This window comes from Mesorhizobium sp. B1-1-1 (assembly GCF_006442955.1).
Lineage (GTDB): Bacteria > Pseudomonadota > Alphaproteobacteria > Rhizobiales > Rhizobiaceae > Mesorhizobium.
In genome coordinates this window covers 55,682-280,053 of the sequence record NZ_VFWW01000003.1, presented here as the reverse complement: position 1 = coordinate 280,053, position 224,372 = coordinate 55,682, and the positions used below count along the sequence as shown (strand labels likewise).

The window sequence follows — 224,372 nt, the reverse complement described above, 5'->3', positions numbered from 1 at the left end:
CTGCCGCGCTTCCATCCAGCGCAGGCAATCGTAGAGCGCCACCCAGCCGCCGGTGATGGAGGCGGTGCGGGTGCCGCCATCGGCCTGGATGACGTCGCAGTCGACGGTGATCTGCTGCTCGCCCAGCGCCTGCAGGTCGACCACGGCGCGCAGCGAGCGGCCGATCAGCCGCTGGATCTCCAGCGTGCGCCCGCCCTGCTTGCCGGCGGAGGCCTCGCGGCGCATGCGCTCGCCGGTCGAGCGCGGCAGCATGCCGTATTCGGCCGTAACCCAGCCTTTTCCGGAATTGCGCATCCAGCCCGGCACCTTTTCTTCCAGGCTTGCCGTGCACAAGACATGCGTGTCGCCGAACTTCACCAGGCACGAGCCTTCGGCATGTTTGGAGACGCCGCGCTCGAAGGAGATGGCGCGCATTTCGTCGAACTGGCGTTTGGAGGGGCGCATTCGGCCTGCTTTCTTGTCAGCTTTTTTGAATCTTGGCCGGCTTTTAGACGCATGCGGGGCACGGCGTAAAGGAAAATGGACCGGCGGCCGCAAACGCGGCGACACCGGGGTGATCGCGCAACACGACACCGGGGTGATCGCAAGTGCGACACCGGCTGATCGCGCAACGCGACACCGGGTTGCGCGCAGCGCCGCGAAGTCTATATCCTTGAACCGGAGGTTATGGCCGAAATGACCAAGGCAGTCGATCCCGCTTCGCAGTCGCTCGCTCTTCACGCGCCGGCACTTCAGGCGCTCGACATGCGTTCGCGCGACATCTTCCGGCGTATCGTCGATTCCTATCTGAGGGACGGCGAGCCCGTGGGATCGCGCAGCCTGTCGCGCATCCTGCCGTCCTCGCTGTCGCCCGCCACCATCCGCAACGTGATGAGCGATCTCGAACATCTCGGCCTGATCTACGCGCCGCACATCTCGGCCGGTCGCCTGCCGACGCAGGCCGGCCTGCGCTTCTTCGTCGACGCCTTCATGGAACTGGGCGACCTCTCCGACGAGGAGCGGCGCAGCATCGAGGCGCAGGTGCGAGCCTCCGGCTCGGGCGCCACGCTGGAACACATGCTGACCGAGGCCAGCCAGATGCTGTCGGGCATGTCGCGCGGCGCCGGCCTGGTGCTGGCCGCCAAGAACGAGGTGGCGCTCAAGCACATCGAGTTCATCCAGCTCGAGCCCACCAAGGCGCTGACCGTGATGGTGTCGCAGAACGGCGACGTCGAGAACCGGGTCATCGATCTGCCGGCCGGCATCACCGTCTCGCAATTGCACGAGGCCTCGAATTTCCTCAACGCCCATATTCGCGGCCGTACGCTGGCCGAGGCGCGGGCGGAGGTCGAGCGTATCAAGGAAGAGACAAGGGCAGCGCTCGACACGCTGTCGCAGGACCTGGTGGAGAAAGGGCTGGCGGTGTGGGCCGGCGCGGAAAGCGGCCTGCCGGCGCGCCTGATCGTGCGCGGCCGGGCCAATCTGCTCGAAAACGTCACCGCCCAGGCCGACATCGAACTCCTGCGCCACCTGTTCGAGGACATGGAGACGCAGGACGGGCTGATCCAGCTGCTCGACCTCGCCGAGGCGGGACCGGGCGTGCGCATCTTCATCGGCTCGGAAAACAAGCTTTTCTCGCTCTCCGGCTCGTCGCTGGTCGTGGCGCCTTACCGCGACAAGGACGCCCGCGTCGTCGGCGCGCTCGGAGTCATCGGCCCGACCCGGCTCAACTATGCCCGCATTGTCCCGATGGTCGACTATACGGCGCAGCTGATATCGCGCATGCTGCGCTGAGAGCTGGGATCGATCCAGACGGCCGAGGAGAGAAAAGATGGCGCTGGAATCGTTCAAGGCCCAGATCAGCCTGCTGCTGGAGGAGATGGTCAACCAGCCTGAGGATGTGCGCGAAGTGCAGGAGCAATTGCGCGAGAAGCTGCGCGAAATCCGCGCCATGGGCATGCCGCTGCCGGCCGATCTCGTCGAACTGGAAAAGAACCTCGACGCCGATCTCGACGCGGATACCTGACCCGAATTCCTTCAACTCCCCGTGTCGTCCGGAACGACTGCCGAGCCCGCCCGTTCCCTTGGTGCATGTGACCTCGGTCTTGGGACAACGACATGCATAGCGAAGCGAGAAGCTGGAGACTGGGATGATCAGACTTGCCGGCGCCGTGGCGATCCCCGCAGCCTTGCTTTTCGCCGCGACGGCATTGGCCCAGCAGGCAGAGCCGGTTCTGAAGGGCGCGGCCGCATTCGGTGACTGGCGGGCCGACGAGCCGGGCGTGCGCCGGCTGATCAGCCCGCAGGACCAGCCCAGGCCCTATGTCACCAGATCCGCCTCGAACAGCGCCGGTCCGGTGCAAAGGCCGCAAGGCGCCGAGCCGCGGCTGCCGGCGGGCTTTTCGGCGGAACTGATCGCTTCGGGCATCGACAATCCGCGCGTCGTGCGCGTCGCGCCCAACGGCGACCTGTTCGTCGCCGACAGCGAGGCCAACCAGATCCGCGTCTACCGTCTCGGCGAGGGCAGCGCGAAACCTGTCAGGGACGGCATCTTCGCCCGCAATCTCAACCGGCCCTACGGCATCGCCTTCTATCCGCCAGGGGACAGCCCGCAATGGATCTATGTCGCAAACAGCGACAGCATCGTGCGCTTTCCCTACCGCGATGGCGACCTGGAGGCCTCCGGCGAGCCGAAAACCATCGTCCGCGATATTCCGGCCACTCATCATTGGACCCGCGACATCGCCTTCTCGCCGGACGGCAAGACGCTGTATCTCTCGGTCGGCTCCGGCTCGAACGCCGCCCAGGACATGGCAAGGAAACCGCGGGGCGGGCTCGACGCCTGGGCCAGGTCGAAGCCGCTCGGCGCCACCTGGGGCGCGGAGGAAGGCCGCGCCGACGTCAGGGCTTTCGACCCGGACGGTAGGAATGGCCGCATCGTCGCCACCGGCCTGCGCAATTGTTCGGGCATGGCCATGCAGCCGGCGGCGGGCGCGCTGTGGTGCGTGGTCAACGAGCGCGACGCGCTCGGCGACAACGTGCCGTTCGAATATGCGACCGAAGTGAAGGAAGGCGCCTTCTACGGCTGGCCCTGGTACTATATCGGCGACAATGAGGATCCGCGCCACAAGGGCGCGCGTCCCGACCTTGCCGGCAAGGTCACCGTCCCCGACATTCTGATGCAGGCGCATTCGGCGCCGCTCAACATCGCCTTCTACGACGGCAGGAATGTCCGCGCAGGATCCGGTTTTCCGGCCGAATACAGGGGCGACGCCTTCGTCGCCCTGCACGGTTCGTGGAATCGCGGCAACAGGACCGGCTACAAGGTGGTGCGGCTCAAGTTCAAGGACGGCAAGCCGACCGGCGAATATGAGGATTTCATGACCGGCTTCGTCACCTCCGGCGGCGAGGTCTGGGGCCGGCCGGTCGGCGTGGCGGTGGCGAGCGACGGCGCGCTGATCGTCACTGAGGACGGCAACGGCACCATCTGGCGCGTGACCTACGGCGACGGCCGGTCCTGATCCGCTGGGAGGCCTCGAGCACGGGGCATGCCTGGTGCAACCAAATCCGGCTCCAGGCAATTCCCGCCCGCGAAACTCTGTGCGACAAGGCGCCGTCCCAGCAGTTTCGCGGACGCAAGGCTCAATCCATGACCCTCACCGGCTTCCTCGCCTACAGCGCCGCCCTCGGCTTGGCCGCGGCCATTCCCGGCCCCGGCGTCACCGCGCTTGTGGCGCGCGCGCTCGGTTCCGGCTTCCGCTCGTCGCTGGCCATGTCCTTCGGCCTGATGCTCGGCGACCTCCTTTATCTCACCGCCGTGGTGCTTGGGCTTGCCTTTGTCGCGCAGACCTTCGGCCTGGTGTTCCTCGCCGTCAAATGGGCCGGCGTCGCCTATCTCGCCTTCCTCGGCTGGCGCTTCTGGACCGCCGGCATCACGCCCGAGACGGTCGAGGCCAGGAAAGGCAAGGGCGGGCTGGCGTCGAGCTTCCTCGCCGGCCTGACGGTGACGCTCGGCAATCCGAAGACGATGATCTTCTATCTCGCCATCACGCCGACCATCGTCGACCTCAAGACCATCACGCTGGCCGACTACGGCATCCTCGCCGCACTCACCGTCCTCGTCCTGTTCGTGGTGCTGGTGCCTTATCTGGCGCTGGCGGCCAAGGCGCGCTGGTTCCTGCGCTCGCCGCGCGCCCTGAAGGCGCTGAACCGCACCGCGGCCGGTTTCATGGTCGGCGCGGCGGCGGCGATCGCCGCCCGCCAATAGGGCCATTTTTGCCAAGGCATTCCGCCGGACTAGCTTTTGCGGGAACGCTTTTCCGAGGCCGAGGCGTTTTAGACACGGGCCCCACTCGGATATTTTCGGGCGACGGTCTATCTTGCGTCCGTGGAAGGCCTATCTTGGCGGCCATCCGTCTGAGATCAGTTCCATCCGCCTGACATTCTGGGAGCCAAACCAATGAACAAGTTCGCCGCCTCCGCTCGTGTTCCCGGCCGTGGCCGCATCTACAATTCCATCACCGATACGATCGGCGACACGCCACTGGTGCGGCTCGACAAATTCGCCAAGGAGAAGGGCATCGTTGCCCATCTCCTTGCCAAGCTCGAATTCTTCAACCCGATCGCCTCGGTCAAGGACCGTATCGGCGTGGCGATGATCGAGGCGCTCGAGGCATCGGGCAAGATCGCTCCCGGCAAGACGACGCTGATCGAGCCGACTTCGGGCAATACCGGCATAGCGCTTGCCTTCGCTGCCGCCGCCAAGGGCTACAAGCTGATCCTCACCATGCCCGAGACCATGTCGGTCGAGCGCCGCAAGATGCTGGCGCTGCTCGGCGCCGAACTGGTGCTGACCGAAGGGCCAAAAGGCATGAAGGGCGCCATCGCCAAGGCCGACGAACTGGCGGCCACCATCCCCAACGCCATCATCCCGCAGCAGTTCGAGAACCCGGCCAATCCCGAGATCCATCGCACGACGACTGCCGAGGAGATCTGGAACGACACCCATGGCGAGGTCGACATCATCGTCTCCGGCATCGGCACCGGCGGCACCATCACCGGCGTCGGCCAGGTGCTGAAGAAGCGCAAGCCTTCGCTGCATGTCGTCGCGGTCGAACCGGAAACCTCGCCGGTGCTGTCGGGCGGCCAGCCTGGCCCGCACAAGATCCAGGGCATCGGCGCCGGCTTCGCGCCAAAAATCCTCGACACCACCATCTATGACGAAATCGTCACGGTCTCGAACGAGGATTCGGTCGCCAATGCCCGCCTCGTCGCCCGGCTGGAAGGCGTGCCGGTCGGCATCTCCTCGGGCGCCGCTTTGCAGGCGGCGATCGTCGTCGGCTCGCGGCCGGAGAACAAGGGCAAGAACCTGGTGGTGATCATCCCGTCCTTCGCCGAACGCTACTTGTCGACCATCCTGTTCGAGGGCTTGGGGGCGTAGGGTCTTCGTTGGGCGAAGCGATACGGCGCGTCGCCTGTCGAGTTCCGACACGCTCTCTTCTGCCCTGCCGGGCGCTTAACACAAAAGGCGCTTAGCCTGGCCCGCTGAAAAAACCCGCGGTGGCGGCTGCCACGGGCTTGAGCAGCGCCCTGCTTCCGGTTCATATCGCCCCCGGCCCCCGCAGGGCCGGCGGAGGACCTCATGTACAAGCTCTACACCCGTCCCGGCAGCGGCGGCTTCGTTGTCGAGGCGGCCCTGGCGCTGGCCAAGGCGCCGTTCGAGCAGATCGACGTACCGAAATCCGACCGGCCCGATCCCGCTTTCCTCCACATTAGCCCGCTGAACCAGGTGCCGGTGCTGACCTTGCCGGACGGCCGCTCGCTGACCGAATCGGCGGCCATCTGCATCCTGCTCGCCGAACGCCATCCGCGGGCCGGACTGGCGCCGGCGGCCGATGAACCGGCCCGCGCCGACTTCCTGCGCTGGATGGCGTTCATGTCGTCCGCCCTCTATCCGGCGGTGCTGCGTTTCTACTACGCGCCGCGCTACACGGCCGACGCCGACGGCGCCAAGGCCGTCAAGCAGGCGGCCGTGGCCGAGATGGACCGCGGCTTTGCCGTCATCGACGCCGCCTTGCGCGGCCGCGACTGGCTGGCAGGCGAGGCGATGTCGGTGGCCGATATCTATCTGGCCATGCTGGTGGCCTGGCATCCCGACAGCGGCAAGGCACGCACCGCCTGGCCCGACATCGAACGCCTGTGGGCCAGGCTTCGCGAGCACCCGCTGATGAAGACGCTCAACGCATCGCACGAAATGTGGCCGGGCTGAACAATTCATCGGCAAAGCACCGCGCTCAGGCATTTCAATGCCTGAGCGTCGCGCGTTTTCCCTGCAGGAAGCGGCGTACCGCCGGATCGCTTTCGAGGCCGATCGCACGGTCATAGGCTTCGACCGCCTGCGGCACCTGGCCGAGCCTGGCCAGAAGGCCGGCGCGCGCGGCCCAATAGGGCTGGTAATCATTGAGCCGCTTGTCGTCGCCAAGCACGTACAGCGCCGCCAGCCCCGCCACGGCGCCCTCGGCTTCGGCGATCGCCACCGCGCGGTTGATCGCCACCACGGGCGATCGTGCGATCGAAAGCAACGCGTCGTAGAATTCGCGGATCGCCACCCAGTCGGTCTCGCCGCTCAGCCGCCGCGCCGCGTGAACGGACTGCACGGCCGCTTCGAGCTGGTAGCGGCCGATGGCGCCCATGGAGGCGGCGCGGCCGAGCAGGGTTTCCGCCTCGTCGATCAAGGCATGATCCCAAAGCGCATGATCCTGCTCGGCGAGCGGCACATAATCTCCGGACCCATCGCGGCGCGCGGTACGGCGCGCCTCGGCGAACAGCATCAGCGCAAGCAGGCCCAGCGCCTCCGGTTCGTCCGGCAGCAGCGAGGCCACCAGCCTCCCGAGCCAGATCCCTTCGGTGGCCAGGTTCCGGCGCCGCGTCTCTGTGCCCGCCGGGTCGGACCAGCCCTCGGCGAAGGTCGCGTATATGGCCTCCAGCACGGTATCCAGGCGCTCGCCGAGTTCGGCTCGCTCCGGTACGCGGAACGGAATGCCGGCTTCACGGATGCGGGCCTTGGCCCGCACCAGGCGCTGGCCCATTGTCGCCGGCGGGACCAGGAAGGCGGAGGCGATCGTCGCGGCGTCGAAACCAAGCACGGCCTGCAGGATCAGCGGCGCGCGGACGCCAGGTTCGATCGCCGGATGCGCGCAGGCGAACATCAGCCGCAGCCGTTCGTCGGGCAGGTCCTGGTCGGTCATGCACGCCTCCGCCTCCTCGGCAATCAGCTTGAGATGGTCGCGGCCGGCTTCGCTGGTGAGCCGCCGCCGCACCGCGTCGACACGCCGCCGCCTTGCCACGGCAAGCAGCCAGGCCTCCGGCTTTTCGGGCACGCCGGTTCGCGGCCAGCGTTCGAGCGCCGCGGCAAAGGCGTCGGCCAGCGCGTCCTCGGCGGCGGCCACGTCGCGCGTGGGCGCCGCGAGCCAGGCGACCAGCTTGCCGTAGCTTTGCCGGGCGGCGGCCTCGGCGGCTGCCCGGGCAATCTGCGAGCTGCTGTCCATCACATCGTCATTTCTTGGGCATGTATTCGGCCATTTCCCAAATCGGCCGCAACTCGACCGTGCCTGTGCTGGCCGCCGGGCAGCGCGCCGCCCATTCGATGGCGGTATCGATGTCGGCCGCTTCGATCATGTAGAAGCCGGCAAGCTGCTCCTTGGTGTCGGCATAGGGGCCGTCGATCACGTTGGTCTTGCCGTCGGTGATCCGCACCGAGGTGGTTGCCTGAGTCGGGCGCAGCCTTTCTCCGGCCAGCCACGCGCCGGATTTCTTCAACGCTTCGGTATAGGCGCCATAGGCCGCGCTCATCTGTTGAGCCTTCTCGATCGGCGTGTTCGCCAGTGCGGCTTCGTCGTTGTTGATCAAAAGCATGTATCGCATGGGTCTTCTCCCGTGGTTTCGTAGGCCGCGTCCTTGCGAGCCGGACATATGTCGCGCGGCAAGGGCCGATTTCGACAGGTGCCGGAAAAAATCTTTCGGCCACGGTCGCGTCCCGCGCAAGCCGGAGCTGTTTCCGCATCCATTCAACCGTTCGTCTAATGAATGCAATTGCGGGTTGGCATTTGCGGCCCGCCGTCTAAACTCGGCCGGTTCGCATCGAGGAGGTGGTGCGGCAGCCAATATTTTCAGGGAGGAAACCGGATGTTCCATTTCAGAACGAAGTTCGTTGCAGCCGGCGCAATGGCGCTTTCGCTTGGGCTCGGCATTGCCTCGGCCAGGGCACAGGAATTCATCAACGTGCTGACCGGCGGCACGTCGGGCGTCTACTACCCGCTCGGCGTGGCGCTGTCGGAAATCTACAGCAAGGGCATCACAGGCGCCCGCACCCAGGTGCAGGCCACCAAGGCTTCGGTCGAGAACCTCAACCTGCTGCAGCAGGGCAAGGGCGAGATCGCCTTCGCGCTCGGCGATTCCGTCAAGATGGCCGCCGAAGGCAATGCCGAAGCCGGCTTCCCCGGCAAGCTCGACAAATTGCGCGGCATCGCCGCCATCTACCCCAACTACATCCAGATCGTCGCCAGCCAGGAATCCGGCATCAAGACCCTGGCCGACCTCAAGGGCAAGAGCCTGTCGGTCGGCGCGCCGGCCTCCGGCACCGAGCTCAACGCGCGTGCCATCTTTGCCGCCGCCGGGCTGAAATACGAGGATCTCGGCCGGGTCGAATACCTGCCCTTCGCCGAATCGGTCGAGCTGATCAAGAACCGCCAGCTCGATGCCACGCTGCAGTCGGCCGGGCTTGGGGTCGCCTCGATCCGCGACCTCGCCACCTCGGTGCCGATCAATGTCGTCGCGGTACCGGCCGAGGATGTCGCCAAGATCGGCGCCCCCTATCTGTCGGTGGTTATCCCCAAGGGCACCTATGAGGGCCAGGCCGAGGACGTCGCGACCGCGGCCGTCGGCAATTTCCTCGTCACCCGCGCCGATGTCTCCGACGAGACGGCCTACCAGATGACCAAGCTGCTGTTCGAGCATCTCGACCAGCTCGCCGCCGCCCACGCCGCCGCCAAGGCGATCGACCCTGCCAAGGCGCTCGACGGCATGCCGGTGCCGCTGCATCCGGGCGCGGAACGCTATTACAAGGAGAAGGGGCTGCTGAAGTAGGCGAGGACTATCTGAGATGTCTTCGCACTGTCATTCGCTCATTTTGGAGTGCGTCGGATGAGCGAAGCAGCCGACGGCAAATCCTCCACCTTCCATCTCCCCGTCGCCGAAGAGCAGGTCGAAGGCTTGCCGCCGGGCTTTGGCGACGGCATCGCCGGCAAGGCTGCCTTCCTCATCGCCGTCGCCTTTTCCGTGTTCCAGATCTACGTCGCCGCCTATGGCAGCATCCCGAGCCAGGTGGTGCGGGCCATGCATGTCGGTTTCCTGCTGCTGCTCGGCTTTGGCCTGATCGCCAACCTGCGCGCCCGAAGCCTGCCGGCCAAGGCCGTGTTCTGGGCGTTCGGCGTGCTCGGCTTCGGCACCGGTCTCTACAATTGGGTGTTCTACACCGACCTCATCCGCCGCTCCGGTTTCCTCACCACGCCGGATCTTGTCGTCGGCGCGGTGCTGGTGGTGCTGGTCTTCGAGGCGGCCCGGCGGTTGATGGGACTGCCGCTGGCGATCATCGCTTTCATCTTTCTCGCCTATTGTTTCGTCGGCAACCATCTGCCGCCGCCCTTCATCCATCGCGGTTACGATTTCGCCCAGCTCGTCGACACTTTCGCCTATGGCACCGAAGGCATATACGGCACGCCGGTCTATGTCTCGGCCGCCTATATTTTCATCTTCGTGGTCTTCGCCGCCTTCCTCGAACGCGCCGGCATGATCGCGCTGTTCAACGATTTCGCGCTCGGCCTGGTCGGCTCGTGGCGCGGCGGCCCGGCGCAGGTCTGCGTTTTGTCCTCGGCGCTGATGGGCACCATCTCCGGCTCCGGCGTTGCCAATGTCGTGGCCAGCGGCCAGTTCACCATCCCGTTGATGAAGCGCTTCGGCTTCCGCTCGGCTTTCGCCGGTGCCGTCGAGGCGACCTCCTCGATGGGCGGCCAGATCATGCCGCCGGTGATGGGCGCGGTCGCCTTCATCATGGCCGAGACGCTGAACATCCCCTATGCTGAAGTGGTCAAGGCGGCGATCATCCCGGCGCTGCTCTATTTCGGCGCCTGTTTCTGGCAGGTGCATCTGGAAGCCGGCAAGGCCGGCCTGCACGGCATGGCCAAGGCCGAACTGCCCAATCCCTGGGACGCCGTGCGCCAGCACTGGCCGCTGGTGCTGCCGCTGGCGGCCCTCATCTATCTCCTGTTTGCCGGCTACACACCGATCTTCGCCGGCACGATGGGCCTGGCGCTGACCATCGTGCTCATCCTCGGCACGCCGCTGGCGGCTCTGATCGGACCGCTCGCCTTCCGCGTCGTCTTCTGGCTGGCGCTCGGGCTTGCTGCCGCCTCGTTCATGCGCTTCGGCGTCAACATACTCGGCCTCGTCATCGCCGCTCTCGTCGTCGCCTGCTTCGCCTTCAAGGGCGGGCGCGAAACGCTGCGGATCTGCGTGGATTCACTCGCCGAAGGGGCCAAGAACGCGCTGCCGGTCGGCATCGCCTGCGCCATCGTCGGCATCGTCATCGGCACGCTGACGCTCACCGGCATCGCCTCCACCTTCATCGGCTGGATCATCTCCATCGGCCAGGACAATCTGTTCCTGTCGCTGGTGCTGACCATGCTCACCTGCCTGGTGCTTGGCATGGGCATCCCGACCATTCCCAACTACATCATCACCTCCTCGCTGGCCGGCCCCGCGCTGCTGTCGCTCGGCGTGCCGCTGGTGGTCAGCCACATGTTCGTCTTCTACTTCGGCATCATGGCCGATCTCACGCCGCCGGTGGCGCTGGCCGCCTTCGCGGCCGCCCCGATGGCCAGGGAAAGCGGCCTCAAGATCGGCATCCAGGCGACCAAGCTTGCCATTGCCGGTTTCGTCGTGCCGTTCATGGCCGTCTACACGCCGGCGCTCATGCTGCAGGATCCAGGCCCGGTCGCCGCCCAGTTCGGCTACCCCGTCGAGGTCGCCTACATCGTCGTCAAGGCGTGCATGGGCATCGTGCTGTGGGGCGCCGCCGCCGTCGGCTTCCTTGCCAGGCGCATGGCGTGGTGGGAACGGCTCATCGCCTTCTGTGCCGGCGTGCTGCTGGTCGCGGCGATCCCGCTCACCGACGAGACAGGCTGGGCATTGTCGTTTGCCTGGATCGGCTGGCATTTCTGGCGCGCGCGGCGGGCGACGGCCCAAGCATGAGCCTGTGTATCCTTGCCGCCGGCAAGACGGTGACGCTGGCGGCCGCCGCCTTCACCCTCTCCTGGACGCACTCGGTGGAGCGCACGCGCTGGGAGGAACACTGGAAGGTGATGCCTTCCGGCCTGCAAGTCACCGAGGCGCGCATAAAGGGCTCGGGCGCCGGCATGGAACCACCGGAGGGCGCGGTGCTGCGAGACGGCTGGTGGGCCTATGCTCCGAAGGTCGGGCCGCAGCGAAGCCTTATGCTCGCCGCCTCCGGCGCGACCGGTGATGGTTGGACACTGTGCACAGATCAGGGTTGCCGAGAACTCGGCAAGGTGGCCGGCGGCACGATCGTGCTGGAGCCGTGTGCTCCGGACGGCACGAGCCTGCCGCGGTAGCGCACGATCATCCCGGCTGGAGCCAGCGCCGTCGAAGACGGTCAGCGGATGGCTTGCATCGAAGGGTATTCAGAAGGACGGCTTGGACTGGGCCCGACTGGACTGGGCCCGACTGGACTGGGGCCGACTGGGCTGGAGAAGGTCGCTTACGCGGGCCTCGGCGGCTCGTGTCCTGAGACATTAAGCCGGCGAAGGCGGTCTCAAAGCCGCGGCGATGTCGCACGCCGCCGATCGGCGAAGGTCGGGCGCTCGGCGCGATAGGTGGTGGCGCGCGACTCGGCGTCAGGCCTGCAGATGCGGCTGTTGTGTCGGCTCTCGAAAGTCATGGTCAGTGCGCGCCCAGCGAGGTGCCGCGACGAGCGCAGGCCGGGCCCGGCCCGCGCATGTAGTAGCGCTCGGGCCGATAGGTCGGCGCGACGAATTCGCGGATGGCTGCGGCATAGCCGATGAGGTGCGTGAGGAAGTTCATTTTACCTGTCCCTGTCCCGACTTTCGGGTGTCCCTTCCGAATTGCGGAAATCATAGCGTCGAGGCGTGAATAGTCGGTGAACGCGATGTTAATTTCTGGTCGAAAACCCGTCGCTTCATGGCCGGAATGCGGCTGATTCGGGGTCTTTCCACGCCTTTTGTCGCCATTTCGGCGTGTGTGACTTTTGCATCACATATGTTTCGTTTGGATGTCGCCTGGGTGCGGTTGCGTTTCAGCTTTCGCCCTGGCGGGAGAATTTTCCTTGCTCGCCGCCGCAAGTCCGGAACCCGGCTTGGGACGAGACGTTGATTCCTCGAGCCGGCATGGCCGGCCCATGGGGCCGCCGACCTGCGGCCCCACGCTAACCCGCAACCGCAAGAGCAAAGGAAGGGCCGCAATCATGGGCTTCTTTTCGAAGGACATCAAAACCCTGGACGACCTCTTCGTGCACACGCTGCGCGACATCTATTATGCCGAAAAGCAGATCGAGAAGGCATTGCCGAAGATGATCGACAAGGCGACGGATCCGCAGCTGAAGGCCGGCTTCGAGAAACATCTCGAGCAGACCAGGGGCCATGTCGAGCGCGTCGAGCAGGTGTTCGAACTGCACGGCGTCAAGGCCAAGGAGGTCAACTGCCCGGCCATAGACGGCATCCTCGAGGAAGCCGACGACGTCAGCGGCGACGTCGACGACAAGGAGGTGCTGGACGCGGCGCTGATCGCCTCGGCGCAAGCGGTCGAGCACTATGAGATGACCCGCTATGGCACCTTGATCGCCTGGGCCAAGCAGCTTGGCCGCAGCGACTGCGCCAACGTGCTGGCCAAGAACCTCAAGGAAGAGCAGGCGGCGGATCGCAAGCTGACCGAAATAGCGGAAAGCAAGATCAACCTGCAGGCCGCCGAATAGGGGCTGAAAGAGCCGGGGCCGGTGGCAATCGCGCCGGCCTTGGCTCGACCGGATTGGAACCGTTGGGGTCGTCGTCCGTTCCAGCCAGGTCCTTCTCTACAGGAAATCATCATGGCGCCGCGTCCCGCCTGGAGAGGCTATCTGAAGCTTTCGCTGGTCACCTGCGCCATCGAACTGACCAATGTCGTCACCCATGCCGAGAAGGTCTCTTTTCGCATCCTCAACCGCGAGACCGGCAACACGGTGAAGCGGATCTATGTCGACGCCGAAACCGGCAAGCCGCTTGAGGATGGCGACGAGATAAAGGGCTACGAGGACGACGATGGCAAGTTCATCCACATCGAAGAGGACGAGATCGAGGCCATCCAGATCGAGTCCTCGCACACGATGAGCCTCGACGGCTTTGTCGACAAATCCTCCATCGAGCAGATCTATCTCGATACGCCCTATTACGTCGCGCCGGCCGACAAGGTCTCGCAGGACGCTTTCGCCGTCATCCGGGACGCGATGGCCGGCAAGAAGATGGCGGGTCTGGCGCGCATCGTGCTCTATCGGCGCGAACGTCCCGTGGTCATCGAACCGCTCGGCAAGGGCATGGTGCTGACGACGTTGCGATACGACAACACGGTGCGCCAGCCGGACACCGTCTTCGGCGACATCGAATCGGTAAAGACGGATCAGGAGATGACCGATCTGGCCGAGCTCATCATCGACAAGAAGAAGGCGAAGTTCGATCCCTCGAAATTCGAGGACAAGTATGAGGATGCGCTGCTCGAACTGATCCGCGCCAAGAAGGCGGGCCGCAAGGCGCCGAAGGCCAAAGCGGCGCCCAAGCCGTCCAACGTCGTCAATCTTTTCGACGCTCTGAAGAAGAGCCTTTCGTCGGACGGCGGATCGGGCGAACGCCGCGGCAAGGCCTCCGCGAAAGCCAAACCGGCGGTCAAACGCGGCAAGCCGAAAGAAGCCGCGCCCAAGCGCAAATCGGCGTGAGGACATCAAGGGATGGCTAGCCTCGAACAATATCACGCCAAGCGCGATTTCAGGAAAACCGCCGAACCCCCCGGCAAGGTCGCCCGCGGCAAGAAGAGCGAGGCAGGCGGCATCTTCGTCATCCACAAGCACGCCGCGACCAGGCTGCATTACGACCTGCGCCTCGAACATGCCGGTGTGCTGTGGAGCTGGGCGGTGACGCGCGGGCCCAGCCTCGATCCGCACGAGAAACGGCTCGCCGTGCATGTCGAGGACCATCCGATCGACTATGCGCCGTTCGAGGGCACCATTCCCAAGGGCGAATATGGCGCCGGCTCGGTCATCGTCTGGGACGAGGGCACATGGGTGCCCGAGGGCGATCCGGCCAAGGCGATGAAGAAGGGCCATATCAACTTCGAGCTCAACGGCCACAAGCTGCACGGCCGCTGGCACCTGGTGCGGCTGAGACCGCGCCCCGGAGAGAAGCGTGACAACTGGCTGCTGATCAAGTCCGACGATGGCGCGGCCCGGCCAGGCGAGGATATTCTGGAGGAAGCGCCGAAATCGGTGAAGTCGGGCCTGACGATCGAGGAGGTCGGGGCGGGCAAGGCCGCGAAAGGGGAGAAGGCGAAGGTCTGGCACTCCAACAAACCGGCCGCCGCCCAAGCCAAGGCCGGACACGCAAAGCGCCTCGACTTCATCGAGCCGCAACTGGCCACGCTCGAGCGGGAAGCGCCGCCGGGCGAGGACTGGCTGCATGAGGTGAAGTTCGACGGCTATCGCATGCAGACGCAGATCGCCGGCACGGACGTGCGGCTGCTCACCCGCACCGGCCTCGACTGGACGAAGAAATTCGGCGACGCGATCGTCGCCGAGCTCGCCGGATTGAAATGCAGCGACGCCATCATCGACGGCGAGATCGTCGTGCTGGCCGACAGCGGCGTCTCTTCCTTCGCGCTTTTGCAGGCCGACCTGTCGGCGAAGCGCACGGATCGCTTCATCTACTACGTCTTCGACCTGATGCGGCTGAATGGGCGGGACCTGCGCCGCGAGCCGCTGGTCGAGCGCAAGCAGGCCTTGCAGGAATTGCTGGCCAGCCAGCCGGAGGATTCGGCGGTCCGCTTCAGCGACCATTTCGCCGAGCCCGGCAAGGTGATGCTCGAGCATGCCTGTCGCATGGGACTGGAAGGCGTCGTCTCCAAGCGCGCCGACGCGGTCTACCGCAGCGGGCGCGGGCCGTCCTGGGTGAAGTCGAAATGCACGCTGCGACAGGAGTTCGTCATCGCCGGCTACCTGCCGTCCGACAAGACCGGGCGCGGGCTGCGTTCGCTGCTGCTTGGCTATTTCGAGGCCGGCAAGCTGCACTATGCCGGCCGCGTCGGCACCGGCTTCTCGACCGGCGGCGCCAATGCCCTGAAGAAGAAGCTCGATGCGCTGCAAACGAAGTCGTCGCCCTTCGACAAGGCCGTGCCGAGGGGCAAGGGCCTGGTCTGGGTGAAGCCGGAGCTTGTCGGCGAAGTGGAGTTCCGCAGTTGGACCTCCGACCGTATAGTACGCCACGCCTCGTTCCAGGGGCTGCGCGAAGACAAGCCGGCGGAGGAAGTCGTGCAGGAAAAGCCGAAGGCACCGACAGGCAAAAGCACGGCCCGGGCCAAGCCGGCGTCAGGCGGCGCAACGCCGGCAAGGGCGGCAACCACCACGGTGAAGCTGTCCCACCCAGAAAAGCTGCTGTGGCCCGACGAAAAAATATCCAAGCAGGGGCTGCTCGATCATTACGCGCTGGTGTGGCCGCGCATGAAACAATTCGTGGTCAACCGCCCGCTCAGCCTGGTCAGGGCCCCTGATGGTGTCGGCGGCCAGCGCTTCTTCCAGAAGCATGCCTCGCCCGGCATGCATGACAAGATCGAGAAGACGAGGGATCCCACGGATGGCGAGGAAATCCTGTTCATCCGTGACTTCGACGGCATCGCGGCACTTGTCCAGCTCGGCGTGGTCGAGATCCACATCTGGGGTTGCACCATCGACGAGCTCGAACGTCCCGACCAGATCGTCTTCGATCTCGACCCCGATGAAGGCGTCGACGTGAAGGCGGTGCGGGCGGCGGCACTCGACATAAGAGGCAAGCTTGACGAGCTGTCGCTGCCCAATTTCGTCAAGACGTCGGGTGGCAAGGGCTTTCATGTCGTCGTGCCGCTGAAGCCGTCGGCCAACTGGGAGGAGGTGAAAGGCTTCGCCCATGATTTCGCGCGCGCGCTGGAACAGGGCGCGCCCGACCGCTACACCGCGACGCTGTCCAAGAAGGCGCGCACCGGCAAGATATTCGTCGACTATCTGCGCAATGGCAGCGGCGCGACCACGGTGGCGCCCTACTCGTCGCGGGCCAAGAAGGGTGCCACGGTGTCGATGCCGGTGACCTGGGCCGAGATCGAAGCCGGCCTGCCGCCGAACGCATTCCCCATCGGCGACAAGACGACGCTGAAGCAACTCGCGGAAGCCGATCCGTGGAAGGATTTCTTCAAGAAGGGGAAGGTGTTGAAGCGGGGGTAATCCTGCCCGCATTTGCAGCGCGGCGATCCTTCGCGCCTGTCCCGCCGGCGAATCGATGCTGGCAACAGCGCCGATAGCTCAAGCCAAAAACACCTTCTCGAACGCCTGTTTGCCGGGCGGCGAAAAAATCACGGCGCGGCTGTCCTTCTCCCGGCGCGCCCATTTCTCGGTGAGGATCTTGTCGAGGATGGCGGCGCCCAGCGTGCCGGCGAGATGCGAGCGCCGTACGCTCCAGTCGAGGCAGGCGCGGCACACCGGCCGCCGGGCCTTTGCCTCCACATCGATGCCCATCGCCGCGAAATGCGAGGCGGCCGAAGGCGCCAAGCGGATTTCGCCGCGGTCTCGCAGCAGCAGCCTCCGGTCGATGAGGCGGTCGAGCATCGCCACCGCCTGCTCGCCGGCAAGATGATCGTAGCAGACGCGCGCCACGCGCATCGCCCCGTCGCGCGGGCCCGGCCGCACGCGCCTGGGACCGATGGTTTCGGCGACGCCGGCGATGGCTTCGATCATTTCAGCCACCTGCGGCCCGGCGAGCCCGTAATAGCGATGCCGGCCCTGGCTTGCCACGGTCAGCAGCCCGCCTTCCATCAGTTTCGACAGATGCGAGGAGGCGGTCGGCATCGATACGCCGGCCTCGAGCGCCAGTTCGCTTGCCGTCAGCGCCGTGCCGCCCATCAGTGCGTTGAGCATGTTGGCGCGGGCCGGGTCGCCGATCAGGCTGGCGATGCGGGCAATGTCGGGTCCTTCGCGCATAGTTTCATCCCTATCGAAGCATTCTCGCCAGATAATCACTATCCTTCGCTGAGCTCAAGGAGCGCTGACGATGCTCCTGACAGGAAACTGCTTAGCACACCGGCGTGGGCGACGTTTCGACAGAGATCGAATTATCTGTGCGTCAACTCAGGGAGACCGAAATGACCATCACCTGCTTCATCCGCTACGAGATCGATCCGTTCGGCAAGGCCGCGTTCGAGGAATATGCCCGCAACTGGGGCCAGGCCATTCCGCGCTGCGGCGCCGACCTGATCGGCTACTACGCGCCGCATGAAGGCTCGGCCACGACCGCCTATGCGGCCTACAACATAGAAAGCCTGGCTGCCTATGAAGCCTATAGGGCCCGGCTTGCCGCCGACCCGGCCGGCAAGGCAAACTACGAATTCGCCCGCCGTGAAAAATTCATCCTCAAGGAGGACCGCATGTTCCTGAAACTGGCGTCCGGCCCGCACGCGAAGCTGGTGCTGCCGTGATCGCCGTCATCTTCGAGGTCGAGCCGGCCGCGGGCAGGCGCGACGCCTATCTGGGCATCGCCGCCCAGTTGCGGCCGCTGCTTGAAGGCATCGATGGCTTCATCTCGGTCGAGCGCTTCCAGAGCCTCGCCAATCCGGACCGCATCCTGTCACTATCGTTCTGGCGCGACGAGGATGCGGTGAAGGCCTGGCGCAACACGCAAGAACACCGGCAGGCGCAGCAGGCCGGGCGCGGCGGCATCTTTGCCGACTACCGCCTGCGCATCGCGCACGTCGTGCGCGATTATGGCTTGAGTGAAAGGCAACAGGCGCCGGTGGATAGCCGGGCCGTGAACGGCTAATCGGCAGGTTCATCCTTCTCCACAAGGGGAGAAGGATGAACCCTATGCGTTCCCGATCAGCACGCCCGCCGCGAACACCAGCGCGCCGCCGAGCACCACCTGGAAGGCGGCGCGCAGGAAGGGTGTCTGCATGTAGCGGTTCTGGACGAAGGCGATGGCCCAGAGTTCGAAGAACACCACCACGGCGGCAACCGCTGTCGCCGTCCAGAAATGCGGGATCAGGTAGGGCAGCGCATGGCCGAGGCCGCCGAGCGTCGTCATGATGCCCACGGTCAGGCCGCGCTTGACCGGCGAACCCCGACCCGACAGCTTGCCGTCGTCGGAGGCGACCTCGGTGAAGCCCATCGAGATGCCGGCGCCGATCGAGGCGGCGAGGCCGACGAGAAGCGTCTGCCACGTGTCATGCGTGGCAAAGGCGGCGGCGAAGATCGGCGCCAGCGTCGATACCGAGCCGTCCATCAGTCCGGCCAGTCCCGGCTGCACATAGGTGAGGATGAACTGGCGCTGCTCGGCCGTCGCCTCCTCGACCTTCACGGTGCCCGGCACGTGCTGCTGCTCCAGCCGCTGCGCCATGCTCTCATGGCTCTGTTCCGCCGCCGCCAGTTCGTCGAGCAGCTTTCTGGTCGAGGCATCGGTGGTGCGCCTGGCCGCCTCGACATAGAACAGATAGGCCTGCCGCTCCATCGCCTCGGCCTGGCGGCGTACCTGCTCGATGCCGAGCGGCTTGACCAGCCAGTCGGGCTTGCGCTCGTAATAGCCCTTCACATGCTCGCGCCGGATCAGCGGAATGCGCTCCCCGAAACGCCTGCGGAAAAGCTCGATCAGCGCGTCGCGATGACCGTCCTCCTCCTCGGCCATGTCCTCGAACATCTTGGCCGATTGCGGAAAATCCTCCGCCAGCCCATCCGCATAGGCGCGATAGATGCGACCGTCGTCTTCTTCCGACGAGATGGCAAGCGCCAGGATCTCCTGTTCGGAGAGCGAATCGAAGGAGCGGCGGCCGAAGCCGAAAACACGGGAAAGCATGAGGAAATCACCCTAGTTTAGAATTGTTCTAAACTAAAGTTTGCTGCCGCATCGGTCAATCGTGCGTCTGGGCGGCAGTCAAGATTTGTTGAAGCAGCCATTCGGCGCCGGCCCTTCATTATCGGCAAATGTTCACTTATATGACGGAACTCAAGCCAACAACCGAGGAAGCCGCCGATGACTGCAAAGCCGCACGCCCATCACTTCGACCCGAAACCCGTCCTCGACCTCATAGCCAGCATCGAGGCCGATCTGCAGCGCCTGAAAGGTCTGGTCGAGCAGCAGATCGAGAAGTTCGATCCCGCCAACCCACACAACAAGACCCTCGACGGCAAGCTGACCGAGGAAGGCGTTGAGTGCTGCTACCGCATGTTCGACGAAGGCAAGTCGCGCTATTCGGTCTCCCAGCAGATGAAGATTTCCTTTGCCGCCGCCACCCATCGCTTCAATGCCTGGCGCAAGGCCGGCGGCAACAAGCGGCAGCGGACGTTGTTGGGGTGAGGGTTGAACTGGACGGACCGGCAGGCAGGTGACTGCCAGCACTGCCGGCCGTCGTGATCTCAAACCTTGTGACGGTTACATTTTTTTGTTGGCCTCGCGCGGCCCTTTGCGTGCACCATGGCCGGACCACATCTTACAGGACCCGCCATGACCACGCCTCCCGGCATCGCCGATATCCACGCCGCCGCCGCCCGGCTCTCCGGCCTTATCGTCGAGACGCCGCTGATCGAATCGCCCGAGCTCAACAGCCGCTTCGGCGGCCGCATCCTGTTCAAGCCGGAAACGCTGCAGCGTACCGGCTCGTTCAAGTTCCGCGGCGCCTACAACAAGCTGTCCTCGCTATCGGCCGAGGAGCGCGGCCGCGGCGTGGTCGCCTTTTCCTCGGGCAATCATGCGCAAGGCGTTGCCGCTTCCGCCGCCATGTTCGGCGTCAGGGCGGTCATCGCCATGCCGTCGGACGCACCGGCCATGAAGATCGGCAATGTCCGCAAGATGGGCGCCGAAGTGGTCGCCTTCGATCGCGTCCGCGAAGACCGCGTGGCCGTGGTGCGGCCTTACGTGGAGAAGGGCATGGTCCTGGTGCCGCCCTATGACGATCCCGCCATCATCGCCGGCCAGGGCACGATCGGCCTCGAACTGCTGCGTCAGGCCAAGGCGCTTGGCGTGAGCCTCGACGCCGTCATCGTTCCCTGTGGCGGCGGCGGGCTGAGCAGCGGGATTTCGATCGCGGTCAAGGACGGTTCGCCCGCCACCGCCGTCTGGGCGGCAGAGCCGGAATTTTTCGACGACACCAGCCGGTCGCTGGCCAAGGGCACCAGGGTAGCGAATGAGCCCGGCCACACCTCGATCTGCGATTCACTTCTCGTCGCCGAGCCGGGCGCGCTCACTTTCGAGATCAATCGCAAGACGCTGGCCGGCGGGATTGCCGTCTCGGAGGAGGCGACGAAGCAGGCCATGCGCGACGCCATGGCCCATCTCAAGCTCGTCGTGGAGCCCGGCGGCTGCGTCGGGCTCGCCGCGCTCTCGTCGGGCAGGATCGACTTGGCCGGCAAATGCGTGGCCGTGGTGCTGTCTGGCGGCAATGTCGATTTCGACGCCTATGCCAAGATCATGGCTGCTGCCGCTTGACGCCCGCCCTGCATGGCAGGGCGGGCAGCCTTGTTTCGCAATTCCGGATGGAAACCGCTGCGCACTTTTCCTGGAATTGCCCAGTGCCCGTCAGCTGATGACGGTGCCGTCAGTCGATGACTTTCACGATGCGACGGGTTCCGGGATCGACGAGGACGGTCTGACCGTTGACGACGACATAGCGGTACTGCACATCAGGAACATCGATCGCATGCAGCTCAACAGTGTCCGGCAAGGTCGAGCCGATGGCCAGCTGGACGCCCAGCAGGTCGACCGAGGCGATCGGCTTCTTGTGCACATATTCGCGGATAACGGTCTCCTGCTGCGGCTCGATGATCACGTCCTGAGCAGCGGCGGCACCGATGCCGGCGGCTAGCAGAAGCCCGGCCGCGGTGGCGGAAAGATACAGTCTCATCATTGCCTCCATTGCTGGTCGATAGAGCGCAATACACTTGCAAGTCTGCGCTCTATCCCGTTGTTTTGATGGCATTCCGCATCCCGCCAGATGATCCGGCCGGACTCGAGATGCCAAGGGCTTCGCTTGCACTGAGGGGGCCGTCTTGGCCCGCAAGTGGCAGCGGCGAGGCTGATCGACAACGCCGGGGCAGAAGCATGGTTCCAACGGGAGGGTCCAGGGCTCGATGGAACCCTGGACCCTCTCAGGGGCTGTTTTTCAGTCCAGCGTGCGGCGGAAGCGGACCAGGGCGACGCCGGCAAACAGCGCCACGAACACCACCAGCCAGCCGATCTCCACGGCCACCGCCGGCAGCTGCGCGCCCTTCAGCATGACGGCACGGGTGATGCGCAGGAAATGCGTCAGGGGAAAGATCTCGCCGAAGATCTGCGCCCAGCCCGGCATGCCGCGATAGGGAAACATGAAGCCTGAAAGCATGATCGACGGCAGGAAGAAGAAGAAGGTGAGCTGCAAGGCCTGCATCTGCGTGCGCGCGACGGTCGAAATCGTGTAGCCGAGCAGCACCAGGGACAGCACGAACACCAGCACCGCCGACAAGAGCAGCGTCATCGATCCGGTGAAGGGAATGGCGAACAGAAGCTTCGACGCCGCCAGCACCACCACGACCTGCACCGCGCCGACCGCCAGATAGGGCAGCACCTTGCCCAGCATGATCTCGAGCGGGCTCGACGGCATGGCGAGCAGGTTCTCCATCGTGCCGCGCTCTGTCTCGCGTGTCAGCGCGATCGAGGTCATCATCACCATCGTCATCTGCAGGATGACGCCGAGCAGGCCGGGGACGATGTTGTATTGCGAGATGCCCTCCGGATTGTATCGCCGGTGCACGACCACATCGAGCTGGCCCCGGGCGGCCTCGGCGGCGGCCTCCTGCATGCCTTGCGCTCTGAGCAGCGCCTGGCCGGCGACGGTGCTGAGCGTCGAGATGGCGCCGCTGGCAACCGCCGGGTCGGTGGCGTCGGCCTCGATCAGGATCTGCGGATTGTCGCCGCGCTCCACCCGCCGCGCGAAATCGGCCGGAATGGTGACGACGAAGGCGACGTCGCCGCGCGCCATCAGGAATTCGGCCTCCTCGGCACTTTGCGCCACATGGTCGAAACGGTAGTAGCCGGTGGTCTGCAGCGCCGAGACCATGGCGCGCGTATAGGGATCGCTGCTCGTCGCCACGAGTGCCGCCGGCAGGCTCTTCGGGTCGTTGTTGATGGCGTAGCCGAACAGCACCAGCTGGATCAGCGGCACGCCCAGCATCATGGCGAAGGTGATGCGGTCGCGGCGCATCTGGATGAACTCCTTGATCAGCAGCGCGCCGAGCCGGGCGAAGGAGAAGACCGCGTTCATGCCATGTTGTCCTTCGAGCCGGACATGAACTGGATGAAGACGTCCTCGAGGCTGGTTTCGCCCGGCGCCACCGTCACGCCCTTGTGCTCCTTCTCGACATCGGCCAGCGCCGCCTCCAGCTTCTTCCTGTCGGCTCCCACGACATGCAGCGTCGCGCCGAACGGCGCCACCTGGTCGACGCCCGGCCGGCCTTCGAGCGCTTGCGCCACCTGGTCGAGGCGCGGGCCCTGCAGGACGAAAGTGGTCAGGCCGGCATTCCTGACCACCTCGGCGACGGTGCCCGTCGCCAGCATCTTGCCGTAGGAGATATAGCTGATGCGATGGCACCGCTCGGCCTCGTCCATGTAGTGGGTGGAGACCAGCACGGTCAGCCCGCCGCTCGCCAGCCGGTGGATCTCGTCCCAGAACTCGCGCCGCGCCTTGGGGTCGACGCCGGCCGTCGGCTCGTCGAGCAGAAGCAGCTTGGGCTTGTGCATGATGCAAGCGGCCAGCGCCAGCCGCTGCTTCCAGCCGCCCGACAGCGTCCCGGCGAGCTGGTTGCGGCGTGTCGTCAGGCCGAGTTCCTCCAGGGTCCTGGCGACATGCTCCTCGACCGGCTTCAGCCGGTAGAGCCGCGCCACGAATTCGAGGTTCTCGCCGATCGTCAGATCCTCGTAGAACGAGAATTTCTGCGTCATGTAGCCGACCTCGCGCTTGATGCGCAGGCTGTCGGTGAGGATGTCGAAACCCAGCACCGTGCCTTCGCCCTCGTCCGGGGTCAGCAGGCCGCACATGATGCGGATGGTGGTGGTCTTGCCCGAGCCGTTGGGGCCGAGGAAGCCGACGATCTCGCCTTCCGCCACCGTCATCGTGACATGGTCGACGACGGTTTTGTCGCCGAAGCGCTTGACCAGGCCGTGCACGTCGATGACGTTCATTTCCCTGAAACCGCCAGCTCGACGTCGACGATCTGGCCCGGCTGCAAGGCGCCGGCGCCGCCCTCCGGCCGCGCCTCGACGAGGTAGACCAGCTTCTGCCGGTTCTCCAGCGAATAGATCACCGGCGGAGTGAATTCCGGATCGGGCGAGACATAGCTGACGCGCGCCTTCACATCCGGGCCGCAACCGTCGCAATGGACGCGGAGCAAAGTGCCGACCTTGACCGAGGAGAAGGCGGCTTCGGGTATATAGACGCTGAGCTTCACCGCGCCGTCGGGCAGCACGGAGATGACGGGCGCGGTCGGCCCTGCCGTGTCGCCCGGATTGCGAATGACGTCGCTGACGCGGCCCGGAGAAGGGGCCGCCAGGGTGCGCTTGGATAGCCGCCACGCCGCTTGGTCGAGCGCGGCCTGTGCCTGGTTGACCTGACTTTCGGCGGCCTTGATCGTCTCGGGACGCGCCGGCAGGCCGCCCGCGGCGAGATTGGCCTGCGCCTGTCCGACCTGCGCGTTGGCCGTCTCCAGCGTGGCCGAGGCGGTATCGTAGTCGGCCTGCGTGCCGGTGCCGCGCTTGAAGAGGTCGGCAGCGCGGTCGTATTTGCGTCTGGCATCGTCAGCCTGCGCCTTGGCCATGTCGACCTGGGCCTTGAGGGCGGCGATTTCTTCCGGCCGCTTGCCCACCTGCAGATCGGCAAGCTGCGCCCGCGCCTGGGCGAGACTTGCCGTGGCCTGTGCGACCGCGATTTTCGCGTCGGTGTTTTCCAGCGTCACGATCGTGGTGCCCGATGTGACGCGATCGCCGCGCTTGACCGCGACGGTCTCGACCTGCGCCACCTCGATCGGCGCCAGCAGCACATAGTCGCCTTCGACATAGCCGACGGCCAGCGGAGAAGCCGGTGCGCAGGCGCCGAAGAGTTGAGCGGCAAGCGGCAGCGAACAAAGAAAGCTCATCGTCTCGATCCCTTCCGGGCGGCCAGTATGGCGCTGAGGTTGTCCGATGTGACGGCCGCCACCTTGGCGGCCTCGGCGGCGCCGATCTCGCGCCAGCCCATGCGGCGCATGACCGCCTCGCGGCCGATGCGGAAATAGATGACCTGTCCGATCAGCGTGAACACGGTGAGCCGGGTCGCCTCGCTCTCGGCCGCCTCGCCGGTCGCCTGTTCCCAAAGCAGGCACAGGCGCCGATGCGTCGGCTCGAACACGCCGTCATAGATGCGGTCGAGCGCCGCGGTCGGGTGCGAGAGCTCGCGCAGCACGAACTGCACGATCTCACCGGCCTGCGGCTGCGCCACGACGAATGCCACCATCCGCTCCAGCGCCGCGAACAGCTGCGCGCGCGCCGTCTCGGGGTTCGCGATTGCCGACGCCCGCGCCTCGCCGAGTGCCTGGCCGGCGACCGACTGTATAGTCTCCACGATATGGTCGGCGGCGGCGAGGCGCAGCCCCTCCTTGCTGCCGAAGTGATAGGCGATGGAACCGATATTGGCCTTGGCTTCCGCCGCGATCTCGCGCGTGGAGGTGCCGTCGAAGCCTTGTCGTCCGAACAGCTTGAGCGCCGCGCGGACCAGGGCTTCACGTGTCATCTCCGCGGCGGGCGGCTCGCGGCGAGGAGTTCGGGCTTCGGGCGGCTTGATCATGCGGCATACTTTAATCAATCGATTGATTAAAGTCAAATCCGATCCCGGACATGGCTTGCCATGCCGGCCCGCGCGGGCTTTAGTGCGCGGCCATGGGCAAGGAAGTCGAGCGCAAGTTCCTGGTCTCCGGCACGGCATGGCGGGATCTGGTCGAGGCGGACATCCGCATCCTCCAGTTCTATCTCGCCGCCGCGCCAGGACGCACGGTGCGCGTGCGCATCAGCAACGGCGCCTCGGCCAGGTTGACGCTCAAATTCGGCAGCACGGCGCGGGAGCGCGACGAATTCGAATATCCCATTCCGCTGGCCGACGCCGTGGAGATGCTCGGCTTCGCCATCGGGCGTGTCATCGAGAAGACACGTCATCATGTTAGGCATGGCGGCTATCTCTACGAAGTCGATGTCTTCGGCGGCGCGCTGGCGGGGCTTGTGATGGCCGAACTCGAAACGCCGGACGATGTTCCGGATGAAATGCTGCCAGACTGGCTCGGCCGCGAAGTGACTGGCGAACAGAAATTCTACAACGCGTCGCTCGCCCTCGGGGGGATTCCGGAGATCGCCGCATGAGCTTTCGCATCGATCCGCGCCTGCCGCTGACCGGCGAGGTCAGGCGTATCCTGGCCGAGGAAATCGGCAAGGCGCTTGCTCATCTCGACATGGCGCGTGACAGGCCGGAACAGGGACTGCACAAATCCCGCAAACGACTGAAGAGCGTGCGTGCCTTGTTGCGTCTGGTTCGTTCCGGTGACGAAACATTCTGCCGCACGGAGAATGAATGTTACAGGCAGGTCTCGGCATTGCTCGCCGGACCGCGCGAGGCGACCGCCTTGATCGAGACGATCGACCGCCTGGCCGACACCTTTCCGGGGCAAAGCGCCGGTCACGGCCTCGGCCCCGCCCGCGATCGCCTGGTGATGCGCCAGCACGCGCTTCATGCCGGCGCCGGTCTCGACGCGGCCATAAAAGCTGCCATCGCCGCCTGCCAGGAGGGCCTCGAACGCGTCGACAGGCTGTCCTTGCCGGACCAGCCGGAGCAGGCCGCCGACATTCTGGCGGAGGGCGCCCGCGCCACATTGCGGCGCGCGCGCAAAGCGCTGGACAAGGCGGCCTCGAGCGGCGGGGCCGAGGATTTCCACGACCTGCGCAAGGCGGCCAAGACCCACAGCATGCATCTGTCGCTGCTCGGCCGCCTGTGGCCGACGCCAATCAAGGCTCGTCGCAAGGCGGTCGACAAGCTCGCAGAGCAACTCGGCGAACTGCACGACGTCTTCGTCATGCGGGCGATGCTGGAGGCCGGCGGCGAGCCGCTTGGACCGCCCGGGGATACGAAACTCCTTGGCAAACTCCTGAAGCATTCCGAAAAGAGCCTGAGGAAATCCTGCCTTGCCGAGGCGGCCGAACTGTTCGGCGACAGTCCCAGGCGCTCGACGAAGAAGCTGGCCCGCAAGGCGCGCGACGATCTTGCCGGCGCTCCGCCCGCGGAGGAATTGGCGGCGAGGTGACGCGAGGGCATTAATCGCCGGTCATGCGGTCATTCGCCTTGGATGGCTCGCGGGCAGGGGCTGGCCCTCCATTCGCGCACCGGCATCCGCACCGACGGCAAGTCGATCCTCTATGCCCCCCTGATGAACGAGGGCGAAGTCGCGGCGCTGAAGCTCGATTGAGAAGCCAGATATCCCGAGCGGACTCATGAGAGTCTTTGCCACATGGGCCGGGCGGATCTAAAACCAGCCGCCATGAGGATGGTCGTCCGCCGCCCGCTCGCCCGCTCGGAACTGCCGCACGATACGGCCGCTCTCGCGCGCTATCTCATCGGCAAGATCGTGGTCCGGGAATTGCCCGAAGGCATTGCCAGCGGCCGCATCGTCGAGACCGAGGCGTATGTCGCCGGCGATGCTGCCGGGCACGGCTTCAGGGGAATGACCCCGCGCAATCGCTCGCTGTTCCTCGAGTGCGGGCATGCCTATGTCTATCTCGCCTACGGCATCTCATACATGCTGAATGTCTCGAGCGAGATGCCCGGCATCGGAACCGGCGTCCTGATCAGGGCACTCGAGCCGCTCGACGGCATTTCGATCATGCGGCTCAATCGCGGCATCGAGCGCCTGCGTGACCTGGCGCGAGGACCGGGAAGGCTCGCCATGGCGTTGCGGATCGACCGTTCGCTCGACGGGCTCGATCTTTGCCGGGAAGGCCCTCTATGGCTTGCAAGCGATGGCCGCGACCCCGGCGAAATCGGGCAGAGCGTTCGGATCGGCATTTCGAAGGATGCCGACCGCCTGCTGCGATTTTACGTCCGGGGAAGTCCGTTTGTCAGCGGTTCACGATCGCTCAATCCATGAGAGGTGCTTCCCGGCGCGTTGGAAGAAAGCAGAATGCAAGCTACTGCGCTGCCCTCTTCCCCTCCAACTGCGCCTGCGCTGCCCGGATCGAGGCGGCGTAGGTCACCAGCGGGCGCTTGAGGCCGTGGTTGATCAGCGTGCGTCTTGTCTGCGGCGAAGCGCCAGATATGACAAAGCGCACGCCGGCGCGCCTGGCCTTGTGCGCCGCACCCTCAATGACATTGGCCGCGGTCGAATCGAAGAACGGCACCGCCGAGCAGTCGAGGATGAAGTTCTTGCGCTGGTCGGCGATGCGGTCGAGCACCGCGCCGACGGTCGAAGCGGCGCCGAAGAAGAATGCGCCGGAGATGCGGTAGACGACGGTGTCGGCGTCGGTCGCGTCCCTGGAATCATAGACGCTCTCGCGGTCGGCGACGTCCTCAGGCACCAGCGTCTGGTCGGCCTCGACGGCGATGGATTTCGCCATGCGGTCGATGAACAGGATCGAGCCCAGCGCGAAGCCGACAACGATGCCTTCGGTCAAGTCGCGGAAGACCACGATCAGGAAGGTGGCCATCAGCACCAGCGCATCGCCGCGCGAGGCGCGCAGCAGCGTGGCGAAAGCCTGCTTCTCGAACATGTTCCAGCACACCACCGCCAGCACGCCGGCGAGGGCGGAGAGCGGGATGTAGCTGGCGAGCGGCGCTGCCGCCAGCATCAGGACGAGCAGGATCATGGAGTGGATCATGCCCGAAACCGGCCCGTGCGCGCCGGCCCGCACATTGGTGGCGGTACGGGCAATGGTGCCGGTGGTGCAGATGCCGCCGAACAGGGCCGAGGCGATGTTGGCGAAGCCTTGCGCCACCAGTTCGCAGTTGGAACGGTGCCGGCGGCCGGTCATGCCGTCGGCGACGACGGCCGACAGCAAGGATTCGATGGCGCCTAGCAACGCGAAGGCGATGGCGTCCGGCAGCACGTCGATCATCCTGTCGAGGCTGACGGGGGGAAGCGCCGGCCATTGCAGGCTGCGCGGGATCCCGCCAAAGCGCGTGCCGATCGTCTCGGCCGGCAGCGCAAACAGCGCCACCGCGAGCGACGCCAGACCGATGGCGATCAACATCGCCGGCCATTTCGGCCGCCAGCGCTTCAGGAAAGCGATGGTTGCGATTGTCAGCACCGCCACGAAGGTCGCCGCGAGATTGATCGTGCCGGCCGCCTCGCCGATCGCCGTCAGCTTCGGCACCAGCGGGCCTGGCTCCTTGCCGGCGAGCTTCAGCCCGAACAATTCGACGATCTGGCCCGAGAAGATGATGACGGCGATACCGGCGGTAAAGCCGACCGTCACCGGATAGGGAATGAACTTTATGTAGGTGCCGAGCCGCAGGTACCCGATGGCGATGAGGAAGATGCCGGCCATCATCGTCGCCAGCAACAGCCCGTCCACGCCGACCCGCGCGACCGTCGCCGCCACCAGCACGATGAAGGCGCCCGCGGGGCCGCCGATCTGGAAACGGCTGCCGCCGAACGCCGAGATGATGAAGCCGCCGATGATCGATGTGTAGAGCCCGCGCTCCGGCGTCACCCCGGATGCGATGGCGATTGCCATCGACAGCGGCAAGGCGACGATGGCGACGGTCAGCCCGGCGATGGCATCGGCCCTGAGATGTTCGAGCCTGTAGCCTTCGCGCCAGACCGTTACCAGTTTCGGTGTGAACAGTTCGGAAAAAGTCGGCTTTGCCGGCCCATGGGTCGGTTTGCGCGCGCTTTCGTTGAGTGTCTGCCCGATCTCGTCCATGGACTGCCTTCCGCACCTGAAAGGCGGCGGGATCGTCGGCAGGACTGTCGGCGGTCGCCGTCGCGACTTATGCCGGCTCAGCTTTCGGATTGGGCGGCACGGCAGGCTTGAGGCGCACGCCCCGGCCGCCGCGCTCACTGGGTTGATTCTCGCCGATCAGCTCCACCCCGGCCTCGTCGAGGGCCTGGATGACCTTCATCAGCGTATCGACCACACCCCTGACCACGCCGTCGCTCGCTTCCATGCGCTGGATGGTGGGAAGCGAAACGCCGGCGCGCTCGGCGAGCGTCTTCTGATCGATGCCGGCCAGCGCCCTCGCGGCGCGCATCTGCGCGGCAGTGATCATCGGCCGGGATCCCCGTCTGAGTCTGCGGATATGATGTATAATACGATCATTATGATGTTTCAAGCATCAGCATGCACGCTTGAGCCTTGATCATCATCGCTGTCGAGCGTTTTTCGGATACATCCCGAACATTGAGAGCTATGGTGTTCCATCTGGGGCAGGGGATAACGTGGTTGACCATTTTCAAGACATTGACGACATCGGCATGCCTGGTATCGGTGGTCCTTCTGCTAACGGGCTGCGGACACTTGATCAACCGGCTGATCTGACCGCTTCCCGGTCGAGCGTCGTCAGACGTCGTCACGCACCACCCTGCGCCGTTGCAGGACCCTTGCCGCCAACCAGCACAGCATGGCCCAGGCAAAGCCCGCGCACCAGCCGGCCAGCACGTCCGACGGCCAGTGGACGCCGAGATAGATGCGGCTGATGCCGACCAGCACCGTCGTCAGCACGGCGAGCGCCAGAACATAGATCTTCGTCGTCCGGCCATGCAGGAAGCGCGCCGCAAGCGAGCCCAATGTGAGATAGGTCACCGCCGAAAGCATCGCGTGGCCGCTCGGGAAGGAAAGCGAGGTCTCGTTGACCAGATGCGAGACGAGTTCGGGCCGCGGCCGGTCGACGCCGAGCTTCAGGAGGCTCGACAGCATCTGGCCGCCCGCCACGGCGACGAAGATGAGAAGCGCGGTCCCGGGCCTGCGGATCAACAGCAGATAGATGATCGTCGCCGCCGTGATCAGCACCAGCACGCTGGTGCTGCCGAGGCTCGTGATGTCGCGCATCGCCCCTTCCATCCATGGCGGGCCGATCGGGATACCGGGTTGGCCGGCCTGGCGGAAGGCAAGCATGATTTCAGCGTCGAAGGCGTGCGGCGTGGTGGCCCGTGCCACCTCCATCAACTCCACGAAGCCCCACAGGCCGGCGGCGACGACAAGGCCGGCCAGCAGCACCGGGAATTCGACCCGGCTCAGCAGAGCCTTTGCCGCAGTCTTCATCGAACCTCGTTTCGCAACCATGGTTTGCCGGTCATCGGCCTTGCACATAGGGCCCGAGCGTGATCAGCGCCACGGCGGCAATCGCCAGCACGATGCCGGCCGCTTGCAGCGTATTGATGCGCTCGCCGAAGAATATCAGCGCCACCAGATTGACCGATACCAGCTGGATGACGGCCGACAGGCTGAACGACACCGACATGCCGAACTCGCGAATCAGCCGCAGCATGATCAGGTTGCCCAGCGAATAGAGCGCAAGCGTCAGCACGATCTTGCCCAGGCTGGGCGCCATCCCCCATTGCTTGGCGGCCGCCGCCGCCAGCAGAAAGATCACGGTCGAAAGACCGAGCTGAAGTAACCCCGAAAAACTCACCCTGCCCTCGATATTGATGCCGGTCGTCCGTGCCTTGTTTCGCAAGCGCGTCGGGACGTCAAGCAGCTGCCGTGGGACCAGGCTCTTGTGTCGGCAGGACCGAAGCGCCAAAGTCGCGGCCACTACCCTGCCCCTGCGGGTGGGGGCGAGGAGCGTGGCGTGCGATTTCTCGAAACCTTGTCGCGGCGCTGGAACGGGCTTACGCTGGCGCTGCAGTTCATCATTGCCGGCGGCTTCGGGCTGCTTGCGGTGATGCTGGTGGTCGGCTTCTGGGTCACCGCGCAAATCCGCGAAAGCGTGCTCCACAATTCAGCGGCCACGACTGCCCTTTATGTCGACAGCGTGATCGCTCCGCTGCTCCCCGATCTGCGCACGAACCATCAGCTCGATGACGCCGTCAAACGGGCGCTTGACGAGACCCTCGGCCAAGGCGCGCTCGGCAAACGGCTGTTTTCCTTCAAGCTGTGGCGTCGGGACGGCACGGTGCTGTATTCGAAGGACACGGCCTTGATCGGCCGGCAGTTCGGCCCGAGCGCCAACCTGCGTGCCGCCTTCGCCGGGAATGTCGTCGCCGAGTTCAACGAGCTAGGCGACGAGGACGACAAGGAGGAGAGGGCCGCGGGCGTGCCGCTGCTGGAAATCTACAATCCAGTCCGCGAACCCTGGTCGGGCGAGGTGGTCGCCGTCACCGAATTCTACGAGATCGCCGACGATTTCCAGGCGGCTCTGGCTTCCGCCTTGCTGTCGAGCTGGCTGATCGTGGCCGGCGCCACGCTGACGGCGCTGCTGCTGTTGTCGGGGATCGTCATACGTGGCAGCCGCACCATCGACAAGCAGCGCGGCGTTCTGCAGGGCCAGGTCTCCGAGCTGCAGGCGCTGGTTTCGCAAAACCGGGCGCTGCGCCTGCGCGTCCAGCAGGCGTCGCGCCGTGCCACGGCGCTCAATGAACGATACCTGCGTCGCATCGGTGCCGACCTTCATGACGGGCCGGCCCAGCTCGTCGCGCTGGCGGCGCTGCGTGTGGATAGCCCCGCCATTTCCGGCGAGGGTGCCTCCAGCGACAGCCGCAACGCCGAGATCGCCATGATCCGCATGGCGCTGGACGACGCGATGCGTGAAATCCGCGGCATCTGCAACGGCCTTGTCCTGCCGCAGATAGAAACGGCCGCGACCGGCGACATTCTGCGTCTTGCCGTCGACGAGCATCAACGCAGGACCCGCAGTTCCGTGGCGCTGACCCTATCCAGGCAGTTGCCCGAACTGGGCGCTTCGGAGAAGATCAGCATCTATCGCTTCGTCCAGGAGGGGCTGAACAACGCCTACCGTCATGGGCAGGGCAAGGATCAGGAGGTGAAGGCCGGGATGACAGGCGGCAAGTTCTTCGTTGAAGTGTCGGATGGCGGGCCCGGATTCGACCCGAGGCGGGCCGAAGGCCTGGGGCTCGCCGGCATCAGGGAGCGTATCGAAAGCATTGGTGGCCAGTTCGAGACCACGACCGGGCCGCAGGGAACACGATTGATGATTACGCTAGCCGTCGAGGATCAACCATGATCGGTACCATCCGTGTCGCCATTGTCGACGACCACCCTCTGTTTCGCGAAGGCGTTACCCGCAGCCTGTCGGAGATCGGCGGCTTCGAAATGGTGGCCCAGGGCGCCACGGCGCAGGATGCCGAACGCATCGCCTCGACTTTGCAGCCCGACATACTGCTGCTCGACATCAGCATGCCGGGTGACGGCCTTGCGTCGGTGGCCGGCATACTGGGTGCCAATCCCGGACAGAAGATCGTCATGCTGACGGTCTCGGAGGCCAATGCCGACGTGGCGCGGGCGCTGAATGCCGGTGTGCGCGGCTATGTGCTGAAGGGGGTCGGCTCGCGCATGCTGGCCGAAATCCTGCATGGTGTCGCGGCCGGCGAGACCTATGTGTCGCCGACCCTGTCGGCTCGCCTGCTTTCGGACCTGCAATCGCTGCAGCCGGCCAACGGCAGGACGGATCGCCTGCGTCAGCTCACCGGACGCGAGGCCGAGATCCTGCAGCTGGTGGCGGAAGGGCTGAGCAACAAGGAAGTGGCGCTGCGGCTGGCACTGCAGGAAAAAACGGTCAAGCATCACATGACCGGTGTGCTGTCCAAGCTCAACGTCCGCAATCGCACCGAGGCGGCGCTGCTGATGCGCGAAGCGCGGGATCGGGCCGGCAGCTAATCCTGGTCGGCCGCAAGGGATCCCCGGTTTGGGATAACGACACGCATAAATGAAAACCTGAAGCGCGGTGCAGCAGCGGAACGCTCCAGGGCAAAAAAGACGGCCCCTATACGGGGCCGGAGCGACAAGGTCACCTCCGCCGGGGGGCGGCGGAGGTGACACGTAAAGCGGGCGATGCCTATTGCCCGCTCTACAACCCCTTGAGGCGGCTTATATCCGCCGCCGTCGCAGGGCGCTCGACGATCGTGCGGCCCAGAGCGTCGGTCATTTTGAAGCGACCCTTCTCGATCTCTTCCCCGAAGCCGTTAGGGTGCTGCACCACGATCTTGTTGTCGTCTATTTCGACACGATCGCCGGTTGTTGCGTTCACATGCTTGCCGGAGCTGTTGGCACCCTTCCCCTTGCCGTTGTTGCCGGCGCCATTGTTCCCGTTGCCGCCAGCGTTGCCATTGTTGCCTCCGGCGTTGCCATTGTTGCCGCCGCCGTTATTTCCATTGCCGCCATTGCCGTTACCGCCACCACCGCCATTGCCGCTGTTCCCGCCAGGCTTGGCTTGGGCGCTGGACGCGACAATGCCTGCGGCGGAACCGTGAAAATCGAGGTGATAGGGGGCTATGGTCAGCGCCAGTGCCGGCACTGCTCTCAGGGCCAGCCAGCAACAATGAGCCATGATCGAGCTGCGCATCAGTCCCTCACTTGATCGGACCGGCAAAATTCAGAGGCCATCTCGTGCAGGTACGCGACCATCGGCGACATGGCGTGTTCGTGTAAGTGGCCCACGACCGATGCCGCGGCAATCCGGACCTTCGCCCCGATCGGTTTAGGACCTTGGTCCGAGTTTCAAACCGGATGTGGCGCGAGGTTCGCGGTCAAGCTGGCGGGTGCACGAATGTCACGAAAGTGTGACCGATCGTCTATAAGGGGTCGAAACGCGTGACACGCTCCAGCCATCCAGCCAGAGGCAGACCATGACCGACCATCGCTCGCCCGACGCCCGATTCCGCACCAGCCTGCTTGAGGAAAGCAACGGTCCGGCGACCAACCCCACCGAAAACCGCACCATGGGCGAAATCATTGCCGAGCGGTTCTCCCGCCGCGCCTTCCTCAAGGGCTCGCTGGCCGTCTCGGCCATTGCCGCCACCGTCAGCCCGCTGGCGCTCGTGGCCGCCGACGATGCGCGTGCCGCCGAGGGCTCCGCCTTCTCGTTCGAGGAACTCGAAGCCGGTATCGACGACAAGCACCATGTCGCGCCGGGCTACGATGCCGACGTGCTGTTGCGCTGGGGCGATCCGCTGTTTGCCGATTCGCCGGAGTTCGACCCGGCCAGGCAGTCGGCTGAGGCCCAGGCAAGACAATTCGGCTACAACAATGACTATGTCGGCTATATCGGGATCGGTGGCTCCGCCGAGCATGGCCTGCTGGTCGTCAACCACGAATACACCAATCCGCATCTGATGTTCCCGGGCATCGTCAAGATCGTCGAGAAGGACGGCAAGAAGGCGGCCGAACTCGCGCCGCTCTCGAAGGAGCAGGTCGATGTCGAGATGGCGGCACATGGCGGCACCATCGTCGAGATCCGCAAGGAAGGCGGCAAGTGGCAGGTGGTGCGCGACGGCAAGTTGAACCGCCGCATCACCTCCAACACCGAAATGGCGCTGTCGGGCCCGGTCGCCGGTCATGACCGCGTCAAGACCAATGCCGACCCATCCGGCACCAAGGTCATCGGCACATTCAACAACTGCGCCGGCGGCGTCACGCCTTGGGGCACCTATGTCATGGCCGAGGAGAACATCCACGGCTATTTCTCCGGTGAACTGCCGGAAGGCCATAAGGAAGCCGCCAACTACAAGCGCCTCGGCATTCCGGAAGGCGCCTATGAATGGGGCGCGCATTACGATCGTTTCGACCTCGCCAAGGAGCCGAACGAGCCCAACCGTTTCGGCTGGATCGTCGAGGTCGACGTCAACGATCCGACATCCACGCCCAGGAAGCGCACCGCAATGGGCCGCTTCAAGCATGAAGGCGCCGAATCGATCGTCGCCAAGGATGGCCGCGTCGTCTTCTATCTCGGCGACGACGAGCGCTTCGAGTACGTCTACAAATTCGTCACCGCGGGCCGTTTCGATCCGGACGACCGCGCCGCCAACATGAACCTGCTCGATGACGGCACGCTGCATGTCGCCAAATTCGCCGCGGACGGTACGGTGGAATGGCTGCCGATCGTCTTCGGCCAGGGCCCGCTGACGGCCGAGAACGGCTTTGCCGGCCAGGCCGACGTGTTGATCGAGACGCGGCGTGCCGCCGACCTGCTCGGCGCCACCAAGATGGACCGCCCCGAGGACATCCAGCCCAATCGTGTCAACGGCAAGGTCTATGTCATGCTGACCAACAATTCCAAGCGCAAGGCCGACCAGGTCGACGCCGCCAACCCGCGCGCCGACAACGCCTTCGGCCATATCATCGAGATATCGGAGGACGGCGGCGATTTCGCCGGCACCAGGGGCAGATGGGAGGTGCTCCTGAAATGCGGCGATCCGGCGGTTGCCGATGTCGGCGCCACCTTCTCCACCGCCACCACGGCCAATGGCTGGTTCGGCATGCCCGACAATTGCGCGGTCGATTCAGCCGGGCGCCTGTGGGTCGCCACCGACGGCCAAGGGCCGAAGGCTACCGGCCGCACCGACGGCCTGTGGGCGGTCGACACCGAAGGGCCGGCGCGCGCGACGTCAAAACTGTTTTTCCGCGTGCCGATCGGCGCTGAAATGTGCGGGCCGCTGTTTGCGCCCGACGATCAGACCGCCTTCGTCGCCGTCCAGCATCCAGGCGACGGCGGCGAGGATTGGGAGGCGTTCGGCCGCCCGTCCTATTATGAGGATCCGTCGACGCGCTGGCCCGATTTCAAGGCGGACATGCCGGTGCGGCCGGCGGTCGTCGCCATTACCAGGCAAGGCGGCGGCAAGATCGCGATTTAGAGGGCAATTCCAGGAAAGTGGGGTTCCGTCCGACGCGTAAAACGAACCTCCAGCCCGGTTCAGGGGCCGGAATTGGCGATCCGCCGGGCAATCCGCTCGGCGATCGCCTTGGCCTGGATGGCGGCATTGGCGAAGCAGCCGCGGATGCTCGGCCGCATGCCGGTGAACCAGAGGCCAGGCAGTTTCGGATCCGCATCGCCGCCGTTGAAGACCGGAACGCCCTTGCCGTCGAGCACGCCGAGATTGCCGACCATCTGCTCAAGCCCGGTGCGGTAGCCCGTCGCGGCAATGACGATGTCGGGATCGATCAGGCTGCCATTGGCCAGGATGACGCCGTCGCGGGTGAATTCTCGCACCCCCGGCACGACGGTGATCCTGCCCGAGCGGATGGCGTCGATCGCGCCCTCGTCGGCGGCGATCGCTGTGTAGTCGGTGGTCAGGCGGCTGGCGCCGCCCACCGGTGCCGGCGGCACGCCGAATTTCGTCAGGTCGCCGAAAACCAGGCGCTGCGTCAAGGCGATCACCGCATCGGCGACCCGCAAAGGCAACCGCGCCATCAGCGGCGACAGCCGGTGCACGGCAATCTTGCCGATGCGCTTGGGCAGGACCGACGGACCGTTGCGGGCCGACAGCCACAGCGAGGCGGTGCTTGCCTGCGCCAGGTGGTTGAGCGCGTCTATACCCGAATTGCCGGCGCCGACGACCAGCACCTTCTTGCCGGCATAGTCCTTCGCGTCGCCGAAATCCGCCGAATGGATGATGCGGCCGGCGAAATCCCGCATTCCTTTCCAGTCGGGGATGAACGGCTGTCTGTCGCGGCCGGTGGCGATCACGACGTGGCGCGCCAGGCGCATCCCGGCGCTGGTCTCTATCGCCCAGTGGTCGCCCCTGAACAGGACCGCCTCGACGGCGACGCCGAGCTCCACCGGCAGCCGGTTCGCCTCGCTGAAATCGTTCAGATAGCGGATGACGGCGGTTCTGTGGGGGAAGGCGAGCGTGCCCTTCGGATAGGCAAGGCCGGGAAGTGCCGAAAGGTCGCGGTGAGTATTGAGGCGCAGCTGCTGGTGACGCCGATGCCATGGCTCGGCCAACCGGCTCTCCTTTTCCAGGATCGCCGTCGCCACGCCGGCCTTGACCAGCGCCTGCGCTGCCGCGAGACCGGCGGCGCCGGCGCCGATGACGATCGCCGGTTCGATAGTTACCGTCTGGTGCGCTGCCGGTCTGATTGTCGTATCTGCCATTCGCTCACGAACCCCATTCCACCCTTGTGGCGCTTCCGCCGACACCGGCAGAACGCCCTCCCGCGCATGATCCATACAGCAGATCGGCCCCGGATTTCGAGGCCATGCGCCGCACCGCGGTTGCGTCCTATATGGCATATACGCGAGATCGGCGATAATCAGGTCGCGGCAATGTGATTGATTCGAGATCCGGGGGCTGGCGGATCTCTGTTACCGGTACAGGAATCCGAAGTCCTCGAAACGCTTTTTTCGGCTTCCTGTGCAAAATCAAGGCGCCACGGCGTATAGCGTACCCGGGTGCGCGCCGCAGATGCACGCGGAATCTCGACCCATGCCCTCCTTGCGGATCTATCTCGACAAAATCCTCGAGCGTGCCTCGCCAAAGGTCGAGCGCCAGGCGTTCACCCATGCCGAACGGCTGGCGCTGGTGCGCCGCCACGGCGACTTCTCACTCGCCTACTCCTCCGCCGTGCAAGGCAGGCTCTCCTATTTCGGCGACGCCGACGGTTACATCGCCTTCGGCACCAAGATGAAGCATCATTTCGCGCTCGGCGACCCGGTCGCCGATCCGGCCCATCGGGCCGACTATATCAGGCGCTTCGTCGAGACCGCCGGCAGCCCCTGGTTCGTGCAGATCGGCGAACAGTCGGCGCGGGTGCTGGCCGGGCTCGGCTACAAGGTCAACCGGCTGGGCATCGACACCCGTCTGCCGCTGCCCGAACACGATTTTTCCGGCAAGCGCAACGAAACCGTGCGCTACTCCGAGCGCTGGCTGTTGAAGAAGGGCTTTTCGTTCGCCGAGGACAAGCGGACGATCTTTCTCGACGAGATCTCTCGGCTTTCGGCGAACTGGCGCGGCGACCGCATCGTCAAGCGTTGGGAAATGGGCTTCCTCAACCGGCACTTCGCCGATCATGTGGGCGTCGACATGCGCCGCTTCGTGCTGCACGGCCCCGATGGCGAACTGGTCGCCCTGCTCGACTTCGATCCGCTGTTTCGCGGCGGCAAGGTCATCGGCTACACCACAGCCTTCAAGCGCAAGCACATCGACGCCTCGCCGCATGCGGAGGTCGGCCTGACCAAATTCGCCGTCGACCGCTTTCGCGAGGAAGGCATTTCGGTCGTCACGCTCGGGCTGTCGCCGCTGGTCGACGTCGGCCCCAGCGGATTCGCCGAAAGCGATTTCTGGCGCAACGCCTTCCAGCGCGCCTATGATTCGCCCTGGGTCAACCGCCGCCGCTTCAACCTGCAGGGGCAGGCGGCGTTCAAGCGTCGTTTCCACGGCATCGAGGAGCCGGTCTACGTCGCCTTCCGTGAGGGAACCTATGTCGAGATGCTGGGCCTGCTGCGGCTGGTGAAGGCGATCTAGCTCTGACCGCGGTTCAGCGTGGCTTCGCCCCTCAATTCCTCAGCCGGTAGCCGGTCTTGAATATCCAGGCGACGGTCGCCACGCAGATCAGCAGAAACACCACGGTCATGCCGAGGCTGATGCCGACCGAAACGTCCGATTTTCCGAAAAAGCTCCAGCGGAAGCCGCTGATCAGATAGACGACCGGATTGAACAGCGTCACCGTGCGCCAGGCGCCCGGCAGCATGTTGATGGAATAGAAGCTGCCACCGAGGAAGGTCAGCGGCGTGATGATCAGCAGCGGCACCAGTTGCAACTGCTCGAAGCTCCTGGCCCAGATTCCGATGATGAAGCCGAACAGGCTGAAGGTCACCGCCGTCAGCACCAGGAAGGCCAGCATCCAGAACGGATGCTGGATCGAGAGCGGCACGAACAGCGAGGCCGTCGCCAGGATGATCAGGCCGAGGATGATCGACTTTGTGGCGGCGCCCCCGACATAGGCGAGGACGATCTCGAGATAGGAGACCGGAGCCGACAACAGCTCGTAGATCGAGCCGACGAATTTCGGGAAGTAGATGGCGAAGGAGGCGTTGGAGATCGACTGCGTCAAAAGCGACAGCATGATCAGCCCGGGCACGATGAAGGCGCCGTAGCTGATGCCGTCGATCTCGGTGATGCGCGAACCGATGGCCGAGCCGAAGACGACGAAATACAGCGACGTCGACAGCACGGGCGAGACGATGCTCTGCAAAACGGTGCGCAGCGCGCGCGCCATCTCCACCCGGTAGATCGCCCATACCGCGCGCAGGTTCATGGCTCTTGCCTCAGAAGATTGACGAAGATCTCCTCCAGCGAACTGTTCTGCGTGTCCAGGTCGCGGAACTGGATGTCGGCGGCCTCGAGATCGCGGATCAGCGACGCCACGCCCGGCCGGTCGCTCTGGTTGTCATAGGTGTAGGTGATCTGCCCGCCATCCGGCGACAATTCCAGGGCGTAGTGCGAGAAGGCGTCCGGAATGGCGCCGAGCGGGCTGCGCAGTTCCATCACCAGGCGCTTGCGGCCGAGCTTGCGCATCAGTTCGGCCTTGCCCTCGACCAGGATGATCTCGCCGCGGTTGATGACGCCGACGCGGTCGGCCATCGCCTCGGCCTCCTCGATATAGTGGGTGGTGAGGATGATGGTGACGCCGTCCTCGCGCAGCCGCCGCACCATCGCCCACATGTCCTGGCGCAGTTCGACGTCGACGCCGGCCGTCGGCTCGTCGAGGAACAGCACGCGCGGTTCGTGCGACAGCGCCTTGGCGATCATCAGCCGCCGCTTCATGCCGCCCGAAAGCGTGATCGCCTTGGCGTCCTTCTTGTCCCACAGCGACAGGTCGCGCAGCACCTTCTCGACAAAGGCATGGTTTGCCGGCTTGCCGAACAGGCCGCGGCTGTAGTTGACCGTCGCCCAGACGCTCTCGAAGGCATCGATGGTCAGTTCCTGCGGCACCAGCCCGATCAGGCCGCGCGCGGCGCGATAGTCTCTGGTGATGTCGTGGCCATCCACCGTGACGCTGCCAGACGAACGGTTGACGATGCCGCAGACGATGGAGATCAGCGTCGTCTTGCCGGCGCCGTTGGGGCCAAGCAGCGCGAAAATCTCGCCGCGCTCGATGTCGAGATTGATTTCCTTCAGCGCCTTGAAGCCGGTGGCGTAGGTCTTGGTGACCCCGGAAATGGAGATGACAGGCTGCATGGCTGAAAACGGCTGCTTGAAAGAGGACCCCAGATATAGGACGAATGTCGCCGCATGCAACCGCAAGTCAATGCCGTTGCTGACAGTTCTCGACATTGCCGCCGCATGGCGCTGCGGCGTTCCGCCTCGCGGCGGGACGCCGCTTTGACCGGCCGGCCCTACAAGCCTATTCTCCGCTTATTAGAAGCAGCCGGAGCCCGCCATGGACCCGCTCATCCTTTCGCGCATTCAGTTCGGTGCGAATATTTCGTTTCATATTCTGTTTCCAGCCATCACCATCGCACTCGGCTGGGTGCTGCTTTTCTTCAAGCTCCGCTACAACGCGACCAATGATTCGGCCTGGATGCGCGCCTATTTCACCTGGGTGAAGGTGTTCGCATTGTCTTTCGCCATGGGCGTGGTTTCCGGCGTCACCATGAGCTTTCAGTTCGGCACCAACTGGCCGGGCTACATGGAAACGGTCGGCAACATCGCCGGGCCGCTGCTGGCCTACGAAATCCTCACCGCCTTTTTCCTCGAGGCAGCCTTCCTCGGCATCATGCTGTTCGGCTTCCGCCGCGTTTCCAACCGCATCCACACGCTGGCGACCGTGCTGGTGGCCGGCGGCACCACCGTGTCGGCCTTCTGGATCATCGCGCTGAACTCGTGGATGCAGACGCCGGTCGGCTTCGAGATGCGCGACGGCGTCGCCCACGCCGTCGACTGGTGGGCGATCCTCTTCAATCCCTCCATGCCCTACCGTCTCGTCCATATGCTGCTCGCCTCCGGGCTTACGGTATCGTTTCTCATCGCCGGCCTGTCGGCGCTGCGCTACCTCAAGGGCGACCGCTCGGAATCGATGTGGAAGGCGCTGCGCACCGGCGTCTTCACCGCCGCCATCCTCATTCCCATCCAGATCCTTGCCGGCGACCAGCACGGCCTGAACACGCTCGAGCACCAGCCGCAGAAGATCGCCGCCATGGAAGCCAACTGGAACACCGGCCCCAATGTGCCGCTGGTGCTGTTTGCCATTCCGGATGAAGCGGCCAGGGAAAACAGGTTCGAGGTGACCATTCCCAACGGGGCGAGCTGGATCCTGCGGCACAGTGCCAGGGGCGTGGTACCGGGACTCAACGACTATCCCGGCAACCATCCGCCCGTCTTCCCGGTGTTCTGGGGTTTTCGCGTCATGGTCGGCACCGGCCTGTTGATGCTCGCCGTCTCCTGGTCGGCCGCCTTCTTCCTCAAGCGCCGTCATGGCTTGCCGAGGCCGCTGGCGCTGCTCATGGTGCCGATGACCATCTCCGGTTGGGTGGCGACGCTCGCCGGCTGGTATACGACGGAGATCGGCCGCCAGCCCTGGCTGGTGACGGGCGTGCTGAGGACCGCCGACGCCGTCGGCCCGGTGGCCGGCAGCCATGTGGCGCTGACGCTGGCCGTCTATCTCGCTCTCTACGTGCTGTTGCTGATCGCCTATCTCGGCGTTCTGGTCCACCTGGCGCTGAAGGCGGCCAAGGACGGCGACACCTCGCCGCTGCCGGGCGTGCTCAACAAGCCGATGTCGCAGCCCGCGGCTGGCGAGTAGGAGAGAGAGAGAAATGACCTATGACTGGCCGACCCTGCTCCCCCTCATCTTCGCCGGCCTGATGGGCCTCGCCATCCTGATCTATGTCATTCTCGACGGCTTCGATCTCGGCATCGGCATCCTGTTCGCGGCGGCCGAGGACGCCGAGCAGGACACCATGATCGCCGCCATCGGCCCGTTCTGGGATGCCAACGAGACCTGGCTGGTGCTGGCCGTCGGCCTTCTGCTGGTCGCCTTTCCGATGGCGCATGGCGTCATCCTCAGCGCGCTCTATATCCCGGTGTTCGTGCTTCTGGTCGGCCTCATCCTGCGCGGCGTGGCCTTCGACTTCCGCGCCAAGGTGGCGACGGAGCGCAAGCATCGCTGGAACCGCATCTTCTTCCTCGGCTCGCTCATTGCCTCGCTGGCGCAAGGCTATATGCTGGGCGTCTATGTGCTTGGCCTCGACTTCGGCCTGGGCGGCATGGCGTTCGGCGTGCTGGTGGCGTTCTGCCTGGCGGCGGCCTACGCCGCGATGGGGGCGGCCTGGGTCATCTACAAGGCCGAAGGCGACTTGCAGAAGAAGGCGGTGCGCTGGCTGCGCACTACATTGGTGCTGACCGCGCTCGGCATGGCTGCCGTGTCGCTGGCCACGCCCTTCGCCAGCCCGCGCATCTTCGCCAAATGGTTCGTCCTGCCCGAAATGCTCTATCTGTCGCCGCTGCCGATCGTGTCGGCGCTGCTGTTCCTGGGGCTGTGGCGGCAGACCTCTCATCTGCCCAGGCCCGACGACCGCCATTCGCTGACGCCGTTCCTGACCCTGGCCGCCATCTTCGCGCTGGGCTTTGCCGGGCTCGCCTGGTCGTTCTATCCGTTCGTGGTGCCCGACAGGCTGACCATCTGGCAGGCGGCTTCCGCACCCGAAAGCCTGGCCATCATCCTGGCCGGCACCGTGGTCGTGCTGCCGATCATCATCTTCTATTCCTTCTATGCCTACCGCGTGTTCGGCGGCAAGGCGAGGGACCTGACCTACGATTGAAGGGCCAGGCGACGGCGCGAAATCATCGCCTCCGCCTGCCGCCTGTCGCCTGCCGGAAAGACAATATTCATCTTCACGCGGAATAACCTTCCGCGACATGCTGCGGCCTGATGGCAGCGGTCCGAGAAGAAGGGCAATGCAATGCGCGGTGTCCCGGTTGCCTCGATAGAACACGATCCGCAGGCGCGGCAGCGCTACGCAGTTTTCCCGGGAAAATCGCTACGCCGCTTTCCTGGAATTGCTCTGGTCCTGATCCGCCTGGTCACGCTGATCGCCGCGCTTGCGCTGGCCGGCCTGCTGCCTGTCATTCAGCCCGCTTATGCCCAGCAGACGGCCAACTGGGCCGGTGTTTGGGACACCAAATGGCGCGGCGGCGGCGCCCAGATCACCTTCGAGCAGGACGGCGCCGAGGTGAAGGGCGTCTATCCCCTGTATGGCGGCCGCATCGAAGCCAAGGCCGAAGGCGAAAAGCTGTTCGGCCGCTGGTTCGAGGGCAGTCGCCAGGGCGAGTTCAGCTTCGTCATGGCGCCGGACAGCGCCAGCTTCATGGGCCGTTTCGAATCCGCCACCGCCGAATGGTGGACGGGCGTGCGCGTCGACGCCGCCGAGACCCTCAAGGTCGACCAGACCAGCCCCATGACGACGATGCGCTCGTTCCTGCAGACCATGAACGAGAGCGGCGCCGACAATGTGCCGCGCGCCACCGGCGGCGGCATGGGCCTTGCCGCGCTGGCGGCCGGCCTCGTCGACGTCACGGAGGCCGATCGCGGCGGCCTCAACATGCCCGATTACACCAAGCTCCTGTTTTCGGTGATCGACAACGCCACCTTGCGCCTGTGGAACCTGCCGCATGATGCGATCCCCGGCGACGAGGTGACAGCCAGGCTGCAGCAATATGGCAGCAAGGTTTTCTTCGACGTCACCTTCCGCCGCAAGGCCGGCGAATGGTTCATCGTCGGGCCGCAGCTCGCCGTGCTGCAGGCCAAGCTCGCCGAGTTCCAGGCGGCGCGTGGCGAAGCCCCCGACATGGTCGACGATCCGGCCAAGCTCGCCTCGCCGCGCGACACGTTCAAGATGCTGCTCGGCGGCATCGCCGACCAGAATGGCGGTTCGACGCAAACGGCGCTCGACATGCGCGGTTACAATCCGGCGGTGCGGTCCGACGAGGCGGTTCTGCTCGAGAGCTATCTCAAGAAAGTCATCGACCGCATCGGCTACGTCTACTGGCAGGAAATTCCCGACGATCCCCAAAGCAACACGCCCTATGTGTATTTCGAGCATCCGGCCGGCAACATCGTCGTCGCTCCGGTGGGGACGGAGAAAGGCGGCAAGCTGTGGAAATTCACGCCGGAAACGCTGGCCAACATCCGCACGCTCTATGCCGATATCGAGGATGCGCCGGTGGCGCCGGAATTCACCGCCTTCGCCAGCAACGATCCCTTCTTCGCCACCAGGGGCCTTGCCCGTGAGATCAGCCCTGCCCTTTTGACCCGCGCCGGGCCGATCGAACGCTGGCAATGGCTGGGGCTCGGCATTGCCGGGCTTGCCGGCATCGCCTTCGGCTTCCTTGCCAACGCGGTGATCGTGTTCTTCGCCGGCCGCGGCAGGAGTTCCGGGCGGGCCGGCTTCTTCCGCGTCGTCGAATGGGCGGTGCGCTCGATCTTCCTCGGCCTGTTCCTGCTGTTTGCGCTGCGGCCGCTCGGCTTGCCGCAGGTGATCGCGGCATCCGCCAAGGCGGCGGCCTGGAGCCTGATCCTGATCGGCGCGGTTCCCGTCGTCTGGCACCTGATCGGCAAGATCGCCGAGCGCTACCGCGCCACCTTCAACGTGCCCGGCTACCACGAGACGCTGATCTCGCTGCTGACCGGCGTGGCGCGCATCGCCGCCCTGGTGGTCGCCTTCCTGCTCCTGGCCGAGGTGCTGGCGATCCCCTATCAGGGCGTGCTGGCCGGCCTCGGCATTGGCGGCCTGGCGGTGGCGCTGGCGGCGCAGCCGACGCTGCAGAATTTTCTTTCCGGCCTGACGCTCTATGCCGACCGGCCGGTCAGCGTCGGTGACTTCTGCAAGTTCGGCAACCAGTCCGGCACCATCGAGCATATCGGCATGCGCTCGACCCGCATCCGCTCGGTCGACCGCACGGTGATCTCGGTGCCCAATTCCGACTTCGCCGGCATGCAGATCGAGAACTACGCCCATCGCGACCGCACCCGCTTCGCCACCACGCTGCAATTGCGCTACGAGACGACGCCCGACCAGCTGCGCTACACGCTGGCGGCGCTGCGCAAGCTCCTGATCGCTCATCCGCGCGTCATCGACGACCCGTGCCGCGTGCGCTTCGTCGGCTTCGGCCCCTATTCGCTCGACATCGAGGTCTTCACCTACATCACGACCGCGGATGGCTCGGAGTTTCTCGCCATCCGCGAGGACATATTGCTGTCGATGATCGCGGTGATGGACGAGGCCGGCGCCCAGTTCGCATTCCCGGCGCAGCTGGAATACAGCGCCGCCGACCTGCCGCTCGACCAGGAAAAGCGCATCGCCGCGGAAAAGCGGGTCAGCGCCTGGCGCGAGGAGGAAAAACTGCCTTTCCCCGATTTCAGCCAGCTCGACAGGCTGGAGCTCAACGACAGCCTGCCCTATCCGCCGCAGGGCTCGGTGCAATACCGCGAAGCCCAGGCCGCCCCGGCCACGGTCGAAGCCAAGGCCTCGCTGGAGAAGGCGCGCTGGAGCCTGCCGTGGCGGAAGAGGGTGTAGCCTTCTTCGCAGGAGAGGCCGCGATCCCTCGCGCCCCCTCTGGCCGGCAGGGCAGCAGGAGGCGCTTCCCGCCAGCGCCTCCGCTTCTGAACCTCAATTGCTGGCCGACAGCACCAGCACCGGCTTGTCGCTGTAAAGCTTCGGGAACAGCGTCTTCAAATTCGCCACCTTTGGCAGGTCGTTGTAGACGATGTAGGGATAGGTCGGATTGAGCGTCAGGAAATCCTGGTGGTACTCCTCGGCCGGATAGAAGGTCTTGCCGGTTTCGATCGTGGTGACGATGGGTTTGCCGAACAGCTTGGCCTGGTCGAGCTGGGCGATGTAGTTCTGCGCGATCTTCTTCTGCGTGTCGTTTTCGGCGAAGATCGTCGAGCGGTACTGCGTGCCGGAGTCGGGACCCTGATAATTGAGCTGGGTCGGATTGTGGGCGACCGAGAAATACACCTGCAGCAGCTGGCCATAGGTGACTTTGGAGGGATCGTAGGTGATCTCGACGGATTCGGCATGGCCGGTGCGGCCGGTGCCGACCGTCTCGTAGACGGCGTCGTCCTTGGCGCCGCCGGTATAGCCCGAGACCGCCTTGGTGACGCCCTTGACGTGCTGGAACACGCCCTGCACGCCCCAGAAGCAGCCGCCGGCGAAGACTGCCGTCTCGCTGCCGCCCGCGGCCTTTTCATCCAGCGCCGGCGGCGGGATCGCCACGGCGTCTTCCGCCGAAACCGCTGGGGTGAGCCAGAAGGCGGCGCCCGCGACGGCGAGCGCGAGGGCCGCGAGCGCGCCGCGGACGAAGCCGCTCGAACGGTTCTTGATGTCGGTCATGGTTGCACTCCTCATGGCTTGCATAGGGTCCAGTCTATTGAATTGGCGGAGCCGGCGCGATGCGCGAGTTGCGGCGGAGGCTCACATTCTCGTGCGGCCCCAGCGGGTGCGTAACTCTCCGCCGCGGCTTGACCTAGTTGGCAGGCTTCATCGCATCCGTCGCCGGCTTCATCGCGTCGACCGCCGGCTTCATGGCGTCCGCCGGTTTCATAGCATCGGCGGCGGGCTTCATGGCATTGGTGGCCATCGGGTCGGCCGGCTTCATCGCATCGGTTGCCGGTTTCATCGCGTCGGCGGCGGGTTTCATGGCGTTGGTGGCCTCGTCGGCACGGGCGATGCCGCCTGCCAGCAATGCCGTCGAGCACAAAGCGAGCGCAAGCGCCGGCAGCGTCAGGCGGGAAAGAACGGTCATGATGGTCTCCTTGGTTGGGTGGCGCGCCCTCGCGGCGGCCGGCTGTTGCGGCGCCGCAGGCGCGGCGTTGCGCAATTTCTGATCGGGCATGGTCTCTCCCCGCAACCGGGAAGTTCCCGGAGGCAAGCTAATCGGCGGCCGCGGCCAGGATCGGCCCGCCGCCGGGCGACTGCACCAGCACGGCGGTGCTGAGGCCGTCGGCGGCCGCCGGCACGTCGAGCGTCGTGGCCTCTCCGGTCCAGCTGCCGAGCTTTTTCAGCGCATGCACGACATTGCCGTGCGGCAAGGTGCGGCCGGTGTTCTCGCCGCGCGCCACGGGCACCTCGACGACGCCCCTGGCATAGCGCACCAGCCAGATGTCGGCCTTGCCGCCCGGCACGCTCCCCGCGCCGATGCTGGCCTTGCCGCCATCGAGCGACAGCGACGGTCCCTTGATGCGGCCGCTCGCTGCAATCAGCCGCTCGATCTCGCCGGGCGCGGCGCCGACCGCGTCGGCATGGCCGTTGACCACCACCTGCGGCGTGAACGGCCCGTCACGGCCGAGCGGCGGCTCGTAGCTCACCTGGCGCTGCGTGAACTCCTGCCGGCCGAAAATGTCCTTCCAGCCGAGATAGTCCCAGTAGGTGACATTGAAGGACAGCGCCAGCACGCCAGGCTGGTCCTTGACCTTGATCAGATTGGCATTGGCCGGCGGGCAGGACGAGCAGCCCTGGCTGGTGAACAGCTCGACAACGGTAAGCGGCTGCGCCGCGGCCGCGCCGAGCGACGCCGCGAGCGCAAGCGCGCCCAGGCTGGACACTGCGAGGAACCTGCTGCGTTTGGCTTGCGACATGGAATTGCTCCGTGGGCGACGGCGCCGAGATGCGCCGCTCATGTCCCCACTTCGCCGCCAATTATCGCTTCGTTACAGCGCTCACCGGTTTGTGATGAAGGTTGGTCGGACTCCAAGAGGCCGGAGATTGGCAAAGGCCGTCGCGACAGCCGATCTCCCCCCTCGTGGGGGAGATGTCCGGCAGGACAGAGGGGGGCGTCGTAGAGCACCTACCTGGACGCGGTTCGACAGCCGTTGTCGCGACGGCAGAGAGTAGGCGGCAGATCGGGAAAGTGGAGGACGAGTTCCGTGGACCCAGGCAAGGCCGGCGGGGCAGCGCCCCCCTCTGGCCTGCCGGCCATCTCCCCCACGAGGGGGGAGATCGGCAGCTTCGCCTCTACTGCGTCAGCACGGTTTGCGAGGGGCGCTGGTTGAAGTCGCATTTGCCCATCACGGTGTAGAAGAAGTCGGCGTTGACGACGGGCGCCGGCACGGCGGAGCCGCCGTCTTCCCAGGCCTGGTAGCCTGTCTGGCCGCACGGCACGGCGGTGAAGATGTCGACGGTCTGGCCCGTGGCGATTTCAGGCATGTCGGTCGGGCTGGTGCCGATATAGAGCCGGTTCGAGGTGTTCGGATCGTTCGACCTCAGCGTGGTCGGCTGGGCTGGTTTGGCCGTCGCGGCGGAAGGCACGTTCATCTCCAGATAGAGCTGGTCCATCTGGCTGACGTCGATGACCGCGCCGGTGCTGTTGGCCGGCGTGGTGGTGCAGACGGTCTGCCGCATGACGCCGTTGCCGTCGGTGCTGGTGATGGCGCCAGAGGGCGTGTTGTCGAAATTGGCGACCGTCGTGGTGTTGCACACCTGCTGCTGCACCTGGGTAAGCGTGGTGCCGCTGACGGTTGAGACGGTGGTGGTGCCATAGCCCTTGGGATCGCCGCCCTTGTTGTAGACATAGCTGATCTGCATCAGCTTCTGCTTCGTGGTCGAGCCAAATCGCGTGCCGTAGAGATACATCGTCTTGTCCCACCAGCCCGACGCCTTCTCGATCTTGAAGGTGGTCTGCACCAGGGCCGCCGCCTTGTTGACCGCCGAGGTGACGCCGACCGGCACGGTGTCGATCCTGGCGATCTGCATGAAGTCGGTCGGCATGGCGAAGCTCGCGGAAGCCTGCGCCGTGGCGGTGCCGTTGGCCGCGATGGTGAAGCTCACCAGCGTGGCGGTGCCTTGCCCGCCATTGGCGGCAAAGGTGTCCCGGAGCATCTGCTGGCGGGCCGCCAGCGCCGTCGTCTTCGGCAGCGTGGTGATGGCCAGCGTCGCCGCGTCGAGCGCCTGCTGCATGTTGGAGCGGGTCTGGACCGCCGATGTATAGTCGACCGAGAAGCCGACCACGGTGACCAGCGGCACCAGGCTGATGAAGAACAGCGGCATCATCGAGCCGCCGCGAGAGCGGGCGAACCTTCCTGCAAGCCCCGGCATTTTTTCTTACCCCAAAAAACGGTTACCTGCGGGGGAACTAACATGCGCCGGCAAACCGGGGTCTAAGAGGATCGTTCAAAGTTTAAGCATCCGGCCGCCCCCGCCCGCTGTTTCGGGCTTTCGCACCCGGTTCACCGCTTTGTGATCGCCAAGGGGGCCCTTGCGCCGCAAGCCTTGCCGCCGCTTGCCGCCCCTGCTAAAGCGCGCGGCATGAGCACGCCCCTCGACCATATCAGGAATTTCTCCATCGTCGCCCATATCGACCATGGCAAATCCACCCTTGCCGACCGCCTGATCCAGCTCACCGGCGGGCTGGAGCTGCGCGACATGAAGGAGCAGGTGCTGGACTCGATGGACATCGAGCGCGAGCGCGGCATCACCATCAAGGCGCAGACGGTGCGGCTGAAATACCGCGCCAACAATGGCGAGGACTATATCCTCAACCTCATCGACACGCCCGGCCATGTCGACTTCGCCTATGAAGTGTCGCGCTCGCTGGCCGCCTGCGAAGGCTCGCTGCTGGTGGTCGACGCCTCTCAGGGCGTCGAGGCGCAGACGCTCGCCAATGTCTACCAGGCCATCGACAACAATCACGAGATCGTCGTGGTGCTGAACAAGGTCGACCTGCCGGCCGCCGAGCCCGAGCGCATCCGCGAGCAGGTCGAGGAGGTGATCGGCATCGACGCTTCCAACGCCGTGCTGATCTCGGCCAAGACCGGCCTTGGCATTCCCGATGTGCTCGAAGCCATCGTCCACCAATTGCCGCCGCCGCGCGAGGGCGACGCGACCGCGCCCTTGAAGGCGATGCTGGTCGACAGCTGGTACGACGCCTATCTCGGCGTCATCGTTTTGGTGCGCATCATCGACGGTGTGCTGAAGAAGGGCCAGACCATCCGCATGATGGGCACCGGCGCCAAATACCAGGTCGAGCGCACCGGCGTGTTCACGCCCGCCCGCATCAATGTCGACGAGCTCGGCCCCGGCGAGTTCGGCTTCTTCACCGGCTCGATCAAGGAAGTGGCCGACACCCGCGTCGGCGACACCATCACCGAGGACAAGCGCCAGACCGCGCACGCCCTGCCCGGCTTCAAGCCGGCGCAGCCGGTGGTGTTCTGCGGCCTGTTCCCGGTCGATGCCGCCGATTTCGAGGACCTGCGCGCCGCGGTCGGCAAGCTGCGCCTCAACGACGCCTCCTTCTCCTATGAAATGGAAACCAGCGCCGCGCTCGGCTTCGGCTATCGCTGCGGCTTCCTTGGCTTGCTGCATCTGGAAATCATCCAGGAGCGGCTGGAGCGCGAGTTCAACCTCGACCTGATCGCCACCGCGCCATCGGTCGTCTACCGGCTGCTGCTCAATGACGGCTCGGTGAAGGAGCTGCACAACCCGGCCGACATGCCCGACGTGGTGAAGATCTCGGCCATCGAGGAGCCGTGGATCCGCGCCACCATCCTCACCCCCGACGACTATCTCGGCGGCATATTGAAACTCTGCCAGGACCGGCGCGGCATCCAGGCCGACCTCTCCTATGTCGGCAAGCGCGCCATGCTGACCTACGACCTGCCGCTCAACGAAGTCGTCTTCGATTTCTACGACCGCCTGAAGTCGATCTCCAAGGGCTATGCCTCGTTCGACTATCACCTCACCGACTATCGCGAGGGCGATCTGGTGAAGATGTCGATCCTGGTCAACGAGGAGCCGGTCGACGCGCTCTCCATGCTGGTCCACCGCACCGCGGCGGAAAAGCGCGGCCGCCAGATGTGCGAGAAGCTGAAGGAACTGATCCCGCACCATCTGTTCAAGATCCCTATCCAGGCTGCCATCGGCGGCAAGGTCATCGCCCGCGAAACCATCTCCGCCCTGCGCAAGGACGTCACCGCGAAGTGCTACGGCGGCGACGTGAGCCGCAAGCGCAAGCTGCTCGACAAGCAGAAAGAGGGCAAGAAGCGGATGCGCCAGTTCGGCAAGGTGGATATCCCGCAGGAGGCGTTTATCCAGGCCTTGAAGATGGGGGATTGAGATAGGTTGCGCCTGCTTAGTCGCCAAGGGGTGGGGTGTATGGCTGCAGGCCAATAGACAACGACCTCTTGCCGCAGGCAGCGGGTTCGACTCCTCGGAGGTCAGGGTTGCGGGACTGCGCACGTATCCCCGTTTCTAATATTGCGCTCAGCAAAGTTTCGTTGTCAGTAACATGCTGTCAACATTGGTGGAGTTTTGCGTTCTCGACTCATTTCCCATATCGATTTGATACTGCATCCGGCTACATTGAACCTAATGTCGGGCTCGGTGTCGAATTAGGACTAGCCCATGCAACACCGTTGGGTGAGGTTTTTGTACGTTTAACGTGTTTGGGAGGGCACAATGGAAATTGACGAGTTTGTTAAGGCGCTTGGGAAGCGGTCGCTATTCCACTTCACAGACACCCGAAATATTCCCTCTATTAAGGAGCATGGGCTGCTTTCGCTCAGAGAACTCCGTAGGCAGGAAGTGGTAGTGAACGCCGCAGGCGGAAATGGCTGGAGCCAGGACTCTGCAACGCGCATTGGACTCGACAACTATGTCAACCTCTGTATGCGTGACAGACATCCGATGGAATGGCTTGCCAAGAAGGACGGTCGGATCCTCGAAACTAAATTTTTGAACATCAAACCGGAAGTGCTAGAAATTGAAGGGGTCCGCTTCACGGCGGGCGTATCAAACAAAGCAGGCATGAAAATCCTGACATGGCAGGAAGCCAGCGATCAACTTGACTGGGAGGTTCTATATGAGTGGACCGACTGGAAAGACCTTGAAGTCAGGGCAAGGCTGAACCAAGCGTCAAAGTACGAAGTGCTAATCCCCGGCCAAGTTCCCATCTCCATGATGAAGAACCTGTAATGGCCACCAGACCTATATTCCTCCCGACCAACTCAGGTGATCAGCTATTTGATACCCAAACTTTCAGTTTTTCGTGGAATCCCGGATTCGCGGAAAGCCAGAAACGGAAAAACATTCATGAACTACACCGGGCAGCCGGAAATGCCGGATTAGGTAAAGTGCTTGAAATTTCTACCAAGTCGGAGGACGAAATTGGACGCCGTCTAAGCGCATTTAATCTCAAGTATAGGCTCGAAGAAAAAACGATACCATTGGAGTGCATATACCAAGGTAGCAAGGTTTTTGCCGATGCCGGACCGTTTGATGACTTATTTAATTTAACTGCTCGGGAGTGTAAGGCTGATCCAAGGCTAAGGTCATCGGGGGAGATCGTTTATTTTCTGCTAGAGGGCGATAGATACGACAGTAAGCCTGCCAACGCCTTTTATGACTGGATATACATCAGATGTCTAAATCAACACGAAGACTTTCTTCGCAGAAGGTTGTCCGAGTATGAAGGCTTTTCTGATATCGAATTCAACCCTGAGCGCTCTATAAACTGTCAGGCTAGGGCGCTAGCAGTTCTAATATCTTTGTCCGCACGCGGAAAACTCCAACTGGCCGCAGGTAATTTCCAATACTTTAGAGAAGTTATGGCAAAGACGTTTTCGTCTCTTTAGATCGATGTTTCTCTATGCTCCTCGTCATATCGTTTGAGCGCGTCGGATAACGAATCGTTGTCGGAGTGCAGATAGCGTGAATATTTTTCGAGTAATTCTTGAATGAGGTCGATCTTCGTTTTCTTCTCTCGAGTGGACCTTGCGCGCGCAGCGTATTTTCTCAAGAGACGAACGGGAACCTTGTGAAGAAGCATCCTAAGTCTCTTGTCGGTCACTGTGTCGTCAAGGTCCTTACCTCGGAATGATAGAGGGACGCCACCGAGCGCAGGGAACATGTCAGCCTGGTCCGAATTGAACGACGAGGATTGCCGACTCTCGACATCGTTCAGGATTCTACGAAGCGCTATGTCTTCGAGTTTCTTCGACTCCTGCGCTATCAGGTCGGGCCGCTTCCTTCGCAATTCGACAATAACGTCGTCGCTGGAATAATAAGGCGATTTATTTCCGAGTTCGAAAGCGATTGCACGAAGTTGGTCTCGAACTTTCATGGGAGAGTCCTCTAAGATTCAATTCCCGATAGCTTCACTCCACCGGCGGAGCTCTTCATATTCTCGATCTGCGCCCCAACACGATGCAGCTATCCAGGCTAGACGCCGCCGGATTTCTCTCGGGACCTGGCCAGTAGACTTGTACAATATATCGTGCTGCGGCTCGGCGTATGCGTGCATCAAAATCGTACGCAATTGCACTTCAAATGTAGGAGGGCAGAACTCGTCGCCTGCCTCTGGCTTCAAATGCGGTGGTATCACAAGGATCAGGTGCTCACTTTCGTATCCGAATTGATCATCGAACTCCGGCTTCTTTTCGCTGCGCTCAACTCGCTCGAAATGTTCCAAAAGGGCAGACCTGACAAGAGGAATGTCCGACGTAAAGAAAACTATAATTCGAACCGCAACGAGATCCTCGAAGTCAGAAAGAGGGAATGACTGAGGCGCATACTTCTCGTTGTACTTTTTATACGCACTTTCCGGTGCCTTCACTCTGCACGTATATCGGTCAATGTGTTCTAGTTTTGTTAGAATTTCTTCAAAATAAGCGTCGAGTCGCCTCTTCAGGTTAACGAGTCCAGAGATGACTTGGTCATAATTTTTGCGGAACTCAACGTACTCCATTTGGTGACCTTACTCGCTGGCTCACCACACGGCCTTCGCAGATGAGGCGTTCCCCGTCATCCGCTGTCCCACTTATTCTCACGCTCTCACCGATCTCGGAAAATGGGCTAGAGACAACCACCCCAGACTCCAGCTTGTAAACCGTAAAGTTCAAGTTCGCTGAATACGTATCTTGGTCGATATCGAACGGCGTATTATAAGTGGCAGCGTTTGGGAACTTCTTTTCGAACTTACTCGCCAGTGAGCCACTGAAGAAATTCTCAGAGATTTCTCGGGGGCTCCATCTCTGCTTTGGGCCGCTTCGAATACTCATGGCTGCATTCTGAAGCTGCTGCTGATCTGTTAGGTCGACAGCCTCCTTGGCGCACTGGACTAGTGCCCTAGCTATCATCTGAGTGCCCGCTTTCGGCTTGATCGCGGGCATCGACAGCAGGAAGTCAGACAGCCAGAAATCAGCTATGGCTTTTGGGCCACCGCCCGATTGAAGATCGAGTATTTTCCCGCCGAGAAATTCGGTTTTGGCTTGACCTCCTGCAAAGAAGGCGGCTTTGCGCAGTCTCGACGTCTGGCTAAAGATATCGGTCAGGACCTGAAGCGTCGAAGCCGTCTTTTGATTGATAAGACGTAGCGCCTCATCCCGAGGAAAAGTCCAAAGCGAAACCTGAGAACTGGAGCCGTCCCTCCGGGAAGCAATAATCAAAAGAGCAGGATGGGACCGATTATCCATCGCCACACACAATCTCTGGGCTATTTCCTCAGCAGCTTTGTCGGCAGCTGTATCATCACCAAAGCCATGTTCTCTGATAAGGGCGCGCATATCATTTTGTCTACTGTCATCTGTTTCAAAAACAGATTCTAGGCAGCTACCAAATTTTGCCTTCTCAATGTTTTTGGCGATTAGTGATTCGAGTTGACTGTCAGGAGATATCCTGCCTCCTTGGACATTTGGGACTTGATTCCAACCAGATGCGGAAACCGCAAAAGCGTGACAGTGAACTAGATTCATGTGAGTCGCCCCAAGTTTTCTGTACATTAATATATTTTCGTGAATCCCTACAATGGGGCTCATGTGCTGAGCTCAACATGGTTTCGGTATTTCGTGTTGGCATCGCGATGTACCTTCATTTGGCTCAATCACGGTGATTACTCGCCAAGGGGCTTTTTTCGCCAAGCGGTTGCCCCGAATCGGTTGGCGCTTGTAATTGAAGAAGCCTAACGGCTTGACGCCTCTTCACAGTGCGATTCCCTTTTTTGACTCTTAGGCACATCCGTCGGTTTCCGCTTCACTCCGCTCCCATGCCCGCCCATCGAAATCTTCAACAGCACCTCGGGAGACCTTTTCCGGCGCTAGGCCCCCTTCATAGGTACTGCGATCTTCGGCTTCTTCATGCTGAAGGAGCCAGCCATCGGCGCGACGGGCGGCAAGGTGTTGCTGCTGGTATTGGTGGCGCTTGGCTGTGTCAGCTTCGGCCTGTTCACGGCGCCCGGGCGTTCGACAGCGACGTTCAGGTGGTGCTGGGCTCACGCGGCTTTCGCGACCGGCGCGCTAGACGAGCGGACGGCGCTTAGATTCCGCGATAGAAAATAACGCCCAGCGATGGTTTGTACGAATGCGTACAGACCGCCAAGCTTGGTGATCGTGCCACAATGCGGGACTAGAAAAAGCGCGCGGCGGACCTTAATCAGTTCGCCAGTGGCTGGCGCGCTGCTCAGGCAATGGTCTCACCGGCATCGCGCCGGTCATTTCAGCAAGCGCAGACCGAAGGCGCTTCGCATTGCCGGGCGGCGGGGCGAAGATCTGACCTCTTTTAGAGGTCCGTATCTACCACCATTGGTCTCCGGGAGATCGCTCATTCAGTGATATAAGCGGAAGGTATTGAACCATGCGCAGGGAGGATAAACATGCTTCGCGCAAGCACCTTCAGCTTTTGCCTTCTTACCTGGCTTTGCACTGGGCCAGCTCAGGCTACGGACTATGTCGTTCACTGGAACCCAGTTATGGCCCCACAAGGCCCCCTAGATCTCATCTCTGACTGCTTAGGCGACGATATTTGTAATGCCGCCCTTTCAACATTGATGGTTTCAGTTGGCATGCCTCCGCTCCCTCCTGGATCCACCTACGTTGTTAACGCGCTCGATTACGAAAACGACGGAAGCGAAGTATTTCGTGGTCACTGGTCACCGCAGGCGGGAGAGACGATCTGTTCTGCCAAAGTCAAAGTCATTAGCGGAAACGGCCCCGCTGAAATGGCTGTGGCCATCCGCATAGACGGACCGTTGAGTTTCTATGCCTACGTGAAGCGTGAGCCCTTTACAAAGTTTGCAGGGCGAAACTGGGTGGATACTCTCGTCTATGTCAACACCGTCCCGCAGGCCGCTTTCAATCCTTCGCAATGTCAACCGGATGGTGATTTCTATCGTGAAAAGTATTAATGCCCGATTAGACGCAAATTTATAAACGAGAGGTGGATGAAGACCGGCTGGTCATGTCTGGTGTCACTGCTTGTGCTGGCCGGGTGTAGCGACGATCGAGGGGCAGCTTTGGCGCAATGTCGTATCGATCAGATCAAGCTATACGGTCCTGATGATCCTAACGAAGGTCATATGGCTCCGCAAACATTCGACTTCTCTTTGCCTCCGTGTCAGTCGAATCCGCAACAAGACGAGCGTTGGCGCTGCCCCTCATCTGGCTGCCGCCATCTTCTCCCCGTAAACGGGGCGAAGGACGCTGTTGTCGCCGCTTTCGCCAATCGCCAGCGTTGCAGGGATGAAGCCGGCGTTGCGGCCAGCTTTCCTTCTCCCCTTGTGGGGCCCGAAGGGCGGGCGAGGCCCGTGACTCGCCCAGGGCGGTGGATCGGCGCGCCAGCGCCGAGACGGTTGAGGGGTGTTCCAGCGGAGTGAGGCGTTGGGGTTTTCTGGTTTGGTTAGCTGTTGACGTGGCGCCAAGCTGGAGCACCCCTCATCCGACCTCGCTTCGCGAGGCCACCGCCCTGGGGCGAGCCACAGGTCTCGCCCCGTCCTTCGGACCCCACAAGGGGAGAAGGAAGAACCAGCGTTGGCGCCGCCTTGCCTGACGGTGAGCGGCTAGCGCTGGAGATGCTGATGGGGCGGCAGGATGGCGCTGGTTCCTCGCCCCACGCAGTGGGGAGAGGTGGCCCGGCGAAGCCGGGACGGAGAGGGGTTTGCGCGGCGCTGGGAGGTTGTTTCAGGGGTTCCTGAGAGGATAGCAGCTTGCCTGCCTATGCCTGATAGGATTTTGGCTTCGCGGAGGGCGTCCCCCTCTCCGTCCCGGCTTCGCCGGGCCACCCTGCCGGGGCGAGCCACGGGTCTCGCCCGTCCTTCGGACCCCCGCTTTCGCGGGGCGAGGAAATCAGGTCGGCGCTGGCCTCACCCTTCCAGCCACACCTTCTCGAAATGCTGCTCCAGCGCCTGGTGCTGTTCGCACCCTTCCACCCCCTTGCGATACGTCCGGTAGACCGAGCGCCAGTAGGGTTGGATGATGATGCCTGAATCGCGCAAATTCTTCTCGATGCCGGCCATGATCTCCTTGCGCTGGGCGGCGTCGGGGGTGGCGAGCGCCTTGTCGAGCAGTTCGTCGAACTCCTTCGAGGCGTAGGCGCTTTCGTTCCAGGCGGCGCCGGATTTGTACGCCAGCGCCAGCACCTGGACGCCGAGCGGGCGGCCGAGCCATTCGGTGCAGGAGAAGGGATATTTGCTCCAGTCGTTCCAGAAGGTGGCGGCGGGCAGCACGGTGCGCTTGATCTTGAGGCCGGCCTCGCGCATCTGCGCCGCTATGGCGTCGCCGGTGCTCTTCTGCCATTCGACGTCGACCGAGATGAGGTCGTATTCATGGTCCGCCTTGCCGGACTCGGCCAGCAGCTTCTTCGAGGCGTCCACGTCGCGCTTGGCCGGGCCGATATCGGCATATTCTGGGTGCATGGGGCCGACATGGTGGTTGTCGGCGGGCTTGCCGCGGCCGCCGAGGCCGAGCGCCAGCACGGCCGAGTTGTCGACGGCGAGCTGGGCGGCGCGGCGCACCTTGACGTCGTCATAGGGCGCGTTGGCGACGTTGAAGCGGGCGACGATGGTGGAGCCGGTGGCGATCTCGGAATTCTTCAGGCCCATCTGCTCGGTCTGCGAGACGGCATCGGAGGCGGTCTCGTGGTCGGTGTCGATCTCGCCGGATTCGAACGCCGACAGCATGGCGTTGGGGTCGGAGCCGTAATCGATCCACTGGATCCCATCCAGGTGGAATTCGCCCTTCCACCACGGCTTGTCCTTGCGCTTCACCTCGGCTCCCGTCTCGGCATCCCACTTCACCAGCTCGCAAGGGCCGGTGGTGATCGAAAGTGCCTTCAGCGGATCGCCGTCGCCCTCATAGGAGCGGTGCATGATCAAAGCGGGATAGTCGGCCATGCCGGCGATCAGCGAAATGTCCGGCTTGGGCAGGTTGAGCTTGATGGTGTGGTCGTCGACCTTCTCGATGCCGCCATCGACCACCTTCTTGGTGTCGGCATTGACCAGCGCGCCCATGCGCGCGGCGACCGAATTGCCGGCCACGCCGGCCTCGCACCAGCGGGTGAGGTTGTGGACGACATCGTCGGCGTTGAAGGCATCGCCGTTCGACCAGGTGATACCCTTGCGCACATGAAGCGTGAGCGTCTTGGCGTCGTCGCTCATCTCCCATTTTTCGAGCAGCCAGGGCTCGAAGGAGAAATCGGTGTTCCAGCGTACGAGATATTCGTTGCAATGGCGCGCGACATTGGACATTTCAACGCCGTCGAAGGTGCGCGGGTCCTTGAAACCCTTGACATTCATGGCGACGCGCAGCACGCCGCCCTTCTTGGGCTCCGCCGCGCGGGCGGGCGTGGGCGCCAGCCCGCCCAGGGCAAAAGCGCCGGCGGCGCTGACGCCGAGCCCGGCCATGAGCGCCAGATATTCGCGCCGGTTGATGGCGCCGCTCCTGAAATCCTCGGCGACGGGTTTGGCTTTCGGGTGCAGTTTCCTGCCGGTCAGCATGAATTTCATCGTCGTTCCCTCTCATTGGGCGCCCGGCCGACCGCCTGCGCGGGGGCGGATGCGGCTCGCCGGACGCCATTGCCTGAGGGATGATAGGGCGAGCTTACGCAGCGGAGTGTTCTGGAATCCGCAGGACTTGTGCGCTGCTCCGCAGGAGGTTCGCATGAAGGGGGCGCGCGAAGGCCTTCACCTTCGTCATCCACGGGCCTGCGCGGCGTCGCTGCGCTCCTTGCTTCGCCCGTGGATGACGAGGTCACCCCCAGATCATCAGCGCGGCGAGCCCGACGATGCCGACCACCAGCCGCCACCAGCCGAACAGCGCATAGCCCTTGCGCGAGACGTAATCGAGCAGCAGGCGCACCACGAGCAGCGCGGTGACGAAGGCGGCGACGAAGCCGACGGCGATGATCGGCAGGTCGGCCGACGTCAGCACGTTGCGGTTCTTGAACAGGTCGAAGGCGAAGGCGCCGACCATGGTGGGGATGGCGAGGAAGAAGGAAAATTCCGCCGCCGCCCGCTTGTCGACGCCAAGCAGCAGCGCGCCGACGATGGTCGAGCCCGAGCGCGAGGTGCCGGGGATCAGCGACAGGCACTGGAACAGCCCGATCTGCAGGTAAAGCCGGGTCGGGAAGCGTTCGACGTCGCGGTACATCGGCTTGAGCTTCATGCGGTCGACGGCGAGCAGCACCACGCCGCCGATGATCAGCATGATGCAGATCAGCCGCGGCGATTCGAACAGGATGGTCTTGATGAAATCATGCGCCAGCGCACCGATGATGGCCGCCGGCAGGAAGGCGATGAGGATGCCGATGACGAAATGCCGCGTCAGCCGGTCATGCGGCAGGTCGAGCAGCATCTGCCACAAGCGCCGGAAATAGACGCTCAGAATGGCCAGGATGGCGCCGAGCTGGATCAGGATCTCGAAGGCCTTGCCGGTCGAGTGGAAGCCGAGAAAATGGCCGGCGAGCAGGATATGGCCGGTCGAGGACACCGGAATGAACTCGGTCAATCCCTCCAAGAGACCGAGCAGCAGGGCTTCGACGATTGTCTGGCTTTCCATTGGCTACCTCGGCATTCGCTGGATGGGCTGACAGGGCTTGCTTGTCATGGCGCCGAACTCCCCCTATAGGTCGCAACACCCTGACGGCCCGCTTACCGGGCGGCCAAGACTTACCGGTGCGCCCGGCGATTCGCCAGTGTGGCAATCCGGAATTCGCCACACCCGGGAGGAGCGCGATGCGCGAATTCCGGATTCTGAGCCACACTGCCAACTTTAGTTCTGGTGTGGTTTGGATTTGAAGTTCCTGAACGCGGATGCCGTTGAGGGGACAGGAACTTCAAATCCAAACCACCAGTGCGCTTTATCATCGCGGAACCATGCTGACGCTTTTCCATCATCCCATGTTCGCCTCCTGCCGGTTCGTGCGCCTCGCTTTCGGCGAGTATGGCGAGGAGCTGGCGCTGATCGAGGAGAAGCCGTGGACGCGGCGCAAGGAGTTCTTGGCGCTGAACCCGGCCGGCACGCTGCCGATCCTTTTGGCCGAGGGCGACGTGCCGATCGTCGGCGCCACGGTCATCTCGGAATATCTCGACGAGACGCGCGGCGTCCTGAAGCGCGACAAGCGCCTGTTCGCCGAGGACCCGATGCAGCGCGCCGAGATCCGCCGGCTGACCGACTGGTATCTCCACAAGGCCGAGAGCGAGGTCACCCGGCATCTGGTGCGCGAGCGCGTGCTGAAGCCGGTCATGCCGGAAACCGCCGGCGGCGGCTCGCCCGATTCGGCCGCCATCCGCGCGGCGCGGGCCAACATCCGCCAGCACATGAAATATACCAACTGGCTGGCCGGCACCCGCCACTGGCTGGCCGGCTCGAGGGTCACCTATGCCGACCTTGCCGCCGCCGCCACCCTTTCGGTGCTCGACTATCTCGGCGAGATCGACTGGCGCGAGCACACTGCCGCGCGCGAATGGTACACGCGGGTCAAGTCGCGGCCTTCGTTCCGGCCGCTCTTGACCGACCGGGTGCGCGGCCTGTCGCCGGTGTCGCATTATGCGGACCTCGACTTCTGACGCCGCAAAACTGCGCGCGCTGATCGACGCGCAGGCGCGACGCGCCGGTTTCGAGGCGGTCGCCGTCACCACCCCCGATGCGATCCCGCTGGCGCCGGCCCGGCTCGCTGCCTTCGTCGCGGACGGGTTCCACGGCTCCATGGGCTGGATCGCCGAGACGCTGCAACGCCGCAGCGAGCCGTCAAGCCTGTGGCCGCAGGTGCGTTCGATCGTCGTGCTGGCGATGAATTACGGGCCGGACCACGATCCGCGCGACCTGTTGGCCAGGCGCGACCGGGGCGCGATCTCGGTCTACGCGCAAAACCGCGACTATCATGACGTGATGAAGGGCCGGCTGAAGGAAATCGCCGGCAAGATCGTGGCGCGGGCGGGAGGCGACGTCAAAGTCTTCGTCGACACCGCACCCGTCATGGAAAAGCCGCTGGCCGAGGCCGCCGGGCTCGGCTGGCAAGGCAAGCACACCAATCTGGTCAGCCGGCAGCACGGTTCCTGGCTGTTCCTCGGCACCATTTTCACAACCGCCGAACTGGTCCCCGACATGCCGGAGGAGGACCATTGCGGCTCCTGCCGCGCCTGCCTCGACGCCTGCCCGACCGATGCCTTCCCGGCGCCCTACCGGCTCGATGCGCGGCGCTGCATCTCCTATCTCACCATCGAGAACAAGGAGCCGATCCCGCATGAATTCCGCGAGGCGATCGGCAACCGCATCTATGGCTGCGACGACTGTCTCGCCGCCTGCCCATGGAACAAGTTCGCCAAGGTGGCGTCCGAGGCCAAGCTCGCCGCGCGCGACGATCTACGCGAGCCGGCGCTGGCCGATCTTCTGCGGCTGGACGACGCGGCCTTTCGCGCGTTCTTTTCCGGTTCGCCGATCAAGCGCATCGGCCGCGACCGCTTTGTCCGCAACGTGCTGATCGCCGCCGGCAATTCCCGCGATGCCGCGCTTGCCGGCGCCGTGCGCGCCTTGCTAGCCGACGCCTCGCCGCTGGTGCGGGGCGCGGCAATATGGGCGCTGGCGCGGCTGGTGCCCGAGGCCGAATATGCCGAACGCGCCGCGACCGGCCTGGAAACCGAGAGCGACGCGGCCGTGCGCGAGGAATGGGCGCGGCCGATTCCAGCCAGGGCGCCTGCATGAGTGAAAAGCGGATATTCATCTTCGGCGCCGGTTATTCGGGCAAGGGTTTTGCGCGCGCCAACCGGGAGTCCGCCACGACGGTCCGCGGCACGACGCGCTCCGCGGAGAAATTCGAGGCGCTCCGCCAGGCCGGCATCGCGCCGCTGCTGTTCGATGGCGCGCTGACCGGCGAAATCGGCGCCGCGCTGGCGACAACAACCCATCTGGTGATCTCGATCGCGCCCGAGGAGGCCGGCGATCCCGTGCTGAATGCCGCCCGCGAGGCGATCGTGCGGATGCCCGCGCTCGAATGGATCGGCTATCTCTCCACCGTCGGTGTCTATGGCGACCATGGCGGCGCCTGGGTCGACGAGACGGCGCAATGCCGGCCGGTGTCGAAACGCTCGGCGATGCGGTTGGCGGCCGAGCAGGACTGGCTGCGGCTTGGCCGCGAGATCGGCCGGCCGGTGGCGGTGCTGCGGCTCTCCGGCATCTACGGCCCCGGCCGCAACGCCCTGGTCAACCTGGAAAACGGCACCGCGCGGCGGCTGGTCAAGCCCGGCCAGGTGTTCAACCGCATCCATTGCGACGACATAGCCGGCGCGCTGTGGCATCTCATCGGGGATAATACAGGCGGCATCTTCAACGTCACCGACGATGAGCCCGCGCCGCCGCAGGACGTCGTGGGCTACGCCGCCGCGCTGATGGGCATCACACCGCCGCCCGAAATTCCCTTCGAGGCCGCCCAACTTTCGCCCATGGCGCGGTCCTTCTATGGCGAGAACAAGCGCGTCGCCAACGCGGCGCTCAAGGCGGCGGGCTACCGGTTCCGCTTCCCGGATTACCGCGCCGCCTTCGACCATATGTGGGCAAGCGGCGACTGGCGCGACGGCGCGCCGCGCAGCCCGATGAAGCGCTGACGCATGCCGGGAAGCACGTGACACGGTTTCGGGCCGGAATGCGTCGGAAAAGAAAACAGGGCGGTTGACCGGTTTGTGAAAAACGGAACCGCTCCGGCGATCGAAGCAACGTCCATTGCGTGCTATGATTCGGGCTTGGGTTTGCGGCGGGGGTTCATGGAGACAGCGATGCGGCTCGGCAAGCGTTCACAGCTGGCGGCGGCTTTTGGCCTGCTCGCCCTCACAAGTCTCGCCGTGCGGCCGGCAATGGCCGAGGAACGGGCAAAGGACCTGTTCGGCGCGATGAAACTGCCGGCTGCGACCGCCCCGCAATCCTTCGGCTTCTACTCCAAGGGCTGCTTTGCCGGCGGCGTCGCCATCCCCATGGACGGCCCGACCTGGCAGGTGATGCGGCCGTCGCGCAATCGCCGCTGGGGCCATCCGGCGATGATCGCGCTGGTCGAGAAACTGTCGCGCGATGCCGTCGCCGACGGCTGGCCGGGCCTTTTGATCGGCGACATCGCGCAGCCGCGCGGCGGCCCGATGCTGACCGGCCATGCCTCGCACCAGATCGGGCTCGATGCCGACATCTGGCTGACGCCGATGCCCGGCCGGCCGTTGTCGATGGCGCGGCGCGAGACGATGAGCGCGACCTTGATGGTCGACGAAAAGACGCATCTGGTGAAGGACGCGCGGTGGACGTCGGCGCATACGCGGCTTTTGAAGCGCGCGGCGAGCTATCCCGAGGTCGAGCGCATCCTGGTCAATCCCGGCATCAAGAAGAAGCTCTGCGACACCGTCAGGGGCGACCGCTCCTGGCTGCGCAAGATCAGGCCGTTCTGGGGCCACGACTATCATTTCCACATGCGCATCGGCTGCCAGCCGGGCTCGCCCAACTGCAAGGCGCAGGAAGCGACCCCGGCCGACGACGGCTGCGGCAAGCCGCTGGCCTGGTGGTTCACGCAGGAACCGTGGCGGCCCAACAAGAACCCGGATGCGCCCAAGGCGCGCGACCTGATGACCATGGCGAACCTGCCGAGAGAATGCCGCGCCGTGCTCGACGCGCCCGGGCCGGCTTCGGTCGAGGCCGCCACCTATCACGGCGGCGCACCGGTCGCGGTCGCCGCGCCCGAACCCGAAGCGCCGTCGCTGCCCGCGACCGCGGCCAGCGGCACGGCCGGCCTGCCGGGCATGGTGAACGCCTTCACCGCGACGCCCGAGATCGGCGTACCGGTGCCGCGGCCACGGCCGGGAAACTGACCGCGTCAGTTGACGCCCCGGCGCTTCGCCGCCGTTCATTCGTTACCCCGCGAGCAGGAGGGCCGGCATTGCAAACGCAGGATATAGGCCTTCGCCGCGTCGTCCGGTGGGTGGCCCTTCTGAACCTGGGATACTTCATCGTCGAGTTCGCCGTGGCATCTGCGATCGGCTCCGTGTCGCTGTTCGCGGACAGTGTTGATTTCCTGGAAGATGCCTCGGTCAATTTGCTTATTCTCGTTGCCCTTGGCTGGGGCGCACGCAGCCGCGCAAGGGTCGGCATGGCTCTGGCGGCGATTCTTCTGGTGCCCGCTTTGGCAACGCTCTGGACGGCTTGGGTGAAGTTCAACCTGCCGGTCGCGCCGTCGCCGCTGCCGCTGTCGCTTGCGGGCGCCGGGGCTTTGGCCGTGAACCTGTCTTGCGCGTTCATGCTGGCGCGCTTCCGCCATCACGGCGGCAGCCTGACAAAGGCCGCGTTCCTCTCCGCGCGGAACGACGCCTTTGCCAACGTCGCCATAATCGCCGCGGGCCTTCTCACCGCCGTGATCTGGCATTCCGCGTGGCCCGACCTGATTGTCGGCCTGGGAATTGCCGCCATGAACGCCGATGCGGCCCGCGAGGTCTGGTCCGCTGCCCGCGAGGAGCACAAGGCGGCAGCCTAGTCGCGGCCGTTCGGCTTCATAAATCGGTCGTGCGCACCATCGGTTTCGAAAACCGTTTCCCTTTTCAAACTCATGCGCTAGTCAACGGGAGAACGGCAATGGGCCGTCGGGCGCCGGGGACGGACGACAAAGCATGCCAAACACAGGCGACGACGACACGGCGCTGCGGTTCCCGATCCTGATCGGCGACATCGGCGGCACCAATGCGCGCTTCTCGGTCGTGCTCGACGCCAATTCGGAAGCCGGCGAGCCGGCGATCGTCCAGACCGCCAGCTACAACACAATCGACGAGGCGATCCAAGCGGCGGTGCTCGACCGCTCCTCGGTCCGCCCCAATTCGGCGGTGCTGGCGGTGGCCGGCCCGGTCGACGGCGACGAGATCGAGCTCACCAATTGCCCGTGGATCGTCAAGCCCCGGCAGATGTTCGCCAGCCTCGGCCTCAGCGACATCGTCGTGCTCAACGATTTCGAGGCGCAGGCGCTGGCCGTCGTGGCGCTCGGCGAAGAGCACATGGAAAAGATCGGCGGCGGCGCGCCGGAGCCCAATGCCGGCCGCGTGGTGCTCGGTCCCGGAACCGGGCTCGGCGTCGCCGGGCTGGTGCACGCGCTGCGCCACTGGATCCCGGTGCCCGGCGAGGGCGGCCATATGGACATCGGCCCGCGTTCTAGCAGGGATTTCGAGGTTTTCCCGCATATCGAGAAGATCGAGGGCCGCATTTCGGGCGAGCAGATCCTGTGCGGACGCGGTCTGGTCAACGTCTACCGGGCGGTGGCCAAGGCGGACGGCAAGCCGTCGCCCTTCACCACGCCGGCCGAGATCACCGCAGCGGCACTTGCCAGGACCGATCCGGTTGCGCAGGAAGCGCTGGAGATATTCGTCACCTGTCTTGGGCGCACCGCCGGCGATCTCGCCTTGGTGTTCATGAGCCGCGGCGGCGTCTTTCTCACCGGCGGCATCGCGCAGAAGATCGTGCCGGCGCTGAAACAGGGCAATTTCCGCGCCGCCTTCGAGGACAAGGCGCCGCACAGCGAATTGATGCGCACCATGCCCGTCTATGTCATCACCCATCCGCTGGCGGCACTTCTGGGCCTCGCCGCCTACGCCAGGAACCCTTCGCTGTTCGGTGTGCAGACCGCCGGCCGCCGCTGGCAGGCCTAGGCTGGGCCGCATGACGGACCAGGCGTCCGTCCGGTCCCCGCGACGAAGTTAATCAGCCGCAGGCATAGGCAAGCCGGCCGCTTGGCGCTAAGAGGGGCGCCAGAAGGGATGCTGTGTGCAGCCCGGTCTTGCCAAGCGGAAACCACGAAGCGCTCCCGATTTGACACTCCAAGCTCCACATAAGCAGAAAGCCACTCCCGGCGAGGTCTGGGCGGTGCTGCGCCGTATCATCGCCGAGAACGGCCGCGACTACCTTTGGTCCTACATCTTTGCCGGCGCCTGCCTGCTGGCGGTATCCGCCACGACCGCTTTCACCGCCTGGATCATGAGCCCGGTCGTCAACCAGATCTTTTACGAGCGGCGCGGCGATCTGATCGTGTGGATTTGCGCCGGCGTCATGGGCGCCTTTCTCGTGCGCGGTTTCGCCGGCTACGGCCAGGCGGTGACGCTGGCGACCGTCGGCAACAATCTGGTTGCGCGCTACCAGCGCCGCATCTTCGATCACCTGATGAAGCTCGGCGTCGGTTTCTTCAACGACACGAGATCGGGCCGGCTGGCGGCGCAGGTCAACGAGAACGTCAACGGCATTCGCGACCTGCTGTCGATGACGCTGACGTCGATCGCGCGCGACGGGGTGACGCTGTTCGGGCTGCTCGGCGTCATGATCTACCAGGATCCGGTCCTGTCGCTCAGCTCGCTGGTGATCGGGCCGCCGCTCATCTACACCGTTGTCTATCTGATGCGCCGGGTGCGCCGCATCACCCGCGAATCGGTGCAGATCAACTCGCGACTGATCGGCGCCATGCAGGAAGCCACGCAAGGCATCGCCATCGTCAAGGCCTTCACCATGGAGGACGAGCTGTCGCGGCGCATCGGCCAGCTCGCCAACAGCGCCGAGCACCGCGGCAACAAGATCGCCCGGGTTTCGGAACGGCTGTCGCCGATTTCCGACATGCTGGCCGGTCTCGCCGTCACCGGCGTCATCGCCTACTCCGGCTATCGTGCGCTCGTCCTCGGCCAGCCGCCGGGCGCCGTCTTCTCCTTCATCACCGCGCTGATGCTGGCCTACGACCCGGCAAGGCGGCTGGCGCGCATGCAGGTCGGCATGGAGCGCGCGTTGGTCAATGCGCGCATGATCTACGAAATCCTCGATCTCGAGCCGCAGCAGGGCGACGCGCCGGGAGCCGCCGAGGCGAATTTCACCACGGGCGAAGTGCGCTTCAACAATGTGAGCTTCCGCTATGTCGAGGAGGCACCGGTCCTGCAGGACCTCAGCTTCGTCGCCGCCGCCGGCAAGATGACCGCCATCGTCGGCGCCTCCGGCGCCGGCAAGACGACGCTGGTGGCCCTGCTCCAGCGTTTCTACGACGTCGAGGCGGGTACGATCGAGATCGACGGCCAGGACATTTCGAAAATCACCAAGCAGTCGCTGCGCAGCTCCATCGCCTATGTTTCGCAGCAGCCCTATCTGTTCGAAGGCACCATCCGCGACAACATCCGCTATGGCCGGCTCTCCGCCACCGACGCCGAGATCGAGCAGGCCGCGCGACTGGCCCAGGCCGACGGCTTCATCCGCCAGCAGCCGCTCGGCTACGACACGCCCGTCGGCGAAAACGGCGCGTCGCTGTCGGGTGGCCAGCGCCAGCGTGTGTCGATCGCCCGCGCCATCGTCCGCCAGGCGCCGATCCTGCTGCTCGACGAGGCGACCTCGGCGCTCGACAATGAGGCGGAAGCCAAGGTCCAGGAAGCGCTGACCCACGTCATGGAGGGGCGCACCACCATCGTCATCGCCCACCGGCTGTCGACGGTGGTCAATGCCGACCACATCATCGTGCTGGAACAGGGTCATCTGGTCGAACAGGGCACCCATGCCTCGCTGATGGCCGACCCGCACAGCGTCTATTCCCGCTTCCACCGGGTGCAGGGCAGGAAGGGCCTGGGGCTTGTCGATGACGGCGCGCCACCCCAAACTCCGGCGCCAGGGCCGACGCAACCTATCGAGACGCAGGGCATCGCCGGGAGCGCGAGATGAGTGAAACGCCGACAGCCGACAGACCCGCGGGCGATATGGGCCTGGTGGTGGTGGGCGCCGCCGGCCGCATGGGCCAGACGCTGATCCGCGCCATCCACACAATGCCGGGCGCACGCGTCGCCGGCGCGATCGAGCGGCAGGGATCGCCCTATCTCGGCAAGGATGCAGGCGAGCTTGCCGGCATCGGCATCATCAATGTGCCGATATCGGACGATCCGCTGCCGGCCTTCGCCGGGGCGGACGGCGTGCTCGATTTCACCGCCCCGGCTGCGACCGTCGAATTCGCCGGCTATGCCGCGCAGGCGCGCATCGTCCATGTGATCGGCACGACCGGCTGCTCGCCCGACGACGATGCCAGGATCGCCGCCGCGGCGCGCCATGCGACGATCGTCAAGTCGGGCAATATGAGCCTCGGCGTCAATCTCCTGGCGGTGCTGGTCGAACAGGCCGCGCGCGCCCTCGACGCCGGGGATTTCGACATCGAGATCCTCGAAATGCATCACAGGCACAAGGTCGACGCGCCGTCCGGCACCGCTCTGCTGCTGGGCGAAGCCGCCGCCGCGGGGCGTGGCGTGCCGCTTGCCGGCAACGATGTGCGCGTCCGCGACGGCCACACCGGCGTGCGCAAGCCGGGCTCGATCGGCTTCGCAACCCTGCGCGGCGGCTCGGTGGTCGGCGACCACAGCGTCATCCTGGCCGGCACCGGCGAACGCATCACGCTGGCCCACCATGCCGAGGACCGCACCATCTTCGCCCGCGGCGCCGTCAAGGCAGCCCTGTGGGCGCATGGCAGGAAGCCCGGCCTTTACTCGATGCGGGACGTGCTCGGGCTTGCCTGAAACGACCCCGGACCATCTTCATCCCCATGCAATTCCAGACAGAAAACCGCTTCCCACTTCTGCTGGAATTGCTCAGATCCCAGAGGAGCAAAAATGTCGAGAACCCTCGTGCTCGTGCGCCATGGCCAGAGCGAATGGAATTTGAAGAATCTCTTCACCGGCTGGCGTGACGTCGACCTGACCGAACAGGGCCACGCCGAGGCCAAGGCAGCCGGGCAGAAGCTCAAGGCACGCGGCCTGAAGTTCGACATCGCCTTCACCTCGGCGCTGGTCCGGGCGCAAAAAACCTGCCAGCACATTCTTGACGCCGTCGGCCAGAGCGACCTGAAAACCGTCCGCGACCAGGCGCTGAACGAGCGCGACTATGGCGACCTCTCCGGCCTCAACAAGGACGACGCGCGCAAGAAATGGGGCGAGGAGCAGGTGCATGTCTGGCGCCGCTCCTACGACGTGCCGCCCCCCGGTGGCGAAAGCCTGAAGGACACCGGCGCCCGCGTCTGGCCTTATTACCTGCACGACCTCCAGCCGCATGTGCTGCGCGGCGGCACGGTCCTGGTCGCCGCCCACGGAAATTCGCTGCGCGCGCTGATCATGGCGCTGGACGGCAAGTCGGGCGAGGAGATCGTCAAGCTGGAGCTCGGCACCGGCGTGCCGGTTATCTACACGCTCAACGCGGATTCGACGGTGGCGTCGAAGGAAGTGCTGGAGGGCTGACCGGCAAGCGTCCCGGTCACCAAATTGTTAAAGTCGGCGCCGCCCCTCATTGTCCTGCCGGACATTTCTCCCCGTATAGTGACGGGGAGAAAGGGCTGGCCGCAACGCTGGTGATTGGCGAAACCGTTGATGAAAGCGCCCCTCTCCCGTCACTATACGGGGAGAGGATGCCGGCAGGCAGGTGAGGGGCGGCGCCAACGCCCGAAACTGAGCCGGCGCGCGGCAGCCCTCGAAAAAAAACCGCGTTGACACGCACCGCTTGCCCGCTTATTGAGCCCGCACCAGCCCAGATGGCGGAATTGGTAGACGCGCACGGTTCAGGTCCGTGTTCCGCAAGGAGTGGAGGTTCGAGTCCTCTTCTGGGCACCAAATTCCCGTCTCTGAACCGTTCGACGGTTCAGAGACTCGCAGAAAAAGCCCGGCTCGTCCGGGCTTTTTGTTGCCTGTGCGACCGATCGCCCGGTCATTCCCGCCAACAGAAAGCCGCAGGGACTTGCCCGACATCAGGCGCATGCCTGCCGGGAAACGTGCGCCGTCGATGACCGTGCCCTTATCGCACGGAGCCTGTCACCGTCCGGTCGACGGCGGGAACGGATTTGCGGTCGTTGCCGGCAAGTGCGGCGATGATCAGCAGGCTGGCGACGACCGGGACGAACAGGACCGCCACGCGGGCTTGCACGTAAAGAATGGCGCGCCATTCATTGCGCTTGTCAGGGCTGTCGCTCATCATACACTCTCTGTCATGCCCCTCCCGGGCGCTGACATAGCGACGAACGGTTAAACAACCCCTTCCGAAATCGTTAATCGGCGGGAATTGCGCGGGTTCAGTTCAATCCGATCCGCTTTGCGCCTTGCCGGAACAATGCCTCCGCGTCCGCCTCGAAACGGAACGTGCCGATGAAATCGTCGGCGCGGTAGTCCGGCAGCGCCTTGCGGAGGGCGGCGGCGAAATTGCGTGCCTCGTCGAGCCGCCCGGCCAGCGCCAGGCAGTGTGCTGCGATCGCCAGGATGATGGCGTGGGCATTGGGCCGCGCCGCCGCCTTCAGCGCCCATTCCGCGGCTTCCTCGAACTGGCCGAGCCGCACATGCGACATGGCGCGCGCGCCCAGCATGCCGAACAGCAGCGGGTCGAAAGGGCTGAGATGGCGCGAATGGTCGGAAGAGCCGATCGCCGACTGCGGATCGCCTGACTGCGAGTGGACGAAGGACAGCGCATAGTGGCCGAGCGCGAAATTGGGGCTGAGCTCCACTGCCCGTTCCAATTCGAAGAGCGATCCGTCCTGTTCGCCGCGCAGCCACAGCGCCCGGCCCATCGCCCAGTGCGCGGCAGGGTTCTGTTCGTCGACCAGGAGACTGTGCCCCGCTGTCTCGTAGGCTAGCGCGCTTTCGTGGTCGCGGTCGCCCCAGCGCTGGAAAGCGCTTTGCCAATGGGTGAAGGACAGGCCGGCATGGGCGCGGGCGAAGGTCGGGTCGAGCGCCGTCGCCACGCCGAAGAAATGCTGCGCCAACTCGTTTTCCGGCTGGGTGAAGCGATACATGTGCCAGAGGCCGCGGTGATAGGCCTCCCAGGCGTTGAGCGAGTTGGGCGCCTTCAGCATGGCGCGGTTGCGCTCGACCGTCTCGATCTCGGCCGAGATAGACGAGACGATCGCGTTGCCGATATCGTCGAGCACGCCGAAGAGGTCGTCGGCCCGGCGCTCGAAGCTCTCGGCCCAGACGATCCTGGCCGTGCGAACCTCGATGAGCTCGACGGCGATGATGACGCGGCCGGCCACGGTGCCCACCGTGCCGGTGGCGACATAGTCCACATTCAGCTGCCGCCCCGCTTCCTGCGGCGCGATGTTTTTCTCGGCGAGCGCGAAGACCGAGCCGCGCGCGATGACGAAGAAATCCCTGAGCTTGGCCAGACGCGTGATGATGTCATGGGTCAGGCCGTCGGCGATCCCGCCGCGCGTGCCGCAAGGGCCGGCAGTCTCGACGAACGGCATCACCGCCAGCGAGGCGTGGCTGGGCTCCACGCCCGCCGGAGCGGGCGACGGCGGCGATGCCGCGATGCCGGCGGGCTGCGCCGCAAGCCGATCTACCGCCGGCCGATCTATCGACGGCCGATCTTCCGCTGGCCGATCTTCCGCTGGCTTGTCGCGCAGCGCCTGCCAGGCCGCGCGCACCGGTCCGAAGTCCAACCCTTCCGATTGGAACAATTGCGCCGTCGCCGTCAGGTGCTGCTCGGCCGCGCCGATGGCGCCGCGCCCGGCCAGATGCGTGAGCAGCGCCAGATGCGCGCGGCCGTCGAACGGCGCCAGCTCCACCCACCGGTCAAGACCGGCTGCTGCCGCCTCCGAACCGGGCGGAGCCGCCGCGACCAGGTGCTCCAGCACGGCGGCGTGAGACGACTGGAAGCGGCGGCGCTGCGCGATCAGCCAACTCTCGAAAAACGGACTGCGGTCGAGCTCCAGACCGTCGAGAAAGTCGCCGGCGAACAGCTCCGACAGCGATCGCAGGCGCTCGGCGTCGAGCGAGGCGATCCCTTGCGCGGCGGCGGCGCTAACCTCCAGCGCGTCGACGAAACAGCCGTCGAGGCGCAATGCGACCGTGTCGTCCTGTGTCTCGACCCGACGGTGCCCCGGCTCGTCGAGGACGGCGCGAAGCTTGCTGAGGCACCAACGCAACTCGCCCCTGGGATCGTTCGGAACATCCCACAAAAGCTCGCACAGCCGAGCGCGTCCCACCGGATGCGGTGCCAACGCCAGATAGGCAAGCAGCGCGCGCAGCTTGCGCGATGCCGGCAATTCGGCCCGCACGCCATCGCGCACGACCGCGAACGGCCCGAGCAGGCGCACGGCAAGAGCGGGCTTGCCGCGATCCAGGCTCGGTCGAGCGGATTCCACGTGCATTTCCACGCTTGCTCCCACGCTTCCTCCCACGTTGGCCGGTCGGCCCTCGTTTATCACCGAACACGGCATGAACGCACCCGGTTGCGAGTTGCGCGCCGGGATGCGGGCAGCCGCATTGCCGGCACGTCGAGCGACCCTAGCGCGGCAAGGTCTCGAAACCTCGCCGCCCAAGCCGCCGGTTTGTAACCGGCCCGTGACCGCAAGGTACCAACACAGACGAGGAGACAGATATGTTGCAGCAAGCAAGAATCAGAACCACGGCCGGCCGCGGCCGCCTGTTCGACAGCATTTTGGACACGGTCGGCGACACGCCGGTCATCCGCATCAACAATCTCGGCCCGGCCCACGCGACGATCTACGTCAAGGCCGAGTTCTTCAACCCGGCTGCCTCGGTGAAGGACCGGCTGGCGCTCAACATCATCGAGGAGGGCGAGCGCAGCGGCGCGTTGAAGCCGGGCCAGACCATCGTCGAGGCCACCAGCGGCAACACCGGCATCGGGCTCGCCATGGTCTGCGCGCAGAAAGCCTATCCGCTGGTCGTCACCATGGCCGACAGCTTTTCCGTCGAGCGCCGCAAGCTGATGCGCATGCTGGGTGCCAAGGTGGTGTTGACGCCGCGCGCCGAAAAGGGGTTCGGCATGTACAAGAAGGCCGTGGAGCTGGCCGAGGCCAATGGCTGGTTCCTGGCGCGACAGTTCGAAACCAGGGCCAACGCCGCCATCCACGAGGCGACGACGGCGCGCGAGATCATCAATGATTTCGCCGGCTCGCGGCTCGATTGCTTCGTCACCGGCTACGGCACTGGCGGCACCGTCGTCGGCGTGGCGCGCGTGCTGCGCCGTGAGCGGCCGGATGTCCGTATCATCCTGTCCGAGCCGGCCAACGCCCAGCTCATCGGCAGCGGCAAGGCGCAGCAGCGCGGTGCCGACGGGGCGCCCGCCGCCAGCCACCCGGCCTTCGAGCCGCATCCGATCCAGGGCTGGACGCCTGATTTCATCCCCAACGTGCTGCAGGAAGCGGTCGATGCCGGCCTCTATGACGAGGTGATGCCGATCGCCGGGCCCGAGGGCATCAAATGGGCCAAGGCGCTGGCGCAGAAGGAAGGCATCTTCACCGGCATTTCCGGCGGCGCCACCTTCGCCGTGGCGCGGCAGGTCGCCGAGGAGGCGCCGGCCGGATCGGTGATCCTGTGCATGCTGCCCGACACCGGAGAACGCTACATAACGACGCCGCTGTTCGATGGCATCGATGCCGAGATGGACGCCGACGAGATGGCGTTGTCGCGATCGACGCCCGGCTGCCAGTTTCCGGCGGCTTGACGGGAGGCTGTCATGGACGTCGCGCAGGAAACCCTTGGCGCTGTGGCCGAGGAGACGCTTGACCCCCTGGACTGGGCCGATGTGCAGGCCCTGTCGCACCGGGTCATTGACGATGCCGTCGACTATCTGCGCGCCGTGCGCGACCGTCCGGTCTGGCGGGAGGTGCCGGCTGACGTGAGGGAGGTCTTCGCCGCACCCCTGCCGCGAACGCCGGCGCGGCTAGCCGCCGTCTATGGCGAGGTCTCCCGCACCGTGATGTCATACCCGATGGGCAACATCCATCCTCGCTTCTGGGCCTGGTACATGGGCTCGAGCAACTTCACCGGCGCGCTCGGCGATTTCCTGGCGGCGATCCAGGGTTCCAACCTCGGCGGCGGCAACCATGCCGCCGGGCTGATGGACTGCCAGGTCGTCAACTGGTGCAAGCAAATGCTGGGGTTTCCCGTCTCGGCCAGCGGCACGCTGGTCAGCGGCGGTTCGATGGCCAACATGATCGGGCTGACGGTGGCGCGCAACGTCAAGGCCGGCATCGACGTGCGCGAGCACGGCGTTGCCGCCATCGAGAAGCCCCTGCGCTATTATGGCTCGGACCAGCTCCATTCCTGTCACCGCAAGGCCATGGAGGCGCTCGGCCTCGGCAACCGGGCCTTGCGGCGAATACCGACCGATGCCGGGCTGCGCATCGACATCGCCGCCTTGCGGGCGGCAATTGCCGAGGACCGCCAGGCGGGCTTCAAACCGGCCTGCGTCATCGGCAATGCGGGCACCGTCAACACCGGAGCGATCGACGACTTGCGGGCGCTTGCCAAGCTGGCGCATGAGGAAGAGCTCTGGTTCCATGTCGATGGCTGCATCGGCGCCCTGGTCGCCATCGCTCCGCAGAACGCCCATCGCGTCGCCGGCATCGAATGGGCCGATTCGATCGCGCTCGATCCGCACAAATGGCTGCACGCGCCGTTCGAGGCCGGCTGCGCCCTGGTCAGGGACGCCCTCGCGCATCGCCGTACCTTCGCCGTGACGCCCGAATATCTGGAATCGACGCCGCGTGGTCTCGCCTCCGGCGAATGGCTGCACGACTATGGTTTGCAGACGTCGCGCGGCTTTCGCGCGCTCAAAGTATGGATGGCGCTGAAGGAGCATGGCATCGACAAATTCGGCCGCCTGATCGACCAGAACATCGCGCAAGCGGCCTATCTCGCCGGACTGATCGAGGACGAGCCGTCGCTGGTGCTGATGGCGCCGACCACGATCAACATCGTCTGCTTCCGGCATCGGCTTGCCGGGGCGTCCGGCGAGGAGCTTAAGCGGTTCAACACGGAGATCATGCTGCGTTTGCAGGAACAAGGCATTGCGGCACTGTCGGACACGACGGTGCAAGGCCAGCATTGCCTGCGCGTGGCGATCACCAACCACCGGACCCGGCGCGACGATCTTCACCTGCTGGTGCGGGAAACGCTGCGGCTGGGACGCCAGATCGCGGCGGAGGCGGCTTCCTAGTTCGCGGCGGCCATGCGAGTCTGCTGGCATGATTCGAAAGGTCCAATCGTGACGCTCTTTCGCACGGCCATACTCGCGGCATTGGTCTTCACCACCTCGGCCGGGGCTGCCGACATGGCTTTCTTCGTCAAGAACCAGCGCGGGCAGGCCGTTGCGGTCGAACTGTTCAGCCGCGACCGCGAAACGGTCTGGCCGGGCGACGACAAGGTGTTCCTGATCGATCCCGGCTCACGCAAATCGGTGCCGATTTCGTGCAATGAGGGCGAACGCATCTGCTACGGCGCGTGGGTCAACGGCAATGACGCCATCTCGGCCGGGGTCGGCCCGGACAACGACCGGCCCTGCGACGATTGCTGTTTCATCTGCGTGCACCATTCGACCGAGACCGTCGACCTGGTGGAGTAGCGCCAATCTCCCCAAAATTAGTCCGGGATTGTCGCGGTCGCCCCCTTTAGCGATCGCTCGCCCCGTGCAATGCCCGCGGGGCGGCCGGGTGGGCCGTTTATTTTTGGGGGATATCATGTTCTACGCCTATGCGCGCCGCTCGCTGGCCGCGCTGTCTCTTGCCATACTGCTGGTGCCGTCGGCCCATGCCGGCGACGTCACCTTCGCCATCAAGAACAGCCATCCCAATGCCATGCGCCTCGAGCTCTACAGCCAGGACCGCGACTATGTGTGGCCGGGCAACGGCAAGGATTTCTACCTCGATGACGGCGAGACCAGGCAATTGCCGGTCTCCTGCGACGAGGGCGAATCGATCTGCTACGGCGCCTGGGTCGACGGCGACGAAGGCACCTATTGGGGCGTCGGCCCCGGCGACAAGGAAAAATGCGACGATTGCTGCTATACCTGCAGCGGCGGCGAGACCGAGGAGATCGAACTGGTTCCCTGACCGGCTTGCCAGCTTGACGCTTTTCCTGCCTGGGGCATAGCCTGCAAGAACAGCACCCAAAGCACGCCGCATCCAGGCGGCGTGCGTCAGGCAACAGGAGCAAGGCGATGGCAGGTCCGGTCGAGGGCGAGAAGATAGACGTCGGCTTTGCCGGCCGGCGCTGCATCCATTCGCGCAATTGCGTGCTGGGCGATCCGCATGTCTTCGTGCCGAACGCGCCGGGAGAGTGGATCCATCCCGACGCGGCCAGCGTCGAGAAGATCGTCGCCATTGCCGAAAGCTGCCCGTCAGGCGCCATTACCTATGTCAGGAAGGATGGCGGGCCGCAGGAAAGGCCGCCGGTGGTCAACACCGTGCGCATCAGGGAAAACGGCCCGCTGGCCGTCCACGCCGAGATTATGCTCGACGGCGAGACGTTACACCGCGCCACGCTCTGCCGCTGCGGCGCGTCGCAGAACAAGCCGTTCTGCGACGGCAGCCACAACAAATCAGGGTTTGCCGCCACCGGCGAGCCGGCGCTGAAGGACACGCCGGCGCTGGACGCGCGCGACGGGCCACTCAAGGTTACGCCGACGAAAGACGGGCCGCTCAAGCTCGAAGGCAATGTCGAAATCGTCACCGGCACCGGCCACACGGTCGACCGCACGCAACGCGCCTTCCTATGCCGCTGCGGCCATTCGGCGAACAAGCCGTATTGCGATGGGTCGCATAAAAAGGTTGGGTTCGTGGGGTAGGTTGACCCTGCCATTGAAGCTGCCAATCTCCCCCCTCGTGGGGGAGATCGAACCCCTCCCGTGGCCCAGCGCTCTCAGCTTTATCGTCCGGCCGCTATAGGTTAAGGGCGAGAAGCATTTTCCTATCTGCTCGGGCCATCATCAGACATGACCAAGACCAAGCCAAAACCTCTTTTCCTCGGCATCGACACCGGCGGCACCTACACCGATGCCGTGCTGTGGTCCGAAACCGAAGGCCCGCAGAGCGGGCCGAACAAGGGAAAGGTGCTGGCCAAGGCCAAGGCTCTGACCACCAGGCACGATCTCGCCGTTGGCATTTCCGGCGCCGTCGACGCGGTTCTGGAAAAAGCGGTCACCGATCCGGCCGCCATCAAGCTTGTCTCCATGTCGACGACGCTTGCCACCAACGCGCTGGTCGAGGGCCAGGGTGGCCGCGTCGCGCTGGTGATGATCGGCTTTTCCGAGGCGGACCTTGCCCGCGATGGGCTGAAGGCGGCATTGGGCACCGATCCGGTCGTGTTCTGCCCCGGAGGCCACGATGTGCACGGCAATACCGCCAAGCTCGATCTGTCCGGCCTCGAGGCGGCGCTGCCCGGACTCGGCGGCTCGGTCTCGGGCTTTGCCGTCTGCGCCTATTTCGCCACCCGCAACCCGGCGCACGAGATCGCCGCCCGCGAGCTGATCCGGGAGAAAACCGGCCTGCCGGTCACCGCGAGCCATGAATTGTCGGCCAAGCTAGGCGGTCCGCGCCGGGCGCTGACGACGCTGCTCAACGCCCGGCTGATCTCGATGATCGACCGGCTGGTGGCGGCGACCGAGGGCTTTCTCGAGGCGCGCGGCATCGCGGCGCCCCTGATGGTGGTGCGCGGCGACGGTGCGCTGGTGTCGGCGGCGTTCGCCCGCCAGCGGCCGATCGAGACCATTCTGTCCGGCCCGGCCGCCAGCCTGGTCGGGGCGCACCACATGACCGGATTGGAAAACGCGGTGGTTTCCGACATCGGCGGCACCACCACCGACGTTGCCGTGCTCGACAAGGGCCGGCCGCGGCTCGATCCGGAAGGCGCCACCGTCGGCGGCTTTCGCACCATGGTCGAAGCGGTCGCCATGCGCACCTTCGGCCTCGGCGGCGATTCCGAAGTGGCGTTGGAAGACGGCGCTCTCAACCCCAGGCTCCTGCTTGGACCGCGCCGGCTGGTGCCGCTGGCGCTGGCCGGCATGGTGCATCGCGAGGCGGTTCTGGCGGAACTCGAGCGCCAGCTGCGCGCGCCGAACACCGGCCGCATGGACGGCCGCTTCGCGGTGCGCACCGGCGTGCCCGACCGTCTTGCCGCCGGGCTGACCGCTCCGGAAGCAAGGCTCTATGAAGCGATCGGCGCAATGCCCTTGCCCCTCGACAGGCTTTTGACCTCGAATGCCCAGAACGCTACCCTGAACCGCCTGGTGTCGCGCGGGCTGGTGCACATTTCAGGTTTCACCCCGTCGGATGCGGCGCATGTGCTTGGCAAGCAGGCGAACTGGGATGCCGCGGCCGCCCGCCTCGGCGCAGAGCTGTTTGCCCGCAAGCGCGACGGCCGCGGCCAGGCGATCGCGGCCTCTCCCGAGGCGATTTCGGAGCGCGTGCTGGCGGCGCTGACGCGCTGGTCGGCCGAATATATCCTTCAAACCGCCTTCGCCGAGGACGGGCTCGACGGTGCGTCCACCGTGGCGCATGCGCTGGTGCAGCGCGCCGTCGACGCGCATCCCGGCATTGCGCGCCTGAGCGTCGCGCTCGACCGGCCGGTGATCGGCCTCGGTGCCTCCGCGCCGCTGCACTATGCCGGACTCCCGCCATTGGTCGGCAATGACTGCGTGGTGCCTGATGACACCGACGTCGCCAACGCGCTCGGCGCCGTTGTCGGCCAGGTCCGGGTATCGGCGGAGGCGCGCGTCAGCCAGCCCAAGGAAGGTCTGTTCCGTCTTGCCTCGGGCGAAACCGTGCGCGATTTCCTCGACGAGGCGGCGGCGATCGCGGCCGCCGAGGCCGATGTGCGCAGCATCGCTGCGCAGCGCGCCAGGGATGCCGGCACTGACAGCGCCGAGATCGATGTCGCGACCGAATTCCGCGTCTCCACCGTCGAAGCCCAGCGTATGTTCATCGAGGCGCATGTGGTGGCGGTGGCTTCGGGCAGGCCACGGATCGCGGTGTGATGGAGGGTGTAATCTCCCCCCTTGTGGGGGAGATGGCCGGCAGGCCAGAGGGGGGCGCTGTCCCGCCAGCGTCTCGGAGCAGCGCCCGCTCATACTCGACGTCGACCGACTGCACGAAATACTGAAACTTGCCGAGGTCGGCATTCCTTCGCGCCCCCCTCTGCCCTGCCGGGCATCTCCCCCACTTGGGGGGAGATTGGCAGCGTCGCCGCCGGCACCAAGCCTAAAAACCGCGCCTACCAGCCTTGCCTTCACCCTAAGCTGAATTGACCCTGCACTCCCAACATGCCAAAGGCCCGCGAAAGCCTTTCATCTGGAGCAGCCTGATGACCGATCGCGTCGAAATCGCCGGATTGCGGATCGCCGGCGAACTTTATGACTTCGTTGTCAACGAGGCCGCTCCGGGCACCGGCATCGATCCGGACAAATTCTGGAACGGCTTTTCGGCCATCGTCCACGACCTCGCGCCGAAGAACCGGGCACTGCTGGCAAAGCGCGACGCTATCCAGGAAAAGCTCGATGACTGGTATCGCGCCAATGGCGCGCCGGTCGACATGGAAGCCTACAAAACCTTCCTGAAGGAGATCGGCTATCTCGTCCCCGAAGGCCCGTCCTTCTCGGTGACGACCGAAAAGGTCGATCCCGAGATCGCCGTCGTCGCCGGGCCGCAGCTTGTGGTGCCGGTGATGAATGCGCGCTATGCGCTCAACGCCGCCAATGCGCGCTGGGGCTCGCTCTATGATGCGCTTTACGGCACCGACGCGATTCCCGAGACAGACGGCGCCGGGAAGGGCAACGGCTTCAACCCCGCGCGTGGTGCGAAAGTCGTCGCCTGGGCCAAGGACTTTCTCGACCAGTCGGTGCCGCTCACATCGGGCAAATGGGCCGGCGTCAACGGCCTTTCGCTGGCCAATGGCGCGCTGCGGCTCAGTGCCGGCGCCGGCTCGACCACGCTTGCCGACGTCAGGCAGTTCGTCGCCTATCGCGGCGATGCCGCCAACCCGCAAGCCGTGCTGCTGGTCAGCAACGGCCTGCATATCGAGATCCTGATCGACCGCGACAACCAGATCGGCCGCACCGATCCGGCCGGCATCGCCGACATCATCCTGGAATCGGCGCTGACCACCATCCAGGACTGCGAGGATTCGGTCGCGGCGGTGGATGCGCAGGACAAGGTTGTCGTCTACCGCAACTGGCTTGGCCTGATGAAGGGCGACCTGGCCGAAGAGATCACCAAGGGCGGCCGGACCTTTGTCCGCAAGCTCAACCCCGATCGGTCCTACACCTCGCCCAATGGTGGCACGGTGACGCTGCCTGGCCGCTCGCTGATGCTGGTCAGGAATGTCGGCCATCTCATGACCAATCCGGCGATAGCGGACCGCGACGGCAACGAGGTGCCGGAAGGCATCATGGACACCGCGCTGACCGCGCTGATTGCGCTGCACGATGTCGGGCCGAATGGCCGCCGCGCCAACTCCCGCGCGGGCTCGATGTATGTCGTGAAACCCAAGATGCATGGACCCGAGGAAGTTGCTTTCGCCGTCGAGATATTCGACCGCGTCGAGGCTTTGCTCGGCATGACCAAAAATACCATCAAGATGGGCATCATGGACGAGGAGCGGCGCACCACCGTCAACCTCAAGGAGGCGATCCGCGCCGCCAGGGAGCGCGTCGTGTTCATCAACACAGGCTTCCTCGACCGCACCGGCGACGAGATCCACACCTCGATGGAAGCCGGCCCGATGATCCGCAAGGGCGACATGAAGCAGGCCGCCTGGATTTCCGCCTACGAGGCCTGGAATGTCGACACCGGGCTAGAATGCGGGCTTGCCGGCCATGCCCAGATCGGCAAGGGCATGTGGGCGATGCCCGATTTGATGGCGGCGATGCTCACCGAGAAGATCGCCCACCCCAAGGCCGGCGCCAACACCGCCTGGGTGCCTTCGCCGACCGCGGCGACGCTGCACGCCACCCATTATCACAAGGTCGATGTCCACGCCGTCCAGGCGGCGCTGAAGAGCCGGCCGAAGGCCAAGCTCGACGACATCCTGTCGGTGCCGGTCGCGGTGCGGCCCAACTGGTCTCCGGCCGACATCCAGGCGGAGCTCGACAACAACGCGCAAGGCATTCTGGGCTATGTCGTGCGCTGGATCGACCAGGGCGTCGGCTGCTCGAAAGTGCCAGATATCAACGATGTCGGCCTGATGGAGGACCGCGCCACGCTGCGCATCTCCTCGCAGCACATCGCCAACTGGCTGCACCATGGCGTCTGCACGGCCGACCAGGTGATGGAAACGATGAGGCGCATGGCTGATATCGTCGACCAGCAGAACCAAGGCGACCCGCTCTATCAGCCGATGGCCGCCGATTTCAACGGCTCCGTCGCCTTCCAGGCCGCCTGCGACCTCGTCTTCAAGGGCCGCATCCAGCCCAACGGCTATACCGAGCCGGTGCTGCACGCGCGGAGGCTGGAACTGAAGGCGAAGGGAGCGGCCTGAACCGGAGAGTTGAAGCCGGCAGGCGTTCCGTTTCCCTCCTCTCGAAGCAGCGCGAACTACGCCGCCTGTGCCACCCGCTCCGAACTCATCCGGTAGGAGATCGCTTCGGCGAGATGAATGCGGCCGACGGTCTCGCTGGCGTCGAGATCGGCCAGTGTTCTCGCCACCTTCAGCACGCGGTGATAGGCCCGCGCCGAGAAGCCGAGCTTTTCGCTGGCCTCCTTGAGCAGCGACAGGCCCGATGCGTCGGGCATGGCCATCTCCTCGATGACCGCCGGCGCGCAATGCGCATTCGTGGCGGCGCTGGTGACGCCGAGCCGTTCGAAGCGCTCGCGCTGGAGGGCGCGGGCACGCGCAACGCGCAGCGCCACGTCGGCGCTCTTCTCCGCCCGGTCGGGCCGGATCAGGTCGCTGGCCGAGACCGCCGGCACCTCGATCCTGAGGTCGATGCGGTCGAGCAGCGGTCCCGAGATGCGCGCCTGGTAGTCGGTGCGGCAGCGTTCGCCGCGCAGGCAGCGATAGCCGGGCTCGCCGGCCATGCCGCAGCGGCACGGGTTCATCGCCGCCACAAGCTGGATGCGCGCCGGATAGGTGACGCGGTGGTTGGCGCGCGCGATCATGCAGTCACCGGTCTCGAGCGGCTGGCGGAGCGCATCGAGCGTCTGCGGCGTGAATTCGGGAAATTCGTCGAGGAACAGCACGCCGTGGTGCGCAAGCGACACTTCGCCCGGCCGCGCCCGGATGCCGCCGCCGACCATCGCCGCCATCGAGGCCGAATGGTGCGGCGCGCGGAACGGCCGCCGGTCGGTCAGCTTGCCTTCGCCGAGCTCGCCGGCGACGGAGGCGATCATCGACACTTCGAGCAGTTCCTTCGGCGCCAGCGGCGGTAGGATCGACGGCAGCCGCTGCGCCAGCATCGATTTTCCCGATCCGGGCGGGCCGACCATCAGCAGGTTGTGCCCACCGGCCGCCGCCACCTCCAGCGCTCGTTTGGCGGTTTCCTGGCCCTTGATATCGGCAAGATCGGGCAGGTCGCGCGCCGCGGCATGGATGCCGGCCTCCGGCCGGGACAGCACCTGCGTGCCGCGGAAATGATTGGCGATGGCAATCAGGCTGCGCGGCGCGAGTATGTCAAAGTCCTTGCCGGCCCAGGCGGCTTCCGGGCCGCAGGCGAAGGGGCAGATCAGGCCCTTGCCTTCAGAATTGGCCCCAATCGCGGCCGGCAAGGCGCCGGCGACGGCGGCGATAGTGCCGTCGAGCGATAGTTCGCCAAGCACGACATAGCCGGCCAGCATGTCGCCCGGAATGGCGCCAAGCGCCGCCATCAGGCCGAGCGCGATCGGCAAATCGTAGTGGCTGCCCTCCTTGGGCAGGTCGGCGGGCGCTAGGTTGACAGTGACCTTCTTGGACGGCATCGACAGGCCGGAAGCATGGAGTGCCGCCTGCACCCGTTCGCGGCTTTCGGCCACCGCCTTGTCGGCCAGGCCGACGATGTGCATGTTGACCTTGCCGGGCGCTATCATAACCTGCACGTCGACCGGAACGGCCTCGATGCCCTGGAAAGCAACCGTGCGAACCCGCGCCACCATGTTTTGCCCCCGGATCTGGGCTTGCCCCAAGCCTTTTGCAATCAGGCCGCGAAGGGCCTGGCCCGGAGACAATCACAATTCCTCGGCCAAATCAAGAACATTACAGGAACATGCAATCGCTGAAGTTGCAGCGCGATTGTCTCCGGTTGCAAAAACGGAACATGGTTAATACGAAATGAAAACGGTTACTTCCGCTTGGCCTCCACCGCGTCCCAGAACAGGCTGGCGATGTCGGCGCCGCCGAAGCGTTTGACTTCACGTACGCCGGTCGGCGAGGTCACGTTGATCTCGGTCATGTAGTCGCCGATGACGTCGATGCCGACGAGGATGAAGCCGCGTTCCCTCAGTGCCGGCCCGATGCGGGCGCAGATCTCGCGTTCGCGCTCGGTCAGCTCGGTCTTCTCGGCGCGGCCGCCGACATGCATGTTGGAGCGGGAATCGTGCTCGGCCGGCACCCGGTTGATCGCCCCGACCGGCTCGCCGTCAATCAGGATGATGCGCTTGTCGCCCTTGCGCACGTCCTTGAGGTAGCGCTGCACGATGTAGGGCTCACGGAACAACTGGCCGAACATTTCGAGCAGCGAGGCGAGGTTGCGGTCGGCCTCCAGCAGGTGGAAGATGCCCGCTCCGCCATTGCCGTAGAGCGGCTTGACGATGATGTCGCCGAATTCCTTGCGGAAGGCGGCGACCTCCTGGGGATCCTTGGTGATCAGCGTTTCCGGCATCAGGTCGGAAAACTCGGTGACGAAGATCTTTTCCGGGCTGTTGCGCACCCAGGCCGGGTCGTTGACCACCAGCGTCCTGGGGTGGATGCGCTCCAGTATGTGCGTGGTGGTGATGTAGTTCATGTCGAAGGGCGGATCCTGTCTCAGCAGGATCACGTCCATCTCCGACAGGTCGGTTCGCACCTTCTCCCCCAGCGAATAGTGGCTGCCCTTCTCGTCGCGTACCTGCATCTCCTCGATGCGGGCGAACACCTTGCCGTCGCGCAGCGACAGCCGGTCGGGCGTGTAGTGGTAGAGCTGATGGCCGCGCCGCTGCGCCTCCAGCGACAGCGCGAAAGAAGTGTCTCCGGCGATCGACACGGTGGAGATGTGGTCCATCTGGACGGCGATTTTCAGCTTCATGGCAGGTCCCCAGCACGGTCGATGAGAGAGCGATATAAGGGTCCCGGCGCCTTCTGCCAATCGGGCCACGCCGCTAGCGGTCGAAGACCAGCCTGGAATAGCCGAGAAAGGACAGCGCCATGGCGGCCAGCGAAGCGAAAGCAAGGGCGGCCAATGGCGGGGTTGTCGGCAGGACGACAAGGATGGCGCAGTAGACCAGATAGTTGGCGATGCTGGTGGCTATGCCGATGCTGCCATAGCGGGCACCTTCCCGCACCAAGCCGCGGCTCGACGGCGAGAAGGTCAGATGCCGGTTTATCTGCCAGGTGACGCAGAGTGCAAAGCCGATGGACAGCATGCGGGCGCTGAAAGGGCCGAGCGGCGTGACGGCAAGCAGCAGCCAGAGGGCGGCCGCGTCGGCGACGAAGCCGATGCCGCCGGCAAAGAGGAAGCGGATAAGACGGCTCACCGCTTCATGCGGCGCGAGGCGTCTTGCCTGGGCCGGCCTTCGCGGCAGTCGGCTCGCTGGCGCGCTCGCGCCGCTCTATGCGGCCCGAAGGCATCGACAGGTAGAAGATGCGCTTCTGTTCGGCGCGGCCGCGCGACACCGAATCGAGGATCACCCCAGTCACACCAGCCAGCATCGAGAGCAAGAGCAGGCCGACCGACAGCACCCATGTCGGCATGCGCGGCACCAGCCCGGTCTCGGCGAATTCGACCAGCACCGGCGCCATCAGGAACAGGCTCGACGCCAGGAAGACCAGGGCGAAGGCGCCGAAGAAACGCAGCGGTTGCGTTTCCTTCATCAGCATGGCGAACATCCAAAGGATCCTGGCGCCGTCGCGAAACGTCGAAAGCTTCGACGACGAGCCGTCCGGCCGCTTGCCGTAATCGAGCGCGATCTCGCTGACGGGCAATTTGAGCTGCGAGGCATGCACCGACATTTCGGTCTCGATCTCGAAGCCGCCGGAGACGGCCGGGAAGCTCTTGACGAAGCGCCGGGTGAAGACGCGGTAGCCCGAGAAGATGTCGGTGAAATCGCTGCCGAACAGCCCTTTATAGAGGCTGTTGAAGACGCGGTTGCCGAAGGCATGGCCAGTCCTGCCGGCATCGTCGGTGACGCCGCGCCGGGTGCCCACCGCCATGTCGGAGCGCTCGGTCAGAAGCGTGTTGATCAATTGCGGCGCGTCTTCCGGCGCATAGGTGCCGTCGCCGTCGGCCATCAGGTAAATGTCGGCGTCGATGTCGGCGAACATGCGCCGCACCACATTGCCCTTGCCCTGGCGCGGTTCGCGCACCACGATGGCGCCGGCGGCGCGGGCCCTGAGCGCGGTCAGGTCGCGCGAATTGTTGTCGTAGACATAGACCGTCGCCAAAGGCAGCGTCTCGCGGAAGCGCCGCACCACCTCGGCGATCGTCAATTCCTCGTTGTAGCAAGGCAGGAGCACGGCGATGGCGGGTTCGTAGCGAAGCTCTTGCGGCATTTTCCTCTCCGGGTGCCTCGCCGCCACGCGCGGTTCGCGCCGAAAGTCAGGCGCGTTCAGGCGGTTTTACTATTTATTGAAGCCGTTAAGGCTAGGTTTAAGGCCGACTTTACGAGTGTCGATTGGCCGAAAAAGCCCGGCATTCCTGCCAGGGGCGATGGGATGAGCACAGCCAGCAACGGCGCTTCCACCTGGAAGTCCGACATAGCGTTTGCGTTGCTTGCCGCCTTGCTGCTGCTGGCGCTCGATCTCTATGCCGGATTCCCGCAACTGGCCAACCCGGCCGGCGACAATGACAGCCTGCTGCAACTGGTGGAGGTTCGCGACCTCCTGGCCGGCCAGGGCTGGTTCGACCTGCACCAGTACAGGATGGGGCTGGAGGGTGGCTTCGTCATGCACTGGTCGCGGCTGCTCGACGCCCCGCTGGCGCTCGGCATGCTTGCCGTGTCGGCCCAGACGGGCAGTGCCGCTTTGGGCGAGCAGGTCGTGCAGGTGCTCTGGCCGCTCCTGCAATTCTGGCTCGCGCTGTTCTCCATCATGCGCGCCGCGCGCGCTTTCGCTGGCGAGCACGCGGTCTTGCCCGCCGCGGTGGTCGGCGGAGCGGCCCTGTATTATCTCGGAATCTTCTCGCCCGGCGCACTCGATCACCACAATGTCCAGCTGATGCTGACCCTGGCCGGCCTGGCTTTGCTGCTTGAAGCCCCTCGCCACCGGCCCGCCGCCCTGTTTGCCGGCGCGTGCGCCACCCTGGCATTGGCGATCGGCATGGAAAGCGCCCCCTATGCTGGAACCCTGGGCGCCATCGTCGCCCTGCTGTTCCTCGTCAGCGGTGGCGGCGAAAGGCTGATCGCCAGGGATTTTGGCTTGGGCGTCACCGCCGTCTCGGCCCTTGTTTTCATCACCACCATACCGGCGTCGGCATGGGGACAGACCCAGTGCGACACCTTCTCGACCGTGCAGTTCGTGGTTGCCGCGCTTGCCGGCGCCGGCCTTGCGGTCATTGCCTCATGGGGCGCCGCCAATGCGACGTACGGCCGTCGCCTGGTCTCGCTCGGCCTGCTGGCGTTCGTGCTTGTCCTTGTCGTGATGTTTCTGTTCCCGCAATGCCTGGCTGCCCCGTATGCCGGCCTCGACCCGCGCCTCCAGCAGATGTGGCTCGGTCATATCGACGAAGCGCAGTCGATATTCCAGCTCGTCGCGGCTGACCCGGCCAGAGCGGTGGCGCGCTTCGCGACGCCGCTGGTGGCGATCGTCCTGATGGCGCTGCGTCTCGGCAAGGGCGGCTGGCGGCGGCAGGACAGTCTCGTCGGCGCGCTGCTGGTGGTGGCTTTCCTGGTCAGCGCCTGGGAGGTCCGCGGCTCGACCTTCTCCATCGCCTTCGCGGTGATCCCGCTTTGCGCCTGGATCGCCAAATGGCGGCAGCGCGCCGAAAACAGTCCGTCCGGTGGCTCCGTGCTCCGTATGGCCGCAGCCTGGCTGATCTCGGTCAATGCGGTTTGGTCCAGCGCTGCCGAGGCGGCATCGAGCGCCTTCCAGACCGGTGCGGCCGTCACCGACGCCGGCATCGATGCACCTTGCAACAGCAAGGCCTCGTTCGCCGCGCTCGCCCGCATGCCTCACACCACGGTGCTGGCCATCTCCAATCTCGGCTCGCCGATCCTGGCCTTTACCGGTCATCGCGCGCTCGCTGGGCCCTACCACCGCAACGTCGCCGGAAACCTGCTCGTATTCGATGCCTTGCTGGGCTCGGCCACTGACGCGAAAGCCGTCGTGGCAAACCATCGCGTCGGGATTGTCGCGCTCTGCCGCGGCAATCCCGAAACCAGGCTTCTCGCAACCAAGGCGCCTGACGGCTTTCTGGCCGGGTTGATGCATGGCAGCGTGCCGGATTGGCTGGAACCGGTGGCGGAGACCCAGGGCGCGCCGCTGGAGCTCTATCGCGTTCGCCCCGCCGGCTGAGAATCCGCGTGAGCGACGACGCCGTTGAGCCCGGACGGCTTTGCGGAGGGCAACGCACTCCAGCGGCGAAAAATCGATTTTTCCGATACGTTTCCTAAAGGGTTTGCTGCCAGTCTCGGAAATAAATTCCGACTTCGAGAAACAGGGACACCGATGCAAACTTCGTTTGGCACCGGTCAGGCAAACAGGGAGAGCACGGATCTGGCATTCACCGATCCGTTGACCGGGCTTGGCAACCATCGCCGCTTCTTCGACAAGGTCGATCGCCTGATCAGCGACCGTGCCGACGATCCCGCGCCCTTCACCGTCGGCATTCTCGACCTTGATGGCTTCAAGCCGATCAACGATCTGTTCGGCCACAAGGCCGGCGACGACATCCTGATCCAGGTGGCGATGCGGCTGCGCGCCTCGATGGACGGTCATTCCACCGTCTGCCGCATCGGCGCCGACGAATTCGCCTTCCTCTACCCGCTGGTGTTCAGCGAGGAGGCGGCGGCCGAAAAGTCGCGCATGCTGATCGAAATCCTGTCGGCCCCGTATGATGTCGGCGAACGCACGGCGAGGCTGTCGGCCTCCGTCGGCTGTTCGCTGTTCTATTCCGGCGACGAGACCACCGAGATCCTCATCAACAAGGCCGAAACGGCGCTTTACCATGCCAAGCGATCCGGCCGCGGCCGGGTCGTCGTCTATACCCGCGAAATGGAAGAGGCGGCCAAGCGCGTCACCCGCATCGAGCAGGCGCTGCGCCGCGCGGTCTCGGCCGGCGAGGTGGAGCCGCATTTCCAGCCGATCGTCGACCTCACCACGCGCCGCACCATCGGCTTCGAGACGCTGGCGCGCTGGACCGACCGCGATCTCGGCTCGGTGCCGCCGACCGTCTTCATTCCGATCGCCGAGGAGCGCGGCATCATCGGCCCGCTGTCGCAGCTAGTGCTGCGCAAGGCGACCGAGGCGGCGAGAAGCTGGCCGAAGGACCTGTTCCTGTCGTTCAACCTGTCGCCCTCGCAGCTCGTCGACCAGAACACCGGCCTGCACATATTGGCGATCCTCGACCGTACGGGCTTCGATCCGCGCCGGCTGGAGATCGAGATTACCGAGACCGGCCTGATGAACGATCCGGCCTCGGCCGCGCAGATCGTCGAGGACCTGCGCCGCGTCGGCATCCGCGTCTCGCTCGACGATTTCGGCACCGGCCAGTCCTCGCTCGGGCGGCTGCGCGAATTCCATTTCGACAAGTTGAAGATCGACCGCGCCTTCGTCTCCTCCATTCTCGATGACCGCCCGTCGGAGCACATCATCCGCGCCATTCTCGCAATGTGCGAAGGGCTCGGCATGGATGTCGTCGCCGAAGGCATCGAGGAAGAGGCGCAGGCCGACCGCCTCGTCCAGTTCGGCTGCGCCGGTGGGCAGGGCTATCTGTTCGGCAAGCCGGCCGATGCCGACGCCACGCTCGGCTATCTCCGCGATTCCTTCCGCGGCGCCTTGCGCGCCAAGGCAATCTGACCGGGCGATTGACCGGTCCTCGATCGAGGACCGGCCGTGCCTGTGCGTGGTCTCCAGGCTTTTTGTCAGACATAAGCCTCAAAATCCGTCTTTTCGCCCTTGCCCGCCGGATCGGTCTGGCTAGGATGCGCGCCGGTCAACCCGGGAGACGAAAACCATGATGCCATCGGCACGTTTTGCCGACCTCGAAGGCGCTTCGGTGCTGATCACCGGCGGCGGCTCCGGCATTGGCGCGGCATTGACCGAGGGTTTCATGCGCCAGGGCGCCAAGGTCGCCTTCATCGACATCGCCGACAAGCCCAGCACCGCGCTTGCCGACCGCATCGAGAAAGAGCTCGGCCGCCGGCCGCTCTACCTCAAGTCCGATCTGCGCGACATCGAAGCGCTCCGGGCGTCTGCCGCGAAGGCGGCCGAAGCGCATGGCGACGTCACCGTGCTGGTCAACAATGCCGCCTGGGACGAACGCCACGCCGTCGAAGACGTGACGGTGGAGTTTTGGGACAACAACCAGGCGATCAACCTCAGACCGCATTTCTTCACCGCGCAGGCGGTGGCGCCGGGCATGAAGCGGGCCGGCGGCGGCTCGATCATCAATTTCACCTCGACCTCCTACCTGATCAACCACCCCGACATGCCGGCCTACACCGCCGCCAAGGCGGGCATACTCGGCCTCACCAAGGGTTTGGCCGGCAAGCTCGGGCCCGACCGTATCCGCGTCAACGCCGTCGCGCCCGGCTGGGTCATCACGGAACGGCAGCAGGAACGCTGGGTGACGGAGCAGGCGCTTGCCTCTCATGTCGCCAAGCAGTGCATCAAGGACGTCATGCGGCCGGACGATTTGGTCGGCACCGTGCTGTTCCTGGCCTCGGACGCCTCGCGCATGCTGACCGCGCAAATGCTGATCGTCGACGGAGGTTTCCTGTGAGCCCCGGGTTTGCCGGCCCCCGATTTGTCGGCAATGTGCCGGCGGTCGCGGCGCTCGATTGGGGCACGACCCGGCTTCGTGCCTGGCTGATCGACGGCGGCGGCAAGGTGCTTGCCGAGCGTCGCGGCGACGACGGACTGATCACCGCGCGCGAGAAGGGCTTTTCCCGGGTTCTCGAGGGTCATCTCGCCGCCATGGGCGCGCCGGAAACGCTGCCCGTCATCATCTGCGGCATGGCAGGCTCGCGCCAGGGCTGGCTCGAAGCGCCCTATGTCACCGTGCCGGCGCCGATCGGCGCCATCCTGGCCGGCGCGGCCCGCATCCCGGGGGAGAGCCGCGACATTCGTATCGTGCCCGGCCTTGCCCAACGCCTGGCCGATGCGCCAGACGTCATGCGCGGCGAGGAGACACAGCTTGCCGGCGCCGGTTTGCCGGCAAAGGGGCGTGAAATCGTCTGCATGCCGGGCACCCATTCGAAATGGGTTCTGGTTGAGGACGGCGCCGTTGCCGGCTTCGGCACATGGCCGACCGGCGAGCTGTTCTCGGTGCTGGCCGCGCATTCGATCCTGCGCCATTCGCTCGGCGAGCATCCCAAGCCGGTCGACCCGCAGAACCCTTTCTTCCGCCGCTGGTGTGGTGCGGCGTTGACCGAAGGTGGCGACGTCACCGCAAAACTGTTCTCGATCCGCGCCGCCGGTCTGCTCCAGGACATGAAGGCCGACGATGCCGCGGCCTGCCTGTCGGGCCTGCTGATCGGCGGCGAGATCGCCTCGGCGAGGCGCCGCCAGGCCGCGGGCGCCACATCGGTGGTGCTGATTGCCTCCGGCGCGCTTGCGGCGCTTTATCGGCAGGCGCTCGGCCTTGCCGGGCTTGGCGTGCGGACCGTCGACGCGGATGAGGCGGTGCGTGCCGGCCTGGTCGAGGCGGCGCGCGAAAACGGCATGATCGCCAGAACCGGAGTTGCCTGATGAACCAGACCGCTGCGTTCCCGAAGCTCAAGCGCGGGCTGGTCGCCATCCTGCGCGGCCTCAAGCCTGCCGAGGCGGTGGCGATCGGCCAGGCGGTCTTCGATGCCGGCATCGAGGCGATCGAGGTGCCGCTCAATTCACCCGATCCGTTCGCGTCCATCGCCGCCATCCTCAAGGCGCTGCCGCCGGCCGCGCTGGTCGGCGCCGGCACGGTGCTGACGCCGGCCGATGTCGATGGCTTGCACGAAGCCGGCGGCCGGCTGCTGGTCAGTCCCAATATCGATGCCGAGGTGATGGAACGCGCCATGCAATACGGCATGGTCACCATGCCCGGCGTGTTCACGCCCACGGAGGCCTTCCTGGCGATCCGGCTCGGCGCCTCGGCGCTGAAATTCTTCCCGGCAAGCGTGCTCGGCGCATCCGGTATTTCCGCCATCCGCGCGGTGCTGCCGGCTTCGAGATTGGTCGGCGCGGTCGGCGGCGTCTCGGAGAAGGACTTTGCCGGCTACAAGGCGGCCGGCGTCACGGTTTTCGGGCTTGGTTCCAGCCTGTTCAAGCCGGGCATGAGCGTCGAAGACGTGGCCGCGCGGGCCCAGGCGGCGGTGACGGCCTGGGACGCGGTGTTCGGCGGAGACGCAGGATGAGCGAAGCGATCGTTTCGGTTTTTTCCGACCATGTCTGCCAGCTCGGCGAGGGGCCGAGCTACGACCCCGCCACAGACACGCTCTACTGGTTCGACATCGTCAAGGGCCATCTCCTGGAAAAGCGCCTGTCCGGCGGCGCGGCCCAGGTGCACGAGCTTGGCCGGATGGCCAGCGCTATCGCCATCATCGACGACAAGCGCCAGCTGATCGCCACCGAAACCGGGCTTTTTGTCCGCGACGTCGCCACCGGCAGGATGACGCTGCACACACCTGTCGAGGCCGACAATCCGGTCACCCGTTCCAACGATTCCCGCGTCCATCCCTGCGGCGCCCTTTGGACCGGCACGATGGGCAAGGGAGAGGAGAAGGGCGCCGGCGCGATCTACTGGTTCTTCAAGGGCGAATTGCGCAAGCTGTTCTCCGACATCACCGTGTCGAACTCGATCTGTTTTTCCGCGGACGGCGCGCTCGCTTATTACACCGACACCTCGACCGGCCTGTTGATGCGTGTTGCCTGCGATCCGGCGACCGGCCTGCCGGCGGGCGAGCCGAAAGTGTTCGTTGATCACCGGTCGGCCAAGGGCTTCGTCGACGGCTCCGTGCTCGACCGCGACGGCATCCTGTGGAATGCCGTCTGGGGCGGCAAGGTGGTCAAGGGCTATGCGCCCGACGGCAAGCTGGTGCGCACGATCGCCATGCCGGTGACGCAGCCTTCCTGCCCGGCCTTTGTCGGCAAGAACGCCAGCCGGCTGGCGGTCACCTCGGCCTGGCACGGCAAGGACGAGAAGCAGCGTCAGCTTGACCCGCAGGCAGGCATGACCTTCCTCCTCGACATCGAGGTCAATGGCCGGTTCGAGCCGCGCGTGCTGATCGCCTAGGGCATTTCTATATTCAGGTGACGCCGGCCTTTTCGGCTCGGCCCGACTTGAGTCTCGGTACCCGATGCACCGCGTCTGACGGGATCATTCAGCCGGCTGTCACGCAGGCGTCCGGCCCGCGTCGGTTTCGCGAAAGCCTGGCGTCTTCGCCATGCGATGGTGTGGAATTGCACCATTGGGAATCATGTCATGTCCAGCCTAAGGCTGATCCTCGTCCACGAGCCGGAAAAGGCCTGCCTCGAGCGGCTCCTCGCCGATGGCCACCCGCCGGAGCGTGCCGCCGAAATCGCTTCTTACCTGGCGCAATCGACCGATCTCGCGCATGAGTTCGACGCCCTCGCTTCTGCCTTCAAACGACGCGATCTCGGCTTCGCGGCGGTGGAGCTGGACGATGCCGCCGATATGCTCGCCAAGGCCGACCCGGCGGCCACGCTGGTCTGGACGCTGACCGACGGCATCGCCTATTTCCGGGGCGGCGCGGCGCCTGCGCTTGCCAGACTGAACGGCCTGAAGGCGATCGGCGCCGAGGATTCGCTGTTCGCGCTCTGCCAGGACAAGTTTCGCTCCGGCGCCGTGCTCGGCGCGCTCGGCCTGCCTGTGCCGCGGGCCGGCCTGGCGCGCAACGGACAATGGCTGGTCGAGCCGCCGGTTTCCGCCGCCGGCTGGTTCGTCAAGCCGAACCGGCTCGGCGCCAAGATCGGCATCTGGCCGGAGTCGCGCTGCGGCGATCTCGGCCACGCGCTGGAGCTTAGCCGGCGTGTTTTCGCCGCCTATCGCGACGACGTCGTCGTCCAGCCCTATGTCGCCGGCCGCAACGCGCGCGCCAGTTTCCTGGGTCTGACGCCGGACACCGGCGTCGAAGCGCTCGGCGTCGCCTTCGTCGAGTCCGGCGGCGATTTCCAGACCATGGAGGACAGCCTGGCGCTTTACGGCGAGACCGGCGAGGCGGCGAAGGCGGCGGGCAAATACGCCGAGCCGCTTCTGCTTCCGGTCGCCGAAAGCCAGCCGGTCGCCGATGCAAAAGTCCGCGCGATCGCCGAACGGCTGATGAGCGGGCTCGGCCTGCGCGACGTGTTCTCCATCGATCTCCGCATCGAGCCCGACGACACCGTTCACCTCATAGAATTCGAAGTCTGCCCCGGCCTGCCCTGCTTCGATTTCCGCGCCTATTGCCGGTCGCAATGGAACCTGGAGCTCGCCGACGCCATGGCCGAAACCGCCGCCAGCCGGCTAATCGGGCCGAATCGTCGCGCCTAGAGCAATCCAACAAAAGTGTGTGCGGTTTTCCCCGCAAAAGCGCGTAGCGCTTTCCCTTGGGAATTGCGCAAAAACAAAGAGATAGAGCGGCTCGCCGCTTCCCGTGAAACGGTGAACTGCTCTAAGCGGCGCGACGGCAAATCCAAGCTTACTCGGCGAAAATGGACGTCCGGCGGAATTATCCCTGCGGCATTCGCTCGAAGGTCTGCAACGATGGGTCGATCATGTCCCAGGCATGGCCGCGGATGGCATATGTGACCACCTGCGGATTGAACTGGCCGGGATCATCAAGGCTGGTCGCGTGAACCGCTATCAGGTCCGGCCTTGCGACCTGCGTCAGGTAGACCGGCGTTCCACAGGTCGGGCAGAAGGCGTGGATCTTTTCGTTGCCGCTGTCGCCCGCCACCCGCCAGGTGCTCGCTTCGCCCGTGATCGTCACATCGGCTCGCCGGGGGAAGGTCAGATAGGAGCTGTGGCCCGTGCCGCTTCGCTTCTGGCACTCGTGGCATTGGCAGTGGTTTTGAAAGATGGGTTCGCTGCTCGTTTCATAGCGGATCGCACCGCATGCGCATCCGCCGGTGTAGCGTTTGGTCATTGTCGTTTTCCTGCAGTCGGATTTGCTGGTCAGGCCGATTTCGGCTTGGCGAAAATATCGATGCCGCTGCCGGTCTCCAGGAAGGATTTCATGCTGGACAGCACCGCCGGCCATCCCTGGCTGACGCCCTTCGCCATGCCGCTGCCGGCTTCGAGTTCGTCATGGCTGACGGTCAGCCGCACCATCGTGTCGTATTCCTCGATGGCGAACGTCACCCGGCTGTATTTCGACGCATCGTCGGCCTGCGAAGCGTTTGCCCAGGTCATCACGAGACGGGTCGGCGGCGAGATCTCGACGACCTTGCCGACCAGTTCGACGGTGCGCTCGTCATTGGCGCGGATATGTTCCCATTTCGATCCCGCCTTCCAGTCCGAGACGTTCTCGTGGCCCCAGTAACGCCGTGCGATGTCGGGCCTGGTTATGGCCTCGAACACTTTTTGCGGCGTCGAGCGGATGTAGGTCACGTAGACAAAGCTGGTCGTCTCTGCGGTCATTTGTCTTCTCCTTCGAGTTCCTGTTTCAGGTCATGCAGCAGGCTGAGCCGCTGGCGTTCGAATTTGCGCACCCAGCGCTCGTAGACCTCGTGCAGCGGCACGGGATTGATGAAATGCAGCTTCTCGCGGCCGCGTTTGACCGTGCTCACCAGATTGGCCGCCTCCAGCAGGTCGATGTGTTGGGTGGCGGATTGCCTGGCCATATCGAGATGTTCGCAAAGCTGGCCCAGCGTCTGCCCGTTCTTCTCGCACAGAAGATCAAGCAGCCTTCTGCGCGTCGGGTCGCCCAGCGCCTTGAAAACCTTGTCCGCGTCCATTGGGTTCACTCTGATGTGAAGCCATAATATGCAGGTAAATACCTGCATGTCAACCCGCGATCGGCCGGCATCAAAATTACCCCGTGTAAGGGCTGTTCGGACGCGATTGCTAAAGGGATTATGCGTCAGCCATGTCGTGGCCGTTGTCGAACGACTGTGCCGGTTGTCACTCAAAGACAACCGGTCGGGGCGCCGCCTGCTGGGCCAGGCTGCGGGATGTGAACCTCAGGACTCGTGCAAAGGCCGCGGCCGGCACTGATGCCGGCCGGGATAGCCTCAGACGCCCTCGACCAGCACGATCTCGCCGTCGGCGACCTTCTGGCGAATGGCGGCGGCGCGCTGGTATTCAGGTGAATGGTAGCAGTCATGCGCGGCGGCAAGCGTCTCGAACTCGATGACGACGTTGCGCGCGCGGCCGGCCCCTTCTGCCTTCTCATGCTCGCCGCCGCGCGCCAGGAATTTCGCGCCGAAGCGCTCGAAGGCCGGCTTGGCGGCGGCGACATAATCCTTGTAGCCTTCCGCGTCGCGCACATCGACGCGGGCGATCCAGTATCCCTTGGGCATCCTTCTTCTCCGAAGCCGTTCGTTGGAAATTATGCCGAGCGCATTTCGTCGAGGATGGCTTCAGCCGCCGCGCGTCTGTCCGCCGCGGCGACGATCGGGCGCCCGACGACCAGATGGCTGGAGCCGCTGCGGATGGCATCCGCCGGCGTCATCACGCGCTTCTGGTCGCCATGGTCGCTGCCGGCGGGGCGTATGCCTGGCGTCACCACCGCCATGTCGGGCCCGACGATGCGGCGCACCGCCTCTGTTTCCGCGGCCGAGCAGACGATGCCGCCCATGCCTGCATGCAGCGCCTGTTCCGCGCGCCGCAGCACCAGCGTGTGCGGGTCGTATTCATAGCCCGCGTCGATCACGTCCTGTTCGTCCATCGAGGTCAGCACGGTGACGGCAAGCAGGCAAAGCTCGCTGCCTCTCGCCGCCTCCACCGCCGCCCGCATCGTCTTTGGATAGGCATGCAGCGTCAGCATAGTCATGCCCATCTTGACGATGTTCTCGACCCCCTTGGCCACCGTGTTGTCGATGTCGAGCAGCTTCATGTCGAGAAAGATCTTCTTGCCCCCGCTGGCGAGCTCCTTTGCGAAATCGAGCCCGCCGGCGAAGGCGAGCTGGTAGCCGATCTTGTAGAAGGAGACGACGCCGTCGAGTTCGCAGACCGCCTTCTCGGCCTCTTTCAAGCTCGGCACGTCGAGGCCGACGATCAGCCTTTCGCGCATTGTGTCGGTCTGCATGGCGTTGGCGATCACGGCTCGACCCGGGTCGACAGCATGCGCGAGGTTTCGATCAGCGTGCGGCATAGGTGCTCCATGGTTCGGTGCAGTCGTTCGTCCTTGAAACGCCCGTCCTCGTCGAAGGCGTTGCCGCCTTCCGGCACCGAGCATTCCGGCGTCACCACCTCCATCTGGCAACGCACCAGCACGGCGCGCAGATGGTTGATGCAGCGTATCCCGGCGAAGTGTCCGCTGGAAGACGAACTGAGGCCGGCGACCTTGCCGGCAAACGGCCTCACCGCACGGCCGCCATCCTTGCGCACCCGGCTCACCCAGTCGATCGTGTTCTTGAGCAGCGGCGGAATGGAGCCGTTATATTCGGGCGTGGCGATCAGCAGCCCGTCATGGGCAATGATCATCCGGGCAAGTTTCAGGGCGTTTTCGGGGACGCCTTTTTCCTTCTCCAGATCCTCATCCATGATCGGCAAGGGATAGTCGCCAAGCGAGATGCGAGTGACCTCGGCGCCTTGCACCGCAAGTTCCTTCTGCGCCACGTCGGCGGTCCTGCCACTGAAGGCCCCGGCCCGGACCGAGCCGGCAAAGACGAGGATTTTTGGGATCACTGCCATTGGCCAACCTTGTTCCCGGACAGGTACAGCCAGAGCCCGCTCAAATCAATGCAGATCAGGCAAAGCGTCATCCCCGGGCTTGCCCCGAGGATCTGCCAACGCATCCAAGTCAGACATTTTCGTCCCAATGCCCACCGCATCTGATACCGCTATGCGGCAGATCCTCGGGACAAGCCGCAGGATGACGACTTTCGAAGACATTCGCGGTCGGCTTCGCAATCCCTAATGCGCCTCGCGCCGGTAGATCCACAGCTGCGTCGGCGGGATGTTGCGAATGATGAAGTCGAAATGCTTGACCGTATAGTCGCCGCGGCCGGGCGGGATCGGCGACATCGGGCCGTAGGTCAGCTGCACGATCGGCCGGCCGGCCGGAATGCGGTCAAGCAGGCTTTCGATATAGGCGATGCGCTGGGCGACCGGGAAGTTGAGCAGCGGCACGCCCGAGACCACCGAATCGAACATCATCCCGCTCTTGTCGCCAAGCGTGGCGTTGAGATCGAAGGCGTCGCCCTCGATGACGTTGACGCCGGGATAGAGCCGGCGCAGATGGCGCACGAAGTCGGTGGAATATTCGACCGCGTAAAGGTTTTCAGGCCTCACGCCCTGGGCCAGGATGGCGCGGGTGATGACGCCGGTGCCGGGCCCGACCTCGAGCACCGGCAGACCGGACTTCGGGTCGACGATCGAAGCCATCTTGCGGGCGGTGATGGAGCTGGTCGGCACGATCGAGCCGACCGTCTTCGGCTTGTCGATCCAGCCCTTGAAGAACTTCAGCTCGTCATCGAACTTTTCGGCAAGCGCCTTCCGCAGTCCCGGACCACGTGTCATGCAAGCTCTCCTCAGCGCTCCCCTGAGAGCTACTTAACACCTAAGCCGCCCAAGGCAAGGCAGGGTCATGCCTATGTCGTGGATAAGATAGTTTTCGTCGCGTCTAAAAATGCGCGCCTACTGCGGTTTTCACGGCGCGTGTCGGCCGCCCGGCAGGTGAGGCGCAGCGCCGACACCGGCAAGGCAAGCCACACGCGCACAGGCCGTCGATCAACGCTCGCCGAACGACTCGAAAAAGTCCTTCATGCGGGCGAAAAAGCCGCTCGACTGGGGGGAATTGTCCTGTGAGGAGAGCTGTTCGAATTCCTCCAGCAGCTCGCGTTGGCGGCGCGACAGGTTCTGCGGCGTCTCGACCGCCGTCTGGATGTAGAGGTCGCCGACATTGGGCTGGCGCAGCACCGGCATGCCCTTGCCCTTGAGGCGGAACTGGCGGCCGTTCTGGGTGCCCTCCGGCACCTTCACCTTGGTCTGCGTTCCGTCCAGCGTCGTCACCTCGAACGAGCCGCCAAGGGCGGCAGTCGTCATCGAGATCGGCACCTTGCAGTAGAGGTCGGCGCCGTCGCGCTGGAAGAATTCGTGCGGCTTGACCGCGAGGAAGATGTAGAGGTCGCCCGACGGCCCGCCGCGCAAGCCGGCTTCGCCCTCATTGGCAAGCCGGATGCGGGTGCCGTCCTCGATGCCGGCTGGGATGTTGACCGACAGCGACCGCTCCTCGGTGACGCGGCCCTGGCCGGCGCATTTCGGGCACGGATCTTTGATCGTCTGGCCGCGGCCCTGGCATTGCGGGCAGGTGCGCTCGATGGAGAAGAAGCCTTGCGTGGCGCGCACCTTGCCGTGGCCGTTGCACATCGAGCACGTGACCGGCTGGGTTCCGGGCTTGGCGCCGGTTCCCGAGCATTCCGAACAGGAGATCGAGGCCGGCACGCGGATCTGCGCGGTCTTGCCGGCAAACGCCTCTTCCAGTGAGATTTCCATGTTGTAGCGCAGGTCGGCGCCGCGCTCGCGGCCGCCGGAAGAGCGGCGCTGGCGGCCACCCATCATGTCGCCGAAAATGTCCTCGAAAATGTCGGCGAAGCCGCCGGCGCCGAAGCCGTGTGCGCCGCCGTTCATGCCGCCCTGCTCGAAGGCCGCGTGACCGAAACGGTCATAGGCCGCGCGCTTCTGCGGATCCTTCAGCGTCTCGTAGGCTTCGTTGATTTCCTTGAACTTGTGCTCGCAGGCATGGTCGCCCGGATTGCGGTCGGGGTGGAACTGCATGGCGAGCTTGCGGAAAGCGCTCTTCAGTTCCTTGTCGTCGGCACCCTTGTGCACGCCCAGCGTCTCGTAGAAATCAGCTTTCATTTTTTCCCGCTGTCCGGATGCTCAACGTCTTCATGCAGTGTTGCGTCGTTTGCCGGCACGTTGCCACGATTTAGGATCGGCGCAGCCCGGATGCTAGGGCCGGTGCGGAGCTGTTCGTGCTTTTCGACGATTTTTTCCGCACTTTTTCTGCCAGGGTTGCAAAAAAGCCCGGCTTTGCGCCGGGCTTTCCGCTTTATCTTGCCGTCAGCCGGTTCAGGCCGACTTCTTCTTGTCGTCGTCCTCGTCGATTTCCTCGAAATCGGCATCGACCACATCCGAGTCCTTGGCGGCGTCCGCCTTGGCATCGGCTTCCGCCGCTTCCTTCTGCGAGGCCTCGTACATGGCCTGGCCGAGCTTCATCGAAGCCTCCGCGAGCGCTTGGCTCTTGGCTTCGATTTCCGCTGCGTCGTCACCCTCGGTAGCGGTCTTCAGCGCCGCGATCGCGTCCGATATCGCCGTGCGGTCGGCTTCCGAGACCTTGTCGCCATATTCCTTCAGCGACTTCTCCGAGGAATGCACCAGCGCCTCGGCCTGGTTGCGGGCCTCGACCAGCGCGCGCCGCTTCTTGTCGGCGTCGGCATTGGCTTCGGCATCCTTCACCATCTTCTCGATGTCGGCGTCCGAAAGGCCACCCGAGGCCTGGATGCGGATTTGGTGCTCCTTGCCGGTGCCCTTGTCCTTGGCCGAAACGTTGACGATGCCGTTGGCGTCGATGTCGAAGGTGACCTCGATCTGCGGCACGCCGCGCGGGGCCGGCGGAATGCCGACCAGGTCGAACTGGCCGAGCGCCTTGTTGTCGGCGGCCATTTCGCGCTCGCCCTGGAAGACCCGGATGGTCACGGCCGACTGCGAATCCTCAGCCGTCGAGAACACCTGGCTCTTCTTCGTCGGGATCGTCGTGTTGCGCTCGATAAGCCGGGTGAACACGCCGCCCAGGGTCTCGATGCCGAGCGACAGCGGGGTCACGTCGAGCAGCAGCACGTCCTTGACATCGCCCTGCAGCACGCCGGCCTGAATGGCGGCGCCGAGTGCGACGACCTCATCGGGGTTGACGCCCTTGTGCGGCTCCTTGCCGAAGAACTGCTTCACGATTTCCTGGATCTTGGGCATGCGGGTCATGCCGCCGACCAGCACCACTTCGTCGATCTCGCCCGCCTTCAGGCCGGCATCCTTGAGCGCCGCCTTGCACGGATCGATGGTGCGCTGGACGAGGTCTTCGACCAGGCTTTCGAACTTGGCGCGCGTCAGCTTCAGCGTCAGGTGCTTGGGCCCGGTGGCGTCGGCGGTGATGAACGGCAGGTTGATCTCGGTCTGCGTCGTCGACGACAGCTCGATCTTGGCCTTCTCGGCAGCCTCCTTGAGGCGCTGCAAGGCAAGCTTGTCGTTCTTCAGGTCGATGCCCTGTTCCTTCTTGAACTCGGCCGCCAGATACTCGACGAGGCGCATGTCGAAATCCTCGCCGCCGAGGAAGGTGTCGCCATTGGTCGACTTCACCTCGAACACGCCGTCACCGATCTCGAGCACCGAAATGTCGAACGTGCCGCCGCCAAGGTCATAGACGGCGATGGTCTTGCCGTCCTTCTTGTCGAGGCCGTAGGCGAGGGCAGCCGCGGTCGGCTCGTTGATGATGCGCAGCACTTCGAGGCCGGCGATCTTGCCGGCGTCCTTGGTCGCCTGGCGCTGGGCGTCATTGAAATAGGCGGGAACGGTGATGACCGCCTTCTCGACCTTCTCGCCGAGATAGGCTTCCGCCGTTTCCTTCATCTTCTGCAGGATCATGGCCGAGATCTGGCTGGGCGACTGCTTCTTGCCGCCGGCCTCGACCCAGGCATCGCCATTGTCGCCCTTGACGATCTTGTAGGGGACAAGCTTCTTGTCCTTTTCCGTCACCGGATCGTCATAGCGGCGGCCGATCAGGCGCTTGACCGCGAAGATGGTGTTTTCAGGATTGGTGACCGCCTGGCGCTTGGCCGGCTGGCCGACGAGACGTTCGCCGTCGCCCGAGATGGCGACGATGGAAGGCGTCGTGCGCGCGCCTTCCGCATTCTCGATCACCTTCGGCTCCTTGCCGTCCATGATGGCGATGCAGGAGTTGGTGGTGCCGAGATCGATACCGATTACTTTTGCCATTTTTCTAGTCTCTCCGCTAAGCAGGCTCTCAGGACCCGTAAGGCGTTCCGACGAAAGCCCCTGTTCACAAGAAATCCCGTTCGGCAACCGCTGTTGCGGCGCTGGACGGCTTGGCGCGTATATAAGAACAGGCAGCATCGGGCGCAAGCATTCTGCGCAAGGCTTCCACCATCCTCGCCAGCGGATGGCGAAACGGCGCAATTACGCCTGCGCCTGAGGCATTTGCGCCCGTTCCGCCTCGCTGCGGTCTGGAAAGAATAATCAGACCCCACGGTGAACCTTTCCGCCTCCGCGTGCGACTGACGCTCAGGCGCCGCATGATGCGGCCACGGGAAAGGAGCCACCATGACCAGCACCCCAGGGACGCCATGGCCTCCCCGACCAACAGGAGCTCGGCGCGACCATCGTCTTCGCGACAGGGTCGATGCGCTTGGCTTTCCGCTGGTTCCGTTGACCCTGCACAGGAGCAGGCGTATCGTAATTATGAGGAAAGCAGACAATTCGATCGGGGACGAACGTGCTGGAACGCCGCGACTTGCCCTGGTTTGCGCGGCAGGATCGGTTGGTTCTCCCTTAGACTTCGGGGGGAGTTCCATGTCTCGCGATCACCGCCGGTTCGCGCCCTCTCGTGCCGGCCGTTTGGGCGGCGTGCCGAAGGTCGCCAGCGCCTTTCTTGTCCTGGCGCTGATCGCCGGCCTGTGGCTTGGCGATCCCGCGCAGGCGCAGGAAACCCGGATCATCTATCCCGGCTCGATGGCGGTCACCGGCTTTTCCGGCACCGTCATTCCCGATTTCGACTCTTCAGATTCCGAAAAGGGGGGCCTGCCGCCCGGCGTCGATCCAGTCGACGAGACCTTCATCGACACGGCGCGAGCCACCTTGCGCGTTTTCGACGTTTCAAGCCTGGGCGGGCCGGCCTCCGGCCAACTCGTCCACACGCCGCCGCCTTTCGAGGTGACATCAGGCCAGATCGGCCAGGTGTTCGGTCTCACTTATGATGACGGCATGCGTGATGGCGTCCCGTCAGGCATTCCCAATCTCTATGCCGGCGCCACCTCGCTGCACGGCATTCGCATCGTCACGCCTGACGCCGACGATGACGGCCGTCCGGAGCGGCAGCACCGCGGCATGGCAGGCGCTGCCTTCATGGAGGGCCAGTTCGGCACCGAGAACGGCGGCCGGCCGGGCACCATCTGGAAGGTCGACGGCATCACCGGCCAGGTCGCCAAATTCGCCGACATCGACACCAACAGCGGGCCCGGCATCGGCAATCTCACCTTCGACCCCATCCACCGCCAAGTCTTCGCCTCCGACCTCGATACCGGTCTGATCCATCGCATCGACGCCAATGGCGCGCTGGTCGACACGTTCGACCATGGCGTCGCCGGGCGCCCGGCGCATGGCCTGGCTCCGGTCACCGACGATGGCGCCGTCATGGACATACAGGGCGCGGCCTTCGACACGGAAGACCCCGAGACCTGGGGCTACACCCAGGACGAGCGCCGTGTCTGGGCCGTCGCCTATCATGGCGGCCGGCTCTATTATTCCGTCGGCGAGAAGGCCGAGATCTGGTCGGTGGGCATTGCCCGCGACGGCCGCTTCGCCGGCGATCCCCGTTGGGAGCTGACGGTCAAGGCCGACAAGGACTACGCCGTCACCGACATCGCCTTCGACGATAGCGGCTTCATGTACCTGGCCCAGCGCGGCCCGGTCGAGAACCGCTACGACTACAGCCAGCTCGCCGATTCCGGCAAGGGCGAGGTCATCCGCTACTTCAGCGAAAACCCGGACGATCCGGCAACGGAATCGGTCTGGGTGGAAGCGCCGCAGGAATATGCCGTCGGCTTCCCGCAAGGTTTCAGGCAGTCGGCCGGCGGGCTGGACCTGCAATATGGCTACGACGCCGAGGGCGATCTCGACACGTCGGCCTGCACCCGGACGCTGGTCAACACCGGCGATAAATTGCGCGACAATCCGGCTCTTGCCGAGCGGCTCGCCGCTGGCGGGCCGCTCGCCGTGCATGGCGTGCAGATCACGCCCAGGGAGCTGGTCAAGCCGGCCAATGTGCCGCCTTTCGGCTCCCGGTTCGTCGACTTCGACGGCTATTTCGAGGACCCGGAAGTGGAAGGCCATGTCGGCGACGTCGCCGTCTGGCATCCCTGCGAGGGCCGCGCCGGCTATTATGAGGAAATCCCGGGCGGCTATCTGCCACCGTTCTATCCGCCGGACTTCCAACCGCCCGGCAACCTGCCCCCTTGTCTCGATGTCGACGATGTCAGGTATTTCTGCACACCGCGCGGGCTCGAGGCGGACCTTTATCTCCATGACCATGCCGGCCTCGGGGGCGATTCGATCAAAGCCCAATCCAGGACGCCAGGCGTCGGGGTGACCTCGCCCATGTCGCATGTGCCTGGCAAGCCATACACGATCGGCATCACCGGCCACGATCCGGGCGACACGGTCGATGTCGGACTCTGCTTCTACAGGAAGTCCGACAAGGACAAGGGCGGCTACTACCCTTGCTGCAAGATGACCTTGCCGCTCAGAACGCCAGCCGTCAGCTGCGACCGTTGAGGAGGGGACGATGAACAATCTCGCACTCTCCCCGCTGGGCGTCGCCGACAAATCAACCGTCATGAACACGAGGCGCCTGTCTTTTGCCAGGCGCGCTGCGCGCTGGCTGGTGGCGGCCGGTATCGCGGTCGCCATGCTGCCGGCGCTGCCGGCACTTGCCGAAGGCACGGCTCCGGCCAAGACCGTCCAGGCCGCCAGCCCGGATAAGGAATTCAAGCTCGACAATCCGCGCATCATCAATCCGGAGCCCGGACGAGCCGTGCCGTTCTTCACCAAGACCGGCGGCCAGCGAAGCTGCGACTATGTCTTCTACACTTTGAGCTTCGGCCTGCGCGGCGCACCGCAAGGCTTCGCCAGCCCGGGGTTTGCGGCTTCGCTGCAGACGGTCCGGCTCGACTTCAAGGACCAGCTCCCGCATGGCTTGCAGATCGTCAACATGCAGGTCTCCGGTGACGGCACCGATGCGTCCGGCGGACCTCTGCCTGGCGCCGTCATCAGCAATTCGGCCGGCCCCAACGACACGGCAACGGTTTCGGATTTCCGGATTTCCGCTTCCGACCTCGACGGCTCGGGCGCACCGGACGAACGCGTCATCACTTTCCGTATCACCGCCAGGATCGACCACGCGGCGTTCCCCGCGCCGGCGACGGTCGACAATCAGGGCCTGGTCAAAGTCACCGTCGGCACCGGCACCGGCACGGGAACCATCATCCCGTCGCAGGATCCGGGCAAGCCGGACGACGGCAATTTTCTCACCGGCGAAAAAACCTCGATCCGGATCGACCTGACCAAGTGCAATCCGCCACCACCGCCGCCTCCGGGCAAGGAATGCTTCAAGGTGGAGCGCGGCACGGTCGACTGCGTGCCCGGCGGCGGCGCGTTCATCTACCATATGCCTGTCGGCCCCGAGATGGGCGGCAGGTGGGTGCAGCTTTCGACCGCCACGCCAGGCATCACCATCGTCCCCGACACACAGAAGGTGCCGGCCGGCGGCGGTGTGCTGAACTGGAAGATCGTCGGCGCCTCGCCCGGCGACGTCATCCACCTCGTCGTCACCGGCATCGAGACCTATGCCGGGCCGAAAGAGGGTTGGGGGCTCTGCTGCACGCAGACCAACGACATCGTCATCCCGCGCGACCAGAGATGTCCGCCCAAGGACAGGGAACCGGACCTGAAGGTCGAGAAACGCGCCGATGTCACGCGCTGCACGATGGGCGGCGGCTGCGACTTCAGCATCCGGGTCACCAATGTCGGCGACGCGCCCTACAACGGCAAGATCGTGCTCGACGAGGTGACGCTGCCGGCGGGCTCGACGCTCGATTCGGGACCCAATCCGCCCTGGACCTGTGTGCCCCGCGCCACCCCGATGATGTGCACCCATCCGGTGACCACGCTCAATCCGGGGGCTTTCATCGACCTGGAGTTCGGCTTCAAGCCGGCTGGCGGCTGGCAAGGCAGCAGCTTGCGCAACTGTGCCACCTATAACTATGCCGCCAGCGGCAAGCCGCTGTTCGGCAGCCAGGCCAACGCCCGTGGCTGCGCCTCGATCCCGATCTGCCGGCGTGGCGATCGCGATCGCGACTGCCGGCCGCCGGTCGAGAAGAAGGCCGACCTGATCCTGAAAAAGCGTGCCCGCGCGGAAGCCTGCACCGCCGATGGCGTGTGCAGCTTCGTCATCGACATCATCAACAACGGCACCTCGACCTATAACGGGCCGCTGACCGTGGTCGACACCTATCCCGGGGGCGCGCCGGCCTCCTCGACCTTTGGCCCGAGCCCACCCTGGACATGCGGTCCGAACGGCCCCGGCCAGTTCCGTTGCGACAATGCCGGCATCTCGCTGCCGCCGGGCGCTTTGACGGCGATCGTCGTCAAGGCGGTGGTGCCGGCAGGCTACCGGTCGGACACGGTCGAGAATTGCGCCGAGGTGAAACCGATCCCCGGCGAAACCGACCTCACCAACAACCGGGCCTGCGCCAAGCAACGCATCCCTCGTCCCAATGGCGGCCAGCCTGTCCTGCGTATCACCAAGACATGCGGCGGTTCGCTGGCGGGTGCCGCTTTCGTCTCCTGCCGCATCACCGTCAGCAATGCCGGCACGGCTGCCCCCACCGGTCCGGTGCGGGTCAACGATGCCGCCGCTTTGGTGGCGGGCGGCGCGCCCGTCCAGATCCAGACCGTCACATCAGACGGCGCGGAATGGGCATGCGGGCCGGTTCCGGCCGACACGCTGGCGTGCCAGATTCCAGGCGCCGTCATGACACCCGGAACCAGCAGGCACTTCGACGTGACGGTTTCGGCCAACGGCGAGTTCGAGAATTGCGCGCGGGGCTCCTACGGCCCGGCGCAGGGCGAGGACGTCGTCCATCCGGTCGGCCGGGCCTGCGCCAAGGGCGGCGGGGTCTCGTCCATCCGCGTCGAGAAGACCGGCGACCGCGAGTGCCGGCCCGGAGAACCCTGCTCGTTCGAGATCACCATCACCAACGACGGCTCGGCGGAATTTTCCGGCCCTGTCCGCATCGGCGATGCGATCGGCGTCGAAGGCCTCGGCCGGCTGGAAGGCGTCGCGATCACCTCGATCGAGCCGGCCTTCGGCTGCTCGCCGGAACCGGCGGCCTTGCCTGCGTCCTGCATCGCAGACCTGACGCTTGGCGCTGGCGAAAGCCGCGTCCACCACGTCACCGTGGTCATCCCCGACGACGGCCGCCTGGCCAATCTGCAAGGCAGCGTCAACGGCCAGAACTGCGTCGGCGTGCTCTCTCCCGACACGCGGGTGCAGGGCGGCGGAGATGTGCTTTCCCGCGACCAGGCCAATACCCAGGGCAATCGCGACAAGGCCTATGCCTGCCATCCCTTCGCCATCAGGCATGAGACGAAGAAGGAATGCTCGGCAGGCTTCGTCATGAACGACGCCGGCCGGTGCGTCTGCCCGCAAGGCACCACCTATCGCAACGGCCAGTGCTCGTCCGGCGGCGTCATCATCCCGCCGAAGGAGCCAAAGCGTTGCGTGCTGCTCAAGGGCCAGGTCCGCACAGAGGACGGACGCTGCGTCTGTCCGCGCGGGACCGAGTTGGAGAATGGCGCCTGCGTCACGATATCCAGGCCGGGCTGCGCGATACCGGGCTCGGTGCCGACATCGAACGGCCATGGCTGCACCTGTCCCAGGGGCACGCATCTCGACCGGGATGCCAACGCCTGCGTACGCGACAGGCCGAAGCCCGAGCAATGCACCATCCGTGGTCAGGTCCACGGCGCGGAAGGCGAATGCGTCTGCCCACGAGGGACCGAACTGCGCAAGGGAGCCTGCCGGGCTCTCCAGCCGGAGCCTGAGCAATGCACCATCCGCGGCCAGGTCCACGACGCCAATGGCGACTGCGTCTGCCCGAGGGGGACCGAGCTGCGCAATGGAGTGTGCCGGCGCAAGCAGCCCGATGTGGAGCAGTGCGACATTCGCGGCCAGATCCACAACAAGCGCGGCGAGTGCGTCTGTCCGCGTGGAACCCAGGTGATCGACGGTGCATGCCGCCGGTCCAGGCAAGAGAGCGAATGCGCGCCGGGCTCGCAAATGGTCAACGGCCAGTGCCAGCCGATCTTCAGGCGGCGTTGCCCGGAAGGCATGATCGGCCGTTATCCAAACTGCAGGACGGTGCGCGGGCAGCCCTCGCTGGAACTCAACCCGGGCATGCTGCTGCAGCAGGTTCTGCCACGGCGCAGGCCGCAGTCCGAACAGCAGCAGGATACGGCTCCAAACAGAATCCTGAATCTCCAGCAGCAGTAACCATCGCCTGAAGGCACATCGGAAACCCCGCCGGAGGAATCCCGGCGGGGTTCTTCGTGGCCGGGCAGGCTGAAGCTGCAACACGAAGAGGACGCCGCACTACCCCAGCTGTGGAACCGCCAAGCTCGCACCCTCGACAAGTCAGCGGCTGCGCTTTAGGCAGTGATCAGATGAAAAAGGCGCTCGGAAAGGCCCCGTCATCATGACGAAAAAAACCTTGATCGCACCTTCGGTGCTGGCTTCGGACTTTTCGAAGCTGGGCGACGAGGTCGAGGCCGTCGCGGCAGCCGGCGCCGACTGGATCCATCTCGATGTGATGGACGGCCATTTCGTCCCCAACATCACCTTCGGTCCGCCGGTGATCAAGGCGATCCGCAATCGCACCAAGGCTTTCTTCGACTGCCATTTGATGATTGCGCCGGCCGATCCCTATCTGGCAGCCTTCGCCGAGGCCGGGTGCGACGGCATGACCGTGCATGCCGAGGCCGGGCCGCATCTCGACCGCTCGCTGCAGACGATCAGGAATCTCGGCAAGAAGGCCGGCGTTTCGCTCAATCCGGCAACGCCGGAAAGTGCGATCGAATACGTGCTCGACAGGCTCGACCTGATCCTGATCATGACCGTCAACCCGGGTTTCGGGGGCCAGGCCTTCATTCCGGCAATCGTCGACAAGGTGAGGCGGGTCAAGGCGCTGATCGGCGGCCGGCCGATCCGCATCGAGATCGACGGCGGCGTGTCGCCCGAAACCGCGCCGCTGGTGACCGCCGCCGGCGCCGATGTGCTGGTGGCCGGCGCCGCCATCTTCAAGGGCGGCAGCGTGGAAGCGTACCGGGCAAATATAGAGGCGATCAGGACGGCGGCCGACAAGGCAGCCGGCTAAAAGCACCGCACAAGAACCGATGGAGGCCAGGATCTCCCCACGTGGTCAACCCCGGGGGCCTGCACTGCGCGCTTCGCTGCGGCTGGCCCCGCGACAAAAGCCATGGGCAGGATAAAAGGCCTGATTCGGTCCCACTGTTCGGTGTCTTTTGCGCGCGACGGAAAAGAGGTTCGCGCGGAGGCACGGAAGAACAGGTGATCCTGCATATAAACACGTTAAATTTCCGCCGGTTGTAGCCGAACACGATTTCGTTCGACCAGATATAGGATCGTGCATATTTCTTTGTTCTAAAGTACAATGACGCGATCTCCCGCTTGAGCGCGTCGAGGCGCGCGCGGTAGGGTACGTGTACGGAAAGGGAACTGTTTCTCGGACTCGAATTGCCCAAGACCAGATTTGGGGACAAGGAGCCGATTTTGACATACGCAGCTGCCAATCTGAATGACGACGGCACAGGCTCGAAGAGTACGCTCGCCAGCACTGTCTATCATCAACTCCGTGCCGATCTTCTGCGGGGCGCCTTTGAAACCGAGAGCAAGCTGCGGGTTGAGTGGGTTGTTTCCAAATATGGCGCCGGCGCTTCCCCGGTTCGTGAGGCTCTCAATCGCCTGGCTTCGGAAGGGCTTCTCGGTCGGCATGACCAGCGAGGCTTCTTCATCATGCCGGTCAGCGCGGCAGAGCTCGAGGAATTGACACGTACCCGTTGCTGGCTCGAGGAACGGGCGCTTCGCGAATCCATCGCCCACCGGACCGCCGAATGGGAAGAACAGCTGGTTCTGGCGTTGCATCGGTTGGGGCGCACCTCACGTCTCATGCCAACGGATCTGTCGTCGCTCAATCCGGACTGGGAGAGACTGCACCGCACTTTCCACCGTGCGCTGATCTCGGCCTGCCGGTCGCGATGGCTGGTGGGGTTTTGCGACCAGCTTTCCGATCACGCCTACCGCTACCGCCGAATGGCCAGTAACGGCGAAGGCGTCCAGCGCGACGATTTTGCGGAGCACCGCCTGATCGCGGAAAATGCGCTGGACGGTAATGCCGACGCCGCGGTCGAAGCCCTGCTCAATCACTATCGCCTGACGGCAGCCATGTGCATGGAGCGCTTCAAGCAGGTCGAAGCATCAGAGCCGGCCAGCGCCAGGGCCGAGCGCACGCCACGTTAGCGCCGCATCGCGCCCCAAGCCTTTGCCGCCCCAGCCTTTTACCGCCAAAGCCTTCCGCTTTCGCCCGGCGACATGATCATGGCCGCCGCGTGGAGCCGCCCTTGCGGGCTTGACGGGTCGGCAAGAACCACCAACAGTCTGGCGCCGTGCAAGCGGCCGAACCGGAAGACAGGCCCGGCTCCGTCCGGATGCATGCCTTTCGCCGCCAGACGCAGGAAGACCTCATGAGCAATCATCTGTTCGACATTTTCCGGTCCCGGATGCCGAAGCCCGGACGCCTGTTGATGCGGACGGATGACGGCCGCGTGCTGACCTATGGCGACATGCTGGCGCGCTCGGCGCAACTGGCGCACGCGCTTTTGCAACTTGGCGTCGAGCCCGGCGACCGGGTCGCGGTGCAGGTCGAGAAGAGCCCGGAAGCTATGCTGCTGTACCTCGCCTGCCTGCGTGCCGGCGCCGTCTTCCTGCCGCTCAACACCGCCTATACGCTGGCCGAACTCGCCTATTTCTTCGGCGACGCCGAGCCCCGGCTGGTCGTCTGCGATCCGGCACGGGTAGCCGGCATCGACGCCCTGGCGCAAAAATGCGGAGCTCTTGCCGTCACCCTCGACGGCAAGGGCGAAGGATCGCTGGCGGACCAGGCGTCGCGGCAATCGCCCGACTTCCACGACGTCGCGCGCGGTCCCGACGATCTTGCGGCGATCCTCTACACGTCGGGAACGACCGGCCGCTCGAAAGGGGCCATGCTCAGCCACGAGAACCTCGCCTCGAATGCGCGCGTGCTGGTCGACTATTGGCGCTTCACATCGGACGATGTGCTGATCCACGCACTGCCCATCTTCCACACCCATGGGCTGTTCGTCGCCACCAACGTCATCCTGATGGCCGGCGCCTCGATGCTGTTCGAGCAGAAATTCGACGCAGGGCGCGTCGTCGCGCTCTTGCCGGACGCCACGGCGCTGATGGGCGTGCCGACCTTCTATGTCCGGCTCTTGCAGCAGGACGGGCTGACCCGCGAGGCGGCAAGAAACATCCGCCTGTTCGTTTCCGGCTCGGCGCCGCTGCTGGCCGAGACGCACAGGGCCTGGCGCGAGCGCACAGGCCACGCCATTCTCGAGCGCTACGGCATGACCGAGACCAACATGAACACCTCGAACCCCTATGATGGCGAGCGCCGCGCCGGCACCGTCGGCTTTCCCTTGCCCGGCGTGTCGTTGCGCATCGCCGACCCCGACACTGGCAGGCCGCTTGCCCAAAGCGAGGTCGGCATGATCGAGGTCAAGGGGCCGAATGTCTTCTCCGGCTACTGGCGCATGCCGGAAAAGACCAAAGCGGAATTCCGCGCCGACGGCTTCTTCATCACGGGCGATCTCGGCATGATCGACCCCGACGGTTATGTCCACATCGTCGGCCGCGGCAAGGACCTGATCATCTCGGGCGGCTACAACATCTATCCCAAGGAGCTCGAGAGCGAGATCGACGCGCTTGACGGCGTCCTGGAAAGTGCCGTCATCGGCGTTGCCCATCCCGATTTCGGCGAAGGCGTAACGGCCGTCGTGGTTCGCTCGCCGGCTTCGACCGTCACCGCTGCCGAGATACTCAATGCCATTGCCGCGCGCGTGGCGAAATACAAGCATCCCAAGCGCGTGGTCTTCGTCGACGAATTGCCGCGCAACACCATGGGCAAGGTGCAAAAGAATCTGCTGCGCGATACCTACAAGGATCTTTTTTCCATAAGCAGTCCCGCCAGCTAAGTCGATCCAGGCAAGGATACCTCATCCCGCTTGTTTGGACGGGGAGCATCGCGAACAGTTTCGTGCGATCGCCTGGGCACTATCGGGGGAACAAGAGACCGACGACATGCTCGGCCAGCGCCAGGCTTGCCGTCAGGCCCGGGCTCTCTATGCCGAACAGGTTGACGATCCGGCCCGCGCCGTGGTCGGCCGGACCCTGCACCATGAAGTCGGCCGCCGGCTGGTTCGGGCCCGATAGTTTCGACCTGATCCCGGCATAGGCCGGCAGCAGGGCGCCGTCCCTCAGATCCGGCCAATAGCGCCGGATCTCGTCATAGAAGACCGCGCTGCGGCCGGGATCCACCGTATAGTCCGCCTGGCCGATCCATTCGACGTCTGGGCCGAAGCGCGCGCTGCCACCAAGATCGAGGGTCAGATGCACGCCCAGGCCGCCATTGACCGGCACTGGATAGATCAGCCGCGAGAATGGCGAGCGGCCCGAAAGCGAAAAGTAGTTGCCGCGCGCCAGCCAGAGCGGCGGCACGAGCTCTTGCGGGAACCCTTCGATGCGGCCGGCCAGCGCCTGCGCGTCGAGCCCTGCGGCGTTGACGAAAGCGCCGGCTTTCAACGCGAACGTCTCGCCGTCGCCATCGCGCGTGGTGATACGAATCCCATCGGCCTCGACCGTCGCCGCTGCGACGGCGGTCAGGAAGGCGAACGACGCACCGGCCGCCTCCGCGTCGCCGCGCAGCGACAGCATCAGCCCCTGGCTGTCGACGATGCCCGTCGACGGCGACAGCAGCGCCCCGGCGCAGCTCAGCGCCGGTTCGAGGCTTTCTGCTTGCGCGGCGGTCAGCAAGTCGAGGTCGTCGACGCCGCATTGTTCCGCATTGGCCCGGATTGCATTGAGCCGAGGCAGCTGGCCCGGTCCGACGGCGACGATCAGCTTGCCGGTGCGTCGATGGCCGATGCCACGCTCGCGGCAATAGGCATAGAGCCGTTCGCGTCCTTCGACGCAGAAACGCGCCTTCAGGCTTCCGGGCGCGTAATAGAGCCCGGCATGAACGACTTCCGAATTGCGCGAGCTGGTGACGGTGCCGATCGAGGCGGCCTTTTCGATAACCAGCACTTCGCGGCCCGACAAGGCGAGCGCCCTGGCAATGGCGAGCCCGACGACGCCGGCTCCGGCGACGACGCAATCGACGTCAGCCATGGCCGGCTTTCACCGTTGCCCGCCGGCGCTGGTCGAAAAAACCCTGTCGCCGCCGATCCAGACGGTTTTGATGTCGAGATCGTTCGAAAGCGAAACGATGTCGGCGGCGGTGCCCTTGGCGAAGCGGCCGAGCCGGTGCGATTGGCCGATCGCCTGCGCCGGATAAAGAGAGGCCATGCGCAAGGCCTCGGAAAGCTCCACGCCCACGCTGCGGTGAGTGAAGCGCACAGCCGAGATCATGTCGAGATCCGCGCCGGCCAGCGTTCCATCGGCAAGCCGCAGGCTGCCGTCCTTGCGGTAGATGGTGCGGCCGTTGAGCGTGAAGGAGGTCATGTCGGTGCCGATCGTCGCCATGGCGTCGGTGACCAGCACGATCCTGCCCGGCCCCTCTTTGGCCCGCAGCGCTATTGCGATGGTGGCGGGATCGACATGGATGCCGTCGGCGATCAGTCCCGCGGACAGGCCGCCGATGTCGATGGCGGCGCCCGCCAGTCCCGGCTCCCGGTTGCCGATCTGGCTCATGGCATTGAACAGATGCGTGACCACGCTGGCGCCGGCCTCGGCGAAGGCTTTGGCCGTGGCGTAGCCGGTGTCGGAATGGCCGAGGCTGACGATGATGCCGGCCTTGGCCAAGGCCGTCACGCGGGCCGCCTCGACGGATTCGGGTGCGATCGTGGTGAGCAGCACCGGGAGCTTGCCTCGCGCCGCGATCAGCATCGCCTCGTCCTTGTCCGTCATCGGCCGGATCAGCGCCGGGTCATGCGCGCCCTTGCGGGCGATCGACAGATGCGGACCTTCCAGATGCAGTCCGAGGAACCCCGGCACTTTCCGCAGTGCCGACGCCTCGCCGGCGGCAATCGCCGCGGCGGTGATATCAGCCGTATCGGTGATCAGCGTCGGCAGCAGCGCCGTGGTGCCGAACGGCGCATGCGCCCGGCAGATGGTCTCGATCGAGGCGACATCGGGGTGATCGTTGAGCATGACGCCGCCGCCGCCATTGACCTGGATGTCGACGAAGCCCGGCGCCAGCATGCCGCCGCCGGTGTCGACGCGGCGCATATCCGCGGCAAGCGCGCCGGTGGGCAGGATGGCCTCGACCAGGCTGTCGCGCACGACGAGGGCATGACCGTCATGCCAGTCGTCGCCGTCGAAGATACGGGCGCCAGTCAGGGCGAAACGGTCGCTCATACGGTCTCCGTCACCTTGCGAAGGTTGCGCGGCGTATCCGGGTCGAGGCCGCGGTGGCGCGCAAGGGCCTCGACGAACACGTAGAAGGACACGATCAGCGTCAGCGGATCGGTCAGTGGATGGCCGGTGGCGACATGCGGCAGGCGTGTGGCCTTGTTCGCCAGCATCGAGGTGACGAAGACCGGCGCCCCCTTGGCCGCCAGGCTGTCGGCGGCTTCGGCCACGGACGGTTCGGATGCGTCGCGCGCGGCCAGGGCCAGCACCGGAAAATCGGGGCCGATCAGCGCCAGCGGGCCATGCATGACTTCGGCAGCACTGTAGGCCTCGGCATGCATGCCGCAGGTTTCCTTGAATTTCAGCGCCGCTTCGTTAGCCATCGCCGCGGATGGGCCGCGGCCGAGGATGAACAGCGACTTCTGCTTTTCGATCGTTTCGACGAGCACGCTCATCCAGTCGCAAGCGATCGCCTTGCCGAAATGCTCGGGCAAGCGGGCAAGCGCCTTGAGAAGCGCTTCGTCGCCGGTGGAATGCGCCATCAGAGCAAGGCCGGCGACAGCGGAATTGACGAAGGTCTTGGTCGCCGCGACGCTGCGCTCGGGCCCGGCCAGGATGTCGATCGCATGGTCCGAGGCGCGCGCCAGCGGTGAATCGGCGGTGTTGGTGACGGCGATGGTCAGCGCGCCACCTGCCCGTGCGGTTTCGGCCATGGCGACGATGTCGGGGCTCTTGCCCGACTGCGAGATGGCCAGGCACGCGGAGCCGCCGAGCCTGAGCTTGCGGCCATAGATCGAAGCGATGGAAGGGCCGACCGAAGCCACCGCAAGACCGGCGGTGAGTTCGACCGCGTACTTCATGAAAGTAGCGGCATGGTCGGACGAGCCGCGCGCCACAGTGACGACGAAATGCGGGTCGCGCTCGCGAATGCCGCGGCCGGCTTCGGAAAGTACGGCACCGGAACCGTCGAGCAGGCGGGCGACGGCTTGCGGGATCTCCTCGATCTCGCGCCGCATATGGGTCGGCTCCGTCGATTTGTTCGGCTCGGTCGTCATGGTCGGCCCTCTTCGCTCGGCCCTGTCAGCCGCAGTTCGGCGACGAAATCATAAGCGTCGCCCCTGTAGATGGAGCGGGTGAACTCGATCACCTTGCCGCTCGCCAGATAGGAAATACGCTCGATGTGCAGGCCGGCAATGCCCGGCGGCACTTCGAGCAGGCGCGCGTCGCCGTCGCCGAGATTGGCGGCCGAGATGCGCTGCACCGCGCGCACCGGCCTGTTGCCGGTCAATTCCAGGGCTGCGTAGAGCGAGGAGCCAATTCCAGCGGGGTCCGGCAGCACGCTGGCCGACAGCGAGGCGCGCTCGATCGCCAGCGGCGTGTCGTTGGCGATGCGCAGGCGCGCCACGCGCGCCACCAGTTCGTTCGACGAAAGGCCGAGCACCATCATCTCGTCGGGCGAGGGCGCGTAAAGGCCGCGGTCGAGCCAGGCCGAGCGCACAACCATGCCACGCCGCGCCATGTCCTCGGTGAAGGAGGTCAGCCGCGACAGCGACTGCTCGACCCGCTCCATGCGCGGCGCCACGAAGGTGCCGGAGCCGTGGCGCTGGACCAGGATGCCGCCCTTGACGAGGTCCTGCACCGCCTTACGCACGGTGACGCGCGAAATATCGGCCTTGATGGCGATGTCGCGCTCGGAAGGCAGCGCGTCGCCGGGCCCGATCAGGCCGCGATTGACGGCATCCTCAATGCTTTTGCGCAGTTGCAGGTAGAGCGGCGCACCGCTTTGCGAGGACTGTTTCAGCGCGGCGAAGATCTGGTCGGCGGCGTCGCTCATCGAGCCGCTCCCCTCGGCGCGAACAGGCGGACCGCCATCTGCACGGCGCCGCCGAGCGCATCGTCGAGCGGCTCCCGAAGCAGCGCCCGGTAGCGTGCAGACAGGCGCGGCGCGTAGAGCGGCGCCAGCCCGCCGAGCAGGCAGAGCGGCGCGTCGTCCGCCAACTCCAGCGCGCCGAGCGAGGCCTCGACATCGGCGACTGCCTTGTCGAGGATCCAGTTGGCGACCGCGTCGCCTTTTTCGGCATGTTCGAACACTTTGGGGGCGAAGCCGCCGAAATCGCCGGGCTTGGCATTGGTGGTGAATTCGACCACATCCTCCGGATTGTCGCGGAACACGGCCATCATGCTATCGGTCAGCGGCGTGCGCGCGCGCACGCCATCATGGGCAAGCAGGGTCTGTTCGAGCAGGTCGCGGCCGATGCGGGCGCCGCTGCCCTGGTCGCCGACCTGGAAGCCCCAGCCGCCGATGGCACGCGACTTGCCGTTCTTGCGCGCCATATAGGCGGTGCCGGTGCCGAGGATCGCCATGGCGCCGTCGCCGGAACCGACCGCGCCTTCCAGCGCGATTTCGGCATCGGTTTCGACGCGGCTGGTGCTGAACGGCAGGATCGCCTCGAGCTGCTGCCGGTAGGTGCCGACATTGGCGCCGGCGAGGCCGAGAATGGCCGGTGTTTGCGGGATCAGGTCCGGATCCTGGCCAGCCGCGACAAAGGCTTGCCGCGCCGCCTCGACGATGTTCGACCGGGCGCCGGTCAGGTCGGTGCGGATGTTGGCGGCGCCGCTTTTGGCGCGGCCGAGCACCGTGCCGTCCGCCATTGCCAGGGCCGCCCTGCAGCTGGTGCCGCCGCCATCGATGCCAAGCACGAATTTCACGTGATTTCTCCTCCAGGCCGATAATACCAATAAAATACCAATAGCCAAGGGTTAATTTCCGCTGCAAAAAAGATTAGAGCGTATTTCACTGAAAAACTTGGCCATTTACCTGCGCCAGCGATTTCGGTGCGGCGAATTCGTTAATGCGTGTGGACAAGTGGTATTTTTTTGGTATTGTTTTCCGAATTGGAGGAATTGGGATGGCCGAAACGCGCACCGAAGCGCTGCACAGGAATGCCGAGGGGCTGGATATCCAGGCTCCCGAAGCCATCCTTGCTTCGCTGGCCGATGCGCAGGTCGAGGCGGCGAAGATTGTGCGCAACGCCATTCCCTCCATCGCCGAAGCGGCCGAGATCATCACCGGTAGCCTGAAGGGCGGCGGCAAGCTCGCCTATGCCGCGGCCGGCAGCTCCGGCCTGATGGCGCTTGCCGATGCGCTGGAACTGCCTGGCACCTTCGGCATCCGTCGCGACCGCATCGCCATCCTGATCGCCGGCGGCGATGAGGCCTTCAGAACGCTGGCCGGCGGCCCCGAAGACGATAAAGAGGAGGCCGCGACAGCGGTCGCCAACGCCGGCATTGGCAAGGGCGACTGCCTGATCGCAATCTCGGCCAGTGGTACGACGCCCTATGCACTGCGGGCGATCGAGGAAGCCGCCCGTCGCGGTGCGGCCACCATCGGCATCGCCAACAACCGGGACTCGGCTCTGCTGCGTCTGTCTGGAACCGCCATCCTGCTCGAAACGCCGCCGGAAGTGATCGCCGGCTCGACGCGCATGGGCGCCGGCACGGCCCAGAAGATCGCCCTCAACATGCTGTCGACGCTCGCCGCCATCCATCTCGGCCATGTCCATGACGGCTACATGGTCAATCTCATGGCCGACAACAGCAAGCTGCGCGACCGCGCGGCGCGGATCGTCGCGGCCATCAGCGGCGGCAGCCGCGACGACGCGGCCCGTTTGCTCGAAAAGAGCGGCGGTGCGGTCAAGACCGCCATTCTGCTTGCCGCCGGCGCTGACAGCGCCGACACGGCGCAGAAGATACTGGAAGAGGCCGGCCAGAAGCTGCGGCCGGCCCTTTCCGCGCTGGGGCATGATCCCGAAAAGTGGAGACCGCTTCTCGGAAAAGATCATGCTCGAACAAAGAAATAGAGCCTGTTTCATCCCGGTGTCCATCGGGGTGAAGCAGGCTTGCGAGGGGAGCAAGGGGCGCAACGCCTCTGTTCTCATCAAAACCGAACCTGAAAAAGGTCAACAGGGAGACTGAGCATGACAACGAAACTACTGACGGCACTGCTTCTGGGCACCAGCATTCTCGGCTCCGCCGGGGTGGCTTACGCCGAGGACGTAACGCTCAACATCGAAAGCTGGCGCGGCGACGACCTTGCCATCTGGAAGGACAAGCTGATCCCGGCTTTCGAAGCCAAGAACCCCGGCATCAAGGTGGTGTTCGCGCCCTCGGCGCCGACCGAATATGACGCGGCTCTCGGCGCCAAGCTCGCCGCCGGTTCGGCGGGCGACCTGATCACCTGCCGCCCGTTCGACAAGTCGCTCGAGCTGTTCAAGAAGGGCAATCTCGCGGACCTCTCCTCGCTGCCGGGCATGGACAACTTCTCGCCGGTGGCCAAATCCGCCTGGCAGACCGACGACGGCAAGGCGACCTTCTGCGTGCCGATGGCGTCGGTCATCCATGGCTTCATCTACAACAAGGACGCCTTCGACAAGCTCGGCATCAAGGTGCCGGAGACCCGTGACGAGTTCTTCGCCGCGCTCGACAAGATCAAGGCCGACGGCACCTACATCCCGATGGCGATGGGCACCAAGGATCTCTGGGAAGCCGCGACCATGGGCTACCAGAACATCGGCCCCAACTACTGGAAGGGCGAGGAAGGCCGCGCGGCCCTCATCAAGGGCGAGCAGAAGCTGACCGACAAGGACTGGGTGGCGCCCTATGAGGAACTGGCCAAGTGGAAGCCCTATCTCGGCGACGGCTTCGAGGCGCAGACCTATCCGGACAGCCAGAACCTGTTCACGCTCGGCCGCGCCGCCATCTACCCGGCCGGCTCGTGGGAAATCGGCCTGTTCAACACCCAGGCCCAGTTCAAGATGGGCGCCTTCCCGCCGCCGGTCGAGAAGGCCGGCGACACCTGCTACATCTCCGACCATACCGACATCGGCATGGGCCTGAATGCGGGCTCCAAGCATGCGGATGCGGCCAAGACCTTCCTGTCCTGGGTCGCCTCGCCGGATTTCGCCACCATCTACGCCAACGCGCTGCCGGGCTTCTTCAGCCTGAACTCCTCGCCGGTGAAGATGGAGGACCCGCTGGCCCAGGAATTCGTCTCCTGGCGCGGCAAGTGCAAGTCGACGATTCGCTCGACCTACCAGATCCTGTCGCGCGGCACGCCGAACCTCGAGAACGAGACCTGGGTCGAATCGGCCAATGTCATCAACGGCACCGATACGCCGGAAGCCGCTGCCAAGAAGCTGCAGGACGGCCTCGACAGTTGGTACAAGCCCGCCAAGTAAGGCTCGGGCAATGAGCTGGGCCGTTCCAAGTGGACGGCCCAGCGTTTTTCGATAGCATCGACTGCGAAGGACGGCGCCGCCCCTTATCCGCCTGCCGGCACCTTCTCCCCGTACAGTGACGGTGAGAAAGGGAGTTGCCGCAACGCTGGCGACCTCCTCTCTCCGTTCTTCACCGGGAGAGGGTAAGGATGAGGGGCACCGCTGTTGTCGAAAGCATTTTCCCAGACCTGATCGGTGGGGACCGAACTCATGGCCGCACAAGCACGACCGAAAAGACCGATCCGCTGGCATATCGCCGTCTTCCTGGCGCCGGCGGTGCTCGTCTATACGGCGATCATGATCCTGCCGCTCGCCGGCACTTTGCAGCTGTCGCTGTTCCGCAACATCGAGCAATCCCAGGTCTTCGTCGGGCTGGCAAACTTCCGCACCCTGTTCGGCGATCCAAACTGGTCGGTGAATTTCTGGAACGCGCTGCGCAACAATGTCTGGTTCTTCATCATCCACATGCTGGTGCAGAACCCGATCGGCGTACTGCTGGCCGCACTTATGTCCAGCCCCAGGCTGCGCTTTTCGGCCTTCTACCGCACGGCGATCTTCGTGCCGACCATCCTGTCCTTCGTCATCGTCGGCTTCGCCTGGAAGCTCATCCTGTCGCCGCTATGGGGCGTGGCACCGCACATGATGGACCTGGTCGGCCTTAAAAGCCTGTTCACGCCATGGCTCGGCAAGGAGCAGTATGCGCTGACCGCGCTTAGCCTGGTCTCGGTGTGGCAGTTCGTCGGCATCCCCATGATGCTGATCTACGCCGCGCTGCTGTCGATCCCCAATGAGGTCATAGAGGCGGCGGAATGCGATGGCATCACCGGCCTGTCGCAGTTCTGGAAGATCAAGCTGCCGCTGATCCTGCCCTCGATCGGCATCATCTCGATCCTGACCTTCGTCGGCAATTTCAACGCCTTCGACCTGATCTACACCGCGCAGGGCGCGCTCGCCGGACCGAATTATTCGACCGACATTCTCGGCACCTTCCTCTACCGCGCATTCTTCGGCTTCCAGCTGCAGGTCGGCGACCCCAACATGGGCGCGACCATCGCCACGATCATGTTCCTGATCATCCTCGGCGGTGTCTGCGTCTACCTCTTCCTCATCCAGACGCGCCTGCGTCGATATCAGTTTTAGGGGGCGATATGTCGAGCTTGAGCACCCCCCTCTGTCCTGCCGGACATCTCCCCCGCAAGGGGGGAGATCAGCTGTTGTCACGGCCTTCGCCAGCCACCAGCGATGCAGGAGATGTGTCGGCGCCAAAGCTGCCAATCTCCCCCCTTGCGGGGGAGATGGCCGGCAGGCCAGAGGGGGGTGGCTGGGTGCTGTTCCTCGGCAAAGTAGCTCCTCAGGAGACCATCCAATGAGCACCGCCACCCGTTCGCTGCCCCGCACGATCGGCGCTCATGCGATCCTGCTGACCTACACGGCGATCGCGCTGTTCCCGGTGATCCTGGTCATCATGAATTCGTTCAAATCCCGCGCCGGCATATTCGGCGCGCCGCTGACACCGCCGACGCCAAAGACCTTCGACCTGATCGGCTATACCACGGTGATCGGCCAGGGCGATTTCATCCACTATTTCCAGAACAGCCTCGTCGTCACCGTCGCCTCGCTGTTCTTCGTGCTGCTGTTCGGCGCCATGGCGGCATTCGCCCTGTCGGAATACCGTTTTCGCGGCAATACGCTGATGGGCCTCTATCTGGCGCTGGGCATCATGATCCCGATCCGGCTGGCCACCGTCGCCATCCTGCAATTGATGGTGGCGAGCGGGCTGGTCAACACGCTGACGGCGCTGATCCTGGTCTACACCGCGCAAGGCCTGCCGCTGGCCGTCTTCATTCTGTCGGAATTCATGAGGCAGGTGTCGGACGACCTGAAGAACGCCGGCCGCATCGACGGCCTGTCGGAATACACCATCTTCTTCCGGCTGGTGCTGCCGCTGGTGCGGCCATCGATGGCGACAGTCGCCGTCTTCACCATGATCCCGATCTGGAACGATCTGTGGTTCCCGCTGATCCTGGCGCCGTCGGAAGAGACCAAGACGGTGACGCTCGGCGCGCAGCTCTTTCTCGGCCAGTTCGTCACCAACTGGAACGCCATCCTGGCCGCGCTCTCGCTGGCGATCATGCCGGTGCTGATCCTCTACGTCATCTTCTCGCGGCAGCTGATCCGCGGCATCACGTCAGGAGCCGTCAAGTGAGCGGACAAATCTCTGTTGGAGCCTTCACCCCACCCGGCGCTTCGCGCCGACCTCCCCATCATGGGGAGGTCGAAGGTCACGGCTTCATTCACGACGGCCAAGGGACACGTTTCGGAGAAGCCTCTTTGAGCGTGGCGGGGGTCACGCCGACGTCCTACCTCCCCTCGATGGGGAGGTCGGCGCGTAGCGCCGGGTGGGGTGACACCCTCTCAAGAGAAATCAGGATATCTGGAGCAGCTCGGTGAACTCTGAAACGCCCCTTCGCGTCGTCGTCGCCGGCCTCGGCAATATGGGCCGCAGCCATGCGCTCGCCTATCACACCAATCCGGGCTTCGAGATCGCCGCGTTGATCAACCGCTCCGACGTGCCGCTGCCGAATGGGCTGTCGGGCTACGGCATCAGGCGCTCCTTCGACGATGCGCTGCGCGACGAAAAGCCCGATGTCGCCTGCATAGCCACTTATTCCGACAGCCACGCCGACTATGCGGTGAGGGCGTTCGAGGCCGGCTGCCATGTCTTCGTCGAAAAGCCCCTCGCGACGACGGTGGCCGACGCCAGGCGCGTCGTCGCGGCCGCCAAGGCCAATGGCAGGAAACTGGTGATCGGCTACATACTGCGCCACCACCCGTCCTGGATCAGGCTGATCGCCGAGGCGCGCAAGCTCGGCGGCCCTTATGTCTTCCGCATGAACCTCAACCAGCAGTCCTCTGGCCATACCTGGGAGACGCACAAGCAATTGATGCGCACGACCTCGCCGATCGTCGACTGCGGCGTGCATTATCTCGACGTCATGCTGCAGATCACCGACGCCAGGCCGGTCGAGGTGCGCGGCATGGGCGTGCGGCTGACCGAGGAGGTGGCGCCCACGATGTACAATTACGGCCACCTCCAGGTGCTGTTCGATGACGGCTCGGTCGGCTGGTACGAGGCCGGCTGGGGACCGATGATTTCGGAGACCGCGTTCTTTGTCAAAGATGTCATCTCGCCGACGGGCTGCGTGTCGATCGTCATGAAGGAAGGCGTTAAGTCCGACGACATCGACACTCACACCAAGACGTCGACCATTCGCCTGCACAGTGCGAAAACCGGCGCGGACGGCAAGTTCGCCAAGCCAGACGAGATGCTGTCGATGGAGGGCGAACCCGGCCACCAGGATCTCTGCGATCTCGAACAGGCTTTTGTCCTCAAGGCGATCCGCGAGGATATCGATCTCACCCGCCATATGGACGACGCCGTGAAATCGCTCGCCGTCTGCCTTGCCGCCGACGAGAGCGTGCGCAGCGGGAAGGCGGTGCGATTGTGAAAAGGGAGCTAGCGGCAGGGGTTGCGGTCTACGGCGCCCCCCTCTGGCCTGCCGGCCATCTCCCCCTCAAGGAGGGAGATCAGCTGTCGGCATGGCCTTCGCCGATCACAAACGTCAAAAAGAGTGTTTCAGCGTCAAAGCTGCCAATCTCCCCAGTTGAGGGGGAGATGTCCGGCAGGACAGAGGGAGGCGCCCTGGCGCCCACTCATCAATTTGGAGGACTGCCGTGGGCTCGCTGAAGATCGAGAATGTGAAGAAGGCCTTCGGCCCGGTCGAGGTGCTGAAGGGCATCGACCTCGAGGTGACGGATGGCGAATTCGTCGTCTTCGTCGGCCCCTCGGGCTGCGGCAAGTCGACTTTGCTGAGGGTGATCGCCGGGCTGGAGGATTCGACCTCGGGCCGGGTGGTCATCGATGGCGCGGATGTCTCGGCTACGCCGCCGGCCAAGCGCGGCATCGCCATGGTGTTCCAGACCTATGCGCTCTATCCGCACCTGACGGTGAAGAACAATATGGGCCTTGGCCTCAAGCAGGCCGGCACGCCGGCGCCCGAGATCGAGCGCCGCATCGGCATCGCCTCGTCCATGCTGTCGCTTGAGCCCTATCTGGAAAGGCGTCCCGCGGAACTCTCCGGCGGCCAGCGCCAGCGCGTCGCCATCGGCCGCGCCGTGGTGCGCGAGCCAAAGCTGTTCCTGTTCGACGAGCCTTTGTCCAATCTCGACGCGGCACTGCGCGTCAACACGCGGTTGGAAATCGCGCAGCTGCATCGCCGCCTCAAGGCGACGATGATCTACGTCACCCACGACCAGGTCGAGGCGATGACGCTGGCAGACAAGATCGTGGTGCTCAATGCCGGGAAAATCGAGCAGATCGGCGGACCGATGGAACTCTACAATTCGCCGGCGAACGAATTTGTCGCGGGCTTCATCGGCTCGCCGAAGATGAACTTCATCGACGGCGCCAGGCTTGGGGAAACCGCCAAGAGCATCGGCGTGCGGCCGGAGCATCTGACTGTCGACCCGAAATCCGGCGCCTGGAAAGGCACGGTCGTGCATGCCGAGCACCTCGGCGCCGACACCAATCTCTATCTCGACTGCGAGAAGGCCGGGCTGATCACCGTGCGCATTTTCGGTGTTTATGACGCCGAGCCGGGGGCGACACTTTATGCAACGCCGGATCCGGCGAAGACCTATCGGTTTGGCGCGGATGGGAAGGTGCTGAAGTAGTATCGCAACATAGTTGGCGCTGCCCCTCATTCGCCTGCCGGCACCTTCTCCCCGTATAGTGACGGGGAGAAGGAAGATAGCTCCAGCGCCGGCGATTGGCGAAAGCAGCAACGACAGCGTCCTTCTCCCCGTTTTACGGGGAGAAGATGGCGGCAGCCAGATGAGGGGCGGCGCGACTTGTGAAAGTTATGCGTCAGCCCTGAACGTCTGCTTCTGCTGGCCCAACCCTTCGATGCCCAGCTCCACCACGTCGCCGGCCTTCAAGAACACCGGCGGCTTCATGCCCAGGCCGACACCGGGCGGCGTGCCTGTCGAAATGATGTCGCCAGGATGCAGCGACATGAACTGGCTGAGATAGGACACAAGATAGGCGACGCCGTAGACCATGGTCTTCGTCGAGCCGTTCTGCATGGTCTTGCCGTTGACGGTCAGCCACATCTTCAGGTTCTGCGGATCCGAGACCTCGTCCTTGGTCACCAGCCATGGGCCGGTCGGGCCGAACGTGTCGCAGCTCTTGCCCTTGGTCCATTGGCCCTGGCGCTCGGCCTGGAAGGCGCGCTCGGAGACATCGTGCGCGACGCAGTAGCCGGCGACGTAATCGAGCGCATCGGCCTGGCTGACATATTTTGCCGTTTTGCCGATGACGACGCCGAGCTCGACCTCCCAGTCGGTCTTCTCCGAGCCGCGCGGGATCAGCACGTCATCGTCCGGTCCGACGATGGCCGAGCTGGCCTTCATGAAGATGATCGGCTCCGGCGGCACGGTGGCGCCGGTCTCGGCGGCGTGGTCGGAATAGTTGAGGCCGATGCAGATGAACTTGCCGGTGCCGGCAACGCAGGCACCGAGCCGCGGCTTGCCGGAAACCGCCGGCAGCGACTTTGCGTCGAGCTTGGACAGCATCTCCAGCGAGGCCGGGTGAAGCGTGGTGCCGGCAATGTCGGCGACATGGGCGGAGAGGTCGCGGATCGTCCCATCCGCATCGAGCAGGCCGGGACGTTCGCTCCCCACCTCGCCATAGCGCAGCAGTTTCATTTAAACCCTTCTCCTGGTTGCGGCCTCGCGGCCTTTTGCAAACTCTTCACCGAAACGAATGGCTCCCGTTTGGGAAGCCGGCGGACCGTACCACCGGCCTGATCCAGGGCAAGCGCGGACACCATATAGTGATCGCCGGTGAGCGGGATTTTCAGACTCCTCGATCCGGTCAGATCGACCAGCCACCATCGATATTGTAGGCCTGCCCGGATGTGTAGGTGGCGCCGGCCAGATAGACGGCCAGATCGGCGATTTCCTCCGGCGTGCCGAGCCGGCCCATCGGCTGGCGCGCGATGAAGGCGGCGCGCGCGGCTTCATAATCGCCCTGCGCGTGCATGCGATCCTGCAGCGACGGGCTCTCGACCGTACCGGGGCAGATGGCGTTGCAGCGTATGCCCTTGCCGACATAGTCGGCCGCGACTGCCTTGGTCAGGCCGATCACCGCAGCCTTGGTGACACCATAGGCGAAACGGTTCGGCACGCCCTTCTGCGAACTCGCCAGCGAGGCCATGTTGATGATCGACCCGTCTGCGCGCTCCAGCATGCCGGGCAGCACGGCGCGGATGGTGCGGATCATGGCGCGAACGTTGAGGTTGAGAGCGAAATCGAGATCGCTGTCCTTCATCTCCAGGATCGAGCCGGAGTGGACGAAACCGGCGCAGTTGAACAGCACGTCGACGCGGCCGATCCCGGCGAAGGCGGTGTTGACCGCCTCGTCATTGAGCACGTCGACCTTGCGTGTCTTGATCCCGGCAGTCTTGGCGAGTTCCGCCAGCAGCGTTTCGTTGATGTCGGTGGCATGGACGGTAGCTCCTGCCTTGGCGAAGGCGAGCGCGCTTGCCTTGCCGATGCCTTGCGCCGCTGCCGTGATGACGACGACCTTGCCTGCCAGATCCGCCATGCTGTTCTCCTCCTGGGTTAACTGCCTTTATCGGCGGCCTGCGAAGGCGTCATGTGCCAGTCACAGGCCATGATGTGGCCTGCTCTGTCAGTTCACAGATAAAGATGTTTTTTCTCGTTAAAGAACATAAGCCCGAGCGTCAAGCCCGAACCCGATCTCCATCGTGACAGCATGGAACGTCAGTCGCCGTAGGGCACCCAGACGTTCTTCACCTCGACGGCGCGGCGCAGCAAAACATCGCCAGCGGCTTCTTCCGAGGCCCAGTCGAGGCTACGGCCATTGCCGCTCCAGATACGTTTGAGGTTGCCGACGGACTCGACCTCCGCCTTGGCGCAGGTGTCGGCATCGGCGAACAGCCAGAGCCCATCGACATCGTCATGCTTGGCCAGCACGCCGGCAAGTTCGGCCGTGCGTCCGGTGACGATGTTGATGGCGCCGGCAGGCACGTCGGAATATTCGATGACCTGATACAAGTCGGTGGCGAGCAGCGGATAGCGCTCCGAAGGCACCGCGACCACCGTGTTGCCCATCGCCAGCGCCGGCGCGACCAGCGAGATAAACCCGAGTAGCGGCTGACTGTCGGGCGCGACGATGCCGACGACGCCAACCGGCTCATGCAAGGCCAGCGTCACCGCCCGTGCCGGCGGCTGGTGCACGCGCCCCTCGAACTTGTCGGCAAGTCCGGCATAGAGAAACAACCGCTCGATCGACTGGTCGACCTCGTCGCGTGCCGCCTTGGCGGTCGCGCCCGTGAGCTGGACGAGACGGGCGGCGAACTCCTCCGCCCGGCCGGAGAGGTTTTCCGCCAGATAGTAGAGCACCTGTGAGCGGTTGTAGGCGGTCGCCTCCGGCCAGCTCTTGCAGGCCCGCGCCGCGGAGACGGCATCGCGTATATCCTTGCGGTTGCCCAAGCCGACTTCGCCGGCAAGCTTGCCCTTGGCGGTGACAACCGCCAGCGAGTAGTTGCCATCGGGCCGAACCTGTTTGCCGCCGATGAACAGTTTTGCCGTCCGGTCGATTGCTGCGCCATCGGCCTGTTCAACGGGTTGTGCCGAGACTGTCGCCGGCTTGATGACCAGGCCGAGCGGCAGCTTTGCCGTGAGATATTCGAACATGCCTTCGCGCCCGCCCTCGCGGCCGAAACCGCTCTCGCGATAGCCGCCGAAGCCGCAGGCGGCGTCGAACATATTGGTGCCGTTGACCCAGATCACGCCGGCCTTCAATTGCGGTGCGACGTGCAAAGCGAGGTTGACGTTTTCGCTCCACACCGAAGCGGCAAGGCCATAGCGGGTGTTGTTGGCGAGCTCGATTGCTTCCTCGGTGTTGCGGAACGTCATGGCCGCTAGAACGGGGCCGAACACTTCTTCCTGGGCGAGAACATTAGCCGGCGAAACGCCGGTAGCGAGGGTCGGCAGATGGTAATAGCCGGATGAGGGCAGCGCCGCATCCGGCTGCCAGCAGACCGCCCCCTGTTTTGCGCCCTCGGCGACCAGGCCCTTGACGCGATCGAGCTGCGTCAGATCGACCAGCGGGCCGATATCGGTGTTCTTGTCGAGCGGGCTGCCGACGCGCAACCGGCTCATTCGCATCTTGACCTTGGCAATCAGCGCCTCGGCGATGCCTTCCTGCACCAGCAGCCGCGAACCGGCGCAGCAGACCTGTCCCTGGTTGAACCAGATGCCGTCGACCAGACCTTCGACGGCGCTGTCGAGATCAGCGTCCTCGAACACGATGAAGGCCGACTTGCCGCCAAGCTCCAGCGACAGCTTCTTGCCCGAGCCGGCGGTAGCCTTGCGGATGATCTTGCCGACTTCGGAAGACCCGGTGAAGGCGATCTTCTGGATGCCGGGATGGTTGACGATGGCCGCACCCGCTTCCGGGCCGCCCTGCACGATGTTGACGACGCCTTTCGGCACGCCGGCGCGTTCGCAGATTTCGGCGAACAGGATGGCTGTCAGCGGCGTGAATTCGGCCGGCTTCAGCACCACCGTGCAGCCGGCGGCAAGTGCCGGCGCGATCTTCCAGGCCAGCATCAAGAGCGGAAAGTTCCACGGGATGATCTGGCCGACGACGCCGACGCCCTTCTGGCCGGGGAAATCCCTGTCCAGCGCCTGCGCCCAGCCGGCATGATGGATGAAGTGGCGGATCGCCAGCGGCACGTCGATGTCGCGGCTCTCGCGGATCGGCTTGCCATTGTCGATCGTCTCAAGCACCGCGAACAGGCGTTGGTGGCGCTGCATGGCGCGGCCGATGGCATAGAGCACTTTGGCCCTGGTATAGCCCGAGGATGCCGACCATTTCGGCAGCGCTTTCGCGGCCGCCGCGACCGCCGCGTCGATGTCGGCGGCTCCGGCATCCGAGACCTTGGCCAGCAGCTTGCCGGAAGAAGGCTCGCTGGTCTCGAAGGTCTTGCCGCTGCCAGCCGCCTTCCAGGTGCCGTCGATGAACAGTGCCTTGGAAAAATCGCGCGCGGCAAGCCAGGCGTCGGCCTCGTTGCGGGCTTCCGGCGCCGGACCGTATTCCATAGCGTGATAGCGTTCGAGAATGTTCATGGGGCCCTCCAGATAATTGCCTCGGCAAGCGCTCTGTCGCGCCCCCCTCTGTCCTGCCGGACATCTCCCCCACAAGGGGGGAGATTGGCAGTTTCAGCGTGTCGCTGCCCTTGCGACGTTGAAAATGGACGAAAACAAGGAAGCGCGTGATCTCCCCCCGTGTGGGGGAGATGTCCGGTAGGACAGAGGGGGGCGCCGTAGGGCTCCACGTTCGAGCCCTGACTCAAGCCATCGCGTGGCGGTGATTGGCCGAATAGTGCCCGGTCAGGTGATGCTCGAGCTGCCGCTCGATGTCTGTCAGCAGGCTCGAGGCGCCGAAGCGGAACAGCTCCGGTTCCAGCCATGGCCGGCCGAGTTCTTCCTTCATCAGCACCAGCCAGTCGAGCGACACCTTGGCGGTAGAAATGCCGCCGGCCGGCTTGAAGCCGATGAGATAGCCGGTCTCCTCGAAATAGGCCCTGATGGCGCGCACCATGGCAAGGCCGACGGGCAGCGTGGCGTTGACGCTTTCCTTGCCGGTCGAGGTCTTGATGAAATCGGCGCCCGCCATCATTGCCACCATAGAGGCCAGCATCACATTGCGCAGCGTGGCGAGGTCGCCGGTGCCGAGAATGACCTTCAGATGCGCATCACCGCAGGCAGCGCGCATCGAGACGATCTCGTTGTAGAGCTCGCGCCATTTGGCCCCGAACACCAGGCCGCGCGGGATGACGACGTCGATCTCGTCGGCGCCGTCGCGCACCGAGGCCTCGATCTCCTGGAGGCGGGTCGACAGTGGCGCAAGACCATGCGGGAAGGCGGTGGAGACGGCGGCGACATGGATGCCGGTGCCGCGCACGGCGTCGACCGCGATGGCGACGAACGGATGATAGACGCAGACGGCGGCCGGGCGGATGGGTTCGCCCGCAATGCCCAGGCCCTCAGCGATGTCGCGGCGCAGCGGATTGATCGCTTTGGCGCAAAGCCGGCGCACGCGCTCTTCCGTGTCGTTCGAGTTGAGCGTCGTCAGGTCCATGCAGGCTATCGCCCGCAGCAGCCAGGCCGCCTGGTTGTCGGCCTTGATCGAGCGCCGCTTGGTCAGGCTGGCGACGCGCCGTTCCAGCGCCGAGCGGTTGACGCTGCGCACCGACTCCAGAAAGCCGAGGTCGAGCTTCATGCCGGGATTGCGCGCGATGCGATGATCCAGCGGGAGGGCGGTGTTGGCGGCGGCGCGCGCCGGCAGCGGCATCACCTTGGCCTCGGCCTCGCGGATTGTGCTGCTCATCTCCTGCCCTTTCACTCAGCTTGTGTCTTGGTGTGTATCGTCTTCCCAAACCGCTCGGCACTTTTGGGCGACACGCACGAAGATAGCCCGCGAAGCCGCGCTTCACGAGTCCTCAAGCGAGGATAGCTGAAAAAGGCCGCGAAAGCAGCTAATTTTTGACCAGAAGGTCAAAAGCTCGATTGCCGGAGAAGAGCAGGCCTCAGCCGACGAAGGCGCGCTCGACGACAAAAGTCGAGGGATGGCTGAGCGAGCCTTCCTGGAAACCGAGGCTCTCGGCCATTTCCTTGACGTCCTTCAGCATATGCATCGAGCCGCAGATCATGATGCGGTCGGTCTCGGGATTGAGCTTCTCAATGCCGAGATCGCTGTAGAATTTGCCGGAGCCGATCAGCGCGGTGATGCGACCCATGCGCGCCGACTCCTCGCGGGTCGTGGAGTTGTAAAGCGTGACACGGCCGCCGGTCAGTTCGCCGATCAGCGGGTCGCTTTCGAGCGTCGCCACCAGTTCCTGGCCATAGGTCAGCTCGGCATTGTCACGGCAGGTGTGGGTCAGGACCAGCTGCTCGAATTTTTCATAAGTGTCAGGGTCACGCAGCAGGCTGGCGAAGGGCGCGATGCCGGTGCCGGTGGAGATCATGAACAGCCGCTTGGCCGGCGTCAGCGCGTCGACCACCAGCGTGCCGGTCGACTTCTGGCGCATGATGACGGTGTCGCCGACCTGGATCTTTTGCAACTCCGAGGTCAGGGGGCCGTCCGGTACCTTGATGGAAAAGAATTCCAGCTCTTCGTCCCAGGCCGGGCTGGCCACCGAATAGGCGCGGAACACCGGCTTCTCGGCATTGGGCAGGCCGATCATGACGAATTCGCCGGAACGGAAGCGCAGCGACTGCGGACGGGTGATGCGGAACGAGAACAGCCGGTCGGTGTAGTGCTTCACCGAGACCACGGTTTCGGCATAGACATTGGCTGGAATCGGAAATTGCAGCGGGCGGGCGCCGGCGGTGTTGAACGCGGATGTGGTGTTCATCAAATCCAACCTTCTGGCCCAACTCACGAACGCGGGCGCCAAACCTTATTCCTGCGCGCCCGGACCGTTCAGGTTCCGGCGTGCTGCTCGCACACTCCAAAGCGGTAAGCTCTTGTGTCCGTAATTTATTAGTATACAAACGATATTTGCGTCAAGATGCCGCCGTAAAACACCTTTCCAAACTGTGACATATCCGTAGTCCCAGCATTTCGGGTTTCGACAATGAAAGAGAATTTTTCGGTGCAGCCGCCGGATTCCCTGGGCAGTGTTGTCGCCGGCATCGACGTCGGCGGAACCTTCACCGATCTGCTTCTGATTGATGGCAAGGATGGCGGGCGGGTACATATCGCCAAGACGCCCACGACCATCGACAACCAAGCCTTCGGCGTCGTTTCGGCGCTCGATACCACCGGCTTTCCGATCGACGGCATCGATCTTATCGTGCATGGCACGACGACAACCACCAACGCGGTGCTCGAACGCCGGCTGGCGAAGACCGGCATGATCACCACGCGCGGCTTTCGCGACGTGATCGAGCTCGGCCGGCGCACGCGGCCGCAGCCCTATGGCATGACCGGCACCTTTGTTCCGGTCATCCCGCGCAACCTGCGGCTCGAAGTGTCCGAGCGCGTCGAGGCGTCGGGAGCGGTACGCATGCCACTCGACGAAGCCGAAATGCGCGAGGCGGTGAAGGCGCTGATCGATGCCGGCTGCGAATCCCTGGTCATCCACTTCCTGCATTCCTACGCTAACCCTTCGCACGAGCGGCGCGCCGCCGAGATCGCCGCCGAACTCTGGCCGAACGACTACATCACCGCGGGTCATGCGCTGCTGTCGGAAGCGCGCGAATTCGAGCGCGGCGTCACCGCCTCGGTCAACGCTTCGGTGCAGCCGATCCTCGAGCGCTATGTCGAGCGGCTGCGCAAGGAACTCGCCGACAAAGGCTACGCCCGCGACTTCCTGATCATGAACGGCAATGGCGGTATGATCTCGGCCCGCTTCGTCACACGTGAATCGGCCAAGACCGTGATGTCCGGCCCGGCCTCGGGCGTCATCGCCGCCGCCTACACGGGCAAGCGCGCCGGCTTCGAAAACCTCGTCACCTACGACATGGGCGGCACCTCGACCGACGTGGCGCTGATCCGCAACGCCGAACCGGCGGTTTCGAACGAGATCGAGATCGAATACGCCATGCCCATCCATGTGCCGATGGTGGCGGTGCACACGGTCGGCGCCGGCGGCGGCTCGATCGCGCGCGTCGACGCGGCAGGCCTGATCCAGATCGGCCCGGAAAGTGCCGGCGCCAATCCCGGCCCGATCTGCTACGGCCGCGGCGGCCTGGAGCCGACCATCACCGACGCCAATCTGGTGCTCGGCAGGCTGGCGCCGAAGAAGCTGCTTTCCGTCGACAATCCGGTCACATCAGAGCGTGTCACCGGCATTTTTGCCGACAGGATCGGCAGGGCGACGGGCTTGTCCGGCGTCGAAGCAGCCGGCGCGGTGCTCAGGCTCGGCAACATGAAGATGGCCGGCGCCATCCGCATGGTGTCGGTGTCGCGCGGTCACGATCCGCGCGATTTCGCGCTGTTCGCCTTCGGCGGCGCCGGCCCGCTGCACGCCACCGCTCTGGCGCGCGAACTTGGACTGCCCCGGGTGCTGGTGCCGGCACGGCCCGGCATCACCAATGCGCTCGGCTGCGTCGTCGCCGATCTGCGCCATGATTTCGTCAACACCATCAACCGGCCGGTAGGCGTTCTTGATGAAAGCCAGCTCCATCGGGTTTTGGAACGGCATCGAAACGAAGGCGAGGAGCTGATCGCCAAGGAGGCGGTGAAACCGCAGACCATCCGCGTCACCCATTCCGCCGACATGCAGTTCGTCGGCCAGACCCACATCATCAACGTGCCGCTGCCGTCCTCGTCGGTGACCCGGCAGGAGCTGCAGGCGCTGTTCGAAAAGGCCTATTTCGCGCGCTTCAAGGTCGAGCTGCCGGAAATCCGCGCCAATCTGGTCAACTTGAACACCTCGGTGACGGGTTCCAGGCCGGCGATCGATCTGTCGCGGCTGATCGACCCCGCCGGGCGGGCAAAGACGCTCGACGAGGCCCGGCGCGAGATCCGGCCGGTCTGGTACAGCGGGCGCTGGCATGACACGCCCGTATACGCACGCGAAGAACTGCCGCTCGATGTGATCATCGAAGGGCCCGCGATCCTCGAACAGATGGACGCTACCACGGTGCTCGAACCCGGCGACCGTGCCCGCTCGGACGCCGACGGCAACATCATCATCGACATTGGCGAGGCCTGAGATGCAAAAGCTCGACGCCATCACGCTCTCGGTTCTTCAGGCAGCCCTGCAGCAGGTCTGCGATGAGATGGACCTGACCTTTTCCCGCGCCGCCTTCTCACCTGTCATCGCCGAGGCCAATGACCGCTCCGACGGCATCTATTCGGCCGTCGACGGCTCGCTGATCGCGCAAGGCAGCCAGGGCCTGCCGGTATTCGTCGGCGTCATGCAATATTCGACCAGGACGGTGATCGAGATGATCGCCGACGGCCGCTGCCTGGCCCCGGAGCCGGGCGATATCTACATCGTCAACGACCCGTATCTCGGCGGCACGCATCTGATGGACGTGCGCTTCGTCATGCCGGTCTACCGGGACGGCAAGATTTTCTGCTGGCTGTCCAACACCGGTCATTGGCCCGACATTGGCGGTTCGGTCCCCGGCGGCTTCTCGGCTTCGGCGACGGCGGTCGAGCAGGAAGGCTTGCGGCTGCCGCCGGTCAAACTGTTCAAGAAAGGCGTACTCGACCCGGAGATCTACGCCATCATCTGTTCGAACATCCGCGTCGCCGACCAGCGCATCGGCGACATCAGGGCGCAGGCTGCCGCATTGCTGATCGGCCAGGATCGGCTCAATGGAATTCTGGATCGTTACGGAGACGAAACTGTTGTCGAGGCGATCGCAGAACTGCGCCGCCGCGCCGCCGAGCAGATGCGCGCCAACATAGCGGCCATTCCCGACGGGACCTACCGCTCGAAGGCCTTCGTCGATTCCGACGGCGTGGTCAACGAGCCGCTGACCATCGCGCTCGCCGTCGAGAAGAAGGGCGACACCCTGACTTTCGATTTCGCCGGCTCGTCAAAACCCTGCGCCGGGCCGATGAACAGCGTGCTGGCGACCACCTTGTCCTCGGTTTATCTCGCCATGCGCCATATCTTCCCCGATGTGCCGATCAGCGCCGGCGCCTTCGAGCCGCTCGAGGTCAAGCGGCCGGAGGGTACCTTCCTGGATGCCAGATATCCCCGCCCGGTCTCGGGCTGCGCCGCGGAAGTGTCGCAGCGCATCGCCGAGGCGGTGTTCGCGGCCATGGTGCAGGCGCTGCCCGACAAGGTGACGGCGGCCCCCGCCGGCTCCAGCGGCAATTTCGCGCTCGGCGGCAACGATCCGGCGCGCGGCCGCGACTATGTCATGTACCAGATCTCCGGCGGCGGCTATGGCGGCAATGCCGGCCATGACGGGCTGACCAATGGCTGCTCGACCATCGGCATCTCCAAGTCGCCGCCGGTCGAGATCATGGAGCAGGCCTTTCCGGTGCTTTACCGTCACTATGCGTTGCGCGAGGGCTCGGGCGGCGCCGGCAAACATCGCGGCGGCTTTGGCCTTGCCTACGAGGTCGAGATCCTGCGTGGAGAAGCCCGCGCATCCTTCGTCATGGATCATGGCCGCTTCGGCCCGCAAGGCGCGCTCGGCGGCCGGGATGGCGCGGTCAACACCGTCACGGTCTTCCGAAATGGCGAAGAGCATGTGCCGCCACATTTGTCCAAGGAGCAGGATATCGCCTTGAAGGCCGGTGATCGCGTCCGCGTCGGTACGCCGGGTGGTGGCGGCTACGGCAATGCGCGTGAGCGCGATCCGGAACTGGTGGCTCAGGACGTCAGGCTTGGTTATTATACGGCCGAGCAGGCCAGGGATCTTTTCGGCGCCGCATGAACTCGCTGGCACCTTGCTCGCCCCGGAGGAGTAAGGCCGCGGCGTGGTCCGGCTTGCTCGGAAATCGTTTTGGCCTCTCCTGCGGGTCCATGATATGATTTGTGAATGAAGTATCTTAATTCAAGAACCGGCCGCTCAGCCAAGACCGGTCATTTCGTGCTGACGAGAGCGCATGGCGAGAAAATCAGCGCTGTCGAAGGTATGAAGTTGTCGTCCCGCATGGCGAAAATACTCAACCATAGTGTGCGGCAAGGGTTGTCCGGTGACGAGCGGCGCTCGCTGATCAAAGAAGAAATCCGCAAAAAGAAATAGGCCTTTGGTCTACGCTGCCGAGTTCGATCCACTCTGCTACCCCGGCACGACCGTGCTTATGAATCTGCTTGATATCCGCGAGCAGGCAGAGCTCGATGAGGTCGAGCTCGCCTTGTTCCTGACTCGCGCGGACGAGCCCCTTCCGGCAGGCGAACTCGACTACCGTCACTATCTCCACCTGCATCGGCACCTGTTCCAAGACGTGTATGCTTGGGCCGGTCAGCCGCGCACCATCCGGATCGGCAAGGGTGGCAGCTGGTTTTGCTATCCCGAGCACATCGCCAGCGAGATGGTTCGGGTGTTCCGTGAACTTGGCGACCCCGACTCCTTGGCAGACCTAGACAGCCTCGGCTTTGCGAGGCACGTGGCCCACGTCATTGCGGAGATCAATGCCGTTCATCCCTTTCGCGAAGGCAACGGCCGTACCCAACTCACCTTCCTTGCGATGCTTGCTGAACATGCGGGCTTCACATTCAACGCCGATATCCTGGAGCGAGATCGCGTTATTCAGGCGATGATTGACAGCTTCGGTGGTTCCGAGGCGCCGCTTCAAACGCTTATCGAAGACATCATCGCGTAGCTCAGCCGCTCACCCCCTCCGGTCCAGCTTCGCCGCCAGCCGGTCGCCCACCCACTGGATGCCGCAGACCAGGATGATCAGCACGATCACCACGGCGATCATCACTGACGTCTCGAACCGCTGGTAGCCGTAGCGGATGGCGAGGTCTCCGAGGCCGCCGGCGCCGATCGCGCCGGCCATGGCGGAGGCGCCGACCAGCGTCACCAGCGTCACGGTGAAGCCCGCGACGATGCCTGGCAGCGCTTCCGGCACCAGCACCTCGCGGATGATCGTCCAGCGGTTGCCGCCCATGGCGCGCGCCGCCTCGATCAGGCCATGGTCGACCTCGCGCAGCGACACTTCGGCGATGCGCGCGTAGTAGGGCGTGGCGGCGATCGACAGCGGCACGATCGCCGCCCAGGTGCCGATCGAGGTACCGACGATCAGCCGCGTCACCGGGATCAGCGCCACCAAAAGGATGATGAACGGCACCGACCGGAAGCCGTTGATGACTGCGCCGAGCACGCGGTTGACCCACAGGCTTTCGGCGATGCCGCCGCGTTCGGTGGCGATCAAGGCGAGACCAAGCGGCAGGCCGAAAACCAGCGAGATGAGGCCGGAAGCGGCCGTCATCAGCACCGTCTCCCAGATCGACCGCAGCAGAAGCTCAAACAGGATCGGCGACATGGCCAAGCACCTCCACCCGCGCCTGGCGCGATTTCAGGAATGCGATCACTCGCGCGAGATGGCTTGCATCGCTGCCGGGGACAGACAGGAACAGTGTGCCCACCGGCTGCTGCTGGATATGGTCGATGCCGCCATGGACGAGGCGGAACGTGCCAGGCACCGTCGCCGTGAGATCGGACAGCAATGGGCTGCGCGCGGTCTCGCCGGCCACATCCACGCGCAGGATCGTCTCCGCGCCGGTCGCGGGCAGCAGCCGGGCCAAGAGCTCGGCCGGCAGTTGCGGCCGGATGGCGCCAAGCAGGCTTTTCGTGATCGGCGACCGCGGCTCGGCAAACACCGACCAGACCGGGCCTTGCTCGACGAAGCGCCCGGCGTCGATCACCGCCACGCGGTCGCCGATCGAGCGGATCACCTCCATCTCATGGGTGATCAAAAGGATGGTCAGGCCAAGCTGCCGGTTGATGTCCCTCAGCAAGGCGAGGATGGACCGCGTCGTCTCCGGGTCAAGCGCGGAGGTGGCTTCATCCGACAACAGCAGCGCCGGCCGCGCGGCCAGCGCCCTGGCGATGCCGACGCGCTGCTTCTGCCCACCCGACAGCGATGCCGGATACCCCTTTGCCTTCTCCGACAGGCCGACCAGTTCAAGCAGTTCGGCGGCGCGGCGCAGCCGCTCCGCCTTCGGGCGGCCCTCGATCTTTAGCGGCAGCGCCACATTGTCCTCGACGGTCTTGGCCGACAAAAGGTTGAAATGCTGGAAGATCATGCCGATGCGCCGCCGCAGCGGCTGCAGGTCGCGCTCGCCGAGCCGGCTGATCTCGCGGCCTTCGATGAAGACTTCACCGGAATCCGGCCGCTCCAGTCCGTTCAGGCAGCGGATCAGCGTCGATTTGCCGGCGCCGCTGCGTCCGATGATGCCGAGGATCTCCCCCTTGCGCGCCGTCAGCGAAATGCCGTCGAGCGCCGCCGTCGCGCCGAAGCGGCGCTTCAGGTCAACGAGCCGCACCACGTCCTGGGACGTGTCAGGCTGGCCCTGGATCGGGCCGACGGTGCCCGTTGATGCCGCGAAATGCTGGTTCATGCGTGTTCCTGTTCTCGTCATCCGAAAACGAAAATTGCGGCCCGCGCTCGAGCGCGGGCCGCTATAGCTGTCGAACCGGGCGCCCGGTCCGTTCTCAATAGGCGCTGAGGCCGGTGCCCTTGTAGACCTTGTCGAACTCGGCTTTCACCGCCTCGTTCTGGTAGGAGGCGACCAGCGTCTTCACCCAGGGCTCGTTCTCATTGCCAACCTTGACCGCGATGAAGTTGCGGTAGGGGTTGTCGGCGATAGGCTCCTGCGCGATACGGTTTTCCGGTGTCAGGCCGCTCTTCAGCGCCCAGTCGGTGTTGACCACGGCGGCATCGAGATCCTCGACGGAGCGGCCGACAATGCCGGCGTCAAGCTCCTTGATCTCGACCTTCTTCGGGTTTTCCGCGATGTCGGCGGTGGTGGCGAGAATGCCGGTGCCGTCCTTCAGTTTGATCACGCCTTCGTTCTGCAGCACGCGCAGCGCCCGGCCTTCATTGGAGGGATCGTTCGGCACGCCGATCACCGCGCCCTCGGGCAGGTCGGCGATCTTCGTATATTTCTTGGAGTAGAGGCCGATCGGCCAGACGCCGGTATAGCCGACGCGCACGATGTGGTAGCCCTGTGTCTTGATCTGGTTGTCGAGATAGGGCTGGTGCTGGAAGGCATTGGCGTCGATCTCGCCGCGTTCCAGCGCCTCGTTGGGCTGGGTGTAATCGTTGAACACCACGGTCTCGATGCTGAGGCCCTTTTGCGCCGCCTGGGCGACGACGACGCGCCAGACATCCTCGTCCTCGCCGCTGATGATGCCGACCTTGATCGCCTTCTTGTCCTCGGCGAACGAAGCGCTGGGCGCAATCAGCCCGGCGACCGCGACCGCCGAAGCGAAAAGCAAGGCAAGACCCGCGCGGCGGTTGAAATATGACGAGAGGGAAGACAACAAGGTGTTCCTGAAATCGGACATGATGGAATCTCTGCGGTTGCGAAGTCACAAGCCCGGCGGAACGCCAAGCCTTGTCCAGATCATCAGAAACTCTAGGGATATTATCAAAGAACCGCGTTCCCCGGTTCGCCCGGAAGCCCGGAATATTCTCTCAAAATTTTCTGAACGGCGAGCACGGCAGCCTAGCCGCCGCGCCAAACGGGCCGCAGCGCCGCGGTTGAACTAACGCTTGCACTTTCCCGCTTGACTGCGTGGTGGCACGGAATAGTTTAGGCTGAAAATACCGGCCCTGATCGCCGGGCGGCAAGAATGCCTCGTATGCCTCGCCCTCCGGCGGTGGCTGCGGGGCATTGTTATTTTGGGGATCTGTTTGAAACGGCGTATCGAGATCGGCATCCTCTATTCCCGCTCGGGAAGCTACCAGCTCGTCTCCGATGCGTGCCGGATGGGCGCCATGCGCGCCATCGCCGACATCAATGCCGACCGCGCCTCGGGTATCGAACTGGTGCCCGTCGAGCGTGACCCACAGAGCAATGCCGATCGCTACGCGACGCTGTGCGAGGACATCTTCAGGACCAGCAGCGCCCGCCACGTGGTCGGCTGCGTCACCTCCTGGAGCCGCAAGGAGACCATTCCCGTGCTGGAGAAAGCCGGCGGCATGCTCTGGTACGCCTGCCCCTATGAAGGCTTCGAGGCCAACGAGCACGTCGTCTACATGCACGCTTGTCCAAACCAGCATCTGGTGCCGCTGATGGCCCATGTCGTGCCCCGCTTCGGCGCCAACGGCTTCCTGCTCGGCTCGAACTACATCTGGGGCTGGGAGATGAACCGCGTTGCGCGCGACCTGATCGCGGATGCCGGCGGCAAGGTCTTGGGCGAGCGCTATCTTCGTATCGGCGAGACCGACGTGTCACGGCTGATCGCCGAGATCAGGGCGACGCGGCCGAATTTCGTCCTGAATAATCTTATCGGCACCTCCTCCTACGCCTTCCTGGCGGCTTACCGCGACCTGGGCGCCGAGGAGCCGGCCTTCAGCCCGCAAAACTGCCCGGTCATCTCCTGCAACCTCACCGAGGGCGAACTGCCGGCGATCGGCGAAACCGGCAAGGGGCATTTGTCGGTCGGGCCGTATTTCGCGCCTCGGCCGGCGGCCTTCGCCTCCTCCTTCGAGGCCTCCGCCTATGCCTCCGTGCAAGTGATGGCCGACGTCCTGTCCCGGGATCCCGACGCCGGTCCGGCGGAATTTTCCAAGGCTTTCGCCGAACGGCGCTTCTCCACCCGGCTCGGCCCGATCGCCATCGACGCCCATTCCCAGCACGCGACGCTGCCCGTGATCATTGGCCGGATCGCCGACGGGTTCTTCGAGGTCGTCAGCCGGCAGCACGAGGTCGCGCCGGACCCGTATCTGTCGCGCTATGACCCGGCCAAAACATTCGGCCGGCCGCGCCTGAGGGTGGTGTCGTGACCAGGCCATCGCGCATCCCGAATCTCGGCGGCGCCAGGGCATTCATCCTGCATCGCCCGCACCCGACCGTGCAGGCCATCACCAGGCAATTGTCGGCCATCGGCCTGGTCACTGTGGACTGCTGGCCCGAACTGCCGCCCGAAGCGCTGGCCGCTGATTTCGTGTTTTTCGACGCCGATCTCGGCTTCGACGAGCAATTCCCGTGGAAGGCCGGCGAGGCGCCGATGCCGCTGGTGGCGCTGATCGGTTCGGAGGCGCCCGGCCGCATCGAATGGGCGCTGTCGCACAAGGCCGACGCGCAGCTCCTGAAGCCGGTCGGCACTGCCGGCGTCTATAGCGCGCTGCTGATCGCAAGGCAGAGCTTCGAGGCGCGAAAACATTTAGCCGGCGAGATCGCCACGCTGCGCCAGCGCGTCGCCGAGCGCCAGACCATCGTGCGCGCGGTCGCGGCACTGTCGAAAGGCGCCGACGACGATCGCGCCTATGCGCAGCTGCGCTCGCTGGCGATGAGCTGGCAGATCAGCGTCGAGAATGCGGCGCGCCGCATCGTGGCGATGACGAGTGACGAAATAACGGGTGAGGAAGGCGGCGATGACCAGTCCTATCGCGCCTGACCTCCCGGCGGCCGCACGCATGCCGGTCAAGCCGCGCGCCGGCGTCTGGCGCCGGCTGGTCAAACGCCGCCTGGCGCTGCTCGGCCTGTTCATCGTCGCCATCGTCCTTGCCGGCGCGATCCTCGCGCCATGGCTGACCGGCTATGACCCGAATGAGCAGATGTTCGACGGGCTGACGCTGGAAGGCTCGCCCTTGCCGCCCGACGCAAAATTCTGGCTGGGCACCGACCTGCTCGGTCGTGACCTGTTGACCCGCATCCTCTACGGCGCCCGCACCTCGCTGATCATCGGCATCGCCGCCAACGGCGTGGCGCTGTTGATCGGCACGCTGGTCGGCGTCACGGCGGGTTATTTCCGCGGCTGGATCGGCAGTGCTCTCATGCGCTTCACCGATCTGATGATGGCGTTTCCGGCATTGCTGCTCGCCATTTGTCTCGCGGCCGTGTTCGAGCCAAGTCTTTGGATCGTCGCTCTCGTCATCGCGCTGGTCAACTGGGTGCAGACCGCGCGCGTCATCTACACCGAAACCTCTTCGCTCGCCGAACGCGAGTTCATCGACGCCGAACGCACCATCGGGGCGAGCGCGCCGCGCATCCTGTTTCGCCACATCCTGCCGCATCTCCTGCCCACCATCATCGTCTGGGGCACGCTCGGCATCTCGACCACGGTGCTGCTGGAAGCGACGCTTTCCTTCCTGGGCATCGGCGTGCAGCCGCCGACGGCGTCCTGGGGCAACATCATTTTCGAGAACCAGACCTACTTCCAGGCGGCACCCTGGCTGGTGTTCTTCCCGGGTGCGGCGATCCTGGCGCTGGCGCTGGCCTTCAACCTCATCGGCGACGCGCTGCGCGACATCCTCGATCCGACGCAAAGGGGCCGGGCATGATCGCCTATCTCGGCCGCCGCCTGATCCAGTCGCTGCTCATCCTGCTCGGCGTCTCGCTGATCACCTTCGCGCTGCTTTATTTGCTGCCTGCCGACCCGGTGCGCCAGATCGCCGGCCGCAGCGCCACGCCGCAGACGGTCGAGAACATCCGCCAGCAGCTCGGCCTCGACCAGCCCTTCGTGGTCCAGTACTGGCACTATCTCACGAAGCTCGCCAGCGGCGATCTCGGCCGCTCCTACATCCAACGCTCCGAGGTCACCGAACTGATCGTCTCGCGGCTGCCGGCGAGCCTGCTTCTGATGGTCGGCGCCATCCTGTGCGAATTGCTGATCGGGCTCTCGATGGGCCTGACCGCCGCCGTCAAGCGCGGCACCGTCACCGACCAGACGCTGATGGTCGCCTCCTTCGTCGGCGTCTCGGCGCCGCAATTCGTCGTCGGCCTGCTTTTGCTCTACGTGTTCGCCGTGCGGCTCGGCTGGTTCCCGATCGGCGGCTACGGCACCTGGCGCCATCTGGTACTACCGTCGTTAACCATGGGCATTCTCGGCGCGGGCTGGTACGCGCGCATGATGCGCTCCTCGATGATCGACGTGCTCCGCCAGGATTATGTGCGCACCGCGCGCGCCAAGGGCCTTGCGCGCCGCGCCATCCTGTTCCGCCATGCGCTCCCCAACGCCATCCTGCCGGTCATCGCCATGATCGGCATCGACATCGGCATCTTCATGGGCGGCATCGTGGTGGTCGAAAGCGTGTTCGGCTGGCCAGGCATCGGCCAGCTCGCCTGGCAGGCGATCCAGCGCGTCGACATTCCGATCATCATGGGCGTCACGCTGGTGTCGGCCTTCGCCATCGTGCTCGGTAATCTCTTGGCCGACATCATCGCCCCGTTCATCGATCCCCGCATCAAGCTCAGATGAAACCAGAAAACCAACAGAGAAAGGGAACATAACAATGAAAAAGCTTCTCGCATCAACCGTGGCCGCATCGGCGCTGGCGCTGATGCTCGGCATGACGAGCGTCCGCGCCGAGGACGCCGTCGACCCCAACGCCAAGCAGGGCGGCGCCATCACCATCACCTACAAGGACGATGTCGCGACCCTCGATCCGGCGATCGGCTATGACTGGCAGAACTGGTCGATGATCAAGAGCCTGTTCGACGGGCTGATGGACTACGAGCCGGGCACCACCAATCTCAAGCCCGACCTCGCCGAAAGCTACGAGATCTCGCCCGACGGCAAGACCTTCACCTTCAAGCTGCGCCATGGTGTGAAATTCCACAATGGCCGCGAAATGACCGCCGAGGACGTGAAATACTCGCTCGACCGCGTCACCAATCCGAAGACGCAGAGCCCCGGCGCCGGATTCTTCGGCTCGATCAAGGGCTATGACGATGTCGCCGCCGGCAAGGCCGCAAGCCTGTCCGGCGTCACCGTCGTCGATCCCTATACCGTCAAGTTCGAGTTGACCCGGCCCGACGCCACCTTCCTGCATGTCATGGCCATCAACTTCTCGCATGTCGTGCCGAAGGAAGAGGTCGAGAAATACGGCGCCGATTTCGGCAAGCATCCGGTCGGCACCGGCGCCTTCAAGCTCGCCGAGTGGACGCTCGGCCAGCGCATCGTCTTCGAGCGCAACGCGGACTACTGGCACAAGGGACTGCCGCATCTGGACAAGATCACCTTCGAGATCGGCCAAGAGCCGATCGTGGCGCTGCTGCGCCTTCAGAAGGGCGAGATCGACGTGCCCGGCGATGGCATTCCGCCGGCCAAGTTCCAGGAGGTGATGGCCGATCCCGAGCAGAAGGCGCGCGTCGTCGAGGGCGGGCAGCTGCACACCGGCTACGTCACCATGAACACCACCATGGCGCCGTTCGACAATGTGAAGGTGCGCCAGGCGGTCAACATGGCGATCAACAAGGCGCGTGTCGTCCAGATCATCAACAACCGTGCCGTGCCGGCCAACCAGCCGCTGCCGCCCTCGATGCCGGGCTACGACAAGGCGTACAAGGGCTATCCCTATGACGTCGCCAAAGCCAAGGCGCTGCTGGCCGAAGCCGGCCATCCCGACGGCTTCGAGACGCAGCTTTTCGCCATGAACACCGATCCCAATCCGCGCATCGCGCAGGCGATCCAGCAGGACCTCGCGGCGATCGGCATCAAGGCCAGCATCCAGTCGCTCGCCCAGGCAAACGTCATCGCCGCCGGCGGCGACAAGGCCGGCGCGCCGATGATCTGGTCGGGCGGCATGGCCTGGATCGCCGACTTCCCGGACCCATCGAACTTCTACGGTCCGATCCTCGGCTGTGCTGGCGCGGTGCCTGGCGGCTGGAACTGGTCGTGGTATTGCAACAAGGACCTCGACGCCAAGGCGGCCGAGGCCGACTCGGTGGTCGACCCGGCTAAAGCCGCCGAGCGCGACAAGATGTGGAGCGCCATCTACGACAAGGTGATGGAGGACGCGCCCTGGGCGCCGGTCTTCAACGAGCAGCGCTTCACCATGAAGTCCGCGCGCATGGGCGGCGCCGACAACCTCTATGTCGACCCGGTCCATATCCCGATCAACTACGACAATGTGTACGTAAAAGATGTGCAATAACTGCGACTACACCATCCACGGACGCCATCACCATTTCGGCTGGGACAATTCCTTTGCCCCGGCGCAGCGCGTGGCGCCCGGCTCGACCATCGAGTTTCAGTGCCTCGATTCCTCCGGTGGCCAGCTCAAGCCCGACAGCACCGTCGCCGACATCGCCAAGCTCGACTTCGCCGGGATCAACCCTGTCACCGGGCCGATCTTCGTCGAGGGCGCCGAGCCGGGCGACGCGCTGAAGGTGACGATCGAGATGTTCAAACCGTCCGGCTTCGGCTGGACGGCGAACATTCCAGGTTTCGGCCTGCTCGCCGACGACTTCAAGCAGCCGGCGCTCAACATCTGGAAATACGATGCCGCCTCGCTGGAGCCGGCCTTGTTCGGCAAGAACGGCCGCGTGCCGCTGAAACCCTTCGCCGGCACCATCGGCAACGCGCCGGGCGAGATGGGCCATCACTCGGTGGTGCCGCCCCGCCGCGTCGGCGGCAATCTGGACATTCGCGACCTCGCCGCCGGCACAACGCTCTATCTGCCGGTGGAGGTGGCCGGCGCGCTGTTTTCGGTCGGCGACACGCATGCCGCGCAGGGCGATGGCGAGGTCTGCGGCACGGCGATCGAAAGCCCGATGGTCGTCGTGCTCAAGCTCGACCTTGTCAAGGACGCCAGGCTGAAGATGCCGCGCTTCACCACGCCCGGCCCGGTGACGCGCCACCTCGACACCAAGGGTTACGAGGTGACCACGGGCATCGGCCCGGACCTGATGACCGGCGCGAAAGAGGCGGTCGCCCAGATGATCGACCTGCTCGCCGGCCGTTACCAGATCGATCCGGTCGAGGCCTATATGCTGGCCTCGGTCTGTGGCGATCTCAGGATCAGCGAGATCGTCGACATGCCGAACTGGGTGGTGTCGTTCTACTTCCCGCGCTGCGTGTTCGAATGATGTTCGGTCGGCGCTGCACCCCCACCCCGCTGCTTCGCAGCGACCCTCCCCACAAGGGGGAGAGTAAAAAACCGGCGCCCTACCTCCCCCTTGTGGGGAGGTCGGACCGAAGGTCCGGGTGGGGGGCGCCACAGAATAAATCCCTTGCAGGTTTGCGTCTGAAATGACATCAGCCACCGAAACCATTCTCGACATCGCCAATCTCTCCGTCTCCGTGCGTGGCGAGGACGGCGAGCGCGACGTCGTCTCCAACCTCTCTCTGACGCTTTCACGCGGCGAGACGCTCTGCATCGCCGGCGAATCCGGCTCCGGCAAATCGATGACCGCGCTGGCGATCATGCAACTACTGCCGCGGCCCGCCGCGCGCATATCTTCGGGCACGATCCGCCTTCTTGGCGGGGATGCGGGCGACACCGATCTCACAGCGCTCGACGAGCGCCGGATGCGCCGCATCCGCGGCGACCGCATCGCCATGATCTTCCAGGAGCCGATGACCTCGCTGAACCCGGTGCTGTCGATCGGCCGCCAGCTCACCGAATCCATCGAGGCGCATACCAGCCTCTCGCCCGCCGAGGCCCGAAGCCGCGCCAGCGAGGCGTTGAAGGCAGTGCGCATTTCGGAAGCCGAAAGCCGGCTGAAACAGTTTCCGCATGAGCTGTCCGGCGGTATGCGCCAGCGGGTGATGATCGCCATGGCGCTGGCGCTGGAACCCGACGTGCTGATCGCCGACGAGCCGACGACTGCGCTCGACGTCACCGTGCAGGGCGAGGTTCTGGAACTGCTGCGCGACCTGCAGCGCCAGCACGGCACCAGCGTCATCCTCATCACCCACGACATGGGCGTGGTCGCCGAAATGGCCGACCGCGTCATCATCATGCGGCATGGCCGCATGGTCGAGGAAGGCAAGACATCGGACATTTTCGCCAGGCCGCAAGCCGAGTACACACGCGAGCTGCTCGCCGCCGTGCCGCGCATCGGCACTGGCGCCGGCCGCCAGAAATCGAAAGAGATTGCCGAGCCGGTTGCGCCGGCGAACGTCGCCGATGTCACCGATCTGCATGTCCGGTTCGACCTGCGTGGCGGCTTCTTCGGCCGGGTCAACCGGCGCGTCCATGCCGTCGAAGGCGTCAGCTTTTCGATCGCGCCCAACGAAACGCTGGCGCTGGTGGGCGAATCCGGCTGCGGCAAGTCGACCACCGCCAAGGCGCTGGCCGGACTGGTGCCTTATACCGGCGACATCGTCATCGGCGGACGCAACCTGTCGGGCCTCGGCCGCGACGAGCGCAAGGCGGTGCGCCGCGACGTGCAGATGATCTTCCAGGACCCCTACGCTTCGCTCGACCCGCGCATGCGCGTCGGCGATCTCGTCGCCGAGCCGCTGGTCATCCATGGCGTCGCTTCGAAGGAGGAGCGCAGGGAGCGGGTGGCGGCATTATTCGAGCGTGTCGGCCTGTCGGCCGGCCAGATGGAGCTCTATCCCCACGAATTCTCCGGCGGCCAGCGCCAGCGCGTCTGCATCGCCCGTGCCCTGGCGCTCAGGCCGAAGCTGATCATCGCCGACGAAAGCGTTTCGGCCCTCGACGTTTCCGTGCAGGCGCGCGTGCTCGACCTGTTGAAGGAATTGCAGCGCGAATTCGGCGTCGCCTACCTCTTCATCTCCCATGATATGGCCGTAGTCGAAAACATCTCCGACCGCGTCGCCGTCATGTATCTCGGCCAGATCGTCGAGATGGGCACGCGCGACCAGGTTTTCTCCAACCCGCGCCACCCTTACACCAGGCGGCTGATCGAAGCTGTGCCGGTGCCCGATCCGGCGAAGCGCAGGAGCCGGTTCGCAAGGCTGGACCAGGAGATTCCGAGTGCGACGCGGAGGCTGGGCGAGAGCCCGCAGAGGCTGGCGCTGAGCGATGTCGGAGGCGGTCACCTGGTGGCGGGGTGAGGGTATGCTGCTCATGTGGGGCGGCGCCGACGCTTCCTGTGGCAACTGCAGCCATATCCGGGCCGCGACGGCTGTCCCGATCCCATCAATACCCAAGCGCCATTCCGTCCTTGCGTGGGTCCGACGCCCCGGTCAGCGTTCCCTTTTCCCAGTCGATCAGCACCGCCTGGCCGCCGCCGAGCGGGTGGTGCGGCTGGGTGATGGCATGGCCGCGGCGGCGCAGGCCTTCGATCGCATCAGCGGGAACACCGCGCTCGGCCTCCACCATGCCGTCATTGTAGAACACTCGCGGCGCATCGAGCGCCTGCTGCGGATCCATGCCGAAGTCGAGCATGTTGGTCAAAAGATGGACGTGGCCGAACGGCTGGTAGCCGCCGCCCATGACGCCGAACGGCATCACCACGCGGCCGTTTCGCGTCGCCATGCCGGGCATGATCGTGTGCATCGGCCGCTTGCCGGGCGCGATGGCGTTCGGATGCGCCGGGTCGAGGCGGAAGCTCGAGCCGCGGTTCTGCAGCACCACGCCGGTCTTCGGGCCGACGACGCCGCTGCCGAAGGAATAATAGGTCGAGTTGATGAAGGAGACCGCGTTGCGGTCGCGGTCGACGATGGAGATGTAGACCGTGTCGCTGCCGGGCAGCTGCACATCCGGCAGGTGCGTCATGGCACGCTGGCGGTCGATCTCGGCGCGCAGCCGCTCGGCATAGGCGGCCGACAGAAGCTCTTTTACCGGCACCGGCACATGGTCCTGGTCGCCGAGGAAACGGTCGCGGTCGCGGTAGGCCAACCGCCCCGCTTCGATCTCCAAGTGCAGGCGCTCGGCGCCGCCGGGGTCGAGCTCGCCGAGCCTGAGCCCCGACAGCACATTCAGCATCACGAGCGCCGTCAGCCCCTGATTGTTCGGCGGCATCTGGTGGATCTCGTGGCCGCCATAGGAGACGCTGACCGGCGCTACATAATCGCCCTTGGTCGAAGCGAAATCCTCAAGCGAATGCAGTCCGCCCAACGCCCTGAGCCGGCTCACAATGTCGTCGGCCACGGTGCCTTCATAGAACCCGGCGCGGCCATGCCTGGCAATGATGCGTAAGGTGGCGGCAAGCTCCGGCTGCCGGTGCACGTCGCCGGCCCTGGGCGCCTCGCCGCCCGGCAGGAAAATGCGCGCGGCGTGCTCGTCGGCCGACAGGTCGGTCTCCGGTTCGGCCCAGTCGAAGGCGACGCGGTCATGCACGACATAGCCGTTCTCGGCATAGTTGATCGCCGGCGCCAACACCTCTGCAAGGTCCTTGCTGCCATGGTCTTCCAGCAGCCTGCACCAGGCGTCGATCGCGCCGGGCACGGTCACGGCATGCGGTCCCTGTTTGGGAAGTTCGCTGAAGCCTTTGTCGCGATACCAGTCCACGGTCGCCTTGGCGGGCGCCCGGCCGGAGCCATTGAAGGCCAGCACGTTTCCCTGCCCCGCGGGGCAATAGAGGACAAAGCAGTCGCCGCCTATACCGGTCGATTGCGGCTCGACCACGCCCTGCACGGCGGCGGCGCAGACAGCGGCGTCCATGGCATTGCCGCCGGCGCGCAGCATGTCGATGGCTGCAAGCGTCGAAAGCGGATGCGAGGTCGCGGCGATCGCTTCGGTGGCGCGGACCGGCGAGCGGCCGGGAAACTGGAAATCACGCATTCTGTCCGAATATCTCCTGGTCACTTGAAGCCAATTGGTCCGGTGAAATCAATGCCGCCTGCCGAAGATCTGCGCCACCGACAAGAGCACGACCGACAGCACGATCAGGCAGGTCGAGATGGCAGCGATCGTCGGGTCGATCTGGTCGCGCAGGGCGTTGAACATGCGGCGCGTCAAGGTCGTCGTCTCGCCGCCCGATATGAACAGCGAAACCACCACTTCGTCGAAGGAGGTGATGAAGGCAAACAGCGCGCCCGAAACGATCGAGAAGCGGATCTGCGGCATGGTCACCTGCCAGAAGGCGGCGACGCGTCCGGCGCCGAGGCTGCGCGCCACGCGCTCCTGGTTCATGTCATAGGAGCGCAAGCCGGACAGCACCGTCAGCACCACCAGCGGCAGCGCCTGCACCGTATGCGCGATGACCAGGCCGGTCAGCGTGTTGTTGAGCCCGATGCGCGCATAGAGGAAGAAGGTGCCGATGCCGATCAAGATCACCGGCACGATCAGCGACGCGGTCATCAGCGCGTTGATGGTGCCGTTGAAGCGCAGCGTGCCCCGGTTGATGGCATAGGCGGCGGCCGTGCCGAGCGGCGTCGCCACCAGCGCGGTCATAACGGCCACCTTGACCGAGACCACCGTCGCGTCGCGCCACTCCAGCGACTGGAAGTAGGTCTGGTACCAACGCAGCGACCATTGCTGCGGCGGAAACTGCAGCAGCGTCGAATCCGAAAACGACATGATGACGATGATGACCGACGGCGCGATCAGGAACAGCAGCACGAGGCCGCCCAGCGCATAGAGCCACAGACGTTGCCGGTGCGAGATCGGCAGGCCGACATCTCCGCTCATCGCGAACTCCACACACCTGTGGCGCGCGCGCCGAGCAGCCACTGGAACAGGCCGAGCAGCGCCAGCGTGACCACGAGCAGCACGACGCCGAGCGCCGCGCCGGCGCCCCAGTTGGAATAGAGGCTGGTGGTCTGTTCCATGCGCATCGCCCACATGACGACCTTGCCGCCGCCCATCAGCGCCGGGGTGACGAAAAAGCCGAGACACAGCACGAAAACGATGACCACGCCGGAGGCGAGGCCAGGCAGCGACAGCGGAAAGAAGATCTGGCGGAAGGTGGCGACCGGGCCGGCGCCCAGGTTCATCCCGGCGCGCAGGCAGTCGGTGTCGATGGTCTTCATCGAGGCGTAGAGCGGCAGCACCAGGAACGGCAGCAATATATGCGTCATGCCGATGACGACGCCGGAAAAATTGTTGGCCAGCGGCAGCGGCTGGCTGATGACGCCGAGGTCGATCAGCCAGCTGTTGATCAGCCCCTTGCGCTGCAGGATCACCAGCCAGGCATAGGTGCGCACCAGCACCGATGTCCAGAACGGCAGGATGACGAAGATCAGGCAGATCGACGCCGCCCGGCGCGGCAGTTGCGACAGCATATAAGCCAAGGGATAGCCCAGCAGCACGCAGGCGGCGGTGACGATGAAGGCGACCTTGAAGGTGGTGAGGAAGGTCTTGATATAGGAGGCCTGCTCGAAGAAGCGCGCATAGTTGGCGGCGCTCAAGACGCCGACCTCGTCGAACAGCGACAGCCAGAACAGCCAGCCGATCGGCACGATGATGATGGCAAAGACGAGGAACAGGCTTGGCGACAGCAGCGCCAGCAGCCGAAACTGCTCGCGCCGCGCATCGGCGCGCAACGCATGCGCGTTCAGGTCCTGGGTCATGGCGCCAATTGCCTCGTCCATCGTGGCGGTTTGCACGCTCATCAGTCCGCCGCCACCAGGATCGTATCCTGCGCATCGAGGCCAAGCGCGATCGGCTGCCCGGCGGCCGGCAACCTGGCCAGCACGTCGCTGCGGCAATAGTCGCGCAATGTCAGCTGCCTGCCGTCGCGCAGCACGGCGTAGCAGACGAAGCTGTCGCCCTGATAAATCACGTCACTGAGCGTCGCGCTGAGCACGTTGACGCCCTTGGCCGGCTCTGCATTTGACAGCAGCCGCAGCTTTTCCGGCCGCACCACCATCAGCTGCTGGCCCGATGCCGGCGCCGGCGCCGCGGTGTGGATTTGCCTGTCCTCGTACCAGACCGAACCGGAGCGGCATTCGACGGGAATGAAATTCGATTCCCCGATGAAGCCGGCGACGAACCGGGTGCGCGGCGCGGCGTAGAGAATTTCGGGCTTGTCGAGCTGCTCGATGCGCCCGGCATTCATGACGGCGATACGATCCGACATGGTGATCGCCTCGCGCTGGTCGTGCGTGACATAGACAGTCGTCATGCCAAGCCGCCGATGCAGGGCGCGCAGTTCGATCTGCATGTGCTCGCGCAGGCCCTTGTCCAACGCCGACAGCGGCTCGTCCATCAGCACGATGGGCGGCTCGAACACGAGGGCGCGCGCCAGCGCCACGCGCTGGCGCTGGCCACCGGAGAGCTGGTCGACGCGCCGTTCGCCGAGGCCCTGCAACTTCACCAACTCCAGCGCTTTCTCGACGCGTTCCACCGTCTCGGCGGCCGGAACGCGGCGCTGCTTCAGCGGAAAGGCGATGTTGTGGAAGACGTTCATATGCGGGAACAGGGCATAGTTCTGGAACACCATGCCGATATTGCGCCTGTGCGGCGGCGTGGTGATGATCTCCTCGTCGCCGACCTTGATTGAGCCGGCAGTGGCCCTGACGAATCCCGCCAGGATCATCAGCAGCGTCGTCTTTCCGGAGCCGGAAGGGCCGAGCAACGTCAGGAATTCGCCGGCCGCGACGTCGAGATTGAGGTCGCGCAGCACCGATACGGAGCCAAAACGTTTCTCTATCGCGCGCATGCCGATCGGCAGCGCGGATGGCGCAATGGACAAGATTGTTTTCTCCTAGGCAGGACTCCAAGAAGCAGGGCCAGGCGGCCCCGCAATGTCAGGGTTTCCGGTCTATTGCTGGATCAGATTGTTGAACTTCTCCGTCGCCTCGACGAGGTTGTCGCGCCAGAACTCGGCGTCCTGCAGCACCTGCTTCTTGACGTTCTCAGGCGACGAGTTGATGTCCTTGATCCGCTCCGGCGGGATCTTCCCGGTCTCGAACGCCTTCTCGTTGACCGGTCCGTTGTCGACATAAAGCGGCAGATTGGCCTGTAATTGCGGACTGACGAACATCGCCAGCGCCTTCATCGCGACCTCCTTGTTCTTGGCGCCCTTGGGAATGACCATGCAGTCGGCCGTGAGTACGCCCTGGTCGAAGGAGAAGCTGACCGGCGCGCCTTCCTTCTTCAAGGTGCCGGCGCGGCCGTTCCAGATGCTTGCCATGTCGACCTCGCCGTCCTTCACCAGTTGCATGGCCTGCGCGCCGGAAGTCCACCAGGCATCGACATGGCCACGGATCTTGTCGACCGATTTCAGCGCGCCGTCGATGTCGACAGGATAGACCTTGTCGATCGGAATGCCTTCGGCGAGGGCTGCAACGCTAAGCGTCTCCGTCGCCTGGCTGCTGCTCAGTGCGCGCCGTCCGGGAAACTTCTCCACATTCCAGAAGTCGGCCCAGGTCTTGGGGCCTTTGTCACCGAATACGTCGGTCCGGTAGACGAGTACCACGGAGGTGTAGGAGATGCCGACCCAGTCGTCATGCACGAGCTTGGGATTGATGCCGCTCTTGTCGATGAGGTTGTAGTCGAGCTTTTCGAAAAGCCCTTCCTTCGAGCCGCGCGCGCATTCGTCGGCGCCGAGCTCGGTGATGTCCCACTTCACCGCGTTGCCTGTCACCTGCAGGCGCACGTCATCGAGACCGTTGGTGGTGTCTTCCTTGATGGTGATGCCGAGCGCATCGGCGGTCGGCTTGAAGAAGGCCTTGGCCTGCGCCTCCTGATAGGTGCCGCCCCATGAGGCGACGGTAATGGTGTCGCCTGCCGCGGCGGGCGCCGTGACCGTGGCCATGAGGCCCGCTATGGCAACGACGCTAATGCCTTTGGTGCTGTTTATTTCGGTTCTCCAACCGGTGTTCCCATTGTTTTTGATTTCGCATGCGATTTTGTATACAATTTTGAGTGTAGCTCGGGGATCAGCGAAGTCAACACCGCTCGGCGGGGCCTTGGGGCCACCGACCCGGGGCCGGGGAATGGCAAAACGCGCCGATTTTGAATACAGCTACGCGCGAAACACATCGATTTCCGGCACGGACCGGAGACTGGATACGGAACTTGGCCAAGGAAACAAAAAACACGCTGCGCGACTCGGTCTATTCCGCGCTCAAGGCAATGATCGTGACCGGCCAGATCCCGCCGGGCGCGCGCGTCACCGAGAGCGACATTGCGGCAAAGCTGAATGTCAGCCGCACGCCCGTGCGCGAGGCCTTCAACCGCCTCGAGCGCGACGGGTTGGTCACCGGCCGGCCGCGGCAGGGCTACGCCGTCACCGAGTTCGACATAAACATGTTCCGCGAGGCCTTCGACATCCGCGAACTGCTCGACGGCCACGCCACCGAACTGGCGGCGGCTGCGGCCACCGAGAAAGACAAGGCGCGGCTGCGCGCCATGCTGGCCGAATGCGAGAGGCTGGCCGCCATTGCGGATCGAACCACAAGGGAAAAATTCCAGGAGCTTGAAGTCGGCATCGATCTGCACCGCGTCATCGCCGAAATCAGCGGCAATGCCATGCTGCACGGCATGCTGTGCGGCATCCTCGACAAGTGCCAGCACTATGTCTGGACGGAACTGCTGTGGCTCGACGAATGGAAGATCGCCCGCGACGAGCATGCCGAGATTGTCGAGGCGATCTGCGCCGGCGACGCCAAGCGCGCCGGCGCCCTGGCGCGCGCCCATGTGCGCGGCTCGCGCGAGAACGTGCTGCGCCTGCTGCAGGCCAAATCGGATTACCAGAGCTTTCTGGCCAAGGCGTCGTGAGCGGGGTTGGACTTGGCGCGAAGCAACGCGTTAGCGATCTCGACTGGGCAGCCATGGATATTGCGGGTGGCGATGCTACCATAGGCCGGACGAACCTCGACAAGGACACTCCAGCTGCTTCCCTCGACAGGCCTTGAGCGATTGAGCGCATTTTCGGATGGCGTGTTCGCCGTCCTGATCACCGTGCTCGTGCTTGACCTGCGTCCACCGGAGGTGCCGACCTTCACCGCGTTGCTGGCCTTGTGGCCGACATGGCTGAGCTACGGCGTGAGCTATCTGTTCATCGCCATCGTCTGGGCGAATCACCATCATCTCCTGCGCCACGCCACGGCGGCGACGACCAGCCTGATGTGGTACAATTTCGCGCACCTGTTTTCGGTGTCGCTGCTGCCGTTGGCAACCGCGTGGATGGCGGTCAGCGAGCTGGCCCCGCAGCCGGTGGCGTTCTACGCGGTCGTCTTCTTCCTGGTGAACCTGACCTACATTCTCCTGATCCGGGAACTCATCGACCCGATGCCGGCCGACACCGTTCCGCTCAAGGTGCGCAAGGTCATGCGCATCCGCTCGATCGTGACGCTGTGCCTTTTCGGCTTGGCGGCGGTCGTCGCCCTGAAATACCCGATCGCCGGACTGGCGATTTGTTGCTGCTGCCTGACGGTCTATCTCCGGCCGGAAGCGCCGGGATCGCGCGCCGGCTGAGCGCAATGTCAGGTCATGCCGCCCGCGTCGGCTTTCGGCCTCGATCCGCCACGCCGCACTGAATTTGCCCTGGGCAGTTCTCCAGATGCTCGCCGCATTGCTACTTCGCGCTGCTCGAACGGAGAAGCCGTCACGGCCGAAAACGGACAGTCGGCGGAGCGCTTCTCGAATACGGAGCGTGCGACCGGGGCTGCCGAGAAAGCGTTTGGCCATCCCGCGTAATAGGCGAGATGACTGATCACCTCCGAGGCCTCGGCGCGCGTCAGTCCATTATCCATGGCCCTGTTGAGATGGTAGGGAATCTGCTCCACCTGCCCGGCGGCGACCAGTGCGCTGACCGTCACCAGGCTGCGGTCGCGCGGCGCGAGGTCGGGACGCAGCCACAGGTCGCGAAACAGCACTTCCGTCGTGTCGCGCACCAGGCCCGGCGACGCCGGTCCCGTGCCTTGCTCGACCCGTGCGGCACGATCGGCCTCCGCCTTTTCGTCGAGCGGCAGCAAATCGACGACAGCCTTGGGGAGCTGGTCCGGCCCGATGCCGCGTGCCTCGAACACCGCTTTGACGATCGCCGTGGCTGCCATCGCGTTGCCCCACCCGGCATAGAAGGCAAGATGCGTGATCATCTCCGAGATCTCGGCCGGCTTCACGCCACTGTCGAGGGCGAGGCTCAACTGCTCCGGCAGGAGTATGCCCTGGTTCCGGGTGACCACCGCCGCGATGGTGACGATGCTGCGATCGCGCCGCGACAGGCCGGGGCGCTTCCAAACGTCATTGGCAAGCTTGTCCGTCGCATAGCGCGCAAGGGCGGGCGAGACGGCCTGCAAATCCTCTGGAGGCAGGCTGCCGGTCTGCGACCCCGTCTGCGCCGCAGCGTCGGCAGCCCCCATCGACAAAGCGAGTGCGAGAATGGTTGAAGGTTTCATGATGATGCCTTTCGTTCCTGCGTACGGTCAGCGGTATTGCTCGTCGGAGACAGGCTCCAGCCAGTCGACATTCTTGCCGTCATGCATGTAGCTCAACGCGATGTGGGCCATCGGGCTGGTGGCGGTCGCGCCATGCCAGTGCTTCACCCCGGCGGGAATCCAGACGACGTCGCCTGGATTGATGACGAGGGCCTCCTTGCCGTCTTCGCGAATCCAGCCTTGGCCTGATGTGACGATCAGCAACTGACCGGCAGGATGAGTGTGCCAGACGGTGCGCGCTCCGGGAGCAAAGTTCACCAGCCCTGTGCTTGCGCGCGTTATCTCGGTGGCGGGAAACAGCGCAGTGATGACCGCTTGCCCGGTAAAGTTTTCTGCCGCTCCGATCATCGCCGGCGTGCTGCCGTTTGTCCGGATTTCGATGCCCTGCGCTTGCACGGGCATGATTCCCGCCGCTGCTGTCAGGATTTTCTTCATTTTGGTCTCCTTAAGGTTTGCTCCCCTGCATTTGTGGGCTGAACGCAGTGCGGCGCTTACAGACGAAGCAGCGTCTTGATCGCCCGCCTCTCATCCATGGCGCGATAGCCCTCGGCGACATCGGCCAGCGGCAGGGTCAGGTCGAAGACCTTGCCGGGATTGATCTTGCGCTCCAGCACCAGATCCATCAGATGCGGAAGAAAACGGCGCACGGGCGCGGGGCCGCCGAGCAGGCTCTTCTGGGCGAAGAAGAGGCCCTGGCCGTCGAGCTGGACGCCATGCGGCACGCCGACGAAGCCGATCGAGCCGCCGGGGCGGGCACAGTTGATCGCCTGCATCATGGATTCCTGCGTGCCGACGCATTCCAGCACGGATTCCGCGCCGACGCCGCGGGTCAGATCCTTGATCCGCGCCACGCCGTCATCGCCGCGCTCCGAAATGATATCGGTGGCGCCGAATTCGAGCGCGAGATCCTGGCGCGTCTTGTGGCGGCTCATGGCGATGATGCGCTCAGCGCCCATCTGCTTGGCCGCAAGCACGCCCATCAGCCCGACCGCGCCGTCACCCACGACGACCGCGGTCGCGCCGGGCTCGACGTGCGCGGCGTCGGCGGCATACCAGCCGGTGCCAAGCACATCCGATGCCGCCAGCAGGCTCGGGATCAGATCGTCCTCGGGCATGCCGGGGGTGGCGACCAGCGTGCCGTCGGCAAGGGGCACGCGCAGCATCGGCGCCTGCGCCCGGCTCATGAACTCGCGCTGCTCGCAGGACGAGGGGAAGCCGAAGCGGCAATGCGGGCAGGTGTTGTCGGAGGTGCAGAACGAGCCGACGACGAACTGGCCGGGCTTCACCGTTCTCACCGCGCTGCCCACTTCCACCACCACGCCGCAATATTCGTGGCCCATATGCATCGGTTCGTTCAGCGGCTGGAGCCCGCGATAGGGCCACAGGTCGGAGCCGCAGATGCAGGTGGCCGAGAGCTTGAGGATGGCGTCGGTGGGATGAAGGATTTCGGGCTCCGCCACTTCCTCGCAGCGGATGTCGCCGGCACCGTAGAGAACTGTTCCGAGCATGGTTTTCTCCTTGAGCCTATGTCAGGCGTTCTATGCGTATGTTGAAGCGTCCGCCGCGCAGCAGCGGTGCGATACCGCTGTCGAGCCGGCCGAGCCGGATCAGGCCGCGCGAATACCGGTAGGGGCCATAAAAGAAGATGAGATTGCCCCAGGGCGCGTAGTAGGCGATGTCGCCGATGGCCTCATTGTCGAACGGGCCGCTGCCCTCGATCCGCAATTTGCGCGGCAGGTAGCCGATCTTCTCGACGGATGCGTAGTCTTCCAGTGTCAGGTCGAGCGGCAGCATCGCGGCGAAATCCTGCGCGCTCGGATTGTCGAACAGGGATGCCGTCAGGCGCATTGCGTCCACTTCAATAGCAATCCTCATCAACGGTTTCTCCTGTCCGTCCGTTCCGCGGGCTTGGCTTGGTGCGGCGGAGGGCGCGAACGCGGCTGCCAGTGCGGCGGCAACCGCGGTGCGGCGCGTCATGTGGCTGCGTGTCATGGCGCGCCCTTGCCATGATCATGGGCGGCTGCCGCCGCGGCCAGCGCGGATCCCACAAGCAGCACCGCACCGAGTGCGAAGGGGCTTCGCCAGCCGAGCGTGTCCAGCAGCAGGCCGCCGCCCGCCGCGCCGAGCGTGATGGCGAACTGGATGACGGCGACCTGCAAGCCGCCGCCGGCTTCGGCATCGTCGCGTAGCGCGCGGCTCAGCCAGGTGCCCCAGCCGACCGGCGCCGCAGTTCCGAAAAAGCCCCAGCCGACGAGCAGCGCGGTGACGGCTACCGGCATCGATCCAAGCATGATCAATGCGACCGCCAACAGCGCCATGGCCAGCGGAATGATGATGACGATGCTGTAGAGCCGCGTCTTGAGCAGCCGGCCTATGGTCCAGGTGCCGGCGACGCCTGCAAGTCCCATCACGAGCAGGATCGCCGAGAGCGCCGAAACGCCGACACCGGTCACGGTTTCCAGGAAAGGCCTGAGATAGGTGAAGAGCGCGAACTGGCCCATGAAGAGCAACAGGATCGAGGCCATGCCGAGCGCGACCTGACGGCGCAGCAGTAGCCGGAGGACATTGCCCGACGCCTTGCGGCCGCGTGGCGGCAGCGCAGGCAGGCTGAGGCTTTGCCAGACAAGGGCAAAGAGGGCCAGCGGCACCACGAGGAAGAACGCGCCGCGCCAGCCGACATAATCGCCGAGCAGGCTTCCGAGCGGCGCCGATATGGTTGCCGCGACGGCGTTGCCGGCGTTGATCATCGCCAGGCCCTCGGGCACGGAGTCCTCCGGCACGAGGCGCATCACGATCGCGGTGGACATCGACCAGAAACCGCCGATGGCAATGCCGAGCAAGGCGCGGCCGATCATCAGCACGGCATAGTTGGGCGCAAAGGTCACCACCAGGCCGGACACGGCGAGCAGCAGCGAGAACGACGTCAGCACCAGCTTGCGGTCGATATGCCGCGTCAGGCCGGTGATGAAAAGGCTGGTGACGACCGCGAAGATGCCGGAGACCGAGATCGCCTGTCCCGCCCGGCCTTCGGTGATGCCGAGCCCGTCGCCGATCGGCGTCAGCAAGCTGACCGGCATGAACTCGGAAGCGATGAGGACGGCGACGCAAAGCGTCATCGAGAACACCGCACCCCATGCTGCCCGAGGCTTCACCAGCCTGTCGTCGTAAGTCGTTTCCATCAGCCGTCACCACGCACAAAAAGCCGGCCGCCGGAAAACGCATCGGCGGCGTGTTCGCGACAGGAGATAGCGCTGGACTATTGGAATGATTAGGCGCTGAAATTCGCTTGAACTTATCGATGTAGGCCATAAATAACGCCGGGCCGTATTCAGCGGGGCAGAAGGCCATGCGCGAAAACTTCAACGATCTTCTGTGGTTTCTTATGGTGGCCGAGGAGCGCAGTTTCACCAAGGCCGCCGCCAAGATCGGTATTACCCAATCGACCCTTAGCCACACCATCAAGCGGCTCGAAACCCGCATGGGCCTGCGGCTGCTGGCGCGAACGACGCGCAGTGTCTCGACGACCGAGGCGGGGGAGCGGTTGCGTCAATCCCTTGCGCCGCGCATCGTCGATATCGAAACCGACATCGCGGCGCTGACGGCCTATCGCGACAAACCCTCGGGGACCGTGCGCATCACCGTCTCCGATCACGCCCTCGAGCAGCTGGTCTGGCCGAAACTGCGGCCCGTCCTTGCCGACTATCCTGACATCAAGCTCGAATTCAGCCGGGACAACGGATTGCGCAACATTGTCGAGGATGGTTTCGATGCTGGCGTGCGGCTTGGCGAAAGCGTGGAGAAGGACATGATCGCCGTGCGCATCGGGCCGGACTGGCGGCTTGTTGCCGTGGGGTCGCCGGCCTACATCGCCGGACGTGGTGTGCCGAAGGCGCCGCAGGACCTGATCGGCCACAATTGCATTAACCTGCGCATGACCAGCGCCGGTGGCCTCTATGCCTGGGAATTCCAGAAGGCCGGCCAGGCTCTGCGCGTGCGCGTCGATGGCCAGCTCGTGTTCAACTCGACCCTGCCGATGGTCGACGCCGCCATTGCCGGCTACGGGCTTGCCTATGTGCCCGAGGATCTGGTCACGGCGCATGTTGCCGCCGGCCGGCTGCAACTCGTGCTCGACGATTGGTCGCCGAAATTCGCCGGCTATTACCTATACTATCCAAGCAGTCGCCAGAACTCGCCGGCCTTCAAGGTCATTGTCGACGCGCTTCGAAAACACAGCCAATGATGGCCACCACACAGAAGCCGAGGACGGGGCTGAGCACAACCGGGAATGGGAGCGGCGGACCTCAGATGATGCCGTGCTTCTTCAGCAGCGCCTGCTCATCGCCCGACACCCATCCGAATATCTTCGGCTCGCCGTCGAGTTTCCGGACAAGGTAGTGAACGTCGAAATCTATCTCGACGTCCGCTTGACCCTTGCGGGCATAGGTCGCGGTCCACGCAACATGGGCAACGCAATGATGCTCGTCGATCGGCGAGATGCCGATGTCGCGTATCCGCATCTCTTTCGTTCCGATTGCCCGGTAGTGGGCATAGCCCTGAGCCATGACTTGCTTGAGTTGATCGTCGTTCTTTCCGGTCACGACGCCGGCAGGCGAGGCGGCTATGAACTCCGACGTGTAGAGCGACGCGGCCTCATCCATATCCATGCCGCCGCCAAGCGACTCCTTGAAAAACCGCTGATAGCGTTCAAAAAATCTCTTTACGCTCATCTCCATGATTTCCGCTCCGGTCGTGTCCTCGGATCAGCGCTGTTCCCGCACGCTCCGGAGGAAATGGATCATCGCGGCGTTGACCTCGTCCGGGCGTTCCTGCTGGGTCCAGTGCCCGCAGCCGGGCAGCATCAACTTGTCGCGGAGTTGCGGGACGAAATTTCCGAGATTGGCCAGCAGCTGATCCATTCCGGGGAAGGCGACAACCAGATCGCGGTCGCCTGCTATATAGAGGGCGGGGACCTTGATCCGCGCGCCGGCAAAGGGCGCCATCAGCTCCCAGTTCCGGTCGATGTTGCGGTACCAGTTGAGACCTCCCGCGAAACCGGTGCGCTGGAACTCGCCGGCGTAGAAATCGAGGTCGCCTTGGCTGAGCCAGGGCGGTAGGCCCGGCGGTGCCTCGACGGCTTGCAGGAAACCTCCATCATGTGGAACCATGCCGATTCCACCCGCGCTCGTGCCCGAGGCATCCCCCGATGCGGCGTAAAGCATGGCCCGCACCGTGGTCCGGGGGTCCCGCTCCAGCTCGGCTTCTGCAATGCCGGGTTGCTGGAAATAGAGCTGGTAGAATTGCGAGTCCGTCGTTCGCGGCATCACGCTGGTTGGGCGCACCTTGGCCCGCGGCCGGAACGGCACGCTGAGGCCGATGACGGCTTGGAATCGGTCCGGGCGCATCAGCGCCGCGTGCCAGGCGACGACGGCGCCCCAGTCGTGGCCGGCGATGATGGCGGTCGGCGCTTCGAGGGCGTCGAGAAGGCCCACCATGTCGCCGACCAGATGGAAGAGCGTATACTGTTCGACCGCCTCCGGCCGATCGCTCCTGCCATAGCCCCGCATGTCGGGGGCGACGGCGTGAAAGCCCGCCGCCGCGAGCGCACTCAATTGATGGCGCCACGAATACCAGGATTCGGGAAAGCCGTGGCACAAGAGCACCAAAGGGCCATCGCCCTGCTCCGCGACGTTGAGGCGGATGCCGTTGGTCTCGACCATTCGCTGCGTCGGCTCGCTCACGGCTGCTTCTCACGCTCGTGTGTCAGTCTCTGTTTAACGGCTGGCGGCGGACGCCGCAACGAGTGGGTTGAGCGAACCGAATGCCTGTCTCGAAAGTCACGCATCTTTTGTCGCCGGTCTCAGGAATGATCGCGGCAATGAATATCCGAGATTTGGTCGGCGCCCGCTTTGCGGTTCCCGAACTTCTGCCCCAGCTTCAAACGCGATGAGCGCGCTTGCCTATTGTCATCCGGCTGTCATATGTCGGCCCTACGAAGCCTTAGTTCTGGATTTATAGATACGTGGATAAAAAATCAGCTCTCCTCGCTTTGGCGGCACTCGGCCAGGATACAAGGCTCGAGGTCTTTCGCCTGCTTGTCCAGGCGGGCGCCGGGGGGACCCCCGCCGGCGAGGTCGCTTATCGCCTCGACATCGTGCAGAACACGATGTCGGCGCACCTCAAGGTTCTTGACCATGCCGGCCTCGTCCGCGCCGAGCGCGATGGTCGCACAATCCGCTATGTTGCCGACATGACCGGATTCCGCGATCTGCTCGCCTATCTCATGGAAGACTGCTGCAATGGCGCGCCGGAACTCTGTCGGCCCGTGATCCAGGCGGTCACCTGCAAGTGTTAGAAGGAGGCATCCGCCATGAGCGAGCCATACAACGTTCTTTTCCTCTGCACGGGCAATTCGGCAAGGTCGATCATCGCCGAGGCGATACTCAACCTTCCGAAAGCCGGCTGAGCAAGGAAAGTATCATGAACGATCACGCTTTGAGCGCGGGCGGCGGCATTGGTTTCGTCGAGAAATACCTGACCGTGTGGGTGGCGCTGTGCATCCTCGCCGGCATCGCGCTCGGCCGTCTCATGCTAGGCGTCTTCCACGCCGTCGGCGAGGCCGAGATTGCCAAGGTCAACCTGCCGGTCGCGGCACTGATCTGGCTGATGATCGTGCCGATGCTGGTCAAGATCGACTTCGCCGCGCTCGGCCATGTGAAGGAGCATTGGCGCGGAATCGGTGTGACACTGTTCGTCAATTGGGCGGTGAAGCCGTTCTCGATGGCGGCGCTCGGCTGGCTGTTCATAGGGTATCTCTTTCGGCCTTATCTGCCGGCCGACCAGATCGACAGCTATATCGCCGGCCTTATCATCTTGGCGGCCGCGCCCTGCACGGCGATGGTCTTCGTGTGGTCGAACCTGACGAAAGGCGAACCGCATTTCACGCTGAGCCAGGTCGCACTTAACGACACCATCATGATCTTCGCCTTCGCGCCGATCGTCGGCTTGCTGCTCGGCCTCTCGGCCATCACCGTACCCTGGAATACCCTCGTCCTCTCCGTCGCGCTCTACATCGTCGTGCCGGTCATCGGCGCCCAATTCCTGCGTCGGCGGCTGCTCGCCGCGGGCCGCGAAGCCGCCTTGAAGCGATTTCTCGAGCGGCTTCAGCCGCTCTCGCTCATAGCCCTGCTTGCCACGCTCGTGCTGCTGTTCGGATTTCAGGGCGTGCAGATCCTGGCGCAGCCGCTGATCATCGCGCTGCTGGCCGTGCCGATCCTGATCCAGGTCTATTTCAATTCAGGGCTCGCTTACCTACTCAACCGTGTCTCGGGCGAACAGCATTGCGTCGCCGGCCCCTCGGCCCTGATCGGCGCTTCGAATTTCTTCGAACTGGCGGTCGCCGCCGCCATCAGCCTGTTCGGCTTTCAGTCGGGGGCGGCGCTCGCCACCGTCGTCGGCGTGCTGATCGAAGTGCCGGTCATGCTCACCGTGGTCTGGATCGTGAACCGCTCCAAAGACTGGTACGAGGGCGGCCGGGCAGTGTCCCGTGTTGCCGAAAACATTAATGCTCGACCCTGATCGAAAAATTGCGAAATAGCCGTTGATCCTCAGCCGGCCGGGCAGCCTGCTGGTGGACTGCTTTGCAGGAAAAGCTCGGGATGGCCGCGCGACGCACTCCCGTTAATTGCGCGGGTATCCGTCCGCTTGACAGTCTGCCTACTAGAAGGTAGACAGGGTGCATGAGCAACTTTTCAACGACATCTGACGAGATTTTGGCCTCCGCACAAAAGCTGATCATCGCCGGCGGTTATAATGGATTCAGCTACGCAGACATCGCGGCCGTGGTCGGCATACGCAAGGCCAGCATCCACCACCACTTCCCCAGCAAGGTCGATCTGGTGCGTACGCTTGTGTCGCGTTACCGCGAGAACGCCGAAGCCGGCATGGCCGATCTCGAGCGCAGCGTGCCTGAACCGCTCGAACTCGTTCAGGCCTACGCGGGTTATTGGGCCAGATGCATCGAGGATGCAAGCATCCCGTTCTGCGTATGTGCGCTGCTGGCAAGCGAACTTCCAGCGCTTCCGAACGAGGTCGTCTCGGAGGTACGGGCGTATTTTCAGTTTCTCTCGGCGTGGCTGACGTCGGTCATCGAACGCGGCGAACAGCAAGGCTCCCTGAAAATCTCTGGTCCGGCGCGGGTGGAGGCAGAGGCGCTCATGGCCACCGTTCATGGCGCGATGCTATCGGCTCGGGCATACGGAAAGCCTGGCGTCTTCGCTACAATTCTCGACCCGACCCTGCGGAGGCTGAAGCCCGAATGATATCAGTGCCGGGCGGCTAAGCGACAGGTCGCCCCGACAAGAGATCCACAAATGCGCCGCAGTAAACTACCAACTAGTAGGTAAGGAATTCCCCATGTTTCACAAACTCCTCTCGGCTCTCTTGGTCGTCGGTATCCCGGCGACCTTCGCCATCACGGCGCCCGCTCAGGCTCAAAGCCGGGAGGCCGAGCAGATCCACATCAGGGGCAGCGTGGTGACCTTCAGCGCTTCGACGCTGAAGGTCACCACGCGGGAAGGCGAGACTGTTGACGTTGTCCTGGCTGATGGCTGGAAGATATCCGCCGTCGCTGCTGCGAAGGTGGCCGATATCAAGCCAGGCGACTTCGTCGGAATTGCCTCGCTGCCGAAGGACAAGGGCGGTGACGGCGCGCTGGAAGTCCTGATCTTCCCGCCCGCGCTGAAAGGCGCAGGTGAGGGAAACTACGGGTGGGATCTGAGGCCTGACAGCAGCATGACCAACGCAACAGTCGCCGATGCCGTCAAGGACGTCGACGGGCGCACCGTGACCGTGTCCTACCAAGGCAAGGAAAAGAAGATCGCGATCCCGGATGGCACCCCCGTCGTGACCCTCGCTCCGGCAACTCAGGATGATCTGGTCCCGGGTGCCGTCGTCTTCATAGCAGGCGAGAAGGCCGCAAGCGAAACGATCGGTCATCAGGTCGTCGTTGGCAAAAATGGCGTGGTCCCACCCATGTGAGCCAGGTCGCCGCTCGTTCGCAGGCTGTCGGCCATCACGGCGGTGGCGAAAGATACGCTGAGCGGTTCGGCGCGGACGAACGCGACAGTGAAGGCCTACCGCTCGTCCGAAACGCCGGCAGCATTTCCCATGCACCGGAAGCGGCGCATTCGCCGACGGCTGTGGCCTGAACCTCGGCGCCGGCTCTCGGGCGAAATTGGCGGATAAATGAAGGCTACGAGGGTGAAACAGCCCTCTTTGACAAGCGCCTCGGCCACCTGTGGTGGCCGAGATCATCAGACACACATTGAACCATACCCGAAGGATATCCAATGAGACGCGATCGCGGTGAAGTTGTTTCAAATGACCAGGACAAGTGGCTCAAGCTGTATTACCTCGCCCGTGCGGCCTTTTCCGTCGTCTGGGTCGTGGCCGCTTTGACGGTCGGCCGGCAGTCGGCGTCCATCGCGGCTGTCTTGCTTGTTGCCTATCCTGCCTGGGATGCAGCCGCCAATTATGTCGATGCTTCCCGCAACGGCGGGCTTGCCGTCAATCGTACGCAAGCGTTCAACGTTGCAATCAGTTCGGTGGTCGCCCTTGCAGTCATCATGGCGCTGGCGATGAACATGAATTGGGTTCTCGGCGTTTTCGGCGTGTGGGCAATCTTCTCCGGTCTGCTGCAGCTTGGAACCGCAATCCGGCGCTGGAAAACCGCCGGAGGCCAATGGGCCATGATCTTGAGCGGAGGCCAATCGGCTGTCGCCGGCGCATTCTTCATCGCGCAAGCGCAGATGTCCGCAGCGCCCTCGATCGCCAACATCGCAGGCTACGCTGGCTTCGGCGCCTTCTATTTCCTCGTGTCAGCCCTTTGGCTCACCGTCTCGCATTCGCGGCGCCGGAAAGTGGCATCCGTACAGGCATGATCCACATTGTCGGCCTACGGCGTATCCGATCGTGGCCGGCGATCGACGGTTGTCCTGATCAGCAGATGAACCGCAGCGCATCGGGGCCGGTCAGGTCAGTACAACTCGGCTCGAAGTCGGCGGGATCGAGCAGTCGGCGTATGAGAGGAACAGACGGGATCGTATCGGCCACGGCCGCGTTCATCCGCAGGAGGGCACAACCTGCCGTTTTATCTGACGGCGCAAGAGGCCGAATCCATGCTTATCCAACCGATCGACTATTTTCTGGTCGCCTGGTTCGTGCTCGCCCTGGCCTCGACGCTCTATGTCGGCGTTGACCAGTACCGCAACAATCCTGAGCCGGTGGTGATGAAATGGGGCTTCATCCTGGTGACGCTCTATATGGGCCCGCTCGGGCTGCTGCTTTACGTGCTCGCCGACAAGGAGCCGCGCCCGGGCGAGCATGAAGCCTTCACCAGTCCGCTCTGGAAGCAGGGCGTCGGCTCGACCATCCACTGTGTCGCCGGCGATGCGACGGGCATCATCCTTGCCGCGGTCGTCACCGCCACGCTCGGCCTGCCGATGTGGCTCGATCTCATCGTCGAATATCTCGCCGGCTTCGCGTTCGGCCTTTTCATCTTCCAGTCGCTGTTCATGAAATCGATGATGGGCGGCAGCTATTGGGAAAACGTGCGCAAGAGCTTCCTGCCCGAGTTCATTTCGATGAACTTCATGATGGCCGGCATGGCGCCGGTCATGAGCTTCCTGATGATGGGCCGCGACATGCGCGCCATGGAGCCGACCGAGCTGCTGTTCTGGGGCGTGATGTCGCTCGGCGTCATCGCCGGTTTCGCGCTTGCCTACCCCGCCAATGTCTGGCTGGTTGCGCGCGAGTTGAAGCACGGCCTGATGACCGAGCGCCCGCCGGAGGCCGGGAAAGACAACCAGGAGCCCGCTGCCAGAAGGCAGCATGCGCAGACGCAAATGCGGCAGGCCGGTGGCCATGGTCATCGCGAGCATGGCCACGACACGGGTTCCCACAAAAGCAAGGGCGGCCATCAGACGCGGTCGGACGCGACCACGCCGCAGATCGCCGCGCTCGGCGTGGTGTCGCTGATTGCGCTTGGTGTTGGCATGGCCGCTCCGGCGAACTGGCTGAACCTCAGGCTTTCGGCCCGCGACGTCGGCGGGGTGATCATGCCGCAGGGCATGATCATGGACCGCGACACCCCGGCCGACGCCATGCGCGACATGGCGGCGGCCGATCCGCGCCTCGTCACCGCTTCATACGACCTCGCCACCAAGGGCGACCAGGATCTGCCGTTCCGAATGGAGAACGGCGTGAAGGTGTTCGAGCTGAGGCCCTCGGTGATCCGCTGGCAGATCCTGCCGGACGTCGCGGTCGATGCCTATGCCTATAACGGCCAGATTCCCGGCCCGCGCATCCACATCCGGCAGGGTGACCGCATCAGGGTCAACGTGACAAACGATCTGCCTGAGGAAACGACCGTGCACTGGCATGGCCTGATCCTGCCCAACCAGATGGACGGGCCGGCCGAGATCACGCAGGCCCCGATCGAGCCGGGGCAGACCTATTCTTACGAATTCACGGCCACCCAGCACGGCACCTATTTCTACCATCCGCACGCCAAGCCCGACCGCACCCAGGCACTCGGCCTCTATGGCGCCCTGATCATCGATCCCGCCAACCCCGCCGATGAGGTCGCCGCCGACCATGACTACGTCATCGAGTTGCAGGAATGGCTGGTGCGAGAGGGGCTGACCTATCCCTCGATGCCGATGGACGGCGGCATGCCGAACTTCTTCACCATCAACGGCAAGGCCTATCCCTCCACCGAGACGATCCGCATGAAGGTCGGCGAGACCCTGAAGGTTCGCTTCATCGGCACCAACAACGGCTTCATCCATCCGATGCACATTCATGGCGGACCATTCGAGGTCGTCGCGCGCGACGGCGAGACCATTCCCCCTTCGGCCCGCTTCCTCGCCGACACCATCAATGTCGGTCCGGGCCAGCGCTATGATGTCGTCTGGACGGCGCGGCGACCCGGCAAATGGCTCATCCACTGCCACATTCCGCACCACACGACGAACAACAATGTCGAGCAAAAGGGCGGCGGCGGGCTGATGGTCGTCATCGACGTCAGCTGACGCGGGCGCCGGAATTGGCGCTGTTGCGGCATCAGCGCCGCACTCGGCCCGGCGACGGCTGCCCAGAGGTTGGCCTCGACGCCGAGCGGCGCAGGCAGCCTCGGAACACGGGCGGGCCCTGCACGTTGATCCCGAACCGCTCGTGGAGTGCACCATGCCAGATTGGATCGGGACTTGGCGAAACCAATACGGCTCGACCGTCATCATCGAGGACGATGCGGAAGGCGTCATCCGCGGCACGTTCAGGACGGCGTTGGAAGACAGCAGTTTCTTTGGTCAGGAACTTCCGATCCATGGCGCTGCTTGCGGCGACGTAATCGGCTTCACGGCTGCGGGACAGGGCAAGGCCGGGCCTGCGGCCGTGAGCTACACCGGTATTCTGCGGGAAAGTAAGCTCGAGATGCTTTGGCATACCGTTGCAGGGCAGACCCTTACCGCATCGGCGGAAGGGGCGCCTGCCAGGATGGTCAGAGTTGGGGCATGGCGCGCCTTCGGGACCAGCCTGGATGTGTTCGAGCGCGTGGAATGACCCAGCCTCTCGGGCCGGCGTGGCTCCATCGGCGGCTACGGAAGGCCGCCAGGCCCGCATATGCGCGACTGAAGGCGGCCTGCCGATCCTGAGCGATTTCGGCGGCGCTGTGGTCGAGCCGACCGGAGGACGGATGGGATGGCGGAAGAAGGCAACGACGCGCGGGTAGTCCTGCAATGCATGACAACCGAGCATTTCGTGCTGCAGACCGCCCGCGCGGCCACCATTCAGGAGGCGAATCAGCGCGCCAATCTGTTCCTCACATCGGTCTCAAGCGCGGCGATCGCTCTGTCATTCGTGGCGCAGGTCACGAAAATGGGTACGCCGTTCGTGCTGTTCAGCCTGATCTTGCTGCCCTGCGTTTTCTTCATCGGCCTGGTCACCTTCGTCCGCGCCGTGCAGGTCGCCATCGAGGACATGGTGCACGCCCGTGGAATGGCGCGGATCCGGCACTACTACGTCGAAGTCGCGCCCGCCATGCAAAGCTACCTCGTTCATTCCACGCATGACGATCGCTCGGCGGTGCTCGTGGACAAGGGGCTCAGCCCATCGCCGTTGCAGTATTTCATGACCACGGCCGGAATGGTGAGCGTGATCAGCAGCGCCATCGCAGGTGTCTTTACGGGCATAGCCGCCACAGCGGCAGCCGGCGCCGGAATGGCTCTCGGTGTGGCAGCCGGGATGCTTGCCTTCGCTGCAAGCGTGTTCGTGCTGCGCAGCTACCACCTGCGGGCTTGGACGGCGGCCGAGCAAAGACTGACGGTTCTTTTCCCAGGCACGCGCGGGGAATGAAGCTCTGCGGAGCCAGGGATCGCTTGGCCGAGGTCCCATATACCATGCATGCCTTGTGACATCTTCTATTGCCGCGGCCCAAAGCCTCTATATGGCCGTAGCGGAACAATGGAGGCCGTTTCCTGCATGCCGCTTTTGAACAGCGGAAGGGCATTGAGCACCGAGCGAACCTCTTCCTCCGTTTCGGCCTCCATGAGAAGACAAGCGCCGCCCATGTCGCCGCGGTTCCAGATTTGTCGCACGGTGCTCGCCATGAAAAGTCGGCGAACGCCTTCGGCTTCGGCTTCCAGTCTCTCGGGCGTGTAGTCCGCGTCGTTGAAGCTTTCCGTCCGCCGACGTGTCAAGACCATGAACTGCATGTTCTTTCTCCTGTTGATGAAGGTAAGGCTTTCCGGTTTGTCCCGGTGGGTGCTTGATGCCTGTCATGGTTATTTAGCGACCATCGGCTGGAACAGGGCGGAAAGGATCGGTTTTCCAGTCTCGGCCGGCAACGTCGGCGCGAGAAAGACCGATGTCTTGCAATTGCGAGTCCGTGAGTTCCATCAGCATGCGGCGGCTCCGGCGCCTTTCCATACCGGCTTCGACCCAGACCAAGATCGCCGCGACGCGCGCCATCAGAATCTGTAGAGCCTCGACTCCACGCCGCTGCGGTGCACTCCTTGTTTCGGCCCGCTCCACGGCGGCGCCGTTGACGACTGCGTCCATCGCATTTCTCCTTTTTTTCGCGACCGGTCGAACCCCGAGGCGAAGGCGGCGAATGAGCTCGCTGCTTTGGGGGTTCGGCGGCCGGAGCCGGTGTCTAACGGTTGCCGAAAAGGTCCCGGCGATGCTCGACCGCCGGATCCCGCGCGATGGCCGCGTTCGAGCCCGCATTGAGCAGTTCGTAGACTGCACTATGCGCGATCGAGGACGTGTGGGTGCTGTCGAGCTGTTCCCGGGCAATCGCATTGATGTCGGAGCCGCCGACCTTCGGGTTCTCGGCGAGTGCGGCGTCAGTGATGGCCAGGAACGCGGCGGCGGCAAGAGCGATCTTTTTCATGGAAATCTCCTAAGGTTGAGTTCTGGACTTGGTTCAAGAACAGGTCCTTGCCCGTTCGCCAAGAAGATGCATCTTGGACCCACTCATGATAATCTTCGAATATTGGAAAGGATCATCCGCCAAGAGCGGATAATAGGATCATGAGCGGGCGCGCGGCCTCAGCGCTGGCCCTCCCGGATCGAGGGTTTTGCCATGTCGGTGCTGGCAATCGCTCCGGCCCTTGCCGGCATGTGGCCGGCCAGAGATCAGAAGGCACATCAGCCCGCCGACTTTCCGGCGGCGGACGGTGTAACCGTCGTTCAGTACTTCAATTCCATCCACCTGCGGTGTTCGGCAAAGCGCTCGGCCAACAGATCGATGAAAGTCCTCACCTTGGCCGAGACATGGTGACGATGCGGATAGAACGCGTTGATCGCGAACTCGACTCCTGAATATTCCTCCAGCACCCGGACAAGGCGCCCGGCGCTCAGGTCGTCGGCCACGAGGAAGGGCGGCGGTATGAACAGACCGCGGCCGTCGAGAGCAAGGCGTCTGAGCGTCTCCTGGCTGTTGGTCAATAAGTTGCCATCGACGCGGACGGAAACGGGCTCGCCGTCGGGGTCCTCGAAACGCCACTCGTTACCGAAAGGATATGACGCATGGCGCATGCAATTGTGGCGTGCGAGGTCATCGGGCCGACGCGGTGTTCCATGGCGTTCGAAATAGCCGGGCGAACCGCAGACGATGTTGCGCCATGAGGTCAGCCGCCGGACGATCAGGCTTGAATCGGGAAGCGGCAGCGAACGCACGTCAAGGTCGAAGCCCTCCTCCACCATGTCGACCATTCTTTCGCCGACGGTGAGATCGACCGAAACAGCCGGATAAAGGTTGACGAATTCGGAAACGATCGGCGCCAGAAAACGGATGACGCTCATGCTGGAATGAAGGCGAAGCGTGCCTTGCGGCGTCGCCTGAAGTGCTCCCGCGACGCGGTCCGCCTCCTCCAGATCGGCGAGGATCTGCGAGGAACGCTGGTAGTAAGCCTGGCCGATCTCGGTCAGGCTCACCTTGCGGGTGGTGCGGTTGAGAAGCCGGACGCCGAGCCTGTCCTCCAGCGCCTGGACGTGGTTGCTGACCATCGTCGTCGACATGTTGAGGCGTCGGGCTGCCGCGGAAAAGCCCCCGCATTCCACAACGCGGCCAAACACCGTCAAGCTCGTGAGCCTGTCCATTTCGATTATCCGCTCTTAATGGATGATCCTTCCGTTCTTTCCTCGATTATCACATCAAGATTGCCGTTGCATCGTCCTTGCACCAATCGGCCACTCGGCCCGACCGTGAGAGGAGATTACGATGACCGTAAGCGTCAACCCCGCCACCTTGGAATACCCGGTTGAGGTAAAACCCGCGCGGCGGTCCCGCAAGACGATGATCAAGCGCACCGTTGTCGGGTTGGGCCTGGTGGCCGGCCTGACCGCGGCTGCGCTCTACGGCTATGACTATTGGACGGTCGGGCAGTATCTGCAATCGACCGACGATGCCTATGTCAAGGCCGACTATACGACTGTCGCGCCGAAGATCTCGGGCCACATCGCCGAGGTGCTGGTCGAGGACAACACTCCCGTCAAGGCGGGCCAGGTTCTGGCCCGCATCGACGATCGCGATTTCAGGACCGCGCTAGACCAAGCGCAAGCCAATGTCGAAGCAGCCGAAGCGACGCTGCATAACCTCGACGCCCAGATCGGCCTGCAGCATTCGGTGGTCGAACAGCAAAAGGCCAACGTCGCCGCAACCGAGGCGAAGCTCAAATTCGCGCAGCAGGAGGGTGACCGCTATAAAACCCTGCTGAAAAGCGGCTACGGCACCAGCCAACGCGCCCAGCAGGCCGCGGCGTCCCTTGGCGAAAACGAAGCCCAACTGCAGAGGGATCGCGCCGCACTGGTTGCTGCCCGCAAAGCAATCGACGTGCTCACGACTGAGCGCGGCAAGGCGGAGGCCGAGCGCGACAGCAGCCAGGCCGCCCTGCGTCAGGCGGAACTCAATCTCTCCTACACCACGATCACAGCGCCCGTCGACGGCACTGTCGGGGCCCGTTCGCTTCGCGTCGGCCAGTATGTGCAGGCCGGCACGCTGCTCATGGCGGTGGTGCCGCTGAATGCGGTCTATGTCGTGGCCAATTTCAAGGAAACACAGCTCACTCATGTGCAGAGCGGACAGCCGGTCGAGATCGCCGTCGACGGCTTTCCCGGCGTGGCACTCAAGGGCCGTGTCGACAGTGTGTCGCCGGCCAGCGGTCTCGAGTTCGCGCTGCTGCCCCCGGATAACGCCACCGGCAATTTCACCAAGATCGTGCAGCGCATCCCGGTGAAGATCGCGATCAACGACGGCAGGCTCGCCGGCAAGCTGCGCGCCGGCATGTCGGCGGAACCGACGATCGACACGAAGGCAACCATCCTGGCCGAACGGGGTGAACCGGACAGCGGCCGCCGAATCATCGCCGGCTGGTAACTCGTAGCGGCTGCGCGAGGTTCTCCGAGACCTCGCATGGTGGCCGCCACGCCAGTGTCTCACGCGCGCTTCGTCAAACAAGGAATTCAGCCGTGCCCGCGATCTTCACCGCCAACCCCACGCCTGCGCCGATGGCAGCCAAAGCATCGAGCCTGGCGCCGACCGATGCCTCTTCCGCCCCGCTCAAGACCTGGATCGCCGTCATTGGCTCGACGCTCGGCGCCTTCATGGCGGTCCTCAACATCCAGATCGTCAACGCATCGCTAGCCGACATTCAGGGCGCCATCGGCGCGGGCATCGATGACGGCGGCTGGATATCGACCGCCTACCTGGTGGCCGAGATCGTCGTCATTCCGCTCACCGGCTGGCTGTCGCGGGTCTTTTCCATCCGCGTCTATCTTCTGGCCAATGCAATCCTGTTTCTCGCCTTCTCGGTTGCCTGCGCCTTCGCGCAAAACCTTCAGCAGATGATTGTTCTGCGTGCTTTGCAGGGCTTTTGCGGCGGCGTGCTGATTCCGGTCGCCTTCACCATCACCATAACCCTCCTGCCGAAGGCGAAGCAGCCGATCGGATTCGCCCTGTTCGCGCTGTCGGCGACCTTCGCACCAGCCATCGGGCCGACAATCGGTGGCTATCTCACCGAGAACTGGGGTTGGCAGTTCATCTTCTATGTCAACTTGGTCCCCGGCGCGCTGATGGTCGGCATGCTGTGGATGTCGCTCGAAAGGGCGCCGATGCAGCTCTCGCTGCTGCGCCAGGGCGACTGGGCCGGGATCATCACCATGGCGATCGGGCTCGGCTCCTTGCAGACTGTGCTCGAGGAGGGCAACAAGGACGATTGGTTCGGCTCGCCGTTCATCGTGCGGCTGTCCTTGACCGCCCTCGTCAGCCTCTCGCTTTTCCTGTGGATCGAGTTGAGAAGCGAAAGGCCCTTGCTTAACCTCAGACTGTTCGCCCGCTGGAATTTCGGTTTCTCCATCCTGGCCAGCTTCCTGCTCGGAATTGCGCTCTACGGGGCGGTGTTCATCCTGCCCGTCTATCTCGCGCGCATCCAGGGCTACAACGCCCAGCAGATCGGCATGGTGCTGGCCTGGACAGGCCTGCCGCAACTGGTGCTGATCCCGCTGGTGCCGCAGTTGATGAAGCGTTTCGACATGCGCATTATCGTCGCCTTCGGCTTTGCGCTGTTCGCGGCGAGCAATTTTATGAACATCGAAATGACGGCGACCTACGCGTCGGAGCAGTTCTTTTGGCCGAATGTCGTCCGTGCCGTCGGTCAGGCCCTGGTCATGGTACCCCTGGCTGCGGTCGCTACGGCCGGCATCGAGCAGGAGAACGCCGGCTCCGCCTCCGCACTGTTCAACATGATCCGCAATCTCGGCGGCGCCGTCGGTATCGCCATGCTGCAGACTTTTCTGACCAAGCGCGAGCAGTTCCACTCCAACGTGCTGGTGCGGTCGGTGTCGCTGTTCGAAGAGAGCACTCGCGCGCGCATCGAGCATCTGACCCGGTACTTCCTGGCGCATGGCGCCGGCGATCGCGCAGCCGCGATGCACAAGGCCGTCATCGCCATCGGACAGATGGTGCGCAAGCAGGCTTTCATCATGGCTTTCAGCGACGCGTTCTATCTGCTCGGAGCAGCCCTTGTCGTCGCGTTCTTCGCCACGCTGCTGTTGCGCAACCCGGGCCATGTCGAGGCAGGTGGCGCGCACTGAACCATCGGAAAGGAGAACCATAATGATTTCAAATCCCGACTACGCCTGCGCGGCCCCGGAATGTGAGTCTGTCACGGTGCACCGCCAGGAGACTCAGCAAATTTCGAATGTTTGGCAGAGACTGTGCCGTTCCAAGTAGGGCACTTCAGCCCATAGTGCGATTTTGGCACCGGCTGCCGCCGTCTTGCCAAAACCGGCTGAATTCCGAAAATCGAGCCAGTGGCGTCGCGCTGGAAACGCCTGGAAGTCTATTGATTTCAATAGGATTAAATGGCGCGCCCGAAGAGATTCGAACTCCTGACCCCCAGATTCGTAGTCTGGTGCTCTATCCAGCTGAGCTACGGGCGCGCATCAGGTCATGCTTTCCATGACCCCGCGATCCGATCCTCGAGGACCGGCCGCGAATGTGTGCAGTTCCCTAGCGACTGAATTCGCGAAAAGCAAGCCGATCCGGCAAAAGTTTTGTCGTCGATGCGTCATCCGCTGGATCCGGCCGGAAATCGGGTTGTTCGAAGCGGCATTCAGGGCGAAGGGGGCCGGACCGGTTTGCGGGCGAAACAGCGCCCAAGCCTGTCAGGCCGGGCGGCGCAGCCCGTTGCGGGCCTGGTCGAGCCGCACCGGTTGGTCGGGAATGGTGACGGCGAAGGTGGTGCGCCCGCCGATCGATTCGACCAGCTCCACCGTGCCGCCATGCGCGCGGATCAGTTCATGCGCGATCGCCAGACCAAGCCCGGTGCCGCCGCTGCGCGCAGACCCGCGGAACGCCGCGAACAGGTTCTCGCGTGCCTTCGGCGGCAGGCCGGGACCGGTGTCGGTCACGACGATGCGGCTGACGCTGCCCATGCGCTCGGCCGAAACCGCCAGCCGGCGCACCACGGCGCTCTCCATGTCCGCCGCCATCGCCTGCACGGCGTTGCGGCACAGATTGGTGAGCACGCGGAACAACTGGTCGGAATCGGCGTCCACCTCGAACGCCTTTTCGACCGCGTTGATGAACTCGATGCCTTCCTCGATGTCGAGCAGGCCGTGCACGTCCTCGACCAGCTGGCGCAGCCGCACGCGCCGGCGCGAAGGCGGCGGCTCCTGCGTGCGGCCGTAATGAAGCACGCCTTCCGAGTAGGAGACCGCACGGTCGAGCGCACGCAGGAGCTTCGGCGCGAAGGCCTGCACGGTCGGATCCTTGACCTGGCGCAGGCGGTCCGAAATTAGCTGCGCCGAGGCCAGGATGTTGCGCATGTCGTGGTTGATCTTCGACACGGCGAGGCCGAGGTCGGCCAGGTGCTTCTGCTCGGTCAGCATCTTCTGCAGCCGCTCCTGCATCTGCGACAGCTCGCGCTCGGCCACCCCGATCTCATCGGCGCGAGCGGCGGGATGAATGATCCGGCTGGGGTCGTCGGGGGCCTGCGAGAAGGACAGCATGGAGCGCGTCATGTTGCGGATCGGTCCGATCATGATCAGGTCGATCGCGGCATAGACCAGCATGGCCGTGAACAGCGAGATCAGCAGCGAGACGAAGGCGACGTTGCGCGAATAGATAAGCATCGCCTTGCGCAGGCTGTAGTCCGGCATGATCAGCTCGAACTCCTTGTCGCTGTCGCCGACCGGCCCGAAGACGCGCAGCATCCGGTTGCCGCCGAAAAACAGCGTGTCGAGCGCGCCGGTCATGCCCTTGACCATGCCGACGCTGGCGAGGTCGATGTGCTCGTCGACCTGCGGCGGCATATCGGCCACCACAAGCAGCCGCGACACGCCGCCGTCGCGCACCGCGATCGCCTTGGCGCCGATCGCCATAAGCACGTCGTTCTGCGCCGTGCGCGACAGCGAGGTCGGTTCGCCCTGCACCAGCACGATCGATACGGCAGCGGCGGTACTCAGCCGCTCCTTGAGCCAGGCCAGCCGGTAGCTGGCGATCCAGGGCAGGAAGATGAGCACCTCGGCCAAAAGCACGAAAACGATGGTCAACAGCAGCAGTTTTGTCGACAGGCCGCGCGACAAGGGTACGCTGCGGACGGCGGCTGGCGCTGGTCCTGTCCCTTCCTCGGCGTGCGTGGTTTCGCTCATGCGGTCCTGTCTTCACAATCGCTTGATCAGCCCAGATTAGGCGATTGCGGCTTTTTTGCCAATTTCCCCCTTGGTCGGAGAGATATAATTGCCGCCGAAAGTGCGCATCCCGGGCCCGGCGACACCGGCCCGGCACCGGCCCGGCACCGGATTGACTTCCAAAACCCTTCTTTCTATAAGCCCGCTCACGCTCGGGCCATTCGTCCCGGCGCGGTTTCGATCGCGCCAAAGCCGGCCCGGCAAAGCTCCTGTTACAGAGTGACAGAATCAAGAAGGGCCGCACCCCGCGGTATTAAAACAAATGAAGCGTACCTACCAACCGTCCAAACTCGTCCGCAAACGCCGGCACGGTTTCCGTGCCCGCATGGCCACCAAGGGTGGTCGCGGCGTCGTCGCAGCTCGCCGCAACCGCGGCCGCAAGCGGCTCAGCGCCTGAGCGAGACAAGATCGTTGCCCGCAACCGGCAAGCCAGTGGGACAAAATCCCAAGCGGCTTCTGAAACGCGCGGAATTCCTGGCCGTCCGCCGTGGTGAAAAACGTCGCGGGCGGCTTTTCCTCGTCGAGGTCCTCGACCGCGGCGACGGCGGCGCGCCGCGCGTCGGCTACACCGTCACCAAGAAGGTCGGCAACGCGGTCGTGCGCAACCGCGTCAGGCGGCGGCTGAAAGAGGCCGTGCGCACCCATGCGGCCGATGACATGATGCCCGGCAATGATTATGTCATCGTCGGGCGCGATGATGCGCTCCGCGCCCCGTTCGGCCAGTTGAAGGTCGAACTCTCCCGCCGACTTCGCGGAACACGATAGGCCAAGGGCTCTCGATGGAAAACAACCGAAACTTCTTCATCACCATCGCGCTGTCGGTGCTGATCCTGACCCTGTGGCAGGTCTTCTACATGAACCCGCGCGTCGAACAGCAGCGCGAGGCGGCGCGCGTCGAGCAGCAGCGCGTGGAAGAGCAGAAGAAGGCGGCAGAGACAGCCAATCCGGGCGCGGCAACGCCGGCACCGGCCGGCACCGCTCCCGGTGCCATCCTCAACGCGCCCGGCGGAGACACCGTCACCGCGGCCAGCCGCGACCAGGCGCTGGCGGCTTCGAAGCGCGTCAAGATCGATACGCCGAGCCTCGAAGGCTCGATCAACCTGACCGGCGCCCGTCTCGACGACCTCAAGCTCAAGCACTACACCGAAACCGTCGACAAGAATTCGCCCGAGATCGAACTGCTCAACCCTTCGGAGTTGCCCAGCGGCTACTTCGCCGAGATCGGCTTCGTCGGCAACGACAAGACGGGTACGGTACCGGGCGCGGATACGGTGTGGAACGTCGAAGGCAATCCGACGCTGACCCCGTCGACGCCGGTGACGCTGACTTACACCAGTGACAAGGGGCTGACCTTCAAGCGCACCTTCTCTGTGGACAGCGACTACATGTTCACCGTTTCCGACGAGGTGCGCAATTCGGGTTCGGCCCCGGTTACGCTGTCGAATTACGGCCGCGTCACGCGCTACGACAAGCCGGCAGTCGCCAGCACCTACGTGCTGCATGAAGGCCTGATCGGCTTCACCGGTGCGGAAGGCCTCCAGGAACACAAATACGCGTCCATCGAGAAGGACAAGGAAGTCAAGCCGGGCAAGTCGACGGACGGCTGGCTTGGCATTACCGACAAATATTGGGCGGTGACGGTGGTTCCGAGCGAGAAGCAGCCGTTTCAGCCGCGCTTCGGCTATTTCGTGGACGGCCGCCACCGCTACCAGTCCGACTTCCTCACCGACCCGATCAATGTCGAGGCCGGCCAGTCGGCAACCGTCGAGACCGAGGTCTTCGCCGGCGCCAAGGAAGTCGCCAAGATCAATGCCTATGCCGAAGACCGCCATATCAAGCGGTTCGACCTGCTGATCGACTGGGGCTGGTTCCACTTCATCACCAAGCCGATGTTCTGGCTTATCGACACGCTCTACAAATTCCTCGGCAATTTCGGCCTGGCGATCCTCGCCACCACCGTCATCGTCAAGGCCATCTTCTTCCCGCTCGCCAACAAGTCTTACGCGTCAATGGCGAACATGAAGAAGGTGCAGCCCAAGATGCTCGAGATCCGCGAGAAATACGCGGACGACAAGATGAAGCAGCAGCAGGCGATGATGGAGCTGTACAAGACCGAGAAGATCAATCCGCTCGCCGGCTGCTGGCCGGTGGCGCTGCAGATCCCGGTCTTCTTCTCGCTCTACAAGGTGCTCTACATCACCATCGAGATGCGCCATGCGCCGTTCTTCGGCTGGATCCAGGATCTGGCCGCGCCCGATCCGACCTCGATCTTCAACCTGTTCGGGCTGATCCCGATCACGCTTCCCCACATGCTGATGATCGGCGTCTGGCCGCTGATCATGGGCGTCACCATGTTCCTGCAGATGCGCATGAACCCGACGCCGCCGGATCCGACGCAGGCAGCCATCTTCACCTGGATGCCCGTCATCTTCACCTTCATGATGGCTGGGTTCCCGGCAGGCCTGGTCATCTACTGGGCCTGGAACAACACGCTGTCGATCCTCCAGCAAGGCGTGATCATGAAGCGCCAGGGCGCCAAGATCGAACTGTGGGACAATCTGCTAGCGCTGTTCCGCAAGAAACCGTCGCCAGCGGAATAGAGGCGCCGGCTCACGATTCAAAAAACCCGGCTCGTCCGGGTTTTTTCTTGTGCGCCGGCATCGGTCCACGTCCGCCCGCGATGGGCGAAACTGCAAACGCGCGGCACCGTCCGATCCGGCAAATGCGCTTGTCCACCATCGAAGACTCGCTCCCGGGGCGATTGGTGCTATACGGCGGATTACGCTACTTTGACGAGGTGTGCGCCGACGCGGGACGCGTCCGCCAGCCAATTCCCGGACGAACTGCCATGACCGGACCCAATCCCGACATCAAGCACCCGATCCCGATGCACACGCGCGTCGGCTTCCTCAAGGCGCTGGTGAGCGCGCCCAACATCGAGATCGGCGACTTCACCTATTATGACGATCCGGAAGGGCCGGATAAATTCGCCGAGAAATGCGTGCTGCACCACTATCCCTTCATCGGCGACAGGCTGATCATCGGCAAGTTCTGCGCCGTCGCCGAAGGTGCCCGCTTCATCATGAACGGCGCCAACCACGCCATGTCCGGTTTTTCGACCTATCCGTTCAACATTTTCGGCCATGGCTGGGAAAAGGGTTTCGACCCCGCCACATGGTCGAAGGAGGTGCGCGGCGACACGGTGGTCGGCAACGATGTCTGGATCGGCATGGAGGCAGTGATCCTGCCGGGGGTGCAAATCGGCCATGGCGCCATCGTCGCGGCGAAGTCCGTGGTCACGCACGACGTGCGTCCCTATGCCATCGTCGCCGGCAACGCGGCCAAGGTCGTCAAGATGCGTTTCGACGACAGGACGGTCCGGCGGCTGCTGGCGGTGGCCTGGTGGGACTGGCCGGTGGACAAGATCAGCCGCAACCTCGATGCCATCAGGGGCGCCGATATTTCTCTTCTGGAGACAGCAGCTTGAACGCTCAATACAGCACCACGATCGGCACGGACCTGTTTACCCGCGGGTGGATCTTCATCCGCGGCGTGCCCGCCATGAAGTTCCTGCCGCCGGAAGGGCCGCCGGAAATCGCCTTTGCCGGCCGCTCCAACGTCGGCAAGTCGTCGCTGATCAACGCTCTGGTCAACCAGAAGGGCCTGGCGCGCACCTCCAACACGCCGGGGCGCACGCAGGAACTCAATTATTTCGTGCCGGACGGATTTTCGGGGGAGGGCGCCGACCTGCCGCCAATGGCGCTGGTCGACATGCCGGGCTACGGCTATGCCACCGCGCCCAAGGAAAAGGTCGACGATTGGACGAAGCTGGTCTTCGACTATCTCAAGGGCCGTGTCACGCTGAAGCGGGTTTATGTGCTGATCGACGCCCGCCACGGCATCAAGGCCAAGGACGACGAGGTGCTGTCGCTGCTCGACAAGGCGGCGGTTTCGTACCAGGTCGTGCTGACCAAGACCGACAAGATCAAGGCCGCCGGCGTTCCGCGGCTGATTGAGGAGACGCTTGCCAAGATCAAGAAGCGACCGGCGGCGTTTCCTTTCGTGCTGGCGACGTCATCGGAAAAGGCCGAGGGCCTGGAGGAACTGCGCGCCGCGATCGTGCTCGCGGCCAATGGCGGCTAGCGGCACAAAAAGCCGGGTTAAGCCTTCGCCTCCAGGGCGATCATCTTATGGCTTTCCTCCGCGGCAAGCATTTCGGTGCCATAGGCCTTCAGGAACATGTCGACGCCCGACCTGACGATATGGTCGATTTCGTCCTGGTTCGGAGCCTTGGCGCGATAGGCGAAGATGCACTGCCGGAAAAGACCGGCCAGGCAGAGTTCTGTGAACTGATAGGCGGCAAGGTCGACATCGTCGATCTTGAGCAGGCCACGGTCGATGGCGGCATTGAGGAAGGTCACGACCTTGTCGTGGCCGCGTTTGGGGCCGCGTTCGTAAAACCGCGCGCCCATGTCGGGTATCCTGTCGGAGGCGCCGATCACCGTGCGCTGGGCCTGGATGACCTTGGCCGAGGTGATCTTCATGGACAGGACCTTGCCGAATTTCACCAGCGTCTCGCGCAGGTCGTCGGCACGGTCGAGCACGTCATACATGTTCTTGAAGATCGTGCCGCGCTCTTCCTCGATCAGCGCCTCGAACAGCTCTTCCTTGTTGGCGAAGTAGACATAGATGGTGCCTTTCGAAACGCCGGCTTCCCGCGTGATGTCGTTCATCGAGGCCGCCTCAAAGCCCTTGTCGATAAAGACCCGGCGGGCGCCATCGATGATCTGGCTGCGCTTGACCGGATCCTGTCCGGCTGCCGGGCGGCCGCGGCGCAAGCCGTCCAGCAGGTCGCCGCAATTGTCGTTTTCGACGTCGGGCGTTGTGTCGGCCATTAAAGTCACACCTCGAAAATAATTCGAACCAAGCGGTTCGATTGCCTCTTGATATGGTCCTCTTTAGGCGCTATGTCAACGGCCGGATCGAACCGAACGGTTCAGTATTATAACTTAGAGAGATGTCATGTCCTCGAACGCGCCGTCCACCGCCGAAGTCCGTCCCTTCCCCAACGCCAAGGTCGCCCCGGCGACGGAAGCACCGGAAGTTCCCGTCCACCCAGTCGCCGCGCCGCCTCTGGCGGAAACTCCGGCGAAGAAGAAGCGTTCCGTGCGCTCTTTCCTGCTGCCGATCATCGGCGTCGCCCTGCTCGGCGCCGGCGCCTGGTACGGCTACGATTACTGGACCACCGGCCGTTTCATGATTTCGACCGACGACGCCTATGTCCAGGCCGACATGGCTTTCATTTCGCCCAAGATCTCCGGCTATGTCGATCAGGTCAAGGTCAGCGAGAACCAGCAGGTCAAGGCCGGCGATCCCCTGCTGACGGTCGATGACGGTGATTACAAAATAGCGGTCGCCCAGGCCGAGGCGCAGATCGCCACGCTGGCCAGGACGCTCGATCGCATCGATGCGCAGACCAAGGCGGCGCAGGCCTCCTTGCAGCAGGCGCAGGCCGCCAAGACCGCCGACCAGGCCGCGGCGGCCAATGCCGCGCGCGCCCAGCAGCGCGCCGCGCAACTGCTCAAGACCCATGTCGGTACGCAGGCGCAACTCGACGACGCCCAGACGGCGCTCGACCAGGCCAACGCCGCTCTCGTCGGCGCCGACGCACAGATCGCCGCAGCACAGGCCAATATCGGCGTGCTGGAGGCGCAGCGTGCTGAATCGGCAAGCACGCTGGCATCCTTGCAGCTCAGCCGCGACAAGGCCGCGCGCGACCTTTCCTTCACGGTGCTCAAGGCGCCCTATGACGGTGTCGTCGGCAACCGTTCCGTCGAGCAGGGCGACCTCGTGAGCCCCGGCCAGAAGCTCGCCGTCATCGTCCCGATGAACAAGCTCTACATCGTCGCCAACTTCAAGGAGACCCAGCTTGCCCGGCTGGTGCCCGGCGAAAAGGTCAGGATTTCGGTCGATGCCATCGACGGCGAGCCCATCGAGGGCACCGTCTCCTCGCTGGCGCCGGCCTCGGGTGCCGTGTTCTCGCTGCTGCCGCCGGAAAACGCCACCGGCAACTTCACCAAAGTGGTGCAGCGCGTCCCGGTCCGCATCGACGTGCCGGCCGATGCCCTGAAGAGCGGCAGGCTGCGCGCCGGCTTGAGCGTCGTTGTCGCCGTCGACAGCCGCACCGCGCCGGCCGCGACCAACTGAGCGCGCTCCGGGGAGCAACGCCATGGCTACCGCAACCCTGACCGCAGGAGCGCCGCCGGCGAGGCCGGCTGTGCCTGACACCATCTCGACGCGGCGCGTCATAGCCTTCCTGGCGATGGTGTTCGGCATGTTCATGGCCATCCTGGACATCCAGATCGTCTCGGCCTCGCTGGCCGAGATCCAGGCTGGCCTGAGCGCCAGTTCCGACGAGATCCCTTGGGTGCAGACGGCCTATCTGATTGCCGAGGTGGTCATGATCCCCCTGTCCGGCTTTCTCAGCCGGATGCTGTCGACGCGCGTTCTGTTCACAATTTCGGCGGCGGGTTTTACCGCCGCCAGCGCGCTCGCTGCGACCGCTACCAACATCGACCAGATGATCGTCTATCGCGCCATCCAGGGCTTTATCGGCGGCGGCATGATCCCCAGCGTCTTCGCGGCCGCCTTCACCATCTTCCCGCCGTCGCGCCGTGCCGTCGTGTCGCCGATGATCGGCCTGGTGGCCACCCTGGCGCCGACAATCGGCCCGACCGTCGGCGGCTATATCAGCCACGCAATGTCCTGGCACTGGCTGTTCCTCGTCAATGTCGTGCCCGGCATTCTGGTGACGACGGCGGCCTGGTCGCTGATCGACTTCGACAAGCCCAACCTCAAGCTGTTCTCGAAGTTCGACTGGTGGGGCCTTGCCGGCATGGCGGCGTTCCTCGGCTGCATGGAATATGTGCTCGAGGAAGGCCCGAACAATGATTGGCTGCAGGATCAGGCGGTGTTCATCTGCGCCGTCGTCATGACCTTCGGCGCGGTGCTGTTCTTCTGGCGGGTGTTCACCGCCGAGGAGCCGATCGTCGATCTCAAGGCGTTCAGCAATATCAACTTCGCCTTCGGCTCGCTGTTCTCCTTCGTCATCGGCATCGGGCTTTACGGTCTCACCTATCTCTACCCCGTGTTCCTCGGACGCATCCGCGGCTACGATTCCATGATGATCGGCGAGGCGCTGTTCGTCAGCGGCCTGGCGATGTTCTTCACCGCACCGGTCTCGGGCATCCTGTCGAACAAGATGGACCCGCGCCTGATGATGATGATCGGCTTCTTCGGCTTTGCCACCGGAACATGGTGGATGACGCATTTGACCGCCGACTGGGATTTCTACGAGCTGCTCATCCCGCAGATCCTGCGCGGCTGTTCGATGATGCTGTGCATGGTGCCGATCAACAACATCGCGCTCGGCACGCTGCCGCCCGAGCGGCTGAAGAATGCATCGGGCCTGTTCAACCTGACCCGCAATCTCGGCGGTGCCGTCGGCCTCGCCCTGATCAACACGGTGCTGATCGACCGCAACGCCTTCCACTATGCAAGGCTCTCCGAGCACGTGCAGTGGGGAAGTGCGGCCGCGCAGCAGAAGCTTCAGAACATGACGCTCAATTTCGAGCAGACCGCCGGCCTGGATGCGGCCAGCGCGGCGATCTCGAAATTGTCGGGCATGGTCCAGCAGCAGGCGGCGCTGCTGTCCTTCATGGACGTGTTCTACATGCTGACGGTGCTGTTCGCGACGCTTGGCCTGTTCACCATGATGATCCGCAAACCGGCGGCCGCCGGCGGTGGTGGCGGCGGGCACTGACACCAGGGCAATACCGGAGAAACGATTTGCGTCCTGAATCGCGCTGGAAGCAAGCAAACACGGGCAGCCGCTTCGGGAAGCTCCTCCAGTCCACGCCCGAAATGACTGACCGCTAAAAAACTCCGGGTCGCAAGCCCGGAGTTTTTTCATATCGCGGCCGCATGGTCTCAGGCTGTGGCGGGCTTGAAGCTCAGCGCCACGCCGTTGATGCAGTGACGCAGCCCGGTCGGCGGCGGGCCGTCGTCGAAGACATGGCCCAGATGGCCGCCGCAGCGGCGGCAGTGGACTTCGGTGCGAGTCATGCCGAGCGACCGGTCCTGCGTCTTGCCGACGGCGTTGGCGATCTCCTGCCAGAAACTCGGCCAGCCGGTGCCGGAATCGAACTTCGTCTCGGAGGAGTAAACCGGCAGGTCGCAGCCGGCGCAGGCGAAGACGCCCTTGCGGTGCTCGTTGAGCAATGGGCTGGTGCCGGGATATTCGGTGCCTTCCTTGCGCAGCACGTCGAAGGCCGCGGGAGACAGGATCGCGCGCCATTCGGCATCGGTCTTGGTGACTTCGAAGGTCTCCGCCGCACGTGCATCCTGCGATCCGCCCATGCGCAGCAGAGATGCCGTGCCGGCGACCACGCCGATGGCGGCGGCGCCGCTCAAGAGAAAGTCGCGACGGTTCATGGCCAATCCTCCTGCTATCTGTTTGCCACATTCAACGCTCGGCTGAAAATCAAAAGCCGTTGAGGGCCGAACGTTACCCGCACCAGCCTCCTGGATGGAGCCACAGTGCGGAGCGGACGCCTGCCGGCGCAACGCGTGTACGAAGTCGCGCACCGGCAGGAGAGCCTTGCTGCCTGTTCGCCGGCAGCGAGCCGTATGTTACATCTTCGGCAAAAGAACCTTGTCGATGACGTGGATGACGCCATTGGACTGCCTGACGTCGGCAATCGTCACATGGGCGACATTGCCGTTCTCGTCCGTGACGGTGACCTTGCCCTTGTCGGCCTTGAGCGTCAGCTCGCAGCCGCCGGCGGTCTTGACCACATGCGCGCCGCCGTCGGCCTTGGCCATCTTGGCGACGTCGGCGGCCATCGCTTTCGCCGCGATCACATGGCAGGTCAGGACCTTGGTCAGCTTGTCCTTGTTCTCGGGCTTGAGCAGCGTTTCGACCGTGCCGGCCGGAAGTGCTGCAAAGGCCTCGTTGGTGGGAGCGAAGACGGTGAAGGGCCCGGCGCCCTGCAGCGTGTCGACCAGGCCCGCTGTCTTGACGGCAGCGACCAGCGTCGTGTGGTCCTTCGAATTGACGGCGTTCTCGATGATGTTCTTCTTGGCGTACATGGGTGCGCCCCCGACCATCGGATTGGCGGCATAGGCGATGGTGCCGAGCGCTGAGAGGCCGATCGTACCGGCGAGCAAAAGGGTGGCGAATTTACGCATGATGTAAGTCTCCTCGGGTTGTTTTCCCCATCATTGGGAACGCGAGGAGATACGGGCCATGAAAAACTTAGTTTCGCTTTCTATGAAAGAATTCTTTTCTTCCGAATGAGGTCCAGTGATTTCGGTGGATAGGCTGATCCAACCGCGGGAATTTGGTCCGCGGTTATCCTTGCAAAAATAGACTTCACTATTTTGTAAGGCGACGGTCCGGGCGGGGAGCCATCAGATGCCCTTCAGGTCGCCTGCCGCGACCACCGGTCCCGTCGGCTGTCCGGTCGGCGAACCGCCTGAAGGCTCGAGGCTGACCGCCAGCACGGCGCCCTGCGCAAGTTTCTGCTGCACGGCCGGCGAAACCGCCACATGCGCAGCCTTCCCGGCCGGGATGACGCCCATCGAAACCGGCGCGTTCTTGCCCACGATCACCCACAGTTCGAAGTCCTTGCCGGAGGCCCGCTCACCGGAAACGTGCGACAGGCCGACTTCATGATGCGCCGCGTCATAGACGACGAGGTATCTGACGTCGCTGCCTTCGGCGGCCAGCGAGGCGACAAGCTGTGGTTGTTGGAGCGGCGGGTTGATGAAAGGCAAGGCGATGTAGATCGCCAGCGCCGCGATGGCGGCGGCGGCAAGGCCGCGCCAGAAGGCAAGGCTCGACCATAGGCCGGCGCGAGGCTGCGAGGCGAACAGCCGGCGATCGATCGCCTCCTTGACCCTGATCGGAGGTTCTGTCCCGGGATAGGCGACGGCCAAGGGCGAAAAATGGGCCTCCCAGGCATCGACAAGCCGAGCGAATGCGGCGTCGCCATCGATGCGGCGGGACGCAATCTGGCGTTCTTCCGCTGTCAGGACGCCAAGAACGTATTCGGCGGCGAACAGGTCGTCGCCTCCACGTTCCGGTCCGTCGTCGTCCACCAGCGTCATCTTTCCAGACACTCTCTGAGCTTCAGCAGGCTGCGTCGCAGCCAGGTTCGCATCGTGTTCAGCGGCACGCCGTGACGCTCCGCCAGTTCGGCATAGCTCTCGCCGTTCAGATAGGCGCCCCGGACAGCCGCTGCCCGTCCCTTTTCCAATTCCTCGAGACAATGGTGGATGCGCTCGGACTCGCCACCTGCCACGGTCATGGCCTCTGGTCCCGGCGCCGGATCGGCCACATCGAGCGCGGCATCGATGTAGGCGGCAGGTTCCCGCCGCGCCCTGATACGATCGATCGCATGGTTGCGCGCGATGGCCACCAGCCAGGAAATCGGGCTTAGATCCGAGACGGCGAAACGGTCCGCCTTCGTCCATATCTTGACGAAGACCTCCTGAAGCGCCTCTTCGGCATCTCCCCGGTCCTTCAATACACGAAGGCAAACACCGAAAAGTTTCGCGCTGGTCTGCCGGTACAGCAGATCGAACGAAGCCCGGTCCTTCATCGAAGTCCGGACAATCAGATTGCTGATCTCCTGTGGCGTCATGTCGGCAAATTAGGGGATTGCGATGTATTTGCAACGGCGCAAATTTCCGTACACCCAAAGCTTTCCGCACCGCGCCGCACTCGTTCCATCGCTCGATTGCCAACGGATTGGCCGCTGGTTACCTTGCCTGGATCGGGGGAGCGCGCATGTCGGTCGAACGAGTGCTGTGGGAAGAAGACGCCACCGGCCTTGCCACGTTGGTGCGCAAGGGCGAGGTTTCGCCGGTCGAACTGGTCGACGCGGCGATCGCGCGCGCCGAGGCCAGCCGGCCTGAAATCAATGCCACGGCCGAGACACTCTACGATGCGGCGCGCAGCCGGGCGAAGGGCATCGATCGTTCCCTACCGCTGGCCGGCGTGCCCTTCGCCATCAAGGATCTCGGCATCGCCATCAAGGGCGTGCCGTCGCATGGCGGCAGCCGCATCCCCGCCTGGATGCCCGAGGTCAGTTCGGTGCTGACCGAACGCTATCTCGCCGCCGGACTGACACCCATCGTCACCTCGACATCGCCCGAACACGGGCTGCGGCTGATGACCGAATCAAAAGCCTTCGGCATCACCCGCAATCCCTGGAACACCGGCCACACCAGCGGCGGCTCGTCCGGCGGCGCTGCGGCACTGGTCGCCGCCGGCGTCGTGCCGGTGGCGCATGCCTCAGATGGCGGCGGCTCGATCCGCGTGCCTTCTGCCTGCACCGGGCTGGTCGGTCTCAAGACCTCGCGCGGCCGCGTCCCGCTGTCGCCATTGGTGAGCGAAAGCTGGTACGGCATGGTGGTCGACCATGCCGTCACCCGCTCGGTGCGCGATTGCGCCCTGCTGCTTGACCTCACCCATGGCCCCGACCCGCTCGCACCCTATGTCGCGCCGCCGCCGAAGGGTGCGTTCGCCGCGGCTGCCGCCCGCGATCCCGGCAAGCTCAAGCTCGCAATGTACCGGAACTCTCCGCTCGGCCTGCCGATTTCGGCCGAGACGCTGAAAGCGCTCGATACCGCGGTGGCGCTCGCCCGCGAGGGCGGCCACAGCGTCGAGGAAATCGATTTGCCCTCCATCGGTCGCGACTTCTTCGCCGATTTCTGCAGAACGGTTGCCTCGGCTGTCGCAGGCATGTTGCGGGCCGAGGCGGTGCGCGTCGGCCGCACCGTCACCGGCGACATCGAGCGCGCGACGCGGGTGCTCGGCCGACTGGGCGAAATGGTCTCGGCCGGCGAGACCTATGCCGGCTTGCAGCGGCTGCATGCCGCCTCGCGGCAACTGATTGCGGAGACGGCGCGTTACGACGCCGTGCTGATGCCTGTTATCGCCCACCCGCCGCTCGCTTGCGGTGCGATGGACCCGAAGGGTGCCGACGAGCTCATCGAGAATATGCTCGACAAGCTTCGCCTCACGGCGCTGCTCAGGATCGAACCGCTGTTCGGCCAGTTGATGGACAAGAGCCTGTGGTTCACTCACTGGCCGGCGATCCAGAATGTCAGCGGCCAGCCTTCCATCGCGCTCCCTGTTTACGTCACCGAAGCCGGCCTGCCGCTCGGCGTCCAGGCCGCGGGCCGCCCCGGTGACGAGGAGACGCTTTTGTCCCTGGCCGCGCAGATGGAGAAGATCTCCGGTTGGCTTGGCCGCAGGGCGCCGCTTATGGTGCCTTAAGTGATGACGAGGTCGTGAGCCGCCCGAATATGACAGCAAAGCCGTTTGCGGCCCGCGTCAATTCCCGCTAAGACGCCGCCGTCTTTACCTGATGCATGTCGCCAAAAATGCGCAGCGGTTTTGGGGCAACGACAGGCATGAAATCAAAAGCCAGGGAACCACGCCGATGACGGACATCGCCGCCACCGCCGAAATGCAGGCCGCCCTGCTGTCGCGGGCGCTGCCCTACATGCAGCGCTACGAGAACAAGACGGTGGTGGTGAAATATGGCGGCCACGCCATGGGCGACAGCGAACTCGGCAAAGCCTTCGCGCGCGACATCGCGCTGTTGAAACAGTCCGGCGTCAACCCGATCGTCGTCCATGGCGGCGGGCCGCAGATCGGCGCCATGCTCAACAAGATGGGCATTGAATCCAAATTCGAGGGCGGCCTGCGCGTCACCGACCAGAAGACGGTCGAGATCGTCGAGATGGTGCTGGCGGGCTCTATCAACAAGGAGATCGTCGCACTCATCAACGCCGAGGGCGAATGGGCGATCGGCCTGTGCGGCAAGGACGGCAACATGGTGTTCGCCGAAAAGGCGCGCAAGACCATGATCGACCCGGACTCCAACATCGAGCGCGTGCTCGATCTCGGCTTCGTCGGCGAGCCGGTCGAGGTCGACCGCACGCTGCTCGACCTTCTGGCGCGCTCCGAGATGATCCCGGTGCTGGCACCTGTGGCGCCCGGCCGCGATGGTCACACCTACAACATCAATGCCGATACCTTCGCCGGCGCCATCGCCGGCGCCTGCAAGGCCTCGCGTCTTCTGTTCCTCACCGATGTGCCGGGCGTGCTCGACAAGGACAAGAAGCTGATCGACGAGCTGACGGTCGCCGAGGCCAAGGCGCTGATCAAGGACGGCACGGTGTCGGGCGGCATGATCCCGAAGGTCGAGACCTGCATCGAGGCGATCGAGCGCGGCGTCGAAGGCGTCGTCATCCTCAACGGCAAGACGCCGCATTCGGTGCTGCTTGAACTGTTCACCGAGCACGGCGCCGGCACGCTGATCGTGCCCTGACATTTGTGGGCTGTCGCGCCGGACGCTAGTCCGGTAGAGCGGCGATCGCCACGATCTCGATGACGAGATCGGGATGCGCAAGTGCGGCAACCCCGATTACCTCCGATGGCGGCGGATTGTTGTAGCTGCAGTGCTTCGGGCAGTGCGCGGCGAAGAATTCGTCCATGACGTCCAGCCGGAAATTGGGGGAACTCAGAACGCCGCCGTCCGGAAATGGTCCTTTGACATATTGGGTGATCTTGACGAGATGCTCGAGCGAGCTGCCAAGCTCCTCCAGGTCCGATTTGATGGTCGTCAAAATGGAGCGCCATTGCGTCGCCGCGTCCCCGACGGCGCCACCTTTGCCCGTCGACGGGTCGTAATCTTCGGCCGTGCCCGCATTGCCGGCGAGAAAGACATAGCCCCTGGCGCCGCTGACGACGGTGCCTTTTCCCCAAGGCATCAGCCGGCCCTCTTTCATCTTTTTATGGGTGACAAGCTCCATCGCTTCCTCCTGCCGGACACCCTCTGCTTCCAGGAAGTAGCGCGCAGCCTGATAACGGCCAGCGTGAAAAAGTCAGGCGCGGTGCGAATGCATGGCCGCGAGCACGGCAGGTTTCCATGCCGTCCGTTCGAACACCATCGATTGCTCTTCCGCGTCCTGTGGCGCGCTCCGGAAATCGGCCATCTTTCATCCGGCCATCGCGCGTCAGAAATCCCTAGACTCGCGGACCAGAGCCGCCGTCCATCTCCGTATACCAGCGCATGGAGAACGAGCTTCATGGCGGGACCTCTTCATGGGTGATCCGCCCATGCTGGCCGGCGCCATCACCGCCGCAGATGTCCGAGCGGCACGTGGCCGGGTCCCTTGATGTTCTGCAGCACGAGCTGCGTGTGGACGTCGCGCACACCGTCGAGCCGCATCAGCCGGTGCATGACGAAGGCGTTGAGTTCGTCGACCGACGGCACCATGACATGCAGCAGGAAGTCGTGGTCGCCGGTCATCGTCCAGCAGGATGATACCTCGTCCATGCGTTGGACCGCGGCGATGAAACTCTCGGGCGAACCGTCGCTGTGGCTGACCAGCCGCACCTGGATGAACACCTCGACCGTCAGGCCGACGGCACGGCGGCTGAGCACGGCGGCAAAGCCCTTGATGATGCCGGCCTCCTGCAGCGCCTCGAAGCGCCGCGCGCAAGGTGTCGTCGACAGGCCGATCTCCTGCGCCAGTTCGGAGACCGGCTTGCGTCCGTCGCGCTGGAGGATATCGAGCATCTTGATCTCGAAATCGTCGAATTGAGGCATTTTCACTCCGCTATGGCATATTCCGAGTGGATGTTATCCAAAAATCCTCATTCCGGCCATCACCAAAACCGATTTGCCTCCGCAAGTCCGGTTAACTTCGGGCACATCCGGAATTCAAGATTGGCGAGGAGAAAACCATGACGACAATGAGCGTTGCCGAATATGCCCGCGACTGCGCGGCTCAAGGGTTGCGCGGCGACTACTCGGTCTGCCGTGCCGATTTCACCGTGGCGCAAGGCTATGACTACAGCGCCGAGGAACAGGCGGTCTGGCGCACACTGTGCGACCGCCAGACGAAACTGACGCGCAAGCTCGCCCACCATTCCTATCTCGACGGCGTCGACAAGCTCGGCCTGCTCGACCGCATCCCGGACTTCGACGAAGTCAGTGCCAAGTTGCGTAAGCTGACTGGCTGGGAGATCGTCGCCGTGCCAGGGCTCATCCCGGCCGCGCCCTTCTTCGACCATCTCGCCAGCCGCCGTTTCCCCGTCACCAACTGGCTGCGGACGCAGCAGGAGCTCGACTACATCGTCGAACCCGACATGTTCCATGATTTCTTCGGACATGTGCCTGTGCTGTCGCAGCCGGTCTTCGCCGACTTCATGCAGATGTATGGCCAGAAGGCCGGCGACATCATCGCGCTGGGCGGCGACGAAATGATCAGCCGGCTCTACTGGTACACGGCCGAATACGGCCTCATGCAGGAGAGTGGTCAGCCGCTGAAGGCCTTCGGCGCCGGCCTGATGTCATCCTTCACGGAGTTGCAGTTCGCGGTCGAAAGCAAGGATGCGCACCATGCGCCTTTCGACCTGGAAACGGTGATGCGCACGGGCTACGAAATCGACAAGTTCCAGCGCGTCTATTTCGTGCTGCCGTCCTTCGACGCGCTGCGCGACACATTCCAGACCGCCGATTTCGCGGCGATCGTCGCTCGCCGCATGGGCGAGCCCGCACTCGACCCGGCGACTGTGTAGCCGGATTTGGATGGGCAGGGGCGAGCGAAACCTCGCCCTTCCTACAGTGCGGCATAGATGTTGCGATTGAACTTCGTCTCCATCACCACATGCGATGCGGTTTTGACGATGCCGCTGATTTCATTCAGCGCATTCACTTCCCGGTTCAGCTTCTCGAGCGTCTCGGCCGCGACATGGATGATCAGGTCCCACTCGCCGGCTATGGCATAGACCGCCTGGATCGAAGGCATCGCCTTGATCTTCCTGGAGACGTCCGGGTAGCTCTTGTTGTTCAGGGCGGCGAAGGTGAAACAGTGGACGGAATTCTGCGCCGCCTCCTTGGTCAGCCGCACCGCGTAGCCTTCGATGACCCCGCCCGCCTCGAGCTTTTGTATGCGCTCCTGCAAGGCAGTCCGGGATACGCCGAGCTGACGCGCCAGTGATGCGACCGGCTCACGCGCGTTCTTCTGCATCAGCGCGAGCAGCTGGCGATCTTTTTCGGTCAATTCCACAATCAATCCTCTCCTTCGATCCGCCCTGGAACCCGTCCAATCGCTCGGCGCGATCCTATCGGCTGAACCACCGCCGCGACAATCCTCAGGAACCGCCGGTGCAGGCTGCGCAAGGCGCAAATATCCGGCATTTTGCCGCCTCACGGCACGTAATGACTGCATGGCTGCCATTATCCGGCATTTCGCCGGGTGGAACCCTGCTTTTCGCGACCTGAGTGTCAACTGTCACAAACGCCAGTCCATGAGGGGGAACAGCTTCGGCTGCGATGGACGCAAATCGACACCGAGCCGCGTTGGACTTGCATCCGCAAGCCGAACGCCACGGTACGCCGCGGAGACGTCGCGGACGAGGCCGATCGAAACAACCACTGGTGCCCGACGCAGGTACCGTCATTTCAGCTGCATCCATAAGGGAGGATAACTTTGAAAAAACTGCTCGATTTCGCCATTCTTGCCGTCGCGACATTCGCGATCACGACGGCGGCCATGGCCGGAGAAACTTTGGATCGCGTCACGTCGAAGAAGGCGATGGTCGTCGCCACCAACGCCGCCTGGCCGCCGCAAAGCTTTCTCAATGACAGCAACGAGCTCGCCGGCTTCGACATCGATGTCTCGCGCGAGATCGGCAAACGGCTGGGGGTCGAGGTCTCGTTCGAGACGCCCGACTGGGCGACCCTGACCGGCGGCCGCTGGCAAGGGCGCTACGACCTCGGCGTCGGCTCGGTCACGCCGACCAAGGCCCGTTCCAAGGTGATCGATTTTGTCGGCATCTATTACTACAGCCCCTATGTCTACGTCGTGCACAAGGACAGCACCGCGAAGTCGGTCGCCGATCTCAACGGCAAGGTGATCGGCGTCGAGACGGCCACCACCTCGGAGGATTTCATCCGCCGCAAGCTTGAGATCGACGCGCCCGGCCTGCCTCCCGTCGAATACAAGCTGGAGCCCGGCGAGATCCGCACCTTCGCCGATTCCATGCTTCCCTTCGATGACCTGCGGCTTGGCGACGGCGTTCGCCTGAATGCCGTGATCGCGCCGGAGCAGACGGCGCAGAACGCCATCAAGAACGGCTATCCCGTGAAGATCCTCGAAGGGGAATATGCCTTCCGGGAACCGCTCGTGGTCATCGCCGAGAAGAACGATCCCGAGTGGACCGCAAAGGTTTCGGGCATCATCGCCGAGCTGAAGAAGGACGGCACGCTCGCCGCGCTGACCACGAAATGGTACGGCAAGGACTACAGCGCCAAATGACGTTGGATTGCCCGCCGGCCGCCGCTCGGCGACCGGCGGGCATCACGCGTCAGATGCCGGAGCGGTGCAGCGTTTGAAACAATCGCCACCCCTCTCTAAACCGTTGTTCTTGCGCAATTCCCCAGGGAAAAGCGCTCCGCGCTTTTCCTGACGAGCGGGATGCAGTTGAAAGTCGCCGATGGCCTATCCGGACACCTACTACGCCCGCACCATGATCGACCGGAAGATCAGGCCCCCGCTCCGCGGCGAGGCGCACTGTGACGTGGCCGTCGTCGGCGGAGGACTGGCCGGCCTGACCACGGCGTTGCAACTGTCGCGTTCCGGGCTGCGCGTCGCCGTGCTGGAGGCCCAGGTCGTCGGTTTCGGCGCCTCCGGCCGCAATGGCGGCTTCGTCACGCCTGGCTTCGCCACCGGCGGCGACACCATTGCCGCGCGCGTCGGCAAGGAGGCCGCGCGGCAACTGCACCGGCTGTCGATCGAGGGCGTCGAATTCGTGCGTCACACCATCGAGGCGCTCGACATATCGGCCGCCACGCCGCGCGACGGGCTGGTCAGCGTCCTGCGCTACGACGATGGCGACGCGCTCAAGGCCTATGCCGACCAGACGGCGCGCGACCACGGATACAAGCTTCAATATCTGCGCAGAGAAGACGTCCGTTCGGTGCTTAAATCGGCTCGCTACTATCAGGGCCTGCGCGACCCGAAAGCCTTTCACATCCATCCGCTTAATTATCTGCGTTCCGTGGCCGATGAGATCGAGCGGCTTGGCGGCAGCATCCATGAGAGCTCCGAAGTCGTGCAATGTGATCTGTCGGGGCCGCAAAAGATGCTGCGCACGCGAGAGGGCACGCTTCGGGCAACTCGCGTCGTGCTGGCTACCGGCGGCTACACCGGCCCGGTATTCACCCAGCTCCACCGCGCCTTCCTGCCCATCGCGACCTATGTGATGGTTTCCGAGCCGGCGCCGCGCCTGATCGCGCAAGCCGTTGCGACCACGGACGCGGTCGGCGACAACCGGCGGGCCGGCGACTACTATCGGCTGGTCGATGGCGGCAATCGCCTTTTGTGGGGCGGGCGCATCACCACGCGCGCCGCTTCCGCCTACGCGCTGGCGCGCGAGTTGCGCCGCGAGATGATCGGTACCTATCCGCAGCTTGCGGACCTCAAGACCGAACTGGCCTGGTCCGGATTGATGTCCTATGCCCGTCACCTGATGCCCCAGATCGGCGAATTGCAGCCGGGCGTCTGGTATTGCACGGCTTTCGGCGGCCATGGTCTCAACACCACGGCCATCGCCGGAAAAGTCGTTGCGGAAGGCATTCTGGGCGTTTCGGACCGGTACCGGCAGTTCGCGCCATTCGGATTGAGCTGGGCCGGCGGCGCCGCCGGCCTGGCGGCCGCGCAGCTCACCTACTGGAAATTGCAGGCGCAGGACTGGTGGCGAGAACGTCATGCCGCCACGAAAGACAAGGTGACGGCATGATCGGCAGGCTGATGCTCTTCTATCCGGGGATCACCCGCCGCGCAGCGGCGGCGCTCGTGCTGGCGCTGTTGGCCGCCGGCCTTTACGCGATGGGCATCAAGTCAAGCTGGATCGGCTCGGTGATTCCAGTTGCATCCGGCTGGCTGCAGGCCAACCCTGCCCTGTCGCGCGCGCTTTCCGCAGTGCTGATCGCGCTCGTTGTGCTGGTGAATTGCAAGCTGCTGCTGCTTTTGCCCCGACGGCAGCAGATCGTCGGCGTCTGGATCGAACTGTTCGTGCTCCTGATGCTGTTCTTCTATTCCTTCGACCTGTCGCTTGCCTTCATCGCCAGGAAGATCGGCTTCCTGATCACCCAGGGCGTCACCACCACGCTCTACATTTCGGCGATCTCGATCCTGATCGCGACAGCCATCGCACTTGTCGGCGCGATCGCCAAACTGACCGGAAACGGCATTGTGTACGGGCTGGCCACTTTCTACACCTCGTTGTTCCGCGGCCTTCCTTTGCTGATGCAGATCTACATCATCTATCTCGGCCTGCCGCAGGTCGGTTACGTGATCGGCGCGGTGCCGGCCGGCATTCTGGCGTTGTCGCTGTGTTATGGCGCCTACATGACCGAGATCTTCCGCGCCGGCATCGAAAGCATTCCGCGCGGACAGAGCGAAGGCGCCACCGCGCTTGGACTGAGTCCCGGCCAGACCATGGCGCTGGTCATCCTGCCGCAGGCCATGCGCGTCATCATCCCGCCGACCGGCAACCAGTTCATCGCCATGCTGAAGGACTCGTCCCTGGTGTCGGTCGTCGGCGTCTGGGAGATCATGTATCTCGCCCGCACCATGGGCCAGACGGAGTTCCGCCATATCGAGATGCTGATCACCGCCTCGATGATCTACTGGATCCTGTCGATCACGCTGGAGTTCGGCCAGGCCTATCTCGAACGGCGTTTTGGCCGGTCGGAGCGCCGGGCGTAGGAGCAATACCAGGAAAACTGCTCACGGTTTTCCGTCCAGAATAGCGTGAGGCAAAGAGCTGGGAGCTCGGCGATCCCTCAAGCGCTGAAGCGCTCGCTGGCTGCCGCCGTGGTGCTGGTGCGCATCGCCATAAACGGCTTTTAAGCCGCTCCGGCGCCATCATGTGACGCGGCTTTGCCGGGATGAGATGATTTAGTGGGGACTGCGGAATCCTCAGGCGGCGACCACCTTGCCGAGATGCTCGCCGAGCCGGCAGGCCAACGTCGTGATCGTCGTCGTCGGGTTGCATTGGCCCGAGGTGCAGAACACCGAGGAGCCGCCGACATAGAGATTGTCCATGCCGTGCACCTTGCAATTGGCATCCACGACGCTCGTGGCGACATCGGTGCCCATGCGCGTGCCTCCCATGTGGTGGTGGCCGGCCGTCTCCTCGTCCGTCGGGTAGTCGCCGCCGTTCGAAATCCAGTCGGCTATACGCACCCGGCCCAGATTCTTCTGGGCTAGCGTCGTCCCGAAAAGCCTCAGCCCTTCGAGCAGCGTGCGGCGTTCCAGGTCCGATTTCTTCCAGTGCAGCTCGATGCGCGGCACGCCGGCGTGGTCGACCACGGTCTTCGACAGCTCGACCCGGTTCGAGGCCAGCGGCGCCTGCTCCCAGGCTACATAGAGCTGGGCCGCGCAGCGCAGGTTCTGGTTGAGCCTGCCCGATAGCCACTCCGCCATGTTGGGCGCCGTACAGGCGAGATCCGCGATCAGGTCCTTGACGCCGGGATAGGGCGTCTCGATCAGCCTGATGCCGAAATTCATGATCCGCAGCCGCTCCATCGCGGCCGGCATCGGCGAGAAGAAGGCCTCGTTCACCGCATCGACCTCGAATGCGCCATAGTCGGCCAGGATGGCGTTGCCGCCCTGGAAGGTCGGGTGTTCCATCCAGTAGCGGCCAAGTGCCGTCGCGTTCGGCACGACGCCGCCATTGGAGCGCTGGTTCGACCACAAAAGCAGCCGCGAATTCTCCAGCCCGCCGGTACAGACGATGAAGTAGTCGGCGCTGAAGAAGCCGGCATCCTGTCCCTGCGACCGCAGCCTGGCGCCGGTCACGCGTCTGCCGTCGCCGGCAAGCTCGGTGGCGCAGGTGTTGAGCACGACAGCGATGTTCCTGCTCTTGTCGAGCTCGCCGGCGTATTTTTCAGCGAAGCGCACCGCACCGCTCTTGATCAGCTGCACCCAGCGGATGTCGTCCGAGATCGGCGCGTCCGGCCGGAAATCCGGCAGTTCCAGGATGTCGCGCACTTCGCCCAGATAGGGTTCGATGTCGCTGCGCCGGATCGGCCAGCCCGTGTCCGGCACCCACGCCTTCGGCTCGAAATCCTGTTTGTCGAGCACGCGGCACCAGCCGGCCCAGTGGTTCGAGCTGCCGCCCATGAACCGCAGCCGGGTGATATCGAGATCGAAATAGAAATCGCCGACCGTGGTGCCGCGGTAGAAATCCTGCGAGGTGTCGCTGAACTCCCTGCCGCCGGCCTCCAGCACCACGACCGGTATGCCGGCGGCGCCGAGCTTTCTGGCGATCGTGGTGCCGGCCGGGCCGGAGCCGAGAACGCAGACCCTGGGCGTGAAATTCGCGGCGCGAAACGCCTCATAACTGTCGAAGATCATGCCAGGTCGCTCCGCTTCAGGATCCAGCCATTGACCTCGACGATCTCATCGGGGGCGGCTTCGGAAGAACCCGCATCGGGCAATTTGCGGAACAGCGACAGGGCAGGCACCGCGATCAGCGTCTGCATGATCATTCGGCGCGATATCTTCTTGATAAGGAAACTCATGACAGGTCTCTCGACGGGGTCTCTATCCAGGCATGTTCCCTGAACATCCAGGCATGTTCCCTGAACGGCACATGCTTCATCATCGAAGCCAGAAGCGTGCCAAAACTGGTTGCAAGCCGGAACAATGCGCAGCCGAGTGCAAACAGGGTTAGAGACTCCTTAACAAGCCGATATGCTGGATCAGCCCGTTCAGGCCGCCTCGGAGATGTCGGTGTCGAGGATCACCAGGTTGCGTCCCCGATGTTTGGCCTGGTAGAGGCGCCGGTCGGCGGCCCGCATCAGCTCCGACACGCTGGCGCTTTCGTCGCAGAGGGTTCCGCCGATGCTGACGGTCAGCGGAATGGTCCGCTCGTCCACGGGCCGGAAGCGGATCATCTCGACCTCGCGTCGGATGTGCTCGGCGACGCGCTTGGCTTCCCGTTCCGTGGCTCCGACCAGCAATGCGCCGAACTCCTCGCCGCCGATGCGGCCGAGGACGTCGCCGTCGCGCACCCCGCGCTTGATGGCGCTGGCGATCAGGAGTAGCGCGTCGTCGCCGGTCAGATGGCCGAAGCTGTCATTGATCATCTTGAAATGGTCGGCATCGATGATCAGCAAGGCGCCGCGATCGGGCTTGTGCCGGGAGCCGTTGAGCACGGCAAAGAAGCTTTCCCGGTTGAGCATGCCCGTCATGTCGTCGCGGCTGGCCTTTTCCGCCAGCCGGCGATGCGCTGCGGCAAGCTGGGCGTGCGTGCGGGCAAGGTCGCGATGCGCCGACTTCAGCCTGTCGCTGTGCCAGAACGTGCTTGCGCAGGCCGCCCATGCAAGAACCAGCGGACACAATGTCGAGGTCAGCCAGATCATGCGGTTGACCGGGAATCCCATGGCGGGGACGATGATCAGGGTCAGAAGGAGCGAAACCGCGACGGAGACGAAAGCAATGGTGGCGGACTTCAGAATTATACTGCTCATCGCTGGCTCCCACTGGACCGCCTCTGTGCCAGCAAGCCCTGAAGGCCACCTTTCCAGGATGCCTAAAATTTGAACGGTGAGACTGTTCTGCCACTTTCGGCGCGTAGAAGTTGTGGATAAAGCCCCTTCAAGATCGTCCGTTTCGTGCCATAAGGGGCGCATGGCTACACACCCCGACCCCGCTCGCTTCGCCCATGTCACCGACTGGGTGTTCGACCTGGACAACACGCTCTATCCGCATCATTCGAATCTGTTCTCGCAGATCGACGTCAAGATGACCGCCTATGTCGGGGAACTGCTGTCGCTGCCGCGCGAGGACGCGCGCAAGCTGCAAAAGGAACTTTATCGGGAATATGGCACGACACTGAACGGGCTGATGACGCGCCATGGCATAGACCCCGACGATTTCCTCGAGAAGGTCCACGACATCGACTATTCCTGGCTGGTGCCGGATCCCGTCCTCGGCACCGCCATTCGCCAGCTTCCCGGCCGCAAGTTCATCTTCACCAACGGCGACCGCAGGCATGCCGAGCGCACTGCGCGCCAGCTTGGCATCCTTGATCATTTCGACGACATCTTCGATATCGTCGCTGCCGGGCTCAACCCCAAGCCTGCGCGCCAGACCTACGAGAAATTCGCCGAACTTCACGCCGTCACCGGCCACAATGCGGTGATGTTCGAGGATCTCGCGCGCAACCTGTCCGTGCCGAAGTCACTGGGCATGACGACGGTCCTGGTGGTGCCGCGCAATTTCGAGCCGACATTCTCCGAAATCTGGGAGCGCGATCCGGCGCAGGAAGATGATGTCGACTTCGTCACCGACGATTTGGCCGGGTTTCTGACGGAGATAGTCGTGGGGATAAGGCAGTAGGGCAGTAGGGCAGTAGGGCAGTAGGAAGATGAGGGGCGCTCTCAGCCCTTGATTCTAGATATACTGCCTTACTGCCCTACTCCCTTACTCCCCTAACTTATAGAACCGGCTGACGATGCCCCAGGCCTCGTCGGCGGTGTCGACGAAATCGATGATGTCCTGGTCGCCGGGACTGATCGTGCCTTGCTCGGCGAGGAAGTCGAGATCGATCGCCCGTTTCCAGAAGGATTTGCCGAACAGGATCACCGGCACGCGCTCCATGCGCCCGGTCTGGATCAGCGTCAGCGTCTCGAAGAATTCGTCCATCGTGCCGAAGCCGCCGGGAAACACCGCGACGGCCTTCGCGCGCATGACGAAATGCATCTTGCGGATGGCGAAATAGTGGAAGTTGAAACAGAGTTCCGGCGTCACATAGGCATTGGGCGCCTGCTCGTGCGGCAGAACGATGTTAAGGCCGATAGAGGGCGCGCCGACATCGTCGGCGCCGCGATTGCCCGCTTCCATCACGCCGGGCCCGCCGCCGGTCACCACGACATATTCGCGGTAGTATGAACTGGCCGATTGCTGCGAGCAGAGGCGGGCGAATTTGCGCGCCTCCTCGTAATATTTGCTGTTTTCCTCGAGGTTCTTCTTCTGCGTCTCGTTTTTGGCCGCCCAGGCCTCGCCGCCGGGTTCAGGCAGCCGCGCGCCCCCGAACAGGACCACGGTCGAGCGGATACCGCGCTCGGCCAGGATCATCTCCGGCTTCAGGAGTTCGAGCTGCAGCCTGACCGCGCGCAGTTCGCGCCGCGTCATGAAGTCGGGATCGTTCCACGCCAGGCGGTAGGTCTCGGCGCGCGTCTGCGGCGTGTCCGGCACGCTCCTGGCCCGCTCCAGATCCTCGTCCGAATGCGGCAGCGGCGTCCAGCCCGCCTTTTCCATGGGTGTCATGATGTCAGGTCCGTCCATTTCATTCACTTGCGCCGTCCCATGGCGCAGTCGCGATTGACCCCTACTCTGCCTTCACATAGGGTCCGCGCGATTTTCAAAACAGGTTAAGGCTCAGCCCCTTAACAGCCTGGTAATGGAGCGAATTCATGTCGAAGCCGGATCTGGCGAGCCTCGAAAAGACCATCGACAAGGCCTTCGAGGAACGTGACGCGATTTCGACGGCGACCAGAGGCGAGACACGCGACGCCATCCAGTCGGCGCTCGATCTGCTCGACCGCGGCACCGCCCGCGTTGCCGAGCGCCAGGCCGATGGCCAGTGGCATGTCAACCAATGGCTGAAGAAAGCCGTCCTTTTGTCCTTCCGGCTGAACCCGATGGAGATCATCAAGGGCGGTCCCGGCCAGGCCGTGTGGTGGGACAAGGTGCCGTCGAAGTTCGACGGCTGGAGCGCCGTCGATTTCGAGAAGGCCGGTTTCCGCGCCGTGCCGTCGTCGATCGTGCGCCGCTCGGCCTATGTCGCGCCGGGCGCCGTGCTGATGCCGTCCTTCGTCAATGTCGGCGCCTATGTCGATTCGGGCACCATGGTCGATACCTGGGCTTCGGTGGGCTCCTGCGCCCAGATCGGCAAGAATGTGCACCTGTCGGGCGGCGTCGGCATCGGCGGCGTGCTGGAGCCGATGCAGGCCGGTCCCACCATCATCGAGGACAATTGCTTCATCGGCGCGCGCTCGGAAGTGGTCGAAGGCTGCATCGTGCGCGAGGGCTCGGTGCTCGGCATGGGCGTCTTCATTGGCCAGTCGACCAAGATCGTCGACCGCGCCACCGGCGAGATTTTCTACGGCGAAGTGCCGCCGAATTCCGTCGTCGTAGCCGGTTCGCTGCCGGGCAAGCCGTTTCCGAACAATGAGCCGGGTCCAAGCCTCTATTGCGCGGTCATCGTCAAGCGGGTCGATGCCAGGACCCGGTCCAAGACCTCGATCAACGAATTGCTGCGCGATTGATCTTTTTGGAAAGCGGGCGCACCTTCCGCCGGCGCGACGATCGGTCGCGCCGGTTCAACATGGAGGGTGGCATGGACTGGAGATGTCTGCTGACGAGCTTCGACGGCCGCATCGATCACGCCAAGTTCTGGGCCGGCATCGGTATATTCATCGTCATCGGTATTGTTGCCTTCATTCTCGATGCGATTCTCGGCACGCGCTTCACGACCGCAGGCGGCGGCAGGATCGGCATCATCGGCATGCTCGTCGCGCTGGCGTCGCTCTATTTCGCGATTGCTCTCTGTGCAAAACGCTGGCACGACCGCGACAAGTCGGGCTGGCGGACGCTGATCGGTCTCGGCATCTGGCTGCTGGTCGGATTCGGCGTTCTCGAAGGCGCCCAGGGTGTCAATCAATATGGACGGGACCCGCTTGCCTGACAGATCCAACCTCACTTGGCTTTTCTTCAAGACATCGGGCCGCGTCAGTCGCGCGGCCTATTTTCTTGGCGGGCTGCTCGTGGCCATCATCCAGGCCTTCCCGCTCTATCGTTTCACGCTGGTGCCGGAAGGCTCGCCCGAGAGCAACATGTGGTCGTTCGTCTTCTTCATCGCCTTCATCGCCTCGCTGTGGTCAAACATCGCACTGGCGGTGAAGCGGCTGCACGACCTCGACAAGCCCGGCATCGCGGCGTTGATCCTGTTCGTGCCGGTCGTCTCGATCGTCGCCTTCGTCGTGCTTTGCCTGTTTCCGGGCCAGCCCGGACCCAACCGCTATGGCAAGCGCACCAATGCACCGGCCGAACCCTGAGCGCCCATCATCGCGATGCGCTACTGACGGTATGCATGAAAAGGAAGGCCTGAAGCGCGTCGCCTGAATTCATTCAGACGCGACGCGCTTCAGGCGCGGCGACCTGATCCGCGCTGAAACCGGGCGATCCGCAGCCGGCCGCTTCCGCCTCACGCACCAGGGCGATGATCCGTCGGACCGTCGGCGCCGGCGTGCCCGCTTCTTGCGCCAGGCGAAGAACGGCGCCTTGCAAATCGCCGATCTCCGTCGGCCGGCCGCGCTGCAGATCGTCCCACATGGAGGAACGCGCCTCCCGGTCGATGGCCAGCATCCGCCTCGCCAGCAGCCTGAACAGCCAATCGGGGAGGCGGAGCACTATCGGCAACAGCGCCGGCCGCAAGCCGGCGATCCGCGCCGGCTCGATGCCCGACGCCTTCATGGCCTGGAGCGCCTCGTCGATCTGTCTTGCCAGGATCAGCCTCCAGCGCCGGTCGGCAAGCTCGCTCGCCAGCGGCAGGCCCGAAAGCGCCACCAGCGCATTGTTCAAATTCATCAAAAGCTTGCCCCACAGCACGGCTTTCATGTCGGCATGGACTTCAACCCGGAACCCTTCGACGCCGATAAGGCTGATCAGACCGGCATCGCTGTCCTCGATCGTGACCTTGCCGTCGCTGGCGCGGTGGACACGCAGCGGTAATTCGCCGTCGGCCGATTGCACGACATTGAACGGCACCATGCCGGCCAGCACTGGTCGCCCGCCGACACCGGCGCGCAGCCTGTCGGCATTGTCGATGCCGTTCTGCAGGCTCACCACCACGGCGTCCGGCGGGGCGTGGGAGGCGATGAGCGCAGCCATCTCCCGCGTCGCGCCGCTCTTGACGGTGACCAGGATCACGCCCGCCTGCGGCAAGGCAGCGGCTGGTTCGGTGGTGACGGCAAGCGCTTGCGGCTCGAGGCCTCGATCGCGGCCCTCAAGGTCGCTGATCCGCAATCCGCCTTGCCGCAGAGCCGCCTCGACGCGCGGCCGGGCCAGCAGGATGACCTTGCGCCCGGCGAGCGCCAGGCAGCCGCCGGCATAGCAGCCGATGCTGCCGGCGCCGGCAATGACGATTCTCTTGCCCCCGTTTGCCATCCTGTCGCTCCGCACCGGGCCCACGACTATACGACATGAAAACCATAATGTCGGCGGTATCGCCGGTCATAGGACTGGCCCCTACGTCTGGCCGTGACAGGCCTTCAGCTTTCGACTATCGCTTTTGCCATGACGCTGCCGATCGATCCCGCCGCAAACCTCGCCGCCCTCATCCGTTGCGCCTCCGTGACGCCGGCCGAAGGCGGTGCGCTGACCGCGTTGCAGACGATGCTGGAACCGCTCGGCTTCCTCGTCGATCGCCCGGTGTTTTCGGAAGACGGCACGCCCGACATCGAGAACCTTTATGCCAGGCGCTCCGGCAATGGCCCTCATCTGATGTTCGCCGGACACACCGACGTGGTGCCGGTCGGCGACGAAGCCGCCTGGACGCATCCGCCCTTCGGCGCCGAGATCGCCAATGGCGAGATGTATGGCCGGGGTGCGGTCGACATGAAGGGCGGCATCGCCTGTTTCATCGCCGCGGTAGCGCGCCATGTCGAGGCGAATGGCGGCCCGAAGGGCTCGGTCTCGCTGCTGATCACCGGCGACGAGGAAGGCCCGGCCATCAACGGTACCACGAAGCTGCTCGAATGGGCGGCTTCCAGGGGCGAAAAATGGGACGCATCGATCGTCGGCGAGCCGACCAACCCGGCTGCGCTTGGCGACATGATAAAAATCGGCCGGCGCGGCTCGCTGTCGGGCGACGTCATCGTCAATGGCCGCCAGGGCCATGTCGCTTATCCCTTGCTTGCCGACAATCCGGTACGCGGGCTGATGAGCCTGGTCGATGCTTTGCTGCATCCCGTCTTCGATGAGGGCACGAAGGATTTCCAGCCGACCAATCTGGAGGTGACATCCATCGACGTAGGCAACCCGGCCACCAACGTCATTCCAGCCAAGGCAACCGCCACCTTCAACATCCGCTTCAATGACAGCTGGACCGCCGAGACCATACAGGCCGAAATCCACAACCGTCTCGACCAGGCGGCGGGCCGCAGGAAATATCGGCCCGGCAAGGAGATGCCGGTCGACTACGAACTCGTCTGGCGCGACCGGCCGAGCCATGTCTTCCTGACCCGCGACGACAGGCTGATCGAGACGTTGAGCGGCTCGGTCAAGGCGGTGGTAGGCAGAGAACCGGCGCTATCCACCTCCGGCGGCACCTCGGATGCGCGCTTCATCAAGGACTATTGCCCGGTGGTCGAATTCGGCCTGGTCGGCAAGACCATGCACATGGTCGACGAGCGCGTTGCCCTTGCCGATCTCGAGACGCTGACGCAAATCTATCAGCGCTTCATCGAAGACTGGTTCGGACAGGACTGAGCAGCATGCTTTCGGCGGACGAGACCCAAGTTTCGCTGACCGGCGCCTGGCGACTGATGCTCGGCAGGGCCGATGGCCTGCGTCTGCTCGACCTGTCTGCCGATGGTTTCTGGAATTCCTTTTTCGCCATCGTCGTCGCGGCGCCGGCATTGATCGTCGGCTGGGTCGGCATCGCCAACGAGATCGGCGATCCCGATGCCTTCGCGGGCCGCTTCAGCATGCTGTTGCGGCTGGCGACAGTCGATATCGGTTCCTGGGTGCTGCCTCTGGTCGCACTCGCTCTGGTCGCGCCGCGCGCCGGCATCGGCGGCCGCTTCGTCCACTATGTCGTGGCCTCGAACTGGGCTTCGGCCATCACCGCCTGGCTGATGCTGCCGTCCGCGCTGATCAGGCTTTTCCTGACCTCGGCAAGCCAGATCTCCAGCCTTGTGTCGCTGCTGTTGTTCGCGCTGTCGATGGTGCTGACCTGGCGCATGACCAACGCGACCATCGGCAGGGGGGCCGCAATCGGGACCGCTGTCTTCGTTGGCATGTTCATCGCTTCGCTGATCGTGCTGTTCGGGCTGCAGGCACTGCTTGGCATCACGGTTCCGGACACCGGAGCTCAGAGCCTTTCGGGACTCTATCCGGGATAATCGACGCCGACCAGAAAAAGCCCGTCGGGCGGCGCCACCTGGCCGCAGGCGGCGCGGTCGTGCGCCTCGAGCGCCGCCTTGAGATCGCCCGCCGTCCATGCGCCTTCGCCGACGCGCTTGAGCGAGCCGACCATCGAGCGCACCTGGTTGTGCAGGAAGGAACGCGCCGAGGCTCTGACTTCGATCATGTCGCCCGAACGGCTGACGTCAAGACGGTCGAGCGTGCGCACCGGGCTCTCGGCTTGGCATTGCGTGGAACGGAAGGTGGTGAAATCGTGCCGTCCAAGCAGCACTTTGGCTGCTTCGTGCATGGCAGCGGCGTCAAGCTGCTTCGGCACCCACCATACCTTGCCCTTTTCCAGCGCCGAGGGCGCGCGCCGGTTGAGGATGCGGTAGAGATAGTGACGGCCGATAGCCGAGAAGCGGGCATCGAAGCCGTCGACGACGGTCGTTGCTTTCAAGATCGCGATGCGGTTGCCGGCGGCCTGCAGATGCGCGTTGACGGCGTCGCGCACCTTGTCGTCCGGCCAGGCCTTGGCCAGGTCGACATGCGCCACCTGGGCCGTCGCATGCACGCCCGCATCGGTGCGGCCGGCAGCGCGCAAGCGGACCTGCTGGCCGCAGAATTTTTCGATCGCCTGCTCGATCGCCTGCTGCACCGAAGGCTGGTCCGCCTGGTGCTGCCAGCCGGCAAACAAGCTGCCGTCATATTCGATGTCGAGGCGAAAACGCGGCATGCCGGGCGGCTATACGCACTCGCCTAGGCGGCGAGTGCGGTGAAGGCCGAGGCGTAGACCAGCCGGCCGGTTTCGGGAGCGTCGCCCCAGGCCAGCGCCTGCAGCGCCTCGCCCTGGTACTCGCTCTCGAATCCTTCGGCGCGCGCGTGGCTGTAGCCGAAACGGCCGTAGTAGGTGGGGTCGCCCAGCACCACGGCCAGCATCTCGCCGGCGTCGCGCAGGCGGATGTGAGCCTCGCGGATCAGCGCGCCGCCAATGCCGGTGCCGTGAAAGGAGGGCTCCACCGCCAGCGGCGCCAGTGCCACCGCCGGGAAATCCTTGCCGCCGGTGCGGGCGAAAAGCCGCGAAAACAGGATGTGGCCAACCACTTGCCCGTCTTCTTCCGCCACCAGTTCGACAACGGCGTCGCCGCCGGAAACCAGCGCGTCAACCAGCCCGGCCTCCGCCTGCTGGCCGAAAGCGTGTTCCTCGACGAGGCGGATGGCCTCGCGATCCCGCGGCGTCGCCGCGCGTATCGACATCATGCTCATGACAATTTCATTCCTTTTTCGATCTTGGTCCCGCGCAGGAATTCTTGCGCGGCGGCGGGCCTTCCGCCCGCCCGTTGAACTTCGACCAGCCGGATCGCGCCCGCTCCGCAGGCGACCGTCAGGCGGTCGTCGAGAATTCCTCCCGGTTCGCCCATGCCTTGCGCAAGCGTCGAGCGAAGCAGTTTCAGCCGTTCCACCCGGCCACCAATTTCAACCTCGCACCAGGCGCCGGGGAAGGGCGACAGGCCGCGAATGTTATTGTGGACTTCGGCCGCGGGTCGCGTCCAATCCACGTGCGTATCGGATTTATCGATCTTTTTGGCGTAGGTCACCCCCTCAACCGCTTGGGCGGTGAACGCCAGGCTATTCCTTTCCAGCCGCGCCAGCGCTTCCACGATCAGTGCGGCGCTGACGCTCATCAATCGATCATGCAGATCGCCGGCGGTCATATCGGGTTCGATGACGCATTTTTCAACCAGCCCCACCGGGCCGGTGTCGAGGCCTTCTTCCATGCGCATGACCATCATGCCGGTTTCGCTGTCGCCCGCCATAATCGCCCGTTGGATGGGCGCCGCACCGCGCCACCGCGGCAACAGCGAGGCATGGCCGTTGATGCAGCCCAGTCGCGGCGCCTCAAGCACCGCCCTGGGCAGCAGCAGGCCGTAAGCCACGACCACGCCGATATCGGCTTGCAGCGCGCGAAAAGCTGCCTGTTCGGCCTCGCCCTTGAGCGACGTCGGCGTGCGCGTCTCGATGCCCAGCCGTTCCGCCTCGCGCTGTACCGGCGACGGCGTCAGCTCAAGGCCGCGCCGGCCGGCGGCTCGCGGCGGCTGCGTGTAGACGGCCGCGACCTCATGTCCGGCATCGGCAATTGCGCGCAATGTCGGCACCGAAAACTCCGGCGTCCCCATGAAAATGACGCGAAGGGGCATTGTCCCCTATCCCACCAGCTTGCCCGGAGCCTTGTCCTTGGCTAGCTTCTTGAACTTCTTCACCACCATGTCGCGCTTCAGCTTCGAAATGTGGTCGATGAACAGCACGCCGTTGAGATGGTCGATCTCATGCTGCAGGCAGGTTGCCATCAGCCCCTCGGCCTCCATTTCCTGCAGCTTGCCATCGCGGTCGAGATACTTGACCCGCACGGAAGCCGGGCGTTCGACCTCGGCATAATAGTCGGGAATCGACAGGCAACCTTCCTCGTAGACGGAGCGCTGGTCGGCGCTTTCCAGGATTTCGGGATTGATGAAGACATGCGGCGCCGGCGTCTCGTCCTCCTTGGCGAGGTCGATCACCAGCATGCGCAGCGGCTCGCCGATCTGGATCGCGGCCAGCCCGATGCCGGGCGCGTCATACATGGTCGCCAGCATGTCGTCGGCCAGTTTGCGCAAGGGCGCGTCGACGCGCTCCACCGGCTTGGAAACCTGGCGCAGGATGGGGTCGGGAAGGATGATGAGCGGCTTGATCGGCATGGCGTCTCACCTAAGACCTTGAATAAAGGGCGTCAACCGGTACGCCGGGGGATCGTTCACGTTTTGATCTGTGCTGGCCGGCCGAATCGTCTATGCTGTGTGCATGAACGACCTGACATCCATCCTTTCGGAACCTGTCGCCCGGCTTGGCGCGACCACGATCACGCTCGGCCATGCGCTGGCGTTCGGGGCCTTTGTGTTTCTTGGCCTGTTCGTGGCGCTTGTCGTCGCGCTGTGGCGCTCGGCCAAGGCGCGCGCCGTGGCCGCTGCCGAAGCCGCCGACCATGCCCGCGACGCCGAGGCGCGGATGGCCGGCATATTGCAAAGCCAAGCCGAGATGCAGGGCCGCATGGGCGCCATCGCGGAAGTCTTCGGCGCGCGGCAGGCGGAACTGACGCAATCGATCGGCCAGCGCCTCGATGCCATGACCGGCCGCCTCGGCCAGACCATGACCGAGCAAACCAAATCCACTCATGAGAGCCTGGCCAAATTGCAGGAGCGGCTGGCCGTCATCGACACCGCGCAAGGCAACATCCAGTCGCTCGCCGGCCAGGTCGTGCAATTGCAGGCGATCCTCTCCAACAAGCAGACGCGCGGCGCCTTCGGCCAGTCGCGCATGGAAGCGATCGTCGCCGACGGTCTGCCGCACGGCGCCTACGAGTTCCAGGCGACCTTGTCCAACGGCAGCCGTCCCGATTGCCTGGTGAAGATGCCCAACGGCGCGCCGGCGCTTGCCGTCGACGCCAAGTTTCCGCTGGAAGCCTGGAACACCATCCGCGCCTCCGAAGGCGCCGAACAGCAGAAGGTCGCGTCGCAGGCCTTCCGCCGCGACATCGAGGTGCATGTCCGCGATATCGCGGATAAATATCTGATCCAGGGCGAGACGCAGGATACCGCCTTCATGTTCGTGCCGTCGGAATCGGTGTTTGCCGAGATCCACGAAAATTTCGAGGCGGTGGTGCAGAAGGCGCACCGCGCCCGCGTCGTCATCGTCTCGCCGTCGCTCCTGATGCTGTCGATCCAGGTCATCCAGGCGATCCTGAAGGATGCCCGTATGCGCGAGCAGGCACACCTGATCCAGGGCGAGGTGATCCGGCTGATGGAGGATGTTTCGCGCGTCGACGAGCGGGTGCGCAAATTGCAGGGCCATTTTGCCCAGTCGGCCAAGGATATAGACGACATCCTCGTCTCGACGTCGAAGGTGACCAAACGCGGCCAGAAGATCGAAGCTCTGGAGTTTGGGGCGCAGCCCGGAGGCGATGCCGACCCTGACATGGCGTCACCAGCCCCTGCGAAGCCGGAACCCGGCCCGCGCGTTGTCGATTCCCCACGCGTTGCCGATTCAAAGACCGGCCAGCTCAGGCTGAGGGTCGTCGAAGGCGACGAATGAGGCGCCGCACCGGACGGCGCTACTGCTCCTCCACTGTGGTCATGCCGTGAAATTCAGGTAGCCAGTGAAGCGCCGAGCGGTGCCATTTTTGCAGTGTCGGAATCAAATCCTGGCGTTGCCGCGCGGTTCCCACTCGAATGCCGTAGACCTTTGGGCCATCTCCGACCGACGTGGCGTAAAGGTGCGAACCGCAGTCGGCGCAAAAGGCCTGGACGCGCTTGGCGCCGCTTGCCACGGTCTTGATGTAGACCTTCGGTGTACCCTTTGTGATCCGGTAGTGATCTTCAGGCGCCGGAACGGTGACGCGAAAGGCCGTACCGGTCAACTGTTGGCAATCGGTACAATGGCAGATCGAGGTCTTTTCCGGTTCGACCTCCGCCTCATAGGTGATGGCACCACAATGACAGCCGCCGTCGATCTTCATAATCAGTCCTCCAAAACTCGATCGGCTGATTTTAGCGGCGCAGCGGCGCAAGGCAACGACGCGACGCTGATCCAGAGGCATGATCCCGAGGAATGGAACGCGGGTTTCGAGGCTATGCTCAAAGTCTACTCGGATGCTGATTCGATCAGCTTGCGTCGCTGTTCCCAGGTGCCTGACGTCTGCGGCTTGACGAACAGCCGGGTGATCTCGGGCATTTCCTTCCTTAGCTGCGCTTCGAGGCGCTCGACGCAGGCTTCGATTTCCGGCGCGGACAGATGGTCCTCGAATTCGATGCTCAGGCCGGCAACGATTTCTTCCGGCCCCAGGTGGACCGTCAGGACGCCGTTCGCCCGCTGCACCGCCGGATCCTGCTGCGCGATCGCCAGCACTTCTTTCTGCACCGCGGGCGAAGCAGGCTCGCCGATGAGCAGCCCCTTGCTCTCGCGCGCCAGGAAGGCCGCGGTCGCACCCAGGATCAGCGCAATGCCGATCGAGGCGGCGCCGTCCAGTTCCGGCATCTCGAAAATCTCCGCCGCCAATATGCCGGCAAAGGCGACGATCAGGCCGAGAAGCGCGGCACTGTCCTCGAACAGCACTGTGTAGACGCTTGGATCCTTGCTCGATTGCACGGCCTGCAGCCAGCCCTGCTGGCCCTTCTGCCGGCGGAATTCCCTCAGCGCCACCAGCCATGAGCTGCCCTCGAACAGAAACGACAGGCCGAGCACGATGTAGTTGACCCTGACATTGGCGGCCGGTTCGGGCGCAATGATGTGCGTCACGCCTTCGTAGAACGATACGCCGGCGCCGAGCGCGAAGACGAGAAGCGCCACGATGAAGCTCCAGAAGTAGAGCTCGCGGCCATGGCCGAGCGGATGCGCGCGGGTGGCCGGGCGTGCGGCGCGATGCATGCCATAAAGCAGCAGGCTACCATTGCCGGTATCGACCAGCGAATGCACGCCTTCCGAAAACATCGCCGAACTGCCGGTGAAGAAGGCTGCGACGAATTTGGTCAGCGCGATCGCGAGATTGCCGGCGAGCGCCGCGTAGATGACCGTTCGAGAGCCGCCATGCCCCGCCATTGCTTCCCTGTCGTCCTGTCCGACACGCGAAGTCTAGAGCAATTGCAGGAAAAGTGGGAGCCGATTTCCTTGAGATCATGCTGCGGGCCCGCCGAAATTCCGCGGCCATCGCGACGCACCAACACCCCGTCCGTTCAAGTCGCTGCGCGCCGGTTCGGATTCATAAGGCCGCCGAAACAGGTTGCCGGTTTTCGCGGCCGTGACCGCGAACGGCCCTTGCCTAGAGGCATTTCTCTTGTTTCACTTCACTTCCCGCAACTGGAGGAACGAATCATGGCAAAAGGTGCGATGAAGGCAGGCAAGGAGGCCCGCAAGCCAAAGAAGGACGCCAAGAAGCCGGCCGCTGCTCCCACGCTCAAGGCGCCGCCGGTCAAGGCAACGAGGCTCAAGGAAAAATAGTCGCGTGCCTCGGATGGAGTTCGCCGGCGGCGTTCGGAACACCGCCGGCAGTTTGTTGATCGGGCGTTAAGGTACCCTATATCTGGTGCGGGGACGACCCCACATCTCCTGAAATCCGGTCGGGACGACCCGCCCACTGTCTGACAGGGCATCGGCTGCCGCGGTGCTCGGTCGATCGCGCATTGCATCGTCCTGAACGGACGTCGGTGCGATGCTTGGATGGAGCGTTCCCCATGTCATGGATTTTTCTGTTTTTCGCCGGCCTGTTCGAGATCGGCTGGGCAATCGGCCTCAAATATACCGACGGATTCACCCGCCTCGTCCCGACCGTGCTCACGGTCGCCTCGATGATCGTCAGCCTCACGCTGCTTGGACTGGCGCTGAAAGCGCTGCCCGTCGGCACCGCCTATGCGGTGTGGACCGGCATCGGCACGGTCGGCACGGCGCTGCTCGGTATCTGGCTGCTCGGCGAGCCGGCGACCGTCATCAGGCTCGCCTGCATCGCGCTCATCGTCTGCGGCATTATGGGGCTGAAATTCGCGGCGTAAAGCAATCCAGGAAGCGAAGCGGTTTTCCATCCGGAATTGCGTCGAAGCAAACAGAGCAATTTTGCGAAAGTCGCATCACGAACGGCGTCGGCAATCGCACGAATTGGCGCGCGGACAAACGCATGCAGGGCCGCTTCGCAGCGACCCTGATCCTCGAAGCAGGTTGCTCCGGCGGTCTGAGGCTAGCGGCCGGTAAAGCCTGGCGGTGTCCTGCCGGTGCGCGCCTTGCGCGCCGCATAGCGCGCGTCGCGCTTCGCCTTGCGCTCGGCCTCGTCGGCCAGCAGACGCGCGATGCGCTCGGCCTCTTCGGCTTCCCGAATCCTGGCTTCCGCCTGCGCCGCCTCTTCGGCCGCGACCCGTGCGGCTTCGGCTGCGGCCTCGCGCTCGGCCTTCTCGATTGCCTCGCGTGCCAGCCTTTCCTGCTTCAGCCTCGCCTTCTCGGCCTCGCGTATCTCACGCGCCGCAAGGATAGCCTTGCGTTCGGCCTGTCGCGCCAGCACCGCGGGATCGTCCGCCGCCGGCTTCGACTTGAAGCGCTCCAGAAGCGCCTTCTTTGCCTCGTTCGCGGCGTTGCGCCGCTCGAAAATGTCTTTTTCCCTGTAGATAGCCAAGTCCACTTCCCTGAAGTCAATTCGCGACGCTTACATACGCGCGAAAACCGGGAGTTCAAGCGCCAAAACGGTATGCCAGCCATGAAATTCCGTGCTGTTGCAGCCGGGAGACGCCTTCGCGGCCGAAACGGACACGCACTGTTCGCAGTCAGACCCTCTGGTGGTGATACGGGCTGATCGCTACCTCTAGCGCGAAAATCAAACGCCAGGATGACACCAGATGGAACTCGGTCTCTACACTTTCGCCGACGTCAGCCCGCAGCCGGGCCCCGGCGCAATCGGCCCGCACGAGCGGCTGCGCAACCTGATCGAGGAGATCGAACTGGCCGATCAGGTCGGCCTTGACGTTTTCGGCCTTGGCGAGCATCACCGGCCGGACTATGCCGCGTCCGCGCCTGTCGTGGCTCTGGCCGCGGCGGCCGAGCAAACCAAACGCATAAAACTGACCAGCGCCGTCACTGTCCTGTCTTCGGACGATCCGGTCCGCGTCTTCCAGCAATTCGCCACGCTCGACCTTCTTTCCGGCGGCCGGGCCGAGATCATGGCCGGGCGCGGCTCGTTCATCGAATCCTTTCCGCTGTTCGGCTACAATCTTGAGGATTATGACGAGCTGTTCGCCGAAAAGCTCGACCTGCTGCTCGCCATCCGCGATCAGGTGAAGATCACCTGGTCCGGCAATCTGCGCGCGCCGATCAACGATCGCGGCGTCTACCCACGCCCCTTGCAGGAAAAACTGCCGATCTGGATCGCCATCGGCGGCACGCCGCAGTCCGCCGCCCGCGCGGGCGCGCTCGGCCTGCCGCTGGCGCTCGCCATCATCGGCGGCGAGCCGGCGCGGTTCGCGCCGCTGTTTGACCTCTATCGCGAGGCCGCCAGGCGCGCGGGCGCCGATCCGAAGGGTCTTGCCACCAGCATCAACGTCCACGGCTTCATCGCCGACACGACCGAGAAGGCGGCCGACGATTTCTATGGCCCACAGGCCGAGGTGATGAACCGCATCGGCCGCGAGCGCGGCTGGGGTCCGACCTCGCGGGCGCATTTCGACCAGTCACGCGGCCCGGGCGGCGCCTTGTTCGTCGGCAATCCCGAGCAGGTGGCCGAGAAGATCGTCGCCCAGCACAAGATCTTCGGCAATGACCGCTTTTTGCTGCAGATGGCGATCGGCATCATGCCGCATGCCAAGGTCATGAAGGCGATTGAACTCTACGGCACCAGGGTGGCGCCGATCGTGCGCAAGGAAACGGCTGACGCCGTCCCGGCCCCGGCGCCTGCCGCGTAGTGTTGCACTTCCGCGAAAAATTGCGCGGGAACAATAACCGCGACGGCGGGCCTCGTGGGCTCGCCGTCAACGCCGGCTCACGGAACCTTGGACCGGCAGGGGCGTTTTCTCAGCGGTTGCGCCAATTGCGGTGCGCCGCCGAGGGACCGTGATGAAAGCTGACCCCACCGCTTCGGTCGCGGGCGTTTCCGAAGCAGAAGAGGCGCGCATCGCCGCCCGCGCCGACACGCATCTGATACGCTCGCTGCTCGTCGGCATCTTCATCTTCATGGCCATCTACGCGCTCTATTTCGCCCGTGCCTTCTTCATGCCGGTCATACTGGCCTTTCTGCTGGCATTGACGCTGACGCCGATCGTCAGGCTTCTGCGCAAGCGCGGCATACCCGAGGTGATTTCGGCGACGCTTCTGGTGCTTCTGTCCCTCTGCCTCTTCGCCAGCGCCGGCTACCTGCTGAGCGGCCCGGTGATCGATCTCATCAACAACACTTCGTCGATCGGCCAGCGGCTGACCGAGCGGCTGGCGCATTTGCGACCTCCGCTCGAGAGGATGATGGAGGTTACACATCAGATCGAAGGCCTCACCGAGACGTCGCAGGAGCCGGGCATACAGAAAGTCGCGGTAGCCCAGTCTGGCTTCCTGTCGTCGGCGGCCTCGAACATTCTTTCGGCGGGAACAAGCCTGACCATCATCTTCGTGCTGTCGCTGTTCCTGCTTGCTTCAGGCACGATGTTCTATGAAAAGATCATCCAGTCCTTCGCCAGCCTCACCGAGAAGAAGCGGGCGCTGCGGGTCGTTTACGACGTGGAACGGGAAATCTCGCACTATCTGCTCACCGTCACCATCATCAATATCGGCCTCGGCACGATCATTGGCCTTGGTCTGTGGGCACTCGGTATGCCCAACCCGCTCGTCTGGGGCGCCACGGCCGCTCTGCTTAATTTCCTGCCCTATGTCGGCGCCATGATCACGCTCATCGTGGTCACGATCATCGCGCTGATCAGCTTCGACACGATCTCCTATGCGTTGTTGGCGCCTGCCTTCCTGCTTTTGTGCGACATCGTCGAAGGCCAATTCGTAACGCCGATGGTTGTCGGCCGGCGGCTCGAGATCAACGCCGTGGCGATCTTCATCGCCATTGCCTTCTGGTCATGGCTATGGGGCTTTGTCGGCGCGCTGATGGCGGTGCCGCTGCTGGTCCTCATCAAGGTGTTCTGCGATCACTTCGATGGTCTGAGCCATGTCGGCAACTTCCTGGCGGCACAACATCTCTCGGCGGTGGAAGATGAGGCCACCGAGGAAGGTAAGGCTCCGGCATAAAGCCGCGCGTCTGGTTTGCGGCGCCTGGCTCGAATGCCTATATCCGGCCGGTCCAATGGCCGGTGCCCTTCCCATGAGCGATGCTTCCTTCGACCTCGACGACTGTTTCGCTCGCATCGGCCATGCCGGCTTGCGCGATGCGCGGCTGGGCGCGTCGCCAACATTTGGCGTCGACAGATCCGGGCTTGCATTTCCTGTCCATCATCGCGGCAGCCCCGCCGAGCAGAAACGCATGGCCGCGGCCAGCGGATTTGCCGATGCGCTCGGGGGCGGCTTGGCATCCTCATTCCCGACCGCACGGCCTTCGAGGCAGGGTGCTTGAGATAAACCTCGTGGAGACCTGACATGGCAGCCCTTTCCGTCCTCGACCTGTCGCCGATCGTCGAAGGCAGCGATGCCTCGCAGTCGCTGGCCAATTCGCTCGATCTTGCCCGCCATGCCGAGCGGCTGGGCTACAAGCGCTATTGGCTGGCCGAGCATCATAACATGCCGGGCATCGCAAGTGCCGCCACCTCGGTCGTCATTGCCCATGTCGCGGGCGGCACCAAGACCATTCGCGTCGGCGCCGGCGGCATCATGTTGCCCAATCACTCGCCGCTGGTCATCGCCGAGCAGTTCGGCACGCTGGCCGCCTTGTTCCCCGGCCGCATCGATCTCGGCCTCGGCAGGGCGCCCGGCACGGACATGAACACGGCGCGCGCGTTGCGCCGCAATCTCGAGGCCGGTGCCGACAATTTTCCGCAGGACGTCGTCGAGCTGATGGGCTATTTCCTGCCGGCGGAAGAGGGCCAGCGGCTGCGCGCCGTGCCGGGTGAAGGCCAGACCGTGCCGGTCTGGATCCTCGGCTCCAGCCTGTATGGCGCCCAGCTTGCCGCCATGCTCGGCCTGCCCTACGCCTTCGCTTCGCATTTCGCGCCGGCCGAGCTAGACCATGCGCTGGACATCTACCGCTCCCGCTTCCAGCCGTCGGAACAGCTCGACAAGCCCTATGTCATGCTCGGCCTCAACGTCTTTGCGGCGCCCACCGACACTGAGGCACGACTGCTGTTCACCTCGCTGCAGCAGGCTTTCGTCAATCTGCGCACCGGCCGCCCCGGAAAATTGCCGCCACCGGTCGAGAACTATGACCGCGATCTCGATCCGATGGCCAAGTCCATGCTCGGCCAAGCGCTGTCCTGCGCCGTCGTCGGCTCGCCGGAAACGGTGCGGCAAGGCATCGACGCCTTCGTTCGCCGCACCGGCGCCGACGAATTGATGGTCACCGCGCAGATATTCGATCATGCGGCTCGGGTGAGGTCCTTCGAAATCCTGGCCGACGCCCACAAATCGCTGTCGCAAGCGGCGTGAGATTTCCAGCTCGGCGCTTGCCGATAGCGATTCAACCACTGAACCGCTCTACGCACTCACACTCTGCGCCACCGCTCCCAGCGGTCGGCATGAATTGCGGATCATCAGCCGGCCCTTGAGCACCAGCTTGCGCGGCGGCGCGTCGCGATTTCCGGCAAGGCGGTCGAGCAGCAAATTGGCCGCCTGTTCGCCGATCGCCTGCACCGGCTGCGCCACCGTGGTCAGTTGCGGGACAAACACGTCCGACCACGGAAAATCGTCGAAACAGGCGATCGAAACATCTTCCGGGCAGGACAGGCCGATATCGCGGATCGCCTTCATGGTGCCGATCACCATCGGATTGTTGGCTGAGAAGATCGCGCTCGGCCTGTCGTGCAGCGACAACAGCTGCATGGCCGCGTTATAGCCGTCGATCTCGTGAAAATTGCCGGAACGTACCAGCTCCTCGGCGACCGGCAGGCCGGCTGCCTGAAGCGCTTCGCGATATCCGGCCATGCGATCATGCATCGGTGAGATATCCGACGTTCCGGTGATGTAGCCGATGCGCCGGTGCCCGAGATGTATCAGGTAGGTGATGGCGTCGAACACGGCGCGCTGGTTGTCGAGCACCACGGCATCCGTGTCGACACCGTCGCAGATGCGGTCAAGCAGGACGACCGGCACGTTGGCGTCGTCGACGATGCGCTTGAGGATCGTCCCATCGCCGACCCGCGCCACGATCAGCCCGTCGACCATACGGTCGAGCAGCAGCCTGATCTGGTCGTCCTGGGTGTTGAGGTCCTCGTCCGTGCAGCACAGCATGACCGCATAGCCGGCGCGGTCGAAGGCCTGCTGGATGACTGACACGACATCGGTGAAGAACGGATTGGTGATGTGCGGGACAGTCAATCCAATGGTGCGCGTTGTGCCCATTTTCAGGCTGCGGGCGATCGCATTGCGCTTGTAGCCGATATCGCGGATCGCCTGCTCGATGCGCTGGCTGAGCTCCGGACTGACGGTCGCCGTGCCGTTGATCAGCGCCGAAACCGTGGCGACCGACACGCGCGCCGCTTCGGCCACGTGAAGCATGGTCGGCGCCGTCGATTTTCGCTGCCTTGTCTTGCTTGGCCCTGCCATTTTCGAAACGTTTCGCCGCCTCTCTATGCATCATACCTACGGAATATCGCGGTTTTTCGCAAGAATTGAAATGAGCCAATCTCACGTCACCAGATAGAAGCTTGACAGGATCGAAACGTTTAGAATAGCGTTCATGAGGGTCAGACGACGACGGAAGGGAGGCCGCCTTTGTCATGGAGCACGGAAATTCCATCGCGCGTCGGGATGTTGCGGCGGATCGTTCGGATGTCGTCCTAAGCGCTGAGCACGTATCCAAGAGCTTCGGCGGCATTGCCGCCTTGGTCGACGTCGGTTTCGAGCTGCGGCGCGGCGAAGTCCACGCCTTGATGGGCGAGAACGGCGCCGGCAAGTCGACGCTGATGAAAATCCTTTCCGGTGTCTACACCGGCTACGACGGCACGGTTCGCGTCGACGGCGTAGCCGCGAATTTTGCCGGCGTGCGCGACGCCGAGGCCGCCGGCATTGCCATCATCCACCAGGAGCTCAATCTGGTTCCCGAACTCAGCGTCGCCGACAACATCTTTCTCGGACGCGAGAAGCTGATCGCCGGGCTGATCGTCGACCGCAAGGCGAGCAGCCGCGCCGCCAGCGCCCTTCTGCAGCGGCTGGGCATCGAGCTCGACCCGGAAGCCCGTGTCGGCACCTTGCGCGTCGGCGAACAGCAACTGGTCGAGATCGCCAAGGCGCTGTCGATGTCGGCGCGCATCCTGATCATGGACGAGCCGACCTCGGCGCTTTCTCCAGCCGAATGCCAGAGGCTGTTCCGCATCATCCGCCAGCTTGCCGACAGCGGCGTCGCCATCGTCTACATCTCGCACCGCATCGACGAGGTCATGCACCTGGCGGGCAGGGTCACTGTGTTTCGCGACGGACGCCACGTGCTGACGCGGCCGATGGGCGAGCTCGACGAGAACGCCATCATTTCGGCAATGGTCGGGCGAGACCTGCTGGCCTCCTCGGAAGAGGAGCGCCGTTCCGGCGGCGAAATCGTGCTTTCCGTCGAGAACCTGTCGCTGACGAAACCCGACGCCCATGGCTGGCGCACCGTGATCGACGGAGTCAGCCTCGAACTCGCCGAAGGCGAGATCCTTGGCATTGGCGGGCTGCTGGGTTCAGGGCGCACCGAAATCCTGGAGGCGATCTTCGGCTCGAGCGATGGCCGCACCGGCGGCGAGATCCGGCTCGACGGCGCGCTGGTCGAGATCCGCTCGCCGCGCGATGCCAGGCGCCTCGGCATTGCGCTGGTGACCGAGGACCGCAAGACCCAAGGCCTGCATCTCCAGGCTTCCATTACAGACAACGTCGCATTGCCGCTGGTCGGATCGCTGGCGCGTTTCGGCATCCGTTCGCTGGCCGGCGAACAGGAGCTGGCGCGCCACGCGGTCCGGGCGCTCGGCATACGCTGCGAGGACATCGACCAGCCAGCCGGCACGCTGTCGGGCGGCAACCAGCAGAAGGTCGTCATCGGCAAATGGCTGGCGACACGGCCGCGCGTGCTTCTTCTCGACGAGCCGACGCGCGGCATCGACGTCGGCGCCAAGCGCGAGATCTACGATCTCATCTTCAAGCTTGCGCGCGACGGGCTGGCCATTGCCGTCATCAGCTCCGAATTGCCGGAACTGCTGCACCTCTCCGACCGCATTCTGGTGATGGCCGATGGCCGCCAGACCGGCATCCTTTCCCGCGATGCGGCGAGCGAGGAGGCCATCATGCGTCTCGCCGCGCCGCGCCGCACGATTTCGAGACCTGCCGCATGACCGCCTTGAAACTCCTGTCCCGCACCAAGCTCTATTGGGGCCTCATCGCCATCTTCCTGATCGGCGTGCTGGGCTCGCCGGTCAGCTCCAAGGGCAACAACATCTTCCTGTCCTACGGCAATCTGCTCGACGTGCTGCGCCAGGTGTCGACCACCGGCCTGATCGCCACCGGCATGACGGCGGTGATCATCACCGGCGGCATCGATCTTTCCGTCGGTTCGCTGATGGCCATCTGTTCGGTGGTCTGCGCCATGCTGCTGACGGTTCCGGGCGTGACGCCGGGAGTGGTGCTTGGCGTGCCCACCGTCGCCGTGGTGGCGCTCTGTCTCGGCTTTATCGTCACCCGCTTCATCTTCCTCAATCTCGAAAAGTCGCGCGCCGGCGCCGATGCCTCGCGCGACGCAAGGCTGGACCGCGCCCGCGGCCTGGTCACGCCGGCAATCGTCGGCGTGGTCCTGTGCTGTCTTTCCCTGTGGTACCTGCTGCCGCAGGTCGAGCCCAAATTCGGCGTCCTCGGCGTGCTGCTGGTCGCGCCATGCGTGGGCCTGCTGTTCGGTTCGCTCAACGGCTTCATCATCGTTGCCGGGCGGCTGCAGCCCTTCATCGTCACCCTGGCGATGATGGTGACGGCGTTGGGCATCGCCCGGCTGACCGCCGGCCAGAACAATGCTGTGCTGCCGGTCTATACCGGCTCGAACGCCACCGAGGATTTCGAGCTGCTGCGCTCGATGGTGTTCGGCGTCATTCCGATGCCCGGCCTGTTCTTCCTCGGCGCCATCCTGATCTATGGCGCGGTGCTGCGCTTCACGCCGTTCGGCCGCTATGTCTACGCCATCGGCGGCAATGAGGAGGCGGCCAGGCTTTCCGGCATCGCCGCCGGCCGGGTCAAGATCGTCACCTACGCCGTTTCGGGCCTGCTCGCCGGCATTGCCGCGGTGCTCTATGTCGCGCAGTACCGGCAAGGCAAGCCCGATGCCGGCGCCGGCCTGGAGCTCGACGCCATCGCCGCCGTGGTCATCGGCGGCACCAGCCTGATGGGTGGGCGCGGCAGCCTCACGGGGACATTCTGCGGCGTGCTGATCTTCGGGCTGCTGTCCAACATATTGCAGCTCCACAACATCAATTCGAACCTTCAGCTGGTGCTGAAGGGGATGATCATCATCGGCACAGTGCTCGTGCAGGAGCGCAATGCCGGTGATCTCCTAGCCTATCTGCGCCTGCCCGGAGCGGCGCACAAGGAAACGGCCGCGGCAAAACGGCCGTCGCAAGAGACCCGGTCTCTCAATCTCGGAGGAAACAAGAAATGAAACGACGTGACACGCTGAAGCTTGCCGCCCTTGGCGCGGCATTGCTGACCACCACCGCGCTGCTCTCCACCGGCCACGCCATGGCCCAGGACAAGAAGTGGAAGATCGGCTTCTCGCAGGTGACGACCATCGAGCCTTGGCGCGCGCAGTTCAACAAGGACATACTGGCCGAGGCCGCCAAGCACCCCGAGGTCGAGCTGATCATCACCGACGGCGAGGACAAGACCGAGAAGCAGGTTGCCGATGTCGAGAACCTGATCCGCCAGGAGGTCGATGCGCTCTTGGTGTCGCCGAAGGAATCGGCCGGCCTGACCGGCGTCGTGCAGCAGGCGATCGACGCCAAGATCCCGGTCTTCGTGCTCGACCGCAATGTCGACACCAAGGACTACACCCAGTTCGTCGGCGGCGACAACAAGCTGATCGGCCGCGCGGCCGGCGAATATGCCGTCGAGCTGCTCGGCGGCAAGGGCAAGGCATCGGGCAATGTCGTCGAGATCTGGGGCGGCATGGGCACCCAGCCGGCGCATGACCGCCATGACGGCTTCCATGAGTTCACCGACAAGGAGCCGGGCATCAAGTACCTGCTCGACCAGCAGTCGGGCGACTGGAAGCAGGACCAGGCCTATAATCTGATGGCCAACGCGCTGAAGAGCAACGAGAAGATCGATCTCGTCTACGGCCACAACGACCCGATGGCCTATGGCGCCTATCTTGCCGCCAAGGATGTCGGCCGCGAGAAGGACATCAAGTTCATCGGCATCGACGGCCTGCCCAACGAAGGCGTGCAGATGGTGAACAAGGGCGAGCTGACGGCGACCTTCACCTATGTCACCCCGGGCGCCGAGGGCCTTCGGCAGGCGATCAAGTTCCTCAATGGCGAGAAGGTCGAAAAGACCATCACCTTGCCGACGCAGAAGATCACCAAGGAAAACGCCGCCCAGGTGCTGAAGGACAACGGCCTCTGAGATTTCGCCGGAGATAAGCGGCGCCCGTCCTCTCCCCCGTCGATCGGGGGAGAGGTGTCGAGCGAAGCTCGACGGAGTGGGAGTCGACCCTTGGCGCGGTGCAGGAAGATTCTTGCGCCCTGGTCCCTTTTCAATGTCCGTCGGCGGCGGTGGCCAGGTGGTTCCCCCACTCCGTTGCCGCTTCGCAGCGTCGCCTATTCCCGTCCGGAGGGAGAGGAAAGGACCTCGTCGCCGGCCTACGCCAATTTCGCCAGCAGCTTCATGAAGGTGGCGATCTCCCTGGCCGTGAGCGGTGCCAAGGTTTCCTCGGTAATCTCGCGCGCCAGCGGGATCAGGCGTTCGATCGCCTCGCGCCCTTCGGCGGTCAAATTGACCAGCAGCCGGCGCTTGTCGCCCTCGTGCTTGGAGAGTTCGACAAGGCCGCGCGCCTTCAGCCGGTCGATGACGCCCTTGACCGTCGCCGCATCCATGGCGATCAGCGTGCCGAGCTGGTTCTGCGAAGTCTCCCCGACATCGCGCAGCTTGGCCAATGCCGCGAATTGCGGTGGCGTCAGGTCGCCGATATGGGCAGCGAAGATCGAGACGTGGCGCTGATGCGCCTTGCGCAGGATGAAGCCGACCTGCTCCTGCAGGTGGTAGTCCTGATCGTCCGCCTCCTCGACCTCGACCAGCTTCAGCAGATTGTCCTCGCCGCTCACCGCAGCCCGTCCCATGCCTTGATGTCGTCGGCGGCCAGGCCGCCCATGCGATTGTGCACGCGCGGACCGCAGGTCATGGCGAGGCAGAACAGGATCTCGTCGGGACGCGGTCCGTCGCTGACGCCGACTTCCATCGCATCGAAATGGCTGCGCACATAGGCGGCGTTGATGTGGCCGAGAGGCACATCCAGCCGCGAGCCGAAGGCGCCGACCTTCTTGGCCGACGGCACGATCGCCTTGGCGTCGCCGAGCCGCTCGCGCATGGCGTAGCCGCCCGGCACATGCCAAAGCGCGCCATGCTCGAGTTCGCCCGATGTGCCGACGATGGCGCCTTTGCCATAGCCGTCGATCTGCTTCACGTCGCCACCCAATGCCGCGATCAGCCGGTCGGCGAGCAGCAGGCCAAGCGGCTTCAGATCGTCCATGGCGCTCTGCAACTCCTCGGCATAGCGCCCGGCGAACGGGTTCTTTACCAGCGCCATGGCGGCCGCACGGCGGCGCGGCACCTTGGGCGCCGGCCCGCCCTCATGAAAGATCTCTTCGGTCAGCACCACGATCTTGCGGAGCGGAAACTCAGGCATGGGCAACTTCCTTCCCTGGACTTTTGTCGGGCGCGGCAAGCGCCATTGAGCCCTCGATGCGGGTCTGGCCGGCGAGGAACAGCGCCGATGCGGCGACCAGTCCCCTGCGGCGGAAATCTTCGGCGACGGCAAGTCCCCTGTCCAGCGCCGTGGCAATCTCTTTGGCAGAAAGCGGACCGACCTCCTGCGTCACCAGCCTGTCTCCAAGGTCGTTGTCCGGCGCCAGATCATGCGCGGGCACACGCCGAATAGCGGGATGGTTGGCCAAGTCGACGGCATTGGCGATCAGCGTCGCCGCGGCATCGGCCTCTGCGCCGGTCCTCGCCAGCACGGTGACGGCGTCGGCGATGCCCAAGGAAAACGAGCGCCCGCGCCAGCCGCTGGTGGCAACGCCTTGCACGCCGTCCTCGGCGCGGATGACGATGCGGTCGGCAAGGCCATGGCCGGTGCCGGCAATGGCAAGGGTGATCGACTGGCCGGTACCGAGATGAAGCGCGCTGTCGCCGCCATTGTTGACATACGCGCGATCGAGTTTTCGCCCGGTAATCAGTGCGGCAAGTATTTCGTCGGCTACCGAACCGGCGACGGCTGCCATCGGCGTGATGAAGTCGTCCGCCAACGGCGCGACCGCGACTTCCATGCGCCGCGCCGTCGGGCCGGCGAAGGCGCGCGGGCGCAACGTGGCCGGCCGGCGCAACTCGGGCAATTCCTCCACCAGTTCCGGCAGGATGGTCTGGAACCGCGCCACGGCCTGCTCATAAGCTCGCCGACATTCGCCTGGCGTCCCAAAGGCCTCGACGATCAGGTCGATCGGCCCGTGGTTGAGGTGCAGCCGCTTGCCGTCCCCGAGCCAATGCGCTTGCGGGCCGTTCATCGTCATCCGGCCCCGTTCGCGGGCGCGCGCCGCAACTGCGCCAGCGGTGGCCACGGGTTGCCGGCCGGCGCACCGTCGCCCCGGCGCGCGTTCAGGTACTCGCCGCCCTTGGCGACGACATCCTCTACGCTGCGGATCTCGGCTTCGTAGCCGCCGAGCCTGATATAATCGTCGCGGCGCAGCGTGAATTCGATCGGCGCCACCAGCGCCGGCGTCGGCACATAACCGAAGGCGCCTTCCGGCACACGCGTCACATCCACCATCAGCGTGATGCCGCCGCCCGGCCAGACATAGACCGGCGCGCCGCCGACCGTCACATAGGTGGTCAGGCCCTGCACGGAACGCGTCAGGTTGACGGGATTCTCGGTGACGCCGGCGCGCAGCGAACCGCCGGCGCCGCCGATGAACAGCACGGTGCACAGCGCCGGTTCGCAATTATCCTCGATCAGCCCCACGGATTTCTGCAATCGTTCGGGGAAAGGTTTTTCGACAGGCTTCAACTGGTCGTCGAGTTCGTAATAGGCGAACTGTTCGCCGGTGGTCGAAACCATCAGCAGCGACAGGCCGGGCCGCGCGCCCTTCTTGGCGTTCCATTCGCCCAGGATCGACAGCGGGTCGGATATGCTGGTGCCGCCCCAGCCGGGGCCGGGCTCGGACACCTTGAAGTAGCGGCCGGGCGTCGAGCGGCGGC

214 protein-coding genes, 2 tRNA genes and 2 pseudogenes (2 of these 218 running past the window's edge) are annotated in these 224,372 nt (G+C 64.4%); 119 read left to right on the top strand and 99 right to left on the bottom strand.

Going from position 1 to position 224,372, the window contains the following annotated elements:
- A protein-coding gene (rph, locus tag FJ986_RS06955) for a ribonuclease PH (RefSeq protein WP_140491814.1) crosses the window boundary here: on the bottom strand, positions 1 to 444 show its 5' portion. 273 nt of this gene lie to the left of the window's left edge; only the first 444 of its 717 coding nucleotides appear in the window; its start codon is at positions 442 to 444; its stop codon lies off the left edge, out of view.
- A gap of 231 nt (positions 445 to 675) precedes the next feature.
- On the opposite strand from rph, the gene hrcA reads away from it, so the two are divergent.
- The 6 genes from hrcA (at position 676) to FJ986_RS06925 (ending at position 6,247) form a co-directional block, all read left to right on the top strand.
- Positions 676 to 1,773 carry a heat-inducible transcriptional repressor HrcA gene (gene hrcA, locus FJ986_RS06950; RefSeq protein ID WP_140514128.1) on the top strand — a complete coding sequence of 366 codons (1,098 nt, stop codon included), beginning with the start codon at positions 676 to 678 and terminating at the stop codon, positions 1,771 to 1,773.
- A 37-nt stretch (positions 1,774 to 1,810) separates the two neighbouring features.
- Positions 1,811 to 2,005, top strand: coding sequence for a hypothetical protein (locus tag FJ986_RS06945; protein ID WP_140524420.1), 195 nt, complete (start codon positions 1,811 to 1,813; stop codon positions 2,003 to 2,005).
- Between the two features lie 124 nt (positions 2,006 to 2,129).
- On the top strand, positions 2,130 to 3,500 hold the full coding sequence (locus tag FJ986_RS06940; protein ID WP_140673817.1) for a sorbosone dehydrogenase family protein: 1,371 nt from the start codon (positions 2,130 to 2,132) through the stop codon (positions 3,498 to 3,500).
- 128 nt (positions 3,501 to 3,628) lie between these two features.
- On the top strand, positions 3,629 to 4,246 hold the full coding sequence (locus FJ986_RS06935; protein ID WP_140673815.1) for a LysE family translocator: 618 nt from the start codon (positions 3,629 to 3,631) through the stop codon (positions 4,244 to 4,246).
- A 192-nt stretch (positions 4,247 to 4,438) separates the two neighbouring features.
- Positions 4,439 to 5,419, top strand: a complete 981-nt coding sequence (gene cysK / locus FJ986_RS06930) for a cysteine synthase A (RefSeq protein WP_140514132.1) — start codon at positions 4,439 to 4,441, stop codon at positions 5,417 to 5,419.
- Positions 5,420 to 5,620: 201 nt separating this feature from the next.
- Positions 5,621 to 6,247, top strand: a complete 627-nt coding sequence (locus FJ986_RS06925) for a glutathione S-transferase family protein (RefSeq protein ID WP_140491802.1) — start codon at positions 5,621 to 5,623, stop codon at positions 6,245 to 6,247.
- 34 nt (positions 6,248 to 6,281) lie between these two features.
- Here the strand turns inward: FJ986_RS06925 and FJ986_RS06920 are convergent, their stop codons facing one another.
- Both FJ986_RS06920 and FJ986_RS06915 read right to left on the bottom strand, forming a co-directional pair.
- Positions 6,282 to 7,526: an RNA polymerase sigma factor gene (locus FJ986_RS06920; protein ID WP_140673813.1), complete on the bottom strand. Its 1,245-nt coding sequence runs from the start codon at positions 7,524 to 7,526 to the stop codon at positions 6,282 to 6,284.
- Between the two features lie 7 nt (positions 7,527 to 7,533).
- Positions 7,534 to 7,902 carry a YciI family protein gene (locus FJ986_RS06915; protein ID WP_140491798.1) on the bottom strand — a complete coding sequence of 123 codons (369 nt, stop codon included), beginning with the start codon at positions 7,900 to 7,902 and terminating at the stop codon, positions 7,534 to 7,536.
- A 261-nt stretch (positions 7,903 to 8,163) separates the two neighbouring features.
- On the opposite strand from FJ986_RS06915, the gene FJ986_RS06910 reads away from it, so the two are divergent.
- The 3 genes from FJ986_RS06910 to FJ986_RS06900 are packed head-to-tail and all read left to right on the top strand — an operon-like array spanning position 8,164 to position 11,666.
- A complete protein-coding gene (locus FJ986_RS06910; protein ID WP_140673811.1) occupies positions 8,164 to 9,123 on the top strand; it encodes a TAXI family TRAP transporter solute-binding subunit in 960 nt (319 codons plus the stop codon).
- A 57-nt stretch (positions 9,124 to 9,180) separates the two neighbouring features.
- Entirely contained in the window at positions 9,181 to 11,286 is a 2,106-nt protein-coding gene (locus FJ986_RS06905; RefSeq protein ID WP_140673809.1) for a TRAP transporter permease, read from the top strand.
- A complete protein-coding gene (locus tag FJ986_RS06900; RefSeq protein WP_140563825.1) occupies positions 11,283 to 11,666 on the top strand; it encodes a DUF1850 domain-containing protein in 384 nt (127 codons plus the stop codon). The genes FJ986_RS06905 and FJ986_RS06900 overlap by 4 nt, the downstream gene beginning before the upstream one ends.
- A gap of 328 nt (positions 11,667 to 11,994) precedes the next feature.
- Here FJ986_RS06900 and FJ986_RS06895 read toward each other — a convergent pair whose 3' ends face one another.
- Positions 11,995 to 12,135 (bottom strand): hypothetical protein, encoded by a 141-nt coding sequence (locus tag FJ986_RS06895; RefSeq protein WP_013892047.1) that lies wholly within the window; start codon positions 12,133 to 12,135, stop codon positions 11,995 to 11,997.
- A gap of 400 nt (positions 12,136 to 12,535) precedes the next feature.
- Between FJ986_RS06895 and FJ986_RS06890 the strand changes: the two genes are divergently transcribed.
- From FJ986_RS06890 to ligD, 3 genes are all read left to right on the top strand, one after another.
- Positions 12,536 to 13,042 carry a ferritin-like domain-containing protein gene (locus FJ986_RS06890; protein WP_140673807.1) on the top strand — a complete coding sequence of 169 codons (507 nt, stop codon included), beginning with the start codon at positions 12,536 to 12,538 and terminating at the stop codon, positions 13,040 to 13,042.
- 111 nt (positions 13,043 to 13,153) lie between these two features.
- Positions 13,154 to 14,032 (top strand): Ku protein, encoded by an 879-nt coding sequence (locus FJ986_RS06885; protein WP_140514137.1) that lies wholly within the window; start codon positions 13,154 to 13,156, stop codon positions 14,030 to 14,032.
- 12 nt (positions 14,033 to 14,044) lie between these two features.
- Entirely contained in the window at positions 14,045 to 16,558 is a 2,514-nt protein-coding gene (gene ligD, locus FJ986_RS06880) for a DNA ligase D (RefSeq protein WP_140673805.1), read from the top strand.
- Positions 16,559 to 16,636: 78 nt separating this feature from the next.
- On the opposite strand, the gene FJ986_RS06875 is transcribed toward ligD, so the two are convergent.
- Positions 16,637 to 17,311 carry a winged helix-turn-helix domain-containing protein gene (locus tag FJ986_RS06875; RefSeq protein WP_140514139.1) on the bottom strand — a complete coding sequence of 225 codons (675 nt, stop codon included), beginning with the start codon at positions 17,309 to 17,311 and terminating at the stop codon, positions 16,637 to 16,639.
- A 161-nt stretch (positions 17,312 to 17,472) separates the two neighbouring features.
- Between FJ986_RS06875 and FJ986_RS06870 the strand changes: the two genes are divergently transcribed.
- Both FJ986_RS06870 and FJ986_RS06865 read left to right on the top strand, forming a co-directional pair.
- Positions 17,473 to 17,805, top strand: a complete 333-nt coding sequence (locus FJ986_RS06870) for an NIPSNAP family protein (protein WP_140491782.1) — start codon at positions 17,473 to 17,475, stop codon at positions 17,803 to 17,805.
- Positions 17,802 to 18,146 carry an antibiotic biosynthesis monooxygenase gene (locus FJ986_RS06865; protein WP_140524410.1) on the top strand — a complete coding sequence of 115 codons (345 nt, stop codon included), beginning with the start codon at positions 17,802 to 17,804 and terminating at the stop codon, positions 18,144 to 18,146. The genes FJ986_RS06870 and FJ986_RS06865 overlap by 4 nt, the downstream gene beginning before the upstream one ends.
- Positions 18,147 to 18,188: 42 nt before the next feature.
- On the opposite strand, the gene mbfA is transcribed toward FJ986_RS06865, so the two are convergent.
- Positions 18,189 to 19,172, bottom strand: coding sequence for an iron exporter MbfA (mbfA, locus tag FJ986_RS06860; RefSeq protein ID WP_140491779.1), 984 nt, complete (start codon positions 19,170 to 19,172; stop codon positions 18,189 to 18,191).
- Between the two features lie 177 nt (positions 19,173 to 19,349).
- Here mbfA and FJ986_RS06855 point away from each other — a divergent pair, with 177 nt between their 5' ends.
- Positions 19,350 to 19,673, top strand: a complete 324-nt coding sequence (locus FJ986_RS06855) for a hypothetical protein (protein ID WP_140491777.1) — start codon at positions 19,350 to 19,352, stop codon at positions 19,671 to 19,673.
- Positions 19,674 to 19,820: 147 nt separating this feature from the next.
- Positions 19,821 to 20,801 (top strand): threonine/serine dehydratase, encoded by a 981-nt coding sequence (locus FJ986_RS06850; RefSeq protein ID WP_140628446.1) that lies wholly within the window; start codon positions 19,821 to 19,823, stop codon positions 20,799 to 20,801.
- Positions 20,802 to 20,910: 109 nt separating this feature from the next.
- Here FJ986_RS06850 and FJ986_RS06845 read toward each other — a convergent pair whose 3' ends face one another.
- The 5 genes from FJ986_RS06845 to FJ986_RS06825 form a co-directional block, all read right to left on the bottom strand.
- Positions 20,911 to 21,216, bottom strand: coding sequence for a DUF1236 domain-containing protein (locus FJ986_RS06845; RefSeq protein WP_140491773.1), 306 nt, complete (start codon positions 21,214 to 21,216; stop codon positions 20,911 to 20,913).
- A 258-nt stretch (positions 21,217 to 21,474) separates the two neighbouring features.
- Entirely contained in the window at positions 21,475 to 22,611 is a 1,137-nt protein-coding gene (locus FJ986_RS06840) for an ABC transporter permease (RefSeq protein ID WP_140559144.1), read from the bottom strand.
- Complete coding sequence (locus FJ986_RS06835; protein ID WP_140551766.1) at positions 22,608 to 23,528, bottom strand: ABC transporter ATP-binding protein; 921 nt, start codon at positions 23,526 to 23,528, stop codon at positions 22,608 to 22,610. Before FJ986_RS06835 ends, FJ986_RS06840 begins: the two co-directional genes overlap by 4 nt.
- On the bottom strand, positions 23,525 to 24,478 hold the full coding sequence (locus FJ986_RS06830) for an HlyD family efflux transporter periplasmic adaptor subunit (protein WP_140673803.1): 954 nt from the start codon (positions 24,476 to 24,478) through the stop codon (positions 23,525 to 23,527). Before FJ986_RS06830 ends, FJ986_RS06835 begins: the two co-directional genes overlap by 4 nt.
- The gene (locus FJ986_RS06825) at positions 24,475 to 25,164 is read right to left on the bottom strand and encodes a CerR family C-terminal domain-containing protein (RefSeq protein WP_140673801.1); all 690 of its coding nucleotides are present in this window, start codon (positions 25,162 to 25,164) and stop codon (positions 24,475 to 24,477) included. Before FJ986_RS06825 ends, FJ986_RS06830 begins: the two co-directional genes overlap by 4 nt.
- Before the next feature lie 92 nt (positions 25,165 to 25,256).
- On the opposite strand from FJ986_RS06825, the gene FJ986_RS06820 reads away from it, so the two are divergent.
- The 3 genes from FJ986_RS06820 to FJ986_RS06810 all read left to right on the top strand — a co-directional run bounded on the left by FJ986_RS06820 (position 25,257) and on the right by FJ986_RS06810 (position 27,505).
- A complete protein-coding gene (locus FJ986_RS06820) occupies positions 25,257 to 25,730 on the top strand; it encodes a CYTH domain-containing protein (protein ID WP_140491763.1) in 474 nt (157 codons plus the stop codon).
- Positions 25,727 to 26,665, top strand: a complete 939-nt coding sequence (locus FJ986_RS06815) for a CHAD domain-containing protein (RefSeq protein ID WP_140554707.1) — start codon at positions 25,727 to 25,729, stop codon at positions 26,663 to 26,665. The genes FJ986_RS06820 and FJ986_RS06815 overlap by 4 nt, the downstream gene beginning before the upstream one ends.
- Before the next feature lie 240 nt (positions 26,666 to 26,905).
- Positions 26,906 to 27,505 (top strand): DNA-3-methyladenine glycosylase, encoded by a 600-nt coding sequence (locus FJ986_RS06810; protein ID WP_140524445.1) that lies wholly within the window; start codon positions 26,906 to 26,908, stop codon positions 27,503 to 27,505.
- A gap of 40 nt (positions 27,506 to 27,545) precedes the next feature.
- Here FJ986_RS06810 and FJ986_RS06805 read toward each other — a convergent pair whose 3' ends face one another.
- The 4 genes from FJ986_RS06805 to FJ986_RS06790 all read right to left on the bottom strand — a co-directional run bounded on the left by FJ986_RS06805 (position 27,546) and on the right by FJ986_RS06790 (position 30,987).
- Complete coding sequence (locus FJ986_RS06805; RefSeq protein ID WP_140673799.1) at positions 27,546 to 29,279, bottom strand: SulP family inorganic anion transporter; 1,734 nt, start codon at positions 29,277 to 29,279, stop codon at positions 27,546 to 27,548.
- Positions 29,280 to 29,346: 67 nt separating this feature from the next.
- Positions 29,347 to 29,625: a helix-turn-helix transcriptional regulator gene (locus FJ986_RS06800; protein WP_140491757.1), complete on the bottom strand. Its 279-nt coding sequence runs from the start codon at positions 29,623 to 29,625 to the stop codon at positions 29,347 to 29,349.
- A gap of 290 nt (positions 29,626 to 29,915) precedes the next feature.
- The gene (locus FJ986_RS06795) at positions 29,916 to 30,617 is read right to left on the bottom strand and encodes a phosphatase PAP2 family protein (protein WP_140662564.1); all 702 of its coding nucleotides are present in this window, start codon (positions 30,615 to 30,617) and stop codon (positions 29,916 to 29,918) included.
- A gap of 31 nt (positions 30,618 to 30,648) precedes the next feature.
- Positions 30,649 to 30,987, bottom strand: a complete 339-nt coding sequence (locus FJ986_RS06790; RefSeq protein WP_140493450.1) for a hypothetical protein — start codon at positions 30,985 to 30,987, stop codon at positions 30,649 to 30,651.
- A gap of 159 nt (positions 30,988 to 31,146) precedes the next feature.
- Here FJ986_RS06790 and FJ986_RS06785 point away from each other — a divergent pair, with 159 nt between their 5' ends.
- Together FJ986_RS06785 and FJ986_RS06780 are read left to right on the top strand one after the other, a co-directional pair.
- Positions 31,147 to 32,538: a sensor histidine kinase gene (locus tag FJ986_RS06785; protein WP_140491753.1), complete on the top strand. Its 1,392-nt coding sequence runs from the start codon at positions 31,147 to 31,149 to the stop codon at positions 32,536 to 32,538.
- The gene (locus FJ986_RS06780; RefSeq protein ID WP_140491751.1) at positions 32,535 to 33,191 is read left to right on the top strand and encodes a response regulator transcription factor; all 657 of its coding nucleotides are present in this window, start codon (positions 32,535 to 32,537) and stop codon (positions 33,189 to 33,191) included. Before FJ986_RS06785 ends, FJ986_RS06780 begins: the two co-directional genes overlap by 4 nt.
- Positions 33,192 to 33,381: 190 nt before the next feature.
- Here the strand turns inward: FJ986_RS06780 and FJ986_RS06775 are convergent, their stop codons facing one another.
- Positions 33,382 to 33,828 carry a hypothetical protein gene (locus FJ986_RS06775; RefSeq protein WP_348640443.1) on the bottom strand — a complete coding sequence of 149 codons (447 nt, stop codon included), beginning with the start codon at positions 33,826 to 33,828 and terminating at the stop codon, positions 33,382 to 33,384.
- 331 nt (positions 33,829 to 34,159) lie between these two features.
- Between FJ986_RS06775 and FJ986_RS06770 the strand changes: the two genes are divergently transcribed.
- Positions 34,160 to 36,163 carry a PhoX family phosphatase gene (locus tag FJ986_RS06770; protein ID WP_140673795.1) on the top strand — a complete coding sequence of 668 codons (2,004 nt, stop codon included), beginning with the start codon at positions 34,160 to 34,162 and terminating at the stop codon, positions 36,161 to 36,163.
- A gap of 59 nt (positions 36,164 to 36,222) precedes the next feature.
- Here FJ986_RS06770 and FJ986_RS06765 read toward each other — a convergent pair whose 3' ends face one another.
- Positions 36,223 to 37,404, bottom strand: a complete 1,182-nt coding sequence (locus tag FJ986_RS06765) for an NAD(P)/FAD-dependent oxidoreductase (RefSeq protein WP_140673793.1) — start codon at positions 37,402 to 37,404, stop codon at positions 36,223 to 36,225.
- A 331-nt stretch (positions 37,405 to 37,735) separates the two neighbouring features.
- Here FJ986_RS06765 and FJ986_RS06760 point away from each other — a divergent pair, with 331 nt between their 5' ends.
- The gene (locus FJ986_RS06760) at positions 37,736 to 38,773 is read left to right on the top strand and encodes a phosphatidylglycerol lysyltransferase domain-containing protein (protein WP_140559137.1); all 1,038 of its coding nucleotides are present in this window, start codon (positions 37,736 to 37,738) and stop codon (positions 38,771 to 38,773) included.
- Between the two features lie 31 nt (positions 38,774 to 38,804).
- Here FJ986_RS06760 and FJ986_RS06755 read toward each other — a convergent pair whose 3' ends face one another.
- The gene (locus FJ986_RS06755; protein ID WP_140551751.1) at positions 38,805 to 39,566 is read right to left on the bottom strand and encodes an ABC transporter permease; all 762 of its coding nucleotides are present in this window, start codon (positions 39,564 to 39,566) and stop codon (positions 38,805 to 38,807) included.
- Entirely contained in the window at positions 39,563 to 40,489 is a 927-nt protein-coding gene (locus FJ986_RS06750) for an ABC transporter ATP-binding protein (protein ID WP_140655140.1), read from the bottom strand. The genes FJ986_RS06755 and FJ986_RS06750 overlap by 4 nt, the downstream gene beginning before the upstream one ends.
- A gap of 202 nt (positions 40,490 to 40,691) precedes the next feature.
- On the opposite strand from FJ986_RS06750, the gene FJ986_RS06745 reads away from it, so the two are divergent.
- From FJ986_RS06745 to FJ986_RS06735, 3 genes are all read left to right on the top strand, one after another.
- Complete coding sequence (locus FJ986_RS06745) at positions 40,692 to 42,053, top strand: cytochrome ubiquinol oxidase subunit I (RefSeq protein ID WP_140491737.1); 1,362 nt, start codon at positions 40,692 to 40,694, stop codon at positions 42,051 to 42,053.
- Between the two features lie 13 nt (positions 42,054 to 42,066).
- Positions 42,067 to 43,071 carry a cytochrome d ubiquinol oxidase subunit II gene (locus FJ986_RS06740; RefSeq protein WP_140662561.1) on the top strand — a complete coding sequence of 335 codons (1,005 nt, stop codon included), beginning with the start codon at positions 42,067 to 42,069 and terminating at the stop codon, positions 43,069 to 43,071.
- A gap of 141 nt (positions 43,072 to 43,212) precedes the next feature.
- Complete coding sequence (locus FJ986_RS06735; protein ID WP_140673791.1) at positions 43,213 to 45,825, top strand: mechanosensitive ion channel family protein; 2,613 nt, start codon at positions 43,213 to 43,215, stop codon at positions 45,823 to 45,825.
- 93 nt (positions 45,826 to 45,918) lie between these two features.
- On the opposite strand, the gene msrA is transcribed toward FJ986_RS06735, so the two are convergent.
- The 4 genes from msrA to FJ986_RS06710 all read right to left on the bottom strand — a co-directional run bounded on the left by msrA (position 45,919) and on the right by FJ986_RS06710 (position 49,344).
- Positions 45,919 to 46,644: a peptide-methionine (S)-S-oxide reductase MsrA gene (gene msrA, locus FJ986_RS06730; protein WP_140673789.1), complete on the bottom strand. Its 726-nt coding sequence runs from the start codon at positions 46,642 to 46,644 to the stop codon at positions 45,919 to 45,921.
- Positions 46,645 to 46,777: 133 nt separating this feature from the next.
- Positions 46,778 to 47,056 carry a hypothetical protein gene (locus FJ986_RS06725; RefSeq protein ID WP_140628472.1) on the bottom strand — a complete coding sequence of 93 codons (279 nt, stop codon included), beginning with the start codon at positions 47,054 to 47,056 and terminating at the stop codon, positions 46,778 to 46,780.
- A 127-nt stretch (positions 47,057 to 47,183) separates the two neighbouring features.
- A complete protein-coding gene (locus FJ986_RS06720; protein ID WP_140673787.1) occupies positions 47,184 to 47,888 on the bottom strand; it encodes a DUF1223 domain-containing protein in 705 nt (234 codons plus the stop codon).
- Positions 47,889 to 48,264: 376 nt separating this feature from the next.
- Positions 48,265 to 49,344: a TadE/TadG family type IV pilus assembly protein gene (locus FJ986_RS06710; RefSeq protein ID WP_140625282.1), complete on the bottom strand. Its 1,080-nt coding sequence runs from the start codon at positions 49,342 to 49,344 to the stop codon at positions 48,265 to 48,267.
- 210 nt (positions 49,345 to 49,554) lie between these two features.
- Between FJ986_RS06710 and lepA the strand changes: the two genes are divergently transcribed.
- The 3 genes from lepA (at position 49,555) to FJ986_RS06695 (ending at position 52,877) form a co-directional block, all read left to right on the top strand.
- A complete protein-coding gene (gene lepA, locus FJ986_RS06705) occupies positions 49,555 to 51,360 on the top strand; it encodes a translation elongation factor 4 (RefSeq protein ID WP_140673784.1) in 1,806 nt (601 codons plus the stop codon).
- A gap of 342 nt (positions 51,361 to 51,702) precedes the next feature.
- The gene (locus FJ986_RS06700) at positions 51,703 to 52,218 is read left to right on the top strand and encodes a DarT ssDNA thymidine ADP-ribosyltransferase family protein (RefSeq protein WP_140673782.1); all 516 of its coding nucleotides are present in this window, start codon (positions 51,703 to 51,705) and stop codon (positions 52,216 to 52,218) included.
- Positions 52,218 to 52,877 carry a hypothetical protein gene (locus FJ986_RS06695; RefSeq protein ID WP_140673780.1) on the top strand — a complete coding sequence of 220 codons (660 nt, stop codon included), beginning with the start codon at positions 52,218 to 52,220 and terminating at the stop codon, positions 52,875 to 52,877. The genes FJ986_RS06700 and FJ986_RS06695 overlap by 1 nt, the downstream gene beginning before the upstream one ends.
- Here the strand turns inward: FJ986_RS06695 and FJ986_RS06690 are convergent.
- From FJ986_RS06690 to FJ986_RS06680, 3 genes are read right to left on the bottom strand one after another with little or no spacing between them, the layout of a single operon-like run.
- Positions 52,874 to 53,365 (bottom strand): hypothetical protein, encoded by a 492-nt coding sequence (locus FJ986_RS06690; protein WP_140673778.1) that lies wholly within the window; start codon positions 53,363 to 53,365, stop codon positions 52,874 to 52,876. The two genes, FJ986_RS06695 and FJ986_RS06690, sit on opposite strands and share 4 nt — an antisense overlap.
- An 18-nt stretch (positions 53,366 to 53,383) precedes the next feature.
- Positions 53,384 to 53,989: a hypothetical protein gene (locus tag FJ986_RS06685; RefSeq protein ID WP_140673776.1), complete on the bottom strand. Its 606-nt coding sequence runs from the start codon at positions 53,987 to 53,989 to the stop codon at positions 53,384 to 53,386.
- Positions 53,976 to 55,022, bottom strand: a complete 1,047-nt coding sequence (locus FJ986_RS06680) for a hypothetical protein (protein WP_140673774.1) — start codon at positions 55,020 to 55,022, stop codon at positions 53,976 to 53,978. The genes FJ986_RS06685 and FJ986_RS06680 overlap by 14 nt, the downstream gene beginning before the upstream one ends.
- 869 nt (positions 55,023 to 55,891) lie before the next feature.
- On the opposite strand from FJ986_RS06680, the gene FJ986_RS06675 reads away from it, so the two are divergent.
- Positions 55,892 to 56,422: a hypothetical protein gene (locus FJ986_RS06675; RefSeq protein ID WP_140673772.1), complete on the top strand. Its 531-nt coding sequence runs from the start codon at positions 55,892 to 55,894 to the stop codon at positions 56,420 to 56,422.
- 954 nt (positions 56,423 to 57,376) lie between these two features.
- Here FJ986_RS06675 and FJ986_RS06670 read toward each other — a convergent pair.
- Positions 57,377 to 59,017, bottom strand: a complete 1,641-nt coding sequence (locus tag FJ986_RS06670; protein WP_140673770.1) for an ABC transporter substrate-binding protein — start codon at positions 59,015 to 59,017, stop codon at positions 57,377 to 57,379.
- 244 nt (positions 59,018 to 59,261) lie between these two features.
- Positions 59,262 to 60,068, bottom strand: coding sequence for an undecaprenyl-diphosphate phosphatase (locus FJ986_RS06665; protein WP_140524368.1), 807 nt, complete (start codon positions 60,066 to 60,068; stop codon positions 59,262 to 59,264).
- Between the two features lie 317 nt (positions 60,069 to 60,385).
- Between FJ986_RS06665 and FJ986_RS06660 the strand changes: the two genes are divergently transcribed.
- From FJ986_RS06660 to FJ986_RS06610, 10 genes are all read left to right on the top strand, one after another.
- The gene (locus FJ986_RS06660; protein ID WP_140491712.1) at positions 60,386 to 61,078 is read left to right on the top strand and encodes a glutathione S-transferase family protein; all 693 of its coding nucleotides are present in this window, start codon (positions 60,386 to 60,388) and stop codon (positions 61,076 to 61,078) included.
- The gene (gene queG, locus FJ986_RS06655) at positions 61,059 to 62,213 is read left to right on the top strand and encodes a tRNA epoxyqueuosine(34) reductase QueG (protein ID WP_140625278.1); all 1,155 of its coding nucleotides are present in this window, start codon (positions 61,059 to 61,061) and stop codon (positions 62,211 to 62,213) included. The genes FJ986_RS06660 and queG overlap by 20 nt, the downstream gene beginning before the upstream one ends.
- The gene (locus FJ986_RS06650) at positions 62,210 to 63,112 is read left to right on the top strand and encodes an SDR family oxidoreductase (RefSeq protein ID WP_140673768.1); all 903 of its coding nucleotides are present in this window, start codon (positions 62,210 to 62,212) and stop codon (positions 63,110 to 63,112) included. Before queG ends, FJ986_RS06650 begins: the two co-directional genes overlap by 4 nt.
- Positions 63,113 to 63,268: 156 nt before the next feature.
- A complete protein-coding gene (mepA, locus tag FJ986_RS06645; RefSeq protein ID WP_140673766.1) occupies positions 63,269 to 64,351 on the top strand; it encodes a penicillin-insensitive murein endopeptidase in 1,083 nt (360 codons plus the stop codon).
- Positions 64,352 to 64,419: 68 nt separating this feature from the next.
- Positions 64,420 to 65,010, top strand: a complete 591-nt coding sequence (locus FJ986_RS06640; protein WP_140673764.1) for a cation diffusion facilitator family transporter — start codon at positions 64,420 to 64,422, stop codon at positions 65,008 to 65,010.
- A 133-nt stretch (positions 65,011 to 65,143) separates the two neighbouring features.
- Complete coding sequence (locus FJ986_RS06635; RefSeq protein ID WP_140524358.1) at positions 65,144 to 66,169, top strand: glucokinase; 1,026 nt, start codon at positions 65,144 to 65,146, stop codon at positions 66,167 to 66,169.
- Between the two features lie 160 nt (positions 66,170 to 66,329).
- A complete protein-coding gene (locus FJ986_RS06630) occupies positions 66,330 to 68,201 on the top strand; it encodes an ABC transporter ATP-binding protein (RefSeq protein WP_140673762.1) in 1,872 nt (623 codons plus the stop codon).
- A complete protein-coding gene (dapB, locus tag FJ986_RS06625) occupies positions 68,198 to 69,040 on the top strand; it encodes a 4-hydroxy-tetrahydrodipicolinate reductase (protein WP_140673760.1) in 843 nt (280 codons plus the stop codon). The genes FJ986_RS06630 and dapB overlap by 4 nt, the downstream gene beginning before the upstream one ends.
- Before the next feature lie 93 nt (positions 69,041 to 69,133).
- On the top strand, positions 69,134 to 69,754 hold the full coding sequence (locus tag FJ986_RS06620) for a 2,3-bisphosphoglycerate-dependent phosphoglycerate mutase (RefSeq protein ID WP_140514169.1): 621 nt from the start codon (positions 69,134 to 69,136) through the stop codon (positions 69,752 to 69,754).
- Between the two features lie 284 nt (positions 69,755 to 70,038).
- Positions 70,039 to 70,123, top strand: a tRNA-Leu gene (locus tag FJ986_RS06610).
- A 181-nt stretch (positions 70,124 to 70,304) separates the two neighbouring features.
- On the opposite strand, the gene FJ986_RS06605 is transcribed toward FJ986_RS06610, so the two are convergent.
- Entirely contained in the window at positions 70,305 to 70,481 is a 177-nt protein-coding gene (locus tag FJ986_RS06605; protein WP_181165187.1) for a hypothetical protein, read from the bottom strand.
- Positions 70,482 to 70,578: 97 nt separating this feature from the next.
- Positions 70,579 to 72,648, bottom strand: coding sequence for a transcriptional regulator (locus FJ986_RS06600; RefSeq protein ID WP_140673940.1), 2,070 nt, complete (start codon positions 72,646 to 72,648; stop codon positions 70,579 to 70,581).
- Between the two features lie 230 nt (positions 72,649 to 72,878).
- Here FJ986_RS06600 and FJ986_RS06595 point away from each other — a divergent pair, with 230 nt between their 5' ends.
- The 7 genes from FJ986_RS06595 (at position 72,879) to FJ986_RS06560 (ending at position 81,775) form a co-directional block, all read left to right on the top strand.
- Positions 72,879 to 73,967 carry a pyridoxal-phosphate dependent enzyme gene (locus FJ986_RS06595; protein WP_140673758.1) on the top strand — a complete coding sequence of 363 codons (1,089 nt, stop codon included), beginning with the start codon at positions 72,879 to 72,881 and terminating at the stop codon, positions 73,965 to 73,967.
- A 12-nt stretch (positions 73,968 to 73,979) separates the two neighbouring features.
- A complete protein-coding gene (locus tag FJ986_RS06590; RefSeq protein ID WP_140673756.1) occupies positions 73,980 to 75,464 on the top strand; it encodes an aspartate aminotransferase family protein in 1,485 nt (494 codons plus the stop codon).
- Between the two features lie 48 nt (positions 75,465 to 75,512).
- Entirely contained in the window at positions 75,513 to 75,869 is a 357-nt protein-coding gene (locus FJ986_RS06585) for a hypothetical protein (RefSeq protein ID WP_140673754.1), read from the top strand.
- A gap of 115 nt (positions 75,870 to 75,984) precedes the next feature.
- On the top strand, positions 75,985 to 76,356 hold the full coding sequence (locus tag FJ986_RS06580) for a hypothetical protein (protein WP_140559118.1): 372 nt from the start codon (positions 75,985 to 75,987) through the stop codon (positions 76,354 to 76,356).
- A 107-nt stretch (positions 76,357 to 76,463) separates the two neighbouring features.
- Positions 76,464 to 77,090, top strand: a complete 627-nt coding sequence (locus tag FJ986_RS06575) for a CDGSH iron-sulfur domain-containing protein (RefSeq protein WP_140491673.1) — start codon at positions 76,464 to 76,466, stop codon at positions 77,088 to 77,090.
- A gap of 147 nt (positions 77,091 to 77,237) precedes the next feature.
- Positions 77,238 to 79,277: a hydantoinase/oxoprolinase family protein gene (locus FJ986_RS06570; protein ID WP_140582705.1), complete on the top strand. Its 2,040-nt coding sequence runs from the start codon at positions 77,238 to 77,240 to the stop codon at positions 79,275 to 79,277.
- A gap of 326 nt (positions 79,278 to 79,603) precedes the next feature.
- Positions 79,604 to 81,775 carry a malate synthase G gene (locus tag FJ986_RS06560; RefSeq protein ID WP_140673750.1) on the top strand — a complete coding sequence of 724 codons (2,172 nt, stop codon included), beginning with the start codon at positions 79,604 to 79,606 and terminating at the stop codon, positions 81,773 to 81,775.
- 56 nt (positions 81,776 to 81,831) lie between these two features.
- Here the strand turns inward: FJ986_RS06560 and FJ986_RS06555 are convergent, their stop codons facing one another.
- The 4 genes from FJ986_RS06555 to FJ986_RS06540 form a co-directional block, all read right to left on the bottom strand.
- Positions 81,832 to 83,364 carry a YifB family Mg chelatase-like AAA ATPase gene (locus tag FJ986_RS06555; protein WP_140673748.1) on the bottom strand — a complete coding sequence of 511 codons (1,533 nt, stop codon included), beginning with the start codon at positions 83,362 to 83,364 and terminating at the stop codon, positions 81,832 to 81,834.
- A gap of 185 nt (positions 83,365 to 83,549) precedes the next feature.
- On the bottom strand, positions 83,550 to 84,491 hold the full coding sequence (gene gshB / locus FJ986_RS06550; RefSeq protein WP_140514181.1) for a glutathione synthase: 942 nt from the start codon (positions 84,489 to 84,491) through the stop codon (positions 83,550 to 83,552).
- A gap of 73 nt (positions 84,492 to 84,564) precedes the next feature.
- Positions 84,565 to 84,939, bottom strand: coding sequence for a GtrA family protein (locus tag FJ986_RS06545; protein WP_140514183.1), 375 nt, complete (start codon positions 84,937 to 84,939; stop codon positions 84,565 to 84,567).
- 4 nt (positions 84,940 to 84,943) lie between these two features.
- Positions 84,944 to 85,954, bottom strand: a complete 1,011-nt coding sequence (locus FJ986_RS06540) for a glycosyltransferase (RefSeq protein WP_140514184.1) — start codon at positions 85,952 to 85,954, stop codon at positions 84,944 to 84,946.
- A gap of 162 nt (positions 85,955 to 86,116) precedes the next feature.
- Here FJ986_RS06540 and FJ986_RS06535 point away from each other — a divergent pair, with 162 nt between their 5' ends.
- The 7 genes from FJ986_RS06535 to FJ986_RS06505 all read left to right on the top strand — a co-directional run bounded on the left by FJ986_RS06535 (position 86,117) and on the right by FJ986_RS06505 (position 94,088).
- Positions 86,117 to 87,913 (top strand): GtrA family protein, encoded by a 1,797-nt coding sequence (locus FJ986_RS06535; protein WP_140673746.1) that lies wholly within the window; start codon positions 86,117 to 86,119, stop codon positions 87,911 to 87,913.
- Between the two features lie 153 nt (positions 87,914 to 88,066).
- A complete protein-coding gene (locus tag FJ986_RS06530; protein ID WP_140491655.1) occupies positions 88,067 to 89,416 on the top strand; it encodes an EAL domain-containing protein in 1,350 nt (449 codons plus the stop codon).
- A gap of 157 nt (positions 89,417 to 89,573) precedes the next feature.
- Entirely contained in the window at positions 89,574 to 90,341 is a 768-nt protein-coding gene (locus FJ986_RS06525) for an SDR family oxidoreductase (RefSeq protein WP_140491653.1), read from the top strand.
- Positions 90,338 to 91,309 carry a 2-dehydro-3-deoxygalactonokinase gene (locus FJ986_RS06520; protein WP_140491651.1) on the top strand — a complete coding sequence of 324 codons (972 nt, stop codon included), beginning with the start codon at positions 90,338 to 90,340 and terminating at the stop codon, positions 91,307 to 91,309. The genes FJ986_RS06525 and FJ986_RS06520 overlap by 4 nt, the downstream gene beginning before the upstream one ends.
- A complete protein-coding gene (locus tag FJ986_RS06515) occupies positions 91,309 to 91,953 on the top strand; it encodes a 2-dehydro-3-deoxy-6-phosphogalactonate aldolase (protein WP_140673744.1) in 645 nt (214 codons plus the stop codon). Before FJ986_RS06520 ends, FJ986_RS06515 begins: the two co-directional genes overlap by 1 nt.
- Positions 91,950 to 92,831, top strand: a complete 882-nt coding sequence (locus FJ986_RS06510; protein ID WP_140673742.1) for an SMP-30/gluconolactonase/LRE family protein — start codon at positions 91,950 to 91,952, stop codon at positions 92,829 to 92,831. Before FJ986_RS06515 ends, FJ986_RS06510 begins: the two co-directional genes overlap by 4 nt.
- A 189-nt stretch (positions 92,832 to 93,020) precedes the next feature.
- Positions 93,021 to 94,088, top strand: coding sequence for a D-alanine:D-lactate ligase-like protein (locus FJ986_RS06505; protein ID WP_140673740.1), 1,068 nt, complete (start codon positions 93,021 to 93,023; stop codon positions 94,086 to 94,088).
- A gap of 178 nt (positions 94,089 to 94,266) precedes the next feature.
- Here the strand turns inward: FJ986_RS06505 and FJ986_RS06500 are convergent, their stop codons facing one another.
- From FJ986_RS06500 to dnaK, 9 genes are all read right to left on the bottom strand, one after another.
- On the bottom strand, positions 94,267 to 94,683 hold the full coding sequence (locus FJ986_RS06500; protein ID WP_140673738.1) for a GFA family protein: 417 nt from the start codon (positions 94,681 to 94,683) through the stop codon (positions 94,267 to 94,269).
- 29 nt (positions 94,684 to 94,712) lie between these two features.
- On the bottom strand, positions 94,713 to 95,177 hold the full coding sequence (locus FJ986_RS06495) for an SRPBCC family protein (RefSeq protein ID WP_140582720.1): 465 nt from the start codon (positions 95,175 to 95,177) through the stop codon (positions 94,713 to 94,715).
- Positions 95,174 to 95,494 carry a helix-turn-helix domain-containing protein gene (locus FJ986_RS06490; protein ID WP_140491640.1) on the bottom strand — a complete coding sequence of 107 codons (321 nt, stop codon included), beginning with the start codon at positions 95,492 to 95,494 and terminating at the stop codon, positions 95,174 to 95,176. Before FJ986_RS06490 ends, FJ986_RS06495 begins: the two co-directional genes overlap by 4 nt.
- A gap of 276 nt (positions 95,495 to 95,770) precedes the next feature.
- Positions 95,771 to 96,058, bottom strand: a complete 288-nt coding sequence (locus FJ986_RS06485; RefSeq protein WP_140491638.1) for a DUF1330 domain-containing protein — start codon at positions 96,056 to 96,058, stop codon at positions 95,771 to 95,773.
- 29 nt (positions 96,059 to 96,087) lie between these two features.
- Entirely contained in the window at positions 96,088 to 96,801 is a 714-nt protein-coding gene (gene pyrF, locus FJ986_RS06480; protein ID WP_181167606.1) for an orotidine-5'-phosphate decarboxylase, read from the bottom strand.
- Entirely contained in the window at positions 96,798 to 97,394 is a 597-nt protein-coding gene (locus FJ986_RS06475; protein WP_140491631.1) for an NADPH-dependent FMN reductase, read from the bottom strand. The genes pyrF and FJ986_RS06475 overlap by 4 nt, the downstream gene beginning before the upstream one ends.
- 222 nt (positions 97,395 to 97,616) lie before the next feature.
- Positions 97,617 to 98,222: a phospholipid N-methyltransferase PmtA gene (gene pmtA, locus FJ986_RS06470; RefSeq protein ID WP_140673736.1), complete on the bottom strand. Its 606-nt coding sequence runs from the start codon at positions 98,220 to 98,222 to the stop codon at positions 97,617 to 97,619.
- Between the two features lie 210 nt (positions 98,223 to 98,432).
- Positions 98,433 to 99,563: a molecular chaperone DnaJ gene (dnaJ, locus tag FJ986_RS06465; protein ID WP_140491627.1), complete on the bottom strand. Its 1,131-nt coding sequence runs from the start codon at positions 99,561 to 99,563 to the stop codon at positions 98,433 to 98,435.
- A 213-nt stretch (positions 99,564 to 99,776) separates the two neighbouring features.
- On the bottom strand, positions 99,777 to 101,693 hold the full coding sequence (gene dnaK, locus FJ986_RS06460; protein ID WP_140514198.1) for a molecular chaperone DnaK: 1,917 nt from the start codon (positions 101,691 to 101,693) through the stop codon (positions 99,777 to 99,779).
- A 345-nt stretch (positions 101,694 to 102,038) separates the two neighbouring features.
- On the opposite strand from dnaK, the gene FJ986_RS06455 reads away from it, so the two are divergent.
- From FJ986_RS06455 to FJ986_RS06435, 5 genes are all read left to right on the top strand, one after another.
- A complete protein-coding gene (locus tag FJ986_RS06455; protein ID WP_140673734.1) occupies positions 102,039 to 104,267 on the top strand; it encodes a hypothetical protein in 2,229 nt (742 codons plus the stop codon).
- Positions 104,268 to 104,277: 10 nt separating this feature from the next.
- Positions 104,278 to 108,045, top strand: a complete 3,768-nt coding sequence (locus FJ986_RS06450; RefSeq protein ID WP_140673732.1) for a hypothetical protein — start codon at positions 104,278 to 104,280, stop codon at positions 108,043 to 108,045.
- 202 nt (positions 108,046 to 108,247) lie between these two features.
- Positions 108,248 to 108,925 (top strand): ribulose-phosphate 3-epimerase, encoded by a 678-nt coding sequence (gene rpe / locus FJ986_RS06445; protein ID WP_140524315.1) that lies wholly within the window; start codon positions 108,248 to 108,250, stop codon positions 108,923 to 108,925.
- A gap of 416 nt (positions 108,926 to 109,341) precedes the next feature.
- The gene (locus FJ986_RS06440; protein WP_140493447.1) at positions 109,342 to 110,088 is read left to right on the top strand and encodes a GntR family transcriptional regulator; all 747 of its coding nucleotides are present in this window, start codon (positions 109,342 to 109,344) and stop codon (positions 110,086 to 110,088) included.
- Between the two features lie 224 nt (positions 110,089 to 110,312).
- Entirely contained in the window at positions 110,313 to 111,842 is a 1,530-nt protein-coding gene (locus FJ986_RS06435) for a malonyl-CoA synthase (protein WP_140673730.1), read from the top strand.
- 79 nt (positions 111,843 to 111,921) lie between these two features.
- On the opposite strand, the gene FJ986_RS06430 is transcribed toward FJ986_RS06435, so the two are convergent.
- From FJ986_RS06430 to FJ986_RS06410, 5 genes are read right to left on the bottom strand one after another with little or no spacing between them, the layout of a single operon-like run.
- Entirely contained in the window at positions 111,922 to 113,034 is a 1,113-nt protein-coding gene (locus FJ986_RS06430) for an NAD(P)/FAD-dependent oxidoreductase (protein ID WP_140673728.1), read from the bottom strand.
- Positions 113,035 to 113,043: 9 nt separating this feature from the next.
- Positions 113,044 to 114,222 carry an N-acetylglucosamine-6-phosphate deacetylase gene (gene nagA / locus FJ986_RS06425; RefSeq protein ID WP_140673726.1) on the bottom strand — a complete coding sequence of 393 codons (1,179 nt, stop codon included), beginning with the start codon at positions 114,220 to 114,222 and terminating at the stop codon, positions 113,044 to 113,046.
- Positions 114,219 to 115,271, bottom strand: a complete 1,053-nt coding sequence (locus tag FJ986_RS06420) for an SIS domain-containing protein (protein ID WP_140491611.1) — start codon at positions 115,269 to 115,271, stop codon at positions 114,219 to 114,221. Before FJ986_RS06420 ends, nagA begins: the two co-directional genes overlap by 4 nt.
- Entirely contained in the window at positions 115,268 to 116,050 is a 783-nt protein-coding gene (locus FJ986_RS06415; RefSeq protein WP_140491609.1) for a GntR family transcriptional regulator, read from the bottom strand. Before FJ986_RS06415 ends, FJ986_RS06420 begins: the two co-directional genes overlap by 4 nt.
- Complete coding sequence (locus tag FJ986_RS06410) at positions 116,047 to 116,925, bottom strand: N-acetylglucosamine kinase (protein WP_140628542.1); 879 nt, start codon at positions 116,923 to 116,925, stop codon at positions 116,047 to 116,049. The genes FJ986_RS06415 and FJ986_RS06410 overlap by 4 nt, the downstream gene beginning before the upstream one ends.
- Positions 116,926 to 117,125: 200 nt before the next feature.
- Here FJ986_RS06410 and FJ986_RS06405 point away from each other — a divergent pair, with 200 nt between their 5' ends.
- The 6 genes from FJ986_RS06405 (at position 117,126) to FJ986_RS06370 (ending at position 124,226) form a co-directional block, all read left to right on the top strand.
- Positions 117,126 to 118,076 carry an N-acetylmuramic acid 6-phosphate etherase gene (locus FJ986_RS06405; protein ID WP_140491605.1) on the top strand — a complete coding sequence of 317 codons (951 nt, stop codon included), beginning with the start codon at positions 117,126 to 117,128 and terminating at the stop codon, positions 118,074 to 118,076.
- Between the two features lie 117 nt (positions 118,077 to 118,193).
- Positions 118,194 to 119,453 (top strand): ABC transporter substrate-binding protein, encoded by a 1,260-nt coding sequence (locus tag FJ986_RS06400; protein WP_140491603.1) that lies wholly within the window; start codon positions 118,194 to 118,196, stop codon positions 119,451 to 119,453.
- A gap of 249 nt (positions 119,454 to 119,702) precedes the next feature.
- On the top strand, positions 119,703 to 120,632 hold the full coding sequence (locus FJ986_RS06395; protein WP_140673724.1) for a sugar ABC transporter permease: 930 nt from the start codon (positions 119,703 to 119,705) through the stop codon (positions 120,630 to 120,632).
- Between the two features lie 226 nt (positions 120,633 to 120,858).
- Complete coding sequence (locus FJ986_RS06385; protein ID WP_140524303.1) at positions 120,859 to 121,698, top strand: carbohydrate ABC transporter permease; 840 nt, start codon at positions 120,859 to 120,861, stop codon at positions 121,696 to 121,698.
- Positions 121,699 to 121,939: 241 nt separating this feature from the next.
- Positions 121,940 to 123,001 carry a Gfo/Idh/MocA family oxidoreductase gene (locus FJ986_RS06380; protein WP_140524301.1) on the top strand — a complete coding sequence of 354 codons (1,062 nt, stop codon included), beginning with the start codon at positions 121,940 to 121,942 and terminating at the stop codon, positions 122,999 to 123,001.
- 226 nt (positions 123,002 to 123,227) lie between these two features.
- Complete coding sequence (locus FJ986_RS06370) at positions 123,228 to 124,226, top strand: ABC transporter ATP-binding protein (protein ID WP_140514224.1); 999 nt, start codon at positions 123,228 to 123,230, stop codon at positions 124,224 to 124,226.
- Positions 124,227 to 124,412: 186 nt separating this feature from the next.
- Here FJ986_RS06370 and FJ986_RS06365 read toward each other — a convergent pair whose 3' ends face one another.
- From FJ986_RS06365 to FJ986_RS06340, 5 genes are all read right to left on the bottom strand, one after another.
- Positions 124,413 to 125,258 (bottom strand): fumarylacetoacetate hydrolase family protein, encoded by an 846-nt coding sequence (locus FJ986_RS06365; RefSeq protein WP_140514225.1) that lies wholly within the window; start codon positions 125,256 to 125,258, stop codon positions 124,413 to 124,415.
- Between the two features lie 169 nt (positions 125,259 to 125,427).
- Entirely contained in the window at positions 125,428 to 126,159 is a 732-nt protein-coding gene (locus tag FJ986_RS06360; RefSeq protein WP_140514227.1) for an SDR family oxidoreductase, read from the bottom strand.
- A 179-nt stretch (positions 126,160 to 126,338) separates the two neighbouring features.
- Positions 126,339 to 128,711: an aldehyde dehydrogenase family protein gene (locus tag FJ986_RS06355; protein WP_140655207.1), complete on the bottom strand. Its 2,373-nt coding sequence runs from the start codon at positions 128,709 to 128,711 to the stop codon at positions 126,339 to 126,341.
- Positions 128,712 to 128,934: 223 nt separating this feature from the next.
- Entirely contained in the window at positions 128,935 to 129,975 is a 1,041-nt protein-coding gene (deoC, locus tag FJ986_RS06345) for a deoxyribose-phosphate aldolase (protein ID WP_140655210.1), read from the bottom strand.
- A gap of 199 nt (positions 129,976 to 130,174) precedes the next feature.
- Positions 130,175 to 131,002, bottom strand: a complete 828-nt coding sequence (locus FJ986_RS06340; protein ID WP_140673722.1) for a ferredoxin--NADP reductase — start codon at positions 131,000 to 131,002, stop codon at positions 130,175 to 130,177.
- Between the two features lie 222 nt (positions 131,003 to 131,224).
- On the opposite strand from FJ986_RS06340, the gene FJ986_RS06335 reads away from it, so the two are divergent.
- From FJ986_RS06335 to FJ986_RS06320, 4 genes are all read left to right on the top strand, one after another.
- Entirely contained in the window at positions 131,225 to 133,309 is a 2,085-nt protein-coding gene (locus FJ986_RS06335) for a hydantoinase/oxoprolinase family protein (protein WP_140673720.1), read from the top strand.
- 1 nt (position 133,310) lies between these two features.
- A complete protein-coding gene (locus FJ986_RS06330; protein WP_140673718.1) occupies positions 133,311 to 134,996 on the top strand; it encodes a hydantoinase B/oxoprolinase family protein in 1,686 nt (561 codons plus the stop codon).
- A gap of 105 nt (positions 134,997 to 135,101) precedes the next feature.
- The gene (locus FJ986_RS06325; RefSeq protein WP_140491571.1) at positions 135,102 to 135,308 is read left to right on the top strand and encodes a hypothetical protein; all 207 of its coding nucleotides are present in this window, start codon (positions 135,102 to 135,104) and stop codon (positions 135,306 to 135,308) included.
- 4 nt (positions 135,309 to 135,312) lie between these two features.
- Positions 135,313 to 135,888: a Fic family protein gene (locus FJ986_RS06320; RefSeq protein WP_246681777.1), complete on the top strand. Its 576-nt coding sequence runs from the start codon at positions 135,313 to 135,315 to the stop codon at positions 135,886 to 135,888.
- A 9-nt stretch (positions 135,889 to 135,897) separates the two neighbouring features.
- Here FJ986_RS06320 and FJ986_RS06315 read toward each other — a convergent pair whose 3' ends face one another.
- From FJ986_RS06315 to FJ986_RS06305, 3 genes are all read right to left on the bottom strand, one after another.
- A complete protein-coding gene (locus tag FJ986_RS06315; RefSeq protein WP_140662489.1) occupies positions 135,898 to 136,554 on the bottom strand; it encodes a methionine ABC transporter permease in 657 nt (218 codons plus the stop codon).
- Positions 136,535 to 137,632 (bottom strand): methionine ABC transporter ATP-binding protein, encoded by a 1,098-nt coding sequence (locus FJ986_RS06310; protein ID WP_140673716.1) that lies wholly within the window; start codon positions 137,630 to 137,632, stop codon positions 136,535 to 136,537. The genes FJ986_RS06315 and FJ986_RS06310 overlap by 20 nt, the downstream gene beginning before the upstream one ends.
- Before the next feature lie 94 nt (positions 137,633 to 137,726).
- Entirely contained in the window at positions 137,727 to 138,581 is an 855-nt protein-coding gene (locus FJ986_RS06305) for a MetQ/NlpA family lipoprotein (RefSeq protein WP_140673714.1), read from the bottom strand.
- Between the two features lie 349 nt (positions 138,582 to 138,930).
- On the opposite strand from FJ986_RS06305, the gene FJ986_RS06300 reads away from it, so the two are divergent.
- The 7 genes from FJ986_RS06300 to FJ986_RS06270 all read left to right on the top strand — a co-directional run bounded on the left by FJ986_RS06300 (position 138,931) and on the right by FJ986_RS06270 (position 146,993).
- Positions 138,931 to 140,025, top strand: a complete 1,095-nt coding sequence (locus FJ986_RS06300) for a transporter substrate-binding protein (protein ID WP_140524287.1) — start codon at positions 138,931 to 138,933, stop codon at positions 140,023 to 140,025.
- Positions 140,022 to 140,639 carry an ANTAR domain-containing protein gene (locus FJ986_RS06295; RefSeq protein ID WP_140524285.1) on the top strand — a complete coding sequence of 206 codons (618 nt, stop codon included), beginning with the start codon at positions 140,022 to 140,024 and terminating at the stop codon, positions 140,637 to 140,639. The genes FJ986_RS06300 and FJ986_RS06295 overlap by 4 nt, the downstream gene beginning before the upstream one ends.
- 19 nt (positions 140,640 to 140,658) lie before the next feature.
- The gene (locus FJ986_RS06290; RefSeq protein WP_210241329.1) at positions 140,659 to 141,525 is read left to right on the top strand and encodes an ABC transporter permease; all 867 of its coding nucleotides are present in this window, start codon (positions 140,659 to 140,661) and stop codon (positions 141,523 to 141,525) included.
- Complete coding sequence (locus tag FJ986_RS06285; protein ID WP_140524281.1) at positions 141,522 to 142,442, top strand: ABC transporter permease; 921 nt, start codon at positions 141,522 to 141,524, stop codon at positions 142,440 to 142,442. The genes FJ986_RS06290 and FJ986_RS06285 overlap by 4 nt, the downstream gene beginning before the upstream one ends.
- A gap of 34 nt (positions 142,443 to 142,476) precedes the next feature.
- Positions 142,477 to 144,120, top strand: a complete 1,644-nt coding sequence (locus FJ986_RS06280; protein WP_140673710.1) for an ABC transporter substrate-binding protein — start codon at positions 142,477 to 142,479, stop codon at positions 144,118 to 144,120.
- The gene (locus tag FJ986_RS06275) at positions 144,110 to 145,054 is read left to right on the top strand and encodes an acetamidase/formamidase family protein (protein ID WP_140673708.1); all 945 of its coding nucleotides are present in this window, start codon (positions 144,110 to 144,112) and stop codon (positions 145,052 to 145,054) included. Before FJ986_RS06280 ends, FJ986_RS06275 begins: the two co-directional genes overlap by 11 nt.
- A 163-nt stretch (positions 145,055 to 145,217) precedes the next feature.
- Positions 145,218 to 146,993 (top strand): ABC transporter ATP-binding protein, encoded by a 1,776-nt coding sequence (locus FJ986_RS06270; RefSeq protein ID WP_140491551.1) that lies wholly within the window; start codon positions 145,218 to 145,220, stop codon positions 146,991 to 146,993.
- An 85-nt stretch (positions 146,994 to 147,078) separates the two neighbouring features.
- Here FJ986_RS06270 and ggt read toward each other — a convergent pair whose 3' ends face one another.
- The 5 genes from ggt to FJ986_RS06245 form a co-directional block, all read right to left on the bottom strand.
- Positions 147,079 to 148,665: a gamma-glutamyltransferase gene (ggt, locus tag FJ986_RS06265; RefSeq protein WP_140491549.1), complete on the bottom strand. Its 1,587-nt coding sequence runs from the start codon at positions 148,663 to 148,665 to the stop codon at positions 147,079 to 147,081.
- Positions 148,666 to 148,713: 48 nt separating this feature from the next.
- Complete coding sequence (locus FJ986_RS06260) at positions 148,714 to 149,514, bottom strand: ABC transporter permease (protein WP_140491547.1); 801 nt, start codon at positions 149,512 to 149,514, stop codon at positions 148,714 to 148,716.
- Positions 149,511 to 150,437, bottom strand: a complete 927-nt coding sequence (locus FJ986_RS06255) for an ABC transporter permease (RefSeq protein WP_140625237.1) — start codon at positions 150,435 to 150,437, stop codon at positions 149,511 to 149,513. Before FJ986_RS06255 ends, FJ986_RS06260 begins: the two co-directional genes overlap by 4 nt.
- Positions 150,437 to 151,519, bottom strand: a complete 1,083-nt coding sequence (locus tag FJ986_RS06250) for an ABC transporter ATP-binding protein (protein ID WP_140673706.1) — start codon at positions 151,517 to 151,519, stop codon at positions 150,437 to 150,439. Before FJ986_RS06250 ends, FJ986_RS06255 begins: the two co-directional genes overlap by 1 nt.
- A 69-nt stretch (positions 151,520 to 151,588) precedes the next feature.
- Complete coding sequence (locus tag FJ986_RS06245) at positions 151,589 to 152,584, bottom strand: ABC transporter substrate-binding protein (RefSeq protein ID WP_181175044.1); 996 nt, start codon at positions 152,582 to 152,584, stop codon at positions 151,589 to 151,591.
- Positions 152,585 to 152,847: 263 nt separating this feature from the next.
- Between FJ986_RS06245 and FJ986_RS06240 the strand changes: the two genes are divergently transcribed.
- Both FJ986_RS06240 and FJ986_RS06235 read left to right on the top strand, forming a co-directional pair.
- Positions 152,848 to 153,549 carry a GntR family transcriptional regulator gene (locus tag FJ986_RS06240; RefSeq protein ID WP_181165185.1) on the top strand — a complete coding sequence of 234 codons (702 nt, stop codon included), beginning with the start codon at positions 152,848 to 152,850 and terminating at the stop codon, positions 153,547 to 153,549.
- Between the two features lie 141 nt (positions 153,550 to 153,690).
- Entirely contained in the window at positions 153,691 to 154,248 is a 558-nt protein-coding gene (locus FJ986_RS06235; protein WP_246675692.1) for a TMEM175 family protein, read from the top strand.
- Between the two features lie 182 nt (positions 154,249 to 154,430).
- Here the strand turns inward: FJ986_RS06235 and FJ986_RS06230 are convergent.
- The 5 genes and pseudogenes from FJ986_RS06230 to FJ986_RS06210 all read right to left on the bottom strand — a co-directional run.
- Positions 154,431 to 155,135: pseudogene (locus tag FJ986_RS06230) on the bottom strand (carboxymuconolactone decarboxylase family protein); the annotation flags it as partial.
- Positions 155,136 to 155,198: 63 nt separating this feature from the next.
- Positions 155,199 to 155,645 carry a cupin domain-containing protein gene (locus tag FJ986_RS06225; protein WP_140673702.1) on the bottom strand — a complete coding sequence of 149 codons (447 nt, stop codon included), beginning with the start codon at positions 155,643 to 155,645 and terminating at the stop codon, positions 155,199 to 155,201.
- Between the two features lie 56 nt (positions 155,646 to 155,701).
- The gene (locus tag FJ986_RS06220; RefSeq protein ID WP_140673700.1) at positions 155,702 to 156,718 is read right to left on the bottom strand and encodes a zinc-dependent alcohol dehydrogenase family protein; all 1,017 of its coding nucleotides are present in this window, start codon (positions 156,716 to 156,718) and stop codon (positions 155,702 to 155,704) included.
- 16 nt (positions 156,719 to 156,734) lie between these two features.
- A complete protein-coding gene (locus FJ986_RS06215; RefSeq protein WP_318013179.1) occupies positions 156,735 to 157,085 on the bottom strand; it encodes a cyclophilin-like fold protein in 351 nt (116 codons plus the stop codon).
- Positions 157,086 to 157,198: 113 nt separating this feature from the next.
- On the bottom strand, positions 157,199 to 158,389 hold the full coding sequence (locus tag FJ986_RS06210) for an MFS transporter (protein ID WP_140559085.1): 1,191 nt from the start codon (positions 158,387 to 158,389) through the stop codon (positions 157,199 to 157,201).
- Between the two features lie 167 nt (positions 158,390 to 158,556).
- On the opposite strand from FJ986_RS06210, the gene FJ986_RS06205 reads away from it, so the two are divergent.
- Positions 158,557 to 159,450 (top strand): LysR family transcriptional regulator, encoded by an 894-nt coding sequence (locus tag FJ986_RS06205; protein WP_140491524.1) that lies wholly within the window; start codon positions 158,557 to 158,559, stop codon positions 159,448 to 159,450.
- A gap of 61 nt (positions 159,451 to 159,511) precedes the next feature.
- Here the strand turns inward: FJ986_RS06205 and FJ986_RS06200 are convergent, their stop codons facing one another.
- Positions 159,512 to 159,943: a nuclear transport factor 2 family protein gene (locus FJ986_RS06200; protein WP_140491522.1), complete on the bottom strand. Its 432-nt coding sequence runs from the start codon at positions 159,941 to 159,943 to the stop codon at positions 159,512 to 159,514.
- A 27-nt stretch (positions 159,944 to 159,970) separates the two neighbouring features.
- Positions 159,971 to 160,948, bottom strand: a complete 978-nt coding sequence (locus FJ986_RS06195) for an alpha/beta hydrolase (protein WP_140491520.1) — start codon at positions 160,946 to 160,948, stop codon at positions 159,971 to 159,973.
- A 281-nt stretch (positions 160,949 to 161,229) separates the two neighbouring features.
- Between FJ986_RS06195 and FJ986_RS06190 the strand changes: the two genes are divergently transcribed.
- The 9 genes and pseudogenes from FJ986_RS06190 to FJ986_RS06150 all read left to right on the top strand — a co-directional run bounded on the left by FJ986_RS06190 (position 161,230) and on the right by FJ986_RS06150 (position 168,620).
- Complete coding sequence (locus FJ986_RS06190; RefSeq protein WP_140554651.1) at positions 161,230 to 161,562, top strand: metalloregulator ArsR/SmtB family transcription factor; 333 nt, start codon at positions 161,230 to 161,232, stop codon at positions 161,560 to 161,562.
- A gap of 15 nt (positions 161,563 to 161,577) precedes the next feature.
- Positions 161,578 to 161,655, top strand: a pseudogene (locus FJ986_RS06185) (arsenate reductase ArsC); the annotation flags it as partial.
- A gap of 65 nt (positions 161,656 to 161,720) precedes the next feature.
- A complete protein-coding gene (arsB, locus tag FJ986_RS06180; protein ID WP_181176916.1) occupies positions 161,721 to 162,785 on the top strand; it encodes an ACR3 family arsenite efflux transporter in 1,065 nt (354 codons plus the stop codon).
- Between the two features lie 161 nt (positions 162,786 to 162,946).
- Entirely contained in the window at positions 162,947 to 163,528 is a 582-nt protein-coding gene (locus FJ986_RS06175; RefSeq protein WP_140559083.1) for a TetR/AcrR family transcriptional regulator, read from the top strand.
- 94 nt (positions 163,529 to 163,622) lie between these two features.
- Positions 163,623 to 164,246, top strand: a complete 624-nt coding sequence (locus FJ986_RS06170; RefSeq protein ID WP_140559082.1) for a hypothetical protein — start codon at positions 163,623 to 163,625, stop codon at positions 164,244 to 164,246.
- A 311-nt stretch (positions 164,247 to 164,557) separates the two neighbouring features.
- Complete coding sequence (locus FJ986_RS06165) at positions 164,558 to 165,148, top strand: DUF308 domain-containing protein (RefSeq protein ID WP_140559081.1); 591 nt, start codon at positions 164,558 to 164,560, stop codon at positions 165,146 to 165,148.
- A 237-nt stretch (positions 165,149 to 165,385) separates the two neighbouring features.
- Entirely contained in the window at positions 165,386 to 167,299 is a 1,914-nt protein-coding gene (locus FJ986_RS06160; RefSeq protein ID WP_140559080.1) for a DUF4396 domain-containing protein, read from the top strand.
- Positions 167,300 to 167,453: 154 nt separating this feature from the next.
- Positions 167,454 to 167,828, top strand: coding sequence for an avidin/streptavidin family protein (locus FJ986_RS06155; protein WP_140514279.1), 375 nt, complete (start codon positions 167,454 to 167,456; stop codon positions 167,826 to 167,828).
- Positions 167,829 to 167,966: 138 nt separating this feature from the next.
- Entirely contained in the window at positions 167,967 to 168,620 is a 654-nt protein-coding gene (locus FJ986_RS06150) for a hypothetical protein (protein ID WP_140559079.1), read from the top strand.
- A 65-nt stretch (positions 168,621 to 168,685) separates the two neighbouring features.
- Here the strand turns inward: FJ986_RS06150 and FJ986_RS06145 are convergent, their stop codons facing one another.
- The 4 genes from FJ986_RS06145 to FJ986_RS06130 all read right to left on the bottom strand — a co-directional run bounded on the left by FJ986_RS06145 (position 168,686) and on the right by FJ986_RS06130 (position 170,870).
- Positions 168,686 to 168,979: a muconolactone Delta-isomerase family protein gene (locus FJ986_RS06145; protein WP_140547678.1), complete on the bottom strand. Its 294-nt coding sequence runs from the start codon at positions 168,977 to 168,979 to the stop codon at positions 168,686 to 168,688.
- A gap of 73 nt (positions 168,980 to 169,052) precedes the next feature.
- Positions 169,053 to 169,325, bottom strand: a complete 273-nt coding sequence (locus FJ986_RS06140) for a DUF1127 domain-containing protein (protein ID WP_246675483.1) — start codon at positions 169,323 to 169,325, stop codon at positions 169,053 to 169,055.
- A 94-nt stretch (positions 169,326 to 169,419) separates the two neighbouring features.
- Positions 169,420 to 169,659 (bottom strand): hypothetical protein, encoded by a 240-nt coding sequence (locus FJ986_RS06135; protein WP_140559078.1) that lies wholly within the window; start codon positions 169,657 to 169,659, stop codon positions 169,420 to 169,422.
- A 299-nt stretch (positions 169,660 to 169,958) separates the two neighbouring features.
- Entirely contained in the window at positions 169,959 to 170,870 is a 912-nt protein-coding gene (locus FJ986_RS06130; protein WP_140514286.1) for a LysR family transcriptional regulator, read from the bottom strand.
- 121 nt (positions 170,871 to 170,991) lie between these two features.
- On the opposite strand from FJ986_RS06130, the gene FJ986_RS06125 reads away from it, so the two are divergent.
- Both FJ986_RS06125 and FJ986_RS06120 read left to right on the top strand, forming a co-directional pair.
- Positions 170,992 to 172,146: an HlyD family secretion protein gene (locus tag FJ986_RS06125; RefSeq protein WP_140559077.1), complete on the top strand. Its 1,155-nt coding sequence runs from the start codon at positions 170,992 to 170,994 to the stop codon at positions 172,144 to 172,146.
- A 131-nt stretch (positions 172,147 to 172,277) separates the two neighbouring features.
- Complete coding sequence (locus FJ986_RS06120; protein ID WP_140673936.1) at positions 172,278 to 173,861, top strand: MDR family MFS transporter; 1,584 nt, start codon at positions 172,278 to 172,280, stop codon at positions 173,859 to 173,861.
- A gap of 271 nt (positions 173,862 to 174,132) precedes the next feature.
- On the opposite strand, the gene FJ986_RS06115 is transcribed toward FJ986_RS06120, so the two are convergent.
- Positions 174,133 to 174,209 (bottom strand) — tRNA-Arg (locus tag FJ986_RS06115).
- Positions 174,210 to 174,434: 225 nt separating this feature from the next.
- A complete protein-coding gene (locus FJ986_RS06110) occupies positions 174,435 to 175,922 on the bottom strand; it encodes a HAMP domain-containing sensor histidine kinase (protein ID WP_140673696.1) in 1,488 nt (495 codons plus the stop codon).
- A gap of 301 nt (positions 175,923 to 176,223) precedes the next feature.
- On the opposite strand from FJ986_RS06110, the gene rpmH reads away from it, so the two are divergent.
- The 5 genes from rpmH (at position 176,224) to yihA (ending at position 180,104) form a co-directional block, all read left to right on the top strand.
- The gene (gene rpmH, locus FJ986_RS06100) at positions 176,224 to 176,358 is read left to right on the top strand and encodes a 50S ribosomal protein L34 (protein ID WP_008833937.1); all 135 of its coding nucleotides are present in this window, start codon (positions 176,224 to 176,226) and stop codon (positions 176,356 to 176,358) included.
- Between the two features lie 14 nt (positions 176,359 to 176,372).
- Complete coding sequence (gene rnpA / locus FJ986_RS06095; RefSeq protein WP_140673694.1) at positions 176,373 to 176,726, top strand: ribonuclease P protein component; 354 nt, start codon at positions 176,373 to 176,375, stop codon at positions 176,724 to 176,726.
- A 14-nt stretch (positions 176,727 to 176,740) separates the two neighbouring features.
- Positions 176,741 to 178,561, top strand: coding sequence for a membrane protein insertase YidC (gene yidC / locus FJ986_RS06090; RefSeq protein WP_140673692.1), 1,821 nt, complete (start codon positions 176,741 to 176,743; stop codon positions 178,559 to 178,561).
- A gap of 248 nt (positions 178,562 to 178,809) precedes the next feature.
- Positions 178,810 to 179,448, top strand: coding sequence for a CatB-related O-acetyltransferase (locus FJ986_RS06085; protein WP_140673690.1), 639 nt, complete (start codon positions 178,810 to 178,812; stop codon positions 179,446 to 179,448).
- On the top strand, positions 179,445 to 180,104 hold the full coding sequence (yihA, locus tag FJ986_RS06080; RefSeq protein WP_140491494.1) for a ribosome biogenesis GTP-binding protein YihA/YsxC: 660 nt from the start codon (positions 179,445 to 179,447) through the stop codon (positions 180,102 to 180,104). Before FJ986_RS06085 ends, yihA begins: the two co-directional genes overlap by 4 nt.
- Before the next feature lie 17 nt (positions 180,105 to 180,121).
- On the opposite strand, the gene FJ986_RS06075 is transcribed toward yihA, so the two are convergent.
- Positions 180,122 to 180,856 carry a TetR/AcrR family transcriptional regulator gene (locus tag FJ986_RS06075; RefSeq protein ID WP_140514299.1) on the bottom strand — a complete coding sequence of 245 codons (735 nt, stop codon included), beginning with the start codon at positions 180,854 to 180,856 and terminating at the stop codon, positions 180,122 to 180,124.
- Between the two features lie 127 nt (positions 180,857 to 180,983).
- Here FJ986_RS06075 and FJ986_RS06070 point away from each other — a divergent pair, with 127 nt between their 5' ends.
- Positions 180,984 to 182,168 carry an HlyD family secretion protein gene (locus FJ986_RS06070; RefSeq protein WP_140563669.1) on the top strand — a complete coding sequence of 395 codons (1,185 nt, stop codon included), beginning with the start codon at positions 180,984 to 180,986 and terminating at the stop codon, positions 182,166 to 182,168.
- Positions 182,169 to 182,190: 22 nt separating this feature from the next.
- Positions 182,191 to 183,783 (top strand): DHA2 family efflux MFS transporter permease subunit, encoded by a 1,593-nt coding sequence (locus tag FJ986_RS06065; protein WP_140491487.1) that lies wholly within the window; start codon positions 182,191 to 182,193, stop codon positions 183,781 to 183,783.
- Between the two features lie 167 nt (positions 183,784 to 183,950).
- Here the strand turns inward: FJ986_RS06065 and msrB are convergent, their stop codons facing one another.
- From msrB to FJ986_RS06045, 4 genes are all read right to left on the bottom strand, one after another.
- Positions 183,951 to 184,454, bottom strand: a complete 504-nt coding sequence (msrB, locus tag FJ986_RS06060) for a peptide-methionine (R)-S-oxide reductase MsrB (RefSeq protein ID WP_140491485.1) — start codon at positions 184,452 to 184,454, stop codon at positions 183,951 to 183,953.
- 198 nt (positions 184,455 to 184,652) lie between these two features.
- Complete coding sequence (locus tag FJ986_RS06055; RefSeq protein WP_140673688.1) at positions 184,653 to 185,210, bottom strand: fasciclin domain-containing protein; 558 nt, start codon at positions 185,208 to 185,210, stop codon at positions 184,653 to 184,655.
- 222 nt (positions 185,211 to 185,432) lie between these two features.
- The gene (locus FJ986_RS06050) at positions 185,433 to 186,131 is read right to left on the bottom strand and encodes an anti-sigma factor (protein ID WP_140524237.1); all 699 of its coding nucleotides are present in this window, start codon (positions 186,129 to 186,131) and stop codon (positions 185,433 to 185,435) included.
- The gene (locus FJ986_RS06045; protein ID WP_140662446.1) at positions 186,128 to 186,667 is read right to left on the bottom strand and encodes a sigma-70 family RNA polymerase sigma factor; all 540 of its coding nucleotides are present in this window, start codon (positions 186,665 to 186,667) and stop codon (positions 186,128 to 186,130) included. Before FJ986_RS06045 ends, FJ986_RS06050 begins: the two co-directional genes overlap by 4 nt.
- A 146-nt stretch (positions 186,668 to 186,813) precedes the next feature.
- Between FJ986_RS06045 and FJ986_RS06040 the strand changes: the two genes are divergently transcribed.
- Both FJ986_RS06040 and argB read left to right on the top strand, forming a co-directional pair.
- Positions 186,814 to 188,307: an amidase gene (locus FJ986_RS06040; RefSeq protein WP_140524235.1), complete on the top strand. Its 1,494-nt coding sequence runs from the start codon at positions 186,814 to 186,816 to the stop codon at positions 188,305 to 188,307.
- A gap of 166 nt (positions 188,308 to 188,473) precedes the next feature.
- Complete coding sequence (gene argB, locus FJ986_RS06035; RefSeq protein WP_140491474.1) at positions 188,474 to 189,367, top strand: acetylglutamate kinase; 894 nt, start codon at positions 188,474 to 188,476, stop codon at positions 189,365 to 189,367.
- A 25-nt stretch (positions 189,368 to 189,392) separates the two neighbouring features.
- Here the strand turns inward: argB and FJ986_RS06030 are convergent, their stop codons facing one another.
- Both FJ986_RS06030 and FJ986_RS06025 read right to left on the bottom strand, forming a co-directional pair.
- A complete protein-coding gene (locus tag FJ986_RS06030) occupies positions 189,393 to 189,851 on the bottom strand; it encodes a RidA family protein (protein ID WP_140673686.1) in 459 nt (152 codons plus the stop codon).
- Positions 189,852 to 190,174: 323 nt separating this feature from the next.
- Positions 190,175 to 190,651 carry an Lrp/AsnC family transcriptional regulator gene (locus FJ986_RS06025; protein ID WP_140491470.1) on the bottom strand — a complete coding sequence of 159 codons (477 nt, stop codon included), beginning with the start codon at positions 190,649 to 190,651 and terminating at the stop codon, positions 190,175 to 190,177.
- Positions 190,652 to 190,788: 137 nt separating this feature from the next.
- On the opposite strand from FJ986_RS06025, the gene phhA reads away from it, so the two are divergent.
- On the top strand, positions 190,789 to 191,625 hold the full coding sequence (gene phhA, locus FJ986_RS06020) for a phenylalanine 4-monooxygenase (protein ID WP_140514307.1): 837 nt from the start codon (positions 190,789 to 190,791) through the stop codon (positions 191,623 to 191,625).
- A 41-nt stretch (positions 191,626 to 191,666) separates the two neighbouring features.
- Here the strand turns inward: phhA and FJ986_RS06015 are convergent, their stop codons facing one another.
- The gene (locus FJ986_RS06015) at positions 191,667 to 192,287 is read right to left on the bottom strand and encodes an Lrp/AsnC family transcriptional regulator (RefSeq protein ID WP_224680500.1); all 621 of its coding nucleotides are present in this window, start codon (positions 192,285 to 192,287) and stop codon (positions 191,667 to 191,669) included.
- A gap of 315 nt (positions 192,288 to 192,602) precedes the next feature.
- On the opposite strand from FJ986_RS06015, the gene FJ986_RS06010 reads away from it, so the two are divergent.
- The 3 genes from FJ986_RS06010 to FJ986_RS06000 all read left to right on the top strand — a co-directional run bounded on the left by FJ986_RS06010 (position 192,603) and on the right by FJ986_RS06000 (position 195,821).
- Positions 192,603 to 193,367, top strand: coding sequence for a transporter substrate-binding domain-containing protein (locus FJ986_RS06010; protein WP_224519058.1), 765 nt, complete (start codon positions 192,603 to 192,605; stop codon positions 193,365 to 193,367).
- A gap of 178 nt (positions 193,368 to 193,545) precedes the next feature.
- Positions 193,546 to 194,850 (top strand): FAD-binding oxidoreductase, encoded by a 1,305-nt coding sequence (locus FJ986_RS06005; RefSeq protein WP_140673684.1) that lies wholly within the window; start codon positions 193,546 to 193,548, stop codon positions 194,848 to 194,850.
- Positions 194,847 to 195,821, top strand: coding sequence for an amino acid ABC transporter permease (locus FJ986_RS06000; RefSeq protein WP_140514310.1), 975 nt, complete (start codon positions 194,847 to 194,849; stop codon positions 195,819 to 195,821). Before FJ986_RS06005 ends, FJ986_RS06000 begins: the two co-directional genes overlap by 4 nt.
- 213 nt (positions 195,822 to 196,034) lie before the next feature.
- On the opposite strand, the gene FJ986_RS05995 is transcribed toward FJ986_RS06000, so the two are convergent.
- The 3 genes from FJ986_RS05995 to FJ986_RS05990 all read right to left on the bottom strand — a co-directional run bounded on the left by FJ986_RS05995 (position 196,035) and on the right by FJ986_RS05990 (position 198,592).
- A complete protein-coding gene (locus tag FJ986_RS05995; RefSeq protein ID WP_140673682.1) occupies positions 196,035 to 197,474 on the bottom strand; it encodes a GMC family oxidoreductase in 1,440 nt (479 codons plus the stop codon).
- Positions 197,471 to 197,641 carry a hypothetical protein gene (locus tag FJ986_RS30410; RefSeq protein WP_181165184.1) on the bottom strand — a complete coding sequence of 57 codons (171 nt, stop codon included), beginning with the start codon at positions 197,639 to 197,641 and terminating at the stop codon, positions 197,471 to 197,473. The genes FJ986_RS05995 and FJ986_RS30410 overlap by 4 nt, the downstream gene beginning before the upstream one ends.
- Positions 197,642 to 197,830: 189 nt before the next feature.
- Positions 197,831 to 198,592 carry a GGDEF domain-containing protein gene (locus FJ986_RS05990; protein WP_140673680.1) on the bottom strand — a complete coding sequence of 254 codons (762 nt, stop codon included), beginning with the start codon at positions 198,590 to 198,592 and terminating at the stop codon, positions 197,831 to 197,833.
- Positions 198,593 to 198,752: 160 nt separating this feature from the next.
- Between FJ986_RS05990 and FJ986_RS05985 the strand changes: the two genes are divergently transcribed.
- The gene (locus FJ986_RS05985; protein WP_140491455.1) at positions 198,753 to 199,463 is read left to right on the top strand and encodes a pyrimidine 5'-nucleotidase; all 711 of its coding nucleotides are present in this window, start codon (positions 198,753 to 198,755) and stop codon (positions 199,461 to 199,463) included.
- 84 nt (positions 199,464 to 199,547) lie between these two features.
- Here the strand turns inward: FJ986_RS05985 and FJ986_RS05980 are convergent, their stop codons facing one another.
- Positions 199,548 to 200,393 (bottom strand): LOG family protein, encoded by an 846-nt coding sequence (locus tag FJ986_RS05980; protein ID WP_140491453.1) that lies wholly within the window; start codon positions 200,391 to 200,393, stop codon positions 199,548 to 199,550.
- A gap of 146 nt (positions 200,394 to 200,539) precedes the next feature.
- On the opposite strand from FJ986_RS05980, the gene dapD reads away from it, so the two are divergent.
- The 3 genes from dapD (at position 200,540) to FJ986_RS05965 (ending at position 202,183) form a co-directional block, all read left to right on the top strand.
- Positions 200,540 to 201,394 carry a 2,3,4,5-tetrahydropyridine-2,6-dicarboxylate N-succinyltransferase gene (gene dapD / locus FJ986_RS05975; RefSeq protein ID WP_140491451.1) on the top strand — a complete coding sequence of 285 codons (855 nt, stop codon included), beginning with the start codon at positions 200,540 to 200,542 and terminating at the stop codon, positions 201,392 to 201,394.
- Positions 201,395 to 201,465: 71 nt separating this feature from the next.
- Positions 201,466 to 201,813, top strand: a complete 348-nt coding sequence (locus FJ986_RS05970; RefSeq protein ID WP_140514313.1) for a DUF805 domain-containing protein — start codon at positions 201,466 to 201,468, stop codon at positions 201,811 to 201,813.
- Positions 201,806 to 202,183 carry a DUF805 domain-containing protein gene (locus tag FJ986_RS05965; protein ID WP_224556389.1) on the top strand — a complete coding sequence of 126 codons (378 nt, stop codon included), beginning with the start codon at positions 201,806 to 201,808 and terminating at the stop codon, positions 202,181 to 202,183. The genes FJ986_RS05970 and FJ986_RS05965 overlap by 8 nt, the downstream gene beginning before the upstream one ends.
- Positions 202,184 to 202,256: 73 nt before the next feature.
- On the opposite strand, the gene FJ986_RS05960 is transcribed toward FJ986_RS05965, so the two are convergent.
- On the bottom strand, positions 202,257 to 203,294 hold the full coding sequence (locus tag FJ986_RS05960) for a 2-dehydropantoate 2-reductase (RefSeq protein WP_140673678.1): 1,038 nt from the start codon (positions 203,292 to 203,294) through the stop codon (positions 202,257 to 202,259).
- A 129-nt stretch (positions 203,295 to 203,423) separates the two neighbouring features.
- On the opposite strand from FJ986_RS05960, the gene dapE reads away from it, so the two are divergent.
- A complete protein-coding gene (gene dapE, locus FJ986_RS05955; RefSeq protein ID WP_140673676.1) occupies positions 203,424 to 204,617 on the top strand; it encodes a succinyl-diaminopimelate desuccinylase in 1,194 nt (397 codons plus the stop codon).
- Between the two features lie 5 nt (positions 204,618 to 204,622).
- Positions 204,623 to 205,252 (top strand): transporter, encoded by a 630-nt coding sequence (locus tag FJ986_RS05950; protein WP_140514320.1) that lies wholly within the window; start codon positions 204,623 to 204,625, stop codon positions 205,250 to 205,252.
- On the opposite strand, the gene truA is transcribed toward FJ986_RS05950, so the two are convergent.
- The 4 genes from truA to def are packed head-to-tail and all read right to left on the bottom strand — an operon-like array spanning position 205,240 to position 207,988.
- Positions 205,240 to 205,989, bottom strand: coding sequence for a tRNA pseudouridine(38-40) synthase TruA (gene truA / locus FJ986_RS05945; RefSeq protein ID WP_140673674.1), 750 nt, complete (start codon positions 205,987 to 205,989; stop codon positions 205,240 to 205,242). The two genes, FJ986_RS05950 and truA, sit on opposite strands and share 13 nt — an antisense overlap.
- A 23-nt stretch (positions 205,990 to 206,012) precedes the next feature.
- Positions 206,013 to 206,519, bottom strand: coding sequence for an N-acetyltransferase (locus tag FJ986_RS05940; RefSeq protein ID WP_140514323.1), 507 nt, complete (start codon positions 206,517 to 206,519; stop codon positions 206,013 to 206,015).
- Positions 206,516 to 207,451: a methionyl-tRNA formyltransferase gene (fmt, locus tag FJ986_RS05935; protein WP_140514325.1), complete on the bottom strand. Its 936-nt coding sequence runs from the start codon at positions 207,449 to 207,451 to the stop codon at positions 206,516 to 206,518. Before fmt ends, FJ986_RS05940 begins: the two co-directional genes overlap by 4 nt.
- A gap of 6 nt (positions 207,452 to 207,457) precedes the next feature.
- On the bottom strand, positions 207,458 to 207,988 hold the full coding sequence (gene def / locus FJ986_RS05930) for a peptide deformylase (protein WP_056573548.1): 531 nt from the start codon (positions 207,986 to 207,988) through the stop codon (positions 207,458 to 207,460).
- Between the two features lie 103 nt (positions 207,989 to 208,091).
- On the opposite strand from def, the gene FJ986_RS05925 reads away from it, so the two are divergent.
- Complete coding sequence (locus tag FJ986_RS05925; RefSeq protein ID WP_140673672.1) at positions 208,092 to 209,378, top strand: DNA recombination protein RmuC; 1,287 nt, start codon at positions 208,092 to 208,094, stop codon at positions 209,376 to 209,378.
- A gap of 19 nt (positions 209,379 to 209,397) precedes the next feature.
- Here the strand turns inward: FJ986_RS05925 and FJ986_RS05920 are convergent, their stop codons facing one another.
- On the bottom strand, positions 209,398 to 209,802 hold the full coding sequence (locus FJ986_RS05920) for a GFA family protein (protein WP_140491431.1): 405 nt from the start codon (positions 209,800 to 209,802) through the stop codon (positions 209,398 to 209,400).
- Between the two features lie 125 nt (positions 209,803 to 209,927).
- Complete coding sequence (locus FJ986_RS05915) at positions 209,928 to 210,881, bottom strand: cation diffusion facilitator family transporter (RefSeq protein WP_140514327.1); 954 nt, start codon at positions 210,879 to 210,881, stop codon at positions 209,928 to 209,930.
- A gap of 273 nt (positions 210,882 to 211,154) precedes the next feature.
- Between FJ986_RS05915 and FJ986_RS31050 the strand changes: the two genes are divergently transcribed.
- Entirely contained in the window at positions 211,155 to 211,280 is a 126-nt protein-coding gene (locus tag FJ986_RS31050; RefSeq protein ID WP_140491427.1) for a hypothetical protein, read from the top strand.
- A gap of 233 nt (positions 211,281 to 211,513) precedes the next feature.
- Positions 211,514 to 211,828, top strand: coding sequence for a quaternary ammonium compound efflux SMR transporter SugE (gene sugE, locus FJ986_RS05905; RefSeq protein WP_140491423.1), 315 nt, complete (start codon positions 211,514 to 211,516; stop codon positions 211,826 to 211,828).
- A 182-nt stretch (positions 211,829 to 212,010) separates the two neighbouring features.
- On the opposite strand, the gene FJ986_RS05900 is transcribed toward sugE, so the two are convergent.
- Positions 212,011 to 212,439 carry a DUF6481 family protein gene (locus tag FJ986_RS05900; RefSeq protein ID WP_140491421.1) on the bottom strand — a complete coding sequence of 143 codons (429 nt, stop codon included), beginning with the start codon at positions 212,437 to 212,439 and terminating at the stop codon, positions 212,011 to 212,013.
- A gap of 220 nt (positions 212,440 to 212,659) precedes the next feature.
- Here FJ986_RS05900 and FJ986_RS05895 point away from each other — a divergent pair, with 220 nt between their 5' ends.
- From FJ986_RS05895 to FJ986_RS05880, 4 genes are all read left to right on the top strand, one after another.
- Positions 212,660 to 213,718, top strand: coding sequence for an LLM class flavin-dependent oxidoreductase (locus tag FJ986_RS05895; RefSeq protein ID WP_140491419.1), 1,059 nt, complete (start codon positions 212,660 to 212,662; stop codon positions 213,716 to 213,718).
- 151 nt (positions 213,719 to 213,869) lie between these two features.
- A complete protein-coding gene (locus FJ986_RS05890) occupies positions 213,870 to 215,036 on the top strand; it encodes an AI-2E family transporter (protein ID WP_140491417.1) in 1,167 nt (388 codons plus the stop codon).
- A gap of 73 nt (positions 215,037 to 215,109) precedes the next feature.
- Positions 215,110 to 215,358 carry a hypothetical protein gene (locus tag FJ986_RS05885; RefSeq protein WP_140524216.1) on the top strand — a complete coding sequence of 83 codons (249 nt, stop codon included), beginning with the start codon at positions 215,110 to 215,112 and terminating at the stop codon, positions 215,356 to 215,358.
- Between the two features lie 23 nt (positions 215,359 to 215,381).
- Positions 215,382 to 216,383 (top strand): LLM class flavin-dependent oxidoreductase, encoded by a 1,002-nt coding sequence (locus tag FJ986_RS05880; RefSeq protein ID WP_140524214.1) that lies wholly within the window; start codon positions 215,382 to 215,384, stop codon positions 216,381 to 216,383.
- Positions 216,384 to 216,431: 48 nt separating this feature from the next.
- Here FJ986_RS05880 and FJ986_RS05875 read toward each other — a convergent pair whose 3' ends face one another.
- Positions 216,432 to 217,451 (bottom strand): LacI family DNA-binding transcriptional regulator, encoded by a 1,020-nt coding sequence (locus tag FJ986_RS05875; protein ID WP_140491411.1) that lies wholly within the window; start codon positions 217,449 to 217,451, stop codon positions 216,432 to 216,434.
- 221 nt (positions 217,452 to 217,672) lie between these two features.
- Between FJ986_RS05875 and FJ986_RS05870 the strand changes: the two genes are divergently transcribed.
- Genes FJ986_RS05870 through FJ986_RS05860 form a run of 3 tightly spaced genes read left to right on the top strand, consistent with a single transcriptional unit; the run spans position 217,673 to position 221,528 of the window.
- Positions 217,673 to 219,256 carry a sugar ABC transporter ATP-binding protein gene (locus tag FJ986_RS05870; protein WP_140673670.1) on the top strand — a complete coding sequence of 528 codons (1,584 nt, stop codon included), beginning with the start codon at positions 217,673 to 217,675 and terminating at the stop codon, positions 219,254 to 219,256.
- Entirely contained in the window at positions 219,253 to 220,563 is a 1,311-nt protein-coding gene (locus FJ986_RS05865) for an ABC transporter permease (protein WP_140673668.1), read from the top strand. Before FJ986_RS05870 ends, FJ986_RS05865 begins: the two co-directional genes overlap by 4 nt.
- Positions 220,560 to 221,528 carry a substrate-binding domain-containing protein gene (locus tag FJ986_RS05860; protein WP_140491405.1) on the top strand — a complete coding sequence of 323 codons (969 nt, stop codon included), beginning with the start codon at positions 220,560 to 220,562 and terminating at the stop codon, positions 221,526 to 221,528. The genes FJ986_RS05865 and FJ986_RS05860 overlap by 4 nt, the downstream gene beginning before the upstream one ends.
- Positions 221,529 to 221,764: 236 nt before the next feature.
- On the opposite strand, the gene FJ986_RS05855 is transcribed toward FJ986_RS05860, so the two are convergent.
- The 4 genes in view from FJ986_RS05855 to FJ986_RS05840 are tightly spaced (at most 2 nt apart) and all read right to left on the bottom strand, a layout consistent with a single transcriptional unit that may run on beyond the window.
- On the bottom strand, positions 221,765 to 222,226 hold the full coding sequence (locus tag FJ986_RS05855) for a MarR family transcriptional regulator (protein ID WP_140493433.1): 462 nt from the start codon (positions 222,224 to 222,226) through the stop codon (positions 221,765 to 221,767).
- Complete coding sequence (locus FJ986_RS05850; RefSeq protein WP_140673666.1) at positions 222,223 to 222,807, bottom strand: amino acid synthesis family protein; 585 nt, start codon at positions 222,805 to 222,807, stop codon at positions 222,223 to 222,225. The genes FJ986_RS05855 and FJ986_RS05850 overlap by 4 nt, the downstream gene beginning before the upstream one ends.
- The gene (locus FJ986_RS05845; RefSeq protein WP_140673934.1) at positions 222,800 to 223,681 is read right to left on the bottom strand and encodes a UPF0280 family protein; all 882 of its coding nucleotides are present in this window, start codon (positions 223,679 to 223,681) and stop codon (positions 222,800 to 222,802) included. Before FJ986_RS05845 ends, FJ986_RS05850 begins: the two co-directional genes overlap by 8 nt.
- A gap of 2 nt (positions 223,682 to 223,683) precedes the next feature.
- Positions 223,684 to 224,372 carry the 3' end of a 6-hydroxynicotinate reductase gene (locus FJ986_RS05840; protein ID WP_140673664.1) on the bottom strand. It continues 853 nt past the right edge of the window, so only the last 689 of its 1,542 coding nucleotides appear in the window; the start codon falls outside the window, past its right edge — the gene reads right to left on this strand; its stop codon occupies positions 223,684 to 223,686.

Bases quoted from the DNA above. Each gene is read 5' to 3' on its own strand.
- hrcA (WP_140514128.1), top strand. From the start codon at position 676: ATGACCAAGGCAGTCGATCCCGCTTCGCAGTCGCTCGCTCTTCACGCG.
- FJ986_RS06945 (WP_140524420.1), top strand. From the start codon at position 1,811: ATGGCGCTGGAATCGTTCAAGGCCCAGATCAGCCTGCTGCTGGAGGAG.
- FJ986_RS06940 (WP_140673817.1), top strand. From the start codon at position 2,130: ATGATCAGACTTGCCGGCGCCGTGGCGATCCCCGCAGCCTTGCTTTTC.
- FJ986_RS06935 (WP_140673815.1), top strand. From the start codon at position 3,629: ATGACCCTCACCGGCTTCCTCGCCTACAGCGCCGCCCTCGGCTTGGCC.
- cysK (WP_140514132.1), top strand. From the start codon at position 4,439: ATGAACAAGTTCGCCGCCTCCGCTCGTGTTCCCGGCCGTGGCCGCATC.
- FJ986_RS06925 (WP_140491802.1), top strand. From the start codon at position 5,621: ATGTACAAGCTCTACACCCGTCCCGGCAGCGGCGGCTTCGTTGTCGAG.
- FJ986_RS06920 (WP_140673813.1), bottom strand. From the start codon at position 7,526: ATGGACAGCAGCTCGCAGATTGCCCGGGCAGCCGCCGAGGCCGCCGCC.
- FJ986_RS06915 (WP_140491798.1), bottom strand. From the start codon at position 7,902: ATGCGATACATGCTTTTGATCAACAACGACGAAGCCGCACTGGCGAAC.
- FJ986_RS06910 (WP_140673811.1), top strand. From the start codon at position 8,164: ATGTTCCATTTCAGAACGAAGTTCGTTGCAGCCGGCGCAATGGCGCTT.
- FJ986_RS06905 (WP_140673809.1), top strand. From the start codon at position 9,181: ATGAGCGAAGCAGCCGACGGCAAATCCTCCACCTTCCATCTCCCCGTC.
- FJ986_RS06900 (WP_140563825.1), top strand. From the start codon at position 11,283: ATGAGCCTGTGTATCCTTGCCGCCGGCAAGACGGTGACGCTGGCGGCC.
- FJ986_RS06895 (WP_013892047.1), bottom strand. From the start codon at position 12,135: ATGAACTTCCTCACGCACCTCATCGGCTATGCCGCAGCCATCCGCGAA.
- FJ986_RS06890 (WP_140673807.1), top strand. From the start codon at position 12,536: ATGGGCTTCTTTTCGAAGGACATCAAAACCCTGGACGACCTCTTCGTG.
- FJ986_RS06885 (WP_140514137.1), top strand. From the start codon at position 13,154: ATGGCGCCGCGTCCCGCCTGGAGAGGCTATCTGAAGCTTTCGCTGGTC.
- ligD (WP_140673805.1), top strand. From the start codon at position 14,045: ATGGCTAGCCTCGAACAATATCACGCCAAGCGCGATTTCAGGAAAACC.
- FJ986_RS06875 (WP_140514139.1), bottom strand. From the start codon at position 17,311: ATGCGCGAAGGACCCGACATTGCCCGCATCGCCAGCCTGATCGGCGAC.
- FJ986_RS06870 (WP_140491782.1), top strand. From the start codon at position 17,473: ATGACCATCACCTGCTTCATCCGCTACGAGATCGATCCGTTCGGCAAG.
- mbfA (WP_140491779.1), bottom strand. From the start codon at position 19,172: ATGCTTTCCCGTGTTTTCGGCTTCGGCCGCCGCTCCTTCGATTCGCTC.
- FJ986_RS06855 (WP_140491777.1), top strand. From the start codon at position 19,350: ATGACTGCAAAGCCGCACGCCCATCACTTCGACCCGAAACCCGTCCTC.
- FJ986_RS06850 (WP_140628446.1), top strand. From the start codon at position 19,821: ATGACCACGCCTCCCGGCATCGCCGATATCCACGCCGCCGCCGCCCGG.
- FJ986_RS06845 (WP_140491773.1), bottom strand. From the start codon at position 21,216: ATGAGACTGTATCTTTCCGCCACCGCGGCCGGGCTTCTGCTAGCCGCC.
- FJ986_RS06840 (WP_140559144.1), bottom strand. From the start codon at position 22,611: ATGAACGCGGTCTTCTCCTTCGCCCGGCTCGGCGCGCTGCTGATCAAG.
- FJ986_RS06835 (WP_140551766.1), bottom strand. From the start codon at position 23,528: ATGAACGTCATCGACGTGCACGGCCTGGTCAAGCGCTTCGGCGACAAA.
- FJ986_RS06830 (WP_140673803.1), bottom strand. From the start codon at position 24,478: ATGAGCTTTCTTTGTTCGCTGCCGCTTGCCGCTCAACTCTTCGGCGCC.
- FJ986_RS06825 (WP_140673801.1), bottom strand. From the start codon at position 25,164: ATGATCAAGCCGCCCGAAGCCCGAACTCCTCGCCGCGAGCCGCCCGCC.
- FJ986_RS06820 (WP_140491763.1), top strand. From the start codon at position 25,257: ATGGGCAAGGAAGTCGAGCGCAAGTTCCTGGTCTCCGGCACGGCATGG.
- FJ986_RS06815 (WP_140554707.1), top strand. From the start codon at position 25,727: ATGAGCTTTCGCATCGATCCGCGCCTGCCGCTGACCGGCGAGGTCAGG.
- FJ986_RS06810 (WP_140524445.1), top strand. From the start codon at position 26,906: ATGGTCGTCCGCCGCCCGCTCGCCCGCTCGGAACTGCCGCACGATACG.
- FJ986_RS06805 (WP_140673799.1), bottom strand. From the start codon at position 29,279: ATGGACGAGATCGGGCAGACACTCAACGAAAGCGCGCGCAAACCGACC.
- FJ986_RS06800 (WP_140491757.1), bottom strand. From the start codon at position 29,625: ATGATCACTGCCGCGCAGATGCGCGCCGCGAGGGCGCTGGCCGGCATC.
- FJ986_RS06795 (WP_140662564.1), bottom strand. From the start codon at position 30,617: ATGAAGACTGCGGCAAAGGCTCTGCTGAGCCGGGTCGAATTCCCGGTG.
- FJ986_RS06780 (WP_140491751.1), top strand. From the start codon at position 32,535: ATGATCGGTACCATCCGTGTCGCCATTGTCGACGACCACCCTCTGTTT.
- FJ986_RS06770 (WP_140673795.1), top strand. From the start codon at position 34,160: ATGACCGACCATCGCTCGCCCGACGCCCGATTCCGCACCAGCCTGCTT.
- FJ986_RS06765 (WP_140673793.1), bottom strand. From the start codon at position 37,404: ATGGCAGATACGACAATCAGACCGGCAGCGCACCAGACGGTAACTATC.
- FJ986_RS06760 (WP_140559137.1), top strand. From the start codon at position 37,736: ATGCCCTCCTTGCGGATCTATCTCGACAAAATCCTCGAGCGTGCCTCG.
- FJ986_RS06755 (WP_140551751.1), bottom strand. From the start codon at position 39,566: ATGAACCTGCGCGCGGTATGGGCGATCTACCGGGTGGAGATGGCGCGC.
- FJ986_RS06750 (WP_140655140.1), bottom strand. From the start codon at position 40,489: ATGCAGCCTGTCATCTCCATTTCCGGGGTCACCAAGACCTACGCCACC.
- FJ986_RS06745 (WP_140491737.1), top strand. From the start codon at position 40,692: ATGGACCCGCTCATCCTTTCGCGCATTCAGTTCGGTGCGAATATTTCG.
- FJ986_RS06740 (WP_140662561.1), top strand. From the start codon at position 42,067: ATGACCTATGACTGGCCGACCCTGCTCCCCCTCATCTTCGCCGGCCTG.
- FJ986_RS06735 (WP_140673791.1), top strand. From the start codon at position 43,213: ATGCGCGGTGTCCCGGTTGCCTCGATAGAACACGATCCGCAGGCGCGG.
- msrA (WP_140673789.1), bottom strand. From the start codon at position 46,644: ATGACCGACATCAAGAACCGTTCGAGCGGCTTCGTCCGCGGCGCGCTC.
- FJ986_RS06725 (WP_140628472.1), bottom strand. From the start codon at position 47,056: ATGACCGTTCTTTCCCGCCTGACGCTGCCGGCGCTTGCGCTCGCTTTG.
- FJ986_RS06720 (WP_140673787.1), bottom strand. From the start codon at position 47,888: ATGTCGCAAGCCAAACGCAGCAGGTTCCTCGCAGTGTCCAGCCTGGGC.
- FJ986_RS06710 (WP_140625282.1), bottom strand. From the start codon at position 49,344: ATGCCGGGGCTTGCAGGAAGGTTCGCCCGCTCTCGCGGCGGCTCGATG.
- lepA (WP_140673784.1), top strand. From the start codon at position 49,555: ATGAGCACGCCCCTCGACCATATCAGGAATTTCTCCATCGTCGCCCAT.
- FJ986_RS06700 (WP_140673782.1), top strand. From the start codon at position 51,703: ATGGAAATTGACGAGTTTGTTAAGGCGCTTGGGAAGCGGTCGCTATTC.
- FJ986_RS06695 (WP_140673780.1), top strand. From the start codon at position 52,218: ATGGCCACCAGACCTATATTCCTCCCGACCAACTCAGGTGATCAGCTA.
- FJ986_RS06690 (WP_140673778.1), bottom strand. From the start codon at position 53,365: ATGAAAGTTCGAGACCAACTTCGTGCAATCGCTTTCGAACTCGGAAAT.
- FJ986_RS06685 (WP_140673776.1), bottom strand. From the start codon at position 53,989: ATGGAGTACGTTGAGTTCCGCAAAAATTATGACCAAGTCATCTCTGGA.
- FJ986_RS06680 (WP_140673774.1), bottom strand. From the start codon at position 55,022: ATGTACAGAAAACTTGGGGCGACTCACATGAATCTAGTTCACTGTCAC.
- FJ986_RS06675 (WP_140673772.1), top strand. From the start codon at position 55,892: ATGCTTCGCGCAAGCACCTTCAGCTTTTGCCTTCTTACCTGGCTTTGC.
- FJ986_RS06670 (WP_140673770.1), bottom strand. From the start codon at position 59,017: ATGAAATTCATGCTGACCGGCAGGAAACTGCACCCGAAAGCCAAACCC.
- FJ986_RS06665 (WP_140524368.1), bottom strand. From the start codon at position 60,068: ATGGAAAGCCAGACAATCGTCGAAGCCCTGCTGCTCGGTCTCTTGGAG.
- FJ986_RS06660 (WP_140491712.1), top strand. From the start codon at position 60,386: ATGCTGACGCTTTTCCATCATCCCATGTTCGCCTCCTGCCGGTTCGTG.
- queG (WP_140625278.1), top strand. From the start codon at position 61,059: ATGCGGACCTCGACTTCTGACGCCGCAAAACTGCGCGCGCTGATCGAC.
- FJ986_RS06650 (WP_140673768.1), top strand. From the start codon at position 62,210: ATGAGTGAAAAGCGGATATTCATCTTCGGCGCCGGTTATTCGGGCAAG.
- mepA (WP_140673766.1), top strand. From the start codon at position 63,269: ATGGAGACAGCGATGCGGCTCGGCAAGCGTTCACAGCTGGCGGCGGCT.
- FJ986_RS06635 (WP_140524358.1), top strand. From the start codon at position 65,144: ATGCCAAACACAGGCGACGACGACACGGCGCTGCGGTTCCCGATCCTG.
- dapB (WP_140673760.1), top strand. From the start codon at position 68,198: ATGAGTGAAACGCCGACAGCCGACAGACCCGCGGGCGATATGGGCCTG.
- FJ986_RS06620 (WP_140514169.1), top strand. From the start codon at position 69,134: ATGTCGAGAACCCTCGTGCTCGTGCGCCATGGCCAGAGCGAATGGAAT.
- FJ986_RS06605 (WP_181165187.1), bottom strand. From the start codon at position 70,481: ATGAGCGACAGCCCTGACAAGCGCAATGAATGGCGCGCCATTCTTTAC.
- FJ986_RS06600 (WP_140673940.1), bottom strand. From the start codon at position 72,648: ATGCACGTGGAATCCGCTCGACCGAGCCTGGATCGCGGCAAGCCCGCT.
- FJ986_RS06595 (WP_140673758.1), top strand. From the start codon at position 72,879: ATGTTGCAGCAAGCAAGAATCAGAACCACGGCCGGCCGCGGCCGCCTG.
- FJ986_RS06590 (WP_140673756.1), top strand. From the start codon at position 73,980: ATGGACGTCGCGCAGGAAACCCTTGGCGCTGTGGCCGAGGAGACGCTT.
- FJ986_RS06580 (WP_140559118.1), top strand. From the start codon at position 75,985: ATGTTCTACGCCTATGCGCGCCGCTCGCTGGCCGCGCTGTCTCTTGCC.
- FJ986_RS06575 (WP_140491673.1), top strand. From the start codon at position 76,464: ATGGCAGGTCCGGTCGAGGGCGAGAAGATAGACGTCGGCTTTGCCGGC.
- FJ986_RS06570 (WP_140582705.1), top strand. From the start codon at position 77,238: ATGACCAAGACCAAGCCAAAACCTCTTTTCCTCGGCATCGACACCGGC.
- FJ986_RS06560 (WP_140673750.1), top strand. From the start codon at position 79,604: ATGACCGATCGCGTCGAAATCGCCGGATTGCGGATCGCCGGCGAACTT.
- FJ986_RS06555 (WP_140673748.1), bottom strand. From the start codon at position 83,364: ATGGTGGCGCGGGTTCGCACGGTTGCTTTCCAGGGCATCGAGGCCGTT.
- gshB (WP_140514181.1), bottom strand. From the start codon at position 84,491: ATGAAGCTGAAAATCGCCGTCCAGATGGACCACATCTCCACCGTGTCG.
- FJ986_RS06540 (WP_140514184.1), bottom strand. From the start codon at position 85,954: ATGCCGCAAGAGCTTCGCTACGAACCCGCCATCGCCGTGCTCCTGCCT.
- FJ986_RS06535 (WP_140673746.1), top strand. From the start codon at position 86,117: ATGAGCACAGCCAGCAACGGCGCTTCCACCTGGAAGTCCGACATAGCG.
- FJ986_RS06530 (WP_140491655.1), top strand. From the start codon at position 88,067: ATGCAAACTTCGTTTGGCACCGGTCAGGCAAACAGGGAGAGCACGGAT.
- FJ986_RS06525 (WP_140491653.1), top strand. From the start codon at position 89,574: ATGATGCCATCGGCACGTTTTGCCGACCTCGAAGGCGCTTCGGTGCTG.
- FJ986_RS06515 (WP_140673744.1), top strand. From the start codon at position 91,309: ATGAACCAGACCGCTGCGTTCCCGAAGCTCAAGCGCGGGCTGGTCGCC.
- FJ986_RS06510 (WP_140673742.1), top strand. From the start codon at position 91,950: ATGAGCGAAGCGATCGTTTCGGTTTTTTCCGACCATGTCTGCCAGCTC.
- FJ986_RS06505 (WP_140673740.1), top strand. From the start codon at position 93,021: ATGTCCAGCCTAAGGCTGATCCTCGTCCACGAGCCGGAAAAGGCCTGC.
- FJ986_RS06500 (WP_140673738.1), bottom strand. From the start codon at position 94,683: ATGACCAAACGCTACACCGGCGGATGCGCATGCGGTGCGATCCGCTAT.
- FJ986_RS06495 (WP_140582720.1), bottom strand. From the start codon at position 95,177: ATGACCGCAGAGACGACCAGCTTTGTCTACGTGACCTACATCCGCTCG.
- FJ986_RS06490 (WP_140491640.1), bottom strand. From the start codon at position 95,494: ATGGACGCGGACAAGGTTTTCAAGGCGCTGGGCGACCCGACGCGCAGA.
- FJ986_RS06485 (WP_140491638.1), bottom strand. From the start codon at position 96,058: ATGCCCAAGGGATACTGGATCGCCCGCGTCGATGTGCGCGACGCGGAA.
- FJ986_RS06475 (WP_140491631.1), bottom strand. From the start codon at position 97,394: ATGGCAGTGATCCCAAAAATCCTCGTCTTTGCCGGCTCGGTCCGGGCC.
- pmtA (WP_140673736.1), bottom strand. From the start codon at position 98,222: ATGACACGTGGTCCGGGACTGCGGAAGGCGCTTGCCGAAAAGTTCGAT.
- dnaJ (WP_140491627.1), bottom strand. From the start codon at position 99,563: ATGAAAGCTGATTTCTACGAGACGCTGGGCGTGCACAAGGGTGCCGAC.
- dnaK (WP_140514198.1), bottom strand. From the start codon at position 101,693: ATGGCAAAAGTAATCGGTATCGATCTCGGCACCACCAACTCCTGCATC.
- FJ986_RS06455 (WP_140673734.1), top strand. From the start codon at position 102,039: ATGACCAGCACCCCAGGGACGCCATGGCCTCCCCGACCAACAGGAGCT.
- FJ986_RS06450 (WP_140673732.1), top strand. From the start codon at position 104,278: ATGAACAATCTCGCACTCTCCCCGCTGGGCGTCGCCGACAAATCAACC.
- rpe (WP_140524315.1), top strand. From the start codon at position 108,248: ATGACGAAAAAAACCTTGATCGCACCTTCGGTGCTGGCTTCGGACTTT.
- FJ986_RS06435 (WP_140673730.1), top strand. From the start codon at position 110,313: ATGAGCAATCATCTGTTCGACATTTTCCGGTCCCGGATGCCGAAGCCC.
- FJ986_RS06430 (WP_140673728.1), bottom strand. From the start codon at position 113,034: ATGGCTGACGTCGATTGCGTCGTCGCCGGAGCCGGCGTCGTCGGGCTC.
- nagA (WP_140673726.1), bottom strand. From the start codon at position 114,222: ATGAGCGACCGTTTCGCCCTGACTGGCGCCCGTATCTTCGACGGCGAC.
- FJ986_RS06420 (WP_140491611.1), bottom strand. From the start codon at position 115,271: ATGACGACCGAGCCGAACAAATCGACGGAGCCGACCCATATGCGGCGC.
- FJ986_RS06415 (WP_140491609.1), bottom strand. From the start codon at position 116,050: ATGAGCGACGCCGCCGACCAGATCTTCGCCGCGCTGAAACAGTCCTCG.
- FJ986_RS06405 (WP_140491605.1), top strand. From the start codon at position 117,126: ATGGCCGAAACGCGCACCGAAGCGCTGCACAGGAATGCCGAGGGGCTG.
- FJ986_RS06400 (WP_140491603.1), top strand. From the start codon at position 118,194: ATGACAACGAAACTACTGACGGCACTGCTTCTGGGCACCAGCATTCTC.
- FJ986_RS06395 (WP_140673724.1), top strand. From the start codon at position 119,703: ATGGCCGCACAAGCACGACCGAAAAGACCGATCCGCTGGCATATCGCC.
- FJ986_RS06385 (WP_140524303.1), top strand. From the start codon at position 120,859: ATGAGCACCGCCACCCGTTCGCTGCCCCGCACGATCGGCGCTCATGCG.
- FJ986_RS06365 (WP_140514225.1), bottom strand. From the start codon at position 125,258: ATGAAACTGCTGCGCTATGGCGAGGTGGGGAGCGAACGTCCCGGCCTG.
- FJ986_RS06360 (WP_140514227.1), bottom strand. From the start codon at position 126,159: ATGGCGGATCTGGCAGGCAAGGTCGTCGTCATCACGGCAGCGGCGCAA.
- FJ986_RS06355 (WP_140655207.1), bottom strand. From the start codon at position 128,711: ATGAACATTCTCGAACGCTATCACGCTATGGAATACGGTCCGGCGCCG.
- deoC (WP_140655210.1), bottom strand. From the start codon at position 129,975: ATGAGCAGCACAATCCGCGAGGCCGAGGCCAAGGTGATGCCGCTGCCG.
- FJ986_RS06340 (WP_140673722.1), bottom strand. From the start codon at position 131,002: ATGAACACCACATCCGCGTTCAACACCGCCGGCGCCCGCCCGCTGCAA.
- FJ986_RS06335 (WP_140673720.1), top strand. From the start codon at position 131,225: ATGAAAGAGAATTTTTCGGTGCAGCCGCCGGATTCCCTGGGCAGTGTT.
- FJ986_RS06330 (WP_140673718.1), top strand. From the start codon at position 133,311: ATGCAAAAGCTCGACGCCATCACGCTCTCGGTTCTTCAGGCAGCCCTG.
- FJ986_RS06325 (WP_140491571.1), top strand. From the start codon at position 135,102: ATGAAGTATCTTAATTCAAGAACCGGCCGCTCAGCCAAGACCGGTCAT.
- FJ986_RS06315 (WP_140662489.1), bottom strand. From the start codon at position 136,554: ATGTCGCCGATCCTGTTTGAGCTTCTGCTGCGGTCGATCTGGGAGACG.
- FJ986_RS06310 (WP_140673716.1), bottom strand. From the start codon at position 137,632: ATGAACCAGCATTTCGCGGCATCAACGGGCACCGTCGGCCCGATCCAG.
- FJ986_RS06305 (WP_140673714.1), bottom strand. From the start codon at position 138,581: ATGTCCGATTTCAGGAACACCTTGTTGTCTTCCCTCTCGTCATATTTC.
- FJ986_RS06290 (WP_210241329.1), top strand. From the start codon at position 140,659: ATGCCGGTCAAGCCGCGCGCCGGCGTCTGGCGCCGGCTGGTCAAACGC.
- FJ986_RS06285 (WP_140524281.1), top strand. From the start codon at position 141,522: ATGATCGCCTATCTCGGCCGCCGCCTGATCCAGTCGCTGCTCATCCTG.
- FJ986_RS06280 (WP_140673710.1), top strand. From the start codon at position 142,477: ATGAAAAAGCTTCTCGCATCAACCGTGGCCGCATCGGCGCTGGCGCTG.
- FJ986_RS06275 (WP_140673708.1), top strand. From the start codon at position 144,110: ATGTGCAATAACTGCGACTACACCATCCACGGACGCCATCACCATTTC.
- FJ986_RS06270 (WP_140491551.1), top strand. From the start codon at position 145,218: ATGACATCAGCCACCGAAACCATTCTCGACATCGCCAATCTCTCCGTC.
- ggt (WP_140491549.1), bottom strand. From the start codon at position 148,665: ATGCGTGATTTCCAGTTTCCCGGCCGCTCGCCGGTCCGCGCCACCGAA.
- FJ986_RS06260 (WP_140491547.1), bottom strand. From the start codon at position 149,514: ATGAGCGGAGATGTCGGCCTGCCGATCTCGCACCGGCAACGTCTGTGG.
- FJ986_RS06255 (WP_140625237.1), bottom strand. From the start codon at position 150,437: ATGAGCGTGCAAACCGCCACGATGGACGAGGCAATTGGCGCCATGACC.
- FJ986_RS06245 (WP_181175044.1), bottom strand. From the start codon at position 152,584: ATGGCCACGGTCACGGCGCCCGCCGCGGCAGGCGACACCATTACCGTC.
- FJ986_RS06225 (WP_140673702.1), bottom strand. From the start codon at position 155,645: ATGAAGAAAATCCTGACAGCAGCGGCGGGAATCATGCCCGTGCAAGCG.
- FJ986_RS06220 (WP_140673700.1), bottom strand. From the start codon at position 156,718: ATGCTCGGAACAGTTCTCTACGGTGCCGGCGACATCCGCTGCGAGGAA.
- FJ986_RS06215 (WP_318013179.1), bottom strand. From the start codon at position 157,085: ATGAGGATTGCTATTGAAGTGGACGCAATGCGCCTGACGGCATCCCTG.
- FJ986_RS06210 (WP_140559085.1), bottom strand. From the start codon at position 158,389: ATGGAAACGACTTACGACGACAGGCTGGTGAAGCCTCGGGCAGCATGG.
- FJ986_RS06205 (WP_140491524.1), top strand. From the start codon at position 158,557: ATGCGCGAAAACTTCAACGATCTTCTGTGGTTTCTTATGGTGGCCGAG.
- FJ986_RS06200 (WP_140491522.1), bottom strand. From the start codon at position 159,943: ATGGAGATGAGCGTAAAGAGATTTTTTGAACGCTATCAGCGGTTTTTC.
- FJ986_RS06175 (WP_140559083.1), top strand. From the start codon at position 162,947: ATGAGCAACTTTTCAACGACATCTGACGAGATTTTGGCCTCCGCACAA.
- FJ986_RS06170 (WP_140559082.1), top strand. From the start codon at position 163,623: ATGTTTCACAAACTCCTCTCGGCTCTCTTGGTCGTCGGTATCCCGGCG.
- FJ986_RS06165 (WP_140559081.1), top strand. From the start codon at position 164,558: ATGAGACGCGATCGCGGTGAAGTTGTTTCAAATGACCAGGACAAGTGG.
- FJ986_RS06160 (WP_140559080.1), top strand. From the start codon at position 165,386: ATGCTTATCCAACCGATCGACTATTTTCTGGTCGCCTGGTTCGTGCTC.
- FJ986_RS06155 (WP_140514279.1), top strand. From the start codon at position 167,454: ATGCCAGATTGGATCGGGACTTGGCGAAACCAATACGGCTCGACCGTC.
- FJ986_RS06150 (WP_140559079.1), top strand. From the start codon at position 167,967: ATGGCGGAAGAAGGCAACGACGCGCGGGTAGTCCTGCAATGCATGACA.
- FJ986_RS06145 (WP_140547678.1), bottom strand. From the start codon at position 168,979: ATGCAGTTCATGGTCTTGACACGTCGGCGGACGGAAAGCTTCAACGAC.
- FJ986_RS06140 (WP_246675483.1), bottom strand. From the start codon at position 169,325: ATGGACGCAGTCGTCAACGGCGCCGCCGTGGAGCGGGCCGAAACAAGG.
- FJ986_RS06135 (WP_140559078.1), bottom strand. From the start codon at position 169,659: ATGAAAAAGATCGCTCTTGCCGCCGCCGCGTTCCTGGCCATCACTGAC.
- FJ986_RS06130 (WP_140514286.1), bottom strand. From the start codon at position 170,870: ATGGACAGGCTCACGAGCTTGACGGTGTTTGGCCGCGTTGTGGAATGC.
- FJ986_RS06125 (WP_140559077.1), top strand. From the start codon at position 170,992: ATGACCGTAAGCGTCAACCCCGCCACCTTGGAATACCCGGTTGAGGTA.
- FJ986_RS06120 (WP_140673936.1), top strand. From the start codon at position 172,278: ATGGCAGCCAAAGCATCGAGCCTGGCGCCGACCGATGCCTCTTCCGCC.
- FJ986_RS06110 (WP_140673696.1), bottom strand. From the start codon at position 175,922: ATGAGCGAAACCACGCACGCCGAGGAAGGGACAGGACCAGCGCCAGCC.
- rpmH (WP_008833937.1), top strand. From the start codon at position 176,224: ATGAAGCGTACCTACCAACCGTCCAAACTCGTCCGCAAACGCCGGCAC.
- yidC (WP_140673692.1), top strand. From the start codon at position 176,741: ATGGAAAACAACCGAAACTTCTTCATCACCATCGCGCTGTCGGTGCTG.
- FJ986_RS06085 (WP_140673690.1), top strand. From the start codon at position 178,810: ATGACCGGACCCAATCCCGACATCAAGCACCCGATCCCGATGCACACG.
- FJ986_RS06075 (WP_140514299.1), bottom strand. From the start codon at position 180,856: ATGGCCGACACAACGCCCGACGTCGAAAACGACAATTGCGGCGACCTG.
- FJ986_RS06070 (WP_140563669.1), top strand. From the start codon at position 180,984: ATGTCCTCGAACGCGCCGTCCACCGCCGAAGTCCGTCCCTTCCCCAAC.
- FJ986_RS06065 (WP_140491487.1), top strand. From the start codon at position 182,191: ATGGCTACCGCAACCCTGACCGCAGGAGCGCCGCCGGCGAGGCCGGCT.
- msrB (WP_140491485.1), bottom strand. From the start codon at position 184,454: ATGAACCGTCGCGACTTTCTCTTGAGCGGCGCCGCCGCCATCGGCGTG.
- FJ986_RS06055 (WP_140673688.1), bottom strand. From the start codon at position 185,210: ATGCGTAAATTCGCCACCCTTTTGCTCGCCGGTACGATCGGCCTCTCA.
- FJ986_RS06050 (WP_140524237.1), bottom strand. From the start codon at position 186,131: ATGACGCTGGTGGACGACGACGGACCGGAACGTGGAGGCGACGACCTG.
- FJ986_RS06045 (WP_140662446.1), bottom strand. From the start codon at position 186,667: ATGACGCCACAGGAGATCAGCAATCTGATTGTCCGGACTTCGATGAAG.
- FJ986_RS06040 (WP_140524235.1), top strand. From the start codon at position 186,814: ATGTCGGTCGAACGAGTGCTGTGGGAAGAAGACGCCACCGGCCTTGCC.
- argB (WP_140491474.1), top strand. From the start codon at position 188,474: ATGACGGACATCGCCGCCACCGCCGAAATGCAGGCCGCCCTGCTGTCG.
- FJ986_RS06030 (WP_140673686.1), bottom strand. From the start codon at position 189,851: ATGGAGCTTGTCACCCATAAAAAGATGAAAGAGGGCCGGCTGATGCCT.
- FJ986_RS06025 (WP_140491470.1), bottom strand. From the start codon at position 190,651: ATGCCTCAATTCGACGATTTCGAGATCAAGATGCTCGATATCCTCCAG.
- phhA (WP_140514307.1), top strand. From the start codon at position 190,789: ATGACGACAATGAGCGTTGCCGAATATGCCCGCGACTGCGCGGCTCAA.
- FJ986_RS06015 (WP_224680500.1), bottom strand. From the start codon at position 192,287: ATGGCAGCCATGCAGTCATTACGTGCCGTGAGGCGGCAAAATGCCGGA.
- FJ986_RS06010 (WP_224519058.1), top strand. From the start codon at position 192,603: ATGGCCGGAGAAACTTTGGATCGCGTCACGTCGAAGAAGGCGATGGTC.
- FJ986_RS06005 (WP_140673684.1), top strand. From the start codon at position 193,546: ATGGCCTATCCGGACACCTACTACGCCCGCACCATGATCGACCGGAAG.
- FJ986_RS06000 (WP_140514310.1), top strand. From the start codon at position 194,847: ATGATCGGCAGGCTGATGCTCTTCTATCCGGGGATCACCCGCCGCGCA.
- FJ986_RS05995 (WP_140673682.1), bottom strand. From the start codon at position 197,474: ATGATCTTCGACAGTTATGAGGCGTTTCGCGCCGCGAATTTCACGCCC.
- FJ986_RS30410 (WP_181165184.1), bottom strand. From the start codon at position 197,641: ATGAGTTTCCTTATCAAGAAGATATCGCGCCGAATGATCATGCAGACG.
- FJ986_RS05990 (WP_140673680.1), bottom strand. From the start codon at position 198,592: ATGAGCAGTATAATTCTGAAGTCCGCCACCATTGCTTTCGTCTCCGTC.
- FJ986_RS05985 (WP_140491455.1), top strand. From the start codon at position 198,753: ATGGCTACACACCCCGACCCCGCTCGCTTCGCCCATGTCACCGACTGG.
- FJ986_RS05980 (WP_140491453.1), bottom strand. From the start codon at position 200,393: ATGACACCCATGGAAAAGGCGGGCTGGACGCCGCTGCCGCATTCGGAC.
- dapD (WP_140491451.1), top strand. From the start codon at position 200,540: ATGTCGAAGCCGGATCTGGCGAGCCTCGAAAAGACCATCGACAAGGCC.
- FJ986_RS05970 (WP_140514313.1), top strand. From the start codon at position 201,466: ATGGACTGGAGATGTCTGCTGACGAGCTTCGACGGCCGCATCGATCAC.
- FJ986_RS05960 (WP_140673678.1), bottom strand. From the start codon at position 203,294: ATGGCAAACGGGGGCAAGAGAATCGTCATTGCCGGCGCCGGCAGCATC.
- dapE (WP_140673676.1), top strand. From the start codon at position 203,424: ATGACGCTGCCGATCGATCCCGCCGCAAACCTCGCCGCCCTCATCCGT.
- FJ986_RS05950 (WP_140514320.1), top strand. From the start codon at position 204,623: ATGCTTTCGGCGGACGAGACCCAAGTTTCGCTGACCGGCGCCTGGCGA.
- truA (WP_140673674.1), bottom strand. From the start codon at position 205,989: ATGCCGCGTTTTCGCCTCGACATCGAATATGACGGCAGCTTGTTTGCC.
- FJ986_RS05940 (WP_140514323.1), bottom strand. From the start codon at position 206,519: ATGAGCATGATGTCGATACGCGCGGCGACGCCGCGGGATCGCGAGGCC.
- fmt (WP_140514325.1), bottom strand. From the start codon at position 207,451: ATGCCCCTTCGCGTCATTTTCATGGGGACGCCGGAGTTTTCGGTGCCG.
- def (WP_056573548.1), bottom strand. From the start codon at position 207,988: ATGCCGATCAAGCCGCTCATCATCCTTCCCGACCCCATCCTGCGCCAG.
- FJ986_RS05925 (WP_140673672.1), top strand. From the start codon at position 208,092: ATGAACGACCTGACATCCATCCTTTCGGAACCTGTCGCCCGGCTTGGC.
- FJ986_RS05920 (WP_140491431.1), bottom strand. From the start codon at position 209,802: ATGAAGATCGACGGCGGCTGTCATTGTGGTGCCATCACCTATGAGGCG.
- FJ986_RS05915 (WP_140514327.1), bottom strand. From the start codon at position 210,881: ATGGCGGGGCATGGCGGCTCTCGAACGGTCATCTACGCGGCGCTCGCC.
- FJ986_RS31050 (WP_140491427.1), top strand. From the start codon at position 211,155: ATGGCAAAAGGTGCGATGAAGGCAGGCAAGGAGGCCCGCAAGCCAAAG.
- sugE (WP_140491423.1), top strand. From the start codon at position 211,514: ATGTCATGGATTTTTCTGTTTTTCGCCGGCCTGTTCGAGATCGGCTGG.
- FJ986_RS05895 (WP_140491419.1), top strand. From the start codon at position 212,660: ATGGAACTCGGTCTCTACACTTTCGCCGACGTCAGCCCGCAGCCGGGC.
- FJ986_RS05890 (WP_140491417.1), top strand. From the start codon at position 213,870: ATGAAAGCTGACCCCACCGCTTCGGTCGCGGGCGTTTCCGAAGCAGAA.
- FJ986_RS05885 (WP_140524216.1), top strand. From the start codon at position 215,110: ATGAGCGATGCTTCCTTCGACCTCGACGACTGTTTCGCTCGCATCGGC.
- FJ986_RS05880 (WP_140524214.1), top strand. From the start codon at position 215,382: ATGGCAGCCCTTTCCGTCCTCGACCTGTCGCCGATCGTCGAAGGCAGC.
- FJ986_RS05875 (WP_140491411.1), bottom strand. From the start codon at position 217,451: ATGCTTCACGTGGCCGAAGCGGCGCGCGTGTCGGTCGCCACGGTTTCG.
- FJ986_RS05870 (WP_140673670.1), top strand. From the start codon at position 217,673: ATGGAGCACGGAAATTCCATCGCGCGTCGGGATGTTGCGGCGGATCGT.
- FJ986_RS05865 (WP_140673668.1), top strand. From the start codon at position 219,253: ATGACCGCCTTGAAACTCCTGTCCCGCACCAAGCTCTATTGGGGCCTC.
- FJ986_RS05860 (WP_140491405.1), top strand. From the start codon at position 220,560: ATGAAACGACGTGACACGCTGAAGCTTGCCGCCCTTGGCGCGGCATTG.
- FJ986_RS05850 (WP_140673666.1), bottom strand. From the start codon at position 222,807: ATGCCTGAGTTTCCGCTCCGCAAGATCGTGGTGCTGACCGAAGAGATC.
- FJ986_RS05845 (WP_140673934.1), bottom strand. From the start codon at position 223,681: ATGAACGGCCCGCAAGCGCATTGGCTCGGGGACGGCAAGCGGCTGCAC.